Below are 191601 nucleotides of genomic sequence, written 5' to 3'. Positions count from 1 at the left end.
CGTCGCCCCACAGCCTTGTAGCCCCTGAACCACAGTCACTGACTCAGAAAAACCAAGAAACAGAGAAAAAACCTAATCAACTTATTGACAGGTCAATCCATATCGGGAGCGGCGCCCTCGCCGCGAAGGATGTCGGGGCCTGGCGGTTCATGGCGCATCACCGGCCAGCGTCTGCGGCTGCTGCAAGCGCTCGCGCACCTCCGCCAGAAACAACGCGCCGCGGTGCCCGTCGGAGGCGCGATGGTCGGCGGCCAGCGTGGCGCACAGCAGCGGCAGCGCGCACAGCTTTCCATCTTCCACCCAGGGCCGCTGCGCGATGCTGCCAAAGCCCACCAGCGCAACTTGCGGCGGGTAGATGATGCCGAACACCGACTGCACGCTTTGCTCGCCCAGGTTGGTGATGGTGAGGGTGGGGTCGGACATCTCGGAGCTGCGCAGCGAGCCGGCACGGGCGCGCTTGACCAGGTCGGCGAGCTCGCGCATGAGTTGCGCCAGCGGCTTGTCGCCCACGTCGTGCAGCGCCGGCGCCACCAGACCGCCGCCGCGCAGCGAAATCGCCACGCCGAGATGCACGGCCGCGCTGGCTTCGAAGCGGCCGTCGCGGTAAAAGCCGTTGAGCTCGGGCGTGCGCTGCAACGCAACGGCCACCGCCTTGAGCAAGAGCGCGGCAGTGAGGATGCGCTCGGTGATGTGCACGCCCGCATTGCGCTGCTGCAGCCAGTCGAGCGCGCGCTGCATCGGGATCGTTTCGGACAGGTAATAGTGCGGAATTTCGCGCTTGGAGCGGCTCATGGCGGCGGCAATCGCTTTGCGCATTTCCTGCTGGCGATCCGGTGCTGCGACCGGCTGGGCTGTCGCTGGCGCCTGTTCCGAACGGCCTTGCGCGGCTGTAGCGTGCGCCGCCTCGATGTCGGCCAGCGTGACCGAGCCCTGCGCCCCGCTGCCCGCCAGGGTGTCGGGGTCGATGCCGAGTTCTTTCGCGCGACGGCGTGCCGAGGGCGACACCGGCTGGCGGCTTGGCGCCGGGCGAGGTGGCACTGCCGCACCGGGAGGCGGCGCCGCCTCGCCCGGCGCCAGCAGCGTCGCCAGCACCGTGTCCACCGGCACTTTTTCGCCCACTTGCACCAGCAGCTCATGCACCACGCCGTCGTGCCAGATTTCGACATCCACCGCAGCCTTTGAGGTGTCCACCACCGCCACCACCTGGCCGCGCCTGACCGCGTCGCCGGGCTTGACGTGCCACGCCAGCAGCGTGCCTTCGTCCATGTCGGCGCCCAGCGAGGGTAATTTGAATTCGATCATGCGCCGACTCCCATCACTGCTTGCACTGCCGCGACGATTTTGTCCACCTGCGGCAAGGCCGCTTCTTCGAGGTGCCGGGGATAGGGAATGGGCACCTCCTCGCTGCAGACGCGCGCCAGCGGCGCGTCCAGGTCAAAAAACGCCTGCTCGCAGATGCGCGCCATCACCTCGGCGGCCAGGCTGCCGGAGCGCCAGCCTTCATCAACCAGCACCGCGCGGCGGCACTTGCGCACCGACGCCATCACCGTGGCGTCGTCAAGCGGGCGCAGCACGCGCAGGTCGATCACTTCGGCCGCAATGCCCTGCGCTGCCAGTTGCTGCGCTGCCTGCAAGGCCTTGGGCAGGCTGCCGCCATGCGTGATCAGGCTCACGTCGGAGCCCGCGCGGCGCACCCGCGCGCTGGCAATGTCCACCGCCGACGTCTCGTCGTCGGGCAGATCGCCCTCGCTGTTGTAAAGCTGGGCGTGCTCGAAGATCAACACCGGGTCGGGGTCGGCCAGAGCGGCCTTGAGCATGCCGCGCGCGTCCTCCACCGTGGCGGGGCTCAGCACGCGCAGGCCCGGCACATGGGCGTACCAGCCCTCGAAACTGTTCGAGTGCTGGGCGGCCACCTGGCGCCCGGCGCCGGTGGCCATGCGGATCACCAGCGGCACCGAAAACTGGCCGCCCGACATGTGGTGCAGCATGGCCGCGCTGTTGACGATAGGGTCGAGCGCGAGCAGGCTGAAGTTGACTGTCATGATCTCGACAATCGGGCGCATGCCGCCCAGTGCCGCGCCAATGCCGGCGCCGACAAAGCCGAGCTCCGACAACGGCGTGTCACGGATGCGCTCGGGGCCGAACTCTTCGAGCAGTCCTTTGGACACCGCATAGGTGCCGCCGTAGCAGCCCACATCCTCGCCCATCAGGAACACGCGCGGGTCAGTTTGCATGGCTTCGCGCAGCGCCTCGCGCAAGGCGTCGCGGTAGCTGATGCGCCGGCCCATCATGCCGCTCCCTGCGCCGTGTGCACGTCTCGCAACAGATCATCCACCGGTTCCCAGTCAGAGCCTTCCGCAAACGCCACCGCCGCCTCGACCTCGGCCTGCGCCGCCGCATCGAGCGCCAGGAATTCGTCTTCGCTCAGGCTACCCTGCCCTTTAAGGCGCGCGGTGTAGGTGTGGATCGGGCCGCGCGTTTTCCAGGCCTCGACTTCTTCCTTGGCCCGGTAGAGCTCGGGGTCGAACATCGAGTGCGCGCGGTAGCGAAAGGTGCGCAGTTCCAAAAACACCGGGCGGCTGTGCTGGCGCACCTGCTGTGCGGCGCGCAGCGCGGTCTGGTGCACCTCCACCACGTCCATGCCATCGACGCTCACCGTGGTGGTGCCGTAAGACGCCGCCTTGGCGCACAGATCGGTCTGCGACTCGGAGCGGCCAAGTGCCGTGCCCATGGCGTACAAATTGTTTTCGCAGCAAAACAGCACCGGCAACTGCCACAGCGCGGCCAGGTTCATGGCCTCATGAAAAGCGCCCTCGGCCACCGCGCCCTCACCAAAGAAGCAGGCGGTCAAGGCGCTGCGGCCGCCGAGCTTGTCGGCCAGCGCCAGACCGGCGGCCAGCGGCAGGCCACCGCCGACGATGGCCTGGCCGCCGTAGAAGCGGCTGGCGCGGTCGAACAGGTGCATCGAACCACCGCGACCGCGCGAACAGCCATCCTGCTTGCCGAACATCTCGGCCATGATGGCCTGCATGCTGATGCCGCGCAACAGCGCGTGGCCGTGCTCGCGGTAGGTGGCCACCACGTTGTCGTCCGTCGCCAGGGCGCGCAGCACGCCGGTGGCCACGGCTTCCTCGCCGATGTAGAGGTGCAAGAAGCCGCGAATTTTTTGCTGGCCATACAGCTCGGCCGCGCGCTCTTCCATGCGCCGGATGCGCAGCATGTCGGCCAGCATGGCGTGCGCCAGGGGCTTGTCCCAGGGCACCGGGCCGCTGGGTGGCTTTGGCACTTTCATTTTGCTCATGCGCCAGCCTCCAGCGTCGAGGTGTCGCCTTCGGGCAGGCCGAGCTCGCGTGCCTTGAGCAGTCGGCGCATGATCTTGCCGCTGCGGGTGCGCGGCAGCACCGGCAAAAAGGCGATCTCCTTGGGCGCCACGGCAGCGCCCAGGCGCCGGCGCGCATGGGCCAGGATGTCCAGGCGCAACGGCTCGCCCGCCTCGAAGCCGCTCTTGATCGAGACAAAGGCCTTGACCACCTCGCCGACCACCGGGTCGGGCTTGCCGATGACACCGGCCTCGGCCACCGCCGGGTGCTCCATCAGCACGCTTTCGACCTCGAACGGGCCGATCAGGTGGCCGGCCGACTTGATGACGTCATCAGCGCGGCCGACAAACCAGAAATAGCCGTCGGCATCGCGCCGCGCCAGGTCGCCGGTCAGGTACAGGTCGCCGGCAAAACATTTGGCATAACGCGCCTCGTTGTTGAGGTAGCCGCGAAACATCGACGGCCAGCCGCGCTGCAACGCGAGCTCGCCTTCGACGTCGGGGGTGTCGATGACGCGCACCCGGGGCGGCTCGCCCTCGGCCTCCAGGTGTTGGACGATGAAGGCGTCGATGCCCGGCAAGGGCCGCCCCATGGAGCCGGGCTTGATATCAAAAGCCGGGGTGTTGGCAATCATGATGCCGCCGGTTTCGGTCTGCCACCAATTGTCGTGGATCGGAAGACCCAGCACCTCCTGGCCCCACCACACGGCCTCCGGGTTGAGCGGCTCGCCCACGCTGGCGACAAAGCGCAGGCAGGGGTAGCAATGGCGCTTGGCCAGCTCGGGGCCGGCCTTCATCAGCATGCGGATGGCCGTGGGCGCGGTGTACCAGACGCTCACATGCTCCTGCGCCAGCAGCGTGTACCAGCGCTCGGCGTCGAACTCTTCGCGGTCCACCAGCGAGGTCACGCCCTGCAGCAGGGGCGCGATGATGCCGTAGCTGGTGCCGGTGACCCAGCCCGGGTCGGCGGTGCACCAGTAGCGGTCGTGCGGATGCAGGTCGAGCGCGTAGCGCGCGGTGGCGCCGTGGGCCACCGCCGCGCCATGCACATGCAGCGCGCCCTTGGGCGTGCCGGTGGTGCCGCTGGTGAAATGCAGCAGCGCGGGGTCGTCTGCGGTGGTGGCGACGGTGCTGAAGGTGTCCGGCGCGGCGGCCATCAGCGTGGCCAGGTCGAGCGTGTCGGGCTCATGGGTAATACCGCCGTCCTCGGCCACCAGCAGGACGTGGCGCAGGCTGGGCATTTGCACGCGCATCTGGCACACCTTGCGCCGGTACAGCACGTCGGTGGTCACCAGCACCTGACCGGCGCCGATCTGGATGCGGGTGGCAATGGGTTCCGGGCCGAAGGCCGAGAACAGCGGCGTGACCACGGTGCCATTTTTCAGCGCGCCCAGCAGCGCCACATAGAGCTCGGGGATGCGCCCGGCCAGCAGGAACAGGCGGTCGCCCTTGCCGACGCCAAGGCTTTGCAGCACATTGGCAAAACGGTTGGTAAGGCGCGCCAGCTCGGCGTAACTCAGTTCCAGCGCAGGACCGTTGCGCGAGACAAAGCGCAGCGCCGCGTGGTAGCGCAGCGTGCCCGCGGCATGCCGGTCCACCGCCTCGAAGCCCATGTTGAGCCCACCCCCGGGCAGGCCATGCAAGTCCTGCCGCGCCTGGTCCCAGGTAAACCTGCCGCGCTCATCGGCGTAGTCGGTCCAGTTAGGTCGCAAACGCTGGTTTGCGGCGTCTTTGTGAATGATGCTGGGTCGGTCCATGCGTTGCCTCGCTGGGGTTCGGGTCAGATGGCGCCTGTTGGCTATCAAGCAGCGTGTTTCATTGCCTGCTCGCGTGTCTCCCGGTCTCTGGCGCTGCCCAAATCGACGGCCAGATCGGCAAGTTCATGCGTCAGCAAGCCCAACACGTCCTCAATCGTCAAGATGCCCGCCAGATTGCCCTCCTTGTCAACGATCACCAGGCGCCTCAGCCGGTATTTTTTCATCAGTTGCACGGCATCCATGGCGTCCATCTCGGGTTGCGCCTTGACCAGATCGACCGACATGATGTCGCCCGCCGTGAAGACGGCCGGGTCAAGCCCTTCGGCCATGAGCTCAAGGACCAGATCGCGGTCGGTGACTATGCCGACCGGCTTGTTTTTGTCGAGCGCATCCACCACCACCAGGGCGCCGATATGGTGCCGGCGCATGAGCTGCGCCACCACCCGCGCCGAGGTATCGGGTTCGACCACGGCGACCAGGTTGGTCGCAAATTCCTTGAGTTGTATTGCCATGGCGACTCCTGTACTTTGAAAATCCGGAATGGGTTTTCAGAATAGTCATGCCAGCGGGCAGTGGGATGCGAATTATCAAGACAGGCGCGGGATGCGCATGGATTTTTAATTCAATCGCGGCGAGGGCGCCGCTCCCACAAGGCGCAACGCCCACAAGGCGCCGCTCCCGCGAGGCGACTGGGCTACCCCAGCTGCGCCCAGGCTTTTTCCAGGCGCTTGACGCTTACCGGCTGCGGCGTGCGCAGCTCCTGGGCGAAAAAGCTGACGCGCAGTTCTTCGAGCAGCCAGCGGAATTCCTGAAGCCGTTCATCGACCACGCCCTTGCGCTCGGCGAGCAGGCGCGCGTAACGCTGCTCCAATGGCTGCAGCTCTTTGAGGCGTGCCAGGTCACGCGCCGGGTCGGCACGGTATTTGTCAAGGCGCGCGGTGATGGCTTTCAGGTAGCGGGTGAAGTGGTGCAGGCTTGCCCAGGGCGTGACGCTCAAAAAGCGCTTGGGCATCAGGCGGGCAAGCTGCTGGGCCGCATCCTGCGTGGCGTCCGGCGCGTTTTTGGTGTCCTTGATCTTGCGTGCTGCCAGCGCGTACTCGGCCAGAATGGCAGCGGCCAGCCGCGCCACTTCGGTGGCGATCAGGGTCAGGCGGCCGCGGCCCTCGTCGATGCGCTTTTTAAAGGCAAATTCATCGGCCGGTAGCGGCTCGAGCAAAAAGGCGCGGTCGAGTGCCACCTGAATGATTTGTTCGCGCAATTCTTCCAGCGTGCCACCGGTGCCGCTGCCGTCCGGGCTCTTGCCCACCTGCATGTAGGTGACGGCCATTTTTTGCAGGTCAGGAATGTTCTTTTCGAGGTACTTGAGCGCGTCCCTGATCTGCAGGGCAAACAGGCGGCGCAGACCGGCGCGGTGTCTGACGGCGGCCACATCGGGCTCGTCGAAGACCTCGATGGTGACGGCGTCACCGGCGTCGATCAGGCCGGGGTAGCCGATCAGCGTCTGGCCGCCTTTCTGGATTTCGAGCAGTTCGGGCAGTTCACCAAAGGTCCAGGCGGTATAGCGCTGGGCGGTCACTGCAACCTTGATTTCGGTGGCGCGCTTTTCCAAATCCTCTGTCCGCTGATGTCCGTCATCGCGAGGCCGCAGGCCGTGGCGATCCATGCCGGCGGGTGTCGTGGATTGCCGCGCTGCAGCCTGTCCTGAGCCAGCCGAAGGGCTCGCAATGACGGGAGAAGCAGCGGTGTTAACGCCGCCCTGCCCCAGCTTGAGCCCGGCCAGCGCCTGAAATGCGCCGCGCGCCTGCGCCCCCAGCTCGGCCTTCAGCGCACCCAGATTGCGCCCGGCGCCGAGTTGGCGGCCGTGTTCATCGACCACCCGGAAGTTCATAAAAAGGTGAGGGCTGAGCATGTCGAGCTTGATGTCGGCGCGCACCACGTCCACAGTGGTGGCGGCACGCACCAGTTTGAGCACCGCATCCAGCAGCGAACCGTGGCCAAACACCTCCGGCGCATTCAGCGTTTCAGCCATCTTGCGGGCGCTCTCGGGCAGCGGCACCAGGCGTGAGCGCGGGCGTTGGTGCAGGGTCTTGAGCAGCGCCTGGATCTTGTCCTTGAGCATGCCGGGCACCAGCCATTCGCAGCGTTCCTCATTGACCTGGTTCAACACAAACAGCGGCACGGTCACGGTCAGGCCGTCTTTGGCGTCGCCGGGTTCGTGCAGGTAAACGGCCGCGCAATCGACGCCGCCCAGGCGAATGGTTTTGGGAAAGGACTGGGTGGTGATGCCCGCCGCCTCATGGCGCATGAGTTCTTCGCGGGTCAGCAACAATAATTTGCTGTTGCCGCTGGGCGCCGCGCCGCGCACCGGCATGGGCATCAGATACTCGGGCTTTTTGCAGGCTTCGCGGTACCAGGCATCGAAGCTGTAGCCGCTGCAGACGTCGGCCGGCAACTGCTGGTCGTAAAAGGCGTAGATCAACTCGTCGTCGATCAGCACGTCCTGTCGGCGCGCCTTGTGTTCCAGGTCTTCAACCTGTTTGATGAGCTTTTGGTTGGCCTGCAAAAACGGCCACTTGCAGTCCCACAGGCCGTTCACCAACGCCTCGCGGATGAAAATCTCGCGCGCGCCGACCTGGTCCACCCGGCCGTAATTGACGCGCCGGCCGCTGTACACCACGATGCCATAGAGCGTGGCGCGCTCCAGCGCATTGACCTCGGCCGACTTCTTTTCCCAATGCGGGTCGAGCAATTGTTTTTTCAGCAAGTGGCCCCCCACCTGCTCCAGCCACTGAGGCTCAATCGCGGCAATGCCACGGCCAAACAAACGCGTGGTTTCCACCAGCTCGGCCGCCACAATCCAGCGCCCCGGCTTCTTAACCAGATGCGCGCCGGGGTGCGGATAAAACTTGATGCCGCGCGCGCCCAAATATTCACCCCCGCCACCGCCCTCGGTTTCCAGCTTGTAGCCGATGTTGCCGAGCAAGCCCGCCAGCATCGACAAGTGCAACTGCTCATAACTGGCCGGCACGGTGTTCAGGCGCCACTTGTGCTCGGCCACCACGGTGTGCAATTGCGAATGGATGTCGCGCCACTCGCGCACACGACGCATGCTGACGAAGTTCTGCCGCAGCAACTGTTCGTACTGGCGGTTACTGAGCTTGTGCTGCCCTTCCCCGCCCTTGCCATCGTTGATCCATTTCCAGAGCCTCAGATAGCCGCTGAATTCGCTCTTTTCGTCGTCGAACTTGGCGTGAGCCTGGTCGGCTTGCTGCTGTGCTTCCATGGGCCGGTCGCGCACATCCTGCACCGAAAGCGCCGAGGCGATCACCAGCACCTCATCGAGCGCCTCGCGCGTGCGCGCTTCCAGAATCATGCGGCCCACGCGCGGGTCGAGCGGCAATTTGGCCAGTTCCTGGCCGGTGGCCGTGAGCTCGTTGGCGTCGTCCACGGCGCCAAGTTCATTGAGCAGCTGGTAACCATCGGCAATGGCGCGCCCCGACGGTTTTTCGATAAACGGAAAGTCTTCCACCACACCGAGGTGCAGCGACTTCATGCGCAGGATCACGCCCGCGAGCGAACTGCGCAGAATCTCGGGGTCGGTAAATTTGGGACGGCTATTGAAGTCTTTTTCTTCATAAAGCCGGATGCAGATGCCGTTGGCCACCCGGCCGCAGCGCCCGGCGCGCTGGTTCGCCGAACTCTGGCTGATCGGCTCGACCAGCAGCTGCTCGACCTTGCTTCGGAAGCTGTAACGTTTCATGCGCGCGGTGCCCACATCGATCACGTAGCGAATGCCTGGCACCGTGAGCGAAGTTTCGGCCACATTGGTGGCCAGCACAATGCGGCGCCCGGTGTGGCCGTCAAAGATTCGGTCCTGCTCGGCCTGGCTCAGGCGGGCAAACAGCGGCAACACCTCGGCATTGCGAAAGAGGGGCTGATGGCTCAGGTGGCCGCGCAGGTGGTCAGCGGCCTCACGAATTTCGCGCTCACCCGGTAAAAACACCAGAATGTCGCCGCTGTTGTGCACGTCCCGCCAAAGCTCGTCCACCGCATCGGCGATCGCGTCGTTCAGGTCGTAATCGCGCGCCTCCTCGAACGGCCGGTAGCGCTGCTCGACCGGGAACATGCGCCCCGAGACCATGATGATCGGTGCCGGCCCCTGTCGACTGGAAAAGTGCTCGGCAAAACGCTCGGCATCAATCGTGGCCGAGGTCACCACCACTTTCAGGTCGGGCCGACGCGGCAGGATTTGCTTCAGGTAACCCAGCAAAAAGTCGATGTTCAGGCTGCGCTCATGCGCCTCGTCGATGATGATGGTGTCGTAGGCTTTCAGCAGCGGGTCGGTTTGCGTCTCGGCCAGCAAAATGCCGTCCGTCATCAGCTTGACCGAGCTGTCGCGGCTCAGCCGATCCTGAAAGCGAACCTTGAAGCCGACCACGTCGCCCAGCGTGGTGTGCAATTCTTCGGCAATGCGTTTGGCCACGCTGCTGGCTGCAATGCGCCGGGGCTGGGTGTGGCCAATGAGCTTGCCCGGCGGCGCACGCGAGCCGTCGGGGTTGAGCAGCGGGTAATTGAGCTTGCCGCGCCCCAGCGCCAGGGCGATTTTGGGCAACTGCGTGGTTTTGCCCGAGCCGGTCTCACCGCAAACAATGATGACCTGGTGCGCCTGCATGGCGGCCATGATCTCCTCACGGCGGGCGCTGACGGGCAAGTCTTCGGGAAAGTCGATTTTCAAAGGTACTGACATTGGGCCGCAATTATCGCGGCCGCGTCAGGGGGCGGCGGTGGGCGGCGAGTTATGGCTGGCTGGCGATCAAATCAAACGCCGAACAAGTACCGGCATCCAGCGCAACTTGCATCCAGCAGCAGGGTTGACGTTCATTCGTACAAAATACCGAGGGCACCTGCGTACTCGCGTCCCCGCACGGGATGAGAACGGTCATGCCTTGAATATCTTCTTCAGGAACTCAATCACCGCCTTGCCCGCCGTCTCTCGCGCCTTGCGGTCGCCCTCAATCGTCGCCCCCTTGTCGGCGCAAAGCTCCCGGTTGATTGCCTGCACCTTGTCCTGCGACAGCACCTCGCCGCTGCGACCATCGCGTGTCTTGAGGTCGACGATGTCGAACTCAAGCGGGCAGCCTTCTTTGGTCTTGGTGTTCGACGGGAGGTTGATTCGCCGGCCGTTGTCCACATCAAACTTGTGGCGAATGCCGGGCAGCACCACAAACTCCGTGGGCGTGCCGGCAGCGGCGATGCGCTGCGCATAACGCTGGCAGTCGCTGAGGTAGGCATAGTCGTCCGCGTCGCCATGCACGAAAAGCATCGGCTCGGGGCTGAATACGCCGGCCTTGGGTGTCACAGACAAAGAGCCGGCGCATCCACCGCTGTACAAAGCCACGTGCGCAGCAAAGCGTAACCCGGCGGGGGCGGCGCCATCGATGATGCGCACTACTCCGCTACGAACTGCCGTGATGCCCCCGCGCGAAAATCCCATGACCGCGATGCGCTTGGGGTCGATGCGTGGATGGCTGGCCAACATTCCCAGCGCGGCGAATGCGTCGGCAGTATCTGCCGCAAACGGTACCTGACTCTGGTCTTCGCCGGTGGACTTGACGCCGCGTGGGCCGAAAACATCGATCACGAGAACCGCAATGCCATGTTCATTGAACAACTTGGCCCAGAAGCTGATCTGCTCGGGATAAATTCCCCCGGAGCCATGTACCAGCACCACGGCCGGCAGCTTCGCATCCGCGGGAGCGTTCGTTGGCAAGACGAGCTCGCCTTGTGCGGTGGCTGCAGGTCGCGGCCGACTCCGCTGGATGAGGTCCATCACCGTCGCAGGTGTGTTCGAACCATAGCTGTAAACACCATTGCCCGGTGCAGCACTGAAATCCGTTACCGGCGTCACGTTTTGTGCAAAGCCCGTAGCGACGAGAAAAAGTGCAGAAATTCCAATGGTCAATTGACGAAACAAACGATTGCCCATGATTTAGCCTCCTGACGAAACAGCCATAACACCGAAATTGATGCGCACTCATTGTGCGCTCAGTGCCAGCTTGCCAGGTCAAAGGACCCTCCCCGCGCAGCGCTTGCTTAGCAGCAATTCGTGCTACACAGGTTCAAGTGCTACACTGAAAACAGGAGGTTCAAAATGTCAAATCTGACCATTTCTGTGGATGACGAGCTGATTCGACAAGCCCGCATCAAGGCCATCGAGCAAGGCACCTCGGTCAGCGCCAAAGTGCGCGAGTTTCTGGCGCAATACGCGCGTGGCACCAACCCGGTTGCCCCAGCCGCCCCGGTCGTTCTGCCGGTGTTTGATGGTGCCACCGGCCTGCAGCAAGGCATTGACCCGCTCAGCAACACATCGCTGTTGCAAGCGGCCGAAGAATGACGCCCGATGTCAATGTGCTGGTGGCTGCGTCTCGCGCCGATCACCCGCACCACGCCACCGCGCTGGCGTGGTTAACCCGGGCCATGACGCATGTCGCCAGCCACGCCGATCTGAAATTGCTGGGGACCGTGGTCGCCAGTTTCCTGCGGCTGGTCACCCACCCGCGCGTTTTTTTGGTGCCCACACCCACACCCCAGGCGGTCGCGTTTATCGATGGCATCCTGGCCAGCCCCGGCGCTGGCATGCTGGTCATGCAAGACGAGTGGCCAAAATTGCGCACGCTCTGTCTGGATCACAATCTGAGCGCCAACGACCTGCCCAATGCCTGGATCGCCGCCAGCGTGCTGCAGCAGCAAGAAGTGCTGGCAACCTTTGACCGTGACTTTATTCGCCTACTGCCTTCCAAACGCCTGCAACTGCTAAAGCCTGCCCTATGAGCTCCATTTTCAACTTCACCTTTGTCCCCTGGTTCCGCTCGGTGGCGCCCTACATCCACAAGTTCCGTCACCAGACCTTTGTGGTGGGCGTCTGCGGCGAGGCGATTGCGGCGGGCAAGTTGCCCAACCTGGCGCAAGACCTGGCGCTGATCCAGAGCATGGGCGTCAAGGTGGTGCTGGTGCATGGTTTTCGGCCGCAGGTGAACGAGCAGCTCAAGGCCAAGGGCCACACGCCGCGCTACTTCCAGGGCATCCGCATTACCGACGAGGTGTCGCTGGACTGCGCCCAGGAAGCCGCCGGCCAGTTGCGCTATGAGATCGAGGCGGCGTTCAGCCAGGGCCTGCCCAACACGCCCATGGCGGGGGCCACGGTGCGAGTCATTTCTGGTAACTTTTTGACCGCGCGCCCGGTCGGCATTGTGGAGGGCGTGGACTTTCAGCACTCGGGCGTGGTGCGCAAGATCGACACCGCGGGCATCATGCGCTCGCTCGACATGGGCGCGCTGGTGCTGATGTCGCCGTTCGGCTTTTCGCCCACCGGCGAGGCATTCAACCTGACCATGGAAGAGGTCGCCACTTCGGTAGCCACTGCGCTGCAAGCCGACAAGCTGATCTTTGTCACCGAAATCCCCGGCATTGCCACCCAGGTAAACCAGCCCGTGAGCGAGGACAACCCCATCGACACCGAGTTGCCGCTGGCGGCGGCCGAAAAGCTGCTGGCCGATTTGCCCGATGCCAACGCGCCGAACGACACGGCGTTTTATTTGCAGCATTGCGTCAAGGCCTGCAAAGGCGGCGTCGAGCGCAGCCACATCATCCCGTTCGCGGTGGACGGCTCGATTTTGCTGGAGGTTTATGTGCACGACGGCATTGGCACCATGGTGGTCGATGAAAAGCTGGAGAGCCTGCGCGAAGCCACGGTGGACGATGTCGGCGGCATTTTGCAATTGATCGAGCCGTTCGAAAAGGATGGCACACTGGTCAAGCGCAGCCGCACCGAAATAGAGCGTGACGTGGGCCTGTACACCGTGATCGAGCACGACGGCGTGATTTTTGCCTGCGCCGCGCTCTACGCCTACCCGGAAGCCCGCACCGGCGAGATGGCCGCGCTCACCGTGTCGCCGCAGGTGCAGGGCCAGGGCGATGGCGAACGCGTGCTCAAGCGCATCGAGCAGCGCGCCAAAGCCGCCGGGCTGGACAGCATTTTTGTGCTGTCCACCCGCACCATGCACTGGTTCCTGCGGCGCGGCTTTGTGCAAGTGGACGCCGACTGGCTGCCCGAAGCGCGCAAACGCAAGTACAACTGGGACCGCAAGAGCCAGGTGCTGGTCAAGAAGATCACCTAAAAGGGTACAGCTGCACCTTTTTGAGCATGACTCTTGCTTGCTCTCAAGTGATCTTCATCGTGCTTCAAACTTTCATACAAACAGGAAAATCATGAGTTCTCTCAATTTCATCGGCGGCGAAAAAGGTGGCGTCGGCAAATCTGTGGTGGCGCGTGTGCTGGCGCAGTACCTGATCGACAAGGACCTGCCCTTCATGGGCTTTGACACCGACCGCTCGCACACCTCGTTTACCCGCTTCTATGCCGATTACGCGGCGCCCGTGCTGGTGGACAGCTACGAGGGGCTGGACCGGGTGGTCAGCGTTTTCGAGAACGCCAATGAAGGCGAGACACCCCGCGTGATCGTCGATCTGGCAGCCCAAACGGCCGCCCCGCTGGCGCGCTGGGTCAAGGACTCCGACCTGCTGGCGTTGCTGGCCGACATGGGCATTGCGGTGAACTTCTGGCATGTGGCCGACGCCGGCAAGGACTCGGTGGATTTGCTCGAACGGCTGCTCGACGCGTACGGCGCCGGTCCGAACTACCTGATTGTCAAGAACATGGGGCGCGGCACCGATTTTTCACAACTTGAGGCATCGCCGGCCATGGCCAGGGCGCTGGCGCTGGGCGCAAAAATCGTCACGCTGGCGCAATTGCACGAAGCCAGCATGCGCAAGATCGACCGCCAGAACGCCAGCTTCTGGGCCGCCATCCACAACCGCTCGGAAGAAGATGCACTGGGACTGCTGGAGCGCCAGCGCGTGAAAAACTGGCTGCGCAAAAGCTACGAGTCGTTTGACAGTCTGCCCATCTGAGACATTGTGGGTCAGACCACTCGCAAGGCGATGTGCTCCGATCCCAACTAACTTGAGACCTTGCGGGTCAGACCACTCGCAAGGCGATGTGCTCCGACCCCAACTAACTTGAGACCTTGCGGGTCAGACCACTCGCGCAGCGATGTGCTCTGACCCCAACCATTTAACGACGCTTGCGCCAAACCATCACGCTGGCCAGCAAGATCACCAGGCTGAAGACGACAAAGGCCCAATTGGCGATGGAGCCGCCCAGAAAGGTCCAGTCAACCGCTGAGCAGTCGCCGCTACCCTTGAAAATCATGGGAATGGCGCGCTGCAGCGGAAAGTTTTCGATCATGCCGTAAAAATCCCGGCCGCAAGTGGCAACCTCAGGCGGATACCACTGCAGCCAGCTTTGCCGCGCCGCCACAAAAGCACCAAAACCCGCTGCCAGCAACAGTGCCAGCGAGCCCCAAAAATGGACGCGCCTGCGGCCGCTCGCGCTGAGCAGGCCGGCCACAATGGCGACCGAGAAAAGGGCATAACGCTGGACGATGCACATTGGGCAGGGCTCCAGCCCCTGGCTGTGCTGCAAGTACAAGCCGAAGGCCAGCATGGCCAGACAGACACCACCTAAAAATGCGAAAACGCGCCGGGGCGCGTTGTCGATCGTCATCAAAAAAACGTTTGGCATGCGGCTAAGGCAGCTTACTTGGACGCTTCGTCAAGGGCTTTGCAAGAAGGTGAACACACGGCCTGTGACTTGCCAAGAATTTTCTTCGAGACCATTTGGGAGCGCGCGCGGTGCTTGCCGCACAGGAAGCACGACATGGTGGCGGCACCAAACGAAGTCGCGGCGGTGAAAGGCGAACCCGACACCTTGGATTTGTAACGCAGGCCATCGGCCACGATTTTGGTTTTGGTATCTGCTTTTGACATAGGTCGGATTTTAACGCAGTGGCGCGCTTTGTGAAAAACCTTGCTACAGTTGCACGTTTTTGACACCATCCTTGAAAGATTGTTATGGCGCGCACTGTGAACTGCATCAAACTGGGTATTGAAGCCGAGGGCCTCGACTTTCCACCCTATCCGGGGGAATTGGGCAAGCGCATATGGCAAAGTGTCAGCAAGCAGGCCTGGGCCGACTGGCTCAAGCACCAGACCATGCTGGTCAATGAAAACCGCCTGAATCTGGCCGACGCACGCGCCCGCCAATACCTGGCACGGCAAATGGAGAACCACTTTTTTGGCGGTGGCGCCGATGCCGCCCAAGGCTTCGTACCACCCAAGGATTAAACCCGCACGATGGCGGTTAGCCCTGAAAAACCGCAGCCAACCCTGAACAAAGACCCTACAAGCGCGTGGCAAGGGCTGGCCTGCTGGCGCATGCTGGACACGCAGTTTGCGCAGGGCGAACGCTTTCTCACAAGTTGGCAGTCCTGGCGTCTGGACCCGCAGCGCCCTCGCCTGCTGCACTATGTGGCGTTTTGCCAGCACCCGGTCAGCCACCAGACTGTGCTGAGCGGTGCTGGCCAGGACCCGGCGCTGAAGCTGTTTGCACATGAGCTTGTCAGCCAATGGTTCGGACTGTTGCCGGGTTTCCACCGTTTTGTGCTGGATCAGGGCCAGGTGGTGCTGACCCTGTGCGTGGGCGAAACCTTGAGCCTGCTGCGCCAGCAACGGTTCGAAGCCGATGCGGTGGCCTTGAGCGCGCCAGTGGACGACGCGGATGCACCTTGGATCTTCAAGGCGCTGGCGCGCTGCTGCCGCCGTGGCACCCGTTTGGTCGCCAATGCGCCAAATCAGCTTGCCCTGTCGAATTTAAGCAGCCATTTGGCGCAATGTGGCTTTGAAATAGAGACCTCTGCCACACCAAACTCAAGCACCGCCCCGGCACTGATCCAAGCCCGCTTCGACCCGCGCTGGCAACTTAAAAATTCCCGGCCCAATGCCGTTGCAAGCGCCTTGCCCGTTGGCACCTGTGCCGTCATTGGCGCCGGCCTGGCCGGGGCCAGTGTGGCGGCAGCGCTGGCGCGGCGCGGCTGGCATGTGACCGTGCTGGATCAGGCCGAGACGCCAGCGGCTGGCGCGTCCGGACTGCCCGTCGGCCTGGTCGTGCCGCATGTCTCGGCGGACGACTGCGCGCTGTCACGGCTGTCGCGCAGCGGTGTGCGCCTGATGCTGCAGCAAGCGCGCAGCCTGCTGGTGGCAGGCCGGGACTGGGCACCCAACGGCGTGCAGGAGCGGCATATTGACGGCAACCCCACCCTGCCGATCCACTGGCGCGATGCCGGACAGGAATGGTCAACCCCGGCGCAAACATCGTTACACAAGGCCGATTGGGCCGAGGGCATCGACACCACGCAGGATGTCTGGCACCCGCACGGTGCCTGGCTCAAACCGGCGCAGCTGGTGCGCGCCTGGCTCAGGCAACCCGGCGTCACGTTCATGGGCAACGCAGCGGTGGCCAGGCTGCATCAAGGCAAAGGCGCATGGGAACTGCTGGATGCGCAGGGCCAGGTGCTGTGCAGCGCCGAGCGCGTGGTGCTGGCCAACGCCTGTGGCGCTGCTACCTTGGTACAGCGTTTGCTGCAGGACGAACCTGAACGTGCTGCCAGTTTGACCCGGGTGCCCGCGATGCAGGGTCTGCGCGGCCTGTTGAGTTGGGCCATGCATGCCGAACCCGAGCCCGCTATCTTTCCACCCTACCCGGTCAACGGTTCTGGGGCGATGGTGCCCCATGTGCCCATGGACGGCAGTTCGGCCTGGTTCATGGGTTCGTCGTACCAAAGCGCCCGTGAAGCCGAACGCAGCGACCAGGACAATCACCTCGGCAACCTGCAGCACCTGCAAGCTTTGCTGCCTGAGCTGGCAAGTCAGTTGCAAACCGCGTTTGAGTCCGGCACGCTCAACGGCTGGAAAAACACCCGCTGCGTGACGGCTGACCGGCTGCCCGCGGTGGGACCACTGGAAACAGGAGACCAGCCTGGTTTGTGGCTTTGCGCTGGTATGGGTTCACGGGGTTTGAGTTTTTCGGTGTTGTGCGCCGAACTGCTGGCCGCGCTCTGGGGCGCTGAACCCTGGCCGCTGGAAGCCGGCCTGGCGCGCAGCCTGAATGCGCTGCGCGGTTGACGGCACGACCAGACAGTCCGGCTCACAGTCGTTGCAATTTGTCCAGCGCCATTTGCAGCGTGGCTGTTTTCTTGGCAAAGCAAAACCGCACCACCTGCTGGTCGAAGCCTGCGCCGTAGAAAGCCGACAGGGGAATGGCTGCCACGCCGATCTCGGCAGTGAGCCACTGGCAGAAATCGGCTTCTTTCAGGTCGTTGATGCGGGAGGTGTCCACACACTGGAAATAGGTGCCTTCACAGGGCAACAGCTTGAACTTGCTGTCTTTCAGGCCGTCCCGGAAAAAGTCGCGCTTTTCCTGGTAAAAATCCGGCAGCTTGAGGTAGGCGTCCTGGTGCGTCATGTACTCGGCCAGGCCGAACTGCACCGGGGTGTTGACGGTGAACACATTGAACTGGTGCACCTTGCGAAACTCCTGGGTAAGTGCCGCCGGTGCCGCCACGTAGCCCACTTTCCAGCCCGTCACGTGGTAAGTTTTGCCGAAGCTCGACACCACGAAGGCGCGTTCCGCCAGGCCTGCAAACATGGCCGCGCTTTGGTGCTTCTGGCCGTCAAACACCATGTGCTCGTACACCTCGTCGCTGATCAACAGCACGTTGGTCGGTGCCAGAAGTGTTTCAAGCTGCCGCATTTCAGCCGCCGTCCAGACCGTTCCGCTCGGGTTGTGCGGCGAGTTGACGATGATGGCGCGCGTTTTGGACGTGATGGCGGCGGCTATTCTTGCAAAGTCGGGGCGAAACGTGCCGGGCGTCAGGGGCACGCGCACCGGCACACCACCGGCGAGCTCGATGTTGGGCACATAACTGTCGTAGCAGGGCTCCAGCACAATCACCTCGTCGCCCGGATGCACGACGGCCAGAATGATGGTGAGGATCGCTTGCGTGGCGCCCGCGGTGATGGTGATCTCGGTGGCGGCGCTGTAGGAACGGTTGTAGAGCGCAGCGATCTTGGCCGCCACGGCCTCGCGCAGCACCGGCACACCGGGCATCGGCGGGTACTGGTTCTTGCCCTGCTGCATGGCGTGGGTGACGGCCTCCACCAACCTGGGGTCGCAGTCGAAGTCCGGGAAACCCTGACCCAGGTTGACCGCATTTTTTTCCACCGCCAGGGCCGACATGACGGTAAAGATGGTGGTGCCGACGTTGGGCAGCTTGGTTTTGAGCGTGATCATTTTTAATCAGTTGAGGACAGAGCAAATTTGCTTCGCAAATCTTGGTCTGTCCCGCAAGGTTCTAATATGTTGAGGACAGAGCAAATTTGCTTCGCAAATCTTGGTCTGTCCCGCAAAGTTTCACAATTCATAGTCGTTAACGTGTCCCGTCATGGCGCGGGCGACCAGGGTGCGGTTGAGCCGGGAGCTCAGCAGTTCGGCAAATTGATAGACAAAATTGCGCAGGTAGGCGCCGCGCTTGAAAGCGACGCGCGCCACATTCTGGCCAAACAACTGGCCCGCAGGCCGGATCACCAGTTCATTGTTGGCGCCGCCTTCGGCCACGTCGCGCACCGACATTTCGGCGGCAATGCCCACCCCCAGGCCCAGCTTGACGTAGGTCTTGATCACGTCCGAGTCAATGGCTTCGAGCGCAATGCGGGGTGCGAGCTTGCGCGTGGCAAAGGCGTGGTCGATCTTGGTGCGGCCGGTGTAAGACGGGTGGTAGGTGATCAGCGGCTCGTTGGCAATGTCTTCCAGCGTCAGGTGCGCCTTGCTGCACAGCGGGTGGCCGGCGGGCAGCACCAACACATGCTGCCACTCGTAGCACGGCAGGGTCACCAGCTCGTCATAGCCATCCAGTGACTCGGTGGCGATGCCGATCTCGGCCACTTCGTCGATCAGCATCTGCGCCACCTGGTCGGGCGAGCCCTGGTGCAGGCTGACGTTGACCTTGGGGTAGGCCAGGCGCAGTTTGGCCACCGGTTCGGGCAGCACATAGCGCGCCTGGGTGTGGGTGGTGGCAATCGACAGGGTGCCGCTGTCCTGCGAACTGAACTCATCGCCAATGCGCTTGAGGTTGGTGACTTCACGCATGATCAGTTCAATGCTCTTGAGCACTTGCAGACCGGGCTCGGTGACGCGCTTCAGGCGTTTGCCATGGCGCGCAAAGATCTCGATGCCAAGCTCTTCTTCGAGCTCGATGATGGCCTTGGACACGCCCGGCTGTGAGGTGTGCAGCGCCTTGGCGGCCTCGGTCAAATTGAGGTTGCGCCGGACGGCTTCCTGGACAAAACGGAATTGATGCAGGTTCATGGCACTGCCAGACTTTAAAAAGTGGCAGCCGGCAAGGCAATCTGCGCCAGCAACTCGACCACACGGGCGTCTTCGCCGACCGACGGTTGCAACACGAAACCAACCTGCGGGTAGTCACGCTGGAGTTGCTCGACCAGCACCGGCAGGTCTTCCCGGGCATGGCGGCCGACGCCCAGAAACATGGGCACGATGGTGATGCCCTGAACGCCCAGCGCCACCAATTCGGCAGTGGTGCTTGCCAGGTCTGGCGCCGTGATTTCAAGAAATGCACAGCGCACACAGCACTGCGGCTGAATCGCAAGCATGCGCTGCGCCACGGTGTCGATGGGAACGCGCCAAACAGGGTCGCGCGAGCCATGACCGAAAAGAATGGTTGCCTGCATAAGAGCCTGACTTTCAAGAATAGGGTTGATACGTCAAACGGCTGCGCCTCATCGCCGGAGCACCAGCCAGCCGAAAGCCGACAGCGACAACGCCGTATAAATCAGGCCCGGCAAGGCGGCAGCCAGCCAGGGTTGCCAATTTTGCAGCGTGCCGATGTAGCCAAAAACGTTGTTGAGCAAAAAGAAACTGATGCCCGCCAGCACACCGCCGAACACATAGGTGGTGATGCTGCCGGAGCGGAAATGCAAATAGGCAAACGGCAAGGCCAGCACCACCATGACCAGGCAACTCAAGGGGTAAAAAACCTTGCGCCAGAATTCGATTTCGTAGCGCTGCGCGTCTTGGGCGTTGCTCTGCAAATGCTGGATGTACTGAAACAAATCAAGGGCGCGCATGCGCTCGGGTTTGAGCAGGGCGGCCGACACCATTTCTGCGCTGAGGCGATTGGGCCAGCGCAACGAGTCCCACTGCAGATGATCGATGCGGGCTGTGGCGGCACCCTCGACCGGGAACTCGGTGCGCCTGACCTGCTGCAACTGCCAGCTTTCGTCGTCAGACGCCGAGGCCGATTGGGCTTGCGTGACCGACTGCAAGGAGCCCCGGTTGTCAAATTCGAAAACACGGATGTCGTGCATCACGCCATCGGATGCCAGTTCACCCACATTGACAGCATACTGGCCATCAGCCTGTTTTTCCTTGAGCCAGGCGCCAGTCTGGCCCACCGTGATGCGCCCGGTGTAGCGGGCCTTGAGCAACTGGGCGGCGCGGTCGGCCACCGGCGACAGGTAGTCTCCGAGCGCAAAGGTCAGCATGACAAAACCCAGCCCCAGGATCAGCAACGCCCGCAGCGCGCGCCACGGATCAAGCCCGCTGGTGCGCAGAATTGTGAATTCAGAGCTCTGGGCCAGCCGCGCCATGACAAAAATAGTGCCGATCAGGACGGCAATCGGGGTGAGTTCATAAAGGTGGCTGGGAATGAGCAGGGCCACATAGACAAGCGCGTGCGCCAGGTTGTAGCCGGTGGCGGTGTGCCGCCCTACCGCCTGGATTTCTTCGACCAGATCAAAAAAGAAAAACAGCGACAAGAACCCCAGCGTGACAAAAGCCACCGCCACAAGCACTTCGCCATAGATCAGCCGGCGAATGGTTCTCATGCGGCAGCCACCTTGGAGCGCCAGCGCGACAGGCTGAACAGCTCGCGCCATTGCAGGTTGAGATGGTGTTTCGCGAGCATCAGCAGGGCCAGCACAAAAACGCTGCCGTGCAGGCCCAGCATCAATTGGACAAAGCTGAACTTGCCGGTGGCAATCATGTTTTGGCCCAGTCCGAGCAGGTTGTAATAAAAGACGAAGGTAAACAAGGCAAACACCAGATTGGTGCTTCGGGCCACGCGCGGGTTCACGCTTGACACCGAAACCGCAATGAGCACAAAGTTGAACGAGATCAGAATCAGGCCCAGCCGCCACGACAATTCGGCCCAATGAGCGGGCGACGGGTTGTCCAGCAATGCGGCAGTGGTGCGGGTGTTCACCGGCACAAAATTCATGACTTCGAGGGCGTCCTGGCCGATCTGGATGCCGTATTGTTCAAAGTTGCTGACCTTGATTTCGGCCGAATCCTTGGCGCGCTCCAGGCGCTGGCCCTTGTCGAGCATCAAAAAACGCCCGGTCGGCAGCGTTTCGACGCGACCGCTGCGCGCGGAAGTCACGGTTTCCTTGCCCTCTTCGGTGGTGACCACAAAGACATTGGCACCGCCTTGCGCCGCCGACACCTCCTTGTCAATAAAAAAGACCCGCTTGCCGTCGGCAGATTCCTGAAACTGGCCGGGCTCGACGCGCTCCAGATCACCGCGCTGCTCATATTGGTTCTTCAGCTCTTCGATGCGCAAATTGGTCCAGGGCAGGATCACCAAAGCCAAACCGGCGACCACCGCAAACACCGGCCAGGCAAAGCGCAGTAGCGGCCAAACCACGGCAGACAGCCCCTGGCCGCTGGACAACCAGATCACCATTTCGCTGTCGCGGTACATGCGCGACAAGGTTGAAATGATGGCAATGAACAGGCCCAGAGTCAGCAGCGTGGGCATGTAGGCCAGCACAATGTAGCCCATCACCAGCATCACGTCTGACGGATTGAAACTACCGCGCGATGCCATTCCCAGGGTGCGGATCAGGGTCATGGTCATGACCACCGTGACCAGCACGATCAGGGTCGCGCCAAAACTGCGCGACAGCTCTTTGCGTAGGGATGAATGGAATAACATTACGGCACTTTGAAAGGCTGAATTATGAACTTTGAACTGCTGACTTTGGACCTGGCAACGGCTGGCCATGAAAAATGCAATGTTTTGCTGATGTTGCTGCCTGCCAGCTTTAAACCCGGCCAAAATCCGCTGTCCACCCTGATCGGCAAGGCGCTCAAGTCGGGCGACCTGGCAGACAAGCCCGCCAGCCTGCTCGACATCTACCGCCCCGCCGGGCTGGCTTGCGACCGACTGGTATTGGTGCAGCTGGGTGATGCCAAGACCGGCAACATTCGCAAGGGCGTGCAAGCGGCCATCGCCCTGATCAAACCCGCCAAACCCAAACACATCACCCTGTGCTTTGCCCAGGCCCCGGACGGCCAGGCGCTCCATGTGGCCATGACCACGCTGGCCGAAGCCAGTTATGTCTATGCCACCACTTTAAGCAAAGCCGAAGCGCGCACCATCAGCCATGTCAGGGTCGGCGTGCCAGACCGCGCCGCGCTGGCCGCCCCGTTTGCCCAGACCGTGGCTGCCGTGCGCGGCATCGAACTGGCCAAGGAATGGGCCAATCGCCCGGCCAACCATGCCACGCCCAGTCATCTGGCCCGTGCGGCACAAGCCTTGGCCAAATCCCCCCGCATCAAATGCGAGGTGTTGAACCTCAAGGATGTCCATAAACTGGGCATGGGGGCCTTCATGGCGGTGGCGCAAGGTTCTGCCGAGCCCCTCAAATTCATTGAACTGCACTACAAGGGCGCTGGCAAGAATCAGCCGCCGGTGGTGCTGGTTGGCAAAGGCATCACCTTTGACAGCGGCGGCATTTCCATCAAGCCCGCCGCAGAGATGGATGAAATGAAGTACGACATGTGCGGTGCCGCCAGCGTGCTGGGCGTGTTCAAGGCGCTGGCCGAACTGCAACCCGCCATCAATGTCATCGGCCTGATTCCGTCTTGCGAAAACCTGCCCAGCAGCCGCGCCGTGAAGCCGGGCGACGTGATCACCAGCATGAGCGGCCAGACCATCGAAATCCTCAACACCGACGCCGAGGGCCGGCTGGTGCTGTGCGATGCCCTGACCTATGCCGAGCGCTTCAAGCCGCTGGCCGTGCTCGACATTGCCACGCTCACCGGTGCCTGCGTGATTGCGCTGGGCGGCGTGCGCAGCGGCTTTTTCTCGGCCGATGACGCCATGATGGCGGCAATCGCCAAAGCCAGCGAGTCGTCGCAAGACCTGTGCTGGCCCATGCCGCTCGATGACGATTACGCCGAAGGCCTGAAAACCAGCTTTGCCGATGTCGCCAACGTGGCGGGCCGCCCCGGGGGTTCGATCACCGCGGCCAAATTTCTGCAACGCTTTGCCAGCAAATATCCGTGGGGGCATCTGGACATTGCCGGCACCGGCTGGAAAAGCGGCAGCGCCAAGGGCGCCAAGGGCGCCACGGGCCGTCCGGTGGGCTTGCTGTTGCACTATGTGCTGTCCTTTCAAGCCAGCGCCGCATGATGCCAGTGACCAACGTTGAGTTTCATACCCACACGCCTGACCGGCTGCTGTACGCGTGCCGCCTGTTGCGCAAAGCAGCCGCCAGCGCTGCGCAAATATTGGTGACAGCCGATGTGGACACACTGGACCAGCTCGACCGGCAGCTTTGGGCTTTTTCCAGCACTGATTTTGTGCCCCACTGCTTTCAGGACGCTCCTTCGCAGGTGCTTGACAACAGCCCCATCGTGCTGACCCCAAGCCTGCCCGCCAACGCCGCACAAACCATCTTGCTGAACCTGGGTTCAGAGGTTCCCGCTGGTTTTGAGCAGTTTGCCCGCGTCATTGAAATCGTCAGCGAAGATGCCAACGACAAACGCCAGGCGCGCGGCCGCTGGAAGCATTACGCCGGTTCGGGATGCCATTTGAGCAGCCACGACTTTCAAGCCAAGGCTGCGTCTTGAGCACACCGGCGCACAACGCTGGCACAACAATTGCGAGAATTCACTGGGCGGACGCAAAGTGATATGGCGTCGCTGGCAAGGCAAGCCGTGCGTGACGCATTGGCGCCCCAAAACCGATCCGAATCCGCCCAAGTGCCTGCAAAAAACTGAAATATATGCACCAAATGAGTAACTTCCCTATGGTGCAGCCCCTCAAAGTAAGCTATCGTGCACCGCTAGAATTTACTTCTACAACTTTTCTTTTTAACTGGAGTTTTTATGCGCATTAAAAGTACCCTGACCCTGATCGCTGCCGCAACTTTGCTGGTGGCTTGTGGCAAAAAAGAAGAAGCCGCACCGGCTCCTGCTGCCGCGCCTGCACCCGCACCAGCACCCGCTGGCAATGTTGTCAAGATTGGTCACGTTGGTCCTACCAGCGGCGCCATCGCCCACCTGGGCAAAGACAACGAAAACGGCGCCCGCATGGCCATTGACGAGCTCAATGCCAAAGGTGTCATGCTGGGTGGTCAAAAGGTCACTTTCGAACTGCTGGCTGAAGACGATGCCGCTGATCCCAAGCAAGGCACTGCTGTTGCGCAAAAACTGGTCGATGCCAAGGTTGCTGGCGTGGTCGGCCACCTGAACTCAGGCACCACCATTCCTGCCTCCAAGATTTACAGCGACGCGGGCATTCCCCAAATCTCGCCCTCTTCGACCAATCCAAAATACACCCGTCAAGGCTTCAAGACCACTTTCCGTATGGTGGCTGACGACACCCAATTGGGCGGCACGCTGGGCAAATACGCTGTTGCGACGCTCAAGGGCAAATCCATTGCCGTGATCGACGACCGTACCGCCTACGGCCAGGGCGTTGCCGAAGAGTTTGCCAAAGCAGTTGAAGCTGCCGGCGGCAAAGTGGTCGCCAAAGAGTTCACCACCGACAAGGCAACTGACTTCACCTCCATCCTGACCACCATCAAGGCCAAGAAACCCGATGTGGTGTTCTTCGGCGGCATGGACGCGGTGGCCGGCCCGATGATGAAACAAATGAAGGCTCTGGCCATGAAACCCAAGTTCATGGGCGGCGACGGCATCTGCCCCACCGAACTGGTCAAGCTTGGTGGCGACGCCATTGCCGACAACCAGGTCTATTGTGCTGAAGCCGGTGGCGTCGATGGCGAAGCCAAGGTGGGCATGGACGAGTTCAAGGTCAAGTACCAGGCCAAGTTCAACACCGACGTCAAGCTCTATGCTCCTTATGTCTATGACGCGGTGAACGTCATGGTGGCCGCCATGGTCAAGGCTGACTCGGCTGATCCTGCAAAATACCTCCCCATCATGGCGGCAACGGCCGATTTCAAGGGCGTATCCGGCCCCGTCTCTTTTGATGAAAAAGGCGACATCAAAAACGGTGCCTTGACGCTGAAGACCGTTCGCGGCGGCAAACTGGAAACCCTGGCTGTGATCCGCTAAGCCAAAAGCAAACCCGGTGCTGACGCCTTGTGGTGTCAGCCTGCCAAGGAAGCAAGCCAGCCGGTTTGCTTCCTTTTTTTATGGCTGATGCCCTGCGTCGAATGAAAGCCGCGGCTCGGGCAGGTAGAATGCGCAGCTCTGGAGCGGTGGATGAGTGGTTTAAGTCACACGCCTGGAAAGCGTGCGGGGAGTTAAATCCCCCGGGGGTTCGAATCCCCCCTGCTCCGCCAGATAGTTTAGAAAATCCCTTGTAATTTAATGAGTTACGAGGGATTTTTTTTCATCAAGTGGCTTTATCCGTCAGTGGGCTTGCTCGTTGGTGCATCAGTTGCCCATTGTTCACCGTGCACTTTGCCTTCGATCTCTCGCATTGATTCATGCGGGCTTGTTCGCCATTGCCTCAATGGCCGCACAGACTTCAAGCAAGCTGTCAAAGTCAGGCTGATTGACCGGCAGAAGACCGTCTTCGAGCATCGCGTGATAGTCATCTGCCAGCGCGGTCCGCGACGCGCCTTGTGGAATCAATTGCAAAGCGCCAGATGTCGCCTTGAAGTAATCGATCCTCTTGCCTGCTGCATCTTTTTCCGAAAAGAACATGGTCTTGTGCTCGGCAACCTGGTTGGCCAAGACACGGTCTTGCGCCGCTCGGGCCAGCAGCGGCGACTGGGCAAACGCAGCCAGATCGTACCAGTGGCGTGAATAGCGCTGGCCACGCAAACGCCCCTGCAGACAGTAGACGTGCGCCGCCGTGGCCTTTTCCCAGAAGGTACGCTCAGCCTTCATCACACGGGGAGTAGCGCTGGGAAACGCTACTTCGCTGATCACCTCTGCAATGTCGCAGCCGATCTTCTGGATCTGGTGGGGTTCCCCCGTTGCGCGTGCGCCAAATTCAAGCAACACATTCGCCGCCGCATACCCGGTGCCGGTCTTGATCGCCGGGTAGGTCAGCACCAATTTGTCCTGTGCTTCGCCAGACATCGTCAACTCGGCATTCTGGCCTGTCTGCCTCAATCCATTCTGCAAAACCGGGACCACCGTCTCGGCGATCCACTCAGGCAGGCGAGTACGAACGGCCGAGCTGACCTTCTTTTCCTGGCTGGCTGTTAGCGGGATGGGGTTTCCATCCCGCAAAAGATCGGGTACCAGCGCCAGGATGTCGTAGGTGAGGTCGATGTCTTCGGAGAAGCGGTCAATCAGTTTGTAGGCTTTCGAAAGCGATGTGCCACCCTTGAAGGTCAATGCCGCACCCAGCGGTGATCGATAAAGTGTGTCCAGAGTCCACACCACCCAGATGTCCTTTTCCAACAAATGCCCAGGTCTGCCAATTTTGCTGGCGGCCACTTCGAGCGCCTCACCCTGATCGCTGCGGCTGAGCTTGAACCAGGACTCAGGCATGGTCCATCACTTCGCTGACGGCCCGTGCCATCCATCCAGGAAGTATTGACCGTGACGCACGCAGGGCTTGCCACTCTTCAGCCGGAATCTGGTTGCCAAGCAGCTTCAATGAGGCCGCCGCCTGTTCTGGCCCCAGCCATGACAGCGCCCTGATGACGCGCCCCGCAGGCCGCTTGCCCAATGCCAGCTGCCAGCGCTGACCGTGCTTGAGCTCGATCATCCGCTTGCCCAGATGCAACTTCCGTGCAGGTCCAGAGGTAAGGAATACCTCGCGGGTCGGCACCTGAGTTGTCAAGCCCAAAGCGTTGGCCTCGGCAGCACCGTGACTCACCACCACTTCGCCACAGGCGGACTCGATAGCTTCAATTACTGTCTCTGTGGAGGGGGGGCGAATGCCAAAACGCCCGGCAACCGGGTGTGTGTAAGCACCACGCCCAACGCGCATGAGTTGTCCCTCCCTGGCGAGGCGGGAAAACGTTTGGTCTACCGCCGCGCGGCTGGCCAGGTGCAGGAATTCTTTGGGCGAGAGCAGGCCGCCCTCAGGTAGAGCCTTAGCGGCAGAGATGATGGATGTGGTCAGGATGCTCATGGGTATGCTCTTTTTGTCAGAAGTATATGTATATTTCTGACATTTTGCCAGAAAATTTTCCTGAACGATTCGAATGCGCTTCGGGGGCACCTCGGGCCGATGAAGCTGCAGGTATACCGTCACCCTGAACCGCTCGCTAGCGCTTGGGGCCATTCGGACAACGATCGCTCTCGCAAGACCCGCAGCCCGGCAGCCGAGCCCGTCACACGTACGCGCGTTCACACTTGCGACACACCCGCATGGGCTATCCGCCGTCGTAAATGAAAGTAGCGTACCAGCCTGGAAAGCGTGCGGGGAGTTAAATCCCCCGGGGGTTCGAATCCCCCTGCTCCGCCAGATAGTTGGTACTCATGCGCCTAAAATCAGGCGCATGAGTCACCCCGCAAACACACCCAACAAGCCAGTTGCCAGCGCAGTGGCCGCCGACGTCGTCAAACCCAGCAATTTTTTGCGCCAGATCATTGAATCCGACCTGGCCAATGGCACCTATGCCAGCCGCTGTTGGGGTGGCAGCCCGGGCGATGCGGCGCACCATGCGGCCGGCCAGCCCGACCCCGCCAAAATCCGCACCCGCTTTCCACCCGAACCCAATGGCTACCTGCACGTTGGCCACGCCAAAAGCATCTGCCTGAACTTTGGCCTGGCACGCGACTATGGCGGCGTGTGCCACCTGCGCTTTGACGACACCAACCCCGAAAAAGAAGACACCGAGTACGTCAACAGCATCATCGACTCGGTGAAATGGCTCGGCTTTGACTGGAACGGCGCCCCCAATGCCGCGCCCTACCAGGCCAGCGACTACTTCGACTTCATGTACCGCGCCGCCGAGTACCTGATCGAAGCCGGCCACGCCTATGTGGACGAGCAAACGGCCGAGCAAATGCGCGTGAACCGGGGCGACTTTGGCAAGCCCGGCATCGACAGCCCTTTCCGCAGCCGCACCCCTGCCGACAATCTGGCGCGTTTCAGGCAAATGCGCGATGGGCTGTATGAAGACGGTGCCATGGTGCTGCGCGCCAAAATCGACATGGCCAGCCCCAACATCAACATGCGCGACCCGGCCATCTACCGCATCCGCCGCGCCACGCACCACAACACCGGCGACAAATGGTGCATCTACCCGATGTACACCTATGCGCACCCGATCGAAGACGCGCTGGAGCAGATCACCCACAGCATCTGCACGCTCGAATTTGAAGACCAGCGCCCGTTTTACGACTGGCTGATGACGCGCTTGATCGAAGGCGGCCTGCTGGCCAGCCCGCCGCCCAAGCAATACGAGTTTGCCCGACTGAACCTCACCTATGTGATAACCAGCAAACGCAAGCTGGCGCAACTGGTGTACGACCATAAGGTAAGTGGCTGGGACGACCCGCGCATGCCAACCATCGTCGGCCTGCGCCGCCGCGGCTACACCCCTGCAGCGTTGCAACTGTTTGCCGAACGCATCGGCGTGACAAAGAGCGACAGCTGGATCGACTATTCCACACTGGAAGGCTGCCTGCGCGAAGATCTGGAACTCAAGGCCCACCGCGGCATGGCCGTGCTGAACCCGGTGAAGCTGGTGCTGACGAATTGGGACGAGGTGATGGGCGCCGGCCACCTGGAACCCTGCAGCCAGCCTGCCCTGCCGCACCCGCCGGAAGGCACTGAGCCACCACCCGCGCGCCACTTCACCATCGGCAAAGAGGTCTGGATCGACCGCGAAGATTTTGAAGAAGTGCCGCCCAAGGGCTACAAGCGCCTCTTCCCCGGCAACAAAGTGCGCCTCAAAGGCGGCTACGTCATTGAGTGCACCGGCTGTACCAAGGATGCAAACGGTGTCATCACCGAAGTGCATGCCACCGTGGTGCCCGACACCAAGAGCGGCACCCCAGGCAGCGAAACCGTCAAGGTCAAAGCCGCCATCACCTGGGTTGGCGTGGCAGACGGCGTGAACGCCGAGGTGCGCCTGTACGACCGCCTGTTCAGCGACGCGCAACCGGATGCGGGCGGCAAAGACTTCTTGGAAAGTCTGAACCCGAACAGCTTGAAGGTGGTCTCGGCGATTGTTGAGCCGTCACTGGCGAATGCGCTGCCGGGGCAGAACTTCCAGTTTGAGCGGCATGGGTACTTTGTGGCGGATCGTATTGACCACGTGCAAGGGGCCAAGCCGGTGTTTAATTTGGCGGTGGGGTTGCGGGATGGGTGGGGGAAATAAGGCCATGGAAACCACCAACTACTTTCGCAACGATGTCATGATCAAGCGGCCTTACATCAAGGCAGAGTGGTTGGAATTGGCATTAGCCAGACCGGTGCAGCGCGAAGTCCAGGATGACGATGGCCGCATCCGGCACTGGGTGTGGATTGAAGAGCTTGGCCGCCATCTGCGTGTGGTCACCCTTGAAGATGGCACAACCGTGCACAATGCGTTTCCAGACCGGAGGTTTACACCATGAAAATTTCTTACGACAAGGCAACTGACTCGCTCTACATCCACTTGGCTGATCGGGCCTCAGTGGACTCTGATGAGGTGAACGACGGCGTGGTGCTTGACTTTGATGCCAATGGCGCACTGGTCGGCATTGACGTGCAGCATGCCAGTGAGCGTGCGGACCTGAATAAGCTTTCTCTATCGAAGTTGCCGTTTGGGGAATTGCTGGCCGCTTGAACGTAGACTCTTTGTAGCAAATCAGGCAAATTTCGGCAACCATGACCCATTCCGTTTCGGCCAAACTGATGGGCAACGCCAGACTGCGGGAGAAACGGGGCGGCGTGAAACCCTGGCCAGCGGTCAGAGACGACATTGCTCGCCACCTCATGCATGACAAAGGCTGCCATTCAACCACCATGGTTGACTACTACGCGCTGCCCCAAACCGGTCAAAAAGCATGGCCTGGTCGCGCCGCTGCCAACGAATGCGCCCACGACGACAAAGCCCGCACCGTGCAAGATGCCGCCCTGGAAGACCTTGCCCAGCACCTGGGCGTGGCCAAACAAGAGCTGCGCTTCATCCCCTATGTGGTCATGCATGAATTTGAAGCCCTGCTGTTCAGCGACTGTGCATCGTTTGCCGAGGGCATTGGCCGAAAAGAGCTGGGTGGTGAGTTTCAAAAAATACGGGATCAGTTTGCTACGCCCGAGGAAATCAATGATTCTCCACATACAGCGCCGTCCAAGCGCGTCGAAAAGCTCGTTCCGGGGTATCAGAAGCCGTTTTTGGGGAACCTGGCGGCTTTGGAGATTGGGTTGAGTCGAATGAGGACTGAATGCCCCCGGTTTGGGCTTTGGGTGGCGGGGCTTGAGTCAATTGCGGAGGCTGCTTGATTTGGAGAGAGCGCTTGAACCTTTATAGTCTGAAGGTTGCCACCGAGATTATGAAATCGTCACTGGCGAATGTGCTGACGGGTCAGAACTTCCGCTTTGAGCTTCAGAGGTTCTTTGTCGCGGATCGGGTGGATCACGTTCAACGAGCCAAGCCAATGTTTAATGACAAGCAAATAAGGTAAAAAATGCCAGGATTAGCAGTAAAAAACTTTCGTGGCTTTGACCGCGCAATCATTCCATTCACAAAGACAAATTTTTTTGTCGGTGAAAACAGTACGGGTAAAAGTAGTGTGCTGGCATTGCTCGAAATACTTTCGAGTCCAAACTTTTATTTCAATCAAGAGCTTGCTTCTGAATACTGTGACTTTTCAGCATATGACGATGCTATATCTGCACGAAATCCAAATGGAAAATTATCCATTGGATACTTTAGATTGAACTACAATTTAACAAAAAAAGGAATCATTGATTCATTGGCTTTTCAATTCTTCAATGATGACGGTATTGCAGGAATTCAATCACTAGCCTACATCTCAAACGGATACCTAATACAAGTAATTTTGAAAAAAACACTTTTGCAATATAAAGTATATAGAGCAAAATTGGAAGATAGAAAAGCCCCCATTTCAACCATATCAGATTTACTAGATAATGACACATCAAAAATGCAAGGAGAATCTGTTGAATCTGGTACTTATGAATACAAAGAACTACCATTGCCATCACCACTCATCACAGCGTTAAACATATTGGCACTTAAGGGCATAAGAAGCGGCGAGAAGGATCCACTAGTAAAAACCAGAATTAATCCAGCTCTGTTTGTAAACTCAACATGGATCGCTCCAATTAGAGCAGAGGCTCAGGTAATCAACACAAAAAATAAAGCATCTTACTCACCCAAGGGAGAGCATATACCAACCATAATTCGGAGAGCATTTGGCAGCAAAGCACAAGCACAACTAACAAAAAAATTACTTGACGTTATACCCATATTTGGCGAAAAATCTCACTTATTCGAAACCATTGGAGTGCGTGAATATGGCAATAGCCCATCATCACCTTTCGAAATAGAAGTCCGATTTGGTGGAGCCAATCATCGCGTATCAAATTTAGGATATGGCGTATCACAATCATTGCCAATCTTGTTAGAAATTGCTTCTTCTTCAAATTTTGACTCGTTTATTATTCAACAGCCTGAAGTTCACTTACATCCCAGAGCTCAAGCAGCCTTTGGCGATTTTTTCTTTGAAATGGTTAAAGATCGGGATCACTCTCTATTCGTTGAAACTCATAGTGATTTCTTAATTGATCGATACCGTCTTCGAATGAATGGGATGCGCCGAAAGGTAGCCAGTCAAGCACAAGTTATTTTTTTTAGTCAAAAAGAAAATAATTCAAACCATGCTGAACCAATTAGAATTAGACCAGATGGTAGTTATCCAGAAAATTTACCACAAAAATTTAAAGATTTTTTCCTAAAAGAAGAACTTCAACTTTTAGCTATTCGATAATGTGCATTATCATCGACACAAATACCCTTTCGAAGGTCTTTAAGACTACTGACAAGAAACATTCAGAATTTAAACCAGTGCTTGACTGGATTAAAGATGGGAATGGTAAGATTATTGTAGGTGGAACCACCTTTAATAATGAAATACTAGTCAAAGTTCAATGGTTTGTGAAAGCCTATCAGTTACTTAGGCAATGTGGAAAAGTTGTTGAGATTGACATGCGAAAAGTTGACAAACAGGAGGCATGGCTGAAGAAGCAAATCACGGACGATGACTTTGATGATCCCCACATTGTTGCCCTGATTGGAATTTCTGGTTGCAAGCTTGTATGCACAGGTGACGCTCGATCCTTTCCATATATTCAAAATAAAAAACTTTATCCAAAAGGAAAGGTTCCACCGTCAATCTATACAAAGGCCTCGAATAAGCAGTTACTCTGCGACAGTAATTTGGCACCATGTTGTTTGCCAAAATTAAAGTTATCAAAAACAACGAAACAGACTCTTACTGTCTAAGCGACTTACCCATAGGATTATTTTGGTGGTAATTTAAAATTAATAGATGATAAAAAGCATGACGATAAGGGGAAACTCAATCAAATGGCCAAATTCCTAACCACCACCGGCACCAACTACCACCTCGAAGAGTTGATCAAAGGCGCATCAGACCGCCTGATCCTGATCAGCCCCTTCCTCAAGCTCAACGACCGCATGAAAGAGTTGCTGGCCGACAAAAACCGGCTGAAGATCGACGTGCGCATCGTCTACGGCAAAAGCGAATTGCAGCCGCAAGAGATTGAATGGCTGCGCGGCCTGACCTACATCCGCACCAGCTTCTGCAAAAACCTGCATGCCAAGTGCTACATGAATGAAGAACTGTGCATCATCACCAGCCTGAATCTGTATGAGTTCAGCCAGGTCAACAACAACGAGATGGGCATCCTGATCCAGCGCAGCGAAGACAGCCAGCTCTACAAAGATGCCTATGAAGAGGCACAGCGCATCATCCGCATCAGTGATGAAGTACGCATTTCGCTGGAGCGTGTCACCAGCGCACCCGAGGCGACCATCCGGGAAGATGACAAGGCGGCGGACAGTGCCCATGCAGAAGACAAACTGACCTCTTCCAAGATCGGGCAAAAGCTGGGTTTGAAGACGGCGCAGTTTCTGGATCGAGCCACCGAACAAGGCTTCTTGCTGTTCGACGGTGAAAAGTACACCGTGAGCCCCAAGGGTGAACAAGTCGGCGTGGAGTTTGTCGCCAAGTCCCGCTTTGGCCCCTACTTTTTGTGGCCACAGGATTTTTGCCTGGGTTGATGGATGGAATTGACCAGCTGCATTATTTATAGCTGCTTGCGCTTATCGAATAAGCACTAGAGGCATATTTGTCATATAAATTCACCCTACTGAACGAAGACCAGTCAAGCTGAACCATCACCACCATGCCCGTCGTCTTCCGCTACAAGTCATTCCGGTTTTTCTTCTATTCCAACGAAGGAATTCCCCGTGAATCCATGCACATTCATGTCCGTAGCGCTGACGGCGAGGCCAAATTTTGGTTGACTCCCACCATCTATCTGGCAGACAGTGACGGTTTTGATGCACGCACATTGCGCGAACTGCTCGGCATCGTCACCGCCAACAAGGAACTCATCGAAAGGAGCTGGAATGAACACTTCGCCTAAAGCCGTGCGCTTCGACGACGACAACCTGTGGGTCAGTCTGGCCGATGGCCGCACCATCGCCGCGCCGCTCGCCTGGTTTCCTCGCCTGCTGCAGGCCACCCCGGCGCAACGTGCGCAAGTTGAGCTGAGCAAAGGCGGGCTACATTGGGATGCACTGGATGAAGATATTTCCGTAGCTGGCCTGCTGGCAGGTCAACCCGACTTGTCACGGCGCGGTGTTCATTTGGCTGCGTAATGCCTCGTGCAAGTAGTCCCAAAGGCCCGGAAGGCATTGGGGCGTGGTTTATTGCACGCAGGTGGGCAAATCTATTGCAGTGGTGCTGCACTCGTTCGTGAAAAAGACCCAAGAAACTCCAGACGCAGAGCTGCGCCTGGCCCGTAAACGCTTAAAGGATGTGCAACATGGCTAAAACCGGTTATCAACCCGTTCCGCATGACGCGACGTTCCGCAAGACGCTGCTAGCCAAACCCGGCGTAAAAGAGGCATTCGATGCCTTGGAGGAGGAATACACCGCGCTGCACACCATGCTGGAAGCCCGCCAAACGGCAGGTCTGACTCAAGCCGAGGTCGCCAGTCGCATGGGCACCACCGTGTCAGCGGTGTCCCGGCTCGAAGCATCACTGCGCAGTGAAAAACACTCCCCGTCTTTCGCCACACTGCGCAAATACGCGCAAGCCTGCGGCAAGAAGCTGGTGATTCAGATGGTTTGAATTTGCTCCATATTCAATAGCTTCTTTCGCACTATGCATAAGGCTAGAGGCCAATTTGACACATCAATCCAAGGCATCGTCAAGCTTCAACCCACGCCACGACTGACGCACAGGGCTCATCAGGCTTTCGCACCAGCCACTTTGCGCCGCACATGCAAATGCGTCTGCACCGCATCCCCCTCGCCGCTCTTGACTTCTTTCACTTCCAGATACGCCGATTGCTGACGGATCAGTTCACCCAGTTTGGCAAATTTGTAATTGCGCGGGTCGAATGACGGGTGGCTGCGGTTGATCTGGCTGCCCAGGGCTGACAGCGTGGTCCAGCCGTCTTCGCGGGCGATGGCATTCAATGCGTTCAGGATCATCGGCTTGAGCTTGGGTAACTCGGCCACCGACTCCTGGCCGGGTTTGGTTTCTTCGGGCTCGGTGCGCAAAATCTCGGTGTAGATGAACTTGTCGCACGCGGCCACAAAGGGTTCTGGCGTTTTGCGTTCACCAAAGCCGTAGACCAGCAGCCCGGCTTCGCGGATGCGGGTGGCCAGGCGGGTGAAGTCGCTGTCGCTGCTCACCAGACAAAAGCCGTCCACACTGCCCGCGTGCAGCACGTCCATGGCATCAATGATCAAGGCCGAGTCAGTGGCGTTTTTGCCGCTGGTGTAGGCAAACTGCTGTATTGGCTGGATGGCCATGGTGTGCAGCACATCTTTCCAACCCTTGAGGTTGGTGGTGGTCCAGTCGCCATAGGCGCGTTTGATGGTGGCTGTGCCGTAGCGCGACACCTCAGCCAGCAGTTCCTGGATGACGGATGCCTGCGCGTTGTCAGCGTCTATCAAGACGGCGAGTTTTTGGTTGTCGTTGGTTGCCATTGGGAATCCTCCTTGTGTTGACGCTATCGTACAAGCTTGTTGGGGAAAATGATGAGTTACTACGGCAAAGCCGTATAATTGACTCACCATGCTGACCATCGTCGAAACCCCACTTTTTCAGGGTCTGTGGCCCGACTATTGGAATGAAGACGAAAGAGGCGAATTTGCAAGCTGGCTGGCCCATGCGCCAGACGCAGGCGATGTGGTGCCAGGATCAGGTGGTGTTCGCAAAGTGCGTTGGTCACGCAAAGGCACCGGTAAGCGCGGTGGCGTGCGTGTGGTGTATTTCAACAGGCTGGCAAATGGTGAAATATGGTTGCTGTTGATCTACGCCAAAAGCGCCCGTGACAACGTGCCAACGGATGTGCTGAAACAGCTCAAGCAGGAGATTGAAAATGCCCATGACTGAAAAACAATTGCTCGCCCGCGACGCCAAACGCGACATCGGTGCCGAGCTCCTTCTGTCGGTGCGCCAAATGAAAGCAGGCAAAGGCAAAGTGGTTGCCAGCATCGAAGTGCCTGCTGTCACGCTAGCCCGCATGAAATCGGGCTTGTCCCAACTGGAGTTTGCCAACTTGTTGGGCGTATCCGTTCGCACACTGCAGGACTGGGAACAAGGCCGCCGACAACCCTCTGGCGCCGCGCGCACGTTGATCACCATTGCCGAGCAACAGCCTAGGGTGTTGAAACAGGTATTCAGTAACCTGGCATCGGCATGACTACCCTCGTGGGGTCGCACTTGGCGAATGACCGGCTGACAGCCTGCCGACGTGGTGAGTTTTGGGGAATCACATTGGACGATGTGATCGTCTGGCACCACTGATCGATCTGGTCGCCCTCGCAATTAAAAAAATAGGCTGGCCCATGCCCCTCTCCTGGAACGAAATCAAATCCCGCGCGCTTACCTTCAGCCGCACCTGGTCTGACGCGGCCAATGAGGACAGCCAGGGCAAGCCGTTCTGGATTGATTTTTTCGAGATCTTCGGCATCACCGACAAGCGCGTGGCCACCTTTGAGCACGCGGTCAAAAAGCTGCCCGGCCTCAAGGCCAAGACCGATGGTTTTGTCGATCTGTTCTGGCCCGGCATGTTGCTGGTGGAACAAAAGTCGCGCGGCAAAAATCTGGACGCGGCACTCACGCAGGCACTGTCCTACTTTCCCGGTATCGCCGAGCGCGACTTGCCCCAGTTGGTCATCGTTTGTGACTTTGCACGTTTTCGCGTGCACCGTCTCACCACCAACGAGACCTTTGAATTTGCCCTGAAAGACCTGCACAAACACATCAAGCTGTTCGGCTTTGTGGCGGGTTACAAGGTGCAGACCATCCAGCCGCAAAACCCGGTCAACATCAAGGCTGCCGAGCGCATGGGGCGCCTGCACGACGCCCTCAAGGCCAGTGGTTACAGCGGCCACCCGCTCGAAGTGCTGCTGGTGCGCCTGCTGTTTTGCCTGTTTGCCGACGACACCGGCATTTTTCAGCCGGCGCAGTCGTTGCGCACCTTCATCGAAGAGCGCACCGCAGCGGATGGCTCCGACCTGGGTTCGCGTCTGGCGCAACTGTTTCAAGTGCTCAATACCGACGAGCCCAAGCGCAGCCAGGCGCTCGACGAACAGGTGGCCGCGTTCCCGTATGTGAACGGCAAGCTGTTTTCCGAGCCGCTGCCCATGGCCGACTTCACCGCTGCCATGCGCGAGGCGCTGCTCGATGCCTGCGCGCTGGACTGGTCATCGATCAGCCCGGCCATTTTTGGCAGCCTGTTCCAGAGCATCATGGACGACAAGGCGCGGCGCAACTTGGGCGCGCATTACACGTCCGAGGAAAACATCCTCAAGCTGATCAAGCCGTTGTTTCTGGATGAGTTGTGGGCAGAATTTGCCAAGGTCAAAAACAACAAGAACCGGCTGTTCGAGTTCCACAAAAAGCTGCGCACCCTCACCTTTTTTGACCCAGCATGTGGCTGTGGAAATTTTTTGGTGATCAGCTACCGCGAGTTGCGTGAGCTTGAATTGGCCGTGCTGCGCGCCAGCATTACCGACGGGCAAATGGGGCTGGACATTCATGGCCTGATTGGCATCAATGTCGATCAGTTTTACGGCATCGAGATCGAAGAGTTCCCGGCCCAGATTGCCCAGGTGGCGCTGTGGCTGATGGATCACCAGATGAACCTGCGCGTGAGCGAAGAATTCGGCCTGTACTTTGCCCGCATTCCGCTGCGCACCTCGCCGCACATCGTGCACGGCAATGCGCTGCGTCTGGACTGGAACGAGGTGATTCCGGCTGAGCGCTGCAGTTTTGTGCTGGGGAATCCGCCGTTTGTGGGCGCCAAGTTCATGGACGATAGCCAGCGTGAAGACACCCAACTGGTCTTTGCAGGCGTTGGCAACGCGGGTTTGCTGGACTTTGTGGCGGCCTGGTATGTGAAGGCGGCGCATTACCTGCGTGGTGATGTGCTGGCGAGTGCTGCGGCGCCGGCAAATACCCGGTGTGCCTTCGTTTCCACCAACAGCATCACGCAAGGCGAACAGGTCGGCGTGTTGTGGGGCTGGCTGCTGGCGCAAGGTGTGCACATTCACTTCGCGCACCGCACCTTCAGCTGGAGCAACGAGGCTTCTGGCAAGGCCGCCGTGCATTGCGTGATCATTGGGTTTGGGCTGCAAGACCTGCCGGGCAAAGTGATTTTTGAATACGACGACATCCGGGGCGAGCCGCATGCTGTCCAAGTCGCCAATATCAACCCGTATTTGGTTGACGCGCCTGATGTGGTGTTGCCGCGTCGATCCAAACCGATTTGCGATGTGCCAGAAATCGGCATTGGCAACAAACCCATTGACGACGGTAATTACCTTTTCACCACGGAAGAGAAGCTAGCATTTATCGCTGAAGAACCGGCCAGCGAAAAATGGTTTCGCCGCTGGCTGGGTTCGATTGAATTCATCAATGGCTACGAACGTTGGTGCTTGTGGTTGGGCGACTGCCTTCCTGGCGAATTGCGCGCCATGCCGCAAGCCATGAAGCGAGTGCAGGCGGTCAAGGCTGCCCGGCTAAACAGCAAGAGTCTGCCCACGCAAAAGCTGGCTGCCACACCGACACGTTTTCATGTGGAAAACATGCCAACCACGCCTTATTTGGTGATGCCTGAAGTCTCGTCAGAGCGTCGGCTATTCATTCCCTTTGGTTTTGAGCAGCCAGCCACCTTATGCAGCAATCTGGTCAAACTCGCGCCCAATGCAACGTTGTTTCACTTCGGCGTCCTCTCCAGCACCATGCACAACGCCTGGGTACGAGCCACTTGTGGTCGACTCGAAAGCCGCTACCGCTATTCCAAAGACATCGTTTACAACAACTTCCCCTGGCCAGAATTTGCTTCAGTCGCCAAGACTACTGAGCCTTTAACGCCGCATCATCCATCGCAAACAGCCATTGAAGCCGCTGCGCAAACCGTGCTCGACGTACGCGCCAGATTCCAGACCGGCGATCAGCCCGCCACGCTGGCCGACCTGTACGACCCGCTCACCATGCCGCCCGAATTGCTCAAGGCGCACCTAAGATTGGATACAGCCGTGGACAAAGCCTACGAGGTCAGTGGTGGCAAGAAGCACTACAAAAGCGACGCCGAGCGCGTGGCGTTTTTGTTTGAGCTGTACCAAAAGTACACCAGCCTGCTGCCTGCTGACAAACCCAAGTCAAAACGCAAAGCCAGGCTCGTCTGACCCATAAAGGAGAGCGTGGCACGACGACCACTCGCCACCGCATATCCATGTGGAATATCAGGGTTTTTAGGCTGTGGTCAAAATTGCAACTGGTGAAGTGAGCGAAGGTGAACCTGTGAGGAGAAGTCCATGAGCACTACCACCGTTCCCATGTGTTCCGTCGTGCATTTTGAAATGCCCTACAAGGACCGCGAGCGCGCAGCGCGCTTTTACGCCGCCGCCTTTGGCTGGACCCACCAGATGCTCGGCCCCGAGATGGGCGACCACCTGCTGGTCAGCACCGCGCCGCCCGGCGCACGACCGGCCGTGCCGCCCGAAGCGGCGCTGGGCTCTATCAACGGCGGCCTGTTTCCTTTCAAGCCAGACTGGCCGATGCAGCACCCGTCGGTGGTGATTGGCGTCGAAGACATCCGCGCGGCCATGCAGCGCGTCAAGGCGGCGGGCGGTGAGGTGATCGGCGAACCCATGGCGATTCCCGGCGTGGGCGAGTACGTGGTGTTCCGCGATACCGAAGGCAACCACAACAGCATGATGCAGCCAGACATGGCGCCGCCGGCCTGCAAGACCTGAGCCACGAAGGAGAACCCCCATGCGATTCATGATCATCGTCAAATCCTGCCCCGAGTTCGAGGCCGAGGTCACGCCCGAAGCCCCCGAGGAACTGATGGCCGAGATGGCCGCCTACCATGAGGAGCTGATGCGCGCCGGCGTGCTGCTTGACGGCAGCGGCCTGCACCCCAGCCGCACCGGCTGGCGCGTGCACTATGGCCCAGAGGGCAAACGCATCGTGGACGGGCCGTTTTCCGAAGCCAAGGAACTTATCGCCGGTTACACACTGATCAAGGTGCGCAACCGCGAAGAAGCCCTGGAATGGAGCCGGCGTTTCCCCAACCCGGCCGGCAAAGGCAAAGAGGCCGTGATCGAGCTGCGCCAACTCATCGAGCTCGACGAGTTCCCGCCCAGCCAGGCGCTGGACAAGTTCAAGCAGATGGAAGCCAGCCAGAAAGCCTGAGCCTCGCGCACTCACCAACGACCAGGAGAACCCATCATGTTCCGACAAATCTTCGTCAACCTGCCCATCAAGGACATGGCCCGTTCGCAGGCCTTCTTCAAGGCCCTGGGTCTCACGTTCAACCAGCGATTCACCAACGCGCAAGGCGCCTGCCTGGAGATTGGCGAGAACTTCTACGCCATGCTGCTGGTGGAGCCCTTCTTTCAGGGCTTCACCAAAAAGCCGATCAGCGACGCCCACAAGGCCACCGAAGTCATTCTGGCGCTGTCAGTGGACAGCCGCGGCGAGGCCGAAGAAGTGGTGCGCAAGGCCGTGGCCGCCGGTGCCACCACGCCAAATGCGCCGCAGGACCACGGTTTCATGTACCAGCACGGCTTTGCCGACCTGGACGGCCACCAGTGGGAGGTGTTCTGGATGGACGAAGCGGCAGCGCCCGCACAGATGTAAAGCGCCTTCTGTTCGAAAGGTCCCCGACGCCCCACCAAAGCCTGCCACTGATGCGGGCTTGCAGCTTGCCGTCAGTGGCCGCTCTGGCAGACAAAGTCCAGCCCCGCACACACCGCTGCCACTTGCGCGCCAATACATTGCTCTGGCGTGGCACGGTGGCTGTCGGGGTAAACCTCGGTGGTGGTGGTGTAGCGCGCGCCGGTGATGCCGGCGCACAGACCCAGTTCCTTCATGGCGTAGTGAATGACACCCTGCGCCACCAGCGGTGAGCCGATGATGCCGCCTTGCGCATCCGCCGGGGCGATGTGCGTGACGCGCGCCACGGCTTCAATGATGGCCTGCTGGAACGCGGGCTGGGGGTTGGCCGCGTCGTCCACCAGGTAAAAACCGTCCGGAATGGTGCAAGGCTCACAGGGCTTGCCATCACGCGCGGCCACGGCGGGGCGGTATTCCGACGCGTCGGTGTCGGTGGTTTCGTGCAGGTCGATGTGGGCTGCAAACTGCCCGTGCAGCGGCGTCACCAGCCGCATCAGCGCGGCGGACTCCTGCGCCGGACTGACTTCGCGAAACGACCGGTTGGGGTCGATGGCGTCAAAGTTCCAGCGCTGAATGTGTTCATACGCCCAAGGGCTCACGCACGGCGCCACCAGCAGGTTCACCCGGCCGGCATAGGCGTGGGCGTGTTCGTCCACAAAGCGCAGCGCGCCGTGCACGCCGCTGGTCTCGTAGCCGTGCACACCGCCGGTGACCAGCACGGTGGGCAATTCCGGGCGCCAGTTGCGGCTGCGGATGGTCAGCAGGGGAAAACGCTCGTCCGCATAGGCCACTTCACCGTAACTCGACACGTCAAAACGCTCGGCGAAGCGCTCGATGCTGCTGAGCACATCGTCGGCATAACTGCGCTGGCGCACCTGGCGCATGCGCCATTGGGCCAGCTCTGCCGGCCCCCAAGCCTGGCCGGGGGTACCGATGGGGTAAAACTGTGAATCGCTCATGGGATGTTTGCCGGGTTGAATGCTGCGTGAAAGGAACAGGGCGATTATCTGGGTGGCGCAGGCCGACCGGCCTCACCGACTACCCGACGCTGTAACATCGCCCGGTCACTGCGCACCGGAGAAACTTTAAACCATGAAAGCAAGCTGGAACAACATCGTCATCGCCGAGAGTGACGACACCGTGCTGGTGGAAGGCAACTATTACTTTCCCGAGAGCGCGTTGAAAAAAGAGTACGTCACCTTCAGCAATCACAAAACCAGTTGCGCCTGGAAGGGCCAGGCCAGCTACTACTCGCTGCTGATCAACGGCGAGATGCTCACCGATGCCGTGTGGTACTACCCCGACCCGAAGCCCGAGGCTGACATGGTGCGCGGCCGCGTGGCGTTCGGCAATGCCATCAAGGTGGCATGAGCCAGATTTTCCCCATCCGTTATGTCGATCCGGTGTTCAGGCCGCCAAGCGAAGCCGAGTCGCTGATCCTGCCGATCACCAATGGCTGTTCGTGGAACCAGTGCACCTATTGCGAGATGTACACCGCGCCGCAAAAGAAGTTTGGCGTGCGTGACGAGCAGGAGACCCTGGACGCCATTCGCCACTGCGGTGAACAGTTCGCCGGCCAGGTGCAGCGGGTCTTTATTGGCGATGGTGATGCCATGGTGTTGTCCACCCGGCGGCTGATGACGCTGCTGACCGCCATCAAAACCCATCTGCCCAAAGTGCGGCGCATTTCCAGCTACTGCCTGCCGCGCAACCTGCGCCACAAAACGGTGCAGGAACTGCTGGAGTTGCACGCAGCGGGTTTGTCGCTGGTGTATGTGGGCGCGGAGTCCGGCGACGATGACGTGCTGCGGCACGTCAACAAGGGCGAAACTTTTGAGACCACCCGCGACGCTTTGGACAAGCTGGGCGCGGCTGGCATCACCCGCTCGGTGATGTTGCTCAACGGGCTCGGCGGCCGCCAGTTGTCGCAGCAACATGCAGCCAACTCGGCCCGCCTGGTCAACCTGACCCAGCCGGAGTTTCTGGCCACGCTGGTGGTGAGTTTTCCGCAGGGCGAAGACCGGTTTCGCCAGGGTTTTCCGCAGTGGGAACCGCTCAACCCGCAGGAGCTGTTTGCCGAAATGGCGCAGTTTCTGCGGGCGCTGGAGCTCAAGCGCACCGTTTTTCGCAGCGACCATGCCTCAAACTGGCTGGTGCTCAAGGGGATTTTGGGCGCGGAAAAAGACCGTTTGTTGCGAGAGGTCGAAAATGCCATGCATCGCCCCGAGTCTGCCAAACTGCGACCGAGCTGGCAGCGCGGGCTGTAAGCCATGCGCACGCGCCGCACTATGCCTGCCAAACCATTTCGGTTAACCTCGCCGTCTTGGCAATCAAGGAACACCATGAAAAAACTCAATGTCACCATCAAGCTGGAAATGTCGGTCCCGGACGACTGGGAACTGGCGGCAACCTCGGAGGGCGGCCACGTGTTGAAGCTGCCCAACGGTCAATTTTTGGACATCGCCATCGAGCCGCTGTTTGCCAGCGACCCCGAGGAAACCTGGAGCAGCACGGAGGACGACGACCTGCTGAACGACCTGCTCGACATGGTGGACAGCGAAGAAGTGGCCTACGAGTTCGTCACCCACTGAAGCTGGTCATCCCGGGGCTGAGCCCCAGCCCCAGCGCATCGAACACCCGGATCGCGGCATAAGCGTCGTTGGCGGCATACACCAGTTGCGCCTCGGTCAACTGGGGATTGGCCCAATTGCTGGTGGCGGCTTTTTTTGATTTGATGAAGCGCTGCTGGAACAGCACCGCCACCGCACCTTTCACCCCCATGTCCTTGCGGTAACCGCGCTCCCGGAACACGGTGTTCAGTTCCAGGATGCCGACGGGCTCCACGCCCAGTTTTTCAATAATGCGCTTGCGGTCGTCGCGCAGGCCGAAGCCGGCCTTGGCAACACCTTTCATTTGCAGCAACTCAGCCGCCACGGCGCGGCAGGTGGGGTCGTGCAACTGGAAGACCCAGGCGCGCTCAGGTGTGGACAACTGCAGGATGTGCGGCCCGTCGGACGCTTCGCCGACACGAAAGGTTGGTTTCGACTCGGTGTCAAAACCCCAGGCACGTGCAACAGCCAGCGTTGCAAAGGCGGCATGGGCCTGAGCCTCTGAAGTGACGAGCGCAATGCGATCGAGCCCCAGCCGCGCAAAGGGCGGCAGCATGGCGATGGCGTCTTTGTCAGGCGTGTGATGCATAAAAAAACTTACCCAAAGTTTATGTGCGCTACCTTGTGGATAACTGCTTGCACAAGAGTGCTAAGCCGCTCCAGATATGGCTTGGCAGCCGGTGCCCAAAAAATGACCAGTTGCTTCACTGAGGTAGCGCCAAGGCTGGCTGGCTTCTAAAGCAGCAGCGGCGCGAAAAATATCGGTTTCGTGGTGGCTTCTGGCCACTATCTGCAAACCCACCGGCAAGCCCGTCCGGGTCAAACCGGCAGGGATCGACGCCGCGGGCTGGCCGGTCAGGTTGAAAGGGTAGGTGTAGAAAACCCAGTCCACAATGTTCCGATCAGGCAACCCGGGCGGCGTGTTCAGACCGACATCAAACGCCGCACAGGGTAAAGTGGGCGTGAGCAGCAGGTCAAAGCGCTCAAAAAATAGCCGCATCTTGTCGCGCAGCTCATAGCGCCGAAACACCTGCGTGTAATACGCCTCCGAGCTTTGCGCCAAAGCGTCTTTGAGCATGTCGGCCACGGCCGGGTCCAGCAGTTCGCGCTGTTCGGCCAACTGCCTTTTGAGCCGCACCCCGACACCGGCATAAAACTCCGAAGTCCACATCGCCACCGGGTCTTCATCCAGAACTTTGTCAATTTCGACCACCTCGCAACCCAGGTCCGTGAACACGCGGGCGGCCCGCTCGGCGATGGCCACGACCTCGGGGTCCGGCCTGGCATAACCAAGTGTGCGGCTCCAGGCGATGCGCATGCCCTTGACCGGCAAGTCGCAGGCGCCAAGGTAGTCGGGCACCGGCCCGGCAACCGAGAACGGGTCGCGCAGGTCATGCCCGCTGATGACCGACAGCAACAGGGCCGCGTCGCGCACGGTGCGCGTCAACGGCCCGACATGCGCCAGCGTGGGTGTGGCGGCAACCGGGTACACCGGCACGCGGCCAAATTGGGCCTTGATGCCAAACAGGCCACACAACGAGGCCGGGATCCGGATCGAACCGCCTCCATCGGTGCCGAGGGCCAAAGGGGTGATGCCCGCTGCCACGCTGGCTGCCGCGCCGGCGCTGGAGCCACCCGGCGTCTTGCGGGTGTCCCACGGGTTGCGGGTGATACCTGTCAGCGGTGAATCGCCCACGGCTTTGCAGCCAAATTCGCTGGTGGTGGTTTTACCGATGATGCAGGCGCCGGCCGCCAGGATGCGCTCGACCGATGGCGCATTCACGCTGGCCACGTTGCCGGCCATCGCGCGCGAGCCAGAGCTGAATGGCAGGTCTTTGACCGCAATCAGATCCTTGACCGAGATCGGCAGGCCATGCAGGGGGCCGATGGGCTGGCCAGACATGACGGCTTGTTCGGCCCGCTTCGCCGCCGCCAGCGCCTGCTCCGGCGCATAGGTGGCGAAACAGTTCAACCCGGGATCGAGGCGTTCGGCCTGGGCCAGCGTGGCGTGCATCAAAGCCACCGGTGACAGCTGGCGGCTGGCGATGGCGCGCGACAATTCAAGCGCGCTTTTGAAGGCCCATTCAGCGTTCATGCCCGCTCAAGCACTGGCCGACATCAATATTTACACCTCGCCGGTGTATTCGCCGCGTGCCGGGTAGCTCTTGGCAATGGCAAAGTCGATGGCACCCAGCAAATCCTGAAACTGTGGCCTGGCAAACGGCATGGTTTGCGCCGCGCCGTAGTAGAGCGTGCCGTCCGGTCGCACGATAAAAACACCCGGCTCGCTGAATAACGCGGGTTCCTCGATGCCGATGGACGTTTTACCGCGTCCGGCACTGATGTACAGCCCCCATTGGCGCGCACTTTTCAGGCTCAGGCCATAGCCAAATGGGAGGCTTTTGGCACTGACCTTGTCGGCCATTTGCCCGGCGCGTTCCGCGTCGTCGCTGCTAACCGCCAGCAACTGCACACCGCGCTCGGCAAACTCGGGAGCCAGGCGCTCCAGTTCGATCAGGTACTTGGCACAAATAGGGCAATGCAGGCCACGGTAGAAAACCACCAGATCAAAATGTTCACCAGGGTTGGCGCCGAGCACAAAGCGCCCGCCCGTGGTCAGGGCAACGTTCAGGGCGGGCACGGGGTCGCGCGGCATCAGGGCTTGGGCAGGCATGGGAACACTCCTTGAATTGGGGCTTGGGAACAGGTCAAAACCTGCAATTCTTAATGTGTGGTGCGCCGCAACTCGGCCACCCGGTTGACAATGGCGCTGCGGTCGGCGGCCTGCTGCTCGTTGGCCAGATAGGTCTCCAGGTCTTCCAGGGCATGCCCGCGGTGCCCGGCTTCGGCATGCGCCAGACCGCGGTCACGGTACTCGGGCCAAGACTGTGGCAGCAGCACGATGAGCCGGTCGAGCACGGCAATCAGTCGCCCCCAGTCTTCCTGCGCGGCATGGACGTCCTTGAGGTTGAACAACATGCGGGCAATGATGTCGCGCGGGGGCGCCGCCTGCAGGTACAGACCCAGCGGCAGTTCCTGCTCTTCGTCAAAACCATTCAACTCCTGAAACGGCGCGAGCCGCTCGGAAAGCTCTTCGCGGCTGAGCGATTTGCCAGTCAAGGGGTCGATGACAACCTGGCCTTCGGTCAGATTGACCTTGACCATGAAGTGCCCCGGAAAACTGATGCCGCGCACCTTCAAGCCAATGCCCTGGGCCAGCTCAAGCCAGATCACAGCCAGTGAAATGGGAATGGCCAGACGCGTGCGCAGCACCACATGCACGTAGCTGTTGTCGGGGTCGATGAAGTTGTTGAAATTGCCGGCAAAGTTCAGGTCGCGATAGACAAACTGGTTCAGCACGCGCAGCCTTTGCAGCGACCCGGCGTCGGCAGGAATGCGCCGCTTCAGGCGCGCCAGCAACTGGTCCACATCGCCCAGCACCTGCTGCACGCTGAGATCGGGGTACTCGTCCTGTGCCAGGCTGATGGCGGCTTCCAGCAGCGGAAAATCAGCGTCGCTGTGCACCAGAGACGCAAAGTACTCCAGCGGGGTGGGGACGTTCAGGGACAGGTTCATGGGGCCTATTGTCTATCGTCTTAACAGCTGGCGCAGTTTCATGCCGGCTGCCCACAAGGCGACAAAGTAAATAACGCCTGAGCCAGCAAGAATCAGCGCCAGCAACCCGATCCGCTTGAAACTCTCGGCGCGCAGCGCGGTCCAGGCAAAGTGGCTGTTGGCCCAGACCAAAAACAAGCCCAGCAAGACGCAGGCCGCCAGCACCTGCAGCACAAACAGGCCCCAGCCCGGCTCGGGCTTGTAGCTGCCACGCTTCATCAAGCCCAGCAGCAGCCACAGCGCGTTGACCATGGCGCCAATGCCGATCGACAGCGTGAGCGCGGCATGGGCAAAAACAGGCACCAGCACGAGGTTGAGCAACTGGGTCAGCACCAGCACCACCACCGCCACCTTGACCGGGGTTTTGGTGTCCTGGCTGGCGTAATAGCCGGGCGCCAGCACCTTGATGGCGACAATGCCGATCAGGCCCACGCCCCAGCCCATCAGCGCGTGGGTGACCTGGCTCACGTCGAAGTCGGTCATGGCGCCATAGTGGTAGAGCACCGCCACCAGCGGCAGCGGGAATACCAGCAACGCCAGGGCGCAGGGCACGGCCAGCACCACCACCAGGCGCAGACCCCAGTCGAGCATGGCCGAGTAGCGCACCGAGTCGCCGCCGGCGCGGGCACCGGCCAGCTGCGGCATCAGCACCACGCCCATGGCCACGCCCAGCATGGCCGTGGGGAATTCCATCAGGCGGTCGGCGTAGGTGATCCAGCTGACGCTGCCCGGTGCCAGGTGCGAGGCGATCTGGGTGTTGATCAGCATCGACAGGTGTGCCACGCTGACGCCCAGCAAGGCCGGCCCCATCAGGCGGAGAATATTTTGCGTGCCACCATCGGCCCTGGCCTGCCTGATGGCCGACCAGCGCCAGTTCAGGCGGGGGCTGAGCCCCATGCGCTTCAAGGCCAGCCATTGCACCGCCAACTGCAGCACACCGCCCAGCAGCACGCCGCCCGCAAGTGCATAAATGGGTTCCAGCCCGAGCGTTTTGAACCAGGGCGCGCCCAACCAGGCGGCAAAAATCATGCAGATATTGAGCAGCACGGGGGTGGCGGCCGGCACCGCAAAACGTTTGTAGGTGTTGAGCACCCCTGCGCCCAGCGCCACCAGCGACATGAAAGCGATGTAGGGAAACATCCAGCGTGTCAACACCACCGCCGCCTCAAAACCGCGCGGGTCCTGCTGCATGCCGCTGGCCATGGCCCACACCAGCCCGGCCGCACCCAGCACACCGAGCACGCTCAAGCCCAGCAAGGCCCAGGCCAGCACCGTGGCCACCCGGTCGATCAGCAGCCGGGTGGCGGCGTCACCCTGTTGTTCCTTGGAGGCGGCCAGCACCGGCACAAAGGCCTGGCTGAAAGCCCCTTCACCAAAGAAGCGCCGAAACAGATTGGGAATGCGAAACGCCACGTTGAAGGCGTCGGTCATGCTGGATGCGCCAAAGGTGGAAGCAATCAGCAGCTCGCGCACCAGCCCGGTGATGCGTGACAGCAGCGTCAGGCCCGAGACCACCGAGGCCGATTTGAACAGGCTCACAGCGCCACCACCCGGCTCTGCCAGACCATCTTTTCAACAGTCACCACCGCCCGGTTCACCAAGACGCGGCCCGCCAGCACATCGCAACCGGGTGGCAGTCAATTAAAACGGATTTTTGGACGGTGTTCATAGAGAATGCGGGGTTCGCGCGGATTGTAGTCACGCCATGAAAATCCCGATGCGATTATTTATTTGGACGCCGATGGAATAAAACCGCTGAGCGAAGTGTTCATGGGCATGCAGACACTTGTTTGCTTATCCCCAACTTTGGAGTTCACCATGAGATTCAATTCATCCGCGTTTTCCTTGACCTCTGTCGCCGTGGTCTTGTTGACGGCCTGCGCCTCGGTGGCTGCGGCGCCCGTCACGGTTGCCAATGGCGTGCTGGTCGGCCCCAACGGCATGACGCTCTACACCTTTGACAAGGACGCGGCTGGCAGCGGCAAGTCCGTCTGCAACGGCCCCTGCGCCGCCAATTGGCCACCACTTGCCGCCGCCACGGGCGAGATGGCCAGTGGCGACTTCAGCATCATCACACGCGACGACGGCAGCAAACAATGGGCGGTCAAGGGCAAGCCGGTCTATTACTGGTCCAAGGACAGCAAGCCCGGCGACAAGACCGGCGATGGCTTCAACAAGGTCTGGCAAGTCGCCAAACCCTGAATGAGCCGAGAACTCATCGTTGCCCAGATTCCCGCCCTGCGCCGGTATGCGCGGGCGCTCACGGGGGATACCTGGGCGGCTGATGACCTGGTGCAGGACACGCTGGAGCGTGCCTGCAACAAATGGCGCTTGTGGCTGGTGGGTACCAACTTGCGCGCCTGGCTGTTCAGTGTGATGCACAACCTGTTTGTCAACCAGTTGCGCCAGTCACCCGGCGGCCGGCAAACGGCGCTGCTTGACATCGACGATCTGGCCGATGAACTGCCGGCGCCCGCGTCGCATCCCGATCTGGCGCTCGACCTGCAACGTTGTCTGCTGCGCCTGCCACCGGAGCAGCGCGAAATCTTGCTGCTGGTGTGCATGGAGGACATGACTTATGCCGAGGTTGCCAAGGTCACCGGCGTTCCGCTGGGAACCGTGATGTCGCGCCTGTCGCGTGCCAGAGCCCGTTTGCAGGCCATGCTGGATGAACCCGCGCGTTTGCCCGCAGAAGGGGCCGCTGGTCACGCGCCGACCATCCGCCCGATGACGCTTCACCGTTTGAAATAAGCACACCCCACCATGAATCGCACGCCTGACCGCCCCTTGTCTGACGATGAACTCCACGCCTTGGTAGATGGACAGGGATCGCCCGACGCTCTGGCCGCGCTGCGGACGAGGCTGGCAGATGAACCTGACGCCCAAGCCAGGCTGACGCAGTGGCAGCACCAGCGTGACACCTTGCAGCGCCTGCATGCCCAGGTTCTGGCTGAGGCGGTACCGCACACTCTGCTTCAGGCTGCACAGGCTGGCGACGCCTTCCGTACAACGGGAAGCCACTGGTGGCGTTATGGCGGCATGGCTGCCAGTGTGCTCTTGGCATTTGGTGCCGGTTGGTTGGCCAACGCCAACTGGCAGGAAATGGGGGGGCCTGAAACCACGCTACCCAGCATGGCGAGCGCAAAACCTGAGCGTGAATTTGTGCATCAGGCGGTACTGGCCCACACTGTTTATGCGCCAGAGGTTCGCCACCCGGTAGAAGTCACCGCGCTGGAGCAAGCACATTTGGTGCAGTGGCTGTCCAAGCGTCTTGGCAAACCGCTCAAGGTGCCAGATTTGACAGCACAGGGCTTTGATTTGGTGGGGGGGCGGCTGTTGCCCGGCGAAGCTGGCGCGCGCGCGCAGTTCATGTTTGAAAACGCGGCGGGGCAGCGCGTGACGCTTTATCTGGGCGCCATGGACAAGTCAGCCGTGGGCGCGGCAAGCCAGGAAACCGGATTCCGGTTCGAGCCCCAGGCAGGAATACCCAGCTTCTATTGGGTGGACCAGGGCTTCGGTTATGCACTGGCTGGCCAGTTGCCACACGCGTCACTGATGGCGCTGGCGCAGGCGGTTTACCACCAGCTTTAATCCGTTGGGGTCAGCGCCCGCAGCGGGTGGCTGTGCGCCGGCCATGGGCTGTCAAAAAAGGGAGCCACCATGTCGGCGGTCACGTCTTCGATGCGCGCGGGCTTCCACTTGGGCGCATTGTCCTTGTCGATGACCAGCGCGCGAATGCCTTCCGAGACCTCGGTCTGGCGAGTGCCGCGCCCCAGATGTCGTGGGAAAAAACAATGGCGCATCATGTCGCGCTCCATGCGCAAGTCCTGCGCGAGCGTGAGAGAGCGCGCCCGGCGAATGTGTTCCAGCGCCACATGCATCATCAGCGGCGAGCGCTGGCGCAACTGGGTGGCGGTGTGCCGGGCCCAGTCGGAGGCATCGGCTTCTAGCGCATGCACTATTGCGCTCACCGAACCCAGCGAGAAAGAAGCGTCGATCCGGCGCTTGTCGCAGGTCATGGCAGCCGTCTCAAGGCATGAAAACTCAGCCAGCCAGGCCGCCGTCTGATCCGCATCCATCAAATCGATGCGGACCAGCGCGTCCCAGGCTTGCGGCAGGCGTCGGGCATCCAGACAATGGTCCGCCAGCCCAAGCCCGATCGCGTCTGCCGCGCCCAAACTGGTTCCGGTCAGGGCCAGCCACTCACCCGCGAAACCAGGACAACGGCTCAAAAAATAGCCGCCACCCACATCAGGAAACAGCCCGATGGCAGTCTCGGGCATGGCCAGTTTGCTGTGCGCTGTCACCAGTCGCAGCGATGCCCCCTGGCTAATGCCCATGCCGCCGCCCATCACCACGCCGTCCATAAAGGCGACAAGGGGTTTGGGGTAACTGTGAATCAGGTGGTTGAGGGTGTATTCCTCGGTAAAAAAGTCTTCGGGTGCCGGGTCGCCGGACATCAGGGCCTGGTAAAAAAAGCGGATGTCGCCACCGGCGCAAAAGGCACCGAACGGCCCGCTCTTGTTGCTGCCACGTAGCGCGACTGCGTTGACCTGCTCATCCTCGCGCCAGGCCAGCAGGCACAGCGTCAAGTCCCGGATCATGGGCAGCGTGAGCGCATTGAGCGTCCGGGGCCGGTTCAGGGTGATGCACCCCAGCCGGCCACGCACCTCGCACAGCACGTCACTCATGGCATCACCGCCCTGCCCCGCCAAGCCAATGCTTCATTGACCACCAGGGCACCAATCACCAGCGTGCCGCCTGTCAGCACCTCGTGCGTTGGAACCTCACCGGCCCCCAGCCAAACCAGCAGGATGCCAAAGATGATTTCGAGCAAGCCCAGCAGCGCCACTTCGGGTGCCTTCAAGACCCGCGCGCACACCACCACCAGCACGCAGGGAATCGCCAACTGGCCCAACCCCAGACCAAACAGCAGCGACAAATCGTGGACCGACGCTTGAAAGGGCCAGGCCAGCGGCAGCGTGACCAGAGCCGACAGCGCCGCGCCTACCAGCACGGCAGGAATCAGATCGATGTTCTTGCCTTGCGCATGGGCGTGCTGGGTGATGGTCCAGTTGGCAGCGCCTGCCATCGGCACACAGAGCGACACCAGGGTGCCGGCCAGGCTGATGCCCTGGCCCAACTGACTGGCATACATATAGGCAATGCCACCACCCGCCACCACGATCGCCAGCCAGGTGCGCAGCGCAATGCGGTGGCCGAGAAAAAAGCGCGACGCGAGGGCAGTCAGCAACGGGCTCAATGCCATGGTGACCAGCACATTGGCCACCGTGGTGAGCATGATGGCCACCATGAAAAATGTCATCATGCCGCACCAGCACAAGCCGGACAGCCACAAGGCTGAGCCAGCATGGCGCATGCGGCCAAAAACGGCGCGCCCCTTGAACAGCGGCAGCATCACCAGCAGGCACAGCATGGTGAAAAAGCTGCGCCAGAAAGTCACCTCGAACTTCTGCGCGTGCTCCAGATGGCGCGTGACCACGCCGGCGGTGGACCACATCAGGGTCACCGCCACCATCAGCCAGACGGCGCGGTTATGCGAGAGCTTCAATTAGCAGTTGCGGCCGGCTTTTTTGCGCTCATGCTCTGACAGGTGGCGTTTGCGCAGGCGAATCGACTTGGGCGTGATTTCGACCAGCTCGTCGTCCTCGATGAATTCCACACCGTATTCCAGCGTCAACTGGATCGGCGGCGTGATCTTGATCGCGTCTTCCTTGCCGCTGACGCGGAAGTTGGTGAGCTGTTTGGTGCGCGTGGCGTTGACCACCAGGTCGTTGTCACGGTTGTGGATGCCCACAATCATGCCTTCATAGACCGGGTCATTGGCCGTGACAAACATGCGGCCTCGGTCGTCGAGCTTGCCCAGCGCATAGTTGAAGATTTCACCGGCGTCCATGGAGATCAGCACACCATTTTTGCGGCCGCCAATCTCGCCCTTGTGCGGCTCGTAGCTGTCAAAGATGTTGGAGATCAGGCCAGAGCCGCGCGTCAGGTTCATGAATTCATTGGTGAAACCGATCAGGCCACGCGCCGGAATGCGGTATTCCAGACGAACACGGCCACGGCCGTCCGATTCCATGTTGATCAGGTCGGCCTTGCGCTCGCCCAAGGCCTGCATGACGCCGCCCTGGTGCTGCTCTTCGATGTCGGCGGTGACCATTTCAATGGGCTCGTAACGCACGCCGTCGATATCCTTGAACACCACTCGCGGCTTGGAAACAGCCAGTTCGTAGCCTTCACGACGCATGTTTTCCAGCAGAATGGTCAGGTGCAGTTCACCGCGGCCCATGACTTCGAAGATGCCTTCTTCGTCGGTTTCCTTGACGCGCAAGGCCACGTTGTGCTGCAGTTCTTTTTGCAGACGGTCCCATATCTGGCGACTGGTGACAAACTTGCCCTCACGACCGGCCAGCGGGCTGGTGTTGACGCAAAAGTTCATGGTCAGGGTCGGCTCATCGACCTTGAGCATGGGCAGCGGCATCGGATTGGTCGGATCGGTGATCGTCACGCCTATGCCAATATCAGTCAGGCCGTTGATCAGCACAATTTCGCCCGGGCCGGCCTCGGTGGCCTGCATGCGCTCAAGGCCCTCGAAGGTCAACACCTGGTTGACACGGCCTTTGACCGCCTTGCCATCCAGGCCTTCCATGACGACCACGTCCATCATCGGCCTGATGGTGCCCTGGCTGATACGGCCCACGCCAATGCGACCGACAAAGGTGGAGAAGTCGAGCGCCGAAATTTGCAGTTGCAGCGGCGCTGCCGGGTCGCCCTGCTGATGCGGTACATGGTCAAGAATGGTGTCGAACAGGGCCGACATGTCGGGACCCCATTGTTCGCCCTGGCCACCCTCTTCCATCGACGACCAGCCGTTGATGCCCGAGGCGTACACCACGGGGAAATCGAGCTGTTCATCGGTCGCGCCGAGCTTGTCAAACAAATCAAAGGCGGCATCCACCACAAACTGGGGACGCGCACCGGGCTTGTCCACCTTGTTCACCACCAGGATCGGCTTCAGGCCCAGGGCCAGTGCCTTCTTGGTCACAAAACGGGTCTGCGGCATGGGGCCTTCCTGCGCGTCAATGAGCAGCACCACGCCGTCCACCATGCTCAGGGCACGTTCCACTTCACCACCGAAGTCGGCGTGGCCGGGGGTGTCCACGATGTTGATGTGCGTGTCTTTCCAGGTCACGGCACAGTTCTTGGCCAGAATCGTGATGCCACGTTCTTTTTCGATCGCGTCGTTGTCCATCACGGTGTCAACCACCTTTTCGTGCTGGGCAAAGGTGCCCGACTGGCGCAGCAACTGGTCCACCATGGTGGTTTTGCCATGGTCAACGTGGGCGATGATGGCGATGTTTCGGATTTGTTTATTGGACATGGTTCACTTTCTCTTAAATTAATTCAGGACAGCGCACCCTGCGCTCACATCTGTCCCAGCATCTTTCACACTCGTATTCAAACTTTTCATTTGCGCAATTTCGGGCGGGCTCAAGAGCCGACCAGGAATCAATTCACCCGACTTGACGTGCGCGGTACCCAGCAAGCTGGCATCCTCGCTGGCATACACCGCCACCTGCGCCACATCTGGCCAGTCGCCACGGCGACGCAGGCCTGAAAGAAAACGCCCTGCATTTTCCGTGTCCAGTGTGACCACTGTGTGCTCACCCAGCAGAGAATTCACCGGCAACAGGCAGGCCAGGCGCTGGTCTTCACTCATGGCTTGCAGCGCCTCCAGCGTGACACACTGCTCCACGCCGTAGCCACCCGTGGCGATACGGCGCAGCGCACTCAAATGCGCGCCGCAACCCAGGGCCTCGCCGATGTCTTCGCCCAGCGTGCGGATGTACGTTCCCTTGCTGCACTTGGCCACCAGCTTGATGCTTGCCTGCACTGTTTCCACTGACTCCAGCGTCAGTTGCAATTCATGAATCCTGACCTCCCGCGAGGCCCGTTCCACTTCTATCCCGGCGCGCGCATATTCGTACAGCGCCTTGCCGTATTTCTTCAAGGCGCTGTGCATCGGCGGCACCTGGCTGATCGGCCCGGTAAACAGTGCCTGCACCCGCCTCACATCTTCTTCGCTGACCGTTACCGGCCGGGTTTCGATCACATCACCTTCGGCATCACCGGTGCTGGTCTTGACGCCAAGGCTCAGCACCGCCTCATAAGTTTTGTCAGCATCCAACTGCAACTGACTGAACTTGGTCGCTGCTCCGAAACACAGCGGCAACACCCCCGTGGCCAGCGGATCGAGCGTGCCGGTGTGGCCCGCTTTTTCGGCGCGCAACAGCGATTTCACCTTTTGCAGCGCATCATTGCTGGACCAGCCCAAGGGCTTGTCAAGCAACAGCACCCCATGCACGGGGCGCCTGGCAACCCGTGCACGCGGCGCATTCATCGGTTTAGTCTTCCTTGGCCCGCGAGGCGACAGCGCGCGCAATCAGGGCATTCATGTCGGCGGCGCGCTCGGGGGTCTGGTCGAAAATGAAATGCAGCGTAGGCACGGTGTGGATGTGCAGCCGCTTGAAAAGGCCGGCGCGCAAAAAGCCGGCGGCCTGGTTCAAACCCTCGGTACAAGCCTTCACGTCACCTGCCAGCAGGCTGAAATACACCTTGGCATGGGCGTAGTCTGGCGTCACCTCGACGCCCTGAATGGTGACCATGCCGACCCGCGGGTCCTTCAGCTCGCGCGCAATCAATTCGGTCAGATCACGCTGGATCTGATCGGCGACCTTGAAGGCGCGGTTGGGCGTGGCAGATTTTTTATGCACAGGTCAGTCCCGGTGAATCACAGCGTACGCGCCACTTCGCGGATCTCGAAGAACTCCAGCACATCACCCACTTCGATGTCGTTGTAGTTCTTGATGTTCAAGCCGCAATCGAAGCCTTCGCGCACCTCCTTGGCGTCGTCCTTGAAGCGCTTGAGCGATTCGAGTTCGCCGGTCATCACCACCATGTTCTGGCGCAATAGGCGCAAGCGCGCGCTGCGACGCACCACACCTGCGGTGACCATACAGCCGGCAATGGAGCCGATCTTGGACACCTTGAAAATCTGGCGAATTTCGGCGGTACCAATGACTTCTTCCTTCTTGTCCGGTGTCAGCATGCCCGACATGGCCAGCTTGAGCTCATCAACGGCGTCGTAAATGATGTCGTAGTAACGGATATCGACACCGTTGTTCTCGGCCAGCTTGCGGGCACCGGCATCGGCGCGGGTGTTGAAGCCGATGATGACGGCCTTGGACGCAATCGCCAGGTTGACATCGGACTCGCTGATGGCGCCCACGGCGGCATAGACCAATTGCACCTTGATCTCGTCGGTGGAGAGTTTGAGCAGGGACTGCGACAAGGCCTCCTGCGAGCCCTGAACGTCGGCCTTGACAATGATCGGCACCATCGTGACCTCGCCCGCAGTCATGTCGGTGAACATGTTCTCGAGCTTGGCGGCCTGCTGCTTGGCCAGCTTGGTGTGACGGAACTTGCCAGCACGGTAGGTCGCGATTTCACGGGCCCGACGCTCGTCTGAGAGCACCATGAATTCATCACCGGCTTGCGGCACTTCGGTCAGACCCTGAATTTCCACCGGAATCGACGGACCCGCTGTTTTGACGGGTTTGCCGTTTTCGTCGAGCATGGCGCGCACACGGCCAAAAGTCTGGCCGGCCAGCACCACATCACCGGTTTTCAAGGTGCCGGATTGCACCAGCACAGTGGCTACCGGGCCGCGGCCCTTGTCGAGTTGCGCCTCAATCACCAAGCCCTTGGCCATGGCGTCAACAGGCGCCTTCAACTCCAGAACTTCGGCCTGCAAAAGCACCTGTTCGAGCAAGGCATCAATGCCCTGGCCGGTTTTGGCCGACACTGAGACAAACGGTGAGCTACCGCCAAATTCCTCGGGAATCACGTCTTCCACCACCAGCTCGTTCTTGACGCGCTCGGGGCTGGCGTCGGGCTTGTCCACCTTGGTGATGGCCACCACGATCGGCACCCCGGCCGCCTTGGCGTGTTTGATGGCTTCCCTGGTTTGCGGCATGACGCCGTCGTCGGCCGCCACCACCAGAATCACGATGTCGGTGGCCTGCGCACCACGGGCCCGCATGGCGGTAAACGCTTCGTGGCCGGGGGTATCGAGGAACGACACCACGCCGCGCTCGGTTTCCACATGGTAGGCGCCAATGTGCTGGGTAATGCCACCGGCTTCGCCCGAGGCCACCTTGGTGCGGCGAATGTAGTCCAGCAAGGACGTCTTGCCGTGGTCCACGTGGCCCATGACGGTCACCACGGGGGCGCGCGGCAAGGACTCTGCCTGCTGTTGCGACACTTCGTCATCGGTGAAGGCTTCCGGGTCGTCAAGCGCCGCCACAACGGCCTTGTGACCCATTTCCTCGACCAGAATCATGGCCGTGTCCTGATCCAGCGGCTGGTTGATGGTGACCATCTGACCCAGTTTCATCAGGTGCTTGATCACCTCGGAGGCCTTGACTGCCATCTTGTGGGCCAGTTCAGCCACCGTGATGGTTTCCGGCACGTGCACTTCGAGCACGCGCACTTCCACCGGCGCTGCCTGATGGTGATCTTCATGGCCGCGGTCGTTGCTGCCACGGCGGCCGCGCGGCCCGCCGCGCCAGTTGCCGCCGCGACCGGCGCCAGCACCGGTGTCGCCGCGGGTTGGAATGCCTTTTTTCTTGGCCGGGTCGCCCGCCCAACTGCTGGAGAGCTTGGCCGATTTGACCTCTTTGCCAGCACCCGCAGCCGCACCAGCGGTGGTCGCAGCGGCTGCTGGGGATTTGCCCGTCGGGCTGCCCGCGGGTTTGTGCAACGTGCCTTTGATGCCTGCCTTGGCCGCCTCGGCGGATTTGGCCGCCGGTTTGGGTTCTTCTTTCTTGGGCGGCAATTTTTTGCCCGGCTGCGACATCATCAAGCGGATGGCAGCCGCCTCGGACTCGGCTACTTGACGACGTGCATTCAAGTCCACCGCGCGGGCCTGCTCTTCGGCCAGCATGTTCTTGGAGTCAAGCGCAGCCTTTTCCCGGGCTTGCAACTTCAATTGCTCTTGAGCTTCCTTGTTGGCCTCAACCTGTGCTGCAGCGGCCTCCCTGGCAGCTTGCAGGCTGCTATCGATCACCGCTTCAGCAGCTGCCGCGGTCGGCGCCTGCTCGTTTTGCTGTTGCGCCAGCGCGCGCTCTGCAGTTGCTTCAGCGGCCGCGCGATCAGCGGCATCGCGGGCAAGTGCTTCCTGCGCCTCACGTTGACGACGACGCTCGGCCAGTTCTTCTTCCTGGCGGCGGATCAACTCGGCCTGGCGGCGAGCTTCCTCTTCACGACGTGCCAACTCGGCATGGTCGATCTGCAGCGTTGCCGGGTGCTGCGCGTCTTGATCAACCGCATCTTCCGGCGCCGCCGGGGTGGTTTCAGTGCTTTCGTCACGGCGCACAAAAGTGCGTTTTTTACGCACTTCCACCTGGATGGTGCGCGCCTTGCCGGTGGCATCGGCCTGCTTGATCTCGGTGGTCGATTTTTTGACCAGGGTGATCTTTTTACGCTCGCCCGTATTGGTACCGTGGCTGAGCTGCAAAAAACTCAACAGACGTTGCTTGTCAGATTCTGTGAGCTTGTCAGATGCGGCCGACTTGGCAACACCTGCCGACTTCAGTTGCTCAAGCAACGTGTCGGGGGATTTCTTGAGTTCACTGGCAAACTCGGCGACGGTCATACTGGACATTTTTTGGCTAACCTTTGATTCAGACGTCGATGCCCGCGGGCATGAACGTCCTGACTTTTACTTTAAATTCATGATCATTCACTCTTTGGCGGCGGTGTCATCGGCGAACCAATGTTCGCGGGCCTTCATGATCAAGCTCCTGGACTCGTCATCGGACAGGCCGGTGATTTCGGTGAGTTCATCCACCGCCAGGTCGGCCAGGTCATCGAGCACATGGACGCCGTTGTCGGCCAGCCTGGCGATCAACTCGGCATTCAGGCCTTCCAGATCGCGCAGTTCCAAAGCCACACCGCCCGCATTTTCCTCAATGGCGATTTCCATCGTCAACAGGGCGTCTTTGGCGCGGGTGCGCAATTCGCTCACGGTGTCTTCGTCGAAGCTTTCGATTTCGAGCATTTCTTCCAGGGGCACGTAAGCCACCTGCTCCAGGCTGGTAAAGCCCTCGGCAATCAGCAGGTCGGCTATTTCCTCGTCAACGTCGAGCTTTTCCATGAACAAACGACGGCTGACATCGACTTCGCCGGCCTGCTTTTCTGCGGATTCCGCCGCATCGAGAATGTTGATTTTCCAGCCCGTAAGTTCTGCCGCCAGGCGCACATTCTGGCCGCCGCGGCCAATCGCAATAGCCAGGTTTTCCTCGTCCACCACCACGTCCATGGCGTGGCGCTCTTCGTCCACCACAATGCTGCTGACGTTGGCGGGTGCCAGAGCGCCAATGACGAACTGCGCCGGGTCTTCGCTCCACAGCACAATGTCCACGCGCTCGCCAGCGAGCTCGGTGGTGACCGCGTTGACACGCGTGCCGCGCACGCCGACACAGGTGCCGATCGGGTCGATGCGCTTGTCGTGCGACAACACCGCGATTTTGGCGCGCGAACCGGGGTCGCGGGCGCAGGATTTGATTTCGAGCAGACCCTGCTCGATCTCGGGCACTTCGTTGCGGAACAATTCCTTCATGAACTCGGGTGACGAGCGCGACAGCACGATGGGCGCACCGCGCAGCGTCAGGTCCACTTCCATGATCATGGCGCGCACGCGGTCGCCGGTGCGGAAGTTTTCCTTGGGAATCATTTCATTGCGGCGCAGGCGACCTTCGACACGGCCCGACTCCACAATCAGGTCGCCCTTGTCCATGCGCTTGACGGTGCCGACAAAAATCTTGTCGCCGCGGGACATGAAGTCGTTGAGCAGCATTTCGCGCTCGGCATCGCGAATTTTCTGCAAAATGACCTGCTTGGCCGCCATGGCGCCGATGCGGCCTATGGGCACGGATTCGATGGTTTCCTCGATGTACTCATCGACCTCGATGTCGGAAATTTGCTCCTTGGCTTCAAACAACAGGATTTCCTGATCCGGCAACTGCAAGCCCGCTTCATCGGGCACCACATGCCAGCGACGGAAGGTTTCGTAATTGCCACTGTCACGATCGAGCGCGACGCGGATATCCACTTCACCCGTGTAAAGTTTTTTGGTGGCTTGCGCCAAAGCCGCTTCCACGGCCCCAAAAACAACATCACGCTCCACGTTTTTCTCGCGTGAGATGGCGTCAACCAACATTAACATTTCGCGATTCATGCCATGTCTCTCCTGTTTCAATTCAAATCTGATGGTTGCGGTTCCTGGTCAGGCACTTGTGCCCGGCCCTTGAAACTCACAATGGGTGCCAGGCGCGCCTCTTTCAGCTCGCTCAACACAAAACCCAGCGCCTGCGTTGGTGCAGGCAGCCTTTTCTTACTGACTTTCTGACCCGGCTTGGTGGCCGGCTCATCGCGCCAGACAATTTGCCAGGCCGGCTCAACCCGTTCCAGCACGCCCCGAAATTTCTTGCGGGTCGGGCTCACCTGCCCCGCCGCCGCATTGCCCAACGGCATTTTGAGCGTGACATCCACCACATGGCCGACGAAACGGGCCAAGTCCTGATCATGCCGCAGGGGCCGGTCAATGCCCGGCGACGACACTTCAAGCCGCTTGTAATCCACCTCGTCCACTTCCAGCGCATACTGCAACTGGCGGGTGACTTTTTCGCAATCTTCAACCGTGACAAACTGCTGATCTGGCGTACCCTGCACTACTTCTCCAGACGGCGGCAACCAGGGCAAATCAATGGTAATGCGCAGCAAACCACCGGCGGAGCGTTCAATCTCCACCAAGTCATAGCCCAAGCCCGTCACGATTTGTTCAACAATGTCTTTTAGCGCCACCGAAACCCCAATTTGCCCAATTTGGTCAAAAACAATCGACCAAAAAAAACGGGCGGAAGTGACTCGCCCGTTTGGTCGTGAAGCTGGGATTATAGCCCAAAAACCTTCAGTTTCAGCCACTTTTCACAGGCAAAAAGTAGCGTAGTTCCTTGATTTTTCAAGCGATTTACTGTTGGCTGGACACTGGCAAGGTGCCGGCCTTGATCAGCACCATTTGGTTTGGCTTGAGATACTTTTTGATTGCGCCATTCACCTGCTCGTCTTTGATGGCATTGATTTTCACCGGGAAGTCATCCAGCCAACCAACATCGTAACCGCGGTTAACAGCAGCCAGCAACGCATCAGCCATGCCGCCGGTCGTGGCAAGGTTGACTTTAAAGGAGCCAATCAAATTGGTTTTTCTGGACGCTATCTCGTCGGACGTCACGCCCGCATCAAACCACAGTTCAAGCTGGCGCCTGGTCGAGGCAATGCCTTTTTCAAGCATCGCAGGGGAAAAACTGGCCGAAATCTTCCAATCTCCGGCACGAAACATGTCGTTGGCCAAATACGCGGACACATCATAGGTCAGGCCTTCCTTGTCGCGCACATTGGCCATCAATCGCCCGGTAAAGCCGCTACCAAAAATCGCGGTGGCCAGGCGCAATGCCTGGTAATCCGGGTCGTTGTAGCGCAGGCCGCTGACTTGGCCCAGCACCACCGAGACACTGGTCTTGTCGGCCATGACGACAACTTGATCTTGCGGAGCCTGGACGATTTCCAGCTTGGAATTTTTTACTGCGCTGACGCCGCCAGACCAGCCGGAAAAAGACTGCTCGACAGCAGCCTGAAGGGTGCTCATATCGAGGTCACCCGTCATCACAAGCGTCATGTGTTCCGGACCGTAATTGGCCTTGTGAAAGGCCTTGACGTCCTCCAGTCTCGCCGATTCAACAGCAGCCAGCAACTCATCTGTCCCCGGGTTGCGACTGGGATGCCCGTCAGCATAAACAGCCCGCGTGAAGGCATCTGCTGCGCGAAAATCCGTGCTTTCGAGGCGTCTTTGCAGTGCACCGGCATATTGCTTTTTTGCCTTTGCAAATTCGTCTTCCGAGAAGGCTGGTGCACGCAATTGTTCAGCAATCAGGCTCAGAAGCAAGGGCGCATCTTTTTTAAGCGATTTGGCACTGATTTCAAGAAGGTCGATGCCTACACCAAAGTTAATGCTGGCACCAACGGCTTCAAGTTTTTCAGCAATGGAAAATTTGTCTTGTTTGAGTGTGCCTTGGTCGAGCAGCATGCCAGTCAGCATCGGAATACTCGGATTGCCTGTGCCGGCCCTTGCCCGGCCGGCCGGCAATGAGGCCCGTAATGTGAAGACATTCTTGACGCCGGTCGGGTAGGCAATCACGTCAATGCCGGTAATTTTGCTGCGCCGCACCTTGGGTGCGATGGCACCTGCCACAACACCGCCAGCCGCTTCCGCTGACGCAGCCGTCACGCCCGGTGTGTCGATTCCGGGGCTGCGGTAATAGCTGGGGCCACCTGCGGGAAACAAGTTCGATTTGGTGGCGCCCGGTACAGCTGCACCGCCCGCAACCGTGGGCACAAACCAGCCGACCACACTTTGATCTTCGTTCAAATAGCTGCGAGCAACACGCACGATGTCGGCCACAGTAACCTTTTCTGTCGCATTGTCCAAAGCATAGAACAGCGACCAGTCCCCCGCCGCAATGCATTCATTGAGATTGCCAGCCACAGCAAAGGAGCCATCGCGCTTGAAAGCGGAATCCGCCAGCGTCTTGGCAATCGCCGCCTTCAGTTCCCCTTCTGTAACGCCATCTCGCTTGAGTCTTTCCACCTCCTGCACGATAGCGTTTTCGATATCTGCATGCTTCGCACCCGGTGCCAGAGGCGCAAAAATGATATGCAGACTCGGGTCGCTGTTAAAACCAGTATCGGCTTCAACACCGGTAGAAAGATTCTTGTCGGTCACCGCCTTGTACAGGCGACTGTTCTTGCCATCGGCAAGGATGGCGCTGAGCAAGCTGACAGCGGCGTAGTCGGGGTGGGTGGCAGCAGGAATCTTGTGGGCAATGGCTACAACACCCAGTTGACCGGCCCGTTTTACGGTCACCCGACGGGCGCCAGTTTGTGCCGGCTCCTCGGTGTAGACCGAAGGTATGGCTCGGGGCGAGTGTGGCAATGCGCCAAAAGTCTTCTTGACAATCTCCAGCGCCTGCGCGGGCTGAAAGTCTCCAATGATGGAGACAGTGGCGTTGTCTGGCCAGTAATAGGTGTTGTAGAACTCGCGCAGTTTTTCAATGGACACCTTTTCAATGTCACTGCGATGCCCAATGGTGCTGTGGTGATAGGGATGGGCAACAAACGCGCTTTGGTAGATTTCCTTGTACAGAGACTGGATCGGCGAGTTCTCGCCACGTTCAAACTCATTGCGCACCACCGTCATTTCGGGTTGACGGTCTTCTTCCCGCAGGAGCAGATTGCGCATACGGTCTGCCTCCATGTCGGCGACCGACGCAAGATGCTCGCTGGCAAGGTTTTCATAGTAGTTGGTTCGATCCAGCCAGGTTGTGGCGTTGTATCTGGCCCCGGTACGCTCCAACATCTGGTCGACGTTATTGCCCTTGCTGCGGTCGCGCTGCGTGGTGCCTTTGAACATCAGGTGCTCCAGCAAGTGCGTGGCACCGGTTGTTCCGGTCACCTCATTTTTGGAGCCCACCCGGTAGGTCACCATGAAAGTGAGCGTCGGGCTCGAATGCTCGGGCAGCAGCAAGACCTGCAAACCGTTTGCTTTCAGGGTGTATTCGTCAATGGCCCCCACCGTTCTGACATGCGCAAAGCCATCAACCACGGCAGCCGCATGCGCCGTCATCGTCAAAAAAAGAATGCCAACCAGCCATATGCACCGTCTCATGATGTCACCCAGTAAAGATAAGTGCGGCACCTTATCACAAACCAACTGACCCTTGCAGCCGGTCAAACTGTGCAGCTTGTCCAAAAAATCAAACGTCGCATGCGACAATTCCGTGTCAACAACTGCCGCCATCAGACAAGCATGAAAACACCGATACATCGGCATGTTTCAAACCCATGCTTAACAATGACGGTTTAACTGCCAATAAAACAGAGAGAAGTGAGCACTATGGGTTTCCTGACAGGCAAAAAATTTCTGATCACCGGCGTGTTGTCCAACCGCTCAATTGCCTATGGCATTGCCAAGGCCTGCCACGAGCAGGGCGCCGAGTTGGCGTTCAGCTACGTTGGCGAGCGTTTCAAGGAGCGCACCAACGAATTTGCCGCCGACTTCAACTCCACGCTGATTTTTGATTGCGACGTGGCTGATGACACGCAAATTGAGAACCTGTTCAAGGATTTGTCCAAAACCTGGCCCACCTTCGACGGCTTCGTGCACAGCATCGGCTTTGCACCACGCGAGGCCATTGCCGGCAATTTTCTGGATGGTCTGACGCGTGAGAACTTCCGCATCGCCCACGACATCAGCGCCTACAGTTTTCCGGCCATGGCCAAGGCGGCCTTGCCCTATTTGAGCAACACCGCGGCGCTGTTGACGCTCACCTACCTGGGCGGCGTACGTGTGGTGCCCAGCTACAACACCATGGGACTGGCCAAGGCGTCGCTGGAGTCGTCGGTGCGTTACCTGGCAGACGCCGTGGGCGCCAAAGGGATTCGCGTGAACGGCATCAGTGCCGGCGCCATCAAGACGCTGGCTGCCAGCGGCATCAAGAATTTCAGCAAGTTGCTGGGCATTTCGGCCGCTGCTTCACCCATGAAGCGCAACGTGACCATCGACGAAGTGGGCAACGTGGCCGCATTTTTGCTGAGCGACCTGGCCTCCGGCATGACCGGTCAAATTACCTATGTGGATTGCGGTGTGAGCCAGACCGCCGTAGCCGTGGTAGAGGCCTGAGGCTACTGAATTGACGCGGCAGTCTGGTGGAGAAATCGGCAGGCTGAGCAGCCTGCTTTTATTAATGGCCAGCCAGGAGGGACTCGAACCCCCTACCCCGAACTTAGAAGGTTCGTGCTCTATCCTGATGAGCTACTGGCTGCTGATGAATGGCAACGCTTCAAGGGCACGGCTGGACCGCTTGAAACAGGCGATTGACGCTGTCGCTTTGACCGGATGCCGCTTGTACATCCATTATGATAACGCGACTTGAGCGCTGACACTCAGGCACGGACGGCGCGCAGCCTCAAGGAAAATTCCTGCAGCGCGGCAATACCACTGGCCTCGGCACGCTGGCACCAGCCCTGCAAGTCAGCGGCCAATTGCTCACGGGTATGTGAGCGGTTCAGCCACATTTGACGAAGCTCTTCGCGCATCAACACCATTTTATCGAGCACCGGCGAGGCAGCGCGCACCATGGTCAACTGCGCCGCCACAGCGGTGGGCACCTTTTCGGTGTCACGATGCAGCCAGCTTTGTGCGGCCTTGAGCATGGAAACATCCGAACGGAGGGCTTTCAAGGCGCTCAATTCATCGTTGAAAGCCCGTCGCATGCCACGGGCGTAACCGGCCATCAACTCATAGCGGTTTTGAATCAGGGCTTCCAGCGTTTGCTCGTCGGCCACCGGTCGCACGGTCCCCAGCGCCAGCCGGGGCGGTGTTTTTTTGGCACGCGCCAGGCCCACGCGTTGCAACACGCTGATGTACATCCAGCCGATGTCGAATTCATAAGGTTTGACCGACAACTTGGCCGAGGTGGGATAGGTGTGGTGGTTGTTGTGCAGCTCTTCGCCCGCAATCAAGATGCCCCAGGGCGAGATGTTGGTGCTGGCATCGGGCGCTTCAAAATTGCGATAGCCCCAGTAATGCGCCGCACCGTTGACAATGCCGGCCGCCATCACCGGCGTCCAGGCCATTTGCACCGCCCACACGGCCAGGCCTGCGGCGCCAAACAGTGTCAGGTCGAGCAGCAGCATCAGCGCCACACCGACAAAAGAAAACCGCGTGTAGAGATTGCGCTCGATCCAGTCGTCGGGCGTGCCGTGGCCAAAACGCGCCAGGGTTTCCTTGTTTTGTGCCTCTTTGCGGTACAACTCGTAGCCCTGCAGCAGCACAGTCCTGATGCCATACACATGCGGGCTGTGCGGGTCATCGGGTTGCTCGCATTTGGCGTGGTGCTTGCGGTGGATGGAAGCCCATTCCTTGGTCACCTGTCCGGTGGTGAGCCACAGCCAGAAGCGGAAAAAATGGGAGGCAATGGGGTGCAGATCGAGCGCGCGGTGCGCCTGATGGCGGTGCAAAAAGATGGTGACGCTGATCATGGTGATGTGCGTCACGATCAGCGTGAACAGCACCAATTGCCACGCACTCAAAGTCCAGACACCCTGCGCAGCCCAGTTCAGCAGCGCCTGAAAAACCGAGGCGTTATCCAACGAAATCATCAACTTTGTCTCTCTAATAATTATCAGTCTCAGCACAAAACAAGCATTTACGTTGTGCCCGACGGCCGGATTTTAAAGGGTCTGTATTTCCCCTGCTCGCCAGCCTATACCCGTTTCCACACCGCAGCAAAGAAACCATCGGTCTGGTGCCGGTGCGGCCACAAGCGCAAGAACCGCTGGCCACTGTCACCACCGCTGCACAAGGTGGCAGCTTGCTCAACCTTCAAGTCAGTCAGAATCTCGCCCACATCCTGCACAGCAAAATCCTGGTTGGCTTCGGAAAATGCCAGCGCGATAGCCTCGTTTTCTTGCGGCAGCACGCTGCAGGTTGCATAAACCAGGCGCCCGCCCGGCTTCACCAGCCGCGCCGCACTTTGCAAAATGGCGGCTTGCAGCACAGCCATTTCATCGACCGCCTGCTGGTTTTGCCGCCACTTCAGATCAGGGTTGCGGCGCAAAGTGCCCATGCCGGTACACGGCGCATCCACCAGCACCCGGTCGATCTTGCCGCTCAGGCGCTTGACGCGGTCATCGCGCTCATGCGCAATGGCCGCCGGGTGCACATTTGACAAGCCACTGCGCGCCAGTCGCGACTTGAACGCGTCGAGCCGGCCCGCCGAGGTGTCGAAGGCATACAGGCGCCCGGTGCTGCGCATGGTCGCGCCAATGGCCAGTGTCTTGCCACCGGCACCGGCGCAAAAATCGACCACCATCTCGCCGCGCTTGGCATCGAGCAGCATGGCCAGCAGTTGCGAGCCTTCGTCCTGCACCTCGAAGTCGCCGCGCTTGAAGGCTTCCATTTTGTTGAGCGCCGGTTTGCCGGCAATGCGGAGGCCCCAGGGTGAATACGGCGTCGGCACCGCCTTGATGCCCAGACCAGCGAGTTCCTTTTGCACGTCGGCGCGCTTTGCCTTGAAGGTGTTGACCCGCAAATCCAGCCCGGCGCCCTTGTTGAAACTCTCCACCAGGGGCCAGAATTCGTCACCCAGCTGGTCCTTGAGCGGCTGCACCAACCACTCGGGCAAGTTGTGGCGGTGGCGCTCCATCAGGTCCTCGGGCTTGATCTTTTCGCACTGATCGAGCCAGTTGATTTCCTGCTCGGTCAGGGCGCTGCGCAGGAAGTCGCCGGGGCCGTAGAACCCCAGAATCGCCAGGCGACGCTCCTTGGGGCCGCTGCCGGATGGCGCAAAATGCTCAAAAAGCTGCTTTTTGCGCAGCACGGTATAAACCGTTTCGGCCAGGGTGGCGCGCTCGCGGGGTCCGAAACCACGGTGATCGCGAAAGAATCGCGACACAATGGCATCGGCCGGATGGTCAAATTTGAGGGTCAGGCGAACCAGTTCGGAACAGGCTTCAAGGAGGGCTTTTGGATGCATAGGGAAGCGATTGTCCCACGGGAACTTCGATCAACTTTACCGCTCAGACATCGGGCTGGCAAAATGAGGTTGCACACTCGGGTTGCCTTGCCCCTGCTCGATCATCCAGAACGAACAGCATTCAAGCGACCCAAACCAAGATGATCTTGCACCCCAAACACCTCAAGCCCCAGCCAGATCCGGCAAATCGGCGCCTTCGACTGGCTTGCGCCACGGCCCTGTCTCTGAGCCTGCTACTGGGCGGCTGCGCCAGCCTGTTTCCGAACGAAACTCCGGACGACAGTACATCCAAGGTGCTCACCCAAGCCACCTGGTGGAACGACTTTCACGACCCCTTGCTGGCCGATCTGATCGCCCGGGCCATGCAGGCCAACCCGAGCATCCTCTCATCCCAAGCCGCACTGCAGCAGGCACGCGCGCTACGCGATGTCAACCTGGCCGCCACCCTTCCTAACCTGTCGATGTCCGGCTCGGTGCAGCGCAACACGTCGGACGGCGGGCCGGCCAGCATCACATTCAGAGGTGGCCTGGACGCCAGCTGGGAAATTGACGTGTTTGGCGCCAACCAAAGCGCGGTGGCCAGCAGCGAAGCCGAACTGCAGGTGGCAAACGCAAATCTGCGTGACATGCAATTGAGCATGACCGCCGAAGTCGCCCTGGCCTACATTCAACTGCGCGGCCTGCAAGCCCAACTGGACATTGCCCGGCACAACCTGAGCAGCCAACAAGAAACCCTGCAAATTACCCAGTGGCGCGCGCAGGCAGGCCTGGTGACCTCGCTGGAAGTTGAACAGGCCAAGACCGCAGAGGCGCAATCAGCGGCACAACTTCCGGCGCTGCAAAGCAGCCTGGACCAAACCCGGCACAGCCTGGCGGTGCTCACGGGCCAAAAACCCAATGAACTCGAAGCTGAGTTGCTGACGGCCGGGTCAATCCCACAGATCGCCGTGCAGGCTGCCGACGTGATTCCGGCAGACAGCCTGCGTCAGCGCGCCGATGTGCGTGCCGCCGAGGAGCGCATCACCGCCGCACTGGCATCCGTCGACGCTGCCCAGAAAGCCCGCTTGCCCAAGTTCAAATTGGGTGGTTCCTTGGGCATGACCGCGCTCACCCTGGCGGGTTTCAGCAATGGGGCTGCAGTGGCCTCGCAGATACTTGGCAGTATGGCAATGCCTATTCTTGACGGCGGCGCGTCCAAAGCCCGGGTGCGCGCTGAGCAAGCGGTGCTGGCGCAAACACATGCGACTTACCAAAACACCCTGCTGACAGCGCTCAAGGAAGTTGAAGATGCCCTGATCGCCCTGCGAAATGATCGCGAACGGCTGATCTACCTGGAGCAAGCCGTCAACTCTGCCAACAACGCCGCCCTGCTGGCACAAAACAGCTATAACAGTGGCCTGGTTGATTATCAAACCGTGCTGCAAACCCAGCGCACGCTGTTGGGCGCGCAAGTCAGCGTGGCCAATGTGCAAACCGATCTCAGCACAGGCCATGTGCGCCTGATCAAAGCCATGGGCGGCGGCTGGTAATGCACAAGACAAAGAGCACCCTATGAATGATTCCACACAAAAAGTTCCCCAAGCCAGTAGCCCGCAAACCAGAGACCTGCAGGCGCTGCTGCGCGAGCCAGACAAGACTGTTTGGTGGCGCCGTCGCGCACTCTGGGTCGCTCTGGCTGTACTCATTGCCGCTGGCGGCGGCTATTACTATTGGCAGCAAAGCCAGCAACGCAATGCCGCGCCAAGCTATGTCACCGAGCCCGCCAGCAAAGGCGACCTGACGCTCACGGTCACGGCCAATGGCACGCTGCAGCCCACGCGCTCAGTCAGCATTGGCAGCGAGCTCTCGGGCACCGTGCTGCGCGTGCTGGTGGACGTCAACGACCACATCAAAAAGGGGCAAGTGCTGGTGGAGCTCGACACCGCCAAGCTCAACGACCAGGTGCTGCGCTCAGGCGCCGCACTGGCCAGCGCCCAGGCCCAATTGGCGCAGGCAGCAGCCACCGTCAAGGAAAGTAGCGCCAGCCTGGCGCGGCTGGAAGAAGTGTCCAGGCTGTCGGGCGGCAAGGTGCCGTCCAAGACCGAGTTGGACAGCGCCCGCGCTGTGCATGAGCGTGCCATCGCTGTCGAGGCCAGCGCCCGCGCCAACGTAGATTCTGCTCGCGCCTCGCTGGCCACCGACGAGACCAACCGGTCCAAAGCCTCGATCCGCTCGCCCACCAACGGCGTGGTGCTGACGCGCTCGGTCGATCCCGGCAACGCCGTGGCCGCGTCGCTGCAGGCCGTGACACTTTTCACCGTGGCCGAAGACTTGAGCCAGATGCGCCTGCAGGTCAACGTGGACGAAGCAGACGTGGGCCGCGTCAAGTTCGGCCAGCCGGCCAGCTTTACCGTGAGCGCCTTCCCCAGCCGGCGCTTTCCGGCGTCGATCACCCGCGTGGCCTATGGCTCCACCATCACCGACAACGTGGTTACCTACCAGACCCTGCTCGATGTCAAAAACGAAGACCTGAGCCTGCGTCCCGGCATGACAGCCACTGCCACCATCACCGCGGTCGAGCGAAAAGGCGTATTGCTGGTGCCCAACACCGCGCTGCGCTTCACACCGCAAACCAGTGCCGCTGCTGCCCCTTCCGGCAGCAACATCATGGCCAGCGTGCTGCCGCGCATGCCACGCAACGGTGCCCGCAAATCAGCCACAGGCGGTGCCGCCAAACAGGTCTGGGTGCTGCGAGACGGCGCACCAGTGGCTGTGAACGTCACGCCCGGCATCAGCGACGGCCGCATGACCGAGATCACCGGCGGGGATTTGACCGAGGGCATGGCTGTCATCATCGACCAGCGCGCAGGCGCCGCCAGCAAGCCATGAGCGCCCGGCCCCTGATCGAACTCAGAGCCGTCACCAAAACCTACGGCCAGGGTGCCACCGCCCTGCAAGCGCTCAAAGGTGTCGATCTGACGATCGATGCGGGTGATTTTGTTGCCATCATGGGCCCAAGCGGCTCGGGCAAATCGACCGCCATGAACGTGCTGGGTTGCCTGGACACGCCCACCAGCGGTGAATACCTTTTTAACGACGTGCATGTGGAAACCTTGACCCGCGACCAGCGCGCGCTGCTGCGCCGGCGCTACCTGGGTTTTGTGTTCCAGGGCTTTAACCTGCTGGCCCGCACCAGCGCGCAGGAAAACGTCGAGCTGCCGCTGCTGTACCGCGGTGAGCCCACCAAACAGCGCCACGTCGCTGCCCAAAAGGCATTGGCCTCGGTCGGGCTGGCCGGCTGGGAGCACCACACCCCGGCCGAGCTCTCGGGCGGCCAGCAGCAGCGCGTGGCGATTGCCCGCGCCCTCGTGACCGAGCCCGCCGTGCTGCTCGCCGACGAGCCCACCGGCAACCTCGACACGCAACGCAGCCGCGAGATCATGCACCTGCTGTGGCAGCTCAACGTCGATCACGGCATCACGGTGCTGATGGTCACGCACGAGGCCGACATGGCGGCCTATGCCAAGCGCATCGTCCATTTTGTCGATGGCGTGGTCGACAGCGACACGCGCAACCCGCATCCGGCCGAACTCACCTCACCTGCCACCACTGCTGCGAAGGCGACCTGACATGTGGCTCAGTACCCTGCTGCTCGCCATGCGCTCGATTCGGCGCAACTTGCTGCGCTCGTTCCTGACCATTCTGGGCATCGTGATCGGGGTCAGCGCCGTCATCACCATGGTTACCGTGGGCAACGGCGCCACACTCGCCATTCAAAACCAGATTTCGGGCCTTGGCACCAACCTGCTGCAAGTGCGCCCGGGGCAACGCATGATGGGCGGCGGTGGCGGTGGCGCGCCGGCTTTCAAGGAAGCCGATGCCGAGGCCATTGCCAGCCAGATCGGCAGCATCGCGGCCGTGGCGCCCGAGGCGCGCAGCAGCGCAGTGCTGGTGCTCGACGGCCGCAATTGGAGCAGCAGCATCATTGGCAGCAACAACCGGTGGCTGTTCACCGGCAACTGGAAACTGGCAGATGGCCGGGAGTTCACCGACGATGAACAAGTGGCGGGTGCGGGTGTCTGCCTGATCGGCGAAACCGTGCGCCGCGAGCTGTTTGGCAGTCGCGCGGCGGTGGGCGCGTCAATGCGCGTCAAGCAAATTAGTTGCGAGGTCATTGGCGTGCTCGCAGCCAAGGGCCAGGGCGCTTTTGGCAATGACCAGGATGACGTGGTGCTGATGCCGCTGCACACGCTGCAGCGGCGCATCACTGGGAACACCCGCGTCAATACCCTGATGGTGTCGATGGCGGATGGTGCCGACCCCGAGCGCATCAAGGCCGGCATTACCGAACTGCTGCGCGAGCGGCGCAAGCTGGCCCAGAACGACGAAGACAACTTCAACGTGCTCGACACCAAGCAGCTCGGTGAAACCCTGTCGGGCACCACCAAGGTCATGACCACGCTGCTCGGTGCCGTGGCGGCAGTGAGCCTGCTGGTGGGCGGCATCGGCATCATGAACATCATGCTGGTGAGCGTGACCGAACGCACCCGCGAGATCGGCCTGCGCCTGGCCATTGGCGCGCTGGAGCGCGAGGTGTTGTTGCAGTTTTTGATAGAAGCCGTGGTGCTGGCTGCCCTGGGCGGGGTGATCGGCATTGTGCTGGCCACGGGCGCATCGATCGGCCTGGCCAGGTTCATGGAGGTGCCGTTTGTCTTCAACCCCGGGGTGAACGTGATTGCGTTCCTGTTTTCAGCCGGCATCGGCGTGCTGTTCGGCTACTTCCCGGCGCGCCGTGCCGCCCGGCTCGACCCCATCGAGGCGCTGCGGCACGAGTAGCGCACTTTTCCGTCGAAAGGTCCTACATTTTCTGCAGCAAGCCGGCAATCGCCTGCGGGTAAATCAGATGCTCCTGCGTCAGCACCCGCGCCCTGAGCGCGTCAGCCGTGTCGCCCGACAGCACCGGCACCACGGCCTGCGCCAGGATCGGGCCATGGTCCAGCTCAGGCGTCACCAGATGCACCGTGGCCCCTGCCACCTGGCAGCCGGCGTCAATGGCGCGCTGATGCGTGTGCAGGCCGCTGAACGCGGGCAACAGCGACGGGTGGATATTGACCAGCCGCCCGGCATAACGGTTGACAAACCCTGTCGTCAGGATGCGCATGAAGCCCGCCAGTAGCACCAGCACTGGTTGGCCGGGGTTGTCATAACGGTCAATCAGCTGCGCCAGCGCGGCGTCAAATGCCTCGCGACTCGGAAAAGCCTTGTGGTCGAGCACCTCGGTGACAATGCCGTGCGCGCTGGCAAACTGCAGCCCAGGTGCCTCGGCCTTGTTGCTGATGACAGCGGCCACCCGGGCACCGTACTTTTCCACCCAGCCCTCGCGCTGTGCGGCTTTCACGATGGCAGCCATGTTGGAACCGCCGCCTGAGATCAAAATGACGATGTTTTTCATACTTGGCTGAATTATGACTTTGACCCCCGTGACTTCCCTGACCCTCACCCCTGTCGAGGCCCGCGTACTCGGCACCCTGATGGAAAAGGCCCGCACCGTGCCCGACAGCTACCCGCTGTCACTCAATTCGCTGATGCTGGGCTGCAACCAGAAAAGCAGCCGCGACCCGGTGATGGACCTGAGCGAGGCCGATGTGGCCTGCGCGCTGGACAACCTGATGAACCTGTCGCTGGTGCGCGCCAACACTTCCGGGCGCGTGACGCGTTATGAACACAACTTCCAGCGCGGCGCGGGTGTGCCCGAGCAGTCGGCGGTGTTGCTGGGCCTGCTGATGCTGCGCGGCCCGCAAACCGCTGCAGAGCTGCGACTGAACACCGAACGCTGGTACAAGTTTGCCGACATCTCCTCGGTCGAAGGCTTTCTGGAAGAGTTGCAGGACCGGTCGCTTGATAAAGGCGGCCCGCTGGCGATCAGGCTGGCGCGCGCCCCCGGTGCCCGCGAACAGCGCTGGGCCCATTTGCTGTGCGGCCCGGTGGATGAAGCGCAATTCGCCCAATCCGGCAGCTTCCGTGGCGCAGACGGCTCGCCCGGTACCCTGGCGCGCATCGAGCAGCTCGAAGCCGAAGTGGCCCAGCTCAAAGCCACCGTACTCAAACTCTGCACCGAGCTGGGCATGTCAGCTACTGCGCCTTGAAGCCACTTTCCCTGATGATGCGCGCCCAGGTTTTGGCATAAGCCTGTTCGCGACTGGCCAGTTGCGCGGAGTTCATGTAACCCACGGTCAAGCCCATGGCGGTCAGGCGCTGGTGCACCTCGGGCATGGCAATCACCTTGGCCACCGCGCTGCCCAGTTTGTCGATGGCCGCCTGCGGCGTGCCTTTGGGGGCAAAAATGCCGTAATAGGGCACGTCTTCAAAGCCCGCCAGGCCCAGTTCAGCAAAGGTTGGCACCTCGGGCAGGGCGGCCTGGCGCTGTCCGCCCAGCACCGCGACCACGCGAATCTTGCCGGCTTTCTGATTCTCGATGAAGTCGGGCACCGAGCCCACGCCGGCGTGAATCTGGTTGCCCAGCATGTCGGCCATCATGGGTGCGCTGCCGCGATACGGTGCGGCCTGCAGATCGAGCTGGTATTTCTGGCCGATCACCTTGACCAGAAACTCGGGGACCGAGGCCGGCGCCGGCACGCCCACGGTGTCTTTGCCAGCGCCCTGTTTTTGCACCCAGGCCACGTACTCGGCCATGCTCTTGGCGGGTGTGCCGCCTGAGACGGCCAGGCCGTTGACAAAGGTGGCAAAGCCGGCCACCGGGACAAAGTCTTTGGCCGAGTCATAGCCGGGATTTTTTACCACCAACGGCAGGATCGTGATGGTATGGTCGTGCGACAAAAACAGCGTGTTGCCATCTGCCGGGGCCGCCTTGAGCGCCTGCGCCGCAATCTGGCCACCGGCGCCGGCCTTGTTTTCGACCAGCACCGGCACGCCCAACTGGTCCTTGAGCTTGTCGGCCAGAATGCGTGCAATGGCATCGGTACCGCCACCGGGCGGGAAACCCACCAACAGCTTGATTGGCCCAGTTTGCGCCTGAGCCAGCCCCGCAGCCAGTAAGGCACTCACGGCGAAGGTTTTGAACAGGCCACGCAGGCCTTGACGAACTTGAAATTGACGCATATGTCACTCCTGAAATTAGCTTGAGCCTTTGCGGGTCAGACCACTCGTGCAGCGACGTGCTCTGACCCCAACTGATTAGAAAGTACCCGGATAAGCACCGCCATCTGCCAGCACATTTTGCCCGGTCATGTAGCCGGCCTGCTGGCTGCACAAAAACGCGCAGATGGCACCGAACTCATCAGGCGAGCCAAAACGTTTGGCTGGAATCGCATTGCGCCGTGCGGCAGCCACCACCTCCAGCGGTTGCGAGGTTTTGGCGGCGGCACCCTGAAAGATGGACTGCAGGCGCTCGGTGTCGAAGGCACCGGGCAAGAGGTTGTTGATGGTCACACCCCTGGCGGCCACGCCACTGCGAGCCAATCCGGCCACAAAGCCGGTCAGCCCGCTGCGCGCGCCATTGGACAGGCCCAGCACATCGATCGGCGCCTTGACCGCCCCTGAGGTGATGTTGACGATGCGGCCAAAGCCGCGCGCGGCCATGCCATCGACCGTGGCCTTGATCAGCGCAATGGGCGTGAGCATGTTGGCATCGAGCGCACGAATCCAGTCGTCACGCTCAAAGCTGCGGAAGTCACCTGTGGGCGGGCCGCCGGCGTTGGTCACCAGGATGTCGAAGTCGGCGCGCTGCGCCAGCACCGCCGCGCGGCCCGCTTCCGACGTGATGTCTGCCGCGACCCATTGCACGGTGGCCCCGGTCTTGCCGGCATCCAGCGCTGTCAACTGCGCCGCGGCGGCTTGCAGGGCGTCGGCCCCGCGCGCCACCATCAGCACGTTCACGCCCTCCTGAACCAGCGCTTTGGCGCAGCCCAGCCCAAGGCCCTTGCTGGCCCCGCACACCAAAGCCCATTTACCCGAAATGCCCAAGTCCATTTGTTTCTCCTCGTAAAAACGTTGCCACGGCAAACTTCAATCTTCCACGAACGCCACGTCACGCGTGCGCTTGAAGGCGGGCACCAGCACCAGGGCCAGCAGCGCCAGCGCCGCCAGCAGCAAGCCCGCTGACAGCGGACGGGTGGCAAACACGCTCCAGTCGCCCCTTGAGAGCAGCAGCGCGCGGCGCAGGTTTTCTTCCATCATCGGGCCCAGAATAAAGCCCAGCAGCAGCGGCGCCGGCTCCATGCCGAGCTTGATGAAGACGTAGCCGACGATGCCGAACAGGCCCACCATCCAGATGTCCCAGGTGTTGTTGTTGGTGCTGTACACGCCGATGGCGCAAAACAGCACGATGGCCGGGTACAGCCAGCGGTAGGGCACGCTGAGCAGCTTGATCCAGATGCCGATCAGGGGCAGGTTCAGCACGATCAGCATGGCGTTGCCGATCCACATCGAGGCGATCAGGCCCCAGAACAGTTCGGGGTTGCTGGTCATGACCTGCGGGCCGGGCTGGATGTTGTGGATGGTCATGGCGCCGACCATCAGCGCCATGACCGCGTTGGGTGGAATGCCCAGGGTCAGCAGCGGGATGAAGGAGGTTTGTGAGGCGGCATTGTTGGCCGCCTCGGGCGCGGCCACACCACGGATGTTACCCTGGCCGAACGGCACCTCGCCTGGCTGTAGCCTGGTCTTTTTTTCGACCGTGTAGGCGGCAAAGGCGCTCATCACCGCACCACCACCGGGCAGGATACCCAGTACCGAACCCAGGCCGGTGCCGCGCAGAATGGCCGGCCACATGCGCCTGAAGTCCTGGCGGCTTGGCATCAGGCCCTGCACGTTGGCGGTGAACACCTGGCGCGCGCTTGTCGGGCGGCCCAGGTTGCTGATGATCTCGCCATAACCAAACAGGCCCATGGCAATCACGATGAAGCCAATGCCGTCGGTCAGCTCCGGAATGTCGAAGCTGTAGCGCGCCACGCCTGAATTCACGTCAGTCCCCACCAGTCCCAGCAGCAGGCCCAGCAAAATCATGCCGAACGCTTTCAACAAATCACCGGAAGCCAGCACAACGGCACCGACCAGACCCAACAGCATCAGCGCGCAATATTCAGCCGGGCCGAACATGAACGCCACCTCGGTCAGCGGCACTGCAAAGGCGGCCAGCACCAGTGTGCCGACGCAACCGGCGAAAAACGAACCGATTCCCGCCGCCGCCAGCGCCGGCCCGGCGCGACCCCGGCGCGCCATCTGGTAGCCGTCGATGACCGTGACCACCGACGAGGCTTCGCCGGGAAGATTGACCAGAATGGCCGTGGTGGAGCCCCCGTATTGCGCGCCGTAGTAAATGCCCGCCAGCATGATCAGGGCAGACGTTGGCGGCAGCGCGTAAGTGGCCGGCAGCAGCATGGCGATGGTGGCCAGTGGACCGATGCCGGGCAGCACGCCGATCAAGGTGCCCAGCAGACAACCGACAAAGGCGTACATCAGGTTGATCGGTGTAAAGGCGACACCGAAGCCCAGCGCCAGGTGGTTGATCAACTCCATGCTAGTTTCCCGCCAGAAACACAGGCCACACCGGAAACTGCAATTTGAGCAGCAGCACAAAAGCCAGGTAACTCAAGGCCGCCAGCGCGGTGGCCAGCAGCGCGGCTTCCTTGAACCTGAAGCGCTCGCCGGCCAGGCAGGCGACAAAGGTCAGCAGGTAAATGCCCCCGATCAGGCCCAGCGCCGGCAGTTTCAAGCCCGGCAGACCGCCCAGCGCAACGCCAAACAGCAGGTTGGCCGCGATGATGGCCGCCAGCGGCTTCCAGGCCCAGGAGCCAATAGCCTGCGCCGCGTCCGGCTGAGCCATCGCCGCGCGCAACATCATGACTGCGCCCAGCAGCGCCAGCAACACGCCCAGCATCAGCGGAAAGTAGCCCGGCCCCATGCGCGCGCTGCTGCCCACCTGGTAGCCCAGCGCGCCCCAGCCAAAGGCACTGCCGACGAGCGTGAACAACAGACCCGCATAAAAGTCCTTCTGGTTTTTCAACATGCCACCGTTCAGCCTGCAAGAAGCAAGTGTCAGTCCACGCGCGCGCCGGTGGCCTTCACCAAGGCTTGGTACTTGACACGTTCGCTTTTCATCAAGGCATCAAACGCTTGCGGCGTCGTCGGGGTGGGCTCGGCCAGAAGCTTGGCAAAACGCGCTTTGGTTTCCGGCAGATTGAGCGCCTCGACAAAGGCCTTGTTCAGCCGGGCAACGACGTCCCTGGGTGTCGCCGCAGGTGCGACCAGGCCCCACCAGGTATCAATGGCGAAGCCTTTCAGCGTGTCAGCCATCGGTGGCACATCCGGTAGAACCTCGGAACGCGTGGGGGTGGTCACCGCCAACGCTTTGAGTTTGCCCGCGCGGATGTTGGGTGCTGCTGTGGCAAGGTTGTCAATGTTGTAATCAACTTGCCCGCCCAGCAGCGCCATTTGCGCCGGATTACCGCCGTTGTACGGGATGTGCACCACAAAAATGCCGGCCTGTTTCTTGAACAACTCGCCCGCCAGGTGTCCGGCGCTGCCATTGCCACCGCTGCCGTAATTCAGTCTGGCCGGATTGGCCTTGGCGTAGGCAATCAAATCGGCCAGGGTGCTGATCTTGAGCCGACTGGCAACCTCTGCGTTCATGACCAGCACATTGGGTACCCGCACCAACTGCGTGATGGGTGCAAAGTCGGTGGCAGCATTGAACGGCATTTGGGCGTAGAGCCACGGGTTGACGGCATGGGTCGCCGTAGCGGCGATGCCGATGGTCAACCCGTCAGGCGCGGCTTTGGCCACCGCATTGGCCCCGATGTTGCCACCTGCCCCGGGTTTGTTGTCGACGATCACGGTGCCCAGGCTGGTCTTGACCGCATCGGCCAATACGCGGGCCGTCACATCGAGCGGTCCACCCGGTGCATAGGGCACAACCAGGTGGATAGGCTTGTCCGTGCCCTGTGCCCACGACAAGGAAATGGCAAAGAACATCGTGCAAAGTCCAGCCCAATACTTTATAAATTTCATGAAAATTGTCCTCATCGAAGTTGTAAAAAATTGCACGGCCACAACCGTGCGCAAACTTAACTCAGCGCCGGCGTGCTGGAGAGCACTTCTTCGAGCACCGTCCGGCCCTCGGCCACGCGCAGCGCGCCCGCCAGCCGCAGCGGACGCATGCCGTCCAGTACGGCCTGGCGCTTGAGCGCATCGCTGTTGGGTTCACGGTTGATTTTTTCCTTGAACGCGTCGCTCACCACCAGCAACTCGTAGAGCCCCATGCGTCCCATGAAGCCGGTCATGCGGCAATCCACACAGCCCACCGCCTTGTAGGGCTGGTAACTTCCGCTGAGTTGCCAGGGCTTGACCAACTCGGTCAGCGTCTCAATCGTGGCGGCCGGATCCGGCAACTTGCACTGCGTACACAGCGTGCGCACCAGGCGCTGCGCCAGCACGCCCAGCAGCGTGGCGTTGACCAGGTAGGCGGGAACGCCCAGTTCCATCAGCCGCGTCACCGCTGAAGGTGCGTCGTTGGTATGCAGCGTCGAGAACACCAGGTGCCCGGTGAGCGCCGCCTGCACCGCCATCTCGGCCGTGGCCTGGTCGCGAATTTCGCCGACCATGATGATGTCGGGGTCTTGCCGCATGAGCGCGCGCAAGCCCTCGGGAAAGCCGAAGTCGAGTTGCGGCTGCACCTGGGTCTGGTTGAACGCCGGTTCGATCATCTCGATCGGGTCTTCCACCGTGCTCACGTTGACTTCTTCGGTGGCGACGCGCTTGAGGGTGGAATAAAGCGTGGTGGTCTTGCCCGAGCCGGTGGGTCCGGTCACCAGGATGATGCCGTTGGGGCGCTTTACCAGCGACTCCCAGCGCTGCGCGTCGTGCGCCGAGAAACCCAGCGCATCGAGGTCCTTGACCGTGGTGTCGGGGTCGAAAATGCGCATCACCATCTTCTCGCCAAACGCGGTGGGCAGCGTCGAGATGCGCATTTCGATCTCATCACCACCGGGGTTGCGCGTCTTGATGCGGCCATCCTGCGGGCGGCGCTTTTCGACCACGTCCATGCGCCCGAGCAGCTTGATGCGCGCCGTCATGGCAACCAGCACACTCATCGGCATCTGGTACACCGGGTGCAACACGCCGTCAATGCGAAAGCGGATCACGCCCTGCTCGCGCCGCGGCTCCAGGTGGATGTCGCTGGCGCGTTGGTCGAACGCGTATTGCCACAGCCAGTCCACCACCTGCACCACGCTCTGGTCGTTGGCGTCGAGCTGCTTGTTGCTTTTGCCCAGTTCCACCAGTTGCTCGAAGCTGGAGCCCCCGTTGCTGCCCGCCTTGCTGGCCGCACGCACCGACTTGGCCAGCGCAAAAAATTCGGCCGTATAGCGGGCGATGTCCTGGGGATTGGCCAGTACCCGGCGCACACTGCGGCGCGACTGACGTTCCACCTCGGCCACCCAATCGGTCAGAAACGGCTCGGCAGTGGCGACCACCACCTCATGAACGGTGACCTGCACCGGCAAAATTTTGTGGTGCTCGGCATAGGCCGGGCTCATGGTGTCGGCCACCTTGGCCACATCGACCTTGAGCGGGTCGATGCGCAAATAAGTCAGCCCGGCGCGCGGTGCCAGCCACTGCAGCAGCGCCTCCATGCCCATGGCCTTGTCATCGCTGGCGCGATGCACGCCGACGCTGGTCAGGCGCAGCAGCGGGTGCTGCACGCTCTCGGCCTGGGCGCAGCGCGACTGGATGCGCTGCGCTTCCTGAGCCGTGATGAGGCCATCAAACTGCAGCCACTGCACCAGGCTGCGCCAGTCCAGCAGGCCTTCTCCTGATCTGCTTTGAGAGTTCGTGGGCATACGGCGCATCATGACAGCAAGGGCTTGAACACCCGCACCCATTTGCTGGCCGGCAGGCCCCACTCGAACTCTATTCGGTCGGCGCGCGCCATCAACACATCGCGCTTGGGCCGGCTCGGCGTGTACTGCGCCAGCACCACGGTGTTGCCTTCGCGCGTGGGTTTGAAGGCCCAGATAGCGTCCTTGCCAAAGGCCGCCGACATTTTCTCGACACTGCGCACAAAGCTCGACGCACGGCCGAACAGGTTCACCGTCATGCAACCCTCGGGCGTGAGCATGCGCCGGCAATGGTTGTAAAACGGCAAACTGTCGAGCACCGGCGCGGCGGCCTCGTGGTCATACAAATCCACCTGCAACGCATCCACCATGCCCCACCACCTGGGGTTCTGGATTTCCAGCGCGGCGTCGGCAAGCACCACCTGCATGCGGGGGTTTTCCGCGGGCAGCTTGAACCAGCCCTTGCAGGCGGCCAGCACTTGCGGGTTGAGCTCGATGGCGGTGGTTTGCATGCGCAGTTCCTTGTGGCAGAACTTGGTGAGAGACCCCGCGCCCAGGCCCAATTGCAGCGCCTGGCGGTCTTTCACCGACTCGGGCGGCACAAACAGCAGCCAGGCCATCATGCGCTGGATGTATTCATGCACCAGCGCGTTGGGCGCGTCCATGTACATCGAGCCCTGAATCCATTCGGTGCCCAGATGCAGGTGGCGCATCGAACCGTCATCAGAGAAGTTGACCTCGGGGAGGGAGTGGGTGTGTTTTTTCAAGATGCGGCGATTATCCCCAATCGAAGCTTGGGCAGCGCAGCCAGCGCATTGCGCGTGGTGGCCCCGGCCAGCTCCTCCAGGCTGATGCCGCGCAGTTCTGCCAGCACAGCAGCGATGCGCGGCAGCTCGCCGGGCGCGTTGATGCCCTTCGGCTCGCCGCGAGCACGCTGTTCGGTGGTTTTGTAGAGCCAGTGTGGCGGCATGTCGGGAGCGTCGGTTTCCAGCACGATGGCGTCCAGCGGCAGGTTGGTGGCGAGGCGGCGCAGTTGCAGCGCGCGCTCATAGGTGAGCGCGCCGCCAAAACCGAGTTTGAACCCGAGGTCGATGAAGCTTTGCGCCTGCTGGGCACTGCCGTTGAAGGCATGGGCGATGCCGAGCCAGCCGCTGCGCGCCACGTTGCGCAGCCCCTTGAGTACCTGATCGACCGAGCGACGCGAGTGCAAGATCACCGGCAAGTCGTATTGGCGCGCCATCTTGAGCTGGGCCATGAAAAAAAGTTGCTGGCGCTCGCGCAGCGGGCTGGCGCACAACTCGGGCGCAAACAGGTCAAGCCCGATTTCGCCCACCGCCACCAGGCGCGGGTCGTCACGGTACTGCCGCAGCGCCTGGTCCAGCCGCGCCACGTCATCGTCAGGCGCGGTTTTGACATAGAGGGGGTGAATGCCCAGCGCGTACGCATCGCCGCCGGCGTGGGCCAGCTTGCGCACCGCGTCGAAATTGGCTACCTCGACGGCGGGCAGCACGCACATTGCCACCAGCTGGCGCGCCGCCTGCGCGCGCACGGTGGCAGCGTCAGAGCCGAATTCCGCAGCGTCCAGATGGCAGTGGGTGTCGATGAACATCACGCCCGGCCCGCTTGCCCAGAAGGTGTCAGGCAGTCTGGCGGGAGGCCAGAAACTGCCCCAGTTTGGCGTCCTCTTCAGGCACATGGCGTTCGCACCAGTCCCGCATCAGCGCGGCAATGGCCGGCTTGTTCATGTAGCCCTTGCCCACATCCATGCTGCGCCCGATCAGCCGATCCAGCAGCGTTTGGTGCTGCGCCAGATGGGCGGCCAGATCAGGGTAGTCGAGGCGGCGCATCAGGGCTTCTTCGAGTTCGAACTGGGCCCGCGCCTGCTTGCACAGCGACACGATCACCGGCCGCAGCACCGTCAGGTCATCCGCGCCAAGAAAGGTATTGGTCAATTCAAACAATTTTTCCTGCATGGCGTCCACCGCAGTGTCGCCAATTTTGTAGCTTTCCAGCCATTCAACAGCCATTTTGGTCCCTCAAAAACATGTCGTTCATTTGTCAATTATCGACAACACCAGCAGGGGTTGTCGTCCCTCAGTCGTCGCTGTCCGTCAATTTTCCCAGCACCAGGGCGCGCTGGCGGGCGCAGCGCGCGGCCAATGCGGCATCGTGCGTCACCACCACAAAGGCGGTGCCCTGGGTGCGGGCCAGCTCCAGCATCAGGTCGAACACGCCCTGGGCGGTGTTGCGATCCAGGTTGCCGGTGGGCTCATCGGCCAGCACACAGGCCGGCTGCGTGACCAGGGCACGGGCAATGGCCACGCGCTGGCGCTCGCCGCCCGACAGCTCCGAGGGGCGATGCTGCAAGCGCTCCGCCAGACCCACGCTGGCGAGCATTTTTGCCGCCACCTGCGCCGCATCGGCATGCGCCATGCGCCTGATCCACAGCGGCATGGCAACGTTGTCGAGCGCGCTGAATTCAGGCAGCAAATGGTGAAACTGATAAACAAAACCCAGGTGCTGGTTGCGCAAGCGCCCTTGCGCGGCTGCGCTCTGGCGGGCGAGGTCTTGCCCCAATAGCACCACCGAGCCGCTGGTCGGCGCATCCAGCCCACCGAGCAAATGCAGCAGCGTGCTTTTGCCGGAGCCCGAGGCGCCCACGATGGCCAGCGTGTCTCCGGCGCACACGTCCAGGTCCACGCCCTGCAACACGGTCACATCGAGCCGGCCTTCGGTAAAGCGCTTGGTCAGGCCGCGCGCGCTCAGCACCAGCTTGGGCGTGTTGGGGGTGTCATTCATAGCGCAAGGCCTCCGCCGGGTTGACGCGGCTGGCGCGCCAGCTTGGGTACAGCGTGGCGACAAAAGCCAGCACCAGTGAAATCAGCGTGATCGGCACAATGTCGCCCTGCTGCGGGTCGCTCGGCATGCGGCTGATGAGGTAAATGTCGCGCGGCAAAAAGCTGGCATCGAGCAAGCGCTCCAGCGCCGGCACGATCACGTCGATGTTGAACGCCACGCCCAGCCCCAGCGCCAACCCGGCCAACGTGCCGATCACGCCCACCATGGCGCCCTGCACCACAAAAATGCCCATGATGGAGCCCGGGCTGGCCCCCAGCGTGCGCAGAATGGCAATGTCGGCGCGCTTGTCGGTGACCGTCATCACCAATGTGCTGACCAGGTTGAAAGCTGCCACTGCCACGATCAGCGTGAGGATGATGAACATCATGCGTTTTTCCAGCTGAACGGCGGCAAACCAGGTGCGGTTTTGCCGCGTCCAGTCGCGAATCAGCAACCGGTCGGTCAGCGCGCTGGCCAGTTGCGCGGCGACTTCGCGCGCCTGGTGCAGGTCGCGCAGCTTGACGCGCACGCCGCTGGGACCTTCGAGCCGGAAGATGCGCGCGGCGTCTTCGATGTGCATCAGCACCAGCGCCGAGTCGTATTCAAAATGGCCCGAATCGAAGGTACCCACCACCGTCATCTGCTTCAGGCGCGGCACCACACCCGCTGGCGTGACCTGGCCGCTGGGCGCCACCAGCGTGACCTTGCCACCTCTGATCACGCCCAGGCTGCGCGCCAGCTCGGCACCCAGCACCACGCCAAACTCGCCGGGAACCAGCTGATCAAGCCCGGTGTTTTTGAGGTCCATCGCGAGGTCGGTCACCTCGCCCTCACGGGCCGGGTCGATGCCACGCACCATCGCGCCCTTCATATCTTCGCCCCGGGCCAGCAGGGCCTGGGTGGCTATGAATGGGGCGGCGCCAACCACCGCCGGGTTGGCGCGAACCTGCGTCAGCGTGCGCGCCACATCGGGCAGTGCCTCGCCATTGGGCGCAAATATCTCAATGTGCGAGACCACACCCAACATGCGGTCGCGCACCTCTTTCTGAAAACCGTTCATCACGCTCAGCACAATAATCAAAGCCGCCACTCCCAGCGCAATGCCAAGCATCGAGACGCCCGAAATGAACGAGATAAAGCCGTTGCGCCGGGTGGCGCGACCGGCCCGCGTGTAGCGCCAGCCAAGAATCAGTTCATAGGGGAGTTGCATGCCCGCATTGTGGCATTGCAGCAAAACCCGGTTCGGCTCGGGGGACCTGTCTCCCGCATAATCAAGGCTTGAATCGTTTGCGAGGAAAGCATCATGGCACGCCCGCAGCCCCAACCCCATCGACTACTGCCGACCTGATCCTCTGAACCCATGCACCTGCTGATTCCCTATGCCGCCAGCCATGCCGAAGGCTGCCAGGCCGCGCTGGCCACGCTGAAACTTCCCAACCTGCAAAAACTACTGTGCCGCCTGCGCCCGCAAGCACTCGACGCGGGTGAAGAGCTGAGCTGGTCGCCGCCGCACGAGCGCGCGCTGGCTGGCGCCCTGGGGCTGGTGGTGACCGACGGGCAGATTCCCTGGGCGGCGCTGGAAGCACAAAAACACCCCGAGCTGGCACAACTGCAAGGTGCCTGGGCTTTTGTGACCCTGTGCCACTGGCAGGCCACCATGCACGAGGTCACGATGCGCCAGCTGCCCATGCGCGATCTCGATGCAACCGAGTCTGATGCCTTGATGGCGGCCATGCAGCCATTTTTTGCGCAGGACGGCATCACACTCTACCCCCTTGAGGCCGGGCGCTGGCTGGCGCGCGGCGCGGTCTTCGACGGCCTGCCCAGTGCCTCGCCCGACCGCGTGCTGGGCAGAAATTTGGCGCCCTGGATGCCCACCGCGGCACAAGCCGGCAGCCTGATCCGACTGGTGAGCGAGATGCAGATGCTGCTCTACACCCATCCGATCAACGACGCCCGCGAGCGACGTGGCACCTCACCCGTCAACGCCATCTGGTTCAACGGCACCGGTGCTTTGCGTGACAGCCCAAAGACTGTCATTGCGGACTCGATCCGCAATCCACTGCCCCCGATCCATGTCCGTGGATTGCGCGAGGCCGCGCTGCAAGACGACTGGGCCAGTTGGGCCAGTGCCTGGCAGCAAATCGATGCGACTCAAATCAAACAACTGCTCGAAGCCCAATGCCGTGGCGAAGTGGTGCAGCTCACCCTGTGCGGCGAGCGCCGCGCCCAAAGCTGGGTCCATCAGCCGCCAAGCCTGGCGCAAAAATTCAGGCAGCTTTTTGGGGCCCCCACCATCCAAAGCGTGCTCGAACCCTTATGAAAATCATCGTGCGAGATGCTCCGCCCCGCGCCGTCTGGACGCTGGAGCAGGCCGGCATTCATCCGCTGCTGGCGCAACTGTATGCCGCGCGGGGTGTGCAAGACCCGTTGGAACTCGATGACGCCCTGGCCAGATTGCTGCCGCCCGTCAGCATGAAAGGCACGGCTGAGGCAGCCCAACTGCTGGCTGACGCCATCCAGTCGGACAAAAAGCTCTGCATCGTGGCCGATTACGACTGCGACGGCGCCACTGCGTGCGCCGTCGGCCTGCGCGGCCTGCGCCTGCTCGGCGCCCGGCATGTGAACTACATCGTGCCCGACCGGGTGCAAGACGGCTACGGCCTGACCGCGCCCATTTCCGAGCGCGTCAAGGCCAGTGGCGCTGATGTGCTGATCACGGTCGATAACGGCATTGCCAGCTTCGACGGCGTGGCGCGGGCGCGCGCGCTGGGCCTGCAGGTGCTGGTGACCGACCACCATTTGCCGGCCCTGCGCGATGGCCAGGTTGCGCTGCCCGACGCCAACGTGATCGTCAACCCGAACCAGCCAGATTGTCGTTTCGAGAGCAAGTCGATCGCCGGCGTTGGTGTGATGTTCTACGTGCTGTTGGCGCTGCGCGCCGAGTTGCGCCAGCGCGGTGTTTTTGACGCAACGAATCAACCGAAACTGGACGCCCTGCTGCCGCTGGTGGCCCTGGGCACGGTAGCCGACGTGGTCAAGCTCGACACCAACAACCGCCGCCTGGTGGCGCAAGGGCTCAAACGGGTGCGCGCCCAGGCCCTGCCCGCCGGTCTGGCCGCCTTGTTTGTGGCCGCCTCGCGTGAGGCCAGAACCGCCACCACCTTCGACTTTGGCTTTGCCCTGGGGCCGCGCATCAACGCCGCCGGGCGCCTGTCCGACATGACGCTGGGCATTGAATGCCTGCTCACCGACGACGCGGGTCGTGCCCAGGAACTGGCCAAGGCGCTCGACGCCATCAACCGCGAGCGCCGCGACATTGAAGGCAGCATGCGTGAACAGGCGCTGGTGGTGGCCGAATCGCTGTTTGCAGACGCAGCAGAAGCCCCACCGGCCATTTGTGTCTTCGATGCCAACTTTCACGAAGGCGTGGTCGGCATTGTGGCCTCGCGTATCAAGGACAAGTTTCACCGCCCCACTTTCGTTTTTGCCAGCAGTGGCGCCACCGGCCGCGGCCATGAACTCAAGGGCTCTGGCCGCTCCATTTCCGGTTTTCACCTGCGCGACGCGCTCGACCTGGTGGCCAAGCGTCACCCCGGCGTGCTGATGCGCTTTGGCGGCCACGCCATGGCGGCCGGTTGCACCTTGAACGAAGACCAGTTGGACACCTTTGAACAAGGCCTGAACGAGGTCGCCCAGGAGTGGCTCGATGCCGCCACCCTCACGCGCCGCCTCGACACCGACGGCGCGCTCAAGCCTGAATACCGCCGCCCCGATCTGGTGGACACGCTGCACCATGAGGTCTGGGGCCAGGGCTTTGCCGCCCCCACCTTTAGCGAAGAACTCGAAGTCGTGTCGCAGCGCCTGGTGGCTGAAAAGCACCTGTCGCTCAAGCTCAAACATCGCGGTGAACCGGTCGATGGCATCTGGTTTGGCCACACCGAGCCGCTGCCCGCGCGCGTCAAACTGGCGTTCAGGCTCGATGTGGACAGCTGGCGCGGCGAGCGCCGGGTGCGATTTCTGGTGGAAGCAGCAGAGTTGCCCGCTCAGCCCTAGAATCATTCGGGTATGAACACCCTGAACGCCGACCTGCATTGCCACTCCGTTGTCTCTGACGGCACCCTCACCCCCGAAGAACTTGCCCGCCGCGCCAAGGCTCAGGGCGTGACCCTGTGGGCGCTCACCGACCACGACGAAATCGGTGGCCAAACCCGTGCTGCAGCAGCAGCGGCCGCGTGTGGCCTGGACTACCTGACCGGTGTTGAAATCTCGGTTACTTTTCTGCATCAAACCGTGCACATTGTCGGCCTCGGTTTCGATGCCGACAATGCGCAACTGGTTCAGGGTTTGCAGCAAACCCGGGGCGGGCGCTCGCAGCGCGCCCAGGAGATGGCTACCGACCTGGCACGCATTGGCATCAAAGGCGCCTTTGAAGGCGCGCTGAAATACGCCGGCAACCCAAACCTGATCTCGCGCACCCACTTTGCCCGCTTTCTGGTGGAAACCGGCGTGTGCAAAGACACTTACGAGGTGTTTCGCAAGTACCTCACCGAAGGCAAACCCGGTTTTGTCGAGCACCGCTGGGCCAACCTGAAAGATGCCGTGCGCTGGATCACCCAGGCTGGCGGCATGGCGGTGATTGCTCACCCGGCGCGCTACAAATTCAGTGCCAACGAAGAGCTGGCGCTGTTCACCGAATTCAAGGGGCTCGGCGGCGGCGGCGTGGAAGTGGTCACCGGCAGCCATTCGGCCGCTGAGTGTGTGAGTTATACCGGGACCGCGCTTGAATTCGGCCTGGCGGCCTCGCGCGGCAGCGACTTTCACAGCCCCGCCGAGAGCCGCACCGAGCTCGGCGCCCTGCCCGACCTGCCGGGCCAGCTGACGCCGGTGTGGCAACTGCTGGCCGAACGCATTCAGCACGCCCCCGTCCCCGCCCCGGCGCGGACCTGAACGCCGTGTTGTTCTGGAAAAGCCGCCAGGCAGGCGGCATCTTGCTGATCATTCTGGCGGCGCTCTCCTTTGCAATGCTCGACACGGCGACCAAGCACGCTACTCAACTCGTGCCAGTGCTGATGCTGCTCTGGTTTCGCTATGTGTTTCAGGCCGTGGTGACCTTTGCACTGCGCTTTCCGGTGCAGAAAACCCGCCTCTTCGCCACACCGAATCCGCGCTTTCAAACGCTGCGCGGCGTGCTGCTGCTGACCACCAGTGCCTGCTCGTTTTTTGGCTTGCAATATTTGCCGGTCGGCGAGTTCACCGCCATGGCCATGCTCTCGCCGATGGCGGCCACGGCCATGGCGGCCTGGGCACTCAAAAACCACGTCTCGCCACGGCGCTGGGTGCTGATGGGCCTGGGCCTGCTGGGCGTGCTGCTGGTGGTGCGCCCTGGCGGCCAGGTGTTTGGCTGGGCACTGTTGTTTCCGGTGGTGCTGGTCACGGCCTACGCCTGGTTTCAGGTGCTCACCAGCCGTCTCAGCGGCGACGAAAACCCCTACACCACGCACTTTTACACCGGCCTGGTGGGCGCCGTGATCATGACGCCCATCATGCTGCTCAGTTGGGACAGCGCCGCGCTGCTGCGCTATTGGTACTGGTTTGTGCTGGTCGGGTTTTTGGGCACTTTTGGTCACCTGATGCTGATCCGCGCCTTCAACCGCGCCAACGCCGTGGTGCTCACGCCGTATCTCTACCTGCAGATTGCCTTTGCCACGGTGCTGGGCTGGCTGGTGTTTCGCCATGTGCCCGATGGCCTGGCCTGGGCCGGCATTGCCGTCATCGCTGCCAGTGGTGTGGGCAACGCCGCGCTGACGGCCCGCGAAGCCGCCGGGCTGCGACAATAACGCCATGCCGCTAATTTTCGAAATTCATCCCGACAACCCGCAGCCGCGCCTGCTCAAACAGGCCACTGCCCTGCTCGATCGCGGCGAGGTGCTGGCCGTGCCCACCGACTCCAGTTATGCGCTGGTGTGCCACTTGGACGACAAGGCCGCTGCCGACAAGCTGCGCCGCATCCGCGGGGTCGATGACAAGCACCACCTGACGCTGCTGTGCCGCGACCTGTCGGAGCTTGCCACCTACGCCAAGGTGGACAACCAGCAATACCGGCTCATCAAGGCCGCCACCCCCGGCGCCTACACCTTCATTCTGGAAGCCACCAAGGAAGTGCCGCGCCGCCTGAGCCACCCGTCGCGCAAAACCATTGGCCTGCGCGTGCCCGACCACAAGGTGCTGCAGGAGCTGCTGGCGCTCTACAGCACGCCGCTGCTGGCCACCACGCTGATCGCGCCGGGCGAGCCTGATCCCATGAACGACGCCGACGAGATTCGCGCGCATTACAAGGGGCGCATTGCCGCCATCATCGACTCCGGCGCCTGCCCGCGCGAACCCACCACAGTGGTCGATCTGACCGGCGGCGACCCGGTCGTCATCCGCGAAGGCCGCGGCTCACTGGCGGCGCTGGGCCTTTGAGCCCGCTTGCTCTGAGACAATCACCGCCATGGACTTTGCCCAACTGATTCAAACCGTCGCCCTCTACGCCATTCCGGTGTTGCTGGCCATCACCCTGCACGAGGCTGCGCACGGCTACGCCGCGAAACACTTCGGCGACAACACCGCCTACAAGATGGGGCGCGTCACACTCAACCCGCTGCCGCACATCGACCCGGTGGGCACCATCCTGATGCCGCTCATGCTTTACTTCGCCACCTCGGGCGCGTTCCTGTTCGGCTACGCCAAACCGGTGCCGGTGCGCTTTGGCAATTTGCGCAATCCCAAACGCGACATGATCTGGGTCGCGCTGGCCGGGCCGGGCGCCAACTTTTTTCAGGCGCTGGCCTGGGGCGCGATGCTCTATGTGTTTCGCGGCGCCGATATCAACGAGCCGTTTCTGATTGAAATGGCGCAGGGCGGCGTGCTGGTGAATGTGGTGATGGCGGTGTTCAACCTGTTTCCGCTGCCACCGCTCGACGGTGGCCGCATTCTGGTGGGGCTGCTGCCGTATCGTCAGGCCATGCTGGTGTCGCGCGTGGAGCCGTATGGTTTTTTTATCGTGATGGCACTGGTGCTGGCCGGCGTGGTCAGCAACCTGTGGTTGCGCCCGCTGATGTCCCTGACCTTTCAACTCATCAACCTGTTGCTCACCCCGCTGGCCTGGCTGGTGGGCTGAACGCAACGAACCCTGACATCGTCTCCCATGCGCATCGAACGCTTCCTTACCGGCATCACCACCTCGGGCACGCCCCATCTGGGCAACTACGTGGGCTCGATACGCCCATCCGTGGGCCACAGTCTGCGCCCTGGTGTCGAAAGCTTCTACTTTCTGGCCGATTACCACGCGCTGATCAAGGTGGACGACCCGGCGCGCATCCAGCGCAGCACGCTGGAAATTGCCGCCAGTTGGCTGGCCTGCAGCCTGAATCCGGAGCGCGTGGTGTTCTATCGCCAGTCTGACATCCCGGAAATTCCCGAACTCACCTGGTTCTTGAGCTGCGTGCTGGGTAAGGGTGTGCTCAACCGCGCCCACGCCTACAAGGCGTCGGTGGATAAAAACACGGCGGCCGGCAATGACCCCGATGCCGATGTCAACGTCGGCCTGTTCATGTACCCGGTGCTGATGGGCGCCGACATCTTGATGTTCAACGCGCACCAGGTGCCGGTGGGTCGCGACCAGGTGCAGCACATCGAAATGGCGCGCGACATGGCGCACAGTTTCAACCACCGTTACGGCGACCATTTTGTGGCGCCAGAGGCCGCCATCGAAGACCATGTGGCCACCCTGCCCGGCCTCGACGGCCGCAAGATGAGCAAGAGCTACGACAACACCATTCCGCTGTTTGCGCCACGCGAACAGCTCAAAAAACTCATCGGCAGCATCGTCACCGACTCCAGCGCCCCCGGAGAACCCAAGGCAGTGGAAGGCTCGACCCTGTTCCAGATTTACCAGGCCTTTGCCAGCGCCTCCGAGACCGAAGCGCTACGCCAGGCTTATACCGCCGGCATTTCCTGGGCCGATGCCAAACAACTCGTTTTTGAGCGCATCGACCAGGAAATTGCACCCATGCGCGCGGCCTACCAGGCGCTGATCGACAACCCGGCCAGGATCGAAGCCATCCTGCACGCCGGTGCCGCCAAAGCCCGCGCCATTGCCACGCCGTTCATGGGCCAACTGCGCCATGCCGTGGGGCTGCGCCCCTTGCAAACCCAGGCCAGCACGACCGCCAAGGCGGTGAAGCTGGCGCGGCCGGTGTTCAAGCAATACCGCGAAGCCGACGGCCAGTTTTACTTCAAACTGCAAGGCGCCGACGGCCGCCTGCTGCTGCAAAGCGGTGCTTTTGCCTCGCCCAAAGTGGCCGGGCAAATCATTGGAGCGCTTCAGGCAGAAGGCATCACCGCCCTGCGTGGCAGCCCGGTGGCGCTGCACATAGGCCCGGAGGTCACAGAATCTGACATTGCAGTCGCCTTGCAAGCCCTGCAAATTGCCAAGGAAGCAAAACCAGGCTAGCCGTCACTGTACAATTCTCGGCTTCGCGGAGAGATGGCAGAGTGGCCGAATGTACCTGACTCGAAATCAGGCGTACCGCAAGGTACCGTGGGTTCGAATCCCACTCTCTCCGCCAGTACCCAGTAAAAACGCGCCTCATGGCGCGTTTTTCATTTCTGCCCGTCAATTCCCTCACCAACTAGTTTTGGGCTTATTGCCCTGCCAAAGTCCTTGTCCTGTTTCATCCGCTAGATCTGGGGCGGGGCGGGAACTGGCACTGTGCGCCACCGAGCTTTCCACAGGACTTATGCGCTTTTAGTATTCGGCCACCAAAGTGGCGGCCACTTGCTCCATGAATACTCCGGCGAAAGGCATGAACTCAATGCGCTCAGGTAGGGGTTGTGCTTAGTCAGTTCCTCTCTGACGACGGCGACCCACACCTTTGTTCGTTCCTGGTATGGCTCCTCAAAACTGGAAAGCTCCGTCTCCAGTGTTGCAAGAAACTTGTTCAGCTGTACAACACGGTCATATTCCACTGCGATGCCAAACGCCTTTTTGAGTTGCTCGGCTTTGGCCACATCAATTTGTCGGACTTCTTCAGCTCGTTGTGCCGCAGCTCGGCGAATCTCTTCCTCGCGAATTCTTTCCTCACGCACTGCAGATTGGCCGCGGAGCAGAGTCAATATTGTGGCGGTGATAATTTGGAACTGTGACTCAAGTTGTGCTGTGGTGCCACGCCACTCCTTGAACACTGAATATTCGGAGCCCCTGACATGCAACGTGAATTTTCCTGAGGGAACGTAGCTCCAGGACTGCGCCCAGCTTCCCTCCAGTTTCGCGAGCCGGAATTCCTCAGCATCGAGCTCATGTTTGCGGTATCCCTCGCTCAAGGTAATCGCCAGACTTTCTCCAGCAAGTTCAATGCACACTCGTGCTTCCTTAGGGCCTCCACGTGCTTGATCGACATCGGCGCGTGTGGCGCGCGCACCAAACTGAGCAAGCGCATCAAAGAGGCTGTTATAGAAGCGCAATACCCACTCCATTTTTTCCAGAGAGGCGGTCACTATGAGGCCGCCGGGAACTTTGAAGGAATAGCGCCCATGCTGTTCATAGGGGGGCGATTCAAAGTCATCTCCCCTTTCAAGCCAGTTGGTCCTTTGGTATTTCTTGATGACTTTCGGGAGTCGCTGGAGGTAGGTATTGGTGGCCTTTACCAGCGGGTGCAGCTTGAGCAGTTCTGCCGAAATTTCAAATCGAGGGAGTGTGAGCTGTTCGGCGACGTGTTCGACCGCTTTCACAAATGAGCGACGTTTTTCTTTGCTGGCGATTTCCCGTGGCGTCGGTATTGTCAGCTGTACCTCGTTGTCTTGGTCTTGCGGAGGCAATGCGGTTTTCGGGGATGATTTTCCGAATTGAAGTTTGGTCCAGTGACCCCGGGGCGGTATTGGAATGTCGTGTCGCCGACATGCCTTCGCGAGCCCCACATCCGAAACCCCTAGCTCTTTAGCAAGTCTGATGACAGGCTTTTCCCACACCAAGGCGTATAGCTCTGAGCGTTTCATCGAGTGGCTCCTTTTATGCAGTGTTGATTGCGCCGATGATTTGCGGCGGGCCGGCAGAAAAATCGTCAGTTGCTCGATTTTGAGCCCCCACCCATTTTGCTGGGTCCAAGAGAGCGGCTGCGGCGGTGAGAGGACAGCCGTCAAGGTCTGCAGCGCTTGGCAAGCTTTCATTGATACTTGCCTTTTTAATTAAAGATTGCTTTAATAACATCTGCTTTTATTAAAAATTTCTTTCACACCATGCGCAGCACAGGCACTTACGCCATCTCCACCACTCTGGGCGAATCCGTCCAGGCTTTTGTGCCACATCCGCTTCCACCAGCCAAGCCAACGCTGGCGCCTGAATGCTACATGGAGGCCAATCGTGTGGCCGAATTGGCGCTGGCACACCTGTCGGGGGTGTCCGGGCTGGTGCCGTCGGTGGACTGGTTGCTCTACAGTGCCATTCGCAAAGAGGCCTTGCTGACCTCGCAGATCGAGGGCACCCAGGCCACACTGGCCGACTTGTTTGATGAGGAAGCCGGCTTCACGGTGAGCAACATCGACGATGTCGAAGAGGTCACAAACTACCTGCGCGCATTCCGGCTGGTGCATGACAACTTGCGCGACCCGGGCGGCCTACCACTGAGCGTGCGCCTGCTCAGCGACGCCCACCGCTTGTTGCTCGATGGCGCACGCGGTTCCGGAAAACAGCCAGGTGAGTTGCGTCGCTCGCAAAACTGGATTGGCGGCACCCGGCCCGGCAATGCGGTGTTTGTGCCGCCGCCGCCCGAGCGGGTGCCTGCTTTGCTGGCCGACCTGGAGCGGTTTATTCACGATGCCTCGCAAGCCCTGCCGCCACTGGTGAAGACAGCGCTGGCGCACCTGCAATTTGAAACCATTCACCCGTTTCTGGATGGTAATGGCCGCATTGGTCGACTGCTGATTGCTGCGCTGCTGGAGCATTGGGGCCTGTTGCCCGAGCCCTTGATGTACCTCAGTGGCTACCTGAAACAACACCAGGCCGAGTATTACCGCCGCCTGTCAAGTGTGCGCACCGATGGGGATTGGGAAGGCTGGGTGGCGTTTTTCCTGGAAGGCGTGGCCAAGGCGGCGTTGGATGCCGAGCGCAACATTGTGGTCATTGCCAGCCTGTTGGCGGCGGACCGCCGGCGTTTGCTGGCGTCCCCCAAAGCAGGGCCAGCGAGCTACCGCTTGTTCGAGTTGCTGCCCATGATGCCGCGCTTCACCATCGAGCAGGTGCGCCAGAAGCTGGGCACCAGCTTCCCCACCGCCACTGCAGCGGTGAAGATGCTGGAGGACTTGGGTATCGTGGCCGAGTTGACCGGACAGAAGAAGAACCGCAGCTACAGTTATCAACCGTACATCGCGCTGTTGACAGGTTAAGCAAAGGTGGCGGCGCTGCCATGGATCGCAGCTCGCATCCCCCGTTCCGGCCACCAGACTCGCTATAGTCCAACCATAAGCAAAACAACCAAGCTCAAGGGAAGACGCAACGACATGCTCGACGACATCAAAAAGACCCTCTGGGCCACCGCAGACAAGCTGCGCGCCAACATGGACGCCGCCGAATACAAGCACCTGGTGCTCGGCCTCATCTTCGTCAAATACATCTCCGACACCTTTGCCGCGCGGCGTGCCGAGCTGGTCACGCGCCTGACCAATCCGGTTGATGAGTATTTTTACCACGATGCCCAGCCCGGCGACATCGAGGCCGAGCTGGAAGACCGCGACTATTACAAAGAGGTCAACGCCTTCTGGGTGCCCGAACCGGCGCGCTGGGAGGCCCTGCGCTCTGCCGCCAAACAGCCCGACATCGGCAAGCGCATTGACGAAGCCCTGACCCAGATCGAGCTGGAAAACCCCAAGCTCAAGGGCATTCTGGACAAACGCTACGCCCGTGCCCAGTTGCCCGATGGCAAGCTGGGGGAACTGGTCGACCTGATCTCGACCATCGGCTTTGGTGATAACCCCTCAACCGCGCGTGATGTGCTGGGCCAGGTCTACGAATACTTTCTGGGCATGTTTGCCAGCGCCGAAGGCAAGCGCGGCGGGCAGTTTTACACCCCGGCCAGCATCGTCAAAACCCTGGTCGCCATCCTGAGTCCGCACAGCGGCCAGGTGTACGACCCCTGTTGCGGGTCGGGCGGCATGTTTGTGCAGTCTGAGAAATTCATCGAGGCCCACGGCGGCAAGATTGGCGACGTGTCCATCTATGGCCAAGAGGCCAACCCCACCACCTGGCGCCTGGCGGCCATGAACCTGGCCATTCGCGGCATTGACTTCAACCTGGGCCGCGAACCGGGCGACACCTTCACGCGTGACCAACACCCCGACCTGCGCGCCGACTTCATCCTGGCCAACCCGCCGTTCAACATCAGCGACTGGTGGCACGGCAGCCTGACGGGTGACCCGCGCTGGGTCTATGGCGACCCGCCGCAAGGCAATGCCAACTATGCCTGGTTGCAGCACATGCTGCACCACCTCAAACCCACCGGGCGCGCTGGCATCGTGCTGGCCAACGGCTCCATGAGTTCAAGCCAGAACAACGAGGGCAGCATCCGTGCGGCCATGGTTGAGGCCGACGTGGTGGAGGTGATGGTGGCGCTGCCGGGCCAGTTGTTCTTCAACACCCAGATCCCGGCCTGCCTGTGGTTTCTGGTTAAGCAGAAAACCCACCGCAAGGGCGAAGTGCTTTTCATCGACGCCCGCAAACAAGCCACCATGATCAGCCGGGTGCAGTCAGAGCTGACCGACGAGGTGATTGAGCGCATTGCAGGCACTGTGGCGGCCTGGCGTGGTGAAGCCGATGCCGGTGCCGGTCAGTACCAGGACATCCCCGGCTTCTGCCGCAGTGTCAAACTGGCCGAGATTGCCCAGCACGGGCATGTGCTGACGCCGGGTCGCTACGTGGGCGCCGAAGAGGTGGAAGACAACGACGAAGACTTCGCCACCAAGATGCAGCAGCTTACCGAGAAATTGGGCGAGCAGATGGCAAAGGGCGCGGAGTTGGATCAGTTGATTCGACTGAAGTTGGGGGGGCTGGGGTATGAATTCTGAGGCTGGGTGGGGCCGCCTCACCCTGAAGGCTGCGGGTGTTTCACTGATCGACTGCGATCACCGAACCCCAGCAGCGGCTGTTGATGGCTTCCCCTACATCGCGATTCCGCAACTACGGGACGGGCACATAGCCCTGGATGGCGTGCGCCGCATTTCTGAAAATGACTTCATTGAGTGGACGAAAAAGCTGTCGCCGCAAACAGATGATGTGATTGTTGTTCGTCGCTGTAACTCAGGTGAAGGTGCCCATGTGCCTTCAGGACTGAAGTGCGCGATTGGGCAAAACCTGGTTGTCTTGCGCGCAGACGGCAAGAAGGTTCTGCCTCAGTACCTACGCTGGCTGGTCAGGGGCTCTGAGTGGTGGGGCGAGGTCGGCAAATACATCAATGTTGGTGCTGTTTTTGACAGTCTGCGATGCAGAGACATTCCACTATTTGAATTGCCTGTGCCGCCTTTGCCGGAGCAGAGGGAAATCGCTGGAGTGCTGGCGGCAATCGACGACCGCATCACCCTCCTGCGCGAAACCAATGCCACGCTGGAAGCCATTGCCCAGGCGCTGTTCAAGTCGTGGTTTGTCGACTTCGACCCGGTGCGCGCCAAGCAAGAAGGCCGCGCCCCCGAAGGCATGGATGAGGCCACTGCGGCGCTGTTTCCCGACAGCCTCGAGGAATCGGAGCTGGGCTTGGTGCCGAAGGGGTGGCTGGTGCAGTCCCTGGACACAATCGCAGCTTTCTTAAACGGCCTTGCGCTCCAAAAGTTCCCGCCCACTGGGGACGACGATTTACCCGTTATCAAGATCGCGCAGCTGCGTAAAGGCGACTCAGTCGGTGCGGATCAAGCATCACGAAGCATCAAGCCCGAATACATTGTGAAAAACGGTGATGTGCTGTTTTCTTGGTCTGGCAGCCTTGAGGTGGAGATTTGGTGCGGCGGTGAAGGCGCGTTGAATCAGCACTTGTTCAAGGTCACGTCGGAGACTTTTCCAAAATGGTTTTACTTCTTTTGGACGCGCCACCACTTGGCAGACTTTCGTCAAACCGCAGCTAGTAAAGCTACCACGATGGGGCATATCCAGCGTGGGCATTTGACGGCTGCAAAGGTATGCATTCCGACAGCCGCAGTTCTCGACGCAGCAACTTTGGTACTTGGGCCTATTATTGAAATGCTGATTGAGCACAGCCTGCAAGCTCAAACCCTAGCCACCCTTCGCGACACCCTGCTCCCCCGCCTGATTTCGGGTCAGTTGCGCCTGCCGGAATCCGTGGACAAACTGGATGAAGCGCTACCATGACCGAACATATCCATATCTACTGCGACGAGTCCTGCCATCTGGAAAACGACCATATGCGGTCAATGGTGCTGGGTGCCTTGTGGTGTCCGGCAGACCATCGTCGTGAGTTAGCGGGGAAGATCAAGGCCTTGAAGGCGGCTTTCAACCTGCCCGCTAACTTTGAAATCAAATGGGTCAAGGTTTCGCCCGGCAAATTACCCTTCTACCAGGCGCTGCTGGACCTGTTTTTTGATGAGCCACTGCTGCATTTTCGTGGCTTGGTGGTGCCCGACAAGCAGGCCCTGGACCATGGGCGCTTTCAGCAAAATCACGACGAGTTCTATTACAAGCAGTGGTACACGCTGCTTAACCGTCTGATTGATCCAGCCAAACATTACCGTATCTTTCTGGACATCAAAGACACCCAGGGCCAAGCCAAGGTCAAAAAGCTGCATGATGTGTTGTGCAATGCAAACTACGACTTTGACCGCAGTGTGATTGAATCAATTGAGCTGGTTCAATCGCATGATGTGTTGTTGCTGCAACTGGCTGACCTCTTGATAGGCACTTTATCCTACGTGCACCGGGGTTTGCAGGACAGCCCGGCCAAGCTGGCTTTGGTAGCGCATGTGCGCCATCGTTCAGGCTTGCGGCTGGAACAAAGTTCATTGCTGCGTGCTGACAAGTTCAATTTGTTTGTCTGGAGACCGCAAGCGTGAGCCAACCTCCAGCACTCATGCGTTTAAATGATTACGCAGACTGGTCGGCCTATGAAGATGCCATTTATGCTGAGTATTTGGCAACCGTGGCGCACGCGAGCCTTCGTTTGTTCGGTCACGTGGTCAAAGTCCGGTTTCGACCTGAAACTCGGCACAAGGGTTATGGCTTCTGGCACCTGATTTCAGAGGCACCAAGTCAAAACAACCGCAATGAGGATGACCGCATTCCTGATCTGGAACGCTGCGCCCGTGTGCGCTGGGTGGCCTGGTGCATCGAAAATGTTGAGTCTGTCGAGTTTTCCTGGTGGGAAAACAAGCGTGGCACTGAGACGCATGTGGTCATCTGGGCTGAACTTCACGACTTCGCTGTGGTGCTGGCCAAACGCGATACACAAGATGGCCCACGGTATTACCTACTGAAGACTGCGTACTGCCTTAGAGGCCACACAATCCGCAAATTTACCAAGGAACGCGATGCGTACTGGGCCACCCAAAAAGACTGAAGCCCCGACACATCACTGTGTAAGGGCCCCTGATACTCCTTCTACACGTGGTAGATGAGCTGAACGAATTCTAAGTCAAAATGAAAATTGACTTTCGCCAGATGTTGTATTCACCACAAAAAGCGAGAAGCCCCGATGAACCCACCGAGGCTATAACGCCGACCAGGAACCCCCAATCCACTTGATCGGTAGTTTAGCCCACCATAGCCGCCGTTGACCAAGCCATCATTAGCAGCCAGATACATCGCCAGGGACGCATATGACCGAAGACCAACTTGAACAGGAAACCCTAGGCTGGCTGCAGGACGTCGGCTACAGCCACGCCTTCGGCCCAGACATTGCCCACGACGGCCCTAAGCCCGAGCGCGCCCATTACGGCCAAGTGATTTTGACCTTTCGGCTGCGCGAGGCGATGCGCCGCCTCAACCCCAATGTGCCCAGCGCCGCACGCGAAGACGCCCTGAAACAGGTACTTGATTTTGGTATTCCGGCGTTGCTGTCGGCCAATCAGCACTTTCACCGCTTGCTGGTCACCGGCGTGCCGGTGCAGTACCAGAAGGACGGCCAAACCCGGGGCGACTTTGTGCGCTTGGTCGACTGGGCCAGCCCGCAGCAGAACGAGTGGCTGGCGGTCAACCAGTTTTCCATCAAGGGGCCGCACCACACCCGCCGCCCCGACATCATCCTGTTTGTCAACGGCCTGCCGCTGGTGCTGATCGAGCTCAAGAACCCGGCCGACCAGCATGCCGACGTCTGGAAGGCGTTCGACCAGATCCAGACCTACAAGGAGCAAATCCCGGATGTGTTCCAGACCAACGAGGTGCTGGTGATCTCCGACGGCACCGAGGCGCTGCTGGGCTCACTTTCTGCCAATGCCGAGCGCTTCATGGCCTGGCGCACCATTGACGGCATCACGCTGGCCCCCTTGGGTGAGTTCAACGAATTGCAAACACTGGTGCGTGGTGTGCTGGCCCCACCCTATTTGCTGGACTACCTGCGCTACTTTGTGCTGTTTGAAGACGATGGTGGCCTGGTCAAGAAGATTGCCGGCTACCACCAGTTCCATGCGGTACGCCTGGCCATCGACAAGGTGGTGGCCGCATCGCGCCCCGGTGGCTCACAAAAAGGCGGCGTGGTCTGGCACACCCAGGGCAGCGGCAAAAGCATCACCATGACCTGCTTTGCCGCGCGGGTGATGCAGGAACCCGCAATGGAGAACCCGACCATCGTGGTCATCACCGACCGCAACGACCTGGACGGCCAGCTCTTTGGCGTGTTCAGCCTGGCACAAGACCTGTTGCGTGAGCAGCCGGTGCAGGTGACAACACGGCAAGACCTGCGTGCCAAGCTGGCCAACCGGCCGTCGGGTGGCATTGTGTTTGCCACCATCCAGAAGTTCATGCCCGGCGAAGATGAAGACATGTTCCCGGTGTTGTCTGACCGGCACAACATTGTGGTAATTGCCGACGAGGCGCACCGCACACAATACGGCTTCGAGGCCAAGCTCAAAACCTTCAAGCCCCGCGCTGGCGCGTCTGCCGCTGCCAATTCGGCGCTGACCACCGGCGATGGCCTGCCGTCAGCGCACAAAGCCGAATTTGCGGCGCCGGACTACCCCACGGCGCATTACCAGGCCGGCTACGCCCAGCACCTGCGTGACGCGCTGCCCAACGCCACCTTTGTTGCTTTCACCGGCACACCGGTGAGCAGTACCGATCACGACACCCGCGCCGTGTTTGGCGACTACATTCATGTCTATGACATGCAACAAGCCAAGGAAGACGGCGCCACCGTGGCTATTTATTACGAGTCGCGCCTGGCCAAACTAAAACTCAAGGAAGAAGACTTGGCGCTGCTCGACGAAGAGGTCGATGAACTTGCCGAGGACGAAGAGGAAAGCGCCCAGTCAAAACTCAAGAGCCGCTGGGCCGCACTGGAAAAGATTGTTGGCGCCGAACCACGCGTGGCCAGCGTTGCTGCCGACCTGGTCAGCCACTTTGAGGAGCGCAACAAAGCCCAGAGCGGAAAGGCCATGGTGGTCGCCATGAGCCGTGACATCTGCGTGCACCTGTACAACGAGATCGTCCGGCTGAGCCCCGACTGGCATGACACCGACCCCGAAAAAGGCGCCATCAAGATCGTGATGACCGGCTCGGCCAGCGACAAAGCCCTATTGCGCCCGCACATTTACAGCGCCCAGGTTAAGAAACGGCTGGAGAAACGCTTCAAGGACCCGTTTGATGCGCTGCAGATGGTGATCGTGCGCGACATGTGGCTCACCGGCTTTGACGCACCCTGCGTGCACACCCTGTATGTGGACAAACCCATGAAGGGTCACAACCTGATGCAGGCGATTGCCCGCGTCAACCGCGTGTTCAAGGACAAACAGGGCGGCTTGGTGGTGGATTACATCGGCATCGGCAACGAGCTCAAGGCCGCGATGAAGGAATACACCCAGTCCAAGGGCCGGGGCCGCCCCACCGTGGACGCGCATGAAGCCTTCAGCGTGCTACTGGAAAAGCTGGATGTGCTGCGCGCCATGCTGCACGGCTTTGACTACAGCGGTTTTCTGACCGGCGGCCACAAGACCCTGGCCGGTGCCGCCAACCATGTGCTGGGCCTGAAGTCTGGCGATGCCGCCAAGGGCCAGCGCGACGGCAAAAAGCGCTTTGCCGATACGGCGCTGGCCATGAGCAAGGCCTTTACCCTGTGCTGCACGCTGGACGAAGCCCGGGCCGTGCGTGAAGAAGTAGCCTTCATGCAGGGTGTCAAGGTGATCCTCACCAAGAAGGAACTCAGCGGCAAGAAGCGCAGCGACGAGCAACGCGAGCTGGCCATTCGGAGAATCATCAACTCGGCCGTGGTGTCCGAAAACGTCGTGGACATCTTTGATGCGGTGGGTCTGGACAAGCCCAACATCGGCCTGCTCGACGAGGCTTTTCTGACCCAGGTGAAAAACCTGCCCGAAAAGAACTTGGCGGTGGAGTTGCTGGAGCGGCTGCTGGAGGGTGAAATCAAAAGCCGCTTTGCCAGCAACGTGGTGCAGGACAAGAAGTTCTCCGAGATGCTGAGCAGCGTCATCACCCGCTACCAGAATCGCTCCATCGAGACGGCTCAGGTGATGGAAGAGCTGGTGGAAATGGCCCGAAAATTTCGGGAGGCCGCCAGCCGGGGTGAAGAACTGGGCCTGAGCGACGACGAGGTCAAGTTCTATGACGCGCTGGCCACCAACGAGTCAGCCGTGCGCGAACTGACCGATGAAACGCTGAAAAAGATCGCCCATGAACTGACCGAGAAACTGCGCCAGAACCTGAGCGTGGACTGGGCACAACGATCAAGTGTTCAAGCCAAGTTGCGGCTGCTGGTGAAGCGAATCCTGCGCAAGTACAAGTACCCGCCAGACCTGCAGGATGCCGCCGTGGACCTGGTGCTGCAGCAGGCGCAGGTGATGGGGGAGAGCTGGGGGGAGTGATCTTTACTGATAAAAAATGTCGTCATTGCGATTCGCACAGCGACGTGGCAATCCATGCACTCCTGGGTCATGGATTGCTTCACTGTGCTCGCAATGACGATTTTTTTTCACGTTAACATGGCGCCCGACATGCCTCAATCACCCAACCACCAATACGAAACCCTGCTGCGCCACGTGGACACCCACGGTGTCTTCAAGGCCGACCGCACCGGCACCGGCACGAAGAGTGTCTTCGGCTACCAGATGCGCTTCGACCTGGCCCAGGGCTTTCCGCTGGTCACCACCAAGAAGGTCTTCTTAAGAGCCATCATCGTCGAGTTGCTCTGGTTTTTGCGCGGCGACGCCAACGTCAAATGGCTGCAGGACAACGGCTGCACCATCTGGGACGAGTGGGCCGACCCCGACACTGGCGACCTGGGGCCGGTCTATGGCGTGCAATGGCGCAGCTGGCCGACGCCGGACGGCGGCCACATTGACCAGATCAGCCAGGTCATCCAGACCCTCAAGACCAACCCGGACTCGCGCCGCATGCTGGTGAGCGCCTGGAACGTGGCCGAGCTAGACAAAATGGCGCTCATGCCCTGTCATGCGTTTTTCCAGTTTTATGTGGCTCCGGCCACGGTGCCGGGCGGCAAGGGCAAACTGAGTTGCCAGTTGTACCAGCGCAGTGCCGACATTTTTCTGGGCGTGCCCTTCAACATCGCCAGCTATGCGCTGCTGACGCACATGGTGGCGCAGCAATGCGATCTGGACGTGGGCGACTTCATCTGGACCGGCGGCGACTGCCACATTTACAGCAACCACGCCGAGCAAGTGGCGCTGCAGCTAAGCCGCACGCCATTTGCCTACCCCACACTGGACATCAAGCGCCGGCCCGACTCGATCTTCGACTATGTTTATGAAGATTTCGCGGTCAACGGCTACCAGTGTCACCCCGCCATCAAGGCGCCGGTGGCCGTGTGATCAGCCGCCGCCAGATCTGGGGCCTGATCGCCCTCACGCTGATGTGGGGCATCAACTGGCCGATGATGAAATACAGCCTGCGCGAACTCTCACCGCTCTACTTCAGGGCGCTGACGATGAGCTTTGGCGCGCTCTGGCTGTTCAGTTTTTACCGTATCAAGGGTGTGCGCATGTGGCCGCAGGGGGCCGAGTGGCGCAGCGTCATCACGCTCGGCCTGCCCAATGTGCTGGGCTGGCACACGCTGGCGATTTTGGGCGTGAAGGAACTCGCCAGCGGCCGCGCCGCCATTCTGGGTTTCACCATGCCGATCTGGACGGTGCTGCTGGGCGTGCTGGTGTTCAGGGAGAAGCTCACCCGGCGCATCGTTTTTGCCATGCTGGCCGTGGCGTTGACCATTGCCCTGCTCACCTTCAACGAGCTCACCGCCATCACCGGCAAACCGCGGGGCATTGTCTGGATGGAACTGGCCGCACTGTCTTGGGCCGCGGGCACGCTGATGATGCGCCGCGCGCATTTGACGCTGCCGATGGAAACGCTCACCGTGTGGATGCTGATTCTGGCCAGCGTCTGCCTGTGGCTGTTTGCCGCCGTGCTGGAACCCTGGCCGAGCTGGCAATTTTCTGGCCCGATGTGGGGCAGCCTGGTCTACGGCGCGCTCATCAACTACGGCTTTGCCCAGATCATCTGGTTTGGCATGGCGCGCCACCTGCCACCCGCCACCAGCGCCATGAGCATCATGGCGATCCCGCTGGTGGGCACCCTGAGCGCCACCCTGATCGTGAGCGAGATGCCGGGCTGGCAAGACCTGGTGGCCGTGCTGTGCGTCATGGCCGCCATCGCCGCGGTGCTGCTGCCATCGCGCAAACCTGCAACTAGCTTATGAAACTCAATCTGATCCTGGCCCGCGCCCGCAATGGCGTCATCGGCAAGCAAAATGCCCTGCCCTGGCACCTGCCCGAAGACATGGCGCACTTCAAGCGCACCACGCTGGGCTGCCCGGTCATCATGGGCCGCAAGACCTGGGACTCGCTGCCGCTCAAATTTCGCCCGCTGCCCGGTCGTCTCAACGTGGTGGTGACGCGCCAGCCCGACTGGACGGCAGATGGCGCCATGGTGGTGAACTCACTTGAGGCCGCCTGTGCCGCCTGCCCGATTGAGAGCACGGCGTGGGTGATTGGCGGCGCCGAGTTGTACACCCAGGCGCTGGCGCTGGCCAGCCGCGCCGTGGTGACCGAGCTCGATGTGGACTTTGAAGGAGATGCCTTCGCCCCCGGTTTTGGGCCTGAGTGGCAGGAGGTGGCGCGAGAATCGCAAGTCAGCAGCACGGGACTGGGCTACAGTTTCGTGACCTATCAAAAGGATTTGTGAAACCATGAAACTTGCCACCTGGAACATCAATTCGCTCACCGTGCGTCTGCCGCAAGTGCTGGACTGGCTTGGCGCCAACCCGGTCGATGTGCTGGCGCTGCAGGAGCTCAAGCTCAGCGACGACAAATTCCCGCATGACGCGTTTGCGGCGGCGGGCTACCAGTCGGTGTGTTTCGGCCAGAAAACCTACAACGGCGTGGCGCTGATCAGCAAGACACCGGCGCTCGACGTGATGCGCAACATTCCCGGCTTCAGTGACGAGCTGGCGCGTGTGATCAGTGCAACATTTGCTTCTGAGGCTGACGCAGCGCCTGCGTCAGCGGACATCCCATCAACCGGCATCCGGGTCGTGGGCGCGTATTTTCCCAACGGCCAGGAGCCCGGCAGCGACAAGTTCGAGTACAAACTGGCCTGGCTCAAGGGGCTGCGCGACTGGCTGCGCGCCGAGCTGCTCACCCGCCCCAGGCTGGTGCTGATGGGTGACTTCAACATCACCTTCGACGACGCCGATGTGTGGGACCCGGTGGGCATGAAAGACCAGATTCATTGCACCGACGAGGAGCGCTACGAGTTGAACGCGCTGATCGCGCTGGGCCTGCATGACGCGCACCGACTGTTTCCGCAAGCCGCCAAAAGCTATTCCTGGTGGGACTACCGCGACTTTGGTTTCAGGCGCAACCACGGCATGCGCATCGACCACATTCTGGTGAGCAACGCGCTCAAGCCCCAGGTAGCGGCCTGCTGGATCGACAAAACACCGCGCAAGAACGAGCGCCCCAGCGACCACGCACCGGTGGTCGTCGAACTGCGCTGATCCACGACTTATTCGAGGCCAAGCTCCTGAATCTTGCGGGTGATGGTGTTGCGGCCGATGCCGAGTTTTTGCGCCGCGTCGATGCGCCGCCCGCGCGTGGCGGCCAGCGCAGCGTGAATCAGGCGAGACTCGAAGCGGGCCGTTAGCGTGTCCCACACGTCGGTGCGATCGGTGGCCAGCAGAGTGTTGGCCTCGGCTTCCAGGCCCTGCTCCCAGCCATTCGACAGTGCGGCCGATACAGCTGGCGCAGCAGCAAAATCCGGCAGCACAGGGAGATCAGGCAACGCTTGCTGTGCCAAGGGCGCTGCGGACTGGTCATGGTTTTCCATCGCCATCAACGCGTCAGGCAACGCGTTCGATACCCCCACTTCAGGCGGCAGGTCTTTGGGCTCGATGACTTGCGCCGGCGCCATGACGGTGACCCAGTGGCACATATTTTCCAGCTGGCGCACGTTGCCCGGAAAGGCAAACTGCCCCAGCCATGCCAGCGCCGCGTCCGAAATGCGCTTGGGCTCGACGCCCAACTGGCGCGCGCTTTGCAGCAAGAAGTGGCGCGTCAGCATGGGAATGTCTTCGCGCCGCTCGCGCAAAGTCGGCAAGCGCAGGCGGATGACGTTGAGGCGGTGAAACAGGTCCTCGCGGAAGGCACCTTCCTTGACGCGCTGCTCCAGGTCCTGGTGCGTGGCGGCAATCACCCGCACGTTGGTCTTGACCGCGCTGTGGCCGCCGACGCGGTAGAAATGGCCGTCCGACAGCACCCGCAACAGCCGGGTTTGCAAGTCGTACGGCATGTCGCCAATTTCGTCCAGAAACAGCGTGCCACCGTCGGCCTGCTCGAAGCGTCCGCGGCGCATGGTTTGCGCGCCGGTAAAGGCGCCGCGCTCGTGGCCGAAGAGTTCGGATTCGAGCAAGTCCTTGGGAATTGCGGCCGTGTTGATGGCCACAAACGGTCCTTTGGCCCGCGGCGAATGCTTGTGCAGCGCGCGCGCCACCAGCTCCTTGCCCGTGCCAGATTCGCCGGTGATCATGACAGTGACGTTGCTTTGGCTGAGCCTGCCAATGGCGCGAAACACGTCCTGCATGGCGGGCGCCTGGCCCAGCATCTCGGGCGCCTCGGCCATGGCTTCGTCAGCCACCTCTTCGCGATGGCTTTCTTCCACGGCGCGGCGAATCAGCTCGACCGCCTTGGACAGGTCGAACGGCTTGGGCAGGTATTCGAAAGCGCCGCCCTGAAAGGCCGACACGGCGCTGTCAAGGTCGGAGTAGGCCGTCATGATAATGACCGGCAGGCCTGGGTATCTGGCCTTGACCTTGTCGAGCAGATCGAGCCCCGAGCCGCCCGGCATGCGGATGTCGCTGACCAGCACTTGCGGCGGTTTGTCCTCCTCGAGCGCGGTCAGCACTTCGCGCGCACTGGTAAAACTGCGGCTGGGCAATTGCTCGCGCAGCAAGGCCTTTTCCAGCACGAAGCGAATGGACTGGTCATCATCTACGATCCAAATGGGCTTCATTACGTTTTCTTACCTTAAGTTGGACCCTGGCCGCAATGGCGTTCAGCCAGCTTGCGATCAGGGCAGAGGAATCAGGATCTTGAAATCAGTACAACCCGGCACGCTGTCACACTCGATCAAACCATGGTGCTGCTGGACAAAGGTTTGTGCCAATGTCAGACCCAGCCCGGAGCCACCCTCCCGCCCCGACACCAGCGGGTAAAAGATACGGTCTTTGATCGAGTCTGGCACGCCAGGCCCGTTGTCAATCACATGCAATTCCAGTGCCAACCTATAACGCTGTTTGCCGAAAGTGGTCTGGCGCGCCACCCGCGTGCGAAAAATAATTTGCGCATCGCCCCGGCTGATGCGCTCGGTCAGAGACTGCGCCGCGTTGTGGGCAATGTTGATCAGGGCCTGAATGAGCTGCTCGCGGTCGCCGCGGAACTCGGGGATCGATGTATCGTAGTCCTGCACCACGTCGAGGCCTTTGGGAAACTCCGCGAGAATCAGCGAGCGCACCCGTTCACAGACCTCGTGGATGTTGACATCGCCCACCACATGGGGCCGCCGGTGTGGTGCCAGCAGGCGATCCACCAGCGACTGCAGGCGGTCGGCTTCATGGATGATGACCTGGGTGTACTCGGTGAGTTCGGGCTGGGCCATTTCCAGCTCCAGCAACTGGGCGGCACCGCGGATGCCGCCCAGTGGGTTCTTGATTTCGTGCGCCAGGTTGCGTATCAGTTCCTTGTTGGCCTGCGCCTGTTCGGCCAGGCGTTCCTCGCGGTCCTGGCGCGTCTGCTGCTCCAGCGGCAACAACTCGACGATGATGTCGGCGCTTTCAGTCTGCGTCACGATCACGTGCACTGGCAACAGTTCCCGTCCCAGGCGCAGCAGTTTTGCATCGTAGCGCAGGGCGGCAAACTCATTGCTCCCAGCGCCCTGGAGCGCGGTTCGCAAATGGCTTGGTTCGGTGAAGGCGTCAGGCAAATGCGATCCCACAATGGTGCGCCGCGAGATGCCCAGCGCATCTTCCAGAGCGGCATTGGCAAACGTGACGGTGCCGTCGCTTTGCACCACTGCCACCAGCGTGGCCAATAAATCGAATGCGACAAAACGCTGGTTCGGCTTGCCCGTTTGCGGCGGCCTGAGTTTGGGAAGAGACAGTTTCACGTTCATGCGTGCAGATTGCCCAGGTACCGTAGCTCAAAAAAAACTAGCGCGCACCGCTGCTCGCGGGCAGGCGTTCAAGTTCGCGGCGGATGCCTGCCACGTCGCTCTCGTTGCGCGCGAGTTTGGCCTTGAGTTCGACCACACGGTCAAGGAAGCGCTGCTCATTGCGCATTTCATCGCCGCGCTTTTCGGGCAAGCCGTTGTTGTATTCCCTGAGCAACTCAGCTTGCAACACTTCAGCTTTTTTCAGTTCCGACTGCAAGATCAGGCGCGCATCGGCGTCACGCGATTTTTGTTCGGCCGCATTCACGCGCGGGCCTGAACTGGCGGCACTGGCGGCACTGGCTGGCGGGTAGGCTTTGGCCGGGCGTGTGCCCTGCACCACCGTGATGTTGCCACCTTCGACCAGTTTGCACTTTTTTGCCTGTTCCTGCGTCACGGTGTTGGTGTACGCATTGCCGCAGCGGTAGATGCGGTCTTGGGCCTGCGCGCTGGCACACAGCGCCAGCAACAACAAGCCTGTCCAGGTGATTTGTGTCATAACAATTCAAGCCCCTCTGATTGGCAATGGCAGGGCCGCCCCATGGCGTCAATGCCGAATGCATGGGTAGTGAGTTTCCCACAATAAAAAAGGACGGCATGAGCCGTCCTTTTTTGACCCTGAAAGGCAATTACAGCGAATAGTACATGTCGAATTCAATCGGGTGCGTGGCCATGCGCATGCGCGTGACTTCGCCCATCTTGAGCTCGATGTAGGCGTCCAGCAGGCCGTCGGTGAAGACGCCGCCCTTGGTCAGGAACGCACGGTCTGCATCCAGGCATTCGAGCGCCTGATCCAGGCTGTGGCACACCGTCGGAATCTTGGCGTTTTCTTCGGGCGGCAGATGGTACAGGTCTTTGGTGGCTGCTTCGCCCGGATGGATCTTGTTTTCCACACCGTCCAGACCGGCCATCAGCAGGGCCGAGAAACCCAGGTAGGGGTTCATCAGCGGATCGGGGAACCTGGCCTCGACACGACGACCCTTGGGGTTGGCCACGTAGGGAATACGGATCGAAGCCGAGCGGTTTTTTGCCGAGTAAGCCAGCTTGACCGGTGCCTCGAAGCCTGGCACCAGGCGCTTGTAGCTGTTGGTGCCGGGGTTGGTGATGGCGTTCAGGGCACGGGCATGTTTGATGATGCCGCCGATGTAGTACAGGGCAAAGTCGCTCAAGCCCGCATAACCGTCACCGGCAAACAGATTTTTGCCATCTTTCCAGACCGACTGGTGCACGTGGCAACCACTGCCGTTGTCACCGACGACGGGCTTGGGCATGAAGGTGGCGGTTTTGCCGTAGGCATTGGCCACGTTTTGCACCACGTATTTCAAAATTTGGGTCCAGTCGGCGCGCTCGACCAGCGTGCTGAACTTGGTGCCCAGCTCGCACTGACCCGGCGACGCCACCTCATGGTGGAACACTTCGACCGGAACACCCAGCGACTCCAGAATCAGGGACATTTCAGCACGCATGTCTTGTGTGCTGTCAACCGGAGGCACGGGAAAGTAGCCACCTTTGGTGGTGGGACGGTGGCCACGGTTGCCACCTTCCATTTTCTTGCCCGAGTTCCAGGGTGCTTCGTAGTCGTCAACCTTGAAGAAACAGCCGGACATGTCGGAATTCCAGCGCACATCGTCAAACAAGAAGAATTCTGGCTCGGGACCAAAGTAGGCGGTGTCGCCCATGCCGGAGGCCTTGAGGTAGGCTTCGGCGCGGTGTGCCACCGAACGCGGGTCGCGCTCATAGCCTTTGCCGTCGGTGGGTTCAATCACGTCGCAGCTCATAAAGAGCGTGGTTTCTTCAAAGAAAGGGTCGATGTTGGCGGTGTTGGGGTCGGGCATGAGTTGCATGTCCGAGGCTTCAATACCTTTCCAGCCTGCAACCGACGAGCCGTCAAAGGCGTGGCCGGAACTGAATTTGTCTTCGTCAAAGTGCGACACAGGCACGGTGACGTGCTGTTCTTTGCCACGGGTATCGGTAAAGCGGAAGTCAACAAACTTGACTTCGTTTTCTTTCACCATCTTCATCACGTCTGCGACGGTCTTGGCCATTGATTACTCCAAAGGAATAGTTGTTGAAAAAGGGTTATGTTTGAGAATGCAGGTTTTGTGCCAGACCCGTCGGCTGTCGAACGGATCCATCAAAGGCCGTATTTTGCCTTGAGTTTCAACACTTGCGTTCCCAAATACTGACAAGATTCATGTTTTGCGCTGTTGAAGTGCATCAAAAGTCATTCGAATTGCACCACAATAGTGCTCACTTTGATTTTTGTGCCTTCACACCGTCAAGAACGCACCAATTCCGGGCCCAGATTGAGATGAAACGGCCCAAGCCCTTCGAGCATGGCCGCAAACGCGCGAGTCACGACTTGCGGATCACCCTTGACACCCAGTTCGATGTGGCGCCCATACTGGGGGTGATCCACACTGGGCAGGCTGAACACCTTGATGCCGGCAAAATCATGCTCGATGGCTTCCATCAGCGGCGTCAAGGTGGCTTCCATGGCACCAAAAACAATCACCGAGCGCTCCAGCCAGGCATTTTCTGCAAAATAGACCCGGTAATGGGTATCGAGTACCCATTCGATCATGGGCCAGGCCATGACCGGAAAACCTGGCACGAAGTAAACCTGGCCGCAACTGAACCCGGGGATTTTGTTGAAGGGGTTGGGAATAATTTGCGCACCCTTTGGGAAAACGCCCATGTTGAGGCGGTGCAGGTTGTCGGCTTGATGGGGCTCGAAGCTTTTGCCCTGCTCCAGCGCCGCGTCCCGCATGCGTTGCTCGATCAAGGCCTTGGCCTCGGGATGCAGCGCCAGGTCAATGCCCAGCGCGCGCGCGGCGCACTGGCGAGTGTGGTCGTCGGGCGTGGCGCCAATGCCACCGGTGGAAATCACCACGTCGCCCGAAGCCAGGGCGCGCTGCAAGGCGGCGGTGATGCGACCAGGGTCGTCGCCCACGTACTCGGCCCAAGCCAGTGACAGGCCGCGCACCTTGAGCAACTCGATCACCTTGGGCAAATGCTTGTCGGCGCGTTTGCCCGACAGGATTTCGTCGCCAATGATGATCAGGCCGAAGTTTGGCGTTGCGCTATTGGCGCTCTGGATTGGGGGTATCGATGGGGTCGCGGGCATGGTTCAGGAACAGGGGCAAGGAATCTGGAATATCGGCATCCGGTGGGGTGGGTGCAACTGCTGCGGCAGCGCGCTCGGCCCGCAGCGCCTGCAAGGCCGCCAGGCAAAAGTGGGCAAACCAGAGCGAGGCCAAGGCGAACACCAGCGTGTAGAGCCAGATTGCCAGCGGCACCAGCACCACAAAGGCAGCCACAAACAAGACGCCTGAAGCCCAGATCAGGCTGGGAGCGGCACCCAGGTAGCCACAGAAAATTCCGATGCCGAGCAAGCTCATGCGGTGACGGCGAAATAGCTCGCGCCGCTCCTCGCTGCTGGCGTGCTCAGCCAGTGCATCGAAGGCCATGACGCGGTAGGTGAGCCAGCCCCAGATCAGCGGCGGCAAAATCAGAATCAGCGGGGGAATGAGCCACAGCGGCACCGACACGATCAGCGCGACCAAGGCCAGCAGTGTGGACACCAAAGACCGCCACAAGCTGGCCACCAGCGGGCCACCGCGCTTGCGCTCCAGTGCCGGAAAGCGCCTCTGCGCCACCAGCGAGGTCAGCGCCGGTGTCATCATGAGCGCCACCGCGAGCAGGGAAAACACCACAATCAGCGGTGTCACCGCAAAAATCACGATCAGCGGCCCCAGCACCGCCTTCAGGTTGCCCAGCCCCATCCCCTGCAACCAGCCGGAAATGCTGCCCACCAGCGTCGATGATTCCAGCCACAAGTTCACTGTTGCCAGCACACCAGTCCAGTAAAAGTAACCCAGACCCAAGGCCAGGCCAGCCATCAGCAACAGTGGCAAAAACGACAGTGCGATGACCCGGGGCCGCAAGCCGTACGCCACCGCACGCCAAAAGGAATCGAACAGCAGACTCATGCCGTCTAGCATACCGCAGCCGGCACGCCTGCAATGCTCGCCAAATCCGCCTCACCGAGCCAGCACCATTGGCCGGGAGCCAGATCGTCAGGCAAACGCAAAGCACCGATTTGGGAACGGTGCAAGGCTTCCACCCGGTTGCTGATCGCCGCCACCATGCGTTTAACCTGGTGGTACTTGCCCTCGGTGAGCGTCAGGCGCAAGTGAAACTCGGACACCGCCTCGCAAGCCGCCGCGCGCACCGGCTTGGGGTCGTCGTCGAGCACCACACCGGCCAGCAATTGGCTGATCTGGCGCGTATCGAGCGGGTGCTTGACGGTGACTTCATACACCTTGGGCACATGGTGGCGCGGTGAGCTCATGCGGTGGATGAACTTGCCATCGTCGGTGAGCAGCAGCAGGCCGGTAGTGTCCTGGTCGAGCCTTCCGATGGCCTGCACGCCCTGCACGGCCCCTTTTTGCGGCCGCAGACGCAGTGGTGATGGCAGCAGGGTGTAAATGCTGGGGTAGGTGGATGGCTTTTGCGAGCACTCGGTGGCATTCGGCTTGTTGAGCATGAGGTAGGCCTTCTCGGCATAGGGCCAGTCCACGCCCTGCACCCGAAAGCGCAGCCCTGCGGCGACAAATTCAGCGGTCGCCAGGACGCAGGGAACAGGAACAGTCTCTCGACCGGATTCATACACCTTGACCAAACCTTGCTGGATCAAACCGGCACACACGCGCCGGGTGCCGAACCCTTGGGAATAAAGAATGTCTTGAAGCTGCATGCGCCGAGTATCGCAAAGCGGGGGGCAAGGCGGGGCGCCAGCTCACGCGGCGATCAGCTGGGCCGCTTCGCGCGCAGCCACGACACCTTCGTCGGTGGGGACCACCCAGATTTCGATCGCACTGCCCGCGGCGTGGATCGCCATGACTTGGTCACCGGTTGCCTGCAGGTTGCGAATGGGGTCAATCACCACGCCCAGCCAGGCCAGCCGCTGGGCGACTTCGCTGCGCAGCGCCACGTCGTGCTCGCCGATGCCGCCGCTGAAGGCCAGCACGTCGAGCCCCTGCAGGCAGGCGACCAATGCACCACTTTCGCGCAACAGGCGGTAAGTGAACATGTCAACGGCTAACTTGGCGCTGGCCGAAGGGTCGGCGCGCAGGCGGCGCATGTCTGCCGAGATCCCCGACACGCCAAGCAGGCCGCTTTGCTTGTAGAGCAGTTGCTGAAGGCGGTCATGGTCCCAGCCCTGCTCCGCCAAATAGAGCATGACGCCGGCGTCGAGCGCGCCGGGCCGGGTGCCCATCATCAGTCCGTCGAGCGCCGAGAAGCCCATGGTGGTGGCGCAACTTTTGCCCGCGCGCGCCGCGCACAGGCTGGCACCGTTGCCCAGATGGGCCATCAACAGCCGGCCCCTGGCGCGCGCACTGCGTTCCAGCAGCACGCCCATCACATACTGGTACGACAAACCATGAAAACCGTAGCGGCGCAGTCCCTGCCGGTACAAGGCCTCGGGCAGGGCAAAGCGGTAATCGAGCTCGGGCAGCGTGGCATGAAATGCGGTGTCGAAACACGCCACCTGCGGCACCTCGGGAAACGCTGCGGCAAAGGCCCGTATGCCGGCCAGGTTGTGCGGCTGGTGCAGCGGCGCCAGCGAGTTGAGCCTTGTCAGGTCGGCCAGCACGGCATCGGTCACCACCACGCTGGCACGATAGCTGGCGCCGCCATGCACCACCCGGTGCGCCACAGCCTGCATGACGGGCGTGCCCGGCAACTCGGCCAACAAGCCACGCAAACTCAGCAGTGCCTGGTTAAAAATTTGCTTGGTGTCCAGATTCAGACCGCGGCGGTGACCTTGGTCCTGAAACGTCCAGCACATTTCAGGTGAACCCGCCGGCTCAAGCCCTTCAATGCTGCCATTGAGGATCTGCGGCAGGACCTTGCCATGTGCCATCGGATACAGCGAAAACTTAAGGGTGGAAGAACCCGCGTTGACCGACAAAATAGCCACGGGCAGGCCTTACCAGATCGGGCGCGGATGGTCGCGACGCGCATTGTGTGCCACCAGCAAGGCCAGCAGTGCCGAAGCCACGCGATTTGACGGGCCATCAGCCCGGCTGGTCAGCGCAATGGGCACCCGCGCACCGAGCACAATGCCTGAACCGCTGGCGCCGGCCAGGTATTCCAGTTGTTTGGCCAGCATGTTGCCGCTTTCCAGATCAGGCACCGCCAGGATGTCGGCGTGACCGGCCACCGTCGATTCAATGTTCTTGATTTGCGCGGCCTGCAGCGAGATGGCATTGTCGAAAGCCAGCGGCCCATCGAGCACGCCACCGGTGATCTGGCCGCGTTCGGCCATTTTGCAGAGTGCCGCTGCGTCGAGCGTGGAAGGAATGCCGGGGTTGACAGTTTCGACTGCCGACAATATCGCCACCTTGGGCTCAGCAACACCCAAGACACGCGCGAAATCGATGGCGTTCTGGATGATGTCCACTTTTTCCTGCAGTGTGGGGCGGATGTTAAGTGCGGCATCGGTAATCAGCAGCGGCTTGTGGTACAGCGGCACATCGAAGCGAAACACATGCGACATGCGGCGGCCGGTGCGCAAAGCCGGCTTGGCCAGCACGGCATGAATCAGTTCATCGGTGTGCAGGCTGCCTTTCATCAGCATTTCGATCTCCCAGGCGGCCGCCATGTCGGCGGCCTTTTCAGCAGCCGCATGGCTGTGCGGCACGTTCAAAATCTCGATGCCAGTCAAATCAATGTCGGCCTCGGCAGCCACATGGCGAATGCGCACCTCGGGGCCGATCAGCACCGGCACGATCAGACCATAGCGGGCGGCATCCATGGCGCCGCTGAGCGAGCCTGCGTCGCAGGGGTGCACCACCGCACAGCGCACCGCTTCAAGCTTTTCGCCAAGAGCTAGCAACTGATTGAAGCGCGATTGCGGGTCGAACAATTGAATCTGCGGCGCCACCACGCGCGGCAAGCGCACCTTGTTGGTGGGCGCCAGCACCTTGGCAACGCCGCTCAGCACCAACTCACCGCGTTGGTTGAAAACCCTGCAATCGAGCTCCACACTCTTGTTTTCAGGGTTCAAGGCCGTCACTGTCACCGTCACGGTCAGCGTGTCACCGACACGGACCGGCTTGACAAAATGCAACGCCTGGTCCTGGTAAATGGTGCCGGGACCAGGAAACTGGGTGCCAAGCAGGGCAGAAATCAGGGCACCGCTCCACATGCCGTGGGCGATCACGCCATGAAACAAGCTGTCGCTGGCATAGACGGAATCGAGGTGCGCCGGGTTGGTGTCGCCCGACACGGCGGCGAAAGCCTGGATATCCTCAAGCGTCAATGTGCGCAATAACCGTGCGCTTTGCCCGAGCTTGATCTCGGAAAAAGTGTAGTTTTCGATCAGTTCGTTTTCCAGGGACAAATTCATAGAAATCCAGGTTCAACAATGAGGGAACTATTTAGTTTGATGAATATTCTAGGGTAAACCCTAGTTCTTGTCGGATGTCCCCTTGCCCAGACAACAAAAAACCCGCCGAAGCGGGTTTTTTGTTGAGCTTGAAGCGCTAGGACATGAACCAATTACTTGGCGCGTGTGCCCACCACTTCAACTTCAACACGGCGGTTCTTGGAACGACCTTCTTTGGTCTTGTTGTCAGCCACGGGTTGGGCTTCGCCCTTACCTTCGGTGTAAATGCGGTTCTTTTCAATGCCCTTGGACACCAGGTAGGCCTTGACGGCTTCAGAACGACGCACCGACAGTTTCTGGTTGTAGCCATCCGGGCCAGTGGCATCGGTGTGACCAACTGCAATCACCACCTCGAGGTTGATGCCCTTGACCTTGGCAACCAGATCATCAAGCTTGGCTTTGCCTTCTGGCTTGAGCACGGACTTGTCAAAATCAAAGAAGGCGTCGGCAGCGTAAGTGACCTTGGCGGCGGCCACGGGTGCTGGCGCTGGAGCGGGTGCTGGCGCGGCAACAGGTGCCGGCGCAGCGATGGGGGCTGGGGCCGGAGCGGGCGGTGGAGCAACCACGGGCAGCGGTTTGAGGATCGAACCGTCGCAGCCCGGGTAGGCCGTGGCAGGTGTCCAGAAGGCATTGCGCCAGCAGAGTTCGTTGGTACCGTTCATAACCGGTTGGCCATCGACCGAGCGCCACTGATTTTCACCGGTGGCATACTTGAAGTCGTCAGCTGTGGGGCTGGCAATTGGTTTGGCTGGGAACGGTTGCACGATTTCAGCGCTCGAAGCCATTGGGAAGGCGATAGCTGCTGCTGCGAGCAGCACTGCCAGATTATTCATTTTCATCATGGTTCTCCTTAAGGGAAAAAACCGCAGCAGCGCTGCGTAGCTAAATCAGACGCTTGAAATGCCTATCACTTCAAACGTTGGATTCATTGTGCCACAACAATTCTGGCCATATGTGCGCTAAACCACGCACGAATATACAAAGATCAATCAACTTGAATTTTCAATTGGTTCGTTGTGCGGGAGCCACAATTTCAAAGCTTAAAATCAATAGTTAACTTAGATCTTGCCTAGCCTCAAGTCCACTCCATGACCCAGTTCGCCAAAGAAACCCTGCCCACCAGTCTTGCCGACGAGATGCGCCGCAGCTACCTGGATTACGCCATGAGTGTGATCGTTGGGCGGGCCTTGCCGGACGCCCGAGATGGCCTCAAGCCCGTGCACCGGCGCGTCTTGTTTGCCATGCATGAGCTTAACAACGACTGGAACAAGGCTTACAAAAAGTCGGCTCGTATCGTCGGCGATGTGATTGGCAAGTACCACCCGCACGGCGACAGCGCGGTTTATGAAACCATCGTGCGCATGGCGCAGGACTTCTCTCTGCGCCACATGCTGGTCGATGGCCAAGGCAATTTCGGCTCCGTGGACGGCGACAACGCTGCCGCCATGCGCTACACCGAAATCCGCATGTCCAAGATCGCGCATGAATTGCTGGCCGATCTCGACAAGGAAACGGTTGATTTCGGCCCCAATTACGACGGTAGCGAACAAGAGCCACTGGTCATGCCAGCGCGCTTTCCCAATTTGCTGGTGAATGGTTCCTCGGGCATTGCGGTGGGCATGGCCACCAACATTCCACCGCACAACCTCAATGAAGTGGTGGATGCCTGCCTGCACCTGTTGCGCAACCCTGAAGCATCGATTGACGAGTTGATGGAAATCATCCCGGCGCCCGACTTCCCGACGGCCGGCATCATTTACGGCATCAATGGCGTCAAGGATGGCTACCGCACGGGGCGTGGACGTGTCGTGATGCGCGCCAAGTGCCACTTTGAAGACATCGACAAGGGCCTGCGCCAGGCCATCATCGTCGATGAATTGCCCTACCAGTGCAACAAGAAGACCTTGCAGGAACGCATGGCCGAACTGGTCCACGAGAAAAAAATCGAAGGCATCAGCCACATCCAGGACGAATCTGACAAATCAGGCATGCGCCTGGTGATCGAGCTCAAGCGCGGCGAAGTGCCCGAGGTGGTGCTCAACAACCTGTACAAGCAGACCCAGTTGCAGGACACCTTCGGCATGAACATGGTGGCGCTGATCAATGGCCAGCCCAAGCTGTGCAATCTGAAGGATCTGATCGAGGTCTTTCTGGAGCACCGCCGCGAAGTAGTGACGCGACGCACGGTATTTAACCTGCGCAAGGCGCGCGAACGCGGTCATGTGCTGGAAGGCCTGGCCGTGGCGCTGGCCAACATCGACGACTTCATTCGCATCATCCGCGAATCGCCCACGCCGCCGGTGGCCAAGGTCGAGTTGATGAGCCGCCCGTGGGACAGCAAACTGGTGCGCGAAATGCTCACCCGCACGCGCGCCGACGGCGGCCTGGTCAACGCCGACGATTACCGTCCGGACAGGCTGGAGCGTGAATTCGGCATGGGCTCTGACGGTTTGTACCGATTGTCTGAAACGCAGGCGCAGGAGATTCTGCAAATGCGTTTGCAGCGCCTGACCGGCTTGGAGCAAGACAAAATCGTCGCCGAATACAAGGAAGTCATGGCCGAGATTGACGACTTGCTCGACATTCTGGCGCGACCCGAACGGGTCTCGGTCATCATCTGCGACGAGCTCACTGCCATCAAGACCGAATTCGGCATGACCAAACTGGGCGCACGCCGCAGCCTGGTCGAGTATTCGTCCTTCGACCTCTCGACCGAGGACCTGATCACCCCGACCGACATGGTGGTCACCCTGAGCCACAGCGGTTACATCAAAAGCCAGCCTCTGAGCGAATATCGGGCGCAGAAACGCGGTGGTCGCGGCAAGCAGGCCACGGCCACCAAAGAAGACGACTGGGTGGATCAGCTCTTTATCGCCAACACGCACGACTACATCCTGTGCTTTTCAAACCGTGGCCGCATGTACTGGCTCAAGGTGTGGGAAGTGCCGCAAGGCTCACGCGGCTCACGTGGTCGCCCGATCGTCAACATGTTCCCGTTGCAGGAGGGCGAAAAAGTCACCGTGGTGCTGCCGCTCACCGGCGAAAAACGCACCTTCCCGGCGGATCAATACGTCTTCATGGCCACCAGCATGGGCACCGTCAAGAAGACCCCGCTCGACGATTTTTCAAACCCGCGCAAGGCCGGCATCATTGCCGTGAATCTGGACGAGGGTGATTATTTGATTGGCGCTGAAATCACTGACGGTCAACACGATGTGATGCTGTTCAGCGATGGCGGCAAGGCGGTCCGCTTCAACGAAGAAGAAGTCACCGCCCATGGCCGCCAATCGCGCGGCGTCAAGGGGATGAGCCTGGAAGAAGGCCAGTCCGTGATCGCCATGCTGGTGGCCGAAGACGAGACGCAGAGCGTGCTCACCGCCACGCAAAATGGTTATGGCAAGCGCACCAGCATCGCTGAATACACCCGCCATGGCCGCGGCACCAAGGGCATGATCGCCATTCAGCAGTCCGAGCGCAACGGCAAAGTGGTGGCGGCCACGCTGGTGCATGCGGACGATGAAATCATGCTGATCACCGACAAGGGCGTGCTGGTGCGCACCCGTGTTTCCGAGATCCGTGAATTGGGTCGCGCCACCCAGGGCGTGACGCTGATCGGCCTGGACGACGGCTCGCAATTGAGCGGCCTGCAACGCATTGTGGAGAACGATGCCAACCCGCCCAGCGAAGATGCCGCTGACGAAGACGGCGATGCGCCCGTATAATTTTTCCGCCGGCCCCGCCGTCATGCCCGACGCGGTGCTGGCCCAGGCCGCTGCCGAGATGCTGGACTGGCATGGCAGTGGCATGGGCGTGATGGAAATGAGCCATCGCGGCAAGGAGTTTGGCGAAATTTACGCGCAGGCCCAGGCTGATCTGCGTGAATTGTTGGCGGTGCCCGAGCACTTCAAGCTGCTGTTCATGCAAGGCGGCGGCTTGGCCGAAAACGCCATCGTGCCGTTGAATCTGTCTCAGGGGCAGACGGCTGACTTTGTGGTGACCGGCAGCTGGAGTCAAAAGTCCCTGGCTGAAGCGCGCAAGTACTGCACGGCGCATGAAGCAGCCAACACGCAGGCCAAAGGGCACACCACGCTGGCGGATCCTGCCACTTGGCAGCTTAGTGACAAGCCGGCCTACGTGCACATCTGCAGCAACGAAACCATCAATGGCGTTGAGTACCACGCGTTGCCCGACCTGAAAGCCCTGGGTTGCGACGCCCCGCTCGTGGTGGACTTTTCATCCCACGTCGCCTCGCGCCCGGTCGATTGGTCGCGCGTCGGCCTGGCGTTTGGCGGTGCTCAAAAGAACCTCGGACCTGCCGGCCTGACCTTGGTGGTGGTCCGCGACGACCTGCTCGACCGCACGCTGGCGATTTGCCCCAGCGCTTTCTCTTACCGCACCGTGGCCGACAACGATTCGATGTTCAACACGCCTCCCACCTATTCGATTTACATTGCCGGATTGGTCTTCAAATGGCTCAAGGAGCAGGGTGGCATCGCGGCAATAGAAGCACGCAACATTGCCAAGGCCGAATTGCTCTACAACGCGATTGACAGCTCCGGCCTGTTCGTGATCCGGGTGGCCAGGGATTGCCGCTCGCGCATGAACGTGCCGTTTTACCTGCGCGACGAAAGCCTCAACGAGGCATTTCTGGCCGGTGCCCGCGAGCGTGGCCTGCTGCAGCTCAAGGGCCACAAATCGGTGGGCGGCATGCGCGCCAGCATTTACAACGCCATGCCGTTGGAAGGCGTTCAGGCGCTGGTGAATTACATGCGTGACTTCGAGAAAACTCGCGCCTGACCTTCCCTTTCTCTTTCCATCAGCACCAAGGCCCATGGCAAAAACCCTTCCCGAATTGCGCACCCAGATCGATGCCCTCGATCTGGAGTTGCTGGCCCTGCTGAACCAGCGTGCCACCCTGGCACACGAGGTGGGAGAAATCAAGCGCATCGACGGTTCGGCCGTGTTCCGCCCCGACCGTGAGACACAGGTGATTGCCAATCTGCAGTCGCACAACAAAGGTCCCCTCAAAGACCAGAGCCTGGGCCTTATCTGGCGCGAAATCATGTCGGCCTGCCGTGCGCTGGAGGCGCCTCAACGGGTGGCCTACTTGGGGCCGGCGGGCACCTTCAGCGAACAGGCGGCGATCCAGTTCTTTGGCGGCAGCATGTCTCGCGTGTTGTGCGTCAGCATCGACGAGGTGTTTCGCGCCACAGCCGCGGGCAGCGCCGAGTTCGGCGTGGTGCCAATCGAAAACTCTTCGGAGGGCGTGATCTCGCGCTCACTCGACCTGCTGCTCAACTCGCCGCTGCACATCATCGGTGAAACCAGCTTTCTGGTGCGCCACAACCTGCTGCGCCTTGAGCCCTCACTGCACAACATCGAAGCGGTTTACGCCCACCCGCAGGCCCTGGCGCAATGCCAGGACTGGCTCACCACCCATCTGCCCAACGCCGAGCGCCGCGCCGCTGCCAGCAACTCCGAAGGTGCCCGCCTGGCCGCCACCAACCCGGCCTGGGCGGCCATAGCCAGCGAACGCGCCGGCAGTGAATTCGGCCTGCACATCGCGTCCTATGCGATCCAGGACGATGCCTTCAACCGCACCCGTTTCGCCATCATTTGCCTGCCACAAACGCTGGCAGCGCCGCAAGCGACCGGCAATGACTGTGTCAGCCTGATCGTCTCGGTGACGAATCGGCCGGGTGCGGTGCATGACCTGCTGGTGCCGCTCAAGAAACACGGCGTATCCATGACCCGCTTCGAATCGCGACCCGCGCGCTCGGGCCAGTGGGAATACTATTTTTACATTGACCTGCAAGGCCACCCCAGCCAGCCACACGTGGCGGCCGCACTGGAAGAACTGCGCAGCCTGTGCGCGTTTTACAAAGTGCTGGGCACCTACCCGGTCAGCGAGTGAGCATGTTCGAGCAACTCGGATTGATCGGCTGCGGCCTGATGGGCGGCTCGTTTGCGCTTGGGCTTAAGCGCGCCGGACTGGTCAAGCGCGTGGTGGGGTACAGCCAATCAGCCGCGACCACCCAGAAGGCCCGGCAACTGGGCGTCATCGACGAGACAGCGCCATCGGCACTGCAGGCGGCCACCGGCGCCGACATCGTATTGCTGGCCGTGCCGGTAGCCGCCACCGAAGCCACCCTGCAGGTGATTCAACCCGCAGTTACACCGCAGATGCTGATCATGGACGTGGGCTCCACAAAAAGCGATGTGCTGGCGGCGGCGCAACGTGCACTTGGCCATCGCATTGTCTCCTTTGTGCCAGCCCATCCGATTGCTGGCAAGGAAATGGCTGGCGTGGAACATGCCGATGCCAAGCTGTACCAGGGCTGTCAAGTGATTCTGACGCCCACCGAGCGGACGCACAGCAGCCAGCTCCAGCAGGCGATCGGTGTCTGGCAGGCGCTGGGCTCCAGGGTGGTGCAGATGTCGCCAGAGGCCCATGATGCGGCCTTTGCGGCAGTCAGCCACTTGCCGCACCTGCTGGCCTTTGCCATGATGAACGCCGTCGCAGAGCAGCCCCTGGGGCAGGAATTTTTGGCACTGGCCGGCCCGGGTTTTCGCGACTTCACCCGCATCGCCGCCAGCGACCCCAAGGTCTGGCGCGACATCCTGCTGGCCAACCGCGATGAGTTGCTGGCCCAAATCCGGCACTTTCAGGCGCAGTTGCAGGCTTTTGAAGCGCTGATGGTGCAAGGTGATGGCGCGGCGCTGCAAGCCCTGATCGAGCAGGCCAGTAGTGCGCGCAGCCATTGGCATCTCAAGCAACACAAGCCACCATGCTAAATACCGTCTTCATCGATCTGCCGCCGCTGCAATCCGCCGGTGGCAGCATCACCTTGCCAGGCTCCAAAAGCATCTCGAACCGGGTGCTGCTGCTGGCCGCGCTCAGCCGGGGCCGAACCACGATCCATGAGGTGCTGGACTCCGATGACACTCGCGTCATGCTGGCAGCCCTGCGGGCACTGGGTTGCGGCATCACACAGTCAGGTCACACGGTGCTCATCGAAGGCCTGGGAGGCCAGCCCAAATACGCGCGGGCCGATCTGTTCATGGGCAACGCCGGTACCGCCATCCGGCCGCTCACCGCCGCGCTGGCCCTGATGGGTGGCAGCTATGGCTTGAGCGGTGTACCGCGCATGCACGAGCGCCCGATTGGCGACCTGGTCGATGCGCTGCGCCAACTGGGTTGCCGGATCGACTACACCGGCCAGGACGGCTACCCGCCGCTGCACATTGGTCAACCGCAGCTCAGGCTCGATGCCCCGATCCAGGTGCGCGGCGATGTGTCCAGCCAGTTCCTGACCGCTCTGCTGATGGCGTTGCCGCTGGTGGCCATGCAGGACATCGTGATTGACGTCGTGGGTGAGTTGATCTCACGGCCCTACATCGAGATCACCCTGAATCTGCTGGCGCGCTTTGGCATTCAGGTGCGTCGCGACGGCTGGCAGCGCTTCACCATTCCCGCGGGCAGCCAGTACCGGACTCCGGGCACCCTGTTTGTCGAGGCCGACGCCTCTTCGGCCAGTTATTTCATCGCCCTGGGCGCCATTGCGCCCTGCCCTGCCGGCTTGGGCGGCATCCGCATCGAAGGTTTGGGCGCCGATTCGATCCAGGGCGACATCCGCTTCATTGAAGCCGCCCGGATGATGGGCGCCAAAGTGGTGAGCGGTCCTAACTGGCTTGAAGTCTCGCGCGGCGCCTGGCCGCTCAAAGCCGTTGACCTCGACTGCAACCACATCCCAGACGCCGCCATGACGCTGGCCGTGATGGCGCTTTATGCGCAAGGTACCACCAGCTTGCGCAACATCGCCAGTTGGCGCGTCAAGGAAACCGACCGCATTGCCGCCATGGCGTGCGAGCTGCGCAAGCTCGGCGCGACGGTCGTGGAAGGTGCTGATTTCATTCAGATCACACCGCCGGCCAGCCCTGCACAGTGGAAAGCCGCCAGCATCCACACCTATGACGACCACCGCGTGGCCATGTGCTTTGCCCTCGCCGCCTTCAACCCCGGCGGCCTGCCGGTGCGCATCGAAGACCCCAAATGCGTCGCCAAGACCTTCCCGGACTATTTCGAAGCGCTGTTTTCCTTGGTATGGACCGATCCATGCAACATCCCGGTGATCTGCGTCGATGGCCCCACCGCCTCGGGCAAGGGCACGCTGGCGGCACAACTGGCCAGCCAGTTGGGTTACCACCTGCTCGACTCGGGCGCGCTATACCGGATCACGGCGCTGGCTGCCACACAGGCGGGGTTGCCGCTGGATGCCATGGGCGAACTGGCCATCGCCAATCTAGCCCCAGGACTGCGCATTGAATTCAAAGGTGATCAAGTGCTGCTCGACGGTGCGGACGTGACAGACGCCATCCGCACAGAAGACGCCGGCATGAATGCGTCCAAAGTGTCCGCCTTGCCCAAGGTGCGAGCGGCTTTGCTGGACTTGCAACACAGTTTTCGCCGCCTGCCCGGCTTGGTCGCCGATGGCCGCGACATGGGCACCGTGATCTTTCCGGACGCACCGCTCAAGGTGTTTTTGACAGCCAGCGCCGAGCAGCGCGCGCAAAGGCGGTTTAAACAGTTGATTTCAAAAGGGAATTCGATTACACTCCATGCTCTTCGCGTTGACCTGGAAGCGCGTGATGCACGGGATTCGTCCCGCAGCGTTGCGCCTCTCAAGCCAGCACCAGACGCCAAGCTGCTCGACAACTCCAGTGTATCGGTTGAAGAATCGGTTCATCTGGTGTTGGCATGGTGGCAAGGCAAGCAGCCCTTCTGATCTTTCCCAAGGGCTGAAATCGCAAAGGCGCGGGCGTAAACCCAAACCATTGCACCGGTCCTCGTCTGTCTTCTCGCGCTGCATTGGCGCACTGCGGATGAGGTTCAAAAACTTAACCCCGCGGTTTTTTATTACCGCATAGAAAATGTCTGAATCTTTTGCCGACCTGTTTGAAGAGTCCCTGAAACGCACGGAAATGCGCACGGGTGAAGTGATCACTGCTGAAGTGGTTCGTATCGAGCACAGCTTTGTGGTGGTGAATGCCGGCCTCAAGTCCGAAGCCTACGTGCCGTTGGAAGAATTCAAAAACGATCAGGGCGAAACCGAAGTGCAAGTCGGCGATTTCGTGTCGGTGGCCATCGGCTCGATCGAAAACGGTTACGGCGACACCATTCTGTCGCGCGACACCGCCAAGCGCCTCGCCTCCTGGATGAGCCTGGAAAAAGCCCTGGAAACCGGCGAATTTGTCACTGGCACCACCAGCGGCAAGGTCAAGGGCGGCCTGACCGTGCTGGTCAATGGCATCCGCGCCTTCCTGCCCGGTTCGCTGGTGGACACCCGTCCGACCAAAGACCTGTCGCCTTACGAAAACAAGACGATGGAGTTCAAGGTCATCAAGCTCGACCGCAAGCGCAACAACGTGGTGCTGAGCCGCCGTGCCGTGGTCGAAGCCAGCATGGGCGAAGAGCGCTCCAAGCTGATGAACACGCTGAAAGAAGGCGCCATTGTTCAAGGCGTGGTGAAGAACATCACCGAATACGGCGCGTTTGTGGACCTGGGCGGCATCGACGGCCTGTTGCACATCACCGACATGGCCTGGCGCCGTGTCCGTCACCCGTCTGAAGTGGTGACCGCTGGCCAGGAAATCACCGCCAAGATCCTCAAGTTCGACACCGAGAAAAACCGCGTGTCGCTGGGTCTGAAGCAAATGGGCGACGACCCGTGGATGGGCGTGAACCGCCGCTATCCGCAAGGCACCCGCATGTTCGGCAAGATCACCAACATCGCCGACTACGGCGCGTTTGTTGAACTCGAACCGGGCATCGAAGGCCTGGTGCATGTCTCCGAGATGGACTGGACCAACAAGAACGTGGCCCCGGCCAAGATCGTTGCCTTGGGCGACGAAGTCGAAGTCATGGTGCTGGAAATCGACGAAGACAAGCGCCGTATCAGCCTGGGCATGAAGCAGTGCAAGGCCAACCCATGGCAGGAATTTGCCCAAAACACCAAGCGCGGCGACCGCGTCAAGGGACCGATCAAATCCATCACCGACTTCGGCGTGTTCGTGGGCCTGGCTGCCGGCATCGACGGCCTGGTGCACCTGTCCGACCTGTCCTGGAACGAACCCGGCGAACAAGCTGTGCGCGAGTACAAAAAGGGCCAGGAAGTCGAAGCGTTGGTGCTGGCCGTGGACGTGGACCGCGAACGCATCTCGCTGGGCATCAAGCAACTCGACTCCGACCCCTTCACCACTTTCTCGTCGATCAACGACAAGGGTTCCGTGGTCACAGGCAAGGTCAAGACTGTTGACGCCAAGGGTGCCGAGATTGACTTGGGCGACGATATCATCGGCTACCTGCGCGCCTCGGAAATTTCCCGCGACCGCGTCGAAGATGCCCGCAACGTGCTCAAGGAAGGCGACGAAGTCACCGCTGTGGTGGTCAATGTGGATCGCAAGACCCGCAACATCCAGTTGTCGATCAAGGCCAAGGACGCTGCTGACCAATCCGAAGCCATGGCGACTTTGAGCCAACAATCTGCCCGTGAAAACGCCGGCACCACCAGCCTGGGCGCTTTGCTGCGCGCCAAGCTCGACAACAATAACTAAGCCGTTATTGCCAACCTGAACGGACGACCGGTTGCCCTGCGCACCGGTCGTTTTTTTCTTACTAGTCAGTTGGGGACAGAGCTAAAGGTCTGTCCCGCAAAGGTATTGGTTTATGACCCGCTCCGACCTCGTTGAAGAACTTGCAGCCCGATTTGGCCAGATCACCCAACGCGATGCCGAATTTGCGGTCAAGGCGATCCTGGAGGCCATGAACGACGCCCTGGCACGCGGACACCGCATTGAAATCCGGGGCTTTGGCAGTTTTTCTGTCAACTACCGCCCGCCACGCATGGGACGCAACCCGCGCAGCGGCGAAAGCGTGGCCATTCCTGAAAAACAGGTGCCCCACTTCAAGCCCGGCAAAGCCCTTCGCCAGGCCGTTGACCAGCGCACCGATGCCTTGTTGCCGCCAGCTTGACGGCAACTTCAAACGCTAGAATCTTCCCATCACTGGGAATCATCGATGAAACACATCCTGTGGTTGCTGAGGTGGATCCTCAAAGCAGCCATTTTTTTTACACTGTTTACGTTCGCGCTGAACAATCAGCAAGTCACGACAGTGCATTTTTTCTTTGGCAACCAATGGCTCGCACCCATGGTGCTGGTGGTGTTGGGCGCCTTTAGCATCGGTGTGGTGGTGGGCGTATTGGGCATGGTCCCTTGGTGGTGGAAACATCGCCGCGCCAATCAGGAGCCCGCAACACCGCCTGCCGAACCTGCTGCGCCAGTCCAGGCACCTGCCGCCATACCAGCCTACGCCGATGGAATTTGACTTGGGCTGGGTTTTGCTGGGACTGCCGCTGGCGTTTGGGCTGGGCTGGCTGGCCTCACGCCTTGATTTGCGCCAAATACGGCTGGAAAACCGACAAGCACCCAAAGCCTATTTCAAGGGCCTCAACTACTTGCTCAACGAGCAGCAAGACCAGGCCATCGACGCCTTCATCGAGGCGGTGCAGAACGACCCCGACACCTCGGAGTTGCACTTTGCACTGGGCAACCTGTTCCGCCGCCGTGGCGAATACGAGCGGGCTGTGCGCGTGCATCAGCACCTGTTATCGCGTGCTGACATCAGCCAGGCGGACCGGCACCGCGCCCAGTATGCGCTGGCGCTGGACTACCTCAAAGCCGGGTTGCTGGACCGCGCCGAGGCCGCGCTGCTCAAGCTCGAAGACACGACCTTCGAAGCCCAGGCGCGCCTGGCCCTGCTGGCCAACTACGAACGCAGCCGTGACTGGGCGCAGGCCGCCCAAATGGCAGAAAAACTGGAACAGGCCGGACAAGGCAGTTTCGCAACCCGGCTGGCCCATTACCTGTGCGAGCAAGCCGCCGCCCAAGTGGCCCAGGGCCAGTTGGAAGCGGCGCTGCAATTGCTGAATAGCGCCATCACCAAGGCGCCAGAAGCGGCTCGGGCGCGTCTTGATCTGGCCCAACTGCTCATCCGCATGGGGCAGGATGACCAGGCCTGGAACACCCTGATGCGGGCCCTCGACAGCGCCTCCACAGCCATTCCCCTGATCGCCCTTCCGCTGGCCGAACTTGCGCTGCGCTGTGACAACGGTGCGACCACCCTGGCGCGGCTCCAACAACTCTATGCCGAACATGCCTCGCTGGACGTGCTGGAGGCCATCGTCATCCTCTCCGACGCCGATCCTGCCGTGCAAACAAGTGCCCGCGAATGGTACGCGCGCCATCTTGAAAAAGAGCCCTCGCTGGTGGCCGCCACGCGCTGGATCGCCGGTGAAAAGCTGGAACACGAACAGTTTCATCCGCAGGTGCAACGCGCCCTTGACCATGCCACCCAGCCACTGTTGCGCTACCGTTGTGCCGCCTGCGGCTTTGAAGCCACGCAACACTTTTGGCAATGTCCTGGCTGTCAGGCCTGGGACAGTTACCCCGCCCACCGGGTCGAGGAATTATGAGCATTTCAAAAGGACAACTAGAACATGCCCGCGTGCTGGTGGTGGGTGACGTGATGTTGGACCGCTACTGGTTCGGTGCCGTGGAGCGCATCAGCCCTGAAGCTCCGGTGCCGGTGGTGCGCGTCACGCGCGAGGAAGAACGCAGGGGTGGTGCCGCCAATGTGGCCTTCAATGTGGTCACACTGGGTGCCCAGGCATCCCTGCTGACCGTGGTGGGTGACGACGAAGCCAGCCACAAGCTCGAAGCGCTGGTGGCCAACACCGGCATCCAACCCCATTTCGGCCGCGATGCGCAGCTCAAAACCACGGTCAAGCTGCGCGTTATCGGCCGTCAGCAGCAATTATTGCGGATGGACTTCGAGAACACGCCCAAAAGCGAGGTGCTGGCGTCGCAAACCGCCACTTTCCTCGAACTCTTGCCCAGCCATCAGGCGGTGCTTTTTTCGGACTATGGCAAGGGTGGCCTGGCGCATGTGAGTGACATGATTGCGCGCGCCGTCGAAGCCGGCAAACCGATCCTGATCGACCCCAAGGGATCGGATTACTCGCGTTACCAGCATGCCACCGTGATCACCCCCAACCGTGCCGAATTGCAGCAGGTGATCGGGCTTTGGCAGGACGAGCCTGAGTTGCAGACCAAGGTGGAAAACCTGCGGCACGCGCTTGGGCTGGCGGCAGTGCTGCTGACCCGCAGCGAAGAAGGCATGACGCTGTTTGACACGCAGGGACGCCTGGACGTCAAAGCGCAGGCGCGCGAAGTGTTCGATGTGACCGGCGCCGGCGATACCGTGATCGCCACGCTGGCCACCCTGGTGGCTGCCGGTTTCAGCCTGCGTCAGGCCCTGCCGCTGGCCAACCTGGCGGCAGGTATCGTGGTGGGCAAATTCGGCACCGCCACTGTTTCTTATGAGGAGTTGTTTACATGAGCCGTATCGTTGTCACCGGAGCCGCTGGTTTTATTGGCGCCAACCTCATCAAGGGCCTCAACGCGCGGGGCCTGACCGACATCATTGCGGTCGATGACCTGACCCAGGGCGACAAGTTTCGCAACCTGGCCGATTTGCAGATTGCCGACTATGTGGATGCCGACATTTTTTACGATGCGTTTGCGGCCGATGCCTACGGCAAGGTGGAAGCTGTTTTCCACGAGGGCGCCTGCAGCGATACCATGGAGCACAATGGCAAGTTCATGATGCAAAACAACTATGCCACTTCGGTGCAGTTGTACCAGACCTGCCAAAAGCGCAGTGCGCGCCTGCTTTACGCCTCCAGCGCCGCCACCTACGGCGGCTCTGACACCTTCAGGGAAGAACCCCCCTTCGAGCAGCCGCTCAACGTCTACGGCTACTCCAAATTGCTCTTTGACCAGCGCATGCGGATTGAGTGCGGTCCGGCGTTCGAGAACGCCCTGGCCGGACTCACCCGCCAAGTGGTCGGTTTTCGCTACTTCAATGTCTATGGCCCACGCGAACAGCACAAGGGCCGCATGGCCAGCGTCGCGTTTCACCAGTTCAACCAATTCAAGGCCGAGGGCAAGGTCAAACTCTTTGGCGAATATGGCGGCTATGCGCCTGGCGCGCAAATGCGTGACTTCGTCTTTATCGACGACGTGGTCGCCGTCAACCTGTGGTTCTTCGACCATCCCGAAATCTCTGGAATCTTCAACCTCGGCACCGGTCGTGCCCAGCCCTTCAACGATGTGGCCAGTTCGGTGGTCAATGCGATGCGACAGATCAACGGCCAGGCAGCGCTGTCACTTGACGAATTGATCGCTGAGAGGCTGCTTGAATACATGACCTTCCCCGATGCGCTGCGTGGCAAATACCAGAGCTACACCCAGGCCGACTTAAGTGCCTTGCGCGCCACCGGTTGCAAACATCCGTTTGCTGACGTGCAAACAGGAGTGGCCAGCTACATCAGTTGGCTGGCACAACAGGCCTGACACTGGACAGTTTCCACAATGCAGCTAGTCGGGTCTCACAATCCCGACTTAAAACGAAAGCGTATACACTTATTGCGTTGAAGACCGGTGTTCCCATTTGGCCGTCAACACAAGCATTCCTTCTTTTAATTCCTTGGGAGACCATTATGTTGAAGAAATTTTTGGCCATCATGGCCATGTTTTTTGCCGCCACTTGTTTCGCCGCTGTAGATGTCAACAAGGCCACGGCCGCAGAGCTCGACAGCATTAAGGGTATAGGCCCGGGAACTTCCACCAAGATTCTTGATGAGCGTAAAAAAGGCAACTTCAAAAGCTGGACGGACTTTATTGAGCGTGTCAAGGGAGTCGGTGATAGCAACGCCGCTAAATTCTCGGCAGAAGGCATGACAGTCAATGGTGAAGTCTTCAAGGGCGCAGCCCCTGCAGCAAAGAAGGAAACGAAAAAAGTCGAGGCCAAAGTAGCCGCACCGGCATCTGCGCCAGTTGCCACTGACCCCAAAGCTGCAAAATCAACAGCCAAGGCTGAGAAAGCCAAGCCAACGGCCAGCACACCCAAGAAATAAAGCCATTGTCGTATCTTGCCAAGGCCCGCAACCGCGGGCTTTTTTGCTGGCACACCAACTGAATCAGTATGATGACGTCCTCATGATGTCTGTCTTTGCAATTTGTCTGGGTGCCTGTCTCGGGGCATTGGCACGCTGGGGTTTCGGCTTGTGGCTAAACCCGGGGGCACTGATTCCGATGGGCACCCTGGCCGCCAACCTGATTGGCGGCTATCTGGTCGGGGTAGCAGTGGCCATCTTCCAGGCCCTTCCCCATCTGGAGCCAGCCTGGCGGCTCGCCATCATCACCGGTTTTTTGGGCGCCCTCACCACCTTTTCCAGCTTTTCAGCCGAAGTGGTCGGCATGCTCGGCCAGCAGCGCTACCTGCTGGGCTTCAGCACCGCCGCACTCCACCTGTTCGGCTCGCTGTTGCTGACGCTGGCGGGCATCAAGACGGTTGCCTTTTTTATCACATCGTCGGTTTGATCAACCACCACCGCGCTGCATGTACAGATCGAAGCGCTTCATGAAAACATAACGTTCCTGCTCATTCAACCCGGCAAAGCGAAAGCTCACCTTGAGCACCGGAATACTGATGAGTCCGATCACCCTGGGTGGCCCCACTTGCCATTTCAGGCCGAGCGCCCCGTCGCCGATGCGCACGCCTGCCGTGCCCGCCTGCATTTTCCAGTGGTTGTCACCCACCGCCCTGGGCAGCCACATCAGCCATTCGGCCTCGGTGCAGCCCATCTCGCGCTCGAAGCGCTCGCCATAAAAATCCTGCATGTAGTGATGCGCCTCAGCCGCCGGCAATGGGTGGCCAGATGGCCAGCACATCTCCTTCATTCAGGGTTTGCGCCGAACGCTGCTCTGGCGCTATGTAGTGGCCGTTGAGCAGCACCAGATGGACCCACTTTTCGGGCAGGCGCTGCTGCTCGACGATTTTCGCGATGGTGCTCGCGGGTGCCACATCCAACTCGACAAAGTTGGTGTACTTGGCCGAATCAGGCAAATAGTCGGTTAGCGACGCGAACAGTTTCAGGGTGATCTTCATGTCGCAAACTTTAACGCCTGCGCGCATCCTGTGCACCCGACCAGTCGCCTTGCCCTTGCGCTGCGGCCAGGTAGGCTTCCATCAAACGGGTCGGGTCTCGCTTCAGAGTATTCGCCCAGTCGCCCAATTTGATCTGACCTTCGACCAGGCCGCGCATCACGCCCACATGCTCGGTCCAGCCCACGCTGTTGCAGCCCACCAGCACATCATCCTTGAACTGCAGGCTTAAATGGCGACCTGCGGGTTTGTCGGTCAGTTCAACATGCTCACCGCCTGGCACACCTTCCCAGTCACCAAAACTGGACGAGATCAAGCCCAGTGTGTCGAGCACGTTGATTTGTGTCACTCCCTTGAGGTTGGCCCTGGGCGCCTGCCCGCGCGCAAACGCCACCATGTTCAGGCCGGCAATGCGCGCCTGCTCGGCAGCGTTGGGCTGGATGGCGCTGACGATCATCTTGCCGCTCACCTTGTCCAGTGCTTCAGCGCAATCGCCGGCGGCATAAATGCCGGGCACATTGGTTTGCAGGTGCTCGTCCGTCAGCACGCCCAGCAGGCAGGTGATGCCGGAGTTTTCCAGGTAGCCAATGGCCGGGCGCACCCCGGCCGCGCTGATCACCAGGTCGGCCTGCATGGTCGTGCCGTTGGAGAGCTTCGCGTTCAAAGGTGTCCCTGGCTCGATCGACTCGACCTTGGTGCTGGTGAACACTTCCACGCCCTTTGTCTCGCACCAATCACGGATCATGCCGCCCGCCGTGGGGCCCATCATGCGCGGTACCATGCGGTCGCCCATTTCAACCACGCTCAGTTTCACACCGCGTGCCGCCAGCGCTTCCATGATGATGCAGCCAATGAAACCGGCACCGAGCTGCAGCACCCGGGCACCGGGCTGGGCCAGCGCGGCGATGGCGCGCGCATCGGCGAGCGTCCAGCAGCGGTGAACCCCTTCGGACTTGATGCCAGGAATGGGCGGCGTCACCGGGCGCGAGCCAGTGGCCACCAGCAAGGTGTCGAACAAAATGGTTTCGCCGTCGTCAAGCACAATGGTTTTAGCGGCTGCTTGCACATGCTTGACATGGCCAACACGCACATTGATCTTTAAATCTGCAAAGTGTGTGGGGTTCTTGCGCAAGTAGGTGCCCGCCTCGTCGATGTTGCCCATCAACAGGTAGGGAATGGCCATGCGCGAATAAGACGGCTCGGGTTCGTCGCCGATGATCGTGATGCTGTCCTGGGCGCTGAGTTTGCGGATGGTTTCCGCGGCAATGACACCGGCCGGGCCGGCACCGAGGATGACGTGGTGGGTCATGTTGATTTCTCCAGAAAAAAAGCGGCTGTTGAAGCCGCTTGTTTGTGACTCCGCGTCGTCATTGCGAGCGAAGCGCGGCAATCCATGAATCCTTGGATTGCCGCGTCGCTAAGCGCCTCGCAATGACGGTGACGCGAACTTTACAGGCTCAGCCGCTCTTTGGTGGCCGCGGTCGGGCGGCCTTCGGGGTCCCAGCCACGGGCTTCGTAGTACAGCGGCAGCATGGTGGCGAGCTCGCTGAACTTGCCTTTCATGGGGCCGGTCTTGCAGGCACCTTCGACGCTGGTCAAGCGCGCTGGCAAACTGTCGTCGGCTTTGGTAAAGCCAGCACGGTTGTTGAACTCGCGCTCCATGTTCCAGATACGCTCGCCGATCTTGGCGAGTTCTTCAATCGTGTACTGCTCGCCGCAAGCGCCCTGCATTTGCGGCGACAGGTCCTGCAGGCCCCAGGCAAAGGTCGTAAAGATGCACACCCCAGCCGAATCAAAGGCCGCAGTAGCGTCCTGGAAAGCCTTTACCAAGTCGGGTTTGCCCCGCGACTCGGCCGGATCGGTCTTGACTGGAATGCCCAGCACTTCGGAGGCAATGGTGTAGCCGCGCAAGTGGCAGCCGCCGCGGTTACTGGTGGCATAGGCCAGGCCAATGCCCTGGATGGCGCGCGCGTCGTAGGCCGGAAATTCCTGTCCCTTGCTGCTCATGCTGAGTTCCGGGTGGCCGTACTTGGCGGTCAGGCGTTTGGAGCCCTGGCCAATTTCCTTGCCGAAGCCACGGCCGTTGACGGTTTCCTCGGCCAGAAAGGCCAGCGCTCGGGCCGAACCAAACGGCGCCTCGATGCCAATTTGCTCCCTGGTCAGCACGCCCATGCCATAGAGTTCCATGACCGCGCCCACGGTGGCGCCGAAGCTGATCGGGTCGATACCTTCTTCGTTGCACAACAGGTTCGCGTATTGCAGGCATTCCAGGTCGTTCACACCGTTGGCGGCTCCGAGCGCCCAGGCGGCTTCGTACTCGAGGCCGCCGTTGGCACCGCGGTATTGCGGCTTGTTCTCGATGGTGAAATGGCCCTCGTCCATCTTGCTGATGCGCCCGCAGGCGATGGTGCAGCCAAAGCAGGCCTGGTTGGTGACCAGGTGCTTCTTGCCGTCGGTGGCGCGCGGCTTGGCCATGGCTTCGGCGCCGATGTCCATCGCGCCTTCAAACTGGTTGTCCTGGTGGTTGCGCGTGGGCAGGGCACCGACTTCGTTGATCACGCTCATCAGCACCTGGGTGCCCATGGCGGGCAGGCCGGTGCCGGTGACGCCGTTGTCAGCCAGCACTTTCTTGGCGGCCTTGGTGGCGGCCATGAAGGCTTTGGGGTCCTTGATGTTGCCCACGCCCTTGGTGCCGCGCACGGCGATGGCCTTGAGGTTCTTGCTGCCCATGACGGCACCGACACCGGAGCGTCCTGCAGCGCGGTGCAGGTCGTTGACCACAGCGGCAAACAGCACGCCGTTTTCACCCGCTTTGCCAATCGATGAGACGCGGGTCAACGGGTCTTGCAAGCCCTTTTTGATGATTTCCTCGGTTTGCCAAACGCTCTTGCCCCAAAGATGGGCGGCATCGCGCAGCTCGGCCACGTCATCGTTGACATAGAGGTAAACCGGCCTGACCGACTTGCCCTCGAAGATGACCATGTCCCAGCCGGCCATTTTGAACTCGGCACCCCAGTAGCCGCCAGAATTGGAGCAGGCCACGGCCCCCGTGAGCGGGCCTTTGGTGATGACCGTGTAGCGTCCACCGGTGCTGGCCATGGTGCCGGTCAGCGGGCCAGTGGCCCAAATGATCTTGTTGTCGGCGCTCAAAGGGTCGACTTTGGCATCGACTTCTTCGACCAGGTACTTGGTACCCAGGCCGCGTGAGCCGATGTAGGCCTTGGCCCACTCCATATTGAGGGGTTCTGACTTGACGGTACCCGCGGTCAAGTTAACGCGGAGGATTTTTCCAGCCCATGACATAGTGATGTCTCCTAAATGGTTAGATTCAAAGTGTTGGGGTCAGAGCAGGTTTGCTGCGCAAAGTGGTCTGACCCGCAAGGTTTCTAAGCTGCAGCCGCTTGATTGCCAAGCTTGTCGGCCCACTGTTCCATCCTGCCCAAGCCTGTCCAGTTGGCGTCAATGAAAGTGATGGCACCGGTGGGGCAGGCATCGGCGCAAGCCGGCTCGCCGCCGCACAGGTCACACTTTTGCACCTTGCCGGTTTCCTGAACGTAGTTGATCGTGCCAAACGGGCAGGCGATGGTGCAGACCTTGCAGCCGACACAGGTGGCTTCGTTCACCACCTTGGCGCCGGTGGCCTTGTCCAGCGTGATGGCTTCCACCGGACACGCGTGCAGGCACCAGGCCTCGTCGCACTGGGTGCAGGTATAGGGCACTTTTTTGCCGGTGTGGTGGAAGTCGAAAACCTTGATACGCGATTTGGCGGTGGCGAAGGTGCCATAGTTCTCGAAAGAACAAGCCATTTCGCACTGCAGACAGCCGGTGCATTTGTCTGCGTTGATGTGCAACACCTTTTGCATGTGTGTGTCTCCTTGAGGTGATAAATGAAACTTTGCGAACAGCAGCTATGAAATGCCGTTCCTATGAAATCGAGGACATAGCTATTGTTAAAGTTTGCCATGCTTTGACACCTAGTACTAACCCTAATCTGATCAGCGCAAAGTCCACAAATTCTCAAAATGAGACAGAAAAAAACCGCCGGGATTAGCGGCGGCCTTTTCAAAGGTAAAACTCAATCAGAGTTTTTTGACATCATGGCAAGCTGCCCCGCAGGCGTTGGTGTACGGGATCGGCATGGCAGTACCGGCAGCAACACCCTTGACACCCTTGTTGTCCTTGCGCGGCACATCGTAAATGTGCGAGGTGATGTCGTTCATCCAGTAGTTTTTGCCGTCGGCTGCCACCAGGCCCTTGCCCATGCCAGCACCGGTCTGCATGGTCTTGGTACCGTGGCAACTGTTGCAGGTTATCTGGCTCACATCGACCGTGCACTTGGCTTTTTCGGCCAAGTGAGCCTTCAGGTCGGTCTTGTTGGCGTGGCAGGTGGTGCACGACGCGACGGACTTGGGGTCTTGCGTCAGCTGATGGGCGAACTTGGCGTCACCATGCGGATTGTGGCAGTTGGAGCAGGCCACCAGCTGCGTGCCGTTGCGGTACTTGCTGGACTTGATGAAGTCAGTGCCTTGCTGGTGATGCGACTTGGAATGCAGGCCGTCGGCCCAGTAGTCACCAGGCGCTGCGTCTTCCCGTGTCGTAAATTCCTTCAGGAACTCGTTGCGCGAGGTGCCTGGCAGCATCATCTTGTTGGCAGCATTCACCGGCTGGTCGTTCTTCAGATGCCCTTGCGGACGACTGTGGCACTGCACGCAGATCATCGACTCGCGCTCTGCCGCCAGCTTGTTTGGGCTGACGATGGTGGCAAACTTGGCCAGGCCCTTGGCATCCTTGTGCGCAGAGCCCGGGCCGTGGCAGGTTTCGCAGCCCATGTTCATTTCATTGAGCTTGCCGTCGCCGTCCACATCCATCTCACCATTCGGGTCGGTCACCGAGCTGGCAATGTAGGCACCCGCCGCGTTCTTGGTCAGGCTGTAACCGTTGTAGTGACAAGAAGCACACTCTTTTTCAAATGAATGTTCCAGTGAGGGATTGGTCAGCTTGTTTGTTTTTTCACTGAACAGCCAATCAGAGTGGTAGTCGCGCCAAGTCTTGCGACCCCGGTCGGCAAAGCTGTCGTCGCCCAACTGATTGAACTGGACAAACGGGAACAGGTTGGCACCCACCCGGTACAGGTAACGCTGTTTGTACACGCCGCCACCGTAGGCCCCATCGACGGTATAAACACGCGGCGCATCGGCCGGATCGCGCAGGTTGTTGGTGCGGAATTTGAGCTTGCCGTCGCTGTCCTTGAAGAAGGTGGCCGTAAAGCTGGCGCTGGCCAGATCGGCCGGTGCCTTGGTACCGATGAAATATTTGTCAAATTTCCGCGTGCCGTCAAAGCCGTAGAACCAGAAGGTGGTTCCAGCCATCAGCTTGTTCAGACCCTTGTTGACCTCGGGAAAGCGCGAATAGTCTTGCAGGCCGCTGGGCTTGCCGACCACCTGGATGCCCAGCCGGTGCATGGTCTGCTTGAAGTGTTCCTTGTCTTCGTGGCATTTCAGGCACGACGAGGTGCCCGTGTAAGTGGCACCAGCCGGCACATTACCCGAGACCTTGACGGTCACTGGCTTGGCCGAGAGTTCGGCGGTGCTGAGTGCCTTGCGTGATTTGTCACCGCCGGGCAGAAGGCCTGAACCGGCGGGCTCGACATACACAAAATAGTTGCCGCCAGGTACCTTGTCAAAGGCAAATTCACCTTTGGCGTTGGTTTTGGCATTGAGGTAGCGCGCCCGGTTGGCCGCCAGGCTGTCTTCCAGCGGCTCGTCGTTTTTGGCATCTTTCTTGACCTCGATCGGCACTTTGCCCATGGCGGCGATGTCAGCCGCGGGAACCAGCCAGACCGTCGCGTCGGGAACTTTTGTGAACCGGTCGTCACTGCCGTTTTGAACCACGCCCGCGACTGACACCGTGGCCGAACTCTTGAGATCGGTCTGCGTACATGCAGCCATCAGCAAGCTCGCAGCCAGGGCCGTCAGGCTCCCGGCAAGAATTTTTCGCATGACACACTCCTTCAATGATTGAAAAACACCGTCTCACTAGGCAAACTTCATGCCACTGAGGAAACATGGCGTCACACGGGCTCGGGAGTGGCGAGCTCGGCCATCACGAGCCGCGCAGCTGTCACCAAATGATGACAGCTGTCACATTTCAGTGACAAAACCCCAGCGCTTCATGCGCACGTACAGATTCTGTCTGGGAATGCCGCTCAGACGCGCCGCCTCGGACATGTTGCCAGCGGACGCGGCCAGCAAGTCACGCAAATAGTCGCGCTCAAAACCGGCCCGGGCATCCTGGTAGGCCAGCGTCGGCACTTTGGCTGTGGTCGGCTGCGGCGCATTGCCCTGCCCTGAACCACCGCTCAGGCACAGGTGAACGGCATCAATCACACCGCCGGGTTGCATCGCCACGACACGCTCGATGCAGTGCTGCAACTCGCGCACATTGCCCGGCCACCGCTGTGCCTCAAGAGCCGCCAGTGCCGCCGGGGTAAAGGGGCCGCATTGTTTGCCGAACCTGGTGTTGTAAAGCTCCAAAAAGTGAACCGCAAGGCGGAACACGTCACCCTCGCGCGCGCGCAGCGGTGGCAAATGCACAGCGACCACGTTGATGCGGTAAAACAAATCTTCACGAAAGCGCCCTGCTTTCACCTCGCCCGCCAAGCTGCGGTTGGTGGCGCAAATCAGGCGAAAGTCCGTGGTGCGTGGCTGGGTGCTGCCAATGCGGCAAAAGCTGTGGTCCTGCAACACGCGCAGAAGACTGCTTTGCAGCTTGGGGCTCATGTCGGCAATTTCGTCCAGAAACAGATTGCCACCGTGGGCCTTTTCAAAGTAGCCAGCGCTGGCCTGGACGGCACCGGTGAAGGCGCCCTTTTCGTAACCAAACAGCAGGCTCTCCAGCAGCGACTCGGGCAGGCCGCCGCAATTGACCTCCAGAAACGCCTTGTCAGCACGCGCGCTGTGGGCATGGATCAGCTTGGCCATCACGTCCTTGCCGGTGCCGCTTTCGCCCTCCAGCAGCACCGTGGTGTCGAGCCCGGCCACCTGCTGAAGCTGGCCTAGCAGGCGCGTCATGGCGGCCGACTGGCCCACCACCACGGGTGCGCCGGCGGTGACGGCCAGGCGGCTGCGCAAACTGTCGATTTCGCGGTAAGCCGCGTCGAGTTCAAGCGCCTTGCCGATCACGGCTTCCAGCGCTTCCAGGTCTTCGAAAGGCTTGGTCAGGTAGTCGAACAAGCCCTCGCGCACAGCGGCCACGGCATCGCGCACGTCGGCAAACCCGGTCATCAGAATAGCCACCATACGCGGGCGTTGGGCGCGAAACTCCCGCAACAAATCCAGCCCCTTGTGGTTGGGCAGGCGCTGGTCCATCAGCACCAGGTTGAAGTCATGCTCTGCGAACAGTTGGCGCGCCACCTCGCCATCGGGCGCCAGCAACACCTGCGCGCTATTGCGCAGCAGTTGCGCAATCAGCGTGCGGGTGTAGCGGTCATCATCGGCGACCAATATCTTGGGCAACATGGGTGAGCTTCGGTTTGGTTTGATCCGCTGAAATAGGGCCAGTTGAGTGGGTCTGAGGCAACCAAATTGCAAATTGCGTGCCACCTTCAGGCAAATTTTCGACGCTGACAAAACCCTGGTGCAGCAAGGCCACATGCTGCACCACCGGCAGGCCCAGGCCCGTGCCGTCGCGGCGGGTGGTGAAAAACGGGCTGAACACCTGGTCCAGAATTTCAGGGGCAATGCCCTTGCCATGGTCGCGCACCGTCAGCACCCAACCCGGCGCGCCGGTGTCGGGATGCGGCTGCGCCTGCAAGCTGATCTGAATCGCCCCCGCGCCCTCGGTCGCCTGCGCAGCATTGAGCAGCAAATTAAACAGTGCATGGCGCAGCAATATCGGGTCAACCTCCAGCACCACCGCCTCTTCTGGAAAATTCATTTCCACCTGAATTTGGCCTTGCACCGTCTGGCGAAACATCAACACCGTCTCTTGGACCACCTGCGCCAGGTCGGTGGCGTGGCGCTCGAACTTGGACACCTTGGCAAAGCGCAACATCGACGTGATGAAGGCATGGCAGTCTTCACCGGCGCGGCGAATCTCGGCCAGCAGCTCGCGGGTGCGCGCCGGGTCGTCGGCCTCGCGCGCCGCCAACTGGGCCAGGTTGACCACGCCCACCAGCGGGTTGTTGAGCTGGTGCGCAATTTCGCCGACCATGGTGCCCAGCGCCGACATTTTTTCCAGCTGCACGATGCGCTGGTGCTCGTTGTCGAGTCTGAGCAACTGGTGTTCCAGGTCGTGTTGGCGTTGGTAGTCCCGATCGACCCGGCCCAGGGCCACATAAAACAGCGCCAATACGCCCAGTCCGGCAGCCAGACTCAAGCCGATCACGGACAGCACCGATTTGAAGAATGTTTGCTGCAAGCCTTCAATGTCGCGCATGACCACCAACTCGCCAATGGGCTGTCCCGCCACATCCAAAAGCGGCAGCATGGCCAAGTGCATGGCCTTGCCATCGGTTTGAATCACTTCGGTGGCACCCTGACGCAAACGGGTCAGCACCGCGGCGCTGATCGCTGGCGGAAATTGCGCTGTGGTTTGCGCCACCAGCACGCGGTTGTCAAACTGCTCCCATTGACCCAGGCGCTGGAGCAATTCCAGACCATACTGCCATTGCCGATGCAGAATAAAGCGTTTGTCAACCAGCACAAACGAGTCCACGCCCAAACTGTCGTGCAGTTCGTCCACCACATAGCCAATTTCCTCACCCATTTCCAGGTAGCCGATGACCCGCCCATCCACCTGCCACGGCATCACCAGCCGCAGCGTCAACGTCCCCAACGGACCCAATTCCAGGCCGTGGACGGGTTGCCCTGTGTCACGGGCACGCGTCGCAGTGAAGCGGGAAATCACATCACCATGATTGACCGGGCTGTGAAGCCGCAGCACATTGACCAGATTGGCATCATTGACATAGAGATGGGTAATGCGGTGCTGGTCGCGCAAGGTGGCAAAAAGCGACCCCAGCTCACGCTGCAGGGCGTCGCGGTCTTGCCGCTGCAAGGCATCCCGCACCACGCGATTGGCCATCAGCGCCCGCAGGGTGGCTTGCATCAGATCGGCGTCCTTGGCAATCTTTTGCTTCAGCAGTGTGCGAACCGCCAACACTCGATCTGTCAGAGCCTGATCACGCACGCGTCCTTCCAACCAATAGGCGGCAATGGCAAAGGCCAGCAATATGGCTGCCAGCACCATGGCGAAAGGCCACATGAAAGCCGCCTTGACGCGACGTGGTTGTGAGTTGATGGACCGTGTTTTCAAAATGGATGGCTTTGGCGAGAACGAATGAACCATTCCGGCTCAACAAGACGATGAAAGCAGACTTGACCCACAGGAACCCGATAAAACGTCCCAACGAGAAACCCTGATCGGCATTGTGGCCCACAAGTGCGCTAAATTCGAGGCCAGATCATGAAACTTGAGCCATCCACGCCAGCCACCGTCAACCCCGCGCCGCGGCTGGCACGCATTGCCCAGGCGCGCCAGGCCCTGATGCACGACGGCCGGCCGCTGGCGCCAGGCTGGGTGGCGCCGTGGGTGGAGCGCTCGTGGCAGCGCTGCCTGGGGCTGGGTTTGCAGCCGCAGACCTCATTCGGCTTCGCCCAGGTGACGGCACCCCTGCTGCGTGCCACGCTGGAGGCCAACCACGGCCTGATTTCGGCGGCGCAGCCCATGCTGCAAAGCCTGGCGCGCGCCATTGTCAACACCCGCTACTTCGCCATCCTGACCAATGCCGAAGGCGTGGTGGTGGATGCCTGTGGTGCCATCGACCAGAGCGACCCGCGCGCCTACCTGATCAGCCGCGTTGGCACCGACCTGTCCGAGCGCAGCATTGGCACCACTGCCATTGGCACCGCGCTGTCCGAACAGCAACCGGTCTGGCTGCACCGCGGCGAGCATTTTTTTGAAGCCACCTCGGTCTATAGCTGCGCCGGCGCGCCGCTGTTCGGCCCCGACGGCGCCTGCCTGGGCATGCTCGACGTGACCGGCATCGACGCGCAGGAGCGCCCCGAGCTCAAGCATCTGGTCATGCAGTCGGCCAGCAAGATTGAAAACGCGCTGGTCACCGCGCAAGCGCACGCCCTGCTACTGCGCCTGAACTGGCCGGGCAACGCGATGGGCGGCGATGGCGACGGTATCTTGTGCCTTGACCCTGACGGCTGGATCACCGGTGCCAACCCGGTCGCGCGGCAAATGGTGCCGGGTCTGGCCGGTCCGGGACAGCCTCCTGTGCATGTCAGCCAGGTGCTGGGCATGCCGTTCGAACCCCTGTTCGATGCCGCCAAGCACCCTGGCAAGCCCGTCGAGCTACCACTGTGGAGCGGGCTGCGTCTGCAGGCCCTGGTCGTCAACCGCAACGATGAATCCCACACGCTGCAGGCCGGCACCAGCGCAGCGCCGGCGCTGGCGCTGCGCGCGGTCGAAGCCGCCATGATCCGCAAGGCAGTCGATGAGGCGCGCGGCAATGTCGGCCAGGCGGCGCGCGCCCTGGGCATCAGCCGCGCCACGCTGTACCGCAAGCTGGGGCAAAAACCGGCGCAATAACGGTTGAATAGCTACACCCGTGCCAACACCACGGCGTTGTCTTCCACCCAGGCGCGCACCTTGCTGCCCACGCGCAGGCGGTTTGGTTTGTCTGCAAAACCTACCAGTTGCAAATCTCCGGGCAAGGTCATCACCACTTCATCGCGCAATCCGCCGCGCGACAAGCGCGACACCTTGCCGTCGATCAGGTTCACAGATGTGCGCTCCTGCGCCCCTTCGCCATCGCGGATTTCACCGATTTTCAGTCTATTGATTTCGGTCACGGCGCTGATGCGCACGGCCGTGGCCTTGCACAATGCCAGCACCGCCAGGCCGGGCTCCAGGCCCAGCAGTTCTGCGCTTTCACGGGTGATGCTCGAAGCGATATTGCCCCCTCCTGTCATTGCAAGCATCACGCGCACCATGGGGTCATTGGGCTGCATCTGATCCAAGCGGGCCACCACACACGGCAGGTTGTTGCGCATGCTGGTCCGCAGACTTGTCCCCGGCAAGGCTTGCGCCGCGCCGCCGGTAAATCGCGTCATCACTTCGCAGCGTGCGACTTCCATCTGGTGGGCGGCTTCCAGCAACTGCACCCCTGACACCGTGAGCTTGGCACCGCCCCCCCCCGCACCGCCCACCGCACTGTCCACCAAGGGTACTCCGGCCAAGTTGCTCAGCGTGTGAACGGCCTGCCACGCAGCCTTGTAGCTCACACCGGCTTGCCGGGCGGCCTGCGAGATCGATCCGGTTTGCCCAATCAGGCGAAGAATGTCGAGACGTTTGTCCACTGCGGCATGGCTCAAGGCGTTGGGGGAAATGGCGTTCTTGCTCATGGCCGTGATTGTGCCTGTCACCAGAGCCGGCAAGCCCCGCAAGCACCGAATGCAGCTTCGACTACACTCATCGCTATTCTTAAATAGAATACCGAAATCACACTTTGCATGTATGCCAACTTTTGTGATGCTTGTTTGCCCAACACCCACCTGGCGTCAGCCGATGAAATTCTCTGCCAAACCACTGCTGCTCAGCACTGCAGCAATCACATTCACGACCTTCAGCTTGGCCGAGCAAGCCCACATTGCCGTGGCCGCCAACTTTGCCGAACCCATCAAGGCCGTTGCTGCCGTGCTGGAAAAAACCACCGGCCACACCCTGAGCGTCACGCTGGGCGCCACTGGCAAGCTCTACGCCCAGATCAAAAACGGCGCCCCGTTTGACGTGTTGCTGGCCGCCAATACCGCCGCCACAACTGCGCTGGAGAAGGACGGGCTGGCCCAAGTGGGCACCAGCTTTACTTACGCCAACGGCAAACTGGTGCTGTGGTCAGCGGATGCCGCCAAGGTGGATGCCAAGGGCGAGGTGCTCAAAGGCAGCAGCTTTCGAAAACTGGCCTATGCCAACCCCAAAACTGCGCCCTATGGCGAAGCGGCCGTGCAAACCATCGACAAACTGGGTCTGACCAGCGCCTTGACACCAAAATTGGTGCAAGGCGAAAGCATTGGCCAGGCGTACAACTTTGTCCACACCGGCAACGCCGAGATCGGCTTTGTCGCCATGTCCCAAGTGCTGGAAAGCGGCAAGCTCAAGGGCGGCTCGATATGGGTAGTGCCGCAATCTCTTTACAAGCCGATCCAGCAAGATGCCGTGCTGCTCAATCGCGGCGCCAACAAGCCGGCGGCGGCGGCGCTGGTCAAGCTGCTGCAAAGCCCCAACATCAAAGACCTGATCCGCTCTTACGGCTACGACATCTGAACCGCACTCCAAACCAACCATGCTGTCCGAATCTGACCTGCAAGCCATTGGCCTGACGCTACAAGTGGCAGCGCTTACCACCCTGATCTTGCTGATGGTTGGCACACCGCTGGCGTGGTGGCTGGCGCGCACCCGGTCTTGGCTTAAAAAACCGCTGGGCGCACTGGTGGCCTTGCCCATCGTGCTGCCGCCCTCTGTTCTGGGCTTTTACCTGCTGGTGGCCATGGGTCCCCATGGCAGCGTGGGCCAATGGACACAGGCGCTGGGCATGGGCGTGTTGCCCTTTACCTTTGCCGGACTGGTGGTGGCCTCCGTTTTTTATTCACTACCCTTCATGGTGCAGCCCATTCAGAACGCCTTTGAAGCCATGGGCACGCGTTCGCTGGAGGTGGCGGCCAGCCTGCGCGCCTCACCGCTGGATGCGTTTTTCAGCGTGGTGGTGCCGCTGTGCAAGCCCGGATTCTTCACCGGAGCGGTCATGTGTTTTGCACACACCGTGGGCGAATTCGGCGTGGTGCTGATGGTGGGTGGCAATATCCCAGGTGTCACGCGTGTAGTGTCGGTGCAGATTTACGACCACGTGGAAGCCATGGAATATTCAGACGCGCACCGGCTCGCGGCGGTGATGCTGGGCTTCAGCTTCTGTGTGTTGCTGGCACTGCACTTTTACAACGGCACGCGGCGCAAGGGGGTCAGCTCATGAGCACAGCTCTTGGCCTGCAGTTCAAGGCCCTGCTCAAACGGCAAGACTTCACGCTGGACCTTGACCTGGCCATGCCCGGGCAAGGCATCAGCGCGCTGTTTGGCGCGTCCGGCTCGGGCAAAACCACAGCCCTGCGCGTGCTTGCCGGATTGGAACCCAAGGCACAGGGTCGCATCTGCGTCCAGGGTGAGGTGTGGCAAGACAGCGCTCAGGGCCTCTTCAAACCGGTGCATCAACGTGCATTGGGTTATGTGTTTCAGGAAGCCAGCCTGTTCGAACACCTGAGCGTGCAAGGCAATTTGCAGTACGGCTTCAAACGCACGCCCGCCTCCGAGCGCAACCAAAGCTGGAACGACACGCTGGACTTGCTGGGCATTGGCCACCTTCTGCAACGCTGGCCGCACGAACTCTCAGGCGGTGAGCGCCAGCGCGTGGCCATTGCCCGGGCGCTGGCCACCAGCCCGCGCCTGCTGCTGTTGGACGAACCGTTGGCCGCGCTCGATGCCCCGCGCAAAGCCGAAATCTTGCCCTATCTTGAGCGACTGCAAACCGAGTTGCGCCTGCCGGTGATCTACGTCACCCACGCCATTGATGAAGTGGCCCGTCTGGCCGACCACATGGTACTGATGGATGCGGGTCGGGCTACTGCATTTGGCCAAACTGCAGAGCTGCTGACACGGCTGGATTTGCCACTCGCGCGTGGCGACACGGCCGGTGCTGTGCTGCACTGCAAGGTGGCATCCCATGATGACCGGGACCACCTCACGCTCGCCCGCTTTGCCGGCGGCGAACTGACCGTGGCGCGCCAAAAGGCAGACCCGGGCCAAACCCTGCGTGTGCGTGTGGCGGCACGTGACGTCAGCCTGACACTGCAGCGACAAATAGGCACCAGCATTTTGAACATACTTCCCTGCACCGTCTCAGCTGTGTCACCCGACAGCCATGGCCAGGTGATGGTGTCGCTGCGCGTAGGCGACACCCCCCTGCTCGCCCGCATCACCACGCGCTCAAGCCATGCGTTGGGGCTGGAGCCGGGCAAAGCGGTCTATGCCCAAATCAAGGGCGTGGCAGTATTGGGCTGAGAACAGCTGCAAAGTCAGTTGCTGGTCATAAATGCCCATAATAGCGACAGACTCATTTCTTTCTTGTATTCAGGTCGCCTCAGGATTCATCCGGATCCAGCCACTTCCTGATGCTCGGTGGCTGGTAGCCGGCAAATCGATCCAGCAGCGCCTGGGGCTGCTGCTCGACAATCAACAGGGCACGGTGCGGCGGCTTGAGAAACTCTTCTGCGGTCGCGTGATCCAGAAAGGTGGTCAGCGCATCAAAATAACCCGCCACGTTGAGCAAGCCGCAGGGCTTGGTATGGATGCCAAGCTGGGACCAGGTCCAGATTTCGAAAATTTCCTCAAACGTGCCGATGCCGCCCGGCATGGCAATGAAGCCGTCCGAGAGTTCGGCCATCATGGTTTTGCGCTCGTGCATGGATTGCGTCACGTGCAGTTCGGTCAAGTGCCTGTGCACCACTTCCTTGCGCGCCAGGGCTTGCGGGATCACGCCCACGGCGCGCCCACCGAGTTGCAGCACGGTGTCGGCGACCAGCCCCATGAGCCCGATGCTGGCACCGCCATACACCAGCCCCAGGTCGCGGGCCACCAGCGCCTGGCCCAGCGCGCGCGCGGCATCGGCATAGGCATCGAGCCGGCCGGGGCTGGAGCCGCAATAAACACAAACGGCCTTCATGACACGCGCCTGAGCACTTCGGCCACACAGCGCTCGATGCCCGTCCACACATCGCTCAAACGCGCTTCATCGAACATATAGGCCGGCGTGGTGACGAGCTTGTGCGCCTCGTCGATCACGATGTGCGTGGCATTGGGCGTGTCCTGACTGATTTGGCCGAGTTGGCTCAAGGCAGCAGCGCAACCGGCGTCGTTGCCCAGCGTGAGCGTGGCGCTGTCATGCGCTTGGTGCAGCGCCAGCGCCACCAGCGCCGGGGCAATGCAAATCGCCCCCACCGGTTTTTTGGCGTCGAAAAAGCCGCGCACGAACGCCGCCACATCCGGCCGCACCTCCGCGTCGGCGCCTTTGAAGGCAAACGAACAATGGTTCTTGGCCACACCGTAGCCGCCCGGCATCACCAGCGCGTCGTAGTCGGCCACCCTGGCCTGCGCCAGGTCCAGGCACTGGCCGACGCGGGCAATGCGGCTGGATTCCTCCAGAATGTTGCGCGCGGCGCCCGGCACCGGCTCGCCGGTGACGTGGTTGACCACATGAAACTGCGGCGCATTGGGCGCGATGCACTGCACCGTGGCGCCGTGCTGGTCGAGCGCCAGCAGGGCCAGCACCGATTCGCGCACTTCGGCGCCATCGAGGTGGCCGCAGCCAGACAGCAGCACGGCGACTTTGGGGGATTTTTGGGCAGGTGTCATGAAGGTCTCCGGTAATGTTGCGGAATTATCCCGCGCCCGGCCCGCACAATACAAGTGGCCATGGACGGGCGTTATCACAAGGCGCTGGCTGGCACAATCAGCGCCTGCGACATCGCGTGCCTTGTCACATCTTGACGCACCCTGATCACCCCTTTTTCACCTTGTCTGCCTCTTCATGCCCGCCTGCCCCGAACCCGCACAAGCCTCGCAAAATCCGCCCGCGCCACACATTTCCGTGCTCTCGCTCTCGGTGCCGGTAGCCATGGGCTATGTGCCGCTGGGCATGGTGTTCGGCTTTTTGTTTGTGCAGGCGGGCGCACCCTGGTGGCTGGCGCTCACGGCCAGCATCCTGGTGTTTGCCGGTGCCTCGCAGTTCATGATGGTGCCGATGCTGGCGGCGGGCCTGCCGCTGGCCACCATCGCCCTGGCCACGCTGGTGGTGAATTTGCGCCATGTGTTTTATGGCCTGTCGCTGCTCGACAAGCTGCCCGCAAAACCTTGGGCGCGCTGGTATCTGGTGTTTGCCCTGACCGATGAAACCTATTCGGTGCTGACCACGCTGCCCGCCGGCACCAGCACGCGGCAGATGGTCACGGTGGCGCTGCTCAACCAGGGCTGGTGGGTGCTGGGCACGCTGTTGGGCGCGGTGATCGGTGCGCAAGCGCAGATTGGCCTGGCGGGGCTGGACTTTGCGCTGGCCGCGCTGTTCGCCGTGCTGGCAGTGGAGCAATGGCGTAGCGCCGACTCGGCAGCGCCGCTGTGGGTGGCGCTGGCCAGCTACGCCGTCGCCTGGGCTGTCATGCCGCAACAGGCCTTGCTGATCGCCATCGCCTTGAGCGTGCTGGCCGGGCTGTTCTGGCCTGCCGCCACAGAGAAAAAGGAGGCCTCATGATCGACACCCGCTACGCGCTCGGCGTGCTCGCCGCCATGGCCCTGGTCACCTTCGGGCTGCGCGCCCTGCCCTTTCTGGCCGCGCGTTTTCTGCAAAGCCACCCGCTGGTGCAACGGCTGGGGCGCTTTTTGCCGCTGGCCATCATGACGCTGCTGCTGCTGCACACACTGGTCGGCAACGCCCGAGACAACCCTTCCGGCCCATGGGCTGAACTGGCCGCCGTAGTCACGGTGGTGGCACTGCAACGGTGGCGTCGGCAGCCGCTGCTGAGCATTCTGGCGGGGACGGCGCTGTATGTGCTGATGCGAAATGCTGGTGTTTAGCTACTCCAGCGTAGCCCGATGCGCAACCACCGACTCCAGCACAATGGGCTTAATGTCCTCGTGGTGCGGGCCATCCACATGCGTCAGAAATACCTTGCGCATACGCGGGTCCCAAAAGTTTTTGATATGTTTGGCAATGCCTGACAGCGCTTCGGTGCGGTCGGGCATGCTTTCAAAAAAGGTGCCAATCTGGTTGGCCATGCGAATCAGGGTGTCGTCGTGTGTCATTTGGCATCCAGTGAAAGTCGTTGTGGGTGGCTGTAGATCGAAAAATCTGTGCCACGGGTAAAGCCCAGCAGCGTCAGCCCAGCATCCTGCGCCACGTCCACCGCCAGTCCGGTCACACCAGACACGGCGGCCAGCAACGCAATGCCCGCTGTGGCGGTTTTTTGCACCATCTCGTAACTGGCGCGGCTGGTGATCATGACAAATCCGCTGCTGGCATCCAGGCCGGAGCGCAGCAAGGCGCCCACCAGCTTATCGAGGGCGTTATGGCGGCCCACATCTTCGCGGATCAGCTCGATGTGGCCGTCCGCTGTACACCAGGCTGCTGCGTGGCTGGCTCCGGTCACGGCCAGCAACAGTTGGTGTTCGCGCAGGCTCGCCGCTGCCAAGGCCACCGCCGCTGCATCAAAACTTTGCGATGTCGTCAATGGCTCAAGAGACCGCACCGCGTGCGCCAGACTCTCGGTGCCGCACAGACCGCAACCGGTACGGCCAGTCAAATTGCGTCGCTTGTCTTTCAACCGGGCAAAGCACGATGCCGCAATGGTGAGGTGAACCGTACAACCCTCGGCGTTAAAGGTCCATTCACAGTCATGAATTTGCGATGGCGCGTCCACAATGCACTCTGTCACAGCAAATCCGTAAGCAAAGTCCTCCAGATCAGCCGGTGTGGCCATCATCACTGCGTGTGACACGCCATTGAACTCCAGCGCCACCGGCACCTCTTCGGCCACCCGGTCTGGCCCCTCTGAAGGCAGCCCTGCGCGAACCCTGTTGACCTTCAGTGCCCGATAAGCCCGCGCAGCCGGGAGATGCATCACAGCCATGTCCATCACCGCTCAGCGCCCAGACCCGGACAACACCGGCTCCAGCGGCAACACCGCTTGCGCCAGTGCCAGTTGCTCGGCGTTGAAGCGGGAGTACGACTTTTGCCACTCCGAAGGTTGTGCCACTGGCATCACCTGCACGGCCGTGACTTTATATTCCGGGCAATTGGTTGCCCAGTCGGAGTTGTCGGTGGTGATCACATTGGCCCCAGACTCTGGAAAGTGGAAGGTGGTATAGACCACCCCTGGCTGGATAAGCTCGGTGACCACGGCGCGCAGCACCGTCTGTCCGGCACGACTGTCAATGCCAACCCAGTCATCGTGTTTGATGCCGCGCTCTTCGGCATCGTGCGGGTGGATTTCCAACCGGTCTTCACTGTGCCAGCGACTGTTTTCGGTGCGCCGGGTTTGCGCGCCCACGTTGTATTGCGACAGGATGCGCCCCGTAGTCAAAATCAGCGGGTATTTTCGCGTGACTTTTTCATCTGTCGCGACATATTGGGTGTTGAAGAACCTGCCCTTGCCGCGCACAAATTTGTCAATGTGCATGAGCGAGGTACCAGCTTCCACCGTACTCTCGTTACATGGCCATTGCACACTGCCCAGTCGCTCAATCTTTTCATAGGTCACACCGTGAAATGATGGGGTGAGCGCCGCAACCTCCTGCATGATTTGCTCGGGGTGCGTGTAAGCCATGGGGTAACCCAGGGCGTTGGACAGCTTCATGGTAGCTTCCCAGTCGCCCACGCCAGACAGCGGCGGCATGACCTTGCGCACGCGTGAGATGCGCCGTTCGGCATTGGTGAAAGTGCCATCCTTTTCCAGAAAAGAGCTACCGGGCAGCAACACGTGAGCGTACTTGGCGGTCTCGTTCAAGAAGATGTCCTGCACCACGATGCATTCCATTTTCTCTAGCGCCGAGACCACATGCTGGGTGTTCGGGTCAGACTGCACAATGTCTTCACCCACGCAGTACAAGCCCTTGAACGTGCCATCCAGTGCGGCCTCAAACATGTTGGGAATGCGCAGACCGGGTTCCGGGTTGAGGATGACCCCCCAGGCGGCGTTGAACTGCTCACGCACCGCCGTATTGCTGATGTGGCGGTAGCCCGGCAGATCATGCGGGAAGCTGCCCATGTCACAACTGCCTTGCACGTTGTTCTGGCCGCGCAACGGGTTCACGCCCACACCTTCGCGCCCGATCATGCCGCAGGCCATGGCCAGGTTGCAGATACCGATCACCGTGGTGGAACCCTGAGCATGCTCGGTCACACCCAGGCCGTAATAGATGGCCGAATTGGGGCCACTGGCAAACAACCGCGCCGCCCCACGCACCTCGGCGGCAGGCACCCCGGTCACCGACTCGAAGGCTTCAGGAGAATTCCCGGGCTTGGCAACAAATTCACGCCATTCGTTGAAGCTCTTGGTGTCGCAACGCTCAGCCACAAAAGCCTCGTTCACTAGCCCCTCAGTCACCACCACATGTGCCAAGGCAGTGATCATGGCCACGTTGGTGCCGGGTTTGAGCGCCAGGTGGTATTCGGCGTGAACGTGAGGCGCGCTCACCAACTCAATTTCACGCGGGTCCACCACAATCAGTTTGGCACCTTCGCGCAGACGCTTCTTCAGGCGCGAGGCAAACACCGGATGCGCCGCGGTGGGATTGGAGCCCATGACCAACACCACATCGGCCTGCTCAACAGATTTGAAGGTTTGTGTTCCCGCCGAAGTGCCAAAGGTTTCGCCCATGCCATAACCGGTGGGCGAATGACAAACGCGCGCACAGGTGTCCACATTGTTGTTGCCAAAAGCAGCACGAATGAGCTTTTGCACCAGATAGACCTCTTCATTGGTACAGCGTGACGAGGTAATGCCGCCAACCGCCTCACGGCCATCTTTGGACTGAATGCGCTTGAACTCACTGGCTGCGTAATTGATGGCTTCATCCCAACTGACTTCCTGCCAGGCGTGGGTGATGCTCTTGCGAATCATGGGTTTGGTGATGCGGTCTTTGTGCTGGGCGTAGCCCCAGGCAAACCGGCCTTTAACGCAGGCATGTCCCTCATTGGCTTTGCCATCTTTCCATGGCACCATGCGCACCACGGTGTTGCCCTTCATTTCGGCCTTGAACCCACATCCCACGCCGCAGTAAGCGCAGGTGGTAATGGCGCTGTGCTCGGACTGGCCTAACTCGATCACGGATTTTTCCTGCAAGGTGGCGGTCGGACAAGCTTTGACACAAGCTCCGCAACTGACGCATTCGCTTTCCATGAAGGGTTGATCCTGGCCGGGCGACACGCGTGACGCAAAACCGCGCCCGCTGATCGTCAAAGCAAAAGTGCCCTGAACCTCTTCGCAGGCGCGCACACAGCGATTGCACACAATGCACTTGCTCGCGTCGTAGGTGAAGTACGGATTTGACTCATCTTTTTTGCTTTTGCAGTGGTTGGCCCCGTCCTGCCCGTAGCGCACCTCACGCAAGCCGGTCACACTGGCCATGTCTTGCAACTCACAGTCGCCGCTGGCGGCGCATGTCAGGCAATCCAGCGGGTGATCGGAGATGTACAACTCCATCACGCCCTTGCGCAACGCCTGCAATTTTGCCGTTTGGGTGCGCACTTTCATACCATTTTCTGCGGGCGTGGTGCAAGAGGCCGGAAAACCCCGACGGCCTTCAATTTCAACCAGACACAGCCGACACGAACCAAAGGGCTCCAGGCTGTCGGTGGCACAGAGTTTGGGGACCTTTATACCGGCATCAACCGCCGCCCGCATCAGCGAGGTGCCCGCCGCAACAGTGACACGTTCACCGTCAATTTCCAGGGTCACTTCTTGCGCCGATTCACGACGCGGGGTACCGAAGTCGGTTTCTTTCAGATGTTCAAGCATGGTGTTCTCCAGTGGGCAGGTGTTCAAGCGGCCTCGGCAACTGGCGCAGCCAGACCGAAATCCTGCGGGTAATAATTCAGTGCCGACAACACCGGATTCGGGGTCAGCCCGCCCATGGCGCAGAGGGAACCATGGAGCATGGTGTCGCACAGGTCACGCAAGAGCATCTCCTGCTGGGCCGGGTTTTCACCGCGCTTGAGCCGGTCGATCACCTCCACACCGCGGGTCGAGCCAATGCGGCAAGGTGTGCATTTGCCACACGACTCGATGGCGCAGAATTCCATCGCGTAACGCGCCAGTCGGGACAAATCCGCCGTGTCGTCATGCACCACGATGCCGCCATGCCCGACCGTGATGCCAACGGCGGCATAGGCCTCGTAGTCCATCGGCACATCCCAATAACGCTCAGGCACATAGGCACCCAGCGGCCCGCCCACCTGCACCGCCTTGATCGGGTGGCCAGAGGCGCTACCGCCGCCAAAGTCAAACATCAGTTGGCGCAGCGTGATGCCGAACGCCTGCTCGATCAGGCCACCGTGTTTGACATTGCCAGTCAGCTGAAAGGGCAAGGTGCCGTGGGAACGCCCCACACCGTAGTTTTTGTAAAAGTCCGCACCGCGCGCCAGGATGATCGGCACCGAGGCCAAGGTGATCACGTTATTGATCACCGTGGGTTGTCCAAACAGACCTTTGAGCGCAGGAATCGGCGGTTTGGCGCGCACCACGCCGCGTTTGCCCTCGATGCTTTCCAGCATGGCGGTTTCTTCGCCACACACATAGGCCCCGGCGGCCTTGCGCACTTCCAGAAAAAAGGTCTTGCCAGACTTCAGAATGTCGGCGCCCAAGAAGCCCGCCGCAGTTGCCTTAATGATCGCTGCGCGCATCGTTGCAATGGCGTGCGGGTATTCGGAACGAATATAAACATAGCCCTGCGTCGCCCCAGTGGCAAGGGCTGCGATGGTCATGCCCTCGATCAGCATGAAGGGGTCGCCTTCCATCGTCATGCGGTCGGAATAAGTGCCTGAATCGCCTTCGTCGGCGTTGCACACAATGTACTTTTGAGGCGCCTGGGCAGCGGCCACGGTTTTCCACTTGATGCCTGCCGGAAACGCTGCCCCACCGCGCCCGCGCAGGCCGGAGTCCAGCACTTGCTGCACCACGTCAGATGCGCTCAGACTCAGCGCCTGGCGCAAACCGGCAAAGCCTTCATGCGTTTCAAAATCAGCCAACGACAGCGGGTCGGTAACGCCCATGCGGGCAAAAGTCAGCCGCTCCTGCTGTTTTAAAAAAGCCAACTCCTCGGTCAAGCCTTGCTTCAACGGGTGGTCAGCGCCAATTTGAAACTGTGCGTCCAGCAAACCCGTCACATCCTCTGGGGCCACTGGGCCATACGCCACACGGCCTGTTTTTGTCTGCACCTCCACCAGCGGTTCCAGCCAGAACATGCCACGAGAGCTATTGCGGACCAGTTCAATGTCCAAACCGCGCTGCCGGGCTTGCAGGCCAAGGGCAACAGCCACTTCATTCGCACCAAGAGCCAAGGCGACGGAGTCGCACGGCACAAATATCTTGATGCTCATGCTTCGCTCCTTGCCGCAGCCACCAATCGGTCAAATTTGTCGACATCGACACGTGCATGCAGCTTGTCGTCCACCACCATGGCAGGCGACGATGAACACAAGCCCAGGCAATACACCGGCTCCAGCGTGGTTGCGCCATCTGCCGATGTACCGCCCTGGGTTTTCAGGCGACTGCACGCATGGGTCCACAGTTTTTCAGCCCCCATGGATTGGCAGGCTTCAGCGCGACAAATCTGCACCACCTGTTTGCCTGCTGGTTCATGGCGAAAGAAATGGTAAAAAGTCACCACGCCATGCACCTCGGCGCGCGACAAATTGAGCTGTTGAGCGATGTCCGCCACGGCTTGCGCCGGGATGAAGCCCACTGCCTCCTGAATGTCGTGAAGAATGGGAAGCAAGGCACCGGGCATATGCTTTTTGGCAGCGACCAGGTGATGGATGGTTTGCTGAGTCGTTTCAGTCAACATACGCGTTGTTTCCTCATATTGATGCCCACTTGAGATGGAATGAGGACAGTGTCAGGGAGCGCTCAAGCCCTTGGCAAATTGTTTCTGAACATGGTTTGATTCAAAAAATGAATGTATGAAACAAGATGCATAGCTGCGCCAAAACTGTGAAGTTGGCTCCTTCAGTGCAACAATTAAATCACTGGTCAAACGAGTACGTATGCGTGGCAATATGCGCCAGCCATGCGGGCTCATTGGCCATCGACAGGGTGACACGCATGGCGTTGGAGGGTCGGTCAGTGCTGGCGCACATGAATCCGATCGGAACGACCACTTCGGGGGTAACCAATGGCACCGCCTCCAGCTCCGGATAACCGCGCAGCACCGCAACCAGTGCACCGGGCAATATGCTGCACACTTCTCCCGCCAGAACGATCAGGCCCAGCGTCAAAATGGAGTTGGTTTCAATCACGGGTTTGACATGGATGCCCAACTGCCTGAAGGTCGAATCGACAATGGTGCGGTTGTGCATTTCCGGGGTCAGCAGACAAAACGGCAGTTTGGATGCCATTTCCCAGGACATGGGGCGACTCACCCTTCGCAAGCTTGACCTGGCCGGTTTGATGGCTCGCCGCAGGAAGAAATAACGTTCTGTGTATTGCCCAAGAGTAGTCAATTTCGCCGCTCGTGACTTGAGCCGTTCGGTGTAACCCAGCCCAATATCCACCGTCAGGTTTTCCAGACCAGTCTCGATTTCTTGCGAGCTCATGGATCGCACCGTCAAAGACAAGCCAGGGTAGCGCGCCTGCAATTGACCGGCAAAGCGCGCAGCAATTGGCATCGCTGAAGGCACCGCCCCCAAAGTGAGTGCGCCCACCGGCTGTTCCGACTTGCCTTTAAGGTCTTGCAGCAGCAGTTCCTGCTCGTGCAGCATGCGCTGGGCACTGACAAAAATCCGTTCGCCCTCAGGCGTAAAACTCTCAAACGCACGCCCCCGTTTGACAATGGCAGTACCAAACTCTTCTTCCAATGCCCGGATCGCGTTGGAAAAAGCGGGCTGTGTGATGTAGCACGCATCGGCGGCACGGCCAAAGTGTTTGTGCTGATGCAGGGCGGCCAGGTAGCGCAGGGAGGTGAATAAATTCATGCGTGACGTTCATGCATTGAGCTTGCGGTACAGCGTCTGGCGGCTGATGCCCAGTTGCCGGGCCGCTTGAGACATGTTGCCACCACTATTTTCCAGAGCCAGACGCATGGCTGTTTGCGAGAGTTGCGCCAGGTTTTGCGACGATTCGTTGGTGGATGCCACGCGCAACGGAGAGACCTGACGTGGTGGAACTGACTGCACCTGCGCGCTCAAATCTTCCAGCAAATCGTCCGACAGGTGCACCCAGTCGATACACACCTCATGCGGCTCCAACATGGCGCTGGCAGTGCGCAGTGCATTCGCATATTGGCGCAAGTTGCCGGGCCAGGGATGCTGACTCAGACGCGTCAACAGCTCTGGTACCACGTGCAGACTGCGCTGCGGATTCAGATCAAGCAGCAAGCGCTGCGTCAGCATCGCAAAATCAGTGCGTTCGCGCAAGGGCGGCAACTGCACCGTCAAGCCGTTGATGCGGTAATACAAATCACTGCGAAAGTGGCCTTGTTCTGCCGCTTCACGCAGTTTGCAATGGGTGGCGCACATCAGCGCAAAGTCAACCGGCACCGACGGCCCACCACCAAGCGGAATGACCTGTCGCTCTTGCAAAACCCGCAGCAACCGCATTTGCATCAGCAGTGGCATATCGCCAATTTCATCCAGAAACAGGGTGCCCCCCTGCGCCTCACGCAAGCGACCCAAACTGCCATCACGCCTGGCCCCGGTAAAAGCCCCTGGCGCATAGCCAAAGAGTTCCGCTTCAACCAGGTTCTCAGGCACGGCCGCACAGTTGATCGCTACAAAGGGTTTGCCACGACGCGGCCCGCTGTCATGCACGGCGCGCGCAAACAGCTCTTTGCCGACCCCGGACTCACCCTGAATCAACAGCGGTATGGGCTTGTCAGCCACGCGCCGGGCCTTGTCGGCGGCACTGCGCCAACGCAAGTCGCCGGTGTCAAGCTGCGCCAAAGCATCGGATGGGTCAGCTCGCGCACCGCCGGGGGTGTTGATCTGAGCCCCGCTATCAGGACTCACCTTCAGATTCAACGTGGTGCGGGTGTCTTGCTTGAGCAGCGCAAACAAGGCCTGACCGTCACGCCGATGGACCCGCAGAGCCTCATCCGGGCGAAGCTGGTGCTGCGCAAGCATGGTGTTCAGCGGTACATCGAGCAGGCTCTGAAGCTTGACTGCACCCACGTCCGCATGCGTCAAACTTAGCCACTCCAAACCCGCACGATTGCCACCCACCAGCCAGCCATCGCCTGAGATCACCACAATGCCCTCGGCAACCGTGCCAATACCCTCGCGCTGGCCGTGCAAATGCAGCCGAATATGCTGACGACTGGTGGCGGCGATCAGCTGGTTTTCGATCAGGCGGGCAGCCATGTTGGCCAGGCCGTAGGTGTGCGGATGACCGCTGCGATGGTCACCAGAAATGTCAAGAATTCCGAGCAGGCTGCCTGTAGCCGACATGATGGGCGCCGCCGTGCAGGTCAGGAACTCGTTGCGCTGCAGAAAATGTTCGCCGCCATGAATTTCAATGCTGCCGCCCACGGCCAGCGCTGTGCCAATGGCGTTGGTGCCACGATGTTGTTCAAGCCATGATGCGCCACATGACAGTGCCACTTGCTGGGCGCGCTGCAAAAAATCAGGGCTTCCCAAAGTGTGCATCAAGGTGCCGCTCGCATGCGCCAGGATCACCATGCCCTGACTGTCGCGGACTTGCTCAAACACGACTTCCATCACCGGGCAAGAATGCGCCAGCAGTTCATGACTGCCGGCGATGATGCGGCCCAGATCAGCCGCGCTGGCGTGGTCGGGCTCTATCGATCGGGCATCGGGCAACAAGCCGGCTGCCAGGCTGCGCTGCCACGAGCGGGCCACGTGGGTGTCCAGCCCCTGCGTCGGGCAGTCGCCATATTCAAGCAAATATTGTCTGGCCTGGCTCAGCGCCAAAGCCGAAGGTGGGGTGCGCATGCGTTTCCTGGGCGGGCGGCTCAACGGCCACCTTGTGTTGCGCGATGGTAGTCACCCACACATTCCCTGGCGATATGAAACAGCTTGCATACACCCCACACCGGACAGGTGGTGCAGAACTTGACAGGTGTCTCAGCCTGCACCACTCAACTCCTCCGCCGTTTGCGCCATGCCTAAAAAAAGTCGTTTGAAATCAAGGCGTTTATCGGCAACCTGCAAGCTGGCACGCGACTTGATGCGTCGTACCGTCCGCAAGGGCAAACCCACTCGTTTTTATTCACAATCAGGAGACACGATGATCTACGCAGCCCCCGGCCAAGCCGGTGCAAAAATCGCCTTCAGGGCCAAATACGACAATTTCATTGGTGGCAAGTATGTGGCCCCGCTCAAGGGCCAGTACTTTGATGTGATCACCCCGATCAGCGGCAAGGTTTACACCCAGGCCGCGCGCTCGGGTGCTGAGGACATTGAGCTGGCACTCGATGCCGCCCATGCCGCCGCTGATGCGTGGGGCAAAACCTCGGTCACCGACCGCTCCAACATCCTGCTCAAGATTGCCGACCGCATTGATGCCAATCTGGAGCTCCTCGCCTACGCCGAAACCGTGGACAACGGCAAGCCGATCCGCGAAACGCTGGCGGCTGACATTCCCCTGTCCAGCGACCACTTCCGCTACTTCGCTGGCTGCATCCGCGCACAAGAAGGTGCGCTGAGCGACATCAACGAAACCACTGTGGCCTACCACTACCACGAGCCACTGGGCGTGGTCGGGCAAATCATCCCCTGGAACTTCCCGATTCTGATGGCCGCCTGGAAGCTGGCACCGGCCCTGGCGGCCGGCAACTGTGTGGTACTCAAACCCGCGGAGTCAACCCCGGTGAGCATTTTGATTTTGATGGAAATCATTGGCGACCTGCTGCCCCCGGGCGTGCTCAACATCGTCAACGGCTACGGCCGTGAAGCCGGCATGCCGCTGGCCACCAGCAAACGCATTGCCAAGATCGCCTTTACTGGCTCCACCAGCACAGGCCGGGTGATTGCCCAGGCTGCGGCCACTAACCTGATTCCGGCCTCGCTGGAACTCGGCGGCAAGTCGCCCAACGTGTTCTTTGCCGACATCATGGACAAAGACGACGGTTTTCTGGACAAAGCCATTGAAGGTCTGGTGCTTTTTGCCTTTAACCAGGGTGAAGTCTGCACTTGCCCCAGCCGCGCGCTGATACAGGAAAGCATCTACGACAAGTTCATGGAACGTGTGCTGCCGCGCGTGCGCGCCATCAAGCAGGGCAACCCGCTCGATAGCGAAACCATGCTCGGTGCCCAAGCCTCGCAAGTGCAGTTGACCAAAATTTTGTCGTACCTGGACATTGGCAAACAAGAGGGTGCGCAAGTGCTCACTGGCGGCGCGCAAGCCAAGCTGACCGGCGATCTGGCCGGTGGCTACTACGTTCAGCCCACGCTGCTCAAGGGTCACAACAAGATGCGCGTGTTCCAGGAAGAAATTTTTGGCCCGGTGCTGGCCGTCACCACCTTCAAGGACGAAGCGGATGCGCTGGCACTGGCCAACGACACGCTGTACGGTCTGGGCGCTGGCGTGTGGAGTCGCAACGGCAACGTGGCCTATCGTATGGGCCGCGCCATCAAGGCCGGTCGCGTCTGGACCAACTGCTACCATGACTACGCCGCTCACGCTGCGTTTGGTGGTTACAAAGAGTCCGGCATTGGCCGCGAAACCCACAAGATGATGCTCGACCACTACCAGCAAACCAAGAACCTGCTGGTGAGCTACAGCGAGAGCAAGCTGGGGTTCTTCTGATTGACTGATTGACCTTGCTTAAACCCGCAGCGCGCGTTGGGTATCTGACTACGCGAATGTCCCCCAGCTTGGGGCGTGCCCCAAGCCTCCTCCTTTATTTCGCTGCGTCAGACACCCAATGCACGTCGCTAGACGCTGTCGACTTTTTTATAAATCTGTGTCGCAATTCGCCATCCATTCCAACATTTTTGCGAGTACTTCATGGTCGATAAAGTCATCGCCACCCCGGCCGCCCTTGAACTCATCGCTTTTCTGAAAATCAAGCACGGCCCGGGCCTAATGTTTCACCAGTCGGGCGGTTGCTGCGACAACAGCGCCGCCAATTGCTACCTGCTGGGTGAAATCACCATGGGTGCTGGCGACGTGTTGCTGGGTGACATCGGCGGCTGCGCCTTTTACATTGGCAAAGCGCAGTACGCATACTGGAAGCACACCCAACTGATCATCGACGTGATCAATGGCAGCGGGGGTGATTTTTCTTTGGAAACGCCCGAGGGTAAGGGATTTCTGACCCGGTCACGGGTGTTTACCGAGGCTGAATTGGCAGAGTTGAAGCTAAGCGACCTCAAGGCTGGCCGAAACCGAAATGCTTGAAAACCGCTTGCGCAGCGGGTGCCACCAGGGACTTGGCAAATGCCGCAGCGGCCGTTGAAGCTGACTCACGCACGGTGAAACCATACAGCGCACCAACTTGCAGTTCAGGCGGTATCTGCACTATCTTCAGGCGCGGCACCTCTTTTTGTGCCGCCACCGCGTTGGTGCAGTAGGTCAGAAACACATCCACCTTTCGCTCATCCATGATCCAGGCATACGCCAGGCGACCTGTCGGCGGTTGCGGCAAGCTGACCTGCCCCACCAGTTTCTGCGCCTTGGCATCGAGCACCGCGTAGGCCCCGTTTTGCACCCCATCGGCCTTGTGGAACAGTTCCCATGTGTAGTCACCTGACGGATCCGCTTTGGGCGTGGACGTACCCAGCCGCACATCCGGACGCAACAGCGTCGCCAACAGCGTGGCCGGTGTCGCGTCCAGTTGCTCGCTGGTCAATGCACACAAGGTGTTGCGCACAAACACGGTCGAGGGTTCCCAGCCACCTTGGCGCGCCAGGCGTTGCGGGTGGTCGTTATCGGCCGAGGCGAATACCTGCGCTGGCTCGCCCTTTTCAATGCGTTCACGCAGCAGGCCTGAGGCACCAAAGGTCAGCGCAATCTTATGGCCTGTGCTGGCCTCGTAGTCTTTGGCAATGGCCGTCAAGGCGCCGCGCAAACTGCCCGCAGCGTAAACCGCCACCACTGGTGACGCTTCAGCCCCTTTGGGTACCGCTTGCGGTGCCGCCGCGCACCCCGCAAGGCCAGCCGCACCCACGGCCATCAAGCCTCGCACCAACGTGTTGAGGGTTGCTGTCATGATCAGGCTTTATTTGGCTGCATTCGGAAAAAACAGTTGCTCGCCGCCAATTTTGTAGCTGGCAATCGCGCCCTGGCCTGCCGGTGACACCACCCAGTCGATGAACTTCTGGCCCTCGGCCGCCTTGACATGCGGATGCTTGGCCGGGTTGACCAACATCACGCCGTATTGGTTGAACAGGCGCTTGTCGCCTTCCACCAGCACCGTCAAATCCCCCCGGTTCTTGAAGTTGAGCCAGGTGCCGCGGTCGGTCAGCACATAAGCGTTGGTGCTGGAGGCCATGTTGAGCGCCGGGCCCATGCCACAACCGCAGGCCTTGTAGCCGCTGCCCTGCTTGTCGGTGAGGTCGGCCATTTTCCAGAAGCGCAGCTCGGCGGCGTGGGTGCCGCTCTTGTCGCCGCGCGAAATGAACGGGCCATTGGCTGCCGATATCTTTTTGAGTGCTTCCACCACGTCATTGCCTTTGACCTTGAGCGGGTCGCTAGCCGGGCCGACCACCACAAAGTCGTTGTACATCACCTCGATGCGCTTGACGGCAAAGCCCTCGGCCACCACCTTTTCTTCGGCCACCTTGTCGTGCACAAACAGCACATCGGCATCGCCGCGGCGGCCCATGTCGATGGCCTGGCCGGTGCCCAGGGCGACCACCTTGACGTCGATGCCGCTGGCTTTTTTGAACTCTGGCAGCAGCACGGAGAACAGGCCCGATTGCTCGGTCGAGGTGGTCGAGGCAACCACGATCGACTGCGCCTGCACACTCATTGAAGCCCCCAGACAGGCGACGGCAATGGCCGCTGCCTGCGCATACTTCATAAGGGCGAGAGGTTTAAAAAATTTAAAAGAATTCACGGTTTTCATACAAGTTCTCCTTTGACAAAAAAATGGGCCGCCGGATACTGCTGCTGCAGCAAGGGCCCGCTAAAAAAATCAGCCACTGGCAAATCAGCCAGCACGCGGCCGTGCTCCAGGTAGATCACCCGGCTCGCCAGGCGCTTGACCTGGCCCAGGTTGTGACTGGCAAAAACAAGCGTCATGCCCTCGGGTCCGCTGGCAAACGCTTCAATCAGCGTCTCCACTTCGCGCTTGGCGTGCGGGTCCAGGCTGGCGGTGGGCTCATCGAGCAGCAGCACCTGCGGCTGCAAGGCCCAGGCCCGCGCCATCGCCACGCGTTGCTGCTGGCCGCCTGAGAGCTGGCGCGCGTTACGCAGCGCCAGGTCCGACAAACCCACTTTGGCCAGCGCCACCAAGGCCTGTGCCTTGGCCTGGCCCCAAGCGGTGCCTTGCAGCCATAGCCCCAGGGCGATGTTGGCCTGCACCGACAAGCGCATCAGGTGCGGCTTTTGGAACAACATGGCATGGCGCAGTGCCAGGTCGGGTTCAAACCGCCCGGCGGTAGCTGGCAGCAGGCCGTGCAGCAAACGCAGCAAGGTGCTTTTGCCGCAGCCGTTGGCGCCTACCAGCGCCACCCGTTCACTCGCGTGAATCTGCAAACTGACCTCGGACAAGGCCCGCACCGCCCGTGCCGGATGACCAAAATGCACGCTGGCCGCTTGCAAGGCAAATACGGGCTGCTTCAGAGATGGCCTGACGACGGGAAAGTCAAAAGATGCAGTCAAATCCTGGTCCAACAAATTCGCTGGCTTCAAACCGAAACCCCCAAAGGCAGGCTGGGAGTGACACCGCTTTCCTGGTATTCACGCCAACGCCGCACCGCGGCGATCAGCACATTCAGCAGCAGCACCACGCTGAGCAAAATCAGCCCCAGACCCAAGGCCAGCGGCAGGTCGCCCTTGCTGGTTTCCAGGGCTATTGCCGTCGTCATGACGCGGGTAAAGCCGTCAATGTTGCCGCCGACAATCATCACCGCGCCCACTTCCGACACGGCGCGCCCAAAGGAGGCGATCAGCACCGTGAGCAGGGCATAGCGCTCGTCCCAGGCCAGCAGGAGGCTGCGCATCAGCGGCCGGGCACCCATCGACTGCAATTGCTCGCCGTGCAAATTCTGCGCATCTTCCACCGTCTGGCGCGTCAAGGCCGTGACCACCGGCAGCACCAGCACCGCCTGCGCAATCACCATGGCCTTGAAGCTGAACAACCAGCCCAGGAAACCGAGCGGCCCGGTGCGCGACAGCAGCAGGTAAATCACCAACCCCACCAGCACCGAGGGCACGGCCAAAAACGTGTTGAGCAGCGTCAGCAATGCCCCGCGTCCGGCAAAGCGCCCCACCCCCAGCCAGGCACCCAGCACCAGCCCCAGGCTGCAAGCCAGCGCGCAGGCCGTGGCGCTCACCGTCAGCGAGCGGCCCACAATCGTGAGCAGTTCGGCGTCCATGGAAGCGATGAGTTGCAGCGCGGTCGAGGCGCTTTCGGTAAAAGTAGTCAAGGCCGCAATATCGTGAAGTCGAAAGAAGGGGTGGCGAGTGCCGTGTGCAATTTGCGGTATCGTAGCCATTGATCCAATTACTGGCGATATGAACCACCGTGCATAGGCTTCAACTCAACTACACCCTGTCCAAAGACAGCAGCCCGGCGCTGGTGCGCAACCCTTTGATCGACTTGCTGCAAGCGGTCAGCAGCCAGGGCTCGATTTCTGGCGGCGCGCGCGCGCTGGGCCTGAGCTACCGCCACGTCTGGGGCGAGCTCAAGCGCTGGGAAAACGAGCTCGGCAACGAGCTGGTGATCTGGGAAAAAGGCCAGTCTGCGCTGCTGACCGAATTCGGCAACAAGCTGATGTGGGCCGAGCGCCAGGCACAGGCCCGGCTGGCGCCGCAAATCGAGGCCTTGCGCGCCGAGCTGGAGCGCAGCTACGCGCTGGCGTTTGACGACAGCGTGCATGTGGTCACGCTCTATGCCAGCCATGACGATGCCCTGTCCGCCCTGCGCGAGCATGCTCTGCAAGGCATTGCACTGGCGCTTGAGCATGAGCCCGTCCGGCTGCACCTTGACATCCGCTTCACCGGCAGTGTCGATGCCATCCGCGCCCTGAACGAAGGCCGTTGTGTGATGGCCGGTTTTCACACCCTGCTGGGCACCGGCAAAAAAACGCTGACCGAGCGGACCTACAAGCCGCTGCTGCAACCGGGCCAGCACAAGATCATCGGCTTTGCCCAACGCACCCAGGGCTTGATGGTGGCCCGGGGCAACCCGCTGGGCTTGCACAGCTTGCAGGACATGGTGCAGCATCGTGCCCGCTTTGCCAACCGCACGCTGGGCAGTGGCACGCGCGTGGTGCTGGATGAGTTGCTGGCGCGAGCGAATCTGCTGCCCAGCGAGGTGAATGGTTACGCGCACACCGAACCGTCGCATGCCGCCGTGGCCCAGGCGGTGGCGGCGTGTCAATGCGATGCCGGCCTGGGCATCGCTGCCGCGGCGCAGCAGGCGGGGCTGGATTTTGTACCGCTGGCGCTGGAGCGCTACCACCTGGTATGCCTCAAATCAGCGCTGGCACAACCCGGCATCGCGGCCTTGCTGCAACTGCTGCAAACCCAGGCCTGGCAAGACAAAATTGCCGCTATCGCGGGCTACACGGCGCAGGACAGCGGCCAGGTGCTGTCGATGCGCAAAGTTTTACCCTGGTGGGATTACCGGCGGCAAAAAACATGAGGCCAGGAGAATCCCCGTGCTCGGGTCAGCCCCGGGTTGACCCTCTGCGAAACATTTCAGGCTTGCCCTAAAATTATTCACGCTAACTTACCCGTGAGAGCAGCTAAACTGCGACGGCTCAAAAATTGCATTCAACCATTACCGTGGCCAAATTGCGCGAATTCCTAACAATGGAGACACCATGACCCCTTTGCTCTCGCTGTCCCGGCTGATCGACAAGATCACCACCGGCATCGGCAAACTCACCATGTGGCTGATTTTGGCCACCACCCTCATCAGTGCCGGCAACGCCATCGTGCGCAAAATTTTCAACGTCAGCTCCAACGGCTTGCTGGAAATTCAGTGGTACCTGTTTGCCGCAGTTTTCCTGATGGGTGCCGGTTATGGTTTTTTGAAAAACTCCCACGTGCGCATTGACTTTATTTCGTCTCGCCTCAGTGCGCGCACACGCAACTGGATCGATGTCATCGGCATCGTGGGCGTGTTGTTTCCCTTTTGCATTTTGTCCATCGTGCTGAGTTGGCCGCTGTTTACCAACGCCCTGGCCACCGGTGAGATGTCGCAAAACGCCGGCGGCCTGATCCGTTGGCCGGCTTACAGTCTGATTCCGCTCGGTTTTTCGTTACTGGCGATGCAAGGTGTATCTGAACTTATCAAACGCCTGGCTTTTTTGTTTGGCGGCGGGGTGGATGTCTTGTCCCATGAAGAATCCGAATCGGATGAAGCCAAACACCTGAAAGAACTTGAAGCGCTCGCAGCGCGCAAACTGGCCGGAGAACACTGAATGCAAACCACCTTTCTGGCACAGCAGTTTGTGCCCCTGATGTTCTGCGGCCTGTTCGCCTTCTTGCTGACCGGTTTTCCGGTTGCCTTCGCCCTGGCCGCGACCGGCCTTGGCTTTGGCTTTATCGGCATGGAGGCAGGTATCTTCCCGCCATCACTGTTTCAGGCCCTGCCGCTGCGCATCTTCGGCATCATGCAAAACGACACGCTGCTGGCGATTCCGTTTTTCACCTTCATGGGGATCATTCTGGAGCGCTCGGGCATGGCCGAGGATTTGCTTGAAACCGTGGGTCAGGTCTTTGGCCCGTTGCGCGGCGGCCTCGCCATTGCCGTGATCCTGGTGGGTGCACTGCTGGCAGCGACCACCGGTGTGGTAGCGGCTGCGGTGATTTCCATGGGCCTGATCTCGCTGCCCATCATGCTGCGCTACGGCTACAACCGAACCATCGCCACCGGCACCATCACCGCCTCTGGCACCCTGGCGCAAGCCATCCCGCCGTCGCTGGTGCTGATCGTGCTGGCCGACCAATTGGGCCGCTCTGTGGGCGACATGTATGCCGGTGCCCTGCTACCCGGCCTGTTGCTGGTGGCGCTGTACATCGTGTTCGTGGTCATTGTGGCGCTGGTCAAACCAGCCTGGGTGCCTGCGCTGCCCCAGGAAGCCCGTATCTACCGCGAGCCCAATGGCAGCTCGGGCCACAGGTCGCTGCTGGTGCTGGTGCTCATTTGTGCAGCGGTTGGCTGGAGTTGGGCCCAGGTCCACGACAGCCTGATGACGCGCTGGCTGGAGCGCAGCATCCCCTCTGCAGGTGACGAAATCGTGATCATGACCCTGACGCTGGCCTCCATCACGGGCCTGGTCCTGGCGCTTTTCAACCGCATCAGCAGACTCGGCCTGCTGTCACGCCTGGCCGAGCAGGTCACGTTTGTGCTGATGCCGCCGCTGATCCTGATCTTCCTGGTGCTGGGCACGATTTTTCTCGGCGTCGCGACACCCACCGAAGGCGGTGCCATGGGCGCGCTCGGGGCCTTGATCCTGGCCGTCGGCAAAAAACGCCTGACCCTGCCGCTGCTCAATCAGGCCCTGGAAAACACGGCCAAGCTGGCCTCGTTCGTGCTGTTCATCCTGATCGGCTCCACGGTGTTCAGCTTCACCTTCAACGCCGCCGATGGCCACATCTGGGTGGAGCATCTGTTCACCGACATGCCGGGTGGCGGCTGGGGCTTTTTGATTGTGGTCAACATCCTGGTATTCGTGCTGGGCATGTTCATCGACTTCTTCGAGATTGCCTTCATCGTGCTGCCCTTGCTGGCCCCGGTGGCAGAGAAAATCCTGCCTGGACTGATACCGGGCATGACACCGGACATGGCCATGATCTGGTTTGGCGTGATCATCGCCATGAACCTGCAAACCTCGTTCCTGACACCACCCTTTGGTTTTGCCCTGTTTTACCTGCGTAGCGTGGCCGCCAAGTTCGACTACAAGGACCGCGTGACCGGGCAAACCATCAAGGCGGTGACCACCAACGAAATCTACAAGGGCTCCATCGCCTTCATTGTGTTGCAGCTCATCATGGTGGCCGCCATCATGGTTTTCCCGTCACTGGTGGTCGGCAACATGTCCAAAGACAAGGGCTTGAGCGACGCCGCCGTGATGGAGCAGTTGCAAATGCTCGATGCTGAGCCCATGGATGGTGCCGACAAGCCACCCGCCGATGACACTCAACCGGCTGACGGCGCGGCGCCCACCCTGGAGGCACCACCCGCATCAGAGGAGGAAGTGGACCCCATGAAAGCCATGCAGGATGCCATTGCCAAGGATGCCAAGAAAGCCAAGCCCTGAGGCCTTAGATCAGGTGGCTTTATCCAGGCGAAAAAAACCGCGCAGTGCGCGGTTTTTTTTTGCCTCGGAAGACTTACAGTTTTTGTGCCTGCATGAAGCCGTCAAACTTGGCTTCGGTGAAACGGAACCACAGGTTGGAGTCAGCCCGGAAAGGTTTCATGTCGCCATAAATCTTTTTCCAGTTCGGATTTTTGGCACTCAGTTCCGCGTAAACATCCTCGGTCGCCTTGAAGGCTGCCTTCATGATGTCATTGGAGAACGGGTGCAGCTTGGCACCCTGGCTCACCAACTGCTTCAGGGCACCCGGGTTCTTGTAGTCGTAGTCGGCCTGGATCGACATATGGGCACGCGAAGAAGCCGCCAGGATGATCGCCTTGTTCTCAGCCGACAAACCGTCATAGGCCTTCTGGTTGACATACAGGGAAAATTGCGTGCTGCCCTCCCACCAGCCCGGGTAGTAGTAATGCGGCGCCACTTTGTATAGACCCAGCTTCAGGTCGTCATGCGGTCCGATCCACTCAGCGGCGTCAACCGTGCCTTTTTCCAGCGACTGGTAAATTTCACCAGCCGGGATGTTTTGCGGCACACCGCCAAGGCGCTCCAGAATTCGGCCACCAAAACCGCCGATGCGCATTTTCATGCCTTTCATGTCGGCCAGTGACTTGATTTCCTTGCGGTACCAGCCGCCCATTTGGGCGCCCGAGTTGCCCATCGGAAAATTGACAATGTTGTAGTTGCTGTAGAACTCACGCATCAACTTCAGACCATTGCCGGCAAACATCCAGGCCGTCAACTGGCGCGAATCCAGGCCGAACGGAATAGAGCAATCGAGCGCAAAAGCCTCATCCTTGCCAAAGAAATAGTAGGGTGCGGTATGGGCGCATTCAACCGTGCCATTCTGCACGCCATCGACCACACCGAACGCAGGCATCAACTCACCTGCGGTGTGCACTGAAATAGTGAACTTGCCACCCGACATGGCGCTGACTTCCTTGGCAAATGCCTCGGTGCCACCGATCAGGACGTCGAGAGACTTGGGAAAGCTCGAAGCCAGGCGCCAGCGAATGGCGGCCTGCGCATGGACAGCAGGCGCTACGCCAGCGGTCAGAACACCGGCAATGCCGGCATGTTTGATAAGGGAACGACGATCCATGTCGGTACTCCTGAAGTTGTTAAATTAAAAATTCACGCCACCCGGAGGCAGCACGATGACTGAAAACAATCACGCTCTATTTTAGAAACGGCAAGTGGACTCATGCTCGAATAATCATCACGCAGAGAAAGACAAAATTTCAAGATGAGTTCAAAATATTTCACATCCAGCCCGCTGGAAACACAAACGCCTCAAACATTGCACAAGCTACGTTTGAGGCGTGACAGGGAAAGCTTGCGACTGGAAGTGCTTAAATCTTGACGCCCGCCATGTAGCTGTCAAAACGCATTTCCGAAAAACGCAGCCACAGCAACTGGTCGCGCTGGAAGGCACGCATGTCCTGGTGGATTTTCTTGAATTCAGGCGACTTGGCTTCGTGCTCGGCAAACACTTCCATCGAAGCCTTGAAGCCCGCATCCATGATTTCCTTGGGAAATGGCTTGAGCTGGGTCTTGTCAGCGACCAGGCTCTTCAAGGCGATGGGGTTATAGGCATCGTACTTGGCCGTCATGTCACGCGCCGCCACGGCAGTGGCCACATCGACCATCGCCTGGAATTCAGGCGACAGCGCCGCATAGGCCTTGGTGTTGATGAAAAATTCCAGCTCAGCGCCGCCTTCCCACCAGCCTGGGTAGTAATAAAAGGGGGCCACCTTGTTGAAGCCCAGCTTCTGGTCATCGTAAGGACCGACGAACTCGGTAGCGTCCAGCGTGCCTTTTTCCAGCGCCTGATAGACCTCACCGGCGGGCATGTTCTGCGGCACCACGCCAAGCTTTTGCATGGCCTCGCCAAACAGGCCGCCGCCCATGCGCATCTTCAGACCCTTGAGGTCTTTCACGGTCTTGATTTCCTTGCGGTACCAGCCGCCCATCTGCGTGCCGGTGTTGCCCGCGCTGCGGCTCTTGATGTTGTACTTGGCATAAAACTCGTCCATCAGCTTGCGGCCATTGCCGTGCTCCATCCAGGCATCCATCTGGCGCGCGGTCAGGCCGAAAGGCACGGCACAGCCAAAGGCAAAAATCGGATCCTTGCCGGTGAAATAATAGGACGCCGTCTGCGCCATTTCAACCGTGCCATTCTGAATGCCATCGACCACGCCAAACGCCGGCATCAGTTCGCCAGCGGCATGCACCGACACTTCAAACTTGCCGCCCGACAGGTCCTTGATGGTCTTGGCAAACATCTCGGCGCTGCCAAAAATGGTGGCCAACGACTTGGGAAAGCTCGAAGCCAGACGCCAACGCACATTGGCGCCCTGGGCATGCACGGCCGGTGCAGCACCCGCCGCCAAAACACCTGCAATACCTGCATTTTTAATGAGAGAACGACGATCCATTGATTTACTCCTGAAGTTGCAAACTGAATTTCCAGCCATGCAGCAATGCATGGCAACGACGGTTAAGTGTCATCTGATATTCTAAGAAATGTGCCCCCTGCAAACGGGCGGGTTTACCCTCAAAAATGGCTGTTGTTTTCAAATATCTTGCGTTAAGGCAAAGCGAGTGCGAATAGATGCCTCAATACCGGACGCATCCAACCCCTGCAAGGCCAGCAATTTGGCCGGATCGCCATGCTCGATGAACTTGTCGGGCAAACCCAGTTGCAACACCGGTTTGGTGATACCAGCTGCGGCCAGGGCTTCGAGCACGGCGCTGCCGGCGCCGCCCATGATGGCGCCCTCTTCCAGCGTGACCAAAGCCTCGTGGCTGGCTGCGACTTGCAGCAGCAGGTCCACATCGAGCGGCTTGGCCCAGCGCATGTTGACCACGGTGGCGTCCAGGCCCTGCGCGGCATCGAGTGCCTGGTACAGCAGCGTGCCAAAGGCCAGAATGGCCACGCGCTGGCCAGTTCGGCGGATTTCGCCCTTGCCGAACGGCAGCGCATCGAGTGTGCAGGTCACCGCCACGCCAGCACCCACGCCACGCGGGTAACGCACCGCCACCGGGGTGCTTTGGGCATAAGCGGTGCTGAGCAACTGGCGGCACTCGTTTTCATCGGCCGGACAGGCCAAACTGACATTGGGAATGCAGCGCAGAAAAGGGATGTCATAGGCACCCGCGTGGGTGGCGCCGTCGGCACCGACCAGGCCGGCACGGTCGAGCGCAAACACCACCGGCAGGTTCTGGATGGCCACGTCGTGGATCAACTGGTCGTAGGCGCGCTGCAAAAAGGTGGAGTAAATCGCCACCACGGGCTTCAGGCCCTCGCAAGCCAGGCCGGCGGCAAAAGTCACCGCATGCTGCTCGGCAATGCCGACATCAAAATAGCGCGTCGGAAAGCGCTGCTCAAAGGCCACCATGCCCGAGCCTTCGCGCATGGCCGGCGTGATACCCACCAGCCGGTCGTCGGCCGCCGCCATGTCGCACAGCCAGTCGCCGAACACCTGGGTAAAGGTGGGTTTGCAAGCGGCGGATTTTTGCAGGCCCACCGCCGGGTCGAACTTGCCCGGGCCGTGGTAGGCCACCGGGTCGGCCTCGGCCAGCTTGTAGCCCTGGCCTTTTTTGGTGACCACGTGCAAAAACTGCGGGCCCTTAAGGTGCTTGATGTTTTCCAGCACTGACACCAGCGTCTGCACGTCATGGCCGTCGATCGGGCCCACATAGTTGAAGCCGAATTTCTCGAACAGCGTGACCCGGCTGACCATGCCCTTGGCCGACTCTTCAAAACGGCGCGCCAGCTCCAGCAGCGGTGGCGCACCGCGCAGCACGTTTTTGCTGGCGCTTTTGGCAGCGGCATAAAACTGGCCGCTGAGCAGCTTGGCCAGATAGCGGTTGAGCGCGCCCACCGGCGGGCTGATCGACATGTCGTTGTCGTTCAGGATCACCAGCAGGTTGCAGTCCGATACCCCGGCGTTGTTCATGGCTTCAAAAGCCATGCCGGCGGTCATGGCGCCGTCGCCAATCACGGCGATGGCATGCCGGTCTTCGCCCTTGAGCCGTGAGGCCATGGCCATGCCCAGGGCGGCCGAGATCGAGGTGCTGGAGTGGGCTGTGCCGAAGGCGTCGAATTCGCTCTCGGCGCGCTGCGGAAAACCGCTCAAACCGCCCAACTGGCGCAGGCTTCCCATGCGCTCGCGCCGCCCGGTGAGGATTTTGTGCGGGTAGGTCTGATGGCCCACGTCCCATACCACCCGGTCGTAGGGTGTGTTAAACACATAGTGCAGCGCCACCGTGAGTTCAACCGTGCCCAGGTTGGAGCTCAGGTGGCCGCCGGTTTTGGACACGCTTTCCAGCAAAAAGGCCCGCAGTTCGGTGGCCAGGGTGTCGAGTTGCTCGCGCGGCAGATGCCGCAGGTCAGCCGGGGCATGGATGGTCTGCAGCAAGGGGTAAGGGATATTCATCAACATAGGCTCTGATTTTGACAACAGGGAGTGCGTCAGCTTGAACGCTGCACCATCAGGCTTGCCAGCCCTTGCAGCGCACGGGTATCCGCCAAGCCGCTCGACGCCAGCGCCGCCAAGGCCTGCTGGTACAGGGTCTGGGCATAGGCATGGGCGCGCTCCAGCCCCATCAGCGACACATAGGTGGGCTTGTGTTGGGCCTGGTCCTTGCCTGGCGTTTTACCCAGGGTGGCTGAATCGGCGGTGACGTCCAGGATGTCGTCCACCACCTGAAATGCCAGACCAATGGCGGCTCCATAGGCCTGCAAGGCTTTTACAGCCTGCGCCGTGGCGTCGCCACAAGCGGCACCCATCATCACGCTGGCCTGCAACAGGGCGCCTGTTTTGAGCTGGTGCATTTGGCGCAGCTGGTCTTCGGTCAGGGGCCGCCCGACGCTGGCCAGGTCAATGGCCTGGCCACCGGCCATGCCCGCACAACCCGCAGCGCGCGCCAGCAAACGGCACAAGCGGGCCTGGCGGCTGGCCGGCACAGCGGCGTCATCCGGGGTCAGCAGCTCAAAAGCCAGGGCTTGCAAGGCGTCACCCGCCAACAAGGCACTGGCCGAGCCAAACTGCACGTGCACGGTGGGCTTGCCGCGGCGCAACACGTCGTTGTCCATGCACGGCATGTCGTCGTGCACCAGCGAATAGGCGTGGATCAGTTCAACGGCGCAAGCGGCGCGCAAAGCGGCTTCCACCACCTCGCCAGAGACGGCCTCACATGCCGCCAGCACCAGCAACGGGCGCAGGCGCTTGCCGCCATCGAGCACGGCGTAGCGCATGGCCAGCATCAGGTCGGCGGGCGCAGCGTGCGCCAGATCGGAGGACGCATCGACGCTGACCCATGTGTCCAGCGCCTGCTCCACGCGCTGCAGATGCTGCGTGCACCAGTCATTCAAGTCAAATGTGCCGGTCATGCTGCGTCGCTGGTCCATGGCTTGAGCGTGCCCTGGTCCAGCACCTTGATTTGCTCTTCAACGGCAGCCAGTCGGTCGCGACAAAACTTCAGCAATTCCGCACCACGCTGGTACTGCGTCAGGAGTTGCTCCAGGGGCATGTCACCGGATTCCAGCCTGGCCACCAATTGCTCAAGCTCCTGCAACGCCGCCTCATAGTGCGCCGGCGCAGCGGGTCCATGTTTGGAGGCAGTAACCATAAAACGCAACACTCCCGGAGTCAAAATGACGATTTTAGGCGTTGTTGCCAAGCCCATGCCGGGCGGGGCCGCAAAGGTACAATTCCATCTCTTGTACCAGCCCCGGCTGGGTTCTTTCGTCTCGCGCACGGCTACGGCCACCAGCGCATCTCCCTGTGGGGAGTCTTTAGGTCAGGTCACCCATGTCTGATTTAAGTCTTCAACTGCAGCAGGCCACCGGCCAACTACCAGTTTCAAGCTATTTCGATCCCGCGCTCTACCAGCGCGAACTGCAAACCCTGTTTCAGCGGGGACCACGCTATGTGGGTCACGCCGCCAGTGTGCCCAACGTGGGCGACTACGCCACGCTGGCACACGAGGGCGAGGGTCGCTCGCTGCTGCGCACGCCCGGCGGCATCGAGCTGATCTCCAACGTCTGCCGCCATCGCCAGGCCATCATGCTCAAGGGCCGTGGCACCTTGCCCAACACCTCTGCGGGCAACATCGTCTGCCCGATCCACCGCTGGACCTACAGCGCCGGCGACAGCGCTGGCCAACTGCCTGCGGGCAAGCTCATTGGCGCGCCCCACTTTCCCAGCGACCCCTGCCTGAACCTGCACAACTACCCATTGCGCGAGTGGAACGGCCTGCTGTTCGAGAACAACGGCCGCGACGTGGCGGCTGATCTGGCGGGCATGGGCGAACAGGCTGCGCTGGACTTTTCTGGCTACGTGCTCGACAAAACCGAGCTGCACGAGTGCAACTACAACTGGAAAACCTTCATCGAGGTCTATCTGGAGGACTACCACGTGGGCCCGTTCCATCCAGGGCTGGGTCACTTTGTCACCTGTGACGACCTGCGCTGGCAGTTCGGCGAGCAGTTTTCAGTGCAGACCGTGGGCGTCTCCAAGGCCTTTGGCAAGCCGGGTTCCAAGGTGTACCAGCGCTGGCACGATGCGCTGCTGAACTACCGCAACGGGGCAGCCCCCGAGCGCGGCGCCATCTGGCTCACCTATTACCCGCACATCATGGTCGAGTGGTACCCGCATGTGCTCACGGTATCGACGCTGCACCCGATGGGGCCGAACAAGACGCTGAACCAGGTGGAATTTTTCTACCCCGAGGAAATTGCCGCGTTCGAGCGTGAGTTTGTCGAAGCCCAGCAGGCCGCCTACATGGAAACCTGCCTGGAAGACGACGAGATCGGCGAACGCATGGACGCCGGGCGCAAGGCGCTGCTCGCGCGTGGCGACAACGAGGTCGGCCCCTACCAGAGCCCGATGGAAGACGGCATGCAGCATTTTCATGCCTGGTATCGCCGTGAAATGGGTCCGCAGGGTCTGTAAGTCATGCAAGCACTCTGGATGGTCTTGGCCTCCTTCTTTTTTGCCACCATGGCGGTCGGCATCAAAGTGGCCGCGGCAAGTTTCAGCTTGCCCGAGCTGGTGTTTTACCGCGGCGTGGTCAGCGTGATCTTCATGGCGCTGGTGTTGCGCGCACGGCGCACACCGCTGGCCACCAAGGTGCCCATGATGCACGCCTGGCGCGCGGCGATTGGCGTGTTTTCACTGGCCACCTGGTTTTTTGCCATCGCCCATTTGCCACTGGCCACCGCCATGACGCTCAACTACATGAGCGGCGTCTGGGTGGCGGCCTTTGTGGTGGGCGGCGCGCTGCTCTATGGCCAAAGCAGCCGCCAGGGGCCGCTCATGGCCACCGTGCTGGCGGGTTTTGCCGGCGTCGTGATGATGCTGCGACCCACGCTGGACCAGAACCAGCTGTTTGCCGGCCTGGTGGGGCTGCTCTCGGGCATGGGGGCGGCGATGGCCTATTTGCAGGTGACGGCGCTGGGCAAGGTGGGCGAGCCCGAAGGCCGAACCGTGTTTTACTTTTCGGTCAGCACGGCATTCGCCGGGCTGGCCGGTGTGCTGTGGAGCGGTTTCACCCCCTGGGACAGCGTGTCTTGGCAAGCCGCCGTCTGGCTCGTTCCCATCGGCGTGCTGGCATCCCTGGGCCAATGGTGCATGACGCGCGCCTACAGCCGCGGTGCCACACTGCTGGTGGCCAATTTGCAATATGCCGGCATTGTGTTTGCCGCTTTTTACAGCCTGGTGTTGTTCGACGACCCCATTACGCTGCTTGGCTGGGCCGGCATGGCGCTGATTGTGGCCAGCGGCATTGCCGCCACGGTGCTGCGAACCCGTGCCCTGCCCGACACCCCCGCTGAAGAACACTGAAACCCAAAGGACCCCATGTACACCACGCTGATTTCTGTCGCCCAACTGCAATCCCTGATGGCGAGCCAACAGCCGCTGATGGTGTTCGACTGCAGTTTTGAGCTGATGCAGCCTGCGGCCGGAGATGCGCAATACCAGGAATGCCACATTGCCGGCGCAGTGCGCGCCGACCTCGACCGGCACCTGAGCGCCCACGGCGCACCTGACGCTGCCAGTGGTGGCCGCCATCCGCTGCCTTCGCGCGACAGCTTTGCCGCCTGGCTCGGCAGTGTCGGCTTGCGCCCCGACATGCAGGCCGTGGTCTATGACCGCCAAGGGGCGAACTACTGCGGCCGCCTGTGGTGGCTGCTGAAATGGGCGGGGCATGAAGCAGCTGCGGTGCTGGATGGCGGCCTGCAGGCCTGGCTCGCGGCAGAAGGCGCCGTTGAATCGGGCGCCGGCCCCACAGGTCAAGCCTCGCATTACCCATTGACCACGCCAAGGACCGAACTGGTGGCAGCCGACACCGTGCTCAGCCAACTGGCGAGCCCAAACCAGACCCTGTTGGATGCCCGTGGTGCGCCACGCTTTCGGGGTGAAGTAGAGCCGCTCGACCCGGTGGCCGGCCACATTCCCGGCGCGCTGAATCGCCCGTTCGCCGACAACCTGGATGCCAACGGCTGCTTCAAGAGTCCCGAGCTCCTGAAAGCTGAATTTGACGCCCTGCTGGCGGGCCGCGACCCCGCCACGGTGGTACACCACTGCGGCAGCGGGGTCAGCGCCGTGCCCAACATCATCGCCATGGAAGTGGCGGGCTTGGGGCGAACAGCACTTTATGCGGGAAGCTGGAGCGACTGGTGCAGTGACCGCAGCCGGCCCGTCGCGCAATCTTAATCTGTTGGGGTCAGAGCACGTCGCTACGCGAGTGGTCTGACCCGCAAAGTCTCGGCTACGTTGGGGTCAGAGCACGTCGCTGCGCGAGTGGTCTGACCCGCAAAGGCTCAAGTTTCAGGCGACGCCATTTGCCTTGAACCAGGCCAGCGCACGTTTAAAGCCATCTTCAGCGGCCTCCTTGCGATAGCTCGGACGGTAATCGGCATGGAACGCGTGTGGCGCATCCTTGTAAACCACAAATTCCGAGGCTTTGGCAGCTGCATTGCCCTTGGCACCCGCCTCGGCCAGCGCCTCTTTCATCTGGTTGATGGTGGTCAGCGGAATACCGCCGTCCTGGCCACCGTACAAGCCCAGCACCGGGGCTTTCAGTTCAGCCGCCAGATCGAGCGGGTGCTTGGGCGTCAGTGCCGTCGAGGTGCCCACCAGGCGCCCGTACCAGGCCACGCCCGCCTGCACATTTTTGCTTTGCTCGGCATACAGCCAGGTAATGCGACCGCCCCAGCAAAACCCGGTGATGCCCACTTTATTCAGGTTGCCGCTGTTGGCACCGGCCCACGCCACAGCGCCGTCGAGGTCTTTCATCACCTGCGCATCGGGTACTTTTGACACCACCTCGGCCATCAATTTGGCCATTTCACCGTAGCTGCCGGGGTCGCCCTGGCGCGCATACAGCTCGGGCGCAATCGCCAGATAACCGGCCCTGGCAAAACGGCGGCAGGTGTCGGCAATGTACTCGTGGACGCCAAAAATTTCCTGGATCACCAGAATCACCGGCAGGTTCTTTTTGCCCTCGGGTGCAGCATGGAAAAACGGCACCGAGAAACCCTCGACATCGTAAATCCCCTCGCCCGTGGTCAGGCCGTCGCTTGAGGTCTTGATGGCGGTTTGCGCCATGATCGGCATGGCTGTGGCGGCATAGCCCACGCCCAAAGCGACTTTCAGGGCGGTACGGCGGCTGGCACCGTCCACCGTTGATTGGCCGGGCAGCAAGGCGTCGAAGTCCTGGGTTTGATCCTGGGTCAGCATGACAGTCTCCGTGTTTTGAAAAGGGTGTAGGTTAGCTGTGAATGCCGCAGCTGTGCCGACCGAGGCAGGCAAATCCTCACAAATCAGTCTGGTGATGGCCATGTGCCGATGCGCTATGATTTGCCTCAATGCCAAAGCACACGGTGATCCCGTGACTTTTGGCAGCTAGATGTGGTCTAGGTGCTTTACCCGATGCACGACAGGCCGCTTTCCACGTATTCTTTGCTGGATCACAAGTCCGCCAGGAGATCATTCTCATGCCACAGCGCAAACCCCTGCACCTGCACGTGCCAGAGCCCACCGGGCGTCCCGGCCACGACACCGACTTTTCTTACCTCCCCTTATCAGCCGCCGGTGCCAAGCGCCGCCCGCCGGTCGATGTGGCCGCCGCCCAAACCAACGACCTGGCTTTTGCGCTGATTCGCGTGCTCGATGACGACGGCAAGGCCGTCGGCCCCTGGGCACCGCAGATGGACCTGGCGCTGCTCCAGCGCGGCATGCGCGCCATGCTGCTGACGCGCGCCTTCGATGCCCGCATGCTGATTGCCCAGCGGCAAAAAAAGATGTCGTTCTACATGCAATGCCTGGGCGAAGAAGCCATTGCCTGCGCCCACGCACTGGCCATTGGCGACGGCGACATGTGTTTCCCCACCTACCGCCAGCAGGGCCTGCTGCTGGCACGCGAAGACAACAACATGGTGGACATGATCTGCCAGCTCTACAGCAATGCGCGCGATCCGATGAAAGGGCGGCAACTGCCGGTGATGTACTCCAGCAAGAAGCAGGGCTTTTTCTCGATCTCGGGCAACCTCGCTACGCAAGTCATTCAGGGTGTCGGCTGGGCTATGGCCAGCGCCATCAAGGGCGACGACAAGGTGGCCTCCGCCTGGATCGGCGACGGCGCCACCGCCGAGGCCGACTTTCACACCGCGCTCACCTTCGCCCATGTGTACCGGGCACCGGTCATCATCAACGTGGTCAACAACCAGTGGGCCATTTCCACCTTCCAGGCCATTGCCGGCGGTGAAGGCACCACTTTTGCCGCGCGTGGTGCGGGCTGCGGTATTGCCTCATTGCGCGTCGATGGCAACGATTTCCTGGCGGTGTATGCCGCCTCGAAATGGGCGCTCGAGCGCGCCCGTTCCAGCTTTGGCCCGACCCTGATCGAGTGGGTGACCTACCGTGCCGGGCCCCATTCCACCTCGGATGATCCCAGCAAATACCGCCCCGCCAATGACCCTGCACGCTTTCCGCTGGGTGACCCGATCGAGCGCCTGAAAAAGCATTTGATCGGCCTCGGTGCCTGGTCGGAGGCTGAACACGACGCCACCAAAAAAGCGCTTGAAGCGGAGGTTGCCGCGGCGCAAAAAGAAGCTGAAAAATTCGGCACGCTGGCGGACGCCCACGGCCAGAGCATCGCCACCATGTTCGAGGACGTGTACGAACACATGCCGGCACACCTGGTGCGTCAGCGTCAAGAGATGGGAGCCTGATCATGAGCGACACCAACACCATGACACCCATGACCATGATCCAGGCGCTGCGCTCGGCAATGGACGTGATGCTGACCCGCGACCCCAATGTGGTGGTCTATGGCCAGGACGTCGGCTACTTTGGCGGCGTCTTTCGCTGCACCGAGGGCCTGCAGCAAAAACACGGCAAGCAGCGCGTGTTCGATGCCCCCATCTCCGAGGGCGGCATTGTCGGCACGGCGGTCGGCATGGGCGCTTACGGCCTGCGCCCGGTGGTCGAAATCCAGTTTGCCGACTATGTCTATCCGGCCACCGACCAGATCGTGTCCGAGGCGGCACGGCTGCGCTACCGCTCGGCGGGCGACTTTACCTGCCCCATCACCATTCGCATGCCCTGCGGCGGCGGCATTTACGGTGGCCAGACGCACAGCCAGAGCCCCGAGGCCATGTTCACCCAGGTCTGCGGCCTGCGCACCGTGATGCCGTCCAACCCCTATGACGCCAAGGGCCTGCTGATCGCCTCGATCGAGAACAACGACCCTGTCATTTTCCTGGAGCCCAAGCGGCTCTACAACGGCCCGTTCGATGGCCACCACGAGCGCCCGGTGGTGCCCTGGAGCAAACACCCACTGGGCAACGTGCCTGAAGGTTATTACACCGTGCCGCTCGACAGCGCCCGCATCACCCGGCCCGGCACGGCGGTGACCGTGATCGCCTACGGCACCATGGTGCATGTGGCCGAGGCCGCGGCTGACGAGTCGGGGGTCGATGCCGAAGTGATCGACCTGCGCAGCCTGTGGCCGCTGGACCTGGACACGCTCATTCGCTCGGTCAAGAAAACCGGCCGCTGCGTCATCGTGCACGAAGCCACACGCACCAACGGACTGGGTGCGGAGCTCGCCGCGCTGATTCAGGAGCATTGTTTCTACCAACTCGAAGCCCCCATCGAGCGTGTGACGGGCTGGGACACGCCCTACCCGCATGCCCAGGAGTGGTCGTATTTCCCGGGTCCGGCGCGCGTCGGTGCCGCCCTGCAACGCGTGATGGAGGCCTGACATGACAACACAAACCATCAAGATGCCCGATATCGGCGAAGGCATTGCCGAGGTCGAACTGGTGGCCTGGCATGTGCAGGTGGGTGATAGCGTGGCCGAGGACCAGATTCTGGCCGACGTGATGACCGACAAGGCGACGGTCGAGATTCCGTCGCACGTGGCGGGCACCGTGCTGTCGCTGGATGTGGCCGTGGGCCAAGTGGTGGCCGTGGGCACCGAAATCATCCACATCGAGGTGCTTGACGCCGCCGGCATTGGATTGCCACGGCCTGACGGCCTCGCAATGACGCCCACGCCCGCACCTGCGCCAGCATCAAGGTCGGCTCATGCCGTCATGGCGAGGGCGGCCGTCCAGGCTGCCCCGCGCCTTGATGCGTCGGTCAGCGACAAGCCCATCGCCGCGCCCGCGGTGCGCCACCGCGCCTGTGAACTCGGCATTGAGTTGGCCAGCGTCAAGGGAACCGGCCCGGCCGGGCGCATCACACAGGCCGACCTGGATGCGCATGCGCAGCGCGGCGGCGCAAGCCAAGTCAACGCGGCCAGCGACCAGCGCTACGCCCAGCGCACGGCGGAAGAAGTCATCCCCGTGATCGGCCTGCGCCGCAAGATTGCGCAAAAAATGCAGGAGGCCAAGCGCCGCATTCCGCATTTCACCTACGTTGAAGAAATCGACGTGACCGAGCTCGAAGACCTGCGCGCGCGCCTGAACACCCGGTATGGCACCAGCCGCGGCAGGCTCACGCTGCTGCCGTTTCTGATCCGTGCCATCGTGCTGGCGGTGCGCCAGCACCCGCAAGTCAACGCCCGCTACGACGACGAAGCCGCTGTCGTGACGCGCTTTGCCGCTGTGCATCTGGGGCTGGCCACGCAAACCAGCGGTGGCCTGATGGTGCCCGTGATCCGGCACGCCGAAACGCTCGACTTATGGGCTTGTGCCGCCGAAATATTGCGTCTGGCAGAAGCCGCCCGCAACGGCAAGGCGGCGCGCGAGGAACTGAGCGGCTCGACCATCACCGTGACCAGTCTCGGGCCACTGGCTGGCATTGCCCATACCCCCGTCATCAACCACCCCGAAGTGGCCATCGTCGGCCCGAACCGCATCGTCGAGCGGCCCATGCTCAAGAGTGGCCTGGTGGTGGCGCGCAAGATGATGAACCTGTCAAGCTCATTCGACCACCGGGTGGTGGACGGCATGAACGCGGCTGAATTCATCCAGCAAGTGCGCGGCTACCTGGAGTGCCCGGGCACGCTGATGCTGGACTGAGGGTTAGCCCTTCTTGCCGCCCATCACCAGCAAGACGCCACCGACCACAATGGCGCCAATGCCGGCCCACATCGGCACATTGACCGTTTTCTTTTCCTGCACGGTCATCTCGAGTGGCCCGACTTTGAGCGCCGTGGTGTCCTTGGTGTAGCTGAAGCCACCATAAAGAAGCCCGAGGGCACCCAAAACGATGAGCACAACACCGACGAGTTTGATTGAATTCATGGAAGCACCTCTTTCTGTAACGCCTTATCCAAGCTTTGATGCCGACGGCATCGAAGCGTGTAACACGCCAGCTATTTAAGCACGCCAGTTCTCCCCTGGTTAGTGCTGTGCCGCACAGACGCTCAATGGGCCTTGTCCCAGTTCGGCCCCACACCCACTTCAGCCAGCAAGGGCACCTTGAGGTGCGCCACGCCAGCCATCAGTTTCGGCACCTCGTGGCGCACCCAGTCCACCTCTGACTCGGGCACCTCGAACACCAGTTCATCGTGCACCTGCATGATCATTTTGGTGGCGCGCTGTTCGGCGTCGATCACCTGCTGCACCTTGACCATGGCCAGCTTGATCAGGTCGGCCGCTGTGCCCTGCATGGGGGCGTTGATGGCGGCGCGCTCGGCGCCGCTGCGCCGTGGCCCGTTGGGCGAATTGATCTCGGGCAGGTACAGGCGGCGGCCGAACACGGTCTCGACATATCCCTGGGCCTTGGCCAGCGCCCGGGTCTGGTCCATGTAGTGCTTGACGCCAGGGTAGCGTTCAAAATAGCGCTCGATGTAGTTTTTGGCTGCGGTGTTGTCGATACCCAGCGCCTTGGCCAGTCCGTAGGCGCTCATGCCATAGATCAGGCCGAAGTTGATGACCTTGGCGTAACGGCGCTGCTCGCTGCTGACCTGGCCGGTGTCCACGCCGAATATCTCAGCGGCGGTGGCGCGGTGCACGTCCATGCCGTCGTGAAACGCCAGCAACAGTGCCGCGTCGCCGCTGATGTGCGCCATGATGCGCAACTCGATCTGGCTGTAGTCGGCGCTGGCAATCAAACAACCCGGTGGCGCCACAAAGGCCTCGCGCACGCGCCGCCCCTCGGGGGTGCGCACGGGGATGTTCTGCAGGTTGGGGTCGTTGCTGCTGAGGCGCCCGGTCACCGCCACCGCCTGCGCATAGTGGGTGTGCACGCGGCCGGTGCGTGGATGCGCCATTTGCGCCAGCTTGTCGGTGTAGGTGCCCTTGAGTTTGGACAAGCTGCGGTGCTCCAGAATCTTGGCGGGCAGCGGGTAATCTTCGGCCAATTTTTGCAGCACCTCGTCGTCGGTGCTCGGCGTGCCGGTCGGGGTCTTCTTGACCACTGGCAAACCGAGCTTGGTGAAAAAAATCTCGCCAATCTGCTTCGGGCTGCTCAGGTTGAAGGGCTGGCCGGCAAGTTCGTGCGCCTCCTTCTCAAGCTGCAAAATGCGCTGACCGAGTTCGTGACTTTGTGCCGCCAGCGTGGGCGCGTCGATCAGCACGCCATTGCGCTCGATCCGGTACAAGGCTTCGCTGCTGGCAATTTCCAGCTCGTAAATGAAACGCAGCTTGTCATTGGCCCGCAACTGTGGCCACAACACGCGGTGCACGTCGAGCGTCATGTCGGAGTCTTCGCATGAGTACTCGGCGGCTTTGGCCACATCGACCTGGTCGAAGCAAATCTGGCTGGCGCCCTTGCCGCACAGGTCTTCAAAACTGATGCCGCTGCGCCCCAGATGGCGCTCGGCCAGGCTCGCCAGGCCATGCGGCCGGGTGACTTCGAGCACGTAGCTTTGCAGCATGGTGTCGTGCGCATAGCCCTGCACCTCGATGCCGTGGTTGGCGAACACATGGCGGTCGTACTTGACGTGCTGGCCGAGTTTCTTGTGGGTGGCATCCTCCAGCCAGGGCTTGAGCCGGGCCAGCACCTCAGCCAGGGGCAACTGCGCCGGCGCATCGGGATAGGCGTGCGCCAGCGGAATGTAAGCCGCCTCGCCCGGCTTCACACTGAAACTGATGCCGACAATTTGGGCGCGCATTTCGTCGAGCGAGGTGGTCTCGGTGTCCAGCGCCACCAACTCGGCGGCCTGCACCCTGGCCAGCCAGTGGTCAAGGGCGTCCCAGGTCAGGATGGTGTCGTAGCTGACCGTGCTGACGCGTGGCGCCGCCGGAGCCGATGCAGGCTCCGGATCGTCGAACAGGCCGGGTTCGCGGTTGTTTACGACGGAATTGGGGTCAGAGCCAGCTCCGCTTCGCTGCGTGGATCCGACCCCAATTCCTGACCCCAACGCCCGCACCAGCCCCTTGAAACCGTATTTTTCATAAAACCCGGCCAGCGCCGCGGTGTTCATGTTGCCCACCGCAATGTCGTCCATGTCGGGCAAATCAGGCAGCCAGTCTTTCAGGTTGCAGTCGGTCTTGATGGTCAGCAGCTTGCGCCCGGTGGGCAACCAGCCAAGCGACTGCCTTAAATTCTCACCGACCGCACCCTTGATGGCATCGGCCTGCGCCACGATGGCGTCGAGCGAGCCGTATTCCTGCAGCCACTTGGCAGCAGTCTTGGGTCCCACCTTGGGCACACCGGGCACGTTGTCGATGGCGTCGCCCACCAGGGTCTGGTAGTCCACCATCAGCTTGGGTGGCACGCCGAATTCGGCCTCTACGCCGGCCACGTCGCGCACACGCCCGTTCATGGTGTCGATGATGGTGATGCGCTCATTGACCAGCTGCGCCAGGTCCTTGTCACCGCTGCTCACAATCACCTGCATGCCCTGCTCTGCCGCCGTGGCGGCCAAGGTGCCGATGACGTCGTCGGCCTCGACGCCGGGCACCGCCAGCACCGTCCAGCCCATCAGGCGCACCACTTCGTGGATCGGCTCGATCTGGCTGCGCAAATCGTCGGGCATGGGGGAGCGGTGGGCCTTGTACTGCGGGTACAAATCATCACGAAAAGTGGGGCCTTTGTCGTCAAAGATACAGGCGGCGTATTGGGCCGGCACTTCCTTGCGCAGGCTTTGCAGCATGTTGATCATGCCGCGAATGGCTCCGGTGGGGCTGCTGGTGGGGTCACCCGGCACGGCGCGCAGGTCGGGCATGGCGTGAAAGGCGCGGTACAGGTAGCTGGAGCCATCGACCAGCAGCAAGGTTTTAGCGGGGGCGTTGTTCATGTCGGCATTTTGCCTGCACCCGGCCCGCCAACCGCTTTGCCCCCTGGCTTTCTCTACAATCAAAAGATGCGCTCAACCTACACCGTCCTACCCCTCCTGCTGGCCTGCGGCCTGGCATGGAGCCAAACCCCCATCGCCACCACCCCGGCGTCCCCTGCCAGCGCGACTGTGCAGCCCGACACCCCTTCCAAGGCACAACCCCGCGTCGAACACATCCAGGTGGAAGATTCCGGCGCGCGCATTGACGAGGTCCGCGTGGGCGGCGAAACCCAAAGCATCTCGGTGCAGCCCAAAAACAACATGCCGGCCTATCAGGTGGCACCCAAAACGGGTGAGCGCACCTGGAAAGTGCTGGGATTCTGAGCGATGGCGGTCTATACCGAAGTCTCGTTCGCTGAGGCCAGCGCGCTGCTGTTGCAGCTTCAATTAGGCGAGTTGCAGGATCTGCAAGGCTGCGCTGGCGGCATCGAGAACACCAATTATTTTGTCTCCTCATTAAAAAACGGCCAGCACCACGACTACGTGCTGACCCTGTTCGAGCGCCTGACGTTCGAGCAATTGCCGTTTTATTTGCGCCTGATGAAGCACCTGGCGCAGCGCGGCATCGTGGTGCCGGAGCCGCATGCCAACGCCCGGGGCGAGCTGGTGTTCGAGGTCAAGGGCAAGCCCGCTGCCGTGGTTGACAAGTTAAGCGGCCAAAAGGAGCTTGAGCCCGGCCCGGCGCACTGCGCCCAGGTGGGCGCCATGCTGGCCCGCATGCACCTGGCCGGGGGCGACTTTGACATGAGCCAGCCCAACCTGCGCGGCCTGGACTGGTGGAACGAGACCACGCCGGTGGTGTTGCCCTACCTGACCGACAGCCAGAAAAACCTGCTCACCCAGGAGCTGGCCTACCAAAACGAGGTAGCAACTCAGCCGGCCTACGCCGCCCTGCCCCGTGGCCCGATCCATGCCGATCTGTTTCGCGACAACGTGATGTTCGAAACGGTGGCAGGTCAGCCGGTTTTGCGCGGCTTTTTTGACTTTTACTTTGCCGGGAATGACACCTGGCTGTTCGACCTGGCGGTGTGCCTCAACGACTGGTGCATCGACCAGGCCAGCGGCGCACACCACGCGGCCAATGCCCACCAATTCCTGGCGGCTTATGACAGCGTGCGACCCCTGCAAGTTGCAGAAAAAGAACTGCTGCCGGCCCTGCTGCGCGCCGCCGCCTTGCGCTTCTGGCTGTCTCGCCTGTGGGACTTTTACCTGCCGCGCCAAGCCAGCCTGCTGCAAGCCCATGACCCTGCTCACTTCGAGCGCGTGCTGCGTCACCTTGCCAACCAAAAGCTGGACTATCCGGCGCTGGAGGCGCTCGCATGAAGCTCAAGCTCGTTCCCGCCCGCACTGGTGCCGTCTGGGTCAAGCTGGGCATGCAGACCTTCTTCAAGCAGCCGCTGGCGCTGGCCGGGCTGTTTTTCATCTTCATGGCGCTCATGTCGGTGGTCACCATGCTGCCGATCGTCGGCCTGCCGCTGGCCATGACGCTGCTGCCCGCGGCCACGCTGGGGCTGATGGCGGCCACCCGTGAAGCCACGCAGGGCAAGTTCCCCATGCCTCTCATCCTGTTTACCGCCTTTCGCGCCGGCCCCGCCAAAGTGCGTGCCATGCTGGCGCTGGGTGCAATGTATGCGGCCGGCTTCCTGCTGGCCATGGGCGCGTCGTACCTGGTGGATGGCGGCGGCTTTGCCCGGCTTTACCTGGGTGGCAGCGCACCCACTGCGGAGCTGCTGCAGTCACCCGACTTTCAAATGGCCATGTGGGTCTTCATTGGCCTGCACTTGCCGCTGTCGCTGATGTTCTGGCACGCCCCGGCCCTGGTGTTCTGGCACGACTTGCCACCGCTGAAAAGCATGTTTTTCAGCATCGTGGCGTGTTTTCGCAACTTCTGGGCCTTTACCTGGTTTGGCTTCGCCTGGATGGGCGCCATCGTCGTGACCATTCTGGCCATCAGCACGCTGGGCACCCTGGCGGGCAACCCGGCGCTGTCAGGGATGATGTTGTTTCCGGCGCTGATGCTGCTGGCGTCGATGTTTTTCACCTCGCTGTATTTCACCTACCGCGACTGTTTCGAGCCTGAAACTCCCCCCGGGCCAGATCAGACCCAGCTCAATCCACCGGCGTAAGCTTGGCTACCGACAGCGCCAGCCACTTGACGCCGTGGCGCGGGAAGTTGATTTGCGCGCGCGCATCGTCACCCTTGCCTTCCAGCAACAACACCGTGCCTTCACCAAACTTGGCGTGAAACACCTTTTGCCCGGTGCGCAAGCTGCCTTGCGCCTCGGCCTTGGGTTGCGCCACAGGTTTCGGGATTGGCGCTGAAAAGCGTGAGTAATCCGTGCCGAGCCGTCCTGAATAAACGGCGTCTGCAAAGTTGTCGGACTTGCCAAAACCCGGGTGCCTGGGCGTGATCCATTTCAGCGCCTCGTCGGGCAGCTCTTCAAAAAAGCGGCTGCGCAGGTTGTAGCGCGTCTGGCCGTGCAGCATGCGGGTCTGCGAGTGGCTCAGATACAGCCGCTTGCGGGCGCGCGTGATAGCCACGTACATCAGGCGGCGTTCTTCCTCCAGGCCATCGCGGTCGTTCATGGAATTCTCGTGCGGGAACAGGCCTTCTTCGATGCCGGTGATGAACACGCAGTCAAACTCCAGGCCCTTGCTGGCGTGCACCGTCATGAGCTGAATGGCATCCTGCCCGGCCTGCGCCTGGTTGTCACCCGCCTCCAGCGCGGCATGGGTCAAAAAGGCCGCCAGCGGTGACAAGGTTTCACCGGTCTCGGCATCGGGCGCGGGGATGTCCTGCACCGGCTGACTCATATCCAAGCCTTGCGAGGCCGGCGACTGAGTGAGCGGCTGGCCCAATTCATCCACCGGCAGCGTCACGGCGTCGCGGCCAAAACCTTCAATGCTGACAAAACTCTCGGCGGCATTGACCAACTCCTCCAAATTCTCCACCCGGTCAGCACCTTCGCGGTCGGCCTTGTAGTGGTCGATCAGGCCACTGTGATCCAGCGTGAGTTCAATCGTTTCGCGCAGGCTCAAGCCCTGCGTCTGCTCGCGCAGCACGTCGATGCCCGCCAGAAAGCTGCCAATCTTGGTGCCCGCCTTGCCACCGAGGCCGCTGACTGCATCGCTGAGCGAGCAGCCGCTGGCGCGCGCCACATCCTGCAACTGCTCCAGGCTGCGCATGCCGATGCCGCGCGGCGGAAAGTTGACGGCGCGCAAAAAGCTGGTGTCGTCGCGCGGGTTCTCCAACAGGCGCAAGTAGGCCAGCGCGTTCTTGATTTCAGCGCGCTCAAAAAATCGCAGGCCGCCATACACCTTGTAGGGCATGCCCGCGTTGAACAGCGCGGTCTCGATCACGCGGCTTTGCGCGTTGCTGCGGTACAGCACGGCAATTTCCTTGCGCTCATAGCCTTCGCGCACCAACTGCTTCATCTCGTCCACCATCCACTGCGCCTCGGCAAAGTCGCTGGGCGCCTCGAACACCCGCACCGGCTCGCCCGGCCCCTGGGCGGTGCGCAGGTTTTTGCCCAGGCGCTTGCTGTTGTGTCCGATCAGGGCGTTGGCGCTATCCAGAATGTTGCTGCCGCTGCGGTAGTTTTCCTCCAACTTGATCTGGTGCTTGACGCCGAATTCGCGCACAAAGTCGGCCATGTTGCCCACGCGCGCACCCCGAAAGGCGTAAATGCTCTGGTCATCATCCCCCACGGCCAGCACGCAGCCGGTGGGCTGGAACGCACCATCTGCCGTGCTGTGGGCGCCGGTGCCGGCCAGCATCTTGATCCAGGCGTATTGCAGCTTGTTGGTGTCCTGGAACTCGTCGATCAGAATGTGCCTGAAGCGGCGCTGGTAATGCTCACGAATGGGATCGTTGTCGCGCAGCAATTCGTAGGAGCGCAGCATCAGCTCGCCAAAATCGACCACGCCTTCGCGCTGGCATTGTTCCTCGTAAAGCTGGTAAATCTCGATCTTTTTGCGTGTCTCGTCGTCGCGTGCTTCCACCATATTGGGGCGCAAACCGTCTTCCTTGCAGCCGCCAATGAACCACTGCATGGGCTTGGGCGGAAAGCGCTCGTCATCGATGCCGAACTGCTTGTACAGGCGTTTGATGGAAGACAACTGGTCTTGCATGTCCAAAATCTGAAAGCTCTGCGGCAGGTTCGCCAGCTTGTAGTGGGCGCGCAAAAAGCGATTGCACAAGCCGTGAAAGGTGCCGATCCACATGCCGCGCACATTGAGCGGCAACATGGCGGCCAGGCGCGTCATCATCTCCTTGGCGGCTTTGTTGGTGAACGTGACCGCCAGAATGCCGCCGGGCGACACCTGGCCGGTTTGCAGCAGCCAGGCAATGCGCGTGGTGAGCACCCGCGTTTTGCCGGAACCCGCCCCGGCCAGAATCAGCGCGTGCTCGGCCGGCAGCGTGACAGCGGCCAGTTGCTCGGGGTTCAGGTTGTTCAGCAGGCCTGCATCGGGCGGTCTGGGTGGGGTCGGGGTTGAAAACATGAAGGCATTGTAGAAAGCCACCCCGACTTCGATAGAATCAAGCACCGGGCCCAAGCAATTGCGGCCCGGTTTTTTTTGAACAGGTGCCAGACCATGGAAATCTTCGACTACGACAACATCCTGCTGCTGCCGCGCAAATGCCGCGTGGACAGCCGCTCTGAGTGCGACGCCAGCGTGCAGCTCGGGCCGCAGCGCTTTCGCATTCCGGTGGTGCCCGCCAACATGAAAACCGTGGTGAGCGAGGACATTTGCATCTGGCTGGCGCAAAACAATTACTTTTATGTGATGCACCGGTTCGATCTGGACAACGTGCAGTTTGTCAAAGCCATGAAGGCGCGCGGCCTGTACGCGTCCATTTCCCTCGGCGTTAAAAAGCCGGATTACGACACGGTCGATCAACTGGTGGCGCTGGGATTGGCGCCGGAATACATCACCATCGACATTGCCCACGGCCACTCGGACAACGTGAAAGCCATGATCGGCTATCTGCGCGAAAAAATTCCCGGCACCTTCATCATTGCCGGCAACGTGGCCACGCCCGAGGCGGTGATCGACCTGGAAAATTGGGGCGCCGACGCCACCAAGGTCGGCATTGGCCCGGGCAAGGTCTGCATCACCAAGCTCAAGACCGGCTTTGGCACCGGAGGTTGGCAACTGAGCGCGGTCAAATGGTGCGCCCGCGTGGCCACCAAGCCCATCATTGCCGACGGCGGCATTCGCGACCACGGCGACATTGCCAAGAGCATCCGCTTTGGCGCCACCATGGTCATGATCGGCTCGCTGTTTGCCGGCCACGAGGAAAGCCCGGGCCAGACGGTAGAGGTCGATGGCAAGCTCTACAAGGAATATTACGGCTCGGCCAGCGACTTCAACAAGGGCGAATACAAGCACGTCGAGGGCAAGCGCATTCTGGAGCCCATCAAGGGCAAGCTGGCCGGCACGCTGATCGAGATGGAACAGGACGTGCAAAGCTCCATCAGCTACTCAGGCGGCAAGAGCCTGATGGACATCCGCAAGGTCAATTACGTCACCCTGGGCGGCGACAACGCGGGTGAACATTTGTTGATGTAGTCCACCTCCCTGAAGCCCTGCTTCAGGGTCGTTTCAGCTTTTTGCACCCTTGCTTATCAACAGATCGACGATTTCGGCGCATTGCGCATTCTGTGCCAGGGACAGAGGCGTGTCGCCTTTCCTTGTCCGGGCAGTGATATCTGCGCCTCTATTGATGAGCAATTCCGCAATGTCGATCGTGCCTCCCGAGAGCGCCAACAACAGCGGCGTGTAGCCCATGGGGTCACGAACGTTGATGTGCGCCCCTTTCCTGATCAGCATTTCGGCAACGTCCTTGTAGCCAACTGTCGATTTACCGCACGCAACCATCAGCGGCGTCAGGCCCAGTTTGTCCTTTTCATTGACGTCCGCGCCCGCATTGAGAAGCATCTTTGCCATGATGGTGAAACCCTTCTTCAAAGCAAGAAGCAGCAGCGGCGTACCGTTGTCATCCGTCTGGTGGATATTAAAATTTGCCCGGATAAATAAATCGGTGACTTCCACATCTCCATCTTCTACCGCCCTTAAAAAACCAGCTCTGCTGCGAAAAATACCGCGCTTTTCCAATTCCTGGATCGCGATTTCTTTCCTCTCTACCGCCAGGAAGGTCTCCAGCATCCTGTATTCCCGCAAGGCATTGAGCTCTTTTACCGCATCAGGGGCAAACCCCTTGCGTCCCCCGCGCTTGTCGATCAGAAGATCACTCAGGTAGTCATCGATTTCTGGTGTATCCCACAGTTCGTCGATCTTGATGAGTAAACGGTCATGGTGCTGTTCAAGGTAGGTCGGGTAGTCTGCTCCCAGGCCTTCAAGTAGAGGGTGTTTCATCGCTGAGCATCTCATTGTTAAATAGCAACGCGGGTGAGCATTTGTTGATGTGATCGTTTTGAAGCGGCGTCGTGCGCTTTTCCGGATCATAAGGTCACTTCTTTACCCCGGAATTGCCGGGTTTGGCCTGAAAATGGCTCTGCTAGAATTCTGCCACTCACGAAGCAAATACTGTTTCGCTGAATCCAAGGGAACTTAGCTCAGCTGGTAGAGCAGCGGACTCTTAATCCGTAGGTCGAGAGTTCGAATCTCTCAGTTCCCACCACCCAATTCAGAGGGAAACAAGCTGTCATGGTTTGTTTCCCTTTTCGTTGAGCGTATCCATGAGGCAAGAAGGCACCTATGATGCATTCTTGTATTGAAGGTCCCCCGTATTACATGAACGGGGGGATACGCGATTTCACTTCTCGTGTGTCTTGTCAAGATTGAGTTGCCAAAGATCCTTCACAGATTTTCCAGACTCGTTCGCCCAGTGTGCTGGCCCTCTAACCGACGTACTCGAAAAGCCCAATTCGCCCAAGAGTTCCTTGGCTAAGTTGCTCATGGAATACCGTTGTCCGCCGTAGATCAGATCCCCGCCTGAAACAACAGCAGAGAATTTATGAACTACGTTGCCTTGATAGTCGAGAAAACTCAACTTTTCACCGTCCTTAAGGTAGCCAGACTTCACTAATAATCTCAAATCAGCCTTTGGAGCCTTCGTCCGAGCAAGGGAAGCTTTAGTCGAACCGAGGGAGGCCTTAGCTTGGAGGTACAAGGCCTCCAAGTCGGGGTCCACTTCGACTACAGCATTAGATTGCGTAGGTAACGTTTGTGCGTCAGTAAGGCCGAGCAAACGCCGCAACGTCATGTTGGGAGTGTCAACATATGGTTTGGCATGCTTTTCAAGATGAGAAAAAACCTCATCATCAATGTCGATTGATATCACTTTGAATTCCATTCTTGAGTTAAGAAGAGATAAGAATATCTCAAGAATATTCTTATGTCAAGCAAGAATAAGAATATTCTTCCGCTCCCGAGATGGTGGATTGCGCAATCAACGCTTGACCACAAGCCTCCACAGGTACCCCAGCTCCCACCCCCCTGCGTCTGAAACGCTGAGGGGGTCGCTGGGACTTCGGCCTGTGGATTTTGTGGACAAGCTAGCGAACGTTGCTAGCGGAGTTCTTTGAAGTCAATTTGATTTCTTGTACGTAGCTAAAACGTAGCTTTTGACAACAGTTTGAAGCTACGCATGGCACCCGGTTACGTGGTGCGTGTGTCTGTAAGCCGTGGGCAGGACATTGAAAACAGGGTAATTCCTGCTCTCGTAAGTAAGCGCGCTGTGAACCCATCTTGACCACAGCGCAGCGGCTGTGGCTGAGAATCAAAGAGCTTGACTTTGTGGTTGCCAGCGGTGCGGCAACAACTCATGAATCTGACTGGCCCGTTGCGTTGGCA

179 protein-coding genes, 4 tRNA genes and 1 pseudogene are annotated in these 191601 nt (G+C 60.7%); 93 read left to right on the top strand and 91 right to left on the bottom strand.

What is annotated here, in order from left to right; genetic code table 11:
* Nucleotides 1–147: 147 nt before the first annotated feature.
* From PHF15_RS06035 to PHF15_RS06005, 7 genes are all read right to left on the bottom strand, one after another.
* Entirely contained in the window at nt 148–1302 is a 1155-nt protein-coding gene (locus tag PHF15_RS06035; RefSeq protein WP_300119742.1) for a dihydrolipoamide acetyltransferase family protein, read from the bottom strand.
* Complete coding sequence (locus PHF15_RS06030) at nt 1299–2288, bottom strand: alpha-ketoacid dehydrogenase subunit beta (RefSeq protein ID WP_300119740.1); 990 nt, start codon at nt 2286–2288, stop codon at nt 1299–1301. The genes PHF15_RS06035 and PHF15_RS06030 overlap by 4 nt, the downstream gene beginning before the upstream one ends.
* The gene (gene pdhA / locus PHF15_RS06025) at nt 2288–3301 is read right to left on the bottom strand and encodes a pyruvate dehydrogenase (acetyl-transferring) E1 component subunit alpha (protein ID WP_300119737.1); all 1014 of its coding nucleotides are present in this window, start codon (nt 3299–3301) and stop codon (nt 2288–2290) included. Before pdhA ends, PHF15_RS06030 begins: the two co-directional genes overlap by 1 nt.
* Complete coding sequence (gene acsA / locus PHF15_RS06020) at nt 3298–5076, bottom strand: acetate--CoA ligase (RefSeq protein WP_300119734.1); 1779 nt, start codon at nt 5074–5076, stop codon at nt 3298–3300. The genes pdhA and acsA overlap by 4 nt, the downstream gene beginning before the upstream one ends.
* 44 nt (nt 5077–5120) lie before the next feature.
* Nucleotides 5121–5588, bottom strand: coding sequence for a CBS domain-containing protein (locus PHF15_RS06015; protein WP_300119732.1), 468 nt, complete (start codon nt 5586–5588; stop codon nt 5121–5123).
* 182 nt (nt 5589–5770) lie between these two features.
* The gene (gene hrpA / locus PHF15_RS06010; RefSeq protein ID WP_300119730.1) at nt 5771–9823 is read right to left on the bottom strand and encodes an ATP-dependent RNA helicase HrpA; all 4053 of its coding nucleotides are present in this window, start codon (nt 9821–9823) and stop codon (nt 5771–5773) included.
* A gap of 192 nt (nt 9824–10015) precedes the next feature.
* Nucleotides 10016–11062 carry an alpha/beta fold hydrolase gene (locus tag PHF15_RS06005; protein ID WP_300119728.1) on the bottom strand — a complete coding sequence of 349 codons (1047 nt, stop codon included), beginning with the start codon at nt 11060–11062 and terminating at the stop codon, nt 10016–10018.
* Between the two features lie 165 nt (nt 11063–11227).
* Between PHF15_RS06005 and PHF15_RS06000 the strand changes: the two genes are divergently transcribed.
* From PHF15_RS06000 to PHF15_RS05985, 4 genes are all read left to right on the top strand, one after another.
* Nucleotides 11228–11470 (top strand): DUF6364 family protein, encoded by a 243-nt coding sequence (locus tag PHF15_RS06000; RefSeq protein ID WP_300119726.1) that lies wholly within the window; start codon nt 11228–11230, stop codon nt 11468–11470.
* Nucleotides 11467–11907, top strand: a complete 441-nt coding sequence (locus PHF15_RS05995) for a TA system VapC family ribonuclease toxin (protein WP_300119724.1) — start codon at nt 11467–11469, stop codon at nt 11905–11907. The genes PHF15_RS06000 and PHF15_RS05995 overlap by 4 nt, the downstream gene beginning before the upstream one ends.
* Nucleotides 11904–13253, top strand: a complete 1350-nt coding sequence (gene argA / locus PHF15_RS05990) for an amino-acid N-acetyltransferase (protein WP_300119722.1) — start codon at nt 11904–11906, stop codon at nt 13251–13253. The genes PHF15_RS05995 and argA overlap by 4 nt, the downstream gene beginning before the upstream one ends.
* Before the next feature lie 91 nt (nt 13254–13344).
* Nucleotides 13345–14046 carry a mobilization protein gene (locus PHF15_RS05985; RefSeq protein WP_300119720.1) on the top strand — a complete coding sequence of 234 codons (702 nt, stop codon included), beginning with the start codon at nt 13345–13347 and terminating at the stop codon, nt 14044–14046.
* 163 nt (nt 14047–14209) lie between these two features.
* Here PHF15_RS05985 and PHF15_RS05980 read toward each other — a convergent pair whose 3' ends face one another.
* Nucleotides 14210–14719 carry a disulfide bond formation protein B gene (locus PHF15_RS05980; RefSeq protein ID WP_300119718.1) on the bottom strand — a complete coding sequence of 170 codons (510 nt, stop codon included), beginning with the start codon at nt 14717–14719 and terminating at the stop codon, nt 14210–14212.
* Nucleotides 14720–14733: 14 nt separating this feature from the next.
* The gene (locus tag PHF15_RS05975) at nt 14734–14964 is read right to left on the bottom strand and encodes a hypothetical protein (protein WP_296161316.1); all 231 of its coding nucleotides are present in this window, start codon (nt 14962–14964) and stop codon (nt 14734–14736) included.
* 84 nt (nt 14965–15048) lie between these two features.
* On the opposite strand from PHF15_RS05975, the gene PHF15_RS05970 reads away from it, so the two are divergent.
* Both PHF15_RS05970 and PHF15_RS05965 read left to right on the top strand, forming a co-directional pair.
* Nucleotides 15049–15321: an oxidative damage protection protein gene (locus PHF15_RS05970; protein ID WP_300119715.1), complete on the top strand. Its 273-nt coding sequence runs from the start codon at nt 15049–15051 to the stop codon at nt 15319–15321.
* A 9-nt stretch (nt 15322–15330) separates the two neighbouring features.
* Nucleotides 15331–17157 (top strand): FAD-dependent oxidoreductase, encoded by a 1827-nt coding sequence (locus PHF15_RS05965; RefSeq protein ID WP_300119714.1) that lies wholly within the window; start codon nt 15331–15333, stop codon nt 17155–17157.
* A 22-nt stretch (nt 17158–17179) separates the two neighbouring features.
* On the opposite strand, the gene PHF15_RS05960 is transcribed toward PHF15_RS05965, so the two are convergent.
* The 5 genes from PHF15_RS05960 to lptF form a co-directional block, all read right to left on the bottom strand.
* Nucleotides 17180–18325: a pyridoxal phosphate-dependent aminotransferase gene (locus PHF15_RS05960; protein ID WP_300119713.1), complete on the bottom strand. Its 1146-nt coding sequence runs from the start codon at nt 18323–18325 to the stop codon at nt 17180–17182.
* Nucleotides 18326–18445: 120 nt separating this feature from the next.
* Entirely contained in the window at nt 18446–19399 is a 954-nt protein-coding gene (locus PHF15_RS05955) for a CysB family HTH-type transcriptional regulator (RefSeq protein WP_300119711.1), read from the bottom strand.
* Nucleotides 19400–19413: 14 nt separating this feature from the next.
* Nucleotides 19414–19782: a CbiX/SirB N-terminal domain-containing protein gene (locus PHF15_RS05950; RefSeq protein ID WP_300119710.1), complete on the bottom strand. Its 369-nt coding sequence runs from the start codon at nt 19780–19782 to the stop codon at nt 19414–19416.
* A 48-nt stretch (nt 19783–19830) separates the two neighbouring features.
* Nucleotides 19831–20937 carry an LPS export ABC transporter permease LptG gene (lptG, locus tag PHF15_RS05945; protein ID WP_300119701.1) on the bottom strand — a complete coding sequence of 369 codons (1107 nt, stop codon included), beginning with the start codon at nt 20935–20937 and terminating at the stop codon, nt 19831–19833.
* Complete coding sequence (gene lptF, locus PHF15_RS05940) at nt 20934–22046, bottom strand: LPS export ABC transporter permease LptF (protein WP_300119699.1); 1113 nt, start codon at nt 22044–22046, stop codon at nt 20934–20936. Before lptF ends, lptG begins: the two co-directional genes overlap by 4 nt.
* 24 nt (nt 22047–22070) lie before the next feature.
* Between lptF and PHF15_RS05935 the strand changes: the two genes are divergently transcribed.
* The 4 genes from PHF15_RS05935 (at nt 22071) to PHF15_RS05920 (ending at nt 25650) form a co-directional block, all read left to right on the top strand.
* Nucleotides 22071–23528, top strand: a complete 1458-nt coding sequence (locus tag PHF15_RS05935) for a leucyl aminopeptidase (protein WP_300119697.1) — start codon at nt 22071–22073, stop codon at nt 23526–23528.
* Entirely contained in the window at nt 23525–23968 is a 444-nt protein-coding gene (locus tag PHF15_RS05930; RefSeq protein ID WP_300119695.1) for a DNA polymerase III subunit chi, read from the top strand. Before PHF15_RS05935 ends, PHF15_RS05930 begins: the two co-directional genes overlap by 4 nt.
* A gap of 258 nt (nt 23969–24226) precedes the next feature.
* Entirely contained in the window at nt 24227–25420 is a 1194-nt protein-coding gene (locus tag PHF15_RS05925) for a branched-chain amino acid ABC transporter substrate-binding protein (RefSeq protein WP_300119693.1), read from the top strand.
* A gap of 140 nt (nt 25421–25560) precedes the next feature.
* Nucleotides 25561–25650 (top strand) — tRNA-Ser (locus tag PHF15_RS05920).
* A 145-nt stretch (nt 25651–25795) separates the two neighbouring features.
* Here PHF15_RS05920 and PHF15_RS05915 read toward each other — a convergent pair.
* Nucleotides 25796–26815, bottom strand: coding sequence for a nucleotidyl transferase AbiEii/AbiGii toxin family protein (locus PHF15_RS05915; RefSeq protein WP_300119691.1), 1020 nt, complete (start codon nt 26813–26815; stop codon nt 25796–25798).
* A complete protein-coding gene (locus PHF15_RS05910; RefSeq protein ID WP_300119689.1) occupies nt 26808–27404 on the bottom strand; it encodes a DUF6088 family protein in 597 nt (198 codons plus the stop codon). Before PHF15_RS05910 ends, PHF15_RS05915 begins: the two co-directional genes overlap by 8 nt.
* A gap of 370 nt (nt 27405–27774) precedes the next feature.
* Here PHF15_RS05910 and PHF15_RS05905 point away from each other — a divergent pair, with 370 nt between their 5' ends.
* The 11 genes from PHF15_RS05905 to PHF15_RS05855 all read left to right on the top strand — a co-directional run bounded on the left by PHF15_RS05905 (nt 27775) and on the right by PHF15_RS05855 (nt 34616).
* Nucleotides 27775–29604, top strand: coding sequence for a glutamine--tRNA ligase/YqeY domain fusion protein (locus tag PHF15_RS05905; RefSeq protein ID WP_300119687.1), 1830 nt, complete (start codon nt 27775–27777; stop codon nt 29602–29604).
* A 4-nt stretch (nt 29605–29608) separates the two neighbouring features.
* Nucleotides 29609–29842 (top strand): hypothetical protein, encoded by a 234-nt coding sequence (locus PHF15_RS05900; protein WP_300119685.1) that lies wholly within the window; start codon nt 29609–29611, stop codon nt 29840–29842.
* Nucleotides 29839–30054: a DUF2283 domain-containing protein gene (locus PHF15_RS05895; RefSeq protein ID WP_300119683.1), complete on the top strand. Its 216-nt coding sequence runs from the start codon at nt 29839–29841 to the stop codon at nt 30052–30054. The genes PHF15_RS05900 and PHF15_RS05895 overlap by 4 nt, the downstream gene beginning before the upstream one ends.
* 41 nt (nt 30055–30095) lie before the next feature.
* Complete coding sequence (locus tag PHF15_RS05890) at nt 30096–30710, top strand: DUF4276 family protein (protein WP_300119682.1); 615 nt, start codon at nt 30096–30098, stop codon at nt 30708–30710.
* Nucleotides 30711–30895: 185 nt separating this feature from the next.
* Entirely contained in the window at nt 30896–32221 is a 1326-nt protein-coding gene (locus PHF15_RS05885) for an AAA family ATPase (protein ID WP_300119681.1), read from the top strand.
* Nucleotides 32221–32736 (top strand): hypothetical protein, encoded by a 516-nt coding sequence (locus PHF15_RS05880; protein ID WP_300119680.1) that lies wholly within the window; start codon nt 32221–32223, stop codon nt 32734–32736. The genes PHF15_RS05885 and PHF15_RS05880 overlap by 1 nt, the downstream gene beginning before the upstream one ends.
* An 84-nt stretch (nt 32737–32820) precedes the next feature.
* Nucleotides 32821–33537 (top strand): phospholipase D family protein, encoded by a 717-nt coding sequence (locus PHF15_RS05875; RefSeq protein ID WP_300119679.1) that lies wholly within the window; start codon nt 32821–32823, stop codon nt 33535–33537.
* A gap of 125 nt (nt 33538–33662) precedes the next feature.
* Nucleotides 33663–33905, top strand: coding sequence for a DUF4160 domain-containing protein (locus PHF15_RS05870; protein ID WP_300119678.1), 243 nt, complete (start codon nt 33663–33665; stop codon nt 33903–33905).
* A complete protein-coding gene (locus tag PHF15_RS05865; protein ID WP_300119677.1) occupies nt 33889–34140 on the top strand; it encodes a DUF2442 domain-containing protein in 252 nt (83 codons plus the stop codon). Before PHF15_RS05870 ends, PHF15_RS05865 begins: the two co-directional genes overlap by 17 nt.
* A 43-nt stretch (nt 34141–34183) precedes the next feature.
* A complete protein-coding gene (locus PHF15_RS05860; protein ID WP_366520582.1) occupies nt 34184–34315 on the top strand; it encodes a type II toxin-antitoxin system RelE/ParE family toxin in 132 nt (43 codons plus the stop codon).
* Nucleotides 34308–34616, top strand: a complete 309-nt coding sequence (locus PHF15_RS05855) for a helix-turn-helix transcriptional regulator (RefSeq protein WP_300119676.1) — start codon at nt 34308–34310, stop codon at nt 34614–34616. Before PHF15_RS05860 ends, PHF15_RS05855 begins: the two co-directional genes overlap by 8 nt.
* 119 nt (nt 34617–34735) lie before the next feature.
* On the opposite strand, the gene PHF15_RS05850 is transcribed toward PHF15_RS05855, so the two are convergent.
* Nucleotides 34736–35482 (bottom strand): NYN domain-containing protein, encoded by a 747-nt coding sequence (locus PHF15_RS05850; protein ID WP_300119675.1) that lies wholly within the window; start codon nt 35480–35482, stop codon nt 34736–34738.
* A gap of 88 nt (nt 35483–35570) precedes the next feature.
* Here PHF15_RS05850 and PHF15_RS05845 point away from each other — a divergent pair, with 88 nt between their 5' ends.
* The 7 genes and pseudogenes from PHF15_RS05845 (at nt 35571) to PHF15_RS05820 (ending at nt 40652) form a co-directional block, all read left to right on the top strand.
* Nucleotides 35571–35891, top strand: coding sequence for a type II toxin-antitoxin system RelE/ParE family toxin (locus tag PHF15_RS05845; protein ID WP_300119673.1), 321 nt, complete (start codon nt 35571–35573; stop codon nt 35889–35891).
* Entirely contained in the window at nt 35884–36201 is a 318-nt protein-coding gene (locus tag PHF15_RS05840; protein ID WP_300119671.1) for a helix-turn-helix domain-containing protein, read from the top strand. The genes PHF15_RS05845 and PHF15_RS05840 overlap by 8 nt, the downstream gene beginning before the upstream one ends.
* A 145-nt stretch (nt 36202–36346) precedes the next feature.
* Nucleotides 36347–39193 (top strand): DNA methyltransferase, encoded by a 2847-nt coding sequence (locus tag PHF15_RS05835; protein ID WP_300119669.1) that lies wholly within the window; start codon nt 36347–36349, stop codon nt 39191–39193.
* Between the two features lie 19 nt (nt 39194–39212).
* A pseudogene (locus tag PHF15_RS16960) lies at nt 39213–39263 on the top strand (hypothetical protein); the annotation flags it as partial.
* A 59-nt stretch (nt 39264–39322) separates the two neighbouring features.
* Nucleotides 39323–39763 carry a VOC family protein gene (locus PHF15_RS05830; RefSeq protein WP_300119667.1) on the top strand — a complete coding sequence of 147 codons (441 nt, stop codon included), beginning with the start codon at nt 39323–39325 and terminating at the stop codon, nt 39761–39763.
* A 19-nt stretch (nt 39764–39782) separates the two neighbouring features.
* On the top strand, nt 39783–40205 hold the full coding sequence (locus PHF15_RS05825) for a YciI family protein (protein ID WP_300119666.1): 423 nt from the start codon (nt 39783–39785) through the stop codon (nt 40203–40205).
* Between the two features lie 36 nt (nt 40206–40241).
* On the top strand, nt 40242–40652 hold the full coding sequence (locus PHF15_RS05820; protein WP_300119665.1) for a VOC family protein: 411 nt from the start codon (nt 40242–40244) through the stop codon (nt 40650–40652).
* A gap of 71 nt (nt 40653–40723) precedes the next feature.
* On the opposite strand, the gene PHF15_RS05815 is transcribed toward PHF15_RS05820, so the two are convergent.
* On the bottom strand, nt 40724–41647 hold the full coding sequence (locus PHF15_RS05815) for a M14 family metallocarboxypeptidase (protein ID WP_300119664.1): 924 nt from the start codon (nt 41645–41647) through the stop codon (nt 40724–40726).
* A 133-nt stretch (nt 41648–41780) separates the two neighbouring features.
* On the opposite strand from PHF15_RS05815, the gene PHF15_RS05810 reads away from it, so the two are divergent.
* From PHF15_RS05810 to PHF15_RS05800, 3 genes are all read left to right on the top strand, one after another.
* Complete coding sequence (locus PHF15_RS05810) at nt 41781–42059, top strand: DUF427 domain-containing protein (RefSeq protein ID WP_300119663.1); 279 nt, start codon at nt 41781–41783, stop codon at nt 42057–42059.
* A complete protein-coding gene (locus PHF15_RS05805; RefSeq protein ID WP_300119662.1) occupies nt 42056–42955 on the top strand; it encodes a radical SAM protein in 900 nt (299 codons plus the stop codon). Before PHF15_RS05810 ends, PHF15_RS05805 begins: the two co-directional genes overlap by 4 nt.
* 75 nt (nt 42956–43030) lie before the next feature.
* Nucleotides 43031–43279, top strand: coding sequence for a hypothetical protein (locus PHF15_RS05800; RefSeq protein WP_300119660.1), 249 nt, complete (start codon nt 43031–43033; stop codon nt 43277–43279).
* Here the strand turns inward: PHF15_RS05800 and PHF15_RS05795 are convergent.
* Genes PHF15_RS05795 through murJ form a run of 5 tightly spaced genes read right to left on the bottom strand, consistent with a single transcriptional unit; the run spans nt 43269 to nt 48451 of the window.
* The gene (locus PHF15_RS05795) at nt 43269–43886 is read right to left on the bottom strand and encodes a 3'-5' exonuclease (RefSeq protein WP_300119659.1); all 618 of its coding nucleotides are present in this window, start codon (nt 43884–43886) and stop codon (nt 43269–43271) included. The two genes, PHF15_RS05800 and PHF15_RS05795, sit on opposite strands and share 11 nt — an antisense overlap.
* Before the next feature lie 60 nt (nt 43887–43946).
* On the bottom strand, nt 43947–45392 hold the full coding sequence (locus PHF15_RS05790) for an amidase (RefSeq protein WP_300119658.1): 1446 nt from the start codon (nt 45390–45392) through the stop codon (nt 43947–43949).
* Nucleotides 45393–45422: 30 nt separating this feature from the next.
* A complete protein-coding gene (locus PHF15_RS05785) occupies nt 45423–45971 on the bottom strand; it encodes a peroxiredoxin-like family protein (RefSeq protein WP_300119656.1) in 549 nt (182 codons plus the stop codon).
* A 50-nt stretch (nt 45972–46021) separates the two neighbouring features.
* The gene (locus PHF15_RS05780) at nt 46022–46873 is read right to left on the bottom strand and encodes a tetratricopeptide repeat protein (protein WP_300119654.1); all 852 of its coding nucleotides are present in this window, start codon (nt 46871–46873) and stop codon (nt 46022–46024) included.
* Between the two features lie 12 nt (nt 46874–46885).
* Complete coding sequence (murJ, locus tag PHF15_RS05775) at nt 46886–48451, bottom strand: murein biosynthesis integral membrane protein MurJ (RefSeq protein ID WP_300119653.1); 1566 nt, start codon at nt 48449–48451, stop codon at nt 46886–46888.
* Nucleotides 48452–48730: 279 nt separating this feature from the next.
* On the opposite strand from murJ, the gene PHF15_RS05770 reads away from it, so the two are divergent.
* The 3 genes from PHF15_RS05770 to PHF15_RS05760 are packed head-to-tail and all read left to right on the top strand — an operon-like array spanning nt 48731 to nt 50503.
* A complete protein-coding gene (locus tag PHF15_RS05770; RefSeq protein ID WP_300119651.1) occupies nt 48731–49114 on the top strand; it encodes a hypothetical protein in 384 nt (127 codons plus the stop codon).
* Nucleotides 49115–49663: an RNA polymerase sigma factor gene (locus tag PHF15_RS05765; protein ID WP_300119649.1), complete on the top strand. Its 549-nt coding sequence runs from the start codon at nt 49115–49117 to the stop codon at nt 49661–49663.
* 12 nt (nt 49664–49675) lie between these two features.
* Nucleotides 49676–50503 carry an anti-sigma factor gene (locus PHF15_RS05760; protein ID WP_300119648.1) on the top strand — a complete coding sequence of 276 codons (828 nt, stop codon included), beginning with the start codon at nt 49676–49678 and terminating at the stop codon, nt 50501–50503.
* Here PHF15_RS05760 and PHF15_RS05755 read toward each other — a convergent pair.
* From PHF15_RS05755 to PHF15_RS05715, 9 genes are all read right to left on the bottom strand, one after another.
* Nucleotides 50500–51603, bottom strand: a complete 1104-nt coding sequence (locus PHF15_RS05755; RefSeq protein WP_300119647.1) for an enoyl-CoA hydratase/isomerase family protein — start codon at nt 51601–51603, stop codon at nt 50500–50502. The two genes, PHF15_RS05760 and PHF15_RS05755, sit on opposite strands and share 4 nt — an antisense overlap.
* Nucleotides 51600–52484, bottom strand: coding sequence for a DMT family transporter (locus PHF15_RS05750; protein ID WP_300119646.1), 885 nt, complete (start codon nt 52482–52484; stop codon nt 51600–51602). Before PHF15_RS05750 ends, PHF15_RS05755 begins: the two co-directional genes overlap by 4 nt.
* Nucleotides 52485–54314: a translational GTPase TypA gene (gene typA, locus PHF15_RS05745; RefSeq protein WP_300119644.1), complete on the bottom strand. Its 1830-nt coding sequence runs from the start codon at nt 54312–54314 to the stop codon at nt 52485–52487.
* Between the two features lie 18 nt (nt 54315–54332).
* Nucleotides 54333–55334: a tRNA pseudouridine(55) synthase TruB gene (gene truB / locus PHF15_RS05740; RefSeq protein WP_300119643.1), complete on the bottom strand. Its 1002-nt coding sequence runs from the start codon at nt 55332–55334 to the stop codon at nt 54333–54335.
* Between the two features lie 4 nt (nt 55335–55338).
* Nucleotides 55339–55707, bottom strand: a complete 369-nt coding sequence (rbfA, locus tag PHF15_RS05735; protein ID WP_296542054.1) for a 30S ribosome-binding factor RbfA — start codon at nt 55705–55707, stop codon at nt 55339–55341.
* 17 nt (nt 55708–55724) lie between these two features.
* The gene (gene infB / locus PHF15_RS05730; protein WP_300119641.1) at nt 55725–58658 is read right to left on the bottom strand and encodes a translation initiation factor IF-2; all 2934 of its coding nucleotides are present in this window, start codon (nt 58656–58658) and stop codon (nt 55725–55727) included.
* A 78-nt stretch (nt 58659–58736) separates the two neighbouring features.
* Nucleotides 58737–60233, bottom strand: a complete 1497-nt coding sequence (gene nusA, locus PHF15_RS05725) for a transcription termination factor NusA (protein ID WP_300119640.1) — start codon at nt 60231–60233, stop codon at nt 58737–58739.
* Nucleotides 60234–60250: 17 nt separating this feature from the next.
* Nucleotides 60251–60859 (bottom strand): ribosome maturation factor RimP, encoded by a 609-nt coding sequence (rimP, locus tag PHF15_RS05720; RefSeq protein ID WP_300119639.1) that lies wholly within the window; start codon nt 60857–60859, stop codon nt 60251–60253.
* Between the two features lie 166 nt (nt 60860–61025).
* Nucleotides 61026–63908 carry a pitrilysin family protein gene (locus tag PHF15_RS05715; RefSeq protein WP_300119638.1) on the bottom strand — a complete coding sequence of 961 codons (2883 nt, stop codon included), beginning with the start codon at nt 63906–63908 and terminating at the stop codon, nt 61026–61028.
* A gap of 96 nt (nt 63909–64004) precedes the next feature.
* Between PHF15_RS05715 and fabI the strand changes: the two genes are divergently transcribed.
* Nucleotides 64005–64790, top strand: coding sequence for an enoyl-ACP reductase FabI (gene fabI / locus PHF15_RS05710; RefSeq protein ID WP_300119637.1), 786 nt, complete (start codon nt 64005–64007; stop codon nt 64788–64790).
* Nucleotides 64791–64855: 65 nt separating this feature from the next.
* Here fabI and PHF15_RS05705 read toward each other — a convergent pair.
* The 3 genes from PHF15_RS05705 to PHF15_RS05695 all read right to left on the bottom strand — a co-directional run bounded on the left by PHF15_RS05705 (nt 64856) and on the right by PHF15_RS05695 (nt 67647).
* Nucleotides 64856–64932, bottom strand: a tRNA-Arg gene (locus PHF15_RS05705).
* A 121-nt stretch (nt 64933–65053) separates the two neighbouring features.
* A complete protein-coding gene (locus PHF15_RS05700) occupies nt 65054–66271 on the bottom strand; it encodes a fatty acid desaturase (RefSeq protein ID WP_300119755.1) in 1218 nt (405 codons plus the stop codon).
* A 104-nt stretch (nt 66272–66375) separates the two neighbouring features.
* Complete coding sequence (locus tag PHF15_RS05695; protein WP_300119636.1) at nt 66376–67647, bottom strand: RsmB/NOP family class I SAM-dependent RNA methyltransferase; 1272 nt, start codon at nt 67645–67647, stop codon at nt 66376–66378.
* 146 nt (nt 67648–67793) lie between these two features.
* On the opposite strand from PHF15_RS05695, the gene PHF15_RS05690 reads away from it, so the two are divergent.
* The 4 genes from PHF15_RS05690 to PHF15_RS05675 are packed head-to-tail and all read left to right on the top strand — an operon-like array spanning nt 67794 to nt 72462.
* Entirely contained in the window at nt 67794–69176 is a 1383-nt protein-coding gene (locus tag PHF15_RS05690) for an efflux transporter outer membrane subunit (RefSeq protein ID WP_300119635.1), read from the top strand.
* A gap of 22 nt (nt 69177–69198) precedes the next feature.
* Nucleotides 69199–70515, top strand: a complete 1317-nt coding sequence (locus PHF15_RS05685; RefSeq protein WP_300119634.1) for an efflux RND transporter periplasmic adaptor subunit — start codon at nt 69199–69201, stop codon at nt 70513–70515.
* Entirely contained in the window at nt 70512–71255 is a 744-nt protein-coding gene (locus PHF15_RS05680; RefSeq protein WP_300119633.1) for an ABC transporter ATP-binding protein, read from the top strand. The genes PHF15_RS05685 and PHF15_RS05680 overlap by 4 nt, the downstream gene beginning before the upstream one ends.
* Before the next feature lies 1 nt (nt 71256).
* Complete coding sequence (locus tag PHF15_RS05675; protein WP_300119632.1) at nt 71257–72462, top strand: ABC transporter permease; 1206 nt, start codon at nt 71257–71259, stop codon at nt 72460–72462.
* Nucleotides 72463–72484: 22 nt separating this feature from the next.
* On the opposite strand, the gene purN is transcribed toward PHF15_RS05675, so the two are convergent.
* The gene (gene purN, locus PHF15_RS05670; RefSeq protein ID WP_300119631.1) at nt 72485–73078 is read right to left on the bottom strand and encodes a phosphoribosylglycinamide formyltransferase; all 594 of its coding nucleotides are present in this window, start codon (nt 73076–73078) and stop codon (nt 72485–72487) included.
* Between the two features lie 13 nt (nt 73079–73091).
* Here purN and PHF15_RS05665 point away from each other — a divergent pair, with 13 nt between their 5' ends.
* Entirely contained in the window at nt 73092–73772 is a 681-nt protein-coding gene (locus tag PHF15_RS05665) for a YceH family protein (RefSeq protein ID WP_300119630.1), read from the top strand.
* Here the strand turns inward: PHF15_RS05665 and PHF15_RS05660 are convergent.
* The 11 genes from PHF15_RS05660 to PHF15_RS05610 form a co-directional block, all read right to left on the bottom strand.
* Nucleotides 73759–74745, bottom strand: a complete 987-nt coding sequence (locus tag PHF15_RS05660; protein WP_300119628.1) for a Bug family tripartite tricarboxylate transporter substrate binding protein — start codon at nt 74743–74745, stop codon at nt 73759–73761. The genes PHF15_RS05665 and PHF15_RS05660 overlap by 14 nt on opposite strands.
* Before the next feature lie 75 nt (nt 74746–74820).
* Nucleotides 74821–75615 carry an SDR family oxidoreductase gene (locus tag PHF15_RS05655; protein WP_300119626.1) on the bottom strand — a complete coding sequence of 265 codons (795 nt, stop codon included), beginning with the start codon at nt 75613–75615 and terminating at the stop codon, nt 74821–74823.
* A 36-nt stretch (nt 75616–75651) separates the two neighbouring features.
* A complete protein-coding gene (locus PHF15_RS05650; RefSeq protein WP_300119625.1) occupies nt 75652–77163 on the bottom strand; it encodes a tripartite tricarboxylate transporter permease in 1512 nt (503 codons plus the stop codon).
* Nucleotide 77164: 1 nt separating this feature from the next.
* Nucleotides 77165–77653, bottom strand: coding sequence for a tripartite tricarboxylate transporter TctB family protein (locus PHF15_RS05645; protein WP_300119623.1), 489 nt, complete (start codon nt 77651–77653; stop codon nt 77165–77167).
* Between the two features lie 29 nt (nt 77654–77682).
* Nucleotides 77683–78618 (bottom strand): tripartite tricarboxylate transporter substrate binding protein, encoded by a 936-nt coding sequence (locus PHF15_RS05640; RefSeq protein WP_300119753.1) that lies wholly within the window; start codon nt 78616–78618, stop codon nt 77683–77685.
* Between the two features lie 92 nt (nt 78619–78710).
* The gene (locus PHF15_RS05635) at nt 78711–80483 is read right to left on the bottom strand and encodes an ATPase, T2SS/T4P/T4SS family (protein ID WP_300119621.1); all 1773 of its coding nucleotides are present in this window, start codon (nt 80481–80483) and stop codon (nt 78711–78713) included.
* Nucleotides 80484–80491: 8 nt separating this feature from the next.
* A complete protein-coding gene (locus PHF15_RS05630; RefSeq protein ID WP_300119750.1) occupies nt 80492–81193 on the bottom strand; it encodes a spermidine synthase in 702 nt (233 codons plus the stop codon).
* A 50-nt stretch (nt 81194–81243) separates the two neighbouring features.
* Nucleotides 81244–82089, bottom strand: a complete 846-nt coding sequence (locus tag PHF15_RS05625; RefSeq protein ID WP_300119748.1) for a TatD family hydrolase — start codon at nt 82087–82089, stop codon at nt 81244–81246.
* A gap of 28 nt (nt 82090–82117) precedes the next feature.
* The gene (locus PHF15_RS05620; protein WP_300119619.1) at nt 82118–82507 is read right to left on the bottom strand and encodes a hemerythrin domain-containing protein; all 390 of its coding nucleotides are present in this window, start codon (nt 82505–82507) and stop codon (nt 82118–82120) included.
* Between the two features lie 67 nt (nt 82508–82574).
* A complete protein-coding gene (lolD, locus tag PHF15_RS05615; protein WP_300119618.1) occupies nt 82575–83279 on the bottom strand; it encodes a lipoprotein-releasing ABC transporter ATP-binding protein LolD in 705 nt (234 codons plus the stop codon).
* On the bottom strand, nt 83272–84528 hold the full coding sequence (locus PHF15_RS05610) for a lipoprotein-releasing ABC transporter permease subunit (protein WP_300119617.1): 1257 nt from the start codon (nt 84526–84528) through the stop codon (nt 83272–83274). Before PHF15_RS05610 ends, lolD begins: the two co-directional genes overlap by 8 nt.
* 150 nt (nt 84529–84678) lie before the next feature.
* Here PHF15_RS05610 and PHF15_RS05605 point away from each other — a divergent pair, with 150 nt between their 5' ends.
* The 8 genes from PHF15_RS05605 (at nt 84679) to PHF15_RS05570 (ending at nt 91933) form a co-directional block, all read left to right on the top strand.
* Nucleotides 84679–85641, top strand: coding sequence for a phosphoglycerate mutase (locus tag PHF15_RS05605; protein ID WP_300119615.1), 963 nt, complete (start codon nt 84679–84681; stop codon nt 85639–85641).
* Nucleotides 85638–87374, top strand: a complete 1737-nt coding sequence (gene recJ / locus PHF15_RS05600; RefSeq protein ID WP_300119614.1) for a single-stranded-DNA-specific exonuclease RecJ — start codon at nt 85638–85640, stop codon at nt 87372–87374. The genes PHF15_RS05605 and recJ overlap by 4 nt, the downstream gene beginning before the upstream one ends.
* Nucleotides 87375–87386: 12 nt before the next feature.
* Nucleotides 87387–88268 (top strand): 3',5'-nucleoside bisphosphate phosphatase, encoded by an 882-nt coding sequence (locus PHF15_RS05595; protein WP_300119613.1) that lies wholly within the window; start codon nt 87387–87389, stop codon nt 88266–88268.
* A 5-nt stretch (nt 88269–88273) separates the two neighbouring features.
* A complete protein-coding gene (locus PHF15_RS05590) occupies nt 88274–89158 on the top strand; it encodes a DMT family transporter (RefSeq protein WP_300119612.1) in 885 nt (294 codons plus the stop codon).
* Between the two features lie 4 nt (nt 89159–89162).
* Nucleotides 89163–89786 carry an L-threonylcarbamoyladenylate synthase gene (locus PHF15_RS05585; protein WP_300119611.1) on the top strand — a complete coding sequence of 208 codons (624 nt, stop codon included), beginning with the start codon at nt 89163–89165 and terminating at the stop codon, nt 89784–89786.
* A gap of 28 nt (nt 89787–89814) precedes the next feature.
* Complete coding sequence (locus PHF15_RS05580; RefSeq protein WP_300119610.1) at nt 89815–90483, top strand: site-2 protease family protein; 669 nt, start codon at nt 89815–89817, stop codon at nt 90481–90483.
* Nucleotides 90484–90510: 27 nt separating this feature from the next.
* Nucleotides 90511–91818, top strand: a complete 1308-nt coding sequence (locus tag PHF15_RS05575; protein WP_300119609.1) for a tryptophan--tRNA ligase — start codon at nt 90511–90513, stop codon at nt 91816–91818.
* A gap of 27 nt (nt 91819–91845) precedes the next feature.
* Nucleotides 91846–91933, top strand: a tRNA-Ser gene (locus PHF15_RS05570).
* 169 nt (nt 91934–92102) lie between these two features.
* On the opposite strand, the gene PHF15_RS05565 is transcribed toward PHF15_RS05570, so the two are convergent.
* Nucleotides 92103–93530, bottom strand: a complete 1428-nt coding sequence (locus PHF15_RS05565; RefSeq protein ID WP_300119608.1) for a hypothetical protein — start codon at nt 93528–93530, stop codon at nt 92103–92105.
* Nucleotides 93531–93599: 69 nt separating this feature from the next.
* On the opposite strand from PHF15_RS05565, the gene PHF15_RS05560 reads away from it, so the two are divergent.
* The 10 genes from PHF15_RS05560 (at nt 93600) to xth (ending at nt 105529) form a co-directional block, all read left to right on the top strand.
* On the top strand, nt 93600–94745 hold the full coding sequence (locus PHF15_RS05560; RefSeq protein ID WP_300119607.1) for a Fic family protein: 1146 nt from the start codon (nt 93600–93602) through the stop codon (nt 94743–94745).
* Between the two features lie 114 nt (nt 94746–94859).
* Complete coding sequence (locus PHF15_RS05555) at nt 94860–96419, top strand: class I SAM-dependent DNA methyltransferase (protein WP_300119606.1); 1560 nt, start codon at nt 94860–94862, stop codon at nt 96417–96419.
* The gene (locus PHF15_RS05550; RefSeq protein ID WP_300119605.1) at nt 96409–97710 is read left to right on the top strand and encodes a restriction endonuclease subunit S; all 1302 of its coding nucleotides are present in this window, start codon (nt 96409–96411) and stop codon (nt 97708–97710) included. Before PHF15_RS05555 ends, PHF15_RS05550 begins: the two co-directional genes overlap by 11 nt.
* A complete protein-coding gene (locus tag PHF15_RS05545; RefSeq protein WP_300119604.1) occupies nt 97707–98408 on the top strand; it encodes a DUF3800 domain-containing protein in 702 nt (233 codons plus the stop codon). The genes PHF15_RS05550 and PHF15_RS05545 overlap by 4 nt, the downstream gene beginning before the upstream one ends.
* A gap of 17 nt (nt 98409–98425) precedes the next feature.
* Nucleotides 98426–98911, top strand: coding sequence for a hypothetical protein (locus PHF15_RS05540; protein ID WP_300119602.1), 486 nt, complete (start codon nt 98426–98428; stop codon nt 98909–98911).
* 259 nt (nt 98912–99170) lie between these two features.
* Nucleotides 99171–102383 (top strand): type I restriction endonuclease subunit R, encoded by a 3213-nt coding sequence (locus PHF15_RS05535; protein WP_300119600.1) that lies wholly within the window; start codon nt 99171–99173, stop codon nt 102381–102383.
* 129 nt (nt 102384–102512) lie between these two features.
* Nucleotides 102513–103346, top strand: coding sequence for a thymidylate synthase (locus tag PHF15_RS05530; RefSeq protein WP_300119598.1), 834 nt, complete (start codon nt 102513–102515; stop codon nt 103344–103346).
* Nucleotides 103310–104230: a DMT family transporter gene (locus PHF15_RS05525; protein WP_300119596.1), complete on the top strand. Its 921-nt coding sequence runs from the start codon at nt 103310–103312 to the stop codon at nt 104228–104230. Before PHF15_RS05530 ends, PHF15_RS05525 begins: the two co-directional genes overlap by 37 nt.
* Complete coding sequence (locus PHF15_RS05520; protein WP_300119595.1) at nt 104227–104715, top strand: dihydrofolate reductase; 489 nt, start codon at nt 104227–104229, stop codon at nt 104713–104715. The genes PHF15_RS05525 and PHF15_RS05520 overlap by 4 nt, the downstream gene beginning before the upstream one ends.
* A gap of 4 nt (nt 104716–104719) precedes the next feature.
* Nucleotides 104720–105529: an exodeoxyribonuclease III gene (gene xth / locus PHF15_RS05515; protein ID WP_300119594.1), complete on the top strand. Its 810-nt coding sequence runs from the start codon at nt 104720–104722 to the stop codon at nt 105527–105529.
* A gap of 8 nt (nt 105530–105537) precedes the next feature.
* Here xth and ntrC read toward each other — a convergent pair whose 3' ends face one another.
* The 10 genes from ntrC to ompA all read right to left on the bottom strand — a co-directional run bounded on the left by ntrC (nt 105538) and on the right by ompA (nt 116532).
* Nucleotides 105538–107040 carry a nitrogen regulation protein NR(I) gene (gene ntrC / locus PHF15_RS05510; protein WP_300119593.1) on the bottom strand — a complete coding sequence of 501 codons (1503 nt, stop codon included), beginning with the start codon at nt 107038–107040 and terminating at the stop codon, nt 105538–105540.
* Nucleotides 107041–107097: 57 nt separating this feature from the next.
* Nucleotides 107098–108198, bottom strand: coding sequence for a nitrogen regulation protein NR(II) (gene glnL, locus PHF15_RS05505; protein WP_300119592.1), 1101 nt, complete (start codon nt 108196–108198; stop codon nt 107098–107100).
* Between the two features lie 37 nt (nt 108199–108235).
* Nucleotides 108236–108733, bottom strand: coding sequence for a hypothetical protein (locus PHF15_RS05500; RefSeq protein ID WP_300119591.1), 498 nt, complete (start codon nt 108731–108733; stop codon nt 108236–108238).
* 130 nt (nt 108734–108863) lie between these two features.
* Complete coding sequence (glnA, locus tag PHF15_RS05495) at nt 108864–110279, bottom strand: type I glutamate--ammonia ligase (protein ID WP_300119590.1); 1416 nt, start codon at nt 110277–110279, stop codon at nt 108864–108866.
* 233 nt (nt 110280–110512) lie between these two features.
* Nucleotides 110513–111361, bottom strand: a complete 849-nt coding sequence (locus PHF15_RS05490; protein WP_300119589.1) for a molybdopterin-binding protein — start codon at nt 111359–111361, stop codon at nt 110513–110515.
* The gene (locus PHF15_RS05485) at nt 111318–112226 is read right to left on the bottom strand and encodes an EI24 domain-containing protein (protein WP_300119588.1); all 909 of its coding nucleotides are present in this window, start codon (nt 112224–112226) and stop codon (nt 111318–111320) included. The genes PHF15_RS05490 and PHF15_RS05485 overlap by 44 nt, the downstream gene beginning before the upstream one ends.
* 5 nt (nt 112227–112231) lie before the next feature.
* Nucleotides 112232–112993, bottom strand: coding sequence for a 16S rRNA pseudouridine(516) synthase (locus tag PHF15_RS05480; RefSeq protein WP_300119587.1), 762 nt, complete (start codon nt 112991–112993; stop codon nt 112232–112234).
* Between the two features lie 42 nt (nt 112994–113035).
* Nucleotides 113036–114220 (bottom strand): acetate/propionate family kinase, encoded by a 1185-nt coding sequence (locus PHF15_RS05475; protein WP_300119586.1) that lies wholly within the window; start codon nt 114218–114220, stop codon nt 113036–113038.
* A gap of 9 nt (nt 114221–114229) precedes the next feature.
* Nucleotides 114230–115651: a bifunctional enoyl-CoA hydratase/phosphate acetyltransferase gene (locus PHF15_RS05470; protein WP_300119585.1), complete on the bottom strand. Its 1422-nt coding sequence runs from the start codon at nt 115649–115651 to the stop codon at nt 114230–114232.
* Nucleotides 115652–115803: 152 nt separating this feature from the next.
* Nucleotides 115804–116532 (bottom strand): outer membrane protein OmpA, encoded by a 729-nt coding sequence (gene ompA / locus PHF15_RS05465; protein WP_300119584.1) that lies wholly within the window; start codon nt 116530–116532, stop codon nt 115804–115806.
* Nucleotides 116533–116778: 246 nt separating this feature from the next.
* Between ompA and gyrA the strand changes: the two genes are divergently transcribed.
* From gyrA to crcB, 13 genes are all read left to right on the top strand, one after another.
* Nucleotides 116779–119412, top strand: coding sequence for a DNA gyrase subunit A (gene gyrA / locus PHF15_RS05460; protein ID WP_300119583.1), 2634 nt, complete (start codon nt 116779–116781; stop codon nt 119410–119412).
* Nucleotides 119399–120487, top strand: a complete 1089-nt coding sequence (gene serC / locus PHF15_RS05455) for a 3-phosphoserine/phosphohydroxythreonine transaminase (protein WP_300119582.1) — start codon at nt 119399–119401, stop codon at nt 120485–120487. The genes gyrA and serC overlap by 14 nt, the downstream gene beginning before the upstream one ends.
* Before the next feature lie 34 nt (nt 120488–120521).
* Nucleotides 120522–121604, top strand: coding sequence for a prephenate dehydratase (gene pheA / locus PHF15_RS05450; protein ID WP_300119581.1), 1083 nt, complete (start codon nt 120522–120524; stop codon nt 121602–121604).
* A 2-nt stretch (nt 121605–121606) separates the two neighbouring features.
* On the top strand, nt 121607–122485 hold the full coding sequence (locus PHF15_RS05445; protein ID WP_300119580.1) for a prephenate dehydrogenase/arogenate dehydrogenase family protein: 879 nt from the start codon (nt 121607–121609) through the stop codon (nt 122483–122485).
* Complete coding sequence (locus PHF15_RS05440) at nt 122479–124476, top strand: bifunctional 3-phosphoshikimate 1-carboxyvinyltransferase/cytidylate kinase (RefSeq protein WP_300119578.1); 1998 nt, start codon at nt 122479–122481, stop codon at nt 124474–124476. The genes PHF15_RS05445 and PHF15_RS05440 overlap by 7 nt, the downstream gene beginning before the upstream one ends.
* A gap of 145 nt (nt 124477–124621) precedes the next feature.
* Nucleotides 124622–126304, top strand: coding sequence for a 30S ribosomal protein S1 (gene rpsA, locus PHF15_RS05435; protein WP_300119576.1), 1683 nt, complete (start codon nt 124622–124624; stop codon nt 126302–126304).
* Nucleotides 126305–126416: 112 nt separating this feature from the next.
* Nucleotides 126417–126722 carry an integration host factor subunit beta gene (locus PHF15_RS05430; RefSeq protein WP_300119574.1) on the top strand — a complete coding sequence of 102 codons (306 nt, stop codon included), beginning with the start codon at nt 126417–126419 and terminating at the stop codon, nt 126720–126722.
* Between the two features lie 45 nt (nt 126723–126767).
* Nucleotides 126768–127076 carry a LapA family protein gene (locus tag PHF15_RS05425; RefSeq protein WP_300119572.1) on the top strand — a complete coding sequence of 103 codons (309 nt, stop codon included), beginning with the start codon at nt 126768–126770 and terminating at the stop codon, nt 127074–127076.
* Nucleotides 127066–128223 carry a lipopolysaccharide assembly protein LapB gene (gene lapB, locus PHF15_RS05420; protein WP_300119570.1) on the top strand — a complete coding sequence of 386 codons (1158 nt, stop codon included), beginning with the start codon at nt 127066–127068 and terminating at the stop codon, nt 128221–128223. The genes PHF15_RS05425 and lapB overlap by 11 nt, the downstream gene beginning before the upstream one ends.
* A complete protein-coding gene (gene rfaE1 / locus PHF15_RS05415; RefSeq protein ID WP_300119568.1) occupies nt 128220–129149 on the top strand; it encodes a D-glycero-beta-D-manno-heptose-7-phosphate kinase in 930 nt (309 codons plus the stop codon). The genes lapB and rfaE1 overlap by 4 nt, the downstream gene beginning before the upstream one ends.
* Nucleotides 129146–130165 (top strand): ADP-glyceromanno-heptose 6-epimerase, encoded by a 1020-nt coding sequence (rfaD, locus tag PHF15_RS05410; RefSeq protein ID WP_300119566.1) that lies wholly within the window; start codon nt 129146–129148, stop codon nt 130163–130165. Before rfaE1 ends, rfaD begins: the two co-directional genes overlap by 4 nt.
* Nucleotides 130166–130311: 146 nt before the next feature.
* Nucleotides 130312–130728 carry a DUF655 domain-containing protein gene (locus tag PHF15_RS05405; RefSeq protein ID WP_300119564.1) on the top strand — a complete coding sequence of 139 codons (417 nt, stop codon included), beginning with the start codon at nt 130312–130314 and terminating at the stop codon, nt 130726–130728.
* 82 nt (nt 130729–130810) lie between these two features.
* Complete coding sequence (crcB, locus tag PHF15_RS05400) at nt 130811–131194, top strand: fluoride efflux transporter CrcB (protein ID WP_300119562.1); 384 nt, start codon at nt 130811–130813, stop codon at nt 131192–131194.
* Here crcB and PHF15_RS05395 read toward each other — a convergent pair whose 3' ends face one another.
* From PHF15_RS05395 to PHF15_RS05360, 8 genes are all read right to left on the bottom strand, one after another.
* Entirely contained in the window at nt 131195–131545 is a 351-nt protein-coding gene (locus PHF15_RS05395; RefSeq protein ID WP_366520581.1) for a hypothetical protein, read from the bottom strand.
* Nucleotides 131508–131762 carry a MoaD/ThiS family protein gene (locus PHF15_RS05390; protein ID WP_300119561.1) on the bottom strand — a complete coding sequence of 85 codons (255 nt, stop codon included), beginning with the start codon at nt 131760–131762 and terminating at the stop codon, nt 131508–131510. Before PHF15_RS05390 ends, PHF15_RS05395 begins: the two co-directional genes overlap by 38 nt.
* A gap of 10 nt (nt 131763–131772) precedes the next feature.
* The gene (locus tag PHF15_RS05385; protein WP_300119560.1) at nt 131773–133068 is read right to left on the bottom strand and encodes an FAD-dependent oxidoreductase; all 1296 of its coding nucleotides are present in this window, start codon (nt 133066–133068) and stop codon (nt 131773–131775) included.
* 140 nt (nt 133069–133208) lie between these two features.
* Nucleotides 133209–135062: an aldehyde ferredoxin oxidoreductase family protein gene (locus tag PHF15_RS05380; protein WP_300119559.1), complete on the bottom strand. Its 1854-nt coding sequence runs from the start codon at nt 135060–135062 to the stop codon at nt 133209–133211.
* An 83-nt stretch (nt 135063–135145) separates the two neighbouring features.
* A complete protein-coding gene (locus PHF15_RS05375) occupies nt 135146–135622 on the bottom strand; it encodes a 4Fe-4S dicluster domain-containing protein (RefSeq protein WP_300119558.1) in 477 nt (158 codons plus the stop codon).
* 216 nt (nt 135623–135838) lie between these two features.
* Complete coding sequence (locus tag PHF15_RS05370; protein ID WP_300119557.1) at nt 135839–137758, bottom strand: cytochrome c3 family protein; 1920 nt, start codon at nt 137756–137758, stop codon at nt 135839–135841.
* Nucleotides 137759–137899: 141 nt separating this feature from the next.
* Nucleotides 137900–139276 carry a sigma-54 dependent transcriptional regulator gene (locus PHF15_RS05365; RefSeq protein WP_300119556.1) on the bottom strand — a complete coding sequence of 459 codons (1377 nt, stop codon included), beginning with the start codon at nt 139274–139276 and terminating at the stop codon, nt 137900–137902.
* Nucleotides 139248–141023 carry an ATP-binding protein gene (locus PHF15_RS05360; RefSeq protein WP_300119555.1) on the bottom strand — a complete coding sequence of 592 codons (1776 nt, stop codon included), beginning with the start codon at nt 141021–141023 and terminating at the stop codon, nt 139248–139250. Before PHF15_RS05360 ends, PHF15_RS05365 begins: the two co-directional genes overlap by 29 nt.
* A gap of 201 nt (nt 141024–141224) precedes the next feature.
* On the opposite strand from PHF15_RS05360, the gene PHF15_RS05355 reads away from it, so the two are divergent.
* Complete coding sequence (locus PHF15_RS05355) at nt 141225–142358, top strand: helix-turn-helix domain-containing protein (protein WP_300119554.1); 1134 nt, start codon at nt 141225–141227, stop codon at nt 142356–142358.
* Between the two features lie 11 nt (nt 142359–142369).
* On the opposite strand, the gene PHF15_RS05350 is transcribed toward PHF15_RS05355, so the two are convergent.
* A complete protein-coding gene (locus PHF15_RS05350) occupies nt 142370–143173 on the bottom strand; it encodes a TOBE domain-containing protein (protein ID WP_300119553.1) in 804 nt (267 codons plus the stop codon).
* A gap of 163 nt (nt 143174–143336) precedes the next feature.
* On the opposite strand from PHF15_RS05350, the gene modA reads away from it, so the two are divergent.
* The 3 genes from modA to modC are packed head-to-tail and all read left to right on the top strand — an operon-like array spanning nt 143337 to nt 145877.
* Nucleotides 143337–144092: a molybdate ABC transporter substrate-binding protein gene (modA, locus tag PHF15_RS05345; RefSeq protein ID WP_300119552.1), complete on the top strand. Its 756-nt coding sequence runs from the start codon at nt 143337–143339 to the stop codon at nt 144090–144092.
* Between the two features lie 19 nt (nt 144093–144111).
* Nucleotides 144112–144795 carry a molybdate ABC transporter permease subunit gene (gene modB / locus PHF15_RS05340; RefSeq protein ID WP_300119551.1) on the top strand — a complete coding sequence of 228 codons (684 nt, stop codon included), beginning with the start codon at nt 144112–144114 and terminating at the stop codon, nt 144793–144795.
* Nucleotides 144792–145877: a molybdenum ABC transporter ATP-binding protein gene (modC, locus tag PHF15_RS05335; RefSeq protein ID WP_300119550.1), complete on the top strand. Its 1086-nt coding sequence runs from the start codon at nt 144792–144794 to the stop codon at nt 145875–145877. Before modB ends, modC begins: the two co-directional genes overlap by 4 nt.
* A gap of 79 nt (nt 145878–145956) precedes the next feature.
* Here the strand turns inward: modC and PHF15_RS05330 are convergent, their stop codons facing one another.
* Nucleotides 145957–146538: a TIGR00730 family Rossman fold protein gene (locus PHF15_RS05330; protein WP_300119548.1), complete on the bottom strand. Its 582-nt coding sequence runs from the start codon at nt 146536–146538 to the stop codon at nt 145957–145959.
* Nucleotides 146535–147227 carry an isoprenoid biosynthesis glyoxalase ElbB gene (gene elbB, locus PHF15_RS05325; protein ID WP_300119546.1) on the bottom strand — a complete coding sequence of 231 codons (693 nt, stop codon included), beginning with the start codon at nt 147225–147227 and terminating at the stop codon, nt 146535–146537. Before elbB ends, PHF15_RS05330 begins: the two co-directional genes overlap by 4 nt.
* A 175-nt stretch (nt 147228–147402) precedes the next feature.
* Here elbB and PHF15_RS05320 point away from each other — a divergent pair, with 175 nt between their 5' ends.
* Together PHF15_RS05320 and PHF15_RS05315 are read left to right on the top strand one after the other, a co-directional pair.
* Nucleotides 147403–148119 (top strand): AzlC family ABC transporter permease, encoded by a 717-nt coding sequence (locus tag PHF15_RS05320; RefSeq protein ID WP_300119544.1) that lies wholly within the window; start codon nt 147403–147405, stop codon nt 148117–148119.
* Nucleotides 148116–148442, top strand: coding sequence for an AzlD domain-containing protein (locus tag PHF15_RS05315; RefSeq protein ID WP_300119542.1), 327 nt, complete (start codon nt 148116–148118; stop codon nt 148440–148442). Before PHF15_RS05320 ends, PHF15_RS05315 begins: the two co-directional genes overlap by 4 nt.
* On the opposite strand, the gene PHF15_RS05310 is transcribed toward PHF15_RS05315, so the two are convergent.
* The 7 genes from PHF15_RS05310 to PHF15_RS05280 form a co-directional block, all read right to left on the bottom strand.
* Nucleotides 148443–148670 (bottom strand): formate dehydrogenase subunit delta, encoded by a 228-nt coding sequence (locus PHF15_RS05310; RefSeq protein ID WP_300119541.1) that lies wholly within the window; start codon nt 148668–148670, stop codon nt 148443–148445.
* On the bottom strand, nt 148667–149485 hold the full coding sequence (gene fdhD / locus PHF15_RS05305) for a formate dehydrogenase accessory sulfurtransferase FdhD (protein ID WP_300119540.1): 819 nt from the start codon (nt 149483–149485) through the stop codon (nt 148667–148669). Before fdhD ends, PHF15_RS05310 begins: the two co-directional genes overlap by 4 nt.
* Nucleotides 149486–149506: 21 nt before the next feature.
* Nucleotides 149507–152383, bottom strand: a complete 2877-nt coding sequence (gene fdhF, locus PHF15_RS05300; protein ID WP_300119538.1) for a formate dehydrogenase subunit alpha — start codon at nt 152381–152383, stop codon at nt 149507–149509.
* 23 nt (nt 152384–152406) lie between these two features.
* Complete coding sequence (locus tag PHF15_RS05295; RefSeq protein WP_300119537.1) at nt 152407–153963, bottom strand: formate dehydrogenase beta subunit; 1557 nt, start codon at nt 153961–153963, stop codon at nt 152407–152409.
* Entirely contained in the window at nt 153960–154430 is a 471-nt protein-coding gene (locus PHF15_RS05290; RefSeq protein ID WP_300119535.1) for a formate dehydrogenase subunit gamma, read from the bottom strand. Before PHF15_RS05290 ends, PHF15_RS05295 begins: the two co-directional genes overlap by 4 nt.
* A 178-nt stretch (nt 154431–154608) precedes the next feature.
* Nucleotides 154609–155556 (bottom strand): LysR substrate-binding domain-containing protein, encoded by a 948-nt coding sequence (locus PHF15_RS05285; protein ID WP_300119533.1) that lies wholly within the window; start codon nt 155554–155556, stop codon nt 154609–154611.
* 9 nt (nt 155557–155565) lie between these two features.
* Entirely contained in the window at nt 155566–157530 is a 1965-nt protein-coding gene (locus PHF15_RS05280; protein ID WP_300119531.1) for a sigma-54-dependent Fis family transcriptional regulator, read from the bottom strand.
* Between the two features lie 295 nt (nt 157531–157825).
* Here PHF15_RS05280 and PHF15_RS05275 point away from each other — a divergent pair, with 295 nt between their 5' ends.
* A complete protein-coding gene (locus PHF15_RS05275; protein ID WP_300119530.1) occupies nt 157826–159346 on the top strand; it encodes an aldehyde dehydrogenase family protein in 1521 nt (506 codons plus the stop codon).
* Between the two features lie 201 nt (nt 159347–159547).
* Entirely contained in the window at nt 159548–159940 is a 393-nt protein-coding gene (locus PHF15_RS05270) for a DUF779 domain-containing protein (RefSeq protein WP_300119529.1), read from the top strand.
* Here the strand turns inward: PHF15_RS05270 and PHF15_RS05265 are convergent.
* The 4 genes from PHF15_RS05265 to PHF15_RS05250 form a co-directional block, all read right to left on the bottom strand.
* The gene (locus PHF15_RS05265) at nt 159912–160751 is read right to left on the bottom strand and encodes a molybdate ABC transporter substrate-binding protein (protein ID WP_300119528.1); all 840 of its coding nucleotides are present in this window, start codon (nt 160749–160751) and stop codon (nt 159912–159914) included. The genes PHF15_RS05270 and PHF15_RS05265 overlap by 29 nt on opposite strands.
* A 9-nt stretch (nt 160752–160760) precedes the next feature.
* Nucleotides 160761–161564 carry an extracellular solute-binding protein gene (locus PHF15_RS05260; protein ID WP_300119526.1) on the bottom strand — a complete coding sequence of 268 codons (804 nt, stop codon included), beginning with the start codon at nt 161562–161564 and terminating at the stop codon, nt 160761–160763.
* 41 nt (nt 161565–161605) lie between these two features.
* Nucleotides 161606–162292 carry an ATP-binding cassette domain-containing protein gene (locus PHF15_RS05255; RefSeq protein WP_300119744.1) on the bottom strand — a complete coding sequence of 229 codons (687 nt, stop codon included), beginning with the start codon at nt 162290–162292 and terminating at the stop codon, nt 161606–161608.
* Nucleotides 162293–162393: 101 nt separating this feature from the next.
* Nucleotides 162394–163134, bottom strand: a complete 741-nt coding sequence (locus PHF15_RS05250; RefSeq protein ID WP_300119524.1) for an ABC transporter permease — start codon at nt 163132–163134, stop codon at nt 162394–162396.
* A gap of 98 nt (nt 163135–163232) precedes the next feature.
* Between PHF15_RS05250 and PHF15_RS05245 the strand changes: the two genes are divergently transcribed.
* From PHF15_RS05245 to PHF15_RS05235, 3 genes are all read left to right on the top strand, one after another.
* Complete coding sequence (locus PHF15_RS05245; protein ID WP_300119522.1) at nt 163233–164354, top strand: substrate-binding domain-containing protein; 1122 nt, start codon at nt 163233–163235, stop codon at nt 164352–164354.
* Nucleotides 164355–164535: 181 nt separating this feature from the next.
* A complete protein-coding gene (locus tag PHF15_RS05240) occupies nt 164536–165138 on the top strand; it encodes a TRAP transporter small permease subunit (protein WP_300119520.1) in 603 nt (200 codons plus the stop codon).
* Nucleotides 165139–166980, top strand: coding sequence for a TRAP transporter large permease subunit (locus PHF15_RS05235; RefSeq protein WP_300119518.1), 1842 nt, complete (start codon nt 165139–165141; stop codon nt 166978–166980).
* Between the two features lie 73 nt (nt 166981–167053).
* On the opposite strand, the gene dctP is transcribed toward PHF15_RS05235, so the two are convergent.
* The 5 genes from dctP to PHF15_RS05210 form a co-directional block, all read right to left on the bottom strand.
* Nucleotides 167054–168133 (bottom strand): TRAP transporter substrate-binding protein DctP, encoded by a 1080-nt coding sequence (gene dctP / locus PHF15_RS05230; RefSeq protein WP_300119517.1) that lies wholly within the window; start codon nt 168131–168133, stop codon nt 167054–167056.
* Between the two features lie 250 nt (nt 168134–168383).
* Nucleotides 168384–169469: a TRAP transporter substrate-binding protein gene (locus tag PHF15_RS05225; protein ID WP_300119516.1), complete on the bottom strand. Its 1086-nt coding sequence runs from the start codon at nt 169467–169469 to the stop codon at nt 168384–168386.
* 138 nt (nt 169470–169607) lie between these two features.
* Nucleotides 169608–171473 (bottom strand): 1-deoxy-D-xylulose-5-phosphate synthase, encoded by a 1866-nt coding sequence (gene dxs, locus PHF15_RS05220; RefSeq protein ID WP_300119514.1) that lies wholly within the window; start codon nt 171471–171473, stop codon nt 169608–169610.
* 35 nt (nt 171474–171508) lie between these two features.
* The gene (locus tag PHF15_RS05215) at nt 171509–172429 is read right to left on the bottom strand and encodes a polyprenyl synthetase family protein (RefSeq protein WP_300119512.1); all 921 of its coding nucleotides are present in this window, start codon (nt 172427–172429) and stop codon (nt 171509–171511) included.
* Entirely contained in the window at nt 172426–172668 is a 243-nt protein-coding gene (locus tag PHF15_RS05210) for an exodeoxyribonuclease VII small subunit (RefSeq protein WP_300119510.1), read from the bottom strand. The genes PHF15_RS05215 and PHF15_RS05210 overlap by 4 nt, the downstream gene beginning before the upstream one ends.
* 182 nt (nt 172669–172850) lie before the next feature.
* Between PHF15_RS05210 and PHF15_RS05205 the strand changes: the two genes are divergently transcribed.
* The 3 genes from PHF15_RS05205 to PHF15_RS05195 are packed head-to-tail and all read left to right on the top strand — an operon-like array spanning nt 172851 to nt 175757.
* Nucleotides 172851–173993 carry an aromatic ring-hydroxylating dioxygenase subunit alpha gene (locus tag PHF15_RS05205; RefSeq protein WP_300119509.1) on the top strand — a complete coding sequence of 381 codons (1143 nt, stop codon included), beginning with the start codon at nt 172851–172853 and terminating at the stop codon, nt 173991–173993.
* Between the two features lie 3 nt (nt 173994–173996).
* A complete protein-coding gene (locus PHF15_RS05200; protein WP_300119507.1) occupies nt 173997–174884 on the top strand; it encodes a DMT family transporter in 888 nt (295 codons plus the stop codon).
* 15 nt (nt 174885–174899) lie between these two features.
* On the top strand, nt 174900–175757 hold the full coding sequence (locus PHF15_RS05195; RefSeq protein WP_300119506.1) for a sulfurtransferase: 858 nt from the start codon (nt 174900–174902) through the stop codon (nt 175755–175757).
* Between the two features lie 114 nt (nt 175758–175871).
* Here PHF15_RS05195 and PHF15_RS05190 read toward each other — a convergent pair whose 3' ends face one another.
* Nucleotides 175872–176783, bottom strand: coding sequence for a dienelactone hydrolase family protein (locus tag PHF15_RS05190; protein ID WP_300119505.1), 912 nt, complete (start codon nt 176781–176783; stop codon nt 175872–175874).
* Between the two features lie 257 nt (nt 176784–177040).
* Here PHF15_RS05190 and PHF15_RS05185 point away from each other — a divergent pair, with 257 nt between their 5' ends.
* From PHF15_RS05185 to PHF15_RS05175, 3 genes are read left to right on the top strand one after another with little or no spacing between them, the layout of a single operon-like run.
* Entirely contained in the window at nt 177041–178276 is a 1236-nt protein-coding gene (locus PHF15_RS05185; protein ID WP_300119504.1) for a 3-methyl-2-oxobutanoate dehydrogenase (2-methylpropanoyl-transferring) subunit alpha, read from the top strand.
* 2 nt (nt 178277–178278) lie between these two features.
* Nucleotides 178279–179310, top strand: coding sequence for an alpha-ketoacid dehydrogenase subunit beta (locus tag PHF15_RS05180; protein ID WP_300119503.1), 1032 nt, complete (start codon nt 178279–178281; stop codon nt 179308–179310).
* A gap of 1 nt (nt 179311) precedes the next feature.
* Nucleotides 179312–180574 (top strand): dihydrolipoamide acetyltransferase family protein, encoded by a 1263-nt coding sequence (locus tag PHF15_RS05175; RefSeq protein WP_300119502.1) that lies wholly within the window; start codon nt 179312–179314, stop codon nt 180572–180574.
* A 3-nt stretch (nt 180575–180577) separates the two neighbouring features.
* Here the strand turns inward: PHF15_RS05175 and PHF15_RS05170 are convergent, their stop codons facing one another.
* Together PHF15_RS05170 and polA are read right to left on the bottom strand one after the other, a co-directional pair.
* Complete coding sequence (locus PHF15_RS05170; protein ID WP_300119501.1) at nt 180578–180799, bottom strand: hypothetical protein; 222 nt, start codon at nt 180797–180799, stop codon at nt 180578–180580.
* 122 nt (nt 180800–180921) lie between these two features.
* Nucleotides 180922–183741: a DNA polymerase I gene (gene polA, locus PHF15_RS05165; protein WP_300119500.1), complete on the bottom strand. Its 2820-nt coding sequence runs from the start codon at nt 183739–183741 to the stop codon at nt 180922–180924.
* Between the two features lie 66 nt (nt 183742–183807).
* Between polA and PHF15_RS05160 the strand changes: the two genes are divergently transcribed.
* Genes PHF15_RS05160 through PHF15_RS05150 form a run of 3 tightly spaced genes read left to right on the top strand, consistent with a single transcriptional unit; the run spans nt 183808 to nt 185906 of the window.
* Nucleotides 183808–184104: a hypothetical protein gene (locus PHF15_RS05160; RefSeq protein WP_300119498.1), complete on the top strand. Its 297-nt coding sequence runs from the start codon at nt 183808–183810 to the stop codon at nt 184102–184104.
* 3 nt (nt 184105–184107) lie between these two features.
* Nucleotides 184108–185103: a homoserine kinase gene (locus PHF15_RS05155; protein WP_300119496.1), complete on the top strand. Its 996-nt coding sequence runs from the start codon at nt 184108–184110 to the stop codon at nt 185101–185103.
* A complete protein-coding gene (locus PHF15_RS05150; protein ID WP_300119494.1) occupies nt 185100–185906 on the top strand; it encodes a BPSS1780 family membrane protein in 807 nt (268 codons plus the stop codon). The genes PHF15_RS05155 and PHF15_RS05150 overlap by 4 nt, the downstream gene beginning before the upstream one ends.
* On the opposite strand, the gene PHF15_RS05145 is transcribed toward PHF15_RS05150, so the two are convergent.
* On the bottom strand, nt 185890–188283 hold the full coding sequence (locus PHF15_RS05145) for a UvrD-helicase domain-containing protein (protein WP_300119492.1): 2394 nt from the start codon (nt 188281–188283) through the stop codon (nt 185890–185892). The two genes, PHF15_RS05150 and PHF15_RS05145, sit on opposite strands and share 17 nt — an antisense overlap.
* Nucleotides 188284–188376: 93 nt before the next feature.
* Between PHF15_RS05145 and PHF15_RS05140 the strand changes: the two genes are divergently transcribed.
* Nucleotides 188377–189354 (top strand): GMP reductase, encoded by a 978-nt coding sequence (locus PHF15_RS05140; RefSeq protein ID WP_300119491.1) that lies wholly within the window; start codon nt 188377–188379, stop codon nt 189352–189354.
* Between the two features lie 33 nt (nt 189355–189387).
* Here the strand turns inward: PHF15_RS05140 and PHF15_RS05135 are convergent, their stop codons facing one another.
* Complete coding sequence (locus tag PHF15_RS05135) at nt 189388–190161, bottom strand: ankyrin repeat domain-containing protein (protein ID WP_300119490.1); 774 nt, start codon at nt 190159–190161, stop codon at nt 189388–189390.
* Between the two features lie 189 nt (nt 190162–190350).
* Here PHF15_RS05135 and PHF15_RS05130 point away from each other — a divergent pair.
* Nucleotides 190351–190426, top strand: a tRNA-Lys gene (locus tag PHF15_RS05130).
* A 135-nt stretch (nt 190427–190561) separates the two neighbouring features.
* Here PHF15_RS05130 and PHF15_RS05125 read toward each other — a convergent pair.
* Nucleotides 190562–191101, bottom strand: coding sequence for a hypothetical protein (locus tag PHF15_RS05125; RefSeq protein ID WP_300119489.1), 540 nt, complete (start codon nt 191099–191101; stop codon nt 190562–190564).
* Nucleotides 191102–191601 lie beyond the last annotated feature (500 nt).

Origin of the sequence: Rhodoferax sp. (assembly GCF_028689295.1) — a bacterium.
Taxonomy (GTDB): Bacteria; Pseudomonadota; Gammaproteobacteria; order Burkholderiales; family Burkholderiaceae_C; genus Rhodoferax.
The sequence above is the reverse complement of the archived record's forward strand: the minus strand, read 5'-3'. Positions and strand labels throughout refer to the sequence as shown.

Coding starts and splice junctions, on each gene's coding strand:
- typA (WP_300119644.1), bottom strand. CDS start 54,314: ATGTCCAATAAACAAATCCGAAACATCGCCATCATCGCCCACGTTGAC.
- PHF15_RS05180 (WP_300119503.1), top strand. CDS start 178,279: ATGAGCGACACCAACACCATGACACCCATGACCATGATCCAGGCGCTG.
- PHF15_RS05480 (WP_300119587.1), bottom strand. CDS start 112,993: ATGCAGCTTCAAGACATTCTTTATTCCCAAGGGTTCGGCACCCGGCGC.
- PHF15_RS05650 (WP_300119625.1), bottom strand. CDS start 77,163: ATGGAGTTGATCAACCACCTGGCGCTGGGCTTCGGTGTCGCCTTTACA.
- PHF15_RS05755 (WP_300119647.1), bottom strand. CDS start 51,603: ATGAGTGACGTGCTGTGCGAGGTGCGTGGCCGGCTGGGGTGCATCACC.
- polA (WP_300119500.1), bottom strand. CDS start 183,741: ATGAACAACGCCCCCGCTAAAACCTTGCTGCTGGTCGATGGCTCCAGC.
- PHF15_RS05285 (WP_300119533.1), bottom strand. CDS start 155,556: ATGAATTTATTCACCTCCCTGCGCTACCTGGCCGCCCTGCATCAGCAC.
- PHF15_RS05840 (WP_300119671.1), top strand. CDS start 35,884: ATGACTGAAAAACAATTGCTCGCCCGCGACGCCAAACGCGACATCGGT.
- rfaD (WP_300119566.1), top strand. CDS start 129,146: ATGAGCCGTATCGTTGTCACCGGAGCCGCTGGTTTTATTGGCGCCAAC.
- PHF15_RS05685 (WP_300119634.1), top strand. CDS start 69,199: ATGAATGATTCCACACAAAAAGTTCCCCAAGCCAGTAGCCCGCAAACC.
- dctP (WP_300119517.1), bottom strand. CDS start 168,133: ATGGATCGTCGTTCCCTTATCAAACATGCCGGCATTGCCGGTGTTCTG.
- PHF15_RS05445 (WP_300119580.1), top strand. CDS start 121,607: ATGTTCGAGCAACTCGGATTGATCGGCTGCGGCCTGATGGGCGGCTCG.
- fdhF (WP_300119538.1), bottom strand. CDS start 152,383: ATGCTTGAACATCTGAAAGAAACCGACTTCGGTACCCCGCGTCGTGAA.
- fdhD (WP_300119540.1), bottom strand. CDS start 149,485: ATGCATCTCCCGGCTGCGCGGGCTTATCGGGCACTGAAGGTCAACAGG.
- xth (WP_300119594.1), top strand. CDS start 104,720: ATGAAACTTGCCACCTGGAACATCAATTCGCTCACCGTGCGTCTGCCG.
- PHF15_RS05635 (WP_300119621.1), bottom strand. CDS start 80,483: ATGCCCACGAACTCTCAAAGCAGATCAGGAGAAGGCCTGCTGGACTGG.
- PHF15_RS05350 (WP_300119553.1), bottom strand. CDS start 143,173: ATGAGCAAGAACGCCATTTCCCCCAACGCCTTGAGCCATGCCGCAGTG.
- PHF15_RS05260 (WP_300119526.1), bottom strand. CDS start 161,564: ATGAAGTATGCGCAGGCAGCGGCCATTGCCGTCGCCTGTCTGGGGGCT.
- PHF15_RS05530 (WP_300119598.1), top strand. CDS start 102,513: ATGCCTCAATCACCCAACCACCAATACGAAACCCTGCTGCGCCACGTG.
- PHF15_RS05265 (WP_300119528.1), bottom strand. CDS start 160,751: ATGACAGCAACCCTCAACACGTTGGTGCGAGGCTTGATGGCCGTGGGT.
- PHF15_RS05675 (WP_300119632.1), top strand. CDS start 71,257: ATGTGGCTCAGTACCCTGCTGCTCGCCATGCGCTCGATTCGGCGCAAC.
- pheA (WP_300119581.1), top strand. CDS start 120,522: ATGGCAAAAACCCTTCCCGAATTGCGCACCCAGATCGATGCCCTCGAT.
- PHF15_RS05375 (WP_300119558.1), bottom strand. CDS start 135,622: ATGCAAAAGGTGTTGCACATCAACGCAGACAAATGCACCGGCTGTCTG.
- PHF15_RS05135 (WP_300119490.1), bottom strand. CDS start 190,161: ATGAAACACCCTCTACTTGAAGGCCTGGGAGCAGACTACCCGACCTAC.
- PHF15_RS05160 (WP_300119498.1), top strand. CDS start 183,808: ATGCGCTCAACCTACACCGTCCTACCCCTCCTGCTGGCCTGCGGCCTG.
- PHF15_RS05365 (WP_300119556.1), bottom strand. CDS start 139,276: ATGTTGCCCAAGATATTGGTCGCCGATGATGACCGCTACACCCGCACG.
- PHF15_RS05140 (WP_300119491.1), top strand. CDS start 188,377: ATGGAAATCTTCGACTACGACAACATCCTGCTGCTGCCGCGCAAATGC.
- PHF15_RS05970 (WP_300119715.1), top strand. CDS start 15,049: ATGGCGCGCACTGTGAACTGCATCAAACTGGGTATTGAAGCCGAGGGC.
- PHF15_RS05390 (WP_300119561.1), bottom strand. CDS start 131,762: ATGAAGATCACCCTGAAACTGTTCGCGTCGCTAACCGACTATTTGCCT.
- PHF15_RS05170 (WP_300119501.1), bottom strand. CDS start 180,799: ATGAATTCAATCAAACTCGTCGGTGTTGTGCTCATCGTTTTGGGTGCC.
- PHF15_RS05205 (WP_300119509.1), top strand. CDS start 172,851: ATGTCTGATTTAAGTCTTCAACTGCAGCAGGCCACCGGCCAACTACCA.
- PHF15_RS05195 (WP_300119506.1), top strand. CDS start 174,900: ATGTACACCACGCTGATTTCTGTCGCCCAACTGCAATCCCTGATGGCG.
- PHF15_RS05785 (WP_300119656.1), bottom strand. CDS start 45,971: ATGCCTGCCCAAGCCCTGATGCCGCGCGACCCCGTGCCCGCCCTGAAC.
- PHF15_RS06000 (WP_300119726.1), top strand. CDS start 11,228: ATGTCAAATCTGACCATTTCTGTGGATGACGAGCTGATTCGACAAGCC.
- modB (WP_300119551.1), top strand. CDS start 144,112: ATGCTGTCCGAATCTGACCTGCAAGCCATTGGCCTGACGCTACAAGTG.
- PHF15_RS05385 (WP_300119560.1), bottom strand. CDS start 133,068: ATGACCCACCACGTCATCCTCGGTGCCGGCCCGGCCGGTGTCATTGCC.
- PHF15_RS05290 (WP_300119535.1), bottom strand. CDS start 154,430: ATGTTGACTGAAACGACTCAGCAAACCATCCATCACCTGGTCGCTGCC.
- lptF (WP_300119699.1), bottom strand. CDS start 22,046: ATGTTATTCCATTCATCCCTACGCAAAGAGCTGTCGCGCAGTTTTGGC.
- dxs (WP_300119514.1), bottom strand. CDS start 171,473: ATGAATATCCCTTACCCCTTGCTGCAGACCATCCATGCCCCGGCTGAC.
- PHF15_RS05535 (WP_300119600.1), top strand. CDS start 99,171: ATGACCGAAGACCAACTTGAACAGGAAACCCTAGGCTGGCTGCAGGAC.
- PHF15_RS05880 (WP_300119680.1), top strand. CDS start 32,221: ATGTGCATTATCATCGACACAAATACCCTTTCGAAGGTCTTTAAGACT.
- PHF15_RS05425 (WP_300119572.1), top strand. CDS start 126,768: ATGAAACACATCCTGTGGTTGCTGAGGTGGATCCTCAAAGCAGCCATT.
- PHF15_RS05595 (WP_300119613.1), top strand. CDS start 87,387: ATGAACACCCTGAACGCCGACCTGCATTGCCACTCCGTTGTCTCTGAC.
- PHF15_RS05985 (WP_300119720.1), top strand. CDS start 13,345: ATGAGTTCTCTCAATTTCATCGGCGGCGAAAAAGGTGGCGTCGGCAAA.
- PHF15_RS05320 (WP_300119544.1), top strand. CDS start 147,403: ATGCCCGCCTGCCCCGAACCCGCACAAGCCTCGCAAAATCCGCCCGCG.
- modC (WP_300119550.1), top strand. CDS start 144,792: ATGAGCACAGCTCTTGGCCTGCAGTTCAAGGCCCTGCTCAAACGGCAA.
- PHF15_RS05960 (WP_300119713.1), bottom strand. CDS start 18,325: ATGATCACGCTCAAAACCAAGCTGCCCAACGTCGGCACCACCATCTTT.
- PHF15_RS05540 (WP_300119602.1), top strand. CDS start 98,426: ATGCGTTTAAATGATTACGCAGACTGGTCGGCCTATGAAGATGCCATT.
- PHF15_RS05975 (WP_296161316.1), bottom strand. CDS start 14,964: ATGTCAAAAGCAGATACCAAAACCAAAATCGTGGCCGATGGCCTGCGT.
- PHF15_RS05225 (WP_300119516.1), bottom strand. CDS start 169,469: ATGGATCGTCGTTCTCTCATTAAAAATGCAGGTATTGCAGGTGTTTTG.
- PHF15_RS05700 (WP_300119755.1), bottom strand. CDS start 66,271: ATGATTTCGTTGGATAACGCCTCGGTTTTTCAGGCGCTGCTGAACTGG.
- crcB (WP_300119562.1), top strand. CDS start 130,811: ATGATGTCTGTCTTTGCAATTTGTCTGGGTGCCTGTCTCGGGGCATTG.
- PHF15_RS05380 (WP_300119559.1), bottom strand. CDS start 135,062: ATGTCATGGGCTGGAAAAATCCTCCGCGTTAACTTGACCGCGGGTACC.
- PHF15_RS05825 (WP_300119666.1), top strand. CDS start 39,783: ATGCGATTCATGATCATCGTCAAATCCTGCCCCGAGTTCGAGGCCGAG.
- PHF15_RS05915 (WP_300119691.1), bottom strand. CDS start 26,815: ATGCCTGAGTCCTGGTTCAAGCTCAGCCGCAGCGATCAGGGTGAGGCG.
- ntrC (WP_300119593.1), bottom strand. CDS start 107,040: ATGAAGCCCATTTGGATCGTAGATGATGACCAGTCCATTCGCTTCGTG.
- PHF15_RS05895 (WP_300119683.1), top strand. CDS start 29,839: ATGAAAATTTCTTACGACAAGGCAACTGACTCGCTCTACATCCACTTG.
- glnL (WP_300119592.1), bottom strand. CDS start 108,198: ATGAACGTGAAACTGTCTCTTCCCAAACTCAGGCCGCCGCAAACGGGC.
- PHF15_RS05855 (WP_300119676.1), top strand. CDS start 34,308: ATGGCTAAAACCGGTTATCAACCCGTTCCGCATGACGCGACGTTCCGC.
- purN (WP_300119631.1), bottom strand. CDS start 73,078: ATGAAAAACATCGTCATTTTGATCTCAGGCGGCGGTTCCAACATGGCT.
- PHF15_RS05150 (WP_300119494.1), top strand. CDS start 185,100: ATGAAGCTCAAGCTCGTTCCCGCCCGCACTGGTGCCGTCTGGGTCAAG.
- gyrA (WP_300119583.1), top strand. CDS start 116,779: ATGACCCAGTTCGCCAAAGAAACCCTGCCCACCAGTCTTGCCGACGAG.
- PHF15_RS05395 (WP_366520581.1), bottom strand. CDS start 131,545: ATGTGCTGGCCATCTGGCCACCCATTGCCGGCGGCTGAGGCGCATCAC.
- truB (WP_300119643.1), bottom strand. CDS start 55,334: ATGAATGCGCCGCGTGCACGGGTTGCCAGGCGCCCCGTGCATGGGGTG.
- PHF15_RS05640 (WP_300119753.1), bottom strand. CDS start 78,618: ATGTTCTTTGCCATTTCCTTGTCGTGGGCACAGGGCACGGACAAGCCT.
- PHF15_RS05580 (WP_300119610.1), top strand. CDS start 89,815: ATGGACTTTGCCCAACTGATTCAAACCGTCGCCCTCTACGCCATTCCG.
- PHF15_RS05910 (WP_300119689.1), bottom strand. CDS start 27,404: ATGAGCATCCTGACCACATCCATCATCTCTGCCGCTAAGGCTCTACCT.
- PHF15_RS05565 (WP_300119608.1), bottom strand. CDS start 93,530: ATGAAAGCTTGCCAAGCGCTGCAGACCTTGACGGCTGTCCTCTCACCG.
- PHF15_RS05850 (WP_300119675.1), bottom strand. CDS start 35,482: ATGGCAACCAACGACAACCAAAAACTCGCCGTCTTGATAGACGCTGAC.
- PHF15_RS05820 (WP_300119665.1), top strand. CDS start 40,242: ATGTTCCGACAAATCTTCGTCAACCTGCCCATCAAGGACATGGCCCGT.
- PHF15_RS05185 (WP_300119504.1), top strand. CDS start 177,041: ATGCCACAGCGCAAACCCCTGCACCTGCACGTGCCAGAGCCCACCGGG.
- PHF15_RS05575 (WP_300119609.1), top strand. CDS start 90,511: ATGCGCATCGAACGCTTCCTTACCGGCATCACCACCTCGGGCACGCCC.
- PHF15_RS05655 (WP_300119626.1), bottom strand. CDS start 75,615: ATGGACTTGGGCATTTCGGGTAAATGGGCTTTGGTGTGCGGGGCCAGC.
- PHF15_RS05950 (WP_300119710.1), bottom strand. CDS start 19,782: ATGCAGGCAACCATTCTTTTCGGTCATGGCTCGCGCGACCCTGTTTGG.
- rfaE1 (WP_300119568.1), top strand. CDS start 128,220: ATGAGCATTTCAAAAGGACAACTAGAACATGCCCGCGTGCTGGTGGTG.
- PHF15_RS05875 (WP_300119679.1), top strand. CDS start 32,821: ATGGCCAAATTCCTAACCACCACCGGCACCAACTACCACCTCGAAGAG.
- PHF15_RS05585 (WP_300119611.1), top strand. CDS start 89,163: ATGCCGCTAATTTTCGAAATTCATCCCGACAACCCGCAGCCGCGCCTG.
- PHF15_RS05355 (WP_300119554.1), top strand. CDS start 141,225: ATGAAACTTGAGCCATCCACGCCAGCCACCGTCAACCCCGCGCCGCGG.
- PHF15_RS05155 (WP_300119496.1), top strand. CDS start 184,108: ATGGCGGTCTATACCGAAGTCTCGTTCGCTGAGGCCAGCGCGCTGCTG.
- PHF15_RS05760 (WP_300119648.1), top strand. CDS start 49,676: ATGAATCGCACGCCTGACCGCCCCTTGTCTGACGATGAACTCCACGCC.
- PHF15_RS05550 (WP_300119605.1), top strand. CDS start 96,409: ATGAATTCTGAGGCTGGGTGGGGCCGCCTCACCCTGAAGGCTGCGGGT.
- PHF15_RS05665 (WP_300119630.1), top strand. CDS start 73,092: ATGACTTTGACCCCCGTGACTTCCCTGACCCTCACCCCTGTCGAGGCC.
- PHF15_RS05240 (WP_300119520.1), top strand. CDS start 164,536: ATGACCCCTTTGCTCTCGCTGTCCCGGCTGATCGACAAGATCACCACC.
- lptG (WP_300119701.1), bottom strand. CDS start 20,937: ATGAGAACCATTCGCCGGCTGATCTATGGCGAAGTGCTTGTGGCGGTG.
- PHF15_RS05310 (WP_300119541.1), bottom strand. CDS start 148,670: ATGACACACGACGACACCCTGATTCGCATGGCCAACCAGATTGGCACC.
- ompA (WP_300119584.1), bottom strand. CDS start 116,532: ATGATGAAAATGAATAATCTGGCAGTGCTGCTCGCAGCAGCAGCTATC.
- PHF15_RS05695 (WP_300119636.1), bottom strand. CDS start 67,647: ATGCATCCAAAAGCCCTCCTTGAAGCCTGTTCCGAACTGGTTCGCCTG.
- PHF15_RS05900 (WP_300119685.1), top strand. CDS start 29,609: ATGGAAACCACCAACTACTTTCGCAACGATGTCATGATCAAGCGGCCT.
- PHF15_RS05770 (WP_300119651.1), top strand. CDS start 48,731: ATGAGATTCAATTCATCCGCGTTTTCCTTGACCTCTGTCGCCGTGGTC.
- PHF15_RS05520 (WP_300119595.1), top strand. CDS start 104,227: ATGAAACTCAATCTGATCCTGGCCCGCGCCCGCAATGGCGTCATCGGC.
- PHF15_RS06030 (WP_300119740.1), bottom strand. CDS start 2,288: ATGGGCCGGCGCATCAGCTACCGCGACGCCTTGCGCGAGGCGCTGCGC.
- PHF15_RS05630 (WP_300119750.1), bottom strand. CDS start 81,193: ATGCGCCACCTGCATCTGGGCACCGAATGGATTCAGGGCTCGATGTAC.
- PHF15_RS05605 (WP_300119615.1), top strand. CDS start 84,679: ATGCACCTGCTGATTCCCTATGCCGCCAGCCATGCCGAAGGCTGCCAG.
- PHF15_RS05545 (WP_300119604.1), top strand. CDS start 97,707: ATGACCGAACATATCCATATCTACTGCGACGAGTCCTGCCATCTGGAA.
- PHF15_RS05610 (WP_300119617.1), bottom strand. CDS start 84,528: ATGCAACTCCCCTATGAACTGATTCTTGGCTGGCGCTACACGCGGGCC.
- PHF15_RS05200 (WP_300119507.1), top strand. CDS start 173,997: ATGCAAGCACTCTGGATGGTCTTGGCCTCCTTCTTTTTTGCCACCATG.
- PHF15_RS05175 (WP_300119502.1), top strand. CDS start 179,312: ATGACAACACAAACCATCAAGATGCCCGATATCGGCGAAGGCATTGCC.
- pdhA (WP_300119737.1), bottom strand. CDS start 3,301: ATGAGCAAAATGAAAGTGCCAAAGCCACCCAGCGGCCCGGTGCCCTGG.
- PHF15_RS05980 (WP_300119718.1), bottom strand. CDS start 14,719: ATGCCAAACGTTTTTTTGATGACGATCGACAACGCGCCCCGGCGCGTT.
- PHF15_RS05765 (WP_300119649.1), top strand. CDS start 49,115: ATGAGCCGAGAACTCATCGTTGCCCAGATTCCCGCCCTGCGCCGGTAT.
- PHF15_RS05890 (WP_300119682.1), top strand. CDS start 30,096: ATGACCCATTCCGTTTCGGCCAAACTGATGGGCAACGCCAGACTGCGG.
- PHF15_RS05955 (WP_300119711.1), bottom strand. CDS start 19,399: ATGAACCTGCATCAATTCCGTTTTGTCCAGGAAGCCGTCCGGCGCAAC.
- PHF15_RS05925 (WP_300119693.1), top strand. CDS start 24,227: ATGCGCATTAAAAGTACCCTGACCCTGATCGCTGCCGCAACTTTGCTG.
- PHF15_RS05790 (WP_300119658.1), bottom strand. CDS start 45,392: ATGAACGCTGAATGGGCCTTCAAAAGCGCGCTTGAATTGTCGCGCGCC.
- PHF15_RS05485 (WP_300119588.1), bottom strand. CDS start 112,226: ATGAGTCTGCTGTTCGATTCCTTTTGGCGTGCGGTGGCGTACGGCTTG.
- PHF15_RS05430 (WP_300119574.1), top strand. CDS start 126,417: ATGACCCGCTCCGACCTCGTTGAAGAACTTGCAGCCCGATTTGGCCAG.
- PHF15_RS06005 (WP_300119728.1), bottom strand. CDS start 11,062: ATGGGCAATCGTTTGTTTCGTCAATTGACCATTGGAATTTCTGCACTT.
- elbB (WP_300119546.1), bottom strand. CDS start 147,227: ATGACACCTGCCCAAAAATCCCCCAAAGTCGCCGTGCTGCTGTCTGGC.
- PHF15_RS05965 (WP_300119714.1), top strand. CDS start 15,331: ATGGCGGTTAGCCCTGAAAAACCGCAGCCAACCCTGAACAAAGACCCT.
- PHF15_RS05470 (WP_300119585.1), bottom strand. CDS start 115,651: ATGAATTTGTCCCTGGAAAACGAACTGATCGAAAACTACACTTTTTCC.
- PHF15_RS05620 (WP_300119619.1), bottom strand. CDS start 82,507: ATGGCTGTTGAATGGCTGGAAAGCTACAAAATTGGCGACACTGCGGTG.
- serC (WP_300119582.1), top strand. CDS start 119,399: ATGCGCCCGTATAATTTTTCCGCCGGCCCCGCCGTCATGCCCGACGCG.
- PHF15_RS05555 (WP_300119606.1), top strand. CDS start 94,860: ATGCTCGACGACATCAAAAAGACCCTCTGGGCCACCGCAGACAAGCTG.
- PHF15_RS05830 (WP_300119667.1), top strand. CDS start 39,323: ATGAGCACTACCACCGTTCCCATGTGTTCCGTCGTGCATTTTGAAATG.
- PHF15_RS05490 (WP_300119589.1), bottom strand. CDS start 111,361: ATGCCCGCGACCCCATCGATACCCCCAATCCAGAGCGCCAATAGCGCA.
- PHF15_RS05330 (WP_300119548.1), bottom strand. CDS start 146,538: ATGAAGGCCGTTTGTGTTTATTGCGGCTCCAGCCCCGGCCGGCTCGAT.
- PHF15_RS05190 (WP_300119505.1), bottom strand. CDS start 176,783: ATGCTGACCCAGGATCAAACCCAGGACTTCGACGCCTTGCTGCCCGGC.
- PHF15_RS05275 (WP_300119530.1), top strand. CDS start 157,826: ATGATCTACGCAGCCCCCGGCCAAGCCGGTGCAAAAATCGCCTTCAGG.
- PHF15_RS05800 (WP_300119660.1), top strand. CDS start 43,031: ATGAAAAAACTCAATGTCACCATCAAGCTGGAAATGTCGGTCCCGGAC.
- PHF15_RS05125 (WP_300119489.1), bottom strand. CDS start 191,101: ATGGAATTCAAAGTGATATCAATCGACATTGATGATGAGGTTTTTTCT.
- argA (WP_300119722.1), top strand. CDS start 11,904: ATGAGCTCCATTTTCAACTTCACCTTTGTCCCCTGGTTCCGCTCGGTG.
- nusA (WP_300119640.1), bottom strand. CDS start 60,233: ATGAATCGCGAAATGTTAATGTTGGTTGACGCCATCTCACGCGAGAAA.
- PHF15_RS05560 (WP_300119607.1), top strand. CDS start 93,600: ATGCGCAGCACAGGCACTTACGCCATCTCCACCACTCTGGGCGAATCC.
- PHF15_RS05280 (WP_300119531.1), bottom strand. CDS start 157,530: ATGCGCACCCCACCTTCGGCTTTGGCGCTGAGCCAGGCCAGACAATAT.
- PHF15_RS05815 (WP_300119664.1), bottom strand. CDS start 41,647: ATGAGCGATTCACAGTTTTACCCCATCGGTACCCCCGGCCAGGCTTGG.
- recJ (WP_300119614.1), top strand. CDS start 85,638: ATGAAAATCATCGTGCGAGATGCTCCGCCCCGCGCCGTCTGGACGCTG.
- lolD (WP_300119618.1), bottom strand. CDS start 83,279: ATGAATGACACCCCCAACACGCCCAAGCTGGTGCTGAGCGCGCGCGGC.
- PHF15_RS06015 (WP_300119732.1), bottom strand. CDS start 5,588: ATGGCAATACAACTCAAGGAATTTGCGACCAACCTGGTCGCCGTGGTC.
- PHF15_RS05870 (WP_300119678.1), top strand. CDS start 33,663: ATGCCCGTCGTCTTCCGCTACAAGTCATTCCGGTTTTTCTTCTATTCC.
- PHF15_RS05835 (WP_300119669.1), top strand. CDS start 36,347: ATGCCCCTCTCCTGGAACGAAATCAAATCCCGCGCGCTTACCTTCAGC.
- PHF15_RS05440 (WP_300119578.1), top strand. CDS start 122,479: ATGCTAAATACCGTCTTCATCGATCTGCCGCCGCTGCAATCCGCCGGT.
- PHF15_RS05360 (WP_300119555.1), bottom strand. CDS start 141,023: ATGTGGCCTTTCGCCATGGTGCTGGCAGCCATATTGCTGGCCTTTGCC.
- PHF15_RS05295 (WP_300119537.1), bottom strand. CDS start 153,963: ATGAGCATCAAGATATTTGTGCCGTGCGACTCCGTCGCCTTGGCTCTT.
- PHF15_RS05625 (WP_300119748.1), bottom strand. CDS start 82,089: ATGTTCATCGACACCCACTGCCATCTGGACGCTGCGGAATTCGGCTCT.
- acsA (WP_300119734.1), bottom strand. CDS start 5,076: ATGGACCGACCCAGCATCATTCACAAAGACGCCGCAAACCAGCGTTTG.
- PHF15_RS05810 (WP_300119663.1), top strand. CDS start 41,781: ATGAAAGCAAGCTGGAACAACATCGTCATCGCCGAGAGTGACGACACC.
- PHF15_RS05935 (WP_300119697.1), top strand. CDS start 22,071: ATGAACTTTGAACTGCTGACTTTGGACCTGGCAACGGCTGGCCATGAA.
- PHF15_RS05680 (WP_300119633.1), top strand. CDS start 70,512: ATGAGCGCCCGGCCCCTGATCGAACTCAGAGCCGTCACCAAAACCTAC.
- PHF15_RS05660 (WP_300119628.1), bottom strand. CDS start 74,745: ATGCGTCAATTTCAAGTTCGTCAAGGCCTGCGTGGCCTGTTCAAAACC.
- lapB (WP_300119570.1), top strand. CDS start 127,066: ATGGAATTTGACTTGGGCTGGGTTTTGCTGGGACTGCCGCTGGCGTTT.
- PHF15_RS05270 (WP_300119529.1), top strand. CDS start 159,548: ATGGTCGATAAAGTCATCGCCACCCCGGCCGCCCTTGAACTCATCGCT.
- PHF15_RS05780 (WP_300119654.1), bottom strand. CDS start 46,873: ATGAACCTGTCCCTGAACGTCCCCACCCCGCTGGAGTACTTTGCGTCT.
- PHF15_RS05645 (WP_300119623.1), bottom strand. CDS start 77,653: ATGTTGAAAAACCAGAAGGACTTTTATGCGGGTCTGTTGTTCACGCTC.
- PHF15_RS05865 (WP_300119677.1), top strand. CDS start 33,889: ATGAACACTTCGCCTAAAGCCGTGCGCTTCGACGACGACAACCTGTGG.
- PHF15_RS05905 (WP_300119687.1), top strand. CDS start 27,775: ATGAGTCACCCCGCAAACACACCCAACAAGCCAGTTGCCAGCGCAGTG.
- PHF15_RS05885 (WP_300119681.1), top strand. CDS start 30,896: ATGCCAGGATTAGCAGTAAAAAACTTTCGTGGCTTTGACCGCGCAATC.
- PHF15_RS05795 (WP_300119659.1), bottom strand. CDS start 43,886: ATGCATCACACGCCTGACAAAGACGCCATCGCCATGCTGCCGCCCTTT.
- PHF15_RS05715 (WP_300119638.1), bottom strand. CDS start 63,908: ATGGCGGCAGTTGTTGACACGGAATTGTCGCATGCGACGTTTGATTTT.
- PHF15_RS05930 (WP_300119695.1), top strand. CDS start 23,525: ATGATGCCAGTGACCAACGTTGAGTTTCATACCCACACGCCTGACCGG.
- PHF15_RS05315 (WP_300119542.1), top strand. CDS start 148,116: ATGATCGACACCCGCTACGCGCTCGGCGTGCTCGCCGCCATGGCCCTG.
- hrpA (WP_300119730.1), bottom strand. CDS start 9,823: ATGTCAGTACCTTTGAAAATCGACTTTCCCGAAGACTTGCCCGTCAGC.
- PHF15_RS05995 (WP_300119724.1), top strand. CDS start 11,467: ATGACGCCCGATGTCAATGTGCTGGTGGCTGCGTCTCGCGCCGATCAC.
- PHF15_RS05210 (WP_300119510.1), bottom strand. CDS start 172,668: ATGGTTACTGCCTCCAAACATGGACCCGCTGCGCCGGCGCACTATGAG.
- PHF15_RS05405 (WP_300119564.1), top strand. CDS start 130,312: ATGTTGAAGAAATTTTTGGCCATCATGGCCATGTTTTTTGCCGCCACT.
- PHF15_RS05145 (WP_300119492.1), bottom strand. CDS start 188,283: ATGTTTTCAACCCCGACCCCACCCAGACCGCCCGATGCAGGCCTGCTG.
- PHF15_RS05500 (WP_300119591.1), bottom strand. CDS start 108,733: ATGACACAAATCACCTGGACAGGCTTGTTGTTGCTGGCGCTGTGTGCC.
- PHF15_RS05215 (WP_300119512.1), bottom strand. CDS start 172,429: ATGACCGGCACATTTGACTTGAATGACTGGTGCACGCAGCATCTGCAG.
- modA (WP_300119552.1), top strand. CDS start 143,337: ATGAAATTCTCTGCCAAACCACTGCTGCTCAGCACTGCAGCAATCACA.
- PHF15_RS05235 (WP_300119518.1), top strand. CDS start 165,139: ATGCAAACCACCTTTCTGGCACAGCAGTTTGTGCCCCTGATGTTCTGC.
- PHF15_RS05805 (WP_300119662.1), top strand. CDS start 42,056: ATGAGCCAGATTTTCCCCATCCGTTATGTCGATCCGGTGTTCAGGCCG.
- PHF15_RS05845 (WP_300119673.1), top strand. CDS start 35,571: ATGCTGACCATCGTCGAAACCCCACTTTTTCAGGGTCTGTGGCCCGAC.
- PHF15_RS06035 (WP_300119742.1), bottom strand. CDS start 1,302: ATGATCGAATTCAAATTACCCTCGCTGGGCGCCGACATGGACGAAGGC.
- infB (WP_300119641.1), bottom strand. CDS start 58,658: ATGTCCAGTATGACCGTCGCCGAGTTTGCCAGTGAACTCAAGAAATCC.
- glnA (WP_300119590.1), bottom strand. CDS start 110,279: ATGGCCAAGACCGTCGCAGACGTGATGAAGATGGTGAAAGAAAACGAA.
- rpsA (WP_300119576.1), top strand. CDS start 124,622: ATGTCTGAATCTTTTGCCGACCTGTTTGAAGAGTCCCTGAAACGCACG.
- fabI (WP_300119637.1), top strand. CDS start 64,005: ATGGGTTTCCTGACAGGCAAAAAATTTCTGATCACCGGCGTGTTGTCC.
- PHF15_RS05370 (WP_300119557.1), bottom strand. CDS start 137,758: ATGCGAAAAATTCTTGCCGGGAGCCTGACGGCCCTGGCTGCGAGCTTG.